This is a genomic window from Staphylococcus sp. NAM3COL9 (assembly GCF_001431205.1).
Taxonomy (GTDB): domain Bacteria; phylum Bacillota; class Bacilli; order Staphylococcales; family Staphylococcaceae; genus Staphylococcus.
On sequence record NZ_LGPC01000014.1, the window covers coordinates 11,674 to 242,359 of the forward strand.

General features: G+C 32.6%; 231 protein-coding genes, 3 tRNA genes, 1 other RNA gene, 2 pseudogenes and 1 riboswitch (1 of these 238 cut by a window edge). Of the genes and pseudogenes, 70 read left to right on the forward strand and 167 right to left on the reverse strand.

The features are described 5' to 3' along the window. Window positions 1-3,435: GW dipeptide domain-containing protein (locus ACA31_RS07145; RefSeq protein WP_253721373.1), on the forward strand; the 3,435-nt coding region annotated here is incomplete at its 5' end. Window positions 3,436-3,578: 143 nt separating this feature from the next. Here ACA31_RS07145 and ACA31_RS07150 read toward each other — a convergent pair. Continuing rightward, a complete protein-coding gene (locus ACA31_RS07150) occupies window positions 3,579-4,001 on the reverse strand; it encodes a MarR family transcriptional regulator (RefSeq protein WP_057512651.1) in 423 nt (140 codons plus the stop codon). 203 nt (window positions 4,002-4,204) lie between these two features. On the opposite strand from ACA31_RS07150, the gene ACA31_RS07155 reads away from it, so the two are divergent. Next, window positions 4,205-5,209, forward strand: coding sequence for an acyltransferase family protein (locus ACA31_RS07155; RefSeq protein ID WP_057512652.1), 1,005 nt, complete (start codon window positions 4,205-4,207; stop codon window positions 5,207-5,209). Window positions 5,210-5,332: 123 nt separating this feature from the next. Beyond that, window positions 5,333-6,496, forward strand: a complete 1,164-nt coding sequence (locus tag ACA31_RS07160; RefSeq protein ID WP_057512653.1) for an aminotransferase class I/II-fold pyridoxal phosphate-dependent enzyme — start codon at window positions 5,333-5,335, stop codon at window positions 6,494-6,496. Between the two features lie 72 nt (window positions 6,497-6,568). On the opposite strand, the gene ACA31_RS07165 is transcribed toward ACA31_RS07160, so the two are convergent. The 5 genes from ACA31_RS07165 to ACA31_RS07185 all read right to left on the reverse strand — a co-directional run bounded on the left by ACA31_RS07165 (window position 6,569) and on the right by ACA31_RS07185 (window position 12,036). After that, on the reverse strand, window positions 6,569-7,021 hold the full coding sequence (locus ACA31_RS07165; RefSeq protein ID WP_057512654.1) for a MarR family winged helix-turn-helix transcriptional regulator: 453 nt from the start codon (window positions 7,019-7,021) through the stop codon (window positions 6,569-6,571). A gap of 383 nt (window positions 7,022-7,404) precedes the next feature. After that, window positions 7,405-8,223, reverse strand: coding sequence for a 1,4-dihydroxy-2-naphthoyl-CoA synthase (menB, locus tag ACA31_RS07170; protein ID WP_057512655.1), 819 nt, complete (start codon window positions 8,221-8,223; stop codon window positions 7,405-7,407). Continuing rightward, a complete protein-coding gene (menH, locus tag ACA31_RS07175; RefSeq protein WP_057512656.1) occupies window positions 8,216-9,022 on the reverse strand; it encodes a 2-succinyl-6-hydroxy-2,4-cyclohexadiene-1-carboxylate synthase in 807 nt (268 codons plus the stop codon). The genes menB and menH overlap by 8 nt, the downstream gene beginning before the upstream one ends. Further along, on the reverse strand, window positions 9,009-10,691 hold the full coding sequence (gene menD, locus ACA31_RS07180; protein WP_057512657.1) for a 2-succinyl-5-enolpyruvyl-6-hydroxy-3-cyclohexene-1-carboxylic-acid synthase: 1,683 nt from the start codon (window positions 10,689-10,691) through the stop codon (window positions 9,009-9,011). Before menD ends, menH begins: the two co-directional genes overlap by 14 nt. Beyond that, window positions 10,684-12,036, reverse strand: coding sequence for an isochorismate synthase (locus tag ACA31_RS07185; RefSeq protein WP_057512658.1), 1,353 nt, complete (start codon window positions 12,034-12,036; stop codon window positions 10,684-10,686). Before ACA31_RS07185 ends, menD begins: the two co-directional genes overlap by 8 nt. Window positions 12,037-12,225: 189 nt before the next feature. On the opposite strand from ACA31_RS07185, the gene ACA31_RS07190 reads away from it, so the two are divergent. After that, window positions 12,226-13,164: a 1,4-dihydroxy-2-naphthoate polyprenyltransferase gene (locus tag ACA31_RS07190; protein ID WP_057512659.1), complete on the forward strand. Its 939-nt coding sequence runs from the start codon at window positions 12,226-12,228 to the stop codon at window positions 13,162-13,164. A gap of 111 nt (window positions 13,165-13,275) precedes the next feature. Here ACA31_RS07190 and ACA31_RS07195 read toward each other — a convergent pair whose 3' ends face one another. Then, window positions 13,276-13,833 carry a GNAT family N-acetyltransferase gene (locus ACA31_RS07195; RefSeq protein ID WP_057512660.1) on the reverse strand — a complete coding sequence of 186 codons (558 nt, stop codon included), beginning with the start codon at window positions 13,831-13,833 and terminating at the stop codon, window positions 13,276-13,278. A gap of 174 nt (window positions 13,834-14,007) precedes the next feature. Here ACA31_RS07195 and ACA31_RS07200 point away from each other — a divergent pair, with 174 nt between their 5' ends. Further along, the gene (locus ACA31_RS07200) at window positions 14,008-14,220 is read left to right on the forward strand and encodes a TM2 domain-containing protein (protein WP_057512661.1); all 213 of its coding nucleotides are present in this window, start codon (window positions 14,008-14,010) and stop codon (window positions 14,218-14,220) included. Between the two features lie 396 nt (window positions 14,221-14,616). Here ACA31_RS07200 and ACA31_RS07205 read toward each other — a convergent pair whose 3' ends face one another. The 4 genes from ACA31_RS07205 to ACA31_RS07220 all read right to left on the reverse strand — a co-directional run bounded on the left by ACA31_RS07205 (window position 14,617) and on the right by ACA31_RS07220 (window position 17,367). After that, window positions 14,617-14,865, reverse strand: coding sequence for a GlsB/YeaQ/YmgE family stress response membrane protein (locus ACA31_RS07205; protein ID WP_057512662.1), 249 nt, complete (start codon window positions 14,863-14,865; stop codon window positions 14,617-14,619). 482 nt (window positions 14,866-15,347) lie between these two features. Further along, window positions 15,348-15,743, reverse strand: coding sequence for an arsenate reductase (thioredoxin) (gene arsC, locus ACA31_RS07210; RefSeq protein WP_057512663.1), 396 nt, complete (start codon window positions 15,741-15,743; stop codon window positions 15,348-15,350). A 17-nt stretch (window positions 15,744-15,760) separates the two neighbouring features. Next, complete coding sequence (gene arsB / locus ACA31_RS07215) at window positions 15,761-17,050, reverse strand: arsenite efflux transporter membrane subunit ArsB (RefSeq protein ID WP_057512664.1); 1,290 nt, start codon at window positions 17,048-17,050, stop codon at window positions 15,761-15,763. 2 nt (window positions 17,051-17,052) lie between these two features. Continuing rightward, window positions 17,053-17,367, reverse strand: coding sequence for an ArsR/SmtB family transcription factor (locus tag ACA31_RS07220; RefSeq protein ID WP_057512665.1), 315 nt, complete (start codon window positions 17,365-17,367; stop codon window positions 17,053-17,055). Window positions 17,368-17,515: 148 nt separating this feature from the next. Between ACA31_RS07220 and ACA31_RS07225 the strand changes: the two genes are divergently transcribed. The 3 genes from ACA31_RS07225 (at window position 17,516) to ACA31_RS07235 (ending at window position 18,936) form a co-directional block, all read left to right on the forward strand. Further along, entirely contained in the window at window positions 17,516-17,836 is a 321-nt protein-coding gene (locus tag ACA31_RS07225; protein ID WP_057512666.1) for an ArsR/SmtB family transcription factor, read from the forward strand. 67 nt (window positions 17,837-17,903) lie between these two features. Beyond that, window positions 17,904-18,788, forward strand: coding sequence for a permease (locus ACA31_RS07230; protein WP_057512667.1), 885 nt, complete (start codon window positions 17,904-17,906; stop codon window positions 18,786-18,788). A gap of 13 nt (window positions 18,789-18,801) precedes the next feature. Beyond that, the gene (locus ACA31_RS07235; RefSeq protein WP_057512668.1) at window positions 18,802-18,936 is read left to right on the forward strand and encodes a hypothetical protein; all 135 of its coding nucleotides are present in this window, start codon (window positions 18,802-18,804) and stop codon (window positions 18,934-18,936) included. Window positions 18,937-19,146: 210 nt separating this feature from the next. Here ACA31_RS07235 and ACA31_RS07240 read toward each other — a convergent pair. From ACA31_RS07240 to ACA31_RS07250, 3 genes are all read right to left on the reverse strand, one after another. Then, window positions 19,147-19,235: transfer RNA gene (locus tag ACA31_RS07240), tRNA-Ser, on the reverse strand. A gap of 2 nt (window positions 19,236-19,237) precedes the next feature. Then, window positions 19,238-19,312: transfer RNA gene (locus ACA31_RS07245), tRNA-Asn, on the reverse strand. Between the two features lie 158 nt (window positions 19,313-19,470). After that, on the reverse strand, window positions 19,471-20,031 hold the full coding sequence (locus ACA31_RS07250; RefSeq protein ID WP_057512669.1) for a competence protein ComK: 561 nt from the start codon (window positions 20,029-20,031) through the stop codon (window positions 19,471-19,473). A gap of 252 nt (window positions 20,032-20,283) precedes the next feature. Here ACA31_RS07250 and ACA31_RS07255 point away from each other — a divergent pair, with 252 nt between their 5' ends. Next, window positions 20,284-20,502 (forward strand): IDEAL domain-containing protein, encoded by a 219-nt coding sequence (locus ACA31_RS07255; RefSeq protein ID WP_057512670.1) that lies wholly within the window; start codon window positions 20,284-20,286, stop codon window positions 20,500-20,502. A 99-nt stretch (window positions 20,503-20,601) separates the two neighbouring features. Here ACA31_RS07255 and ACA31_RS07260 read toward each other — a convergent pair whose 3' ends face one another. Further along, a complete protein-coding gene (locus tag ACA31_RS07260; protein WP_057512671.1) occupies window positions 20,602-21,591 on the reverse strand; it encodes a lipoate--protein ligase in 990 nt (329 codons plus the stop codon). A gap of 200 nt (window positions 21,592-21,791) precedes the next feature. Here ACA31_RS07260 and ACA31_RS07265 point away from each other — a divergent pair, with 200 nt between their 5' ends. Together ACA31_RS07265 and ACA31_RS07270 are read left to right on the forward strand one after the other, a co-directional pair. Further along, window positions 21,792-21,977 (forward strand): YkvS family protein, encoded by a 186-nt coding sequence (locus ACA31_RS07265; RefSeq protein ID WP_057512672.1) that lies wholly within the window; start codon window positions 21,792-21,794, stop codon window positions 21,975-21,977. A gap of 6 nt (window positions 21,978-21,983) precedes the next feature. Further along, entirely contained in the window at window positions 21,984-22,586 is a 603-nt protein-coding gene (locus ACA31_RS07270; protein WP_057512673.1) for a CPBP family glutamic-type intramembrane protease, read from the forward strand. Window positions 22,587-22,823: 237 nt separating this feature from the next. Here ACA31_RS07270 and ACA31_RS07275 read toward each other — a convergent pair whose 3' ends face one another. The 7 genes from ACA31_RS07275 to ACA31_RS07305 form a co-directional block, all read right to left on the reverse strand. Then, entirely contained in the window at window positions 22,824-24,332 is a 1,509-nt protein-coding gene (locus tag ACA31_RS07275; protein ID WP_057512674.1) for a bifunctional metallophosphatase/5'-nucleotidase, read from the reverse strand. A gap of 247 nt (window positions 24,333-24,579) precedes the next feature. Beyond that, window positions 24,580-25,938, reverse strand: coding sequence for a TrkH family potassium uptake protein (locus ACA31_RS07280; protein ID WP_057512675.1), 1,359 nt, complete (start codon window positions 25,936-25,938; stop codon window positions 24,580-24,582). A gap of 18 nt (window positions 25,939-25,956) precedes the next feature. Beyond that, window positions 25,957-27,747 (reverse strand): S1C family serine protease, encoded by a 1,791-nt coding sequence (locus ACA31_RS07285; RefSeq protein ID WP_057512676.1) that lies wholly within the window; start codon window positions 27,745-27,747, stop codon window positions 25,957-25,959. Between the two features lie 279 nt (window positions 27,748-28,026). Continuing rightward, window positions 28,027-28,830 (reverse strand): TerC family protein, encoded by an 804-nt coding sequence (locus tag ACA31_RS07290; RefSeq protein WP_057512677.1) that lies wholly within the window; start codon window positions 28,828-28,830, stop codon window positions 28,027-28,029. Window positions 28,831-29,183: 353 nt separating this feature from the next. After that, window positions 29,184-30,746 carry a peptide chain release factor 3 gene (locus ACA31_RS07295; RefSeq protein ID WP_057512678.1) on the reverse strand — a complete coding sequence of 521 codons (1,563 nt, stop codon included), beginning with the start codon at window positions 30,744-30,746 and terminating at the stop codon, window positions 29,184-29,186. Window positions 30,747-30,758: 12 nt separating this feature from the next. After that, window positions 30,759-30,968 carry a YueH family protein gene (locus tag ACA31_RS07300; protein ID WP_057513005.1) on the reverse strand — a complete coding sequence of 70 codons (210 nt, stop codon included), beginning with the start codon at window positions 30,966-30,968 and terminating at the stop codon, window positions 30,759-30,761. A gap of 19 nt (window positions 30,969-30,987) precedes the next feature. Next, window positions 30,988-32,472 (reverse strand): UDP-N-acetylmuramoyl-L-alanyl-D-glutamate--L-lysine ligase, encoded by a 1,485-nt coding sequence (locus ACA31_RS07305; RefSeq protein WP_057513006.1) that lies wholly within the window; start codon window positions 32,470-32,472, stop codon window positions 30,988-30,990. Between the two features lie 431 nt (window positions 32,473-32,903). Here ACA31_RS07305 and ACA31_RS07310 point away from each other — a divergent pair, with 431 nt between their 5' ends. Further along, window positions 32,904-34,079, forward strand: a complete 1,176-nt coding sequence (locus ACA31_RS07310; protein WP_057512679.1) for a diglucosyl diacylglycerol synthase — start codon at window positions 32,904-32,906, stop codon at window positions 34,077-34,079. Continuing rightward, complete coding sequence (ltaA, locus tag ACA31_RS07315; RefSeq protein WP_057512680.1) at window positions 34,057-35,259, forward strand: lipoteichoic acid biosynthesis MFS flippase LtaA; 1,203 nt, start codon at window positions 34,057-34,059, stop codon at window positions 35,257-35,259. Before ACA31_RS07310 ends, ltaA begins: the two co-directional genes overlap by 23 nt. A 105-nt stretch (window positions 35,260-35,364) precedes the next feature. On the opposite strand, the gene ACA31_RS07320 is transcribed toward ltaA, so the two are convergent. From ACA31_RS07320 to ACA31_RS07330, 3 genes are all read right to left on the reverse strand, one after another. After that, window positions 35,365-35,874 (reverse strand): YjcG family protein, encoded by a 510-nt coding sequence (locus tag ACA31_RS07320; protein WP_057512681.1) that lies wholly within the window; start codon window positions 35,872-35,874, stop codon window positions 35,365-35,367. Window positions 35,875-35,959: 85 nt separating this feature from the next. Beyond that, complete coding sequence (locus tag ACA31_RS07325; RefSeq protein WP_057512682.1) at window positions 35,960-36,706, reverse strand: esterase family protein; 747 nt, start codon at window positions 36,704-36,706, stop codon at window positions 35,960-35,962. A 96-nt stretch (window positions 36,707-36,802) separates the two neighbouring features. Further along, window positions 36,803-38,374 (reverse strand): alanine/glycine:cation symporter family protein, encoded by a 1,572-nt coding sequence (locus ACA31_RS07330; RefSeq protein WP_057512683.1) that lies wholly within the window; start codon window positions 38,372-38,374, stop codon window positions 36,803-36,805. A 336-nt stretch (window positions 38,375-38,710) separates the two neighbouring features. Between ACA31_RS07330 and cozEa the strand changes: the two genes are divergently transcribed. Then, complete coding sequence (cozEa, locus tag ACA31_RS07335; protein WP_057512684.1) at window positions 38,711-39,796, forward strand: lipoteichoic acid biosynthesis protein CozEa; 1,086 nt, start codon at window positions 38,711-38,713, stop codon at window positions 39,794-39,796. Between the two features lie 184 nt (window positions 39,797-39,980). Here cozEa and fabI read toward each other — a convergent pair whose 3' ends face one another. From fabI to ACA31_RS07370, 7 genes are all read right to left on the reverse strand, one after another. Next, on the reverse strand, window positions 39,981-40,751 hold the full coding sequence (gene fabI / locus ACA31_RS07340) for an enoyl-ACP reductase FabI (protein ID WP_057512685.1): 771 nt from the start codon (window positions 40,749-40,751) through the stop codon (window positions 39,981-39,983). 270 nt (window positions 40,752-41,021) lie between these two features. Beyond that, on the reverse strand, window positions 41,022-42,866 hold the full coding sequence (locus ACA31_RS07345) for a monovalent cation:proton antiporter family protein (protein WP_057512686.1): 1,845 nt from the start codon (window positions 42,864-42,866) through the stop codon (window positions 41,022-41,024). 9 nt (window positions 42,867-42,875) lie between these two features. Next, window positions 42,876-44,261 carry a magnesium transporter gene (mgtE, locus tag ACA31_RS07350; protein WP_057512687.1) on the reverse strand — a complete coding sequence of 462 codons (1,386 nt, stop codon included), beginning with the start codon at window positions 44,259-44,261 and terminating at the stop codon, window positions 42,876-42,878. Between the two features lie 27 nt (window positions 44,262-44,288). Continuing rightward, the gene (locus ACA31_RS07355) at window positions 44,289-45,143 is read right to left on the reverse strand and encodes an RluA family pseudouridine synthase (protein ID WP_057512688.1); all 855 of its coding nucleotides are present in this window, start codon (window positions 45,141-45,143) and stop codon (window positions 44,289-44,291) included. Beyond that, window positions 45,143-45,952: an NAD kinase gene (locus ACA31_RS07360; RefSeq protein ID WP_057512689.1), complete on the reverse strand. Its 810-nt coding sequence runs from the start codon at window positions 45,950-45,952 to the stop codon at window positions 45,143-45,145. The genes ACA31_RS07355 and ACA31_RS07360 overlap by 1 nt, the downstream gene beginning before the upstream one ends. A gap of 11 nt (window positions 45,953-45,963) precedes the next feature. Continuing rightward, the gene (locus tag ACA31_RS07365) at window positions 45,964-46,599 is read right to left on the reverse strand and encodes a GTP pyrophosphokinase (RefSeq protein WP_002508093.1); all 636 of its coding nucleotides are present in this window, start codon (window positions 46,597-46,599) and stop codon (window positions 45,964-45,966) included. 16 nt (window positions 46,600-46,615) lie between these two features. After that, a complete protein-coding gene (locus ACA31_RS07370; RefSeq protein WP_021339499.1) occupies window positions 46,616-46,963 on the reverse strand; it encodes a hypothetical protein in 348 nt (115 codons plus the stop codon). 188 nt (window positions 46,964-47,151) lie between these two features. Between ACA31_RS07370 and ACA31_RS07375 the strand changes: the two genes are divergently transcribed. The 3 genes from ACA31_RS07375 (at window position 47,152) to yjbH (ending at window position 49,001) form a co-directional block, all read left to right on the forward strand. Next, on the forward strand, window positions 47,152-47,736 hold the full coding sequence (locus tag ACA31_RS07375; protein ID WP_057512690.1) for a CYTH domain-containing protein: 585 nt from the start codon (window positions 47,152-47,154) through the stop codon (window positions 47,734-47,736). Window positions 47,737-47,823: 87 nt separating this feature from the next. After that, window positions 47,824-48,195 carry a truncated hemoglobin YjbI gene (locus ACA31_RS07380; protein WP_057512691.1) on the forward strand — a complete coding sequence of 124 codons (372 nt, stop codon included), beginning with the start codon at window positions 47,824-47,826 and terminating at the stop codon, window positions 48,193-48,195. A 17-nt stretch (window positions 48,196-48,212) separates the two neighbouring features. After that, on the forward strand, window positions 48,213-49,001 hold the full coding sequence (gene yjbH, locus ACA31_RS07385; RefSeq protein ID WP_057512692.1) for a protease adaptor protein YjbH: 789 nt from the start codon (window positions 48,213-48,215) through the stop codon (window positions 48,999-49,001). A 429-nt stretch (window positions 49,002-49,430) separates the two neighbouring features. Here yjbH and ACA31_RS13475 read toward each other — a convergent pair whose 3' ends face one another. The 5 genes from ACA31_RS13475 to spxA form a co-directional block, all read right to left on the reverse strand. Next, a complete protein-coding gene (locus tag ACA31_RS13475) occupies window positions 49,431-49,655 on the reverse strand; it encodes a hypothetical protein (RefSeq protein WP_253721374.1) in 225 nt (74 codons plus the stop codon). Between the two features lie 313 nt (window positions 49,656-49,968). Further along, window positions 49,969-51,777, reverse strand: a complete 1,809-nt coding sequence (gene pepF / locus ACA31_RS07395; RefSeq protein WP_057512693.1) for an oligoendopeptidase F — start codon at window positions 51,775-51,777, stop codon at window positions 49,969-49,971. 54 nt (window positions 51,778-51,831) lie between these two features. After that, window positions 51,832-52,830, reverse strand: a complete 999-nt coding sequence (locus ACA31_RS07400) for a competence protein CoiA (protein ID WP_057512694.1) — start codon at window positions 52,828-52,830, stop codon at window positions 51,832-51,834. A 181-nt stretch (window positions 52,831-53,011) separates the two neighbouring features. Continuing rightward, a complete protein-coding gene (gene mecA, locus ACA31_RS07405; protein ID WP_057512695.1) occupies window positions 53,012-53,731 on the reverse strand; it encodes an adaptor protein MecA in 720 nt (239 codons plus the stop codon). A gap of 349 nt (window positions 53,732-54,080) precedes the next feature. Continuing rightward, entirely contained in the window at window positions 54,081-54,476 is a 396-nt protein-coding gene (gene spxA / locus ACA31_RS07410) for a transcriptional regulator SpxA (RefSeq protein ID WP_002483765.1), read from the reverse strand. Between the two features lie 303 nt (window positions 54,477-54,779). On the opposite strand from spxA, the gene trpS reads away from it, so the two are divergent. Next, window positions 54,780-55,769: a tryptophan--tRNA ligase gene (gene trpS / locus ACA31_RS07415; RefSeq protein ID WP_057512696.1), complete on the forward strand. Its 990-nt coding sequence runs from the start codon at window positions 54,780-54,782 to the stop codon at window positions 55,767-55,769. Window positions 55,770-56,151: 382 nt separating this feature from the next. Here trpS and ACA31_RS07420 read toward each other — a convergent pair whose 3' ends face one another. From ACA31_RS07420 to opp3b, 5 genes are read right to left on the reverse strand one after another with little or no spacing between them, the layout of a single operon-like run. Continuing rightward, entirely contained in the window at window positions 56,152-57,804 is a 1,653-nt protein-coding gene (locus ACA31_RS07420) for a peptide ABC transporter substrate-binding protein (protein ID WP_057512697.1), read from the reverse strand. Window positions 57,805-57,824: 20 nt separating this feature from the next. After that, entirely contained in the window at window positions 57,825-58,769 is a 945-nt protein-coding gene (locus tag ACA31_RS07425; protein WP_057512698.1) for an ABC transporter ATP-binding protein, read from the reverse strand. Continuing rightward, the gene (locus ACA31_RS07430; protein ID WP_057512699.1) at window positions 58,759-59,841 is read right to left on the reverse strand and encodes an ABC transporter ATP-binding protein; all 1,083 of its coding nucleotides are present in this window, start codon (window positions 59,839-59,841) and stop codon (window positions 58,759-58,761) included. The genes ACA31_RS07425 and ACA31_RS07430 overlap by 11 nt, the downstream gene beginning before the upstream one ends. Window positions 59,842-59,858: 17 nt before the next feature. After that, on the reverse strand, window positions 59,859-60,926 hold the full coding sequence (gene opp3C / locus ACA31_RS07435) for an oligopeptide ABC transporter permease (RefSeq protein WP_057512700.1): 1,068 nt from the start codon (window positions 60,924-60,926) through the stop codon (window positions 59,859-59,861). Continuing rightward, window positions 60,926-61,852, reverse strand: a complete 927-nt coding sequence (gene opp3b, locus ACA31_RS07440; RefSeq protein ID WP_057512701.1) for an oligopeptide ABC transporter permease — start codon at window positions 61,850-61,852, stop codon at window positions 60,926-60,928. Before opp3b ends, opp3C begins: the two co-directional genes overlap by 1 nt. Window positions 61,853-62,096: 244 nt before the next feature. On the opposite strand from opp3b, the gene ACA31_RS07445 reads away from it, so the two are divergent. Then, window positions 62,097-62,471 carry a DUF3899 domain-containing protein gene (locus ACA31_RS07445; protein ID WP_057512702.1) on the forward strand — a complete coding sequence of 125 codons (375 nt, stop codon included), beginning with the start codon at window positions 62,097-62,099 and terminating at the stop codon, window positions 62,469-62,471. Window positions 62,472-62,525: 54 nt separating this feature from the next. Here ACA31_RS07445 and ACA31_RS07450 read toward each other — a convergent pair whose 3' ends face one another. The 3 genes from ACA31_RS07450 to ACA31_RS07460 all read right to left on the reverse strand — a co-directional run bounded on the left by ACA31_RS07450 (window position 62,526) and on the right by ACA31_RS07460 (window position 66,187). Continuing rightward, a complete protein-coding gene (locus ACA31_RS07450) occupies window positions 62,526-63,758 on the reverse strand; it encodes an MFS transporter (RefSeq protein ID WP_057512703.1) in 1,233 nt (410 codons plus the stop codon). Between the two features lie 231 nt (window positions 63,759-63,989). Further along, the gene (fabF, locus tag ACA31_RS07455) at window positions 63,990-65,234 is read right to left on the reverse strand and encodes a beta-ketoacyl-ACP synthase II (RefSeq protein ID WP_057512704.1); all 1,245 of its coding nucleotides are present in this window, start codon (window positions 65,232-65,234) and stop codon (window positions 63,990-63,992) included. An 11-nt stretch (window positions 65,235-65,245) separates the two neighbouring features. Continuing rightward, a complete protein-coding gene (locus tag ACA31_RS07460; protein ID WP_057512705.1) occupies window positions 65,246-66,187 on the reverse strand; it encodes a beta-ketoacyl-ACP synthase III in 942 nt (313 codons plus the stop codon). 233 nt (window positions 66,188-66,420) lie between these two features. On the opposite strand from ACA31_RS07460, the gene ACA31_RS07465 reads away from it, so the two are divergent. Then, window positions 66,421-66,615 carry a DUF2929 family protein gene (locus tag ACA31_RS07465; protein ID WP_057512706.1) on the forward strand — a complete coding sequence of 65 codons (195 nt, stop codon included), beginning with the start codon at window positions 66,421-66,423 and terminating at the stop codon, window positions 66,613-66,615. 296 nt (window positions 66,616-66,911) lie between these two features. Here the strand turns inward: ACA31_RS07465 and clpB are convergent, their stop codons facing one another. Next, window positions 66,912-69,521 (reverse strand): ATP-dependent chaperone ClpB, encoded by a 2,610-nt coding sequence (gene clpB / locus ACA31_RS07470; RefSeq protein WP_057512707.1) that lies wholly within the window; start codon window positions 69,519-69,521, stop codon window positions 66,912-66,914. 288 nt (window positions 69,522-69,809) lie between these two features. On the opposite strand from clpB, the gene ACA31_RS07475 reads away from it, so the two are divergent. Beyond that, complete coding sequence (locus tag ACA31_RS07475) at window positions 69,810-70,229, forward strand: nuclear transport factor 2 family protein (protein WP_057512708.1); 420 nt, start codon at window positions 69,810-69,812, stop codon at window positions 70,227-70,229. Between the two features lie 224 nt (window positions 70,230-70,453). On the opposite strand, the pseudogene ACA31_RS07480 reads toward ACA31_RS07475, so the two are convergent. Further along, window positions 70,454-70,929, reverse strand: a pseudogene (locus ACA31_RS07480) (SGNH/GDSL hydrolase family protein); the annotation flags it as partial. Between the two features lie 73 nt (window positions 70,930-71,002). Continuing rightward, the gene (locus ACA31_RS07485; protein WP_057512710.1) at window positions 71,003-71,311 is read right to left on the reverse strand and encodes a metal-sulfur cluster assembly factor; all 309 of its coding nucleotides are present in this window, start codon (window positions 71,309-71,311) and stop codon (window positions 71,003-71,005) included. Window positions 71,312-71,424: 113 nt separating this feature from the next. Here ACA31_RS07485 and ACA31_RS07490 point away from each other — a divergent pair, with 113 nt between their 5' ends. Further along, window positions 71,425-72,267, forward strand: coding sequence for a Cof-type HAD-IIB family hydrolase (locus ACA31_RS07490; RefSeq protein WP_057512711.1), 843 nt, complete (start codon window positions 71,425-71,427; stop codon window positions 72,265-72,267). 32 nt (window positions 72,268-72,299) lie between these two features. After that, complete coding sequence (locus tag ACA31_RS07495; protein ID WP_057512712.1) at window positions 72,300-73,622, forward strand: CoA-disulfide reductase; 1,323 nt, start codon at window positions 72,300-72,302, stop codon at window positions 73,620-73,622. 222 nt (window positions 73,623-73,844) lie between these two features. Here the strand turns inward: ACA31_RS07495 and ACA31_RS07500 are convergent, their stop codons facing one another. From ACA31_RS07500 to ACA31_RS07540, 9 genes are all read right to left on the reverse strand, one after another. Continuing rightward, window positions 73,845-74,234: a YisL family protein gene (locus ACA31_RS07500; RefSeq protein ID WP_057512713.1), complete on the reverse strand. Its 390-nt coding sequence runs from the start codon at window positions 74,232-74,234 to the stop codon at window positions 73,845-73,847. 242 nt (window positions 74,235-74,476) lie between these two features. Next, on the reverse strand, window positions 74,477-75,382 hold the full coding sequence (locus tag ACA31_RS07505; protein WP_057512714.1) for a fumarylacetoacetate hydrolase family protein: 906 nt from the start codon (window positions 75,380-75,382) through the stop codon (window positions 74,477-74,479). A 113-nt stretch (window positions 75,383-75,495) separates the two neighbouring features. Beyond that, window positions 75,496-76,635, reverse strand: coding sequence for a DUF418 domain-containing protein (locus ACA31_RS07510; protein ID WP_057512715.1), 1,140 nt, complete (start codon window positions 76,633-76,635; stop codon window positions 75,496-75,498). Between the two features lie 24 nt (window positions 76,636-76,659). After that, window positions 76,660-80,319, reverse strand: coding sequence for a helicase-exonuclease AddAB subunit AddA (gene addA, locus ACA31_RS07515; RefSeq protein WP_172793166.1), 3,660 nt, complete (start codon window positions 80,317-80,319; stop codon window positions 76,660-76,662). Next, window positions 80,313-83,780 carry a helicase-exonuclease AddAB subunit AddB gene (gene addB / locus ACA31_RS07520; RefSeq protein ID WP_057512717.1) on the reverse strand — a complete coding sequence of 1,156 codons (3,468 nt, stop codon included), beginning with the start codon at window positions 83,778-83,780 and terminating at the stop codon, window positions 80,313-80,315. The genes addA and addB overlap by 7 nt, the downstream gene beginning before the upstream one ends. 297 nt (window positions 83,781-84,077) lie before the next feature. Further along, window positions 84,078-84,653, reverse strand: coding sequence for a signal peptidase I (lepB, locus tag ACA31_RS07525; protein WP_057512718.1), 576 nt, complete (start codon window positions 84,651-84,653; stop codon window positions 84,078-84,080). A gap of 18 nt (window positions 84,654-84,671) precedes the next feature. Beyond that, window positions 84,672-85,190, reverse strand: a complete 519-nt coding sequence (lepB, locus tag ACA31_RS07530; RefSeq protein WP_057512719.1) for a signal peptidase I — start codon at window positions 85,188-85,190, stop codon at window positions 84,672-84,674. A gap of 4 nt (window positions 85,191-85,194) precedes the next feature. Further along, complete coding sequence (locus tag ACA31_RS07535; protein ID WP_057512720.1) at window positions 85,195-85,770, reverse strand: TVP38/TMEM64 family protein; 576 nt, start codon at window positions 85,768-85,770, stop codon at window positions 85,195-85,197. Between the two features lie 277 nt (window positions 85,771-86,047). Continuing rightward, entirely contained in the window at window positions 86,048-87,379 is a 1,332-nt protein-coding gene (locus ACA31_RS07540; protein ID WP_057512721.1) for a glucose-6-phosphate isomerase, read from the reverse strand. Window positions 87,380-87,719: 340 nt separating this feature from the next. On the opposite strand from ACA31_RS07540, the gene ACA31_RS07545 reads away from it, so the two are divergent. The 4 genes from ACA31_RS07545 (at window position 87,720) to ACA31_RS07560 (ending at window position 92,124) form a co-directional block, all read left to right on the forward strand. Beyond that, window positions 87,720-88,925 carry an argininosuccinate synthase gene (locus tag ACA31_RS07545; protein ID WP_057512722.1) on the forward strand — a complete coding sequence of 402 codons (1,206 nt, stop codon included), beginning with the start codon at window positions 87,720-87,722 and terminating at the stop codon, window positions 88,923-88,925. Then, entirely contained in the window at window positions 88,915-90,288 is a 1,374-nt protein-coding gene (gene argH, locus ACA31_RS07550; protein ID WP_057512723.1) for an argininosuccinate lyase, read from the forward strand. Before ACA31_RS07545 ends, argH begins: the two co-directional genes overlap by 11 nt. Before the next feature lie 334 nt (window positions 90,289-90,622). Further along, window positions 90,623-91,612: a glycerophosphodiester phosphodiesterase gene (locus ACA31_RS07555; protein ID WP_057512724.1), complete on the forward strand. Its 990-nt coding sequence runs from the start codon at window positions 90,623-90,625 to the stop codon at window positions 91,610-91,612. 131 nt (window positions 91,613-91,743) lie between these two features. Further along, entirely contained in the window at window positions 91,744-92,124 is a 381-nt protein-coding gene (locus ACA31_RS07560) for a YbaN family protein (protein ID WP_057512725.1), read from the forward strand. Between the two features lie 339 nt (window positions 92,125-92,463). Here ACA31_RS07560 and ACA31_RS07565 read toward each other — a convergent pair whose 3' ends face one another. From ACA31_RS07565 to ACA31_RS07595, 9 genes are all read right to left on the reverse strand, one after another. Continuing rightward, window positions 92,464-93,006, reverse strand: a complete 543-nt coding sequence (locus ACA31_RS07565; RefSeq protein ID WP_057513007.1) for a GNAT family N-acetyltransferase — start codon at window positions 93,004-93,006, stop codon at window positions 92,464-92,466. 113 nt (window positions 93,007-93,119) lie between these two features. Continuing rightward, window positions 93,120-93,428 (reverse strand): hypothetical protein, encoded by a 309-nt coding sequence (locus ACA31_RS13480; protein ID WP_253721375.1) that lies wholly within the window; start codon window positions 93,426-93,428, stop codon window positions 93,120-93,122. A gap of 42 nt (window positions 93,429-93,470) precedes the next feature. Next, on the reverse strand, window positions 93,471-93,620 hold the full coding sequence (locus ACA31_RS13485) for a hypothetical protein (protein WP_253721376.1): 150 nt from the start codon (window positions 93,618-93,620) through the stop codon (window positions 93,471-93,473). A 204-nt stretch (window positions 93,621-93,824) separates the two neighbouring features. Then, a complete protein-coding gene (locus ACA31_RS13490; protein ID WP_253721377.1) occupies window positions 93,825-94,208 on the reverse strand; it encodes a hypothetical protein in 384 nt (127 codons plus the stop codon). A gap of 440 nt (window positions 94,209-94,648) precedes the next feature. Further along, window positions 94,649-95,893, reverse strand: coding sequence for a Glu/Leu/Phe/Val family dehydrogenase (locus tag ACA31_RS07575; protein WP_057512726.1), 1,245 nt, complete (start codon window positions 95,891-95,893; stop codon window positions 94,649-94,651). 110 nt (window positions 95,894-96,003) lie between these two features. Continuing rightward, on the reverse strand, window positions 96,004-97,194 hold the full coding sequence (locus tag ACA31_RS07580; protein WP_057512727.1) for an ornithine--oxo-acid transaminase: 1,191 nt from the start codon (window positions 97,192-97,194) through the stop codon (window positions 96,004-96,006). A gap of 578 nt (window positions 97,195-97,772) precedes the next feature. After that, window positions 97,773-98,906: an NADH-dependent flavin oxidoreductase gene (locus ACA31_RS07585; protein WP_057512728.1), complete on the reverse strand. Its 1,134-nt coding sequence runs from the start codon at window positions 98,904-98,906 to the stop codon at window positions 97,773-97,775. Window positions 98,907-99,073: 167 nt separating this feature from the next. Continuing rightward, complete coding sequence (ygs, locus tag ACA31_RS07590; RefSeq protein WP_057512729.1) at window positions 99,074-99,475, reverse strand: S1 domain-containing post-transcriptional regulator Ygs; 402 nt, start codon at window positions 99,473-99,475, stop codon at window positions 99,074-99,076. 385 nt (window positions 99,476-99,860) lie between these two features. Then, on the reverse strand, window positions 99,861-100,463 hold the full coding sequence (locus tag ACA31_RS07595) for a peptidylprolyl isomerase (RefSeq protein ID WP_057512730.1): 603 nt from the start codon (window positions 100,461-100,463) through the stop codon (window positions 99,861-99,863). 67 nt (window positions 100,464-100,530) lie between these two features. Here ACA31_RS07595 and kapB point away from each other — a divergent pair, with 67 nt between their 5' ends. From kapB to ACA31_RS07640, 9 genes are all read left to right on the forward strand, one after another. Next, window positions 100,531-100,911, forward strand: coding sequence for a sporulation phosphorelay system protein KapB (gene kapB / locus ACA31_RS07600; protein ID WP_057512731.1), 381 nt, complete (start codon window positions 100,531-100,533; stop codon window positions 100,909-100,911). Window positions 100,912-101,037: 126 nt separating this feature from the next. After that, complete coding sequence (locus tag ACA31_RS07605; protein ID WP_057512732.1) at window positions 101,038-103,455, forward strand: Na+/H+ antiporter subunit A; 2,418 nt, start codon at window positions 101,038-101,040, stop codon at window positions 103,453-103,455. After that, window positions 103,436-103,864: a Na(+)/H(+) antiporter subunit B gene (locus ACA31_RS07610; protein WP_156393438.1), complete on the forward strand. Its 429-nt coding sequence runs from the start codon at window positions 103,436-103,438 to the stop codon at window positions 103,862-103,864. Before ACA31_RS07605 ends, ACA31_RS07610 begins: the two co-directional genes overlap by 20 nt. Next, window positions 103,864-104,211 carry a Na+/H+ antiporter Mnh1 subunit C gene (mnhC1, locus tag ACA31_RS07615; protein ID WP_057512733.1) on the forward strand — a complete coding sequence of 116 codons (348 nt, stop codon included), beginning with the start codon at window positions 103,864-103,866 and terminating at the stop codon, window positions 104,209-104,211. The genes ACA31_RS07610 and mnhC1 overlap by 1 nt, the downstream gene beginning before the upstream one ends. Continuing rightward, window positions 104,198-105,694 carry a Na+/H+ antiporter subunit D gene (locus ACA31_RS07620; RefSeq protein ID WP_057512734.1) on the forward strand — a complete coding sequence of 499 codons (1,497 nt, stop codon included), beginning with the start codon at window positions 104,198-104,200 and terminating at the stop codon, window positions 105,692-105,694. The genes mnhC1 and ACA31_RS07620 overlap by 14 nt, the downstream gene beginning before the upstream one ends. Window position 105,695: 1 nt before the next feature. After that, complete coding sequence (locus ACA31_RS07625; RefSeq protein ID WP_057512735.1) at window positions 105,696-106,175, forward strand: Na+/H+ antiporter subunit E; 480 nt, start codon at window positions 105,696-105,698, stop codon at window positions 106,173-106,175. After that, window positions 106,175-106,468: a Na(+)/H(+) antiporter subunit F1 gene (locus ACA31_RS07630; protein WP_057513009.1), complete on the forward strand. Its 294-nt coding sequence runs from the start codon at window positions 106,175-106,177 to the stop codon at window positions 106,466-106,468. The genes ACA31_RS07625 and ACA31_RS07630 overlap by 1 nt, the downstream gene beginning before the upstream one ends. Further along, window positions 106,446-106,802 carry a Na+/H+ antiporter subunit G1 gene (locus tag ACA31_RS07635; protein WP_057512736.1) on the forward strand — a complete coding sequence of 119 codons (357 nt, stop codon included), beginning with the start codon at window positions 106,446-106,448 and terminating at the stop codon, window positions 106,800-106,802. Before ACA31_RS07630 ends, ACA31_RS07635 begins: the two co-directional genes overlap by 23 nt. A 158-nt stretch (window positions 106,803-106,960) precedes the next feature. Next, window positions 106,961-108,124: an NAD(P)-binding domain-containing protein gene (locus ACA31_RS07640; protein ID WP_057512737.1), complete on the forward strand. Its 1,164-nt coding sequence runs from the start codon at window positions 106,961-106,963 to the stop codon at window positions 108,122-108,124. 37 nt (window positions 108,125-108,161) lie between these two features. On the opposite strand, the gene ACA31_RS07645 is transcribed toward ACA31_RS07640, so the two are convergent. From ACA31_RS07645 to ACA31_RS07670, 6 genes are all read right to left on the reverse strand, one after another. After that, window positions 108,162-108,539, reverse strand: coding sequence for a hotdog fold thioesterase (locus tag ACA31_RS07645; protein WP_057512738.1), 378 nt, complete (start codon window positions 108,537-108,539; stop codon window positions 108,162-108,164). 30 nt (window positions 108,540-108,569) lie between these two features. Further along, entirely contained in the window at window positions 108,570-109,886 is a 1,317-nt protein-coding gene (locus tag ACA31_RS07650; RefSeq protein WP_057512739.1) for a Na+/H+ antiporter family protein, read from the reverse strand. 257 nt (window positions 109,887-110,143) lie between these two features. Continuing rightward, window positions 110,144-111,622: a M17 family metallopeptidase gene (locus ACA31_RS07655; RefSeq protein WP_057512740.1), complete on the reverse strand. Its 1,479-nt coding sequence runs from the start codon at window positions 111,620-111,622 to the stop codon at window positions 110,144-110,146. Window positions 111,623-111,812: 190 nt separating this feature from the next. After that, window positions 111,813-113,021 carry an NAD(P)/FAD-dependent oxidoreductase gene (locus tag ACA31_RS07660; protein ID WP_057512741.1) on the reverse strand — a complete coding sequence of 403 codons (1,209 nt, stop codon included), beginning with the start codon at window positions 113,019-113,021 and terminating at the stop codon, window positions 111,813-111,815. A gap of 236 nt (window positions 113,022-113,257) precedes the next feature. After that, complete coding sequence (locus tag ACA31_RS07665; protein WP_057512742.1) at window positions 113,258-113,617, reverse strand: HesB/IscA family protein; 360 nt, start codon at window positions 113,615-113,617, stop codon at window positions 113,258-113,260. A gap of 12 nt (window positions 113,618-113,629) precedes the next feature. Next, window positions 113,630-113,866: a YuzB family protein gene (locus tag ACA31_RS07670; protein WP_057512743.1), complete on the reverse strand. Its 237-nt coding sequence runs from the start codon at window positions 113,864-113,866 to the stop codon at window positions 113,630-113,632. Window positions 113,867-114,321: 455 nt separating this feature from the next. Here ACA31_RS07670 and ACA31_RS07675 point away from each other — a divergent pair, with 455 nt between their 5' ends. Next, window positions 114,322-115,386: an NAD(P)/FAD-dependent oxidoreductase gene (locus tag ACA31_RS07675; protein WP_057512744.1), complete on the forward strand. Its 1,065-nt coding sequence runs from the start codon at window positions 114,322-114,324 to the stop codon at window positions 115,384-115,386. 138 nt (window positions 115,387-115,524) lie between these two features. Here ACA31_RS07675 and ACA31_RS07680 read toward each other — a convergent pair whose 3' ends face one another. Beyond that, window positions 115,525-115,836, reverse strand: coding sequence for a YuzD family protein (locus ACA31_RS07680; RefSeq protein ID WP_057512745.1), 312 nt, complete (start codon window positions 115,834-115,836; stop codon window positions 115,525-115,527). Window positions 115,837-115,942: 106 nt separating this feature from the next. Here ACA31_RS07680 and ACA31_RS07685 point away from each other — a divergent pair, with 106 nt between their 5' ends. Beyond that, a complete protein-coding gene (locus tag ACA31_RS07685) occupies window positions 115,943-116,185 on the forward strand; it encodes a NifU family protein (RefSeq protein ID WP_002483816.1) in 243 nt (80 codons plus the stop codon). A 419-nt stretch (window positions 116,186-116,604) separates the two neighbouring features. Here ACA31_RS07685 and dltD read toward each other — a convergent pair whose 3' ends face one another. The 8 genes from dltD to ACA31_RS07725 all read right to left on the reverse strand — a co-directional run bounded on the left by dltD (window position 116,605) and on the right by ACA31_RS07725 (window position 123,318). After that, window positions 116,605-117,750 (reverse strand): D-alanyl-lipoteichoic acid biosynthesis protein DltD, encoded by a 1,146-nt coding sequence (gene dltD, locus ACA31_RS07690; RefSeq protein WP_057512746.1) that lies wholly within the window; start codon window positions 117,748-117,750, stop codon window positions 116,605-116,607. Next, window positions 117,747-117,983 (reverse strand): D-alanine--poly(phosphoribitol) ligase subunit 2, encoded by a 237-nt coding sequence (gene dltC, locus ACA31_RS07695; protein WP_057512747.1) that lies wholly within the window; start codon window positions 117,981-117,983, stop codon window positions 117,747-117,749. The genes dltD and dltC overlap by 4 nt, the downstream gene beginning before the upstream one ends. A gap of 18 nt (window positions 117,984-118,001) precedes the next feature. Next, window positions 118,002-119,216, reverse strand: a complete 1,215-nt coding sequence (gene dltB, locus ACA31_RS07700; RefSeq protein WP_057512748.1) for a D-alanyl-lipoteichoic acid biosynthesis protein DltB — start codon at window positions 119,214-119,216, stop codon at window positions 118,002-118,004. After that, window positions 119,216-120,676, reverse strand: coding sequence for a D-alanine--poly(phosphoribitol) ligase subunit DltA (gene dltA / locus ACA31_RS07705; RefSeq protein WP_057512749.1), 1,461 nt, complete (start codon window positions 120,674-120,676; stop codon window positions 119,216-119,218). The genes dltB and dltA overlap by 1 nt, the downstream gene beginning before the upstream one ends. A 14-nt stretch (window positions 120,677-120,690) precedes the next feature. After that, entirely contained in the window at window positions 120,691-120,837 is a 147-nt protein-coding gene (locus ACA31_RS07710) for a teichoic acid D-Ala incorporation-associated protein DltX (protein WP_057512750.1), read from the reverse strand. Window positions 120,838-121,130: 293 nt separating this feature from the next. Next, window positions 121,131-122,090: a 2-hydroxyacid dehydrogenase gene (locus ACA31_RS07715; protein WP_057512751.1), complete on the reverse strand. Its 960-nt coding sequence runs from the start codon at window positions 122,088-122,090 to the stop codon at window positions 121,131-121,133. A gap of 10 nt (window positions 122,091-122,100) precedes the next feature. Continuing rightward, window positions 122,101-122,880 (reverse strand): TIGR01457 family HAD-type hydrolase, encoded by a 780-nt coding sequence (locus tag ACA31_RS07720; protein WP_057512752.1) that lies wholly within the window; start codon window positions 122,878-122,880, stop codon window positions 122,101-122,103. A 6-nt stretch (window positions 122,881-122,886) separates the two neighbouring features. Next, complete coding sequence (locus ACA31_RS07725) at window positions 122,887-123,318, reverse strand: DUF86 domain-containing protein (protein ID WP_057512753.1); 432 nt, start codon at window positions 123,316-123,318, stop codon at window positions 122,887-122,889. Between the two features lie 149 nt (window positions 123,319-123,467). On the opposite strand from ACA31_RS07725, the gene ACA31_RS07730 reads away from it, so the two are divergent. Beyond that, the gene (locus tag ACA31_RS07730) at window positions 123,468-123,734 is read left to right on the forward strand and encodes a DUF3055 domain-containing protein (protein WP_057512754.1); all 267 of its coding nucleotides are present in this window, start codon (window positions 123,468-123,470) and stop codon (window positions 123,732-123,734) included. A 229-nt stretch (window positions 123,735-123,963) separates the two neighbouring features. Here ACA31_RS07730 and ACA31_RS07735 read toward each other — a convergent pair whose 3' ends face one another. The 12 genes and pseudogenes from ACA31_RS07735 to sufC form a co-directional block, all read right to left on the reverse strand. After that, the gene (locus ACA31_RS07735) at window positions 123,964-124,347 is read right to left on the reverse strand and encodes a YutD family protein (protein ID WP_057512755.1); all 384 of its coding nucleotides are present in this window, start codon (window positions 124,345-124,347) and stop codon (window positions 123,964-123,966) included. A gap of 166 nt (window positions 124,348-124,513) precedes the next feature. Continuing rightward, a pseudogene (gene lipA, locus ACA31_RS07740) lies at window positions 124,514-125,452 on the reverse strand (lipoyl synthase); the annotation flags it as partial. Window positions 125,453-125,524: 72 nt separating this feature from the next. After that, window positions 125,525-126,844 carry a bifunctional metallophosphatase/5'-nucleotidase gene (locus ACA31_RS07745; RefSeq protein ID WP_057512757.1) on the reverse strand — a complete coding sequence of 440 codons (1,320 nt, stop codon included), beginning with the start codon at window positions 126,842-126,844 and terminating at the stop codon, window positions 125,525-125,527. Between the two features lie 22 nt (window positions 126,845-126,866). Next, window positions 126,867-127,691: a sulfite exporter TauE/SafE family protein gene (locus tag ACA31_RS07750; protein ID WP_057512758.1), complete on the reverse strand. Its 825-nt coding sequence runs from the start codon at window positions 127,689-127,691 to the stop codon at window positions 126,867-126,869. A gap of 10 nt (window positions 127,692-127,701) precedes the next feature. Continuing rightward, window positions 127,702-128,550, reverse strand: coding sequence for a DUF72 domain-containing protein (locus ACA31_RS07755; protein ID WP_057512759.1), 849 nt, complete (start codon window positions 128,548-128,550; stop codon window positions 127,702-127,704). A gap of 214 nt (window positions 128,551-128,764) precedes the next feature. Continuing rightward, window positions 128,765-129,832, reverse strand: a complete 1,068-nt coding sequence (locus ACA31_RS07760) for an NAD(P)H-dependent flavin oxidoreductase (RefSeq protein ID WP_057512760.1) — start codon at window positions 129,830-129,832, stop codon at window positions 128,765-128,767. Between the two features lie 60 nt (window positions 129,833-129,892). Then, the gene (locus tag ACA31_RS07765; protein WP_057512761.1) at window positions 129,893-130,912 is read right to left on the reverse strand and encodes a hemolysin family protein; all 1,020 of its coding nucleotides are present in this window, start codon (window positions 130,910-130,912) and stop codon (window positions 129,893-129,895) included. A gap of 587 nt (window positions 130,913-131,499) precedes the next feature. Beyond that, on the reverse strand, window positions 131,500-132,897 hold the full coding sequence (gene sufB / locus ACA31_RS07770; protein ID WP_057512762.1) for a Fe-S cluster assembly protein SufB: 1,398 nt from the start codon (window positions 132,895-132,897) through the stop codon (window positions 131,500-131,502). Between the two features lie 176 nt (window positions 132,898-133,073). Further along, window positions 133,074-133,523, reverse strand: coding sequence for a Fe-S cluster assembly sulfur transfer protein SufU (gene sufU, locus ACA31_RS07775; RefSeq protein WP_056935400.1), 450 nt, complete (start codon window positions 133,521-133,523; stop codon window positions 133,074-133,076). Next, window positions 133,513-134,751 carry a cysteine desulfurase gene (locus ACA31_RS07780; protein ID WP_057513010.1) on the reverse strand — a complete coding sequence of 413 codons (1,239 nt, stop codon included), beginning with the start codon at window positions 134,749-134,751 and terminating at the stop codon, window positions 133,513-133,515. The genes sufU and ACA31_RS07780 overlap by 11 nt, the downstream gene beginning before the upstream one ends. 156 nt (window positions 134,752-134,907) lie before the next feature. Then, a complete protein-coding gene (gene sufD, locus ACA31_RS07785) occupies window positions 134,908-136,215 on the reverse strand; it encodes a Fe-S cluster assembly protein SufD (protein WP_057512763.1) in 1,308 nt (435 codons plus the stop codon). A gap of 108 nt (window positions 136,216-136,323) precedes the next feature. Beyond that, window positions 136,324-137,079 carry a Fe-S cluster assembly ATPase SufC gene (sufC, locus tag ACA31_RS07790; protein ID WP_057512764.1) on the reverse strand — a complete coding sequence of 252 codons (756 nt, stop codon included), beginning with the start codon at window positions 137,077-137,079 and terminating at the stop codon, window positions 136,324-136,326. Window positions 137,080-137,442: 363 nt separating this feature from the next. Here sufC and ACA31_RS07795 point away from each other — a divergent pair, with 363 nt between their 5' ends. Together ACA31_RS07795 and ACA31_RS07800 are read left to right on the forward strand one after the other, a co-directional pair. After that, entirely contained in the window at window positions 137,443-138,288 is an 846-nt protein-coding gene (locus ACA31_RS07795; protein WP_057512765.1) for a DUF368 domain-containing protein, read from the forward strand. Window positions 138,289-138,498: 210 nt separating this feature from the next. Then, a complete protein-coding gene (locus tag ACA31_RS07800) occupies window positions 138,499-139,527 on the forward strand; it encodes a hemolysin family protein (RefSeq protein ID WP_057512766.1) in 1,029 nt (342 codons plus the stop codon). Between the two features lie 736 nt (window positions 139,528-140,263). Here the strand turns inward: ACA31_RS07800 and ACA31_RS07805 are convergent. From ACA31_RS07805 to ACA31_RS07835, 7 genes are all read right to left on the reverse strand, one after another. Continuing rightward, a complete protein-coding gene (locus ACA31_RS07805) occupies window positions 140,264-141,079 on the reverse strand; it encodes a MetQ/NlpA family ABC transporter substrate-binding protein (protein WP_057512767.1) in 816 nt (271 codons plus the stop codon). A gap of 25 nt (window positions 141,080-141,104) precedes the next feature. After that, window positions 141,105-141,800 carry a methionine ABC transporter permease gene (locus ACA31_RS07810; protein WP_057512768.1) on the reverse strand — a complete coding sequence of 232 codons (696 nt, stop codon included), beginning with the start codon at window positions 141,798-141,800 and terminating at the stop codon, window positions 141,105-141,107. After that, a complete protein-coding gene (locus ACA31_RS07815) occupies window positions 141,793-142,818 on the reverse strand; it encodes a methionine ABC transporter ATP-binding protein (RefSeq protein ID WP_057512769.1) in 1,026 nt (341 codons plus the stop codon). The genes ACA31_RS07810 and ACA31_RS07815 overlap by 8 nt, the downstream gene beginning before the upstream one ends. Before the next feature lie 85 nt (window positions 142,819-142,903). Next, window positions 142,904-143,011: riboswitch (SAM riboswitch) on the reverse strand. A gap of 55 nt (window positions 143,012-143,066) precedes the next feature. Further along, window positions 143,067-143,366 carry a thioredoxin family protein gene (locus ACA31_RS07820; RefSeq protein WP_057512770.1) on the reverse strand — a complete coding sequence of 100 codons (300 nt, stop codon included), beginning with the start codon at window positions 143,364-143,366 and terminating at the stop codon, window positions 143,067-143,069. Beyond that, window positions 143,363-143,755, reverse strand: a complete 393-nt coding sequence (locus ACA31_RS07825; protein WP_057512771.1) for a toprim domain-containing protein — start codon at window positions 143,753-143,755, stop codon at window positions 143,363-143,365. Before ACA31_RS07825 ends, ACA31_RS07820 begins: the two co-directional genes overlap by 4 nt. Before the next feature lie 307 nt (window positions 143,756-144,062). Continuing rightward, entirely contained in the window at window positions 144,063-144,443 is a 381-nt protein-coding gene (gene gcvH / locus ACA31_RS07830; protein WP_057512772.1) for a glycine cleavage system protein GcvH, read from the reverse strand. Between the two features lie 167 nt (window positions 144,444-144,610). Beyond that, window positions 144,611-144,964, reverse strand: coding sequence for an arsenate reductase family protein (locus ACA31_RS07835; protein WP_057512773.1), 354 nt, complete (start codon window positions 144,962-144,964; stop codon window positions 144,611-144,613). A 143-nt stretch (window positions 144,965-145,107) separates the two neighbouring features. Here ACA31_RS07835 and ACA31_RS07840 point away from each other — a divergent pair, with 143 nt between their 5' ends. Continuing rightward, window positions 145,108-145,428 (forward strand): thioredoxin family protein, encoded by a 321-nt coding sequence (locus ACA31_RS07840; protein ID WP_002508192.1) that lies wholly within the window; start codon window positions 145,108-145,110, stop codon window positions 145,426-145,428. A 146-nt stretch (window positions 145,429-145,574) separates the two neighbouring features. Here the strand turns inward: ACA31_RS07840 and ACA31_RS07845 are convergent, their stop codons facing one another. Continuing rightward, on the reverse strand, window positions 145,575-146,114 hold the full coding sequence (locus tag ACA31_RS07845; protein WP_057512774.1) for a nitroreductase family protein: 540 nt from the start codon (window positions 146,112-146,114) through the stop codon (window positions 145,575-145,577). A gap of 66 nt (window positions 146,115-146,180) precedes the next feature. Then, window positions 146,181-146,900, reverse strand: coding sequence for a type I 3-dehydroquinate dehydratase (gene aroD / locus ACA31_RS07850; RefSeq protein WP_057512775.1), 720 nt, complete (start codon window positions 146,898-146,900; stop codon window positions 146,181-146,183). 178 nt (window positions 146,901-147,078) lie between these two features. Here aroD and ACA31_RS07855 point away from each other — a divergent pair, with 178 nt between their 5' ends. The 5 genes from ACA31_RS07855 (at window position 147,079) to ACA31_RS07875 (ending at window position 151,044) form a co-directional block, all read left to right on the forward strand. Next, window positions 147,079-147,504, forward strand: a complete 426-nt coding sequence (locus tag ACA31_RS07855; protein WP_057512776.1) for an organic hydroperoxide resistance protein — start codon at window positions 147,079-147,081, stop codon at window positions 147,502-147,504. Window positions 147,505-147,975: 471 nt separating this feature from the next. Beyond that, window positions 147,976-148,512, forward strand: coding sequence for a GNAT family N-acetyltransferase (locus ACA31_RS07860; protein ID WP_057512777.1), 537 nt, complete (start codon window positions 147,976-147,978; stop codon window positions 148,510-148,512). Between the two features lie 223 nt (window positions 148,513-148,735). Further along, complete coding sequence (locus ACA31_RS07865) at window positions 148,736-149,002, forward strand: hypothetical protein (RefSeq protein WP_057512778.1); 267 nt, start codon at window positions 148,736-148,738, stop codon at window positions 149,000-149,002. A gap of 187 nt (window positions 149,003-149,189) precedes the next feature. After that, on the forward strand, window positions 149,190-150,485 hold the full coding sequence (locus ACA31_RS07870; protein WP_057512779.1) for a CitMHS family transporter: 1,296 nt from the start codon (window positions 149,190-149,192) through the stop codon (window positions 150,483-150,485). A 322-nt stretch (window positions 150,486-150,807) separates the two neighbouring features. After that, on the forward strand, window positions 150,808-151,044 hold the full coding sequence (locus ACA31_RS07875; protein ID WP_057512780.1) for a hypothetical protein: 237 nt from the start codon (window positions 150,808-150,810) through the stop codon (window positions 151,042-151,044). A 14-nt stretch (window positions 151,045-151,058) separates the two neighbouring features. Here the strand turns inward: ACA31_RS07875 and ACA31_RS07880 are convergent, their stop codons facing one another. From ACA31_RS07880 to ACA31_RS07890, 3 genes are all read right to left on the reverse strand, one after another. Next, entirely contained in the window at window positions 151,059-151,274 is a 216-nt protein-coding gene (locus tag ACA31_RS07880) for a sterile alpha motif-like domain-containing protein (RefSeq protein ID WP_057512781.1), read from the reverse strand. A 408-nt stretch (window positions 151,275-151,682) separates the two neighbouring features. Next, the gene (locus ACA31_RS07885) at window positions 151,683-151,889 is read right to left on the reverse strand and encodes a TM2 domain-containing protein (RefSeq protein ID WP_057512782.1); all 207 of its coding nucleotides are present in this window, start codon (window positions 151,887-151,889) and stop codon (window positions 151,683-151,685) included. A gap of 68 nt (window positions 151,890-151,957) precedes the next feature. Then, on the reverse strand, window positions 151,958-152,452 hold the full coding sequence (locus tag ACA31_RS07890) for a hypothetical protein (protein ID WP_253721383.1): 495 nt from the start codon (window positions 152,450-152,452) through the stop codon (window positions 151,958-151,960). Window positions 152,453-152,746: 294 nt separating this feature from the next. Between ACA31_RS07890 and tsaT the strand changes: the two genes are divergently transcribed. Continuing rightward, on the forward strand, window positions 152,747-152,929 hold the full coding sequence (gene tsaT, locus ACA31_RS07895; protein WP_057512784.1) for a type II toxin-antitoxin system toxin TsaT: 183 nt from the start codon (window positions 152,747-152,749) through the stop codon (window positions 152,927-152,929). A 150-nt stretch (window positions 152,930-153,079) separates the two neighbouring features. Here the strand turns inward: tsaT and ACA31_RS07900 are convergent, their stop codons facing one another. After that, window positions 153,080-153,289: a hypothetical protein gene (locus tag ACA31_RS07900; RefSeq protein ID WP_057512785.1), complete on the reverse strand. Its 210-nt coding sequence runs from the start codon at window positions 153,287-153,289 to the stop codon at window positions 153,080-153,082. Between the two features lie 171 nt (window positions 153,290-153,460). Here ACA31_RS07900 and ACA31_RS07905 point away from each other — a divergent pair, with 171 nt between their 5' ends. The 5 genes from ACA31_RS07905 (at window position 153,461) to vraX (ACA31_RS13355) (ending at window position 156,095) form a co-directional block, all read left to right on the forward strand. Next, entirely contained in the window at window positions 153,461-153,709 is a 249-nt protein-coding gene (locus ACA31_RS07905; protein WP_057512786.1) for a hypothetical protein, read from the forward strand. A gap of 145 nt (window positions 153,710-153,854) precedes the next feature. Further along, a complete protein-coding gene (locus ACA31_RS13560; protein ID WP_301335882.1) occupies window positions 153,855-153,989 on the forward strand; it encodes a hypothetical protein in 135 nt (44 codons plus the stop codon). A 448-nt stretch (window positions 153,990-154,437) separates the two neighbouring features. Then, entirely contained in the window at window positions 154,438-155,400 is a 963-nt protein-coding gene (locus tag ACA31_RS07915) for an arsenic resistance protein (RefSeq protein ID WP_057512788.1), read from the forward strand. 160 nt (window positions 155,401-155,560) lie between these two features. Beyond that, entirely contained in the window at window positions 155,561-155,695 is a 135-nt protein-coding gene (locus tag ACA31_RS13565) for a hypothetical protein (protein ID WP_301335883.1), read from the forward strand. 223 nt (window positions 155,696-155,918) lie between these two features. Further along, window positions 155,919-156,095 carry a C1q-binding complement inhibitor VraX gene (gene vraX, locus ACA31_RS13355; protein WP_172793162.1) on the forward strand — a complete coding sequence of 59 codons (177 nt, stop codon included), beginning with the start codon at window positions 155,919-155,921 and terminating at the stop codon, window positions 156,093-156,095. Window positions 156,096-156,184: 89 nt separating this feature from the next. On the opposite strand, the gene ACA31_RS07920 is transcribed toward vraX (ACA31_RS13355), so the two are convergent. Next, window positions 156,185-156,415 (reverse strand): hypothetical protein, encoded by a 231-nt coding sequence (locus ACA31_RS07920; protein WP_057512789.1) that lies wholly within the window; start codon window positions 156,413-156,415, stop codon window positions 156,185-156,187. A gap of 462 nt (window positions 156,416-156,877) precedes the next feature. On the opposite strand from ACA31_RS07920, the gene vraX (ACA31_RS13360) reads away from it, so the two are divergent. Continuing rightward, window positions 156,878-157,045, forward strand: coding sequence for a C1q-binding complement inhibitor VraX (vraX, locus tag ACA31_RS13360; RefSeq protein WP_002508212.1), 168 nt, complete (start codon window positions 156,878-156,880; stop codon window positions 157,043-157,045). A gap of 274 nt (window positions 157,046-157,319) precedes the next feature. Here the strand turns inward: vraX (ACA31_RS13360) and ACA31_RS07925 are convergent, their stop codons facing one another. Both ACA31_RS07925 and ACA31_RS07930 read right to left on the reverse strand, forming a co-directional pair. Continuing rightward, a complete protein-coding gene (locus tag ACA31_RS07925) occupies window positions 157,320-157,760 on the reverse strand; it encodes a GNAT family N-acetyltransferase (protein WP_057512790.1) in 441 nt (146 codons plus the stop codon). 86 nt (window positions 157,761-157,846) lie between these two features. Next, window positions 157,847-158,233 carry a VOC family protein gene (locus ACA31_RS07930; RefSeq protein WP_057512791.1) on the reverse strand — a complete coding sequence of 129 codons (387 nt, stop codon included), beginning with the start codon at window positions 158,231-158,233 and terminating at the stop codon, window positions 157,847-157,849. Window positions 158,234-158,425: 192 nt separating this feature from the next. On the opposite strand from ACA31_RS07930, the gene ACA31_RS07935 reads away from it, so the two are divergent. Beyond that, window positions 158,426-158,626 (forward strand): helix-turn-helix domain-containing protein, encoded by a 201-nt coding sequence (locus ACA31_RS07935; protein ID WP_057512792.1) that lies wholly within the window; start codon window positions 158,426-158,428, stop codon window positions 158,624-158,626. 292 nt (window positions 158,627-158,918) lie between these two features. Here ACA31_RS07935 and ACA31_RS07940 read toward each other — a convergent pair whose 3' ends face one another. The 4 genes from ACA31_RS07940 to ACA31_RS07955 form a co-directional block, all read right to left on the reverse strand. Then, window positions 158,919-159,728, reverse strand: coding sequence for an alpha/beta hydrolase (locus ACA31_RS07940; protein WP_057512793.1), 810 nt, complete (start codon window positions 159,726-159,728; stop codon window positions 158,919-158,921). A gap of 222 nt (window positions 159,729-159,950) precedes the next feature. Continuing rightward, window positions 159,951-160,445, reverse strand: a complete 495-nt coding sequence (locus ACA31_RS07945) for a TspO/MBR family protein (protein ID WP_057512794.1) — start codon at window positions 160,443-160,445, stop codon at window positions 159,951-159,953. An 11-nt stretch (window positions 160,446-160,456) separates the two neighbouring features. Then, entirely contained in the window at window positions 160,457-160,834 is a 378-nt protein-coding gene (locus ACA31_RS07950) for a DUF1722 domain-containing protein (protein WP_057512795.1), read from the reverse strand. After that, window positions 160,812-161,318: a pyrimidine dimer DNA glycosylase/endonuclease V gene (locus tag ACA31_RS07955; RefSeq protein WP_057512796.1), complete on the reverse strand. Its 507-nt coding sequence runs from the start codon at window positions 161,316-161,318 to the stop codon at window positions 160,812-160,814. Before ACA31_RS07955 ends, ACA31_RS07950 begins: the two co-directional genes overlap by 23 nt. A gap of 281 nt (window positions 161,319-161,599) precedes the next feature. On the opposite strand from ACA31_RS07955, the gene ACA31_RS07960 reads away from it, so the two are divergent. After that, window positions 161,600-161,872, forward strand: coding sequence for a hypothetical protein (locus tag ACA31_RS07960; RefSeq protein WP_057512797.1), 273 nt, complete (start codon window positions 161,600-161,602; stop codon window positions 161,870-161,872). Window positions 161,873-162,110: 238 nt separating this feature from the next. Here the strand turns inward: ACA31_RS07960 and ACA31_RS07965 are convergent, their stop codons facing one another. Together ACA31_RS07965 and ACA31_RS07970 are read right to left on the reverse strand one after the other, a co-directional pair. Beyond that, window positions 162,111-162,869 carry a GolD/DthD family dehydrogenase gene (locus tag ACA31_RS07965; RefSeq protein WP_057512798.1) on the reverse strand — a complete coding sequence of 253 codons (759 nt, stop codon included), beginning with the start codon at window positions 162,867-162,869 and terminating at the stop codon, window positions 162,111-162,113. Between the two features lie 184 nt (window positions 162,870-163,053). After that, complete coding sequence (locus tag ACA31_RS07970) at window positions 163,054-163,254, reverse strand: cold-shock protein (protein ID WP_057512799.1); 201 nt, start codon at window positions 163,252-163,254, stop codon at window positions 163,054-163,056. 372 nt (window positions 163,255-163,626) lie between these two features. Here ACA31_RS07970 and ACA31_RS13365 point away from each other — a divergent pair, with 372 nt between their 5' ends. Both ACA31_RS13365 and ACA31_RS07975 read left to right on the forward strand, forming a co-directional pair. Beyond that, on the forward strand, window positions 163,627-163,791 hold the full coding sequence (locus ACA31_RS13365) for a hypothetical protein (protein ID WP_172793163.1): 165 nt from the start codon (window positions 163,627-163,629) through the stop codon (window positions 163,789-163,791). Next, window positions 163,792-164,019: a hypothetical protein gene (locus ACA31_RS07975; RefSeq protein WP_057512800.1), complete on the forward strand. Its 228-nt coding sequence runs from the start codon at window positions 163,792-163,794 to the stop codon at window positions 164,017-164,019. A 415-nt stretch (window positions 164,020-164,434) separates the two neighbouring features. Here the strand turns inward: ACA31_RS07975 and ACA31_RS07980 are convergent, their stop codons facing one another. The 5 genes from ACA31_RS07980 to ACA31_RS08000 all read right to left on the reverse strand — a co-directional run bounded on the left by ACA31_RS07980 (window position 164,435) and on the right by ACA31_RS08000 (window position 167,199). Then, on the reverse strand, window positions 164,435-165,319 hold the full coding sequence (locus tag ACA31_RS07980; protein WP_057512801.1) for a PhzF family phenazine biosynthesis protein: 885 nt from the start codon (window positions 165,317-165,319) through the stop codon (window positions 164,435-164,437). Between the two features lie 270 nt (window positions 165,320-165,589). After that, window positions 165,590-165,781 carry a hypothetical protein gene (locus tag ACA31_RS07985; RefSeq protein ID WP_057512802.1) on the reverse strand — a complete coding sequence of 64 codons (192 nt, stop codon included), beginning with the start codon at window positions 165,779-165,781 and terminating at the stop codon, window positions 165,590-165,592. A gap of 205 nt (window positions 165,782-165,986) precedes the next feature. After that, window positions 165,987-166,142, reverse strand: coding sequence for a hypothetical protein (locus tag ACA31_RS07990; RefSeq protein WP_253721378.1), 156 nt, complete (start codon window positions 166,140-166,142; stop codon window positions 165,987-165,989). Between the two features lie 206 nt (window positions 166,143-166,348). Beyond that, the gene (locus ACA31_RS07995) at window positions 166,349-166,564 is read right to left on the reverse strand and encodes a hypothetical protein (RefSeq protein WP_057512804.1); all 216 of its coding nucleotides are present in this window, start codon (window positions 166,562-166,564) and stop codon (window positions 166,349-166,351) included. Window positions 166,565-166,734: 170 nt separating this feature from the next. Beyond that, window positions 166,735-167,199 carry a CHAP domain-containing protein gene (locus ACA31_RS08000; RefSeq protein WP_253721379.1) on the reverse strand — a complete coding sequence of 155 codons (465 nt, stop codon included), beginning with the start codon at window positions 167,197-167,199 and terminating at the stop codon, window positions 166,735-166,737. 892 nt (window positions 167,200-168,091) lie between these two features. On the opposite strand from ACA31_RS08000, the gene ACA31_RS08005 reads away from it, so the two are divergent. Then, window positions 168,092-168,403, forward strand: a complete 312-nt coding sequence (locus tag ACA31_RS08005; protein WP_057512806.1) for a hypothetical protein — start codon at window positions 168,092-168,094, stop codon at window positions 168,401-168,403. A gap of 236 nt (window positions 168,404-168,639) precedes the next feature. Here the strand turns inward: ACA31_RS08005 and ACA31_RS08010 are convergent, their stop codons facing one another. From ACA31_RS08010 to ACA31_RS08070, 14 genes are all read right to left on the reverse strand, one after another. Beyond that, complete coding sequence (locus ACA31_RS08010; protein ID WP_057512807.1) at window positions 168,640-168,861, reverse strand: hypothetical protein; 222 nt, start codon at window positions 168,859-168,861, stop codon at window positions 168,640-168,642. A 953-nt stretch (window positions 168,862-169,814) separates the two neighbouring features. Beyond that, window positions 169,815-170,285, reverse strand: coding sequence for a DinB family protein (locus ACA31_RS08015; RefSeq protein WP_057512808.1), 471 nt, complete (start codon window positions 170,283-170,285; stop codon window positions 169,815-169,817). A 195-nt stretch (window positions 170,286-170,480) separates the two neighbouring features. Beyond that, window positions 170,481-170,842, reverse strand: a transfer-messenger RNA (tmRNA) gene (ssrA, locus tag ACA31_RS13105). A 106-nt stretch (window positions 170,843-170,948) separates the two neighbouring features. Then, the gene (gene smpB / locus ACA31_RS08020; protein WP_057512809.1) at window positions 170,949-171,413 is read right to left on the reverse strand and encodes an SsrA-binding protein SmpB; all 465 of its coding nucleotides are present in this window, start codon (window positions 171,411-171,413) and stop codon (window positions 170,949-170,951) included. 22 nt (window positions 171,414-171,435) lie between these two features. After that, a complete protein-coding gene (gene rnr / locus ACA31_RS08025; RefSeq protein WP_057512810.1) occupies window positions 171,436-173,814 on the reverse strand; it encodes a ribonuclease R in 2,379 nt (792 codons plus the stop codon). Window positions 173,815-173,853: 39 nt separating this feature from the next. Further along, window positions 173,854-174,594, reverse strand: a complete 741-nt coding sequence (locus ACA31_RS08030; protein WP_057512811.1) for an alpha/beta hydrolase — start codon at window positions 174,592-174,594, stop codon at window positions 173,854-173,856. A 119-nt stretch (window positions 174,595-174,713) separates the two neighbouring features. Next, a complete protein-coding gene (gene secG, locus ACA31_RS08035) occupies window positions 174,714-174,947 on the reverse strand; it encodes a preprotein translocase subunit SecG (RefSeq protein WP_002508249.1) in 234 nt (77 codons plus the stop codon). 68 nt (window positions 174,948-175,015) lie between these two features. Beyond that, window positions 175,016-175,477 carry a hypothetical protein gene (locus tag ACA31_RS08040; protein ID WP_057512812.1) on the reverse strand — a complete coding sequence of 154 codons (462 nt, stop codon included), beginning with the start codon at window positions 175,475-175,477 and terminating at the stop codon, window positions 175,016-175,018. Window positions 175,478-175,832: 355 nt separating this feature from the next. Beyond that, the gene (eno, locus tag ACA31_RS08045; RefSeq protein WP_057512813.1) at window positions 175,833-177,137 is read right to left on the reverse strand and encodes a surface-displayed alpha-enolase; all 1,305 of its coding nucleotides are present in this window, start codon (window positions 177,135-177,137) and stop codon (window positions 175,833-175,835) included. A 184-nt stretch (window positions 177,138-177,321) separates the two neighbouring features. Next, window positions 177,322-178,839: a 2,3-bisphosphoglycerate-independent phosphoglycerate mutase gene (gene gpmI, locus ACA31_RS08050; RefSeq protein WP_057512814.1), complete on the reverse strand. Its 1,518-nt coding sequence runs from the start codon at window positions 178,837-178,839 to the stop codon at window positions 177,322-177,324. 1 nt (window position 178,840) lies between these two features. Next, window positions 178,841-179,602, reverse strand: coding sequence for a triose-phosphate isomerase (gene tpiA, locus ACA31_RS08055; RefSeq protein WP_002508253.1), 762 nt, complete (start codon window positions 179,600-179,602; stop codon window positions 178,841-178,843). Between the two features lie 77 nt (window positions 179,603-179,679). Beyond that, complete coding sequence (locus tag ACA31_RS08060) at window positions 179,680-180,870, reverse strand: phosphoglycerate kinase (RefSeq protein ID WP_057512815.1); 1,191 nt, start codon at window positions 180,868-180,870, stop codon at window positions 179,680-179,682. Between the two features lie 131 nt (window positions 180,871-181,001). After that, a complete protein-coding gene (gene gap, locus ACA31_RS08065; RefSeq protein WP_057512816.1) occupies window positions 181,002-182,009 on the reverse strand; it encodes a type I glyceraldehyde-3-phosphate dehydrogenase in 1,008 nt (335 codons plus the stop codon). A 53-nt stretch (window positions 182,010-182,062) separates the two neighbouring features. Further along, complete coding sequence (locus ACA31_RS08070) at window positions 182,063-183,079, reverse strand: sugar-binding transcriptional regulator (RefSeq protein ID WP_057512817.1); 1,017 nt, start codon at window positions 183,077-183,079, stop codon at window positions 182,063-182,065. Between the two features lie 377 nt (window positions 183,080-183,456). Here ACA31_RS08070 and ACA31_RS08075 point away from each other — a divergent pair, with 377 nt between their 5' ends. After that, the gene (locus ACA31_RS08075; RefSeq protein ID WP_057512818.1) at window positions 183,457-183,684 is read left to right on the forward strand and encodes a hypothetical protein; all 228 of its coding nucleotides are present in this window, start codon (window positions 183,457-183,459) and stop codon (window positions 183,682-183,684) included. Between the two features lie 219 nt (window positions 183,685-183,903). Here the strand turns inward: ACA31_RS08075 and ACA31_RS08080 are convergent, their stop codons facing one another. After that, window positions 183,904-184,587 (reverse strand): DUF4887 domain-containing protein, encoded by a 684-nt coding sequence (locus ACA31_RS08080; protein ID WP_057512819.1) that lies wholly within the window; start codon window positions 184,585-184,587, stop codon window positions 183,904-183,906. Between the two features lie 854 nt (window positions 184,588-185,441). Between ACA31_RS08080 and ACA31_RS08085 the strand changes: the two genes are divergently transcribed. Then, complete coding sequence (locus ACA31_RS08085; RefSeq protein ID WP_057512820.1) at window positions 185,442-186,338, forward strand: TIGR01777 family oxidoreductase; 897 nt, start codon at window positions 185,442-185,444, stop codon at window positions 186,336-186,338. 69 nt (window positions 186,339-186,407) lie between these two features. Here the strand turns inward: ACA31_RS08085 and clpP are convergent, their stop codons facing one another. Beyond that, a complete protein-coding gene (gene clpP, locus ACA31_RS08090; protein WP_057512821.1) occupies window positions 186,408-186,992 on the reverse strand; it encodes an ATP-dependent Clp endopeptidase proteolytic subunit ClpP in 585 nt (194 codons plus the stop codon). A gap of 151 nt (window positions 186,993-187,143) precedes the next feature. Here clpP and ACA31_RS08095 point away from each other — a divergent pair. Then, a tRNA-Arg gene (locus ACA31_RS08095) sits at window positions 187,144-187,215 on the forward strand. Window positions 187,216-187,425: 210 nt separating this feature from the next. On the opposite strand, the gene ACA31_RS08100 is transcribed toward ACA31_RS08095, so the two are convergent. From ACA31_RS08100 to fakB1, 20 genes are all read right to left on the reverse strand, one after another. After that, the gene (locus ACA31_RS08100) at window positions 187,426-188,271 is read right to left on the reverse strand and encodes a YitT family protein (RefSeq protein WP_057512822.1); all 846 of its coding nucleotides are present in this window, start codon (window positions 188,269-188,271) and stop codon (window positions 187,426-187,428) included. 247 nt (window positions 188,272-188,518) lie between these two features. After that, window positions 188,519-189,466 carry a DNA-binding protein WhiA gene (gene whiA, locus ACA31_RS08105; RefSeq protein WP_057512823.1) on the reverse strand — a complete coding sequence of 316 codons (948 nt, stop codon included), beginning with the start codon at window positions 189,464-189,466 and terminating at the stop codon, window positions 188,519-188,521. A gap of 37 nt (window positions 189,467-189,503) precedes the next feature. Next, complete coding sequence (locus tag ACA31_RS08110; protein WP_057512824.1) at window positions 189,504-190,508, reverse strand: gluconeogenesis factor YvcK family protein; 1,005 nt, start codon at window positions 190,506-190,508, stop codon at window positions 189,504-189,506. After that, window positions 190,495-191,421, reverse strand: a complete 927-nt coding sequence (gene rapZ / locus ACA31_RS08115) for an RNase adapter RapZ (RefSeq protein WP_057512825.1) — start codon at window positions 191,419-191,421, stop codon at window positions 190,495-190,497. Before rapZ ends, ACA31_RS08110 begins: the two co-directional genes overlap by 14 nt. 306 nt (window positions 191,422-191,727) lie before the next feature. Continuing rightward, window positions 191,728-192,672 (reverse strand): thioredoxin-disulfide reductase, encoded by a 945-nt coding sequence (gene trxB / locus ACA31_RS08120; protein WP_057512826.1) that lies wholly within the window; start codon window positions 192,670-192,672, stop codon window positions 191,728-191,730. A 65-nt stretch (window positions 192,673-192,737) separates the two neighbouring features. Beyond that, complete coding sequence (locus ACA31_RS08125; protein WP_057512827.1) at window positions 192,738-194,174, reverse strand: tetratricopeptide repeat protein; 1,437 nt, start codon at window positions 194,172-194,174, stop codon at window positions 192,738-192,740. A gap of 24 nt (window positions 194,175-194,198) precedes the next feature. Next, entirely contained in the window at window positions 194,199-194,675 is a 477-nt protein-coding gene (locus ACA31_RS08130) for an acyltransferase (RefSeq protein ID WP_057512828.1), read from the reverse strand. 9 nt (window positions 194,676-194,684) lie between these two features. Then, on the reverse strand, window positions 194,685-195,521 hold the full coding sequence (gene lgt, locus ACA31_RS08135; RefSeq protein WP_057512829.1) for a prolipoprotein diacylglyceryl transferase: 837 nt from the start codon (window positions 195,519-195,521) through the stop codon (window positions 194,685-194,687). A 3-nt stretch (window positions 195,522-195,524) separates the two neighbouring features. Continuing rightward, a complete protein-coding gene (gene hprK / locus ACA31_RS08140) occupies window positions 195,525-196,460 on the reverse strand; it encodes an HPr(Ser) kinase/phosphatase (RefSeq protein WP_057512830.1) in 936 nt (311 codons plus the stop codon). Window positions 196,461-196,805: 345 nt separating this feature from the next. Continuing rightward, window positions 196,806-199,640: an excinuclease ABC subunit UvrA gene (gene uvrA, locus ACA31_RS08145; RefSeq protein ID WP_057512831.1), complete on the reverse strand. Its 2,835-nt coding sequence runs from the start codon at window positions 199,638-199,640 to the stop codon at window positions 196,806-196,808. A 5-nt stretch (window positions 199,641-199,645) separates the two neighbouring features. Next, window positions 199,646-201,628, reverse strand: a complete 1,983-nt coding sequence (gene uvrB / locus ACA31_RS08150) for an excinuclease ABC subunit UvrB (protein ID WP_057512832.1) — start codon at window positions 201,626-201,628, stop codon at window positions 199,646-199,648. A 326-nt stretch (window positions 201,629-201,954) separates the two neighbouring features. Then, entirely contained in the window at window positions 201,955-202,185 is a 231-nt protein-coding gene (locus tag ACA31_RS08155) for a CsbA family protein (RefSeq protein WP_057512833.1), read from the reverse strand. Between the two features lie 5 nt (window positions 202,186-202,190). Beyond that, window positions 202,191-202,832 (reverse strand): YfbR-like 5'-deoxynucleotidase, encoded by a 642-nt coding sequence (locus tag ACA31_RS08160; protein WP_057512834.1) that lies wholly within the window; start codon window positions 202,830-202,832, stop codon window positions 202,191-202,193. Between the two features lie 406 nt (window positions 202,833-203,238). Then, on the reverse strand, window positions 203,239-204,138 hold the full coding sequence (locus ACA31_RS08165) for a COG3942 and LysM peptidoglycan-binding domain-containing protein (protein WP_057512835.1): 900 nt from the start codon (window positions 204,136-204,138) through the stop codon (window positions 203,239-203,241). A 441-nt stretch (window positions 204,139-204,579) separates the two neighbouring features. Next, window positions 204,580-205,696, reverse strand: a protein-coding gene (prfB, locus tag ACA31_RS08170) for a peptide chain release factor 2 (protein ID WP_156393440.1) whose coding sequence is annotated in 2 segments (ribosomal slippage) — window positions 204,580-205,623 and window positions 205,625-205,696 — 1,116 coding nt in all. Because the reading frame shifts where the segments join, the coding sequence is not laid out codon by codon here. Window positions 205,697-205,913: 217 nt separating this feature from the next. Further along, a complete protein-coding gene (secA, locus tag ACA31_RS08175; protein WP_057512836.1) occupies window positions 205,914-208,445 on the reverse strand; it encodes a preprotein translocase subunit SecA in 2,532 nt (843 codons plus the stop codon). 295 nt (window positions 208,446-208,740) lie between these two features. After that, window positions 208,741-209,307: a ribosome hibernation-promoting factor, HPF/YfiA family gene (hpf, locus tag ACA31_RS08180; RefSeq protein WP_057512837.1), complete on the reverse strand. Its 567-nt coding sequence runs from the start codon at window positions 209,305-209,307 to the stop codon at window positions 208,741-208,743. A 67-nt stretch (window positions 209,308-209,374) separates the two neighbouring features. Further along, on the reverse strand, window positions 209,375-210,046 hold the full coding sequence (locus tag ACA31_RS08185; RefSeq protein ID WP_057512838.1) for a ComF family protein: 672 nt from the start codon (window positions 210,044-210,046) through the stop codon (window positions 209,375-209,377). Further along, window positions 210,039-211,121: a DEAD/DEAH box helicase family protein gene (locus ACA31_RS08190; protein ID WP_253721380.1), complete on the reverse strand. Its 1,083-nt coding sequence runs from the start codon at window positions 211,119-211,121 to the stop codon at window positions 210,039-210,041. Before ACA31_RS08190 ends, ACA31_RS08185 begins: the two co-directional genes overlap by 8 nt. Window positions 211,122-211,400: 279 nt before the next feature. After that, a complete protein-coding gene (gene fakB1, locus ACA31_RS08195) occupies window positions 211,401-212,264 on the reverse strand; it encodes a fatty acid kinase binding subunit FakB1 (protein ID WP_057512840.1) in 864 nt (287 codons plus the stop codon). A 169-nt stretch (window positions 212,265-212,433) separates the two neighbouring features. Here fakB1 and ACA31_RS08200 point away from each other — a divergent pair, with 169 nt between their 5' ends. After that, entirely contained in the window at window positions 212,434-213,075 is a 642-nt protein-coding gene (locus ACA31_RS08200) for a YigZ family protein (protein WP_057512841.1), read from the forward strand. Window positions 213,076-213,142: 67 nt separating this feature from the next. Here ACA31_RS08200 and ACA31_RS08205 read toward each other — a convergent pair whose 3' ends face one another. Next, the gene (locus ACA31_RS08205; protein ID WP_057512842.1) at window positions 213,143-214,207 is read right to left on the reverse strand and encodes a glycosyltransferase family 4 protein; all 1,065 of its coding nucleotides are present in this window, start codon (window positions 214,205-214,207) and stop codon (window positions 213,143-213,145) included. Window positions 214,208-214,616: 409 nt separating this feature from the next. On the opposite strand from ACA31_RS08205, the gene gdpS reads away from it, so the two are divergent. From gdpS to pepT, 4 genes are all read left to right on the forward strand, one after another. After that, window positions 214,617-215,687: a GGDEF domain-containing protein GdpS gene (gene gdpS, locus ACA31_RS08210; RefSeq protein WP_057512843.1), complete on the forward strand. Its 1,071-nt coding sequence runs from the start codon at window positions 214,617-214,619 to the stop codon at window positions 215,685-215,687. Window positions 215,688-216,086: 399 nt separating this feature from the next. Further along, on the forward strand, window positions 216,087-216,848 hold the full coding sequence (locus ACA31_RS08215; RefSeq protein WP_057512844.1) for a threonine/serine exporter family protein: 762 nt from the start codon (window positions 216,087-216,089) through the stop codon (window positions 216,846-216,848). Between the two features lie 15 nt (window positions 216,849-216,863). Next, the gene (locus ACA31_RS08220; protein ID WP_441296195.1) at window positions 216,864-217,364 is read left to right on the forward strand and encodes a threonine/serine exporter family protein; all 501 of its coding nucleotides are present in this window, start codon (window positions 216,864-216,866) and stop codon (window positions 217,362-217,364) included. 11 nt (window positions 217,365-217,375) lie between these two features. Continuing rightward, complete coding sequence (gene pepT, locus ACA31_RS08225) at window positions 217,376-218,608, forward strand: peptidase T (RefSeq protein WP_057512845.1); 1,233 nt, start codon at window positions 217,376-217,378, stop codon at window positions 218,606-218,608. Between the two features lie 159 nt (window positions 218,609-218,767). Here pepT and ACA31_RS08230 read toward each other — a convergent pair whose 3' ends face one another. The 3 genes from ACA31_RS08230 to ACA31_RS08240 all read right to left on the reverse strand — a co-directional run bounded on the left by ACA31_RS08230 (window position 218,768) and on the right by ACA31_RS08240 (window position 221,611). Next, the gene (locus ACA31_RS08230; RefSeq protein WP_057512846.1) at window positions 218,768-219,886 is read right to left on the reverse strand and encodes a glycerate kinase; all 1,119 of its coding nucleotides are present in this window, start codon (window positions 219,884-219,886) and stop codon (window positions 218,768-218,770) included. A gap of 358 nt (window positions 219,887-220,244) precedes the next feature. Then, on the reverse strand, window positions 220,245-220,565 hold the full coding sequence (gene ytxJ / locus ACA31_RS08235) for a bacillithiol system redox-active protein YtxJ (RefSeq protein WP_057512847.1): 321 nt from the start codon (window positions 220,563-220,565) through the stop codon (window positions 220,245-220,247). Between the two features lie 152 nt (window positions 220,566-220,717). Continuing rightward, a complete protein-coding gene (locus ACA31_RS08240) occupies window positions 220,718-221,611 on the reverse strand; it encodes an EMYY motif lipoprotein (RefSeq protein WP_057512848.1) in 894 nt (297 codons plus the stop codon). Between the two features lie 164 nt (window positions 221,612-221,775). Here ACA31_RS08240 and ACA31_RS13285 point away from each other — a divergent pair, with 164 nt between their 5' ends. From ACA31_RS13285 to ACA31_RS08250, 3 genes are all read left to right on the forward strand, one after another. Beyond that, window positions 221,776-221,991 carry a hypothetical protein gene (locus ACA31_RS13285; RefSeq protein WP_156393442.1) on the forward strand — a complete coding sequence of 72 codons (216 nt, stop codon included), beginning with the start codon at window positions 221,776-221,778 and terminating at the stop codon, window positions 221,989-221,991. A gap of 124 nt (window positions 221,992-222,115) precedes the next feature. Continuing rightward, the gene (gene murB, locus ACA31_RS08245; RefSeq protein ID WP_057512849.1) at window positions 222,116-223,039 is read left to right on the forward strand and encodes a UDP-N-acetylmuramate dehydrogenase; all 924 of its coding nucleotides are present in this window, start codon (window positions 222,116-222,118) and stop codon (window positions 223,037-223,039) included. Between the two features lie 11 nt (window positions 223,040-223,050). Next, the gene (locus ACA31_RS08250; RefSeq protein ID WP_057512850.1) at window positions 223,051-223,365 is read left to right on the forward strand and encodes a CHY zinc finger protein; all 315 of its coding nucleotides are present in this window, start codon (window positions 223,051-223,053) and stop codon (window positions 223,363-223,365) included. Window positions 223,366-223,540: 175 nt separating this feature from the next. On the opposite strand, the gene ACA31_RS08255 is transcribed toward ACA31_RS08250, so the two are convergent. The 7 genes from ACA31_RS08255 to nrdE all read right to left on the reverse strand — a co-directional run. Continuing rightward, the gene (locus ACA31_RS08255; RefSeq protein ID WP_057512851.1) at window positions 223,541-223,864 is read right to left on the reverse strand and encodes a PH domain-containing protein; all 324 of its coding nucleotides are present in this window, start codon (window positions 223,862-223,864) and stop codon (window positions 223,541-223,543) included. Window positions 223,865-224,089: 225 nt separating this feature from the next. Then, a complete protein-coding gene (locus ACA31_RS08260) occupies window positions 224,090-225,136 on the reverse strand; it encodes a ferrated catecholamine ABC transporter substrate-binding lipoprotein SstD (RefSeq protein ID WP_057512852.1) in 1,047 nt (348 codons plus the stop codon). A gap of 104 nt (window positions 225,137-225,240) precedes the next feature. After that, window positions 225,241-226,041 (reverse strand): iron ABC transporter ATP-binding protein, encoded by an 801-nt coding sequence (locus ACA31_RS08265; RefSeq protein WP_057512853.1) that lies wholly within the window; start codon window positions 226,039-226,041, stop codon window positions 225,241-225,243. Next, complete coding sequence (locus tag ACA31_RS08270) at window positions 226,038-226,997, reverse strand: iron chelate uptake ABC transporter family permease subunit (RefSeq protein ID WP_057512854.1); 960 nt, start codon at window positions 226,995-226,997, stop codon at window positions 226,038-226,040. The genes ACA31_RS08265 and ACA31_RS08270 overlap by 4 nt, the downstream gene beginning before the upstream one ends. Next, window positions 226,987-227,955, reverse strand: a complete 969-nt coding sequence (locus ACA31_RS08275; protein WP_057512855.1) for an ABC transporter permease — start codon at window positions 227,953-227,955, stop codon at window positions 226,987-226,989. The genes ACA31_RS08270 and ACA31_RS08275 overlap by 11 nt, the downstream gene beginning before the upstream one ends. A 330-nt stretch (window positions 227,956-228,285) precedes the next feature. After that, window positions 228,286-229,254, reverse strand: coding sequence for a class 1b ribonucleoside-diphosphate reductase subunit beta (nrdF, locus tag ACA31_RS08280; protein WP_057512856.1), 969 nt, complete (start codon window positions 229,252-229,254; stop codon window positions 228,286-228,288). 116 nt (window positions 229,255-229,370) lie between these two features. Beyond that, window positions 229,371-230,686, reverse strand: partial view of a class 1b ribonucleoside-diphosphate reductase subunit alpha gene (gene nrdE, locus ACA31_RS08285; RefSeq protein ID WP_057512857.1) — the 3' portion only. It continues 790 nt past the right edge of the window; only the last 1,316 of its 2,106 coding nucleotides appear in the window; the start codon falls outside the window, past its right edge; its stop codon occupies window positions 229,371-229,373.

The following is a 230,686-nucleotide window of genomic DNA, read 5'->3' on the forward strand; positions in this document are numbered from 1 at the left end:
TCTGAAGAAGATACTTCGGATAAAGACGTTCAAGATGATGAAGCTAATCAATCTCCTGAACAAGATAAAGAAGACAACACTTCTTCTGACCTAAACAAACAAGATTCTGAAGATGCTCAACAATCTGAAGAAGATACTTCGGATAAAGACGTTCAAGATGATGAAGCTAATCAATCTCCTGAACAAGATAAAGAAGATAATACTTCTTCTGACCTAAACAAACAAGATTCTGAAGATGCTCAACAATCTGAAGAAGATACTTCGGATAAAGACGTTCAAGATGATGAAGCTAATCAATCTCCTGAACAAGATAAAGAAGATAATACTTCTTCTGACCTAAATGAACAAGATTCTGAAGAAGACAATAATACTACATCAACTGCGACAGCTGTCGCAACTAAATCAAATGTGCCAAGTGCTACTGCAACAACATTAAGTACAGAAGTGACTCCTAAACTTAGAGTAGCATCTACAGATACAAACAATACATTTTCAACGCGTTCTGCAGTGACTAGAGAGACAGGTACTACAAGTTCATTGCCAAAATATACTCCACAAGTGAATTCATCACTTAACGATTATATTCGTAATAATAATTTTGAATCTCCAACCTATGAACAAGATATTGCAAGTTTTTTACCACAATATAGTTATCGTTATGGTAAACCGGAAGGTATCGTTTTACATGATACTGCAAATGATAATTCAACTATTACTGGTGAAATTAACTATATGAAGAACAATTACAATAGTGCTTTCGTTCATGCATATATCGATGGCGATCGTATTATAGAAACAGCAAATACTGATTATCTTGCTTGGGGAGCCGGCCCAGCTGCAAACGATCGTTTTATCCATGTTGAGTTAGTTCATACGCATGATTATGATTCATTTGCACATTCAATTAACAATTATGCTGACTATGCCGCAACAAACTTACAATATTATGGTCTTTCACCTGATAGTGCTGAGTACGATGGACAAGGTACAGTTTGGACTCACCAAGCCGTTAGTAATTTCTTAGGAGGGTCTAATCATACAGATCCACATGGTTATTTAGCTTCATTTAACTACAGTTATGATGAATTATATGACCTAATCTATGAAAAATATTTAATTAAAACTGGTCAAACAGCACCTTGGGGAACCCCTTCTTCAGGTAATACTAGTGGTGCAGACGACTCTATAGCTACAGGTGATTCAGGAAATACAGGCACTGTTACTCCACCAAAAACAGGTTCTTTAACAGTAGAAGCTAATAATGGTGTTGGCCGTATCAATACTAAAAATGATGGTTTATATACAACCGTGTACGATGAACAAGGTAAGGAAACAGATCGCACAAATCAAACATTTAAAGTTACAAAATCCGCTAAAATCGGCGATGAAAATTTCTATTTAGTTATTGATTATAATAAAGGTAATTTAATTGGCTGGGTTCACCAAAATGATGTGAATTATAATACAGCTAAACCTGTTACTGCAATAAACAAAACCTTTAATATTAAACCAGGCGAAATATTATACACAGTCCCTTGGGGTACTAGTACTCAAAAAACGGGAACTGTTTCAGGTAATGCTGATCAAACATTTAAAGCAACGAAACAACAGCAAATTGGTCAAACAAACTATCTTTATGGTTCTGTAAATGATTTATCTGGTTGGGTAAGTTTAAGCAAGTTATCTACACCAAGTTCAACTGCTGCTACATCTACAAATACAAGTCAATTATCTGTAAGTAATCTTACTAACCAACAAGGTACTGTAGCCAAAACAAATCATGGTGTTTACACGTCAGTTTACGACAAGCAAGGTGTACAAAAACCATACGTGAATGGCAATACTTATAAATTAAGTAAAAAAGCTACACTTGGAAGTAATAGTTTCTACTTAATTACAGATAACAAAGCGAATACTAATTTAGGTTGGATGCAAACTGATGATATTACAGTTAATGAAGTTGCTACTAAAAATACAGCAAATCAAACCCAATCGGTAAGTAAAATTGGTCAATTAAACAATACAAATTCTGGCATTAAGACCGCAGTCCATGATACAAAATCCAAAGATGCGTCTAAATTATCTGGTCGTACATTTAATGTTACAAAACAACGTACACAAGGCGATAACACTTACGTATTAATTCAAAACGCTAATCAAAAGACACCATTAGGTTGGGTTAATACAAAAGACATCAATACACGTGATTTAAGTAAAACATCTGCTAAAAATGGTCAGTTCACAGTTAAATCCACAAATAACGGACTTTATGCAGTGCCTTGGGGTACAAAAGCTCAGCAATTAGATTCATTAAAAAACGTAAACAACAATCAATTTAATGCTTCTAAATCGGTTCAAGTTGATAAAGATGAATACGTATACGGTAATGTCAATAACAAGACTGGATGGATTGCAGCTAAAGATTTACACATAAACCAAAATAATAAAGTTGTAACCGAAGCTCAAACATCTGACGTAACTCAATCGGCAGTTACACCTCAAAACTTTGATTATGTAATTTATAATGCTGATGGTAGTTATTACTTAGATCCTACTTCTACTCAATCGGCAGGCTCATTAAAAGATTTCTATGAAAGTATCTTTTCAGTATTCGAGAAACAAGTTGTCAATGGTGTGACTTGGTATCACGGTAAACTATCTAATGGCCAAATGGTTTGGATTAAAGAAGAAGACTTGCGCAAAGAATTAATCAAATATTATCAATCTGGTTTAACCCTAGATGATGCTGTAGCAATGCAAGCAGGTTTGAAAACCAAACCTCAAATTCAACACACACCTGGTAAATGGGAAGATGCTACTCCTATCGAGATAAAAAATGCTATGGATACAGGTAAATTAGTACAAGATTCTACTCAAAAATATCAATTCTTGCGTTTAGATAAATCTCAAGATATAGCTTCCACAGATTTAGATAAACTTTTAGTCGGTAAAGGTATTTTAGAAGGTCAAGGCGAAGCATTCAGTGAAGCAGCTAAGACTTACAATATTAATGAAGTTTATTTAATTTCACATGCCCTATTAGAAACAGGTGATGGTACTTCAGAACTTGCTAACGGTGGCGATGTAGTAGATGATAAAGTTGTAACAGATGGTCCAAACAAATACTATAATATGTTTGGTATCGGAGCAGTTGATAGCGATGCAGTTAAACAAGGTTTCGCTACTGCCAAATCTAATGGTTGGGATACAGTTAAAAAAGCAATCGTTGGTGGTGCTAAATTTATCTCTAGTTCATATGTTAGCAAAGGTCAAAACACACTTTATAAAATGCGTTGGAATCCCGAAAATCCAGGTGAACATCAATATGCAACTGACGTAAGATGGGCAGATCACAATGCGACACGTATTAAAGGTTTCTATGATTCAATGGATAAATTAGGTAAATATTTTGATGTAAATACTTATAAAGCTTAATTTACACCTAAAATACTATACTTGCTTTTATACAATTAAAATAAGAGTACATGATCACTCAATAGATATTTTCTATAAGTGAAACATGTACTCTTAAATTTTTATATTCTGATGCTTTCAAATAAATTAATGGTCCCAATAAACTAGCGTAAATAATCCTGATGAACATTTAATTTATATAGCAAATGATTTAAATCTTCTATATCTTGTGAAGTTAAATTTTGGCAACGCGCTTCAATTAAAGCTACCCTCACCTCATTAATTTGTTGTACGAGTTCCTTTGTCTTATCCGTTACCATTAAATCTTTACATCTTAAATCTTTATTAGATTGTTTACTAGTTATGTATCCCATTTGGCAAAGTTTTTTTATCCAACGTGAAACAATTGATTGTTCTTTATTAATTTTCATAGTTAAGTCATATTGAGATAAAATTTCATAATTGTATAAAATTCTCAACATTTCTAATTGTTCTGAAGTTAAATCTGTACGTTGGCCAAACCTTCTACTTACTAAGTTCAAATCATTACTCGTCAGTGTAATTAATTTTTCTAGTTGTTTGTACATGTTGCTTCATCTCCACTATATTAATTTACTTGTTACCACCAACAAACGACACTATTATTTTTTTTAATATTATAATATTATCCTACATAATATACAATAATAAAATACAAATCGATCTATTTTGTTGCATTTATCATATGATTTATAATAAATTAGTATCAGTGATTATAAAATTCATCCGGCACTTTTAAAGGAGAAAAAGCATGGCACAAGCAAAAAAAAGAGATTACTTTTTTGACAATGCAAGAGCAGCGTTGATATTTCTTGTTGTCTTTGGGCATTTATTACAACCCTACACTGAAACAAGCACATATTTATCTTCGTTGTACTTAACAATATACAGCTTCCATATGCCAGCATTTTTATTTATTTCTGGTTACTTTGCTAAAAAAGCAGGAGAAGTTGGTTATTTAGAAAAAGTCTCTAAAAAACTATTAATACCTTATATTATTTTCTTTGGATTTTTCTCTTTATATTATTATTTAACTGGTAAAGAAGATAGCGTTCAGTTCGATCCTTTCGATCCGGTGTTCGCACTATGGTTTTTACTTACATTATTCTTCTTTCACGTGATTTTAGTAATTGTTAAAGACTATAAACCTTATTTTGTCTTACCAATAGCAATCATTTTTTCATTATTTGCTGGTTATTCTGACAATATTGATAATTATTTAAGTTTTTCTAGAACGATTATGTTCTTTCCGATATTTTATTTAGGTTATTTATTTACAGGTAATCATACTCAAATTTTAAGAAATAAAAAGTTCGTCCCTATTGCTATTACAATTTTAGTAGTTTTCTATATAATTTATACAATTCATCCAATCAACTCAGACTGGTTGTTAGGTGATTCACCATACATTTCATTAGAAGGAAAACAAGATCTTTACAGTCCTTTTAAAAGATTACTACTTTATTTTATTATTTTAGCAACTATGTTTTCTTTCTTAAATTTAATACCTGAAAAAGAAAAATTCTTCACTTATATAGGACGTAGAACAATGCATATCTATTTATTACATGGTCTTGTAATCGGAGTGGTTCGTGGTTTTGGTCTTCATCCCTTTAAAGATGAAATATCTGTATTAACTTATATTTATCTTTTAAGTGCAACATGTATCATTGTCTATATTTTATCGACACGTTTTGTATCAAAATGGACAAATCCAGTCATTAATTTGCAGTCACCTTCTAAATTTAAAGGTTAATAAAGGCTTTTACCGAATTGTATTTATTTTAAATATGTTATGATAGAAATACTTTGATGATATCTATTAATCATACATATAAAAATACAATTCGGTTTTTCTAATCTTGAGGTGAAATAATCAATGAAACTTTCTTTAAACAATAATGCTAAATATTTAAGTGCACCAAGTATACGTCAATTTTCAAGTCGTATTAAGAACATTGATAACTGTATCAATTTAACGATTGGCCAACCAGATTTTCCTATGCCGGATGTAGTTAAATCTGCATACATTAACGCGATAAATGAAGATCAAACAACCTATTCGCATAACAAAGGATTAATTGAAACAAGAAACGCTGTAAGTGAATATTTTGAGCAACGTTACCATTTTAAGTATAGTGCTGAAGAAATTATTATTACTAATGGCGCTAGTGAAGCATTAGATACAGCATTACGAAGTATTATTAACCAAGGCGATGAAATTATTGTTCCTGGCCCTATTTATGCAGGATACATTCCCTTAATTAAAACATTAGGTGGCGTGCCTATTTTCATAGATACAACTCAGTCTAAGTATAAAATCACTCCTGAGGCCATAGAAACTCATATTACGAACAATACAAAAGCAATATTACTCAACTATCCAACTAACCCTACTGGTGTCATATTGTCGTATGATGAGGTTCAGGCAATCACTGAGACATTGAAAGATAAAGAAATTTTCATAATTAGTGATGAAATTTATGCTGAAAACACATTTAGTGGAAAACATACTTCTTTTGCAGAATTTAATGCAATCCGCGATCAACTTTTACTCGTAGGTGGTTTAAGTAAATCACATTCTGCAACTGGTATTCGTATTGGATTTTTAATCGGACCTGAGTACTTAATTGAAAAGTTAACATTTATGCATGCTTATAATTGTATTTGTGCAAATGTACCTGCACAAATTGCTTGTATTGCTGCTTTAAACGAAGGTTTAGAAGCGCCACAATATATGAATAAAGCTTATATTGAACGTCGTGATTTTTTAATTCAAAAATTAGAGTCCCTTGGATTTGAGCTTGATGCTAAACCAGAAGGTGCTTTTTATATCTTCCCTAGCATCAAAAATTTTACTGATGATGATTTTGAATTTTGTATTAATGTACTTGAAAAAGCACATGTAGCAATGGTGCCAGGTTCATCTTTTACTGATTTAGGTAAAGGCCATGTACGTATATCCTATGCTTATGACCTTGATGCCTTAAAAGAAGGTATGAGAAGGCTAGAAGAATTTCTTAACGAATACTATCAACAATAAATATTTTATTATAAACATAAAAACACCCGCTAAATGTTGAATTACCTTCAATGTTTAGCGGGTGCTTTATATTTATAAATCTTCATTTTTCTTAAAAACATTTTTCTCAGCAAACGCTTTTAAAATTTGATAATAAGTAACCGACTCTTCACCTTCCATATCAAATTGTTGAATAACATCTTCGGAGATTTTGCTGAATTCTTCCTTAAGTTTCAATCCTTTTTCTGTTAACCTCACTTTAACTCTACGTTCATCTTCTTCTGTTCTGATACGATTAATAAGTTCTTTTTTTTCTAAACGTTTAATTATAGGACTTATAGTACCAGAATCTAAATAGAGTTCATCACATAACGTTTTAATATAAACATTCTTATCGTTTTCAATATAAAGCAATACAATATAGTTAGGAAAACTTATATCATACTGTTTTAAGTAACGGTTAAAGCGATTTGCAACTTCTTTACTCGTTATATAAAATAAGTAGCACATTTCTTTTCTTATTTGGTCGTTAGTGTCTGATGCCATTGTTCTCCCTCATTTCTTTTCATTATAATATTAATATATTTTTAAATTACAGTCAAATATATTATAAATGTTAAAAGAGTTTTAAAAATAACAAATTTATACCTATACATTGATGCGCTATTTGATTTTTTATAAAACAATACAATTCATGTAATTATTCCAGTCATTGATCTTTGTTTATGCTTTTATTATGTGCAAAATCAATGAAGTATATGTAACATAGCAATAATCTGAGGTCATGTCCTAGGTGACTGTATATAAAATTATATAGTAAGGTTGAAGTTGTATTTTTCGAAAAGTGCACAAAAAAACTGTCGACAAAGTATTAAACTTTGTCGACAGTTTTTGGCTAACCCTCAATAAAGGGTTAATATGATAATTCCTTACGGGAATTTAGGGAATTGGTCAAAATCGGGATCACGTTTTTCTTTAAACGCGTCTCTACCTTCTTTTGCTTCATCCGTTGTATAGTAAAGTAATGTTGCATCTCCAGCCATTTGTTGAAGACCAGCTAAACCATCTGTATCTGCATTCATAGCAGCTTTTAAGAATCTTAAAGCAGTTGGTGAATGTTTCTTAATGTCTTCACACCATCTAATAGTTTCATCTTCTACTTCATCTAGTGGTACTACTGTATTAACTAATCCCATATCTAATGCTTCTTGTGCATTATACTGGCGACATAAATACCAAATTTCACGTGCTTTTTTATGTCCTACGATACGAGCTAAATAACCAGAACCATAACCAGCATCAAATGATCCTACTCTTGGTCCAGTTTGACCAAAGATAGCATTATCTGCAGCAATTGTTAAATCACATACAACATTTAATACGTTACCCCCACCTACTGCATAACCTCTTACCATGGCGATAACTGGTTTTGGAATTACACGAATAAGTCTTTGTAAATCTAAAACGTTTAAACGAGGAACTTGATCTTCACCTACATAGCCACCGTGGCCACGTACTGACTGGTCACCACCAGAACAAAATGCTTTATCTCCTTCACCTGTTAAAATAATAACAGCAACACGTTGATCATCACGTGCTTTAGTAAATGCGTCCATCATTTCTTGTACCGTATTTGGTGTGAATGCATTACGAACTTCAGGACGGTTAATTGTTACTTTAGCGATTCCATCATAATATTCATACTTAATCTCTTTATATTCTTTAATTGTTTCCCACTGTCTAGTCATTTTGCTCCTCCTTTTGAATAAAACCTAATACTATTCTATCAAATTCTGCCATTTCTTCCACATGAACAGTATGACCACTTTGTGCTATTTCAAAAAGCTCAGTTTGAGGTATAATTGAAACCATTTTTTGAGCAATTTCACAAAATTTACCATCCAAATTCCCAACAATAATACATGTTGGGATTTGTATTTGATTCAATTCCGACCATAAATTAGGCATTTTTCCAGTACCGTAATCTCTCAATGCTTTTGCTACTCGTGATGCATTTTGACGCATTCTCATATTACGAATACTTACTTTAGTAGCATTATCTAAATCATATTGCGTATAAAATAATGGCAGTTTTTCCCAATCATTAACAAAAACCTCTAATCCTGCAATTTCTAATACTTTGGCACGTGCATTATCAACTTGCTGTCTTTCTATCTGTGCTGTTTTATCTTCAATGCCTGGAGAAGTACTTTCCAAAACAAGACCTGTCAATTTAGTGTTGCCATGAATTGCATGATACAACGCTATTCTACCACCCATTGAATAGCCATGTAAAAATACTTGATATGCTTTAAACACTTTTAGCGTTTCATCTAACTCTTGGCTAATAAAATGAAAGTCCCATTCACTATTAAATGAAGATTCATCTACACCATGTCCTGGCAAATCTATCGTCACGATATTCACGCTTTCATTCAATATTTGAGTATGGTTATCAAATGCTTGATGATCACTAATAAAACCATGTAGCATCACTAATAATTGATTTGTTGATTGATTTGCTCGATGAAATTTATAATGTAACATTGATAATATCACTCAACTTTTTATAGAGTTTAAGATGTTGTTGCAAGTTATCTTCCCTATGCGTCATAATTTCATAAATATGTGCGCCAAATTGGGATAACTCAGTGTACTTAAATGCTTCAATAGATTCAAATCGTTTAAATGTAAAGTCGTAAAGTAGCGCAGTATGTTCAAAATCCAACCCAGTTGGTGTGCCAAATAATCTTTCAAAATATGCCTCAGCTGTATCTTTCTGTGGTAAATATGAAAAGATTCCCCCACCATCATTATTTAATAACACTATATTCAAGTTGATATCATTTAATTTAGACATAAGTAAGCCATTCATATCATGATAAAAGGCTAAATCACCAATCAACAATGTCACTTTCTTGTGTACCGCCATGCCTAATGCCGTTGAAGTAACGCCATCGATACCGTTAGCTCCACGATTTGAATAGACCTCTGCTTCACAGTCAATAAACAAATTATCTACATCCCGAATTGGCATACTATTACTCACAAATAATGCATCATCTGTTGTTAATTTGTCTAATACATTCGCTACGTATGCCGCTTCATCTGTAGCAGTTCTTACATAATCTTTAATTTCAACTTTGGCATGTTTCTCTAATGATTGCCATTTTTCTAACCATTGCTTACGCTCAACTGTAGTTGTATCAGATAATTGTCTAAAAAAATCATTGGCCGACATCTCATAAGAAACATGAGCTGTTATTGGAAATGCATCTGGTCGATCATTATTCTGAACTAAGATTTGAAATGCCTTCGTCTCTTTTAACCATTGATTTAATTTTTTAGAAATAACTGGCTTACCTACTCGAATTATAAAGTCCGCATCCACTTCCAGCCCGGCTCTATATAATAAGTCATATGTTGTTATAACATTAGGATGATGCTCACGACGTAATTGACTTAATGGATCAGCAAGTATAGGCATATCATGTATCGTCGCAAATGTAAGTATTTGGTCTACATCTTGATGTTGCATATCGCCAACAATAATAAGACCTTTACGTTTTTTAACAATTACATTTATTTCATTGAGACTCGTCGTTTTTTGATAATGTGGCATAATCTTTGTATCTGAAGTTAACCATTCAACTTTTTCTAAATCAGGTGTCAGTGGCTCTCTAAATGGTAAATTCAGATGAATCGGACCTCGATGCGGGCCATATAAATACTGACTCGCTTTTTGCAATTGGAATTTAACTGTATTCGTCATAAAGTCTTGGTCATCATTACTATCAGCAATTGGGAAATCAAATTGATATTGTGTATAATTTGCAAACATATTTATCTGATCTATCGCTTGTGGTGCCCCAATACCTCTGAGTTCATGTGGACGATCACTTGTTAATACCACTAATGGTAAATGACTCAAGCTACTTTCAGAAATGGCGGGTGTATAATTCGCTGCAGCACTACCAGATGTACAAAGAATCGCAACTGGTCGCTCGCTACCTTTCATTAATCCCATCGCAAAGAAAGCGGCACTACGTTCATCTGGATGAATCCAAGATTTCATTTTAGGATGTGCCTCAATTGCAATTGCCATTGGTGTTGACCGAGATCCTGGACTTATCACTATTTCTCTTATTCCATATGCATATAATTCTGAAACAAAAGTAAATACCTGTTTTGTTAATGCAGTTGTATGGTTATTCATATTTCTCGACTCCTAATGCTTTCATCATTGGGCTAAATTTAACAGCAGTCTCTTCTACTTCACTATCTGCATCAGAATCACTTACAATTCCACAACCAGCAAATAACGTTGCTTGATTTTTCTTAATCAACATAGATCTAATTGCAACGATAAATTCACAATCATCATACATGTCAATATAACCAACTGGAGCGCCATAAAGCCCACGTGTTCCAAACTCATTTTGTTCAATATATTCAATTGCTTCTTCTTTCGGATAACCTCCAAGTGCCGGCGTCGGATGAAGATTATCTAATAAACCAATGTAAGATTCGCTAATCAGTTGTCCTTTGATCTTTGTATATAAATGATACAAATGATCATTTGTTAAAATTTGCGGCTTTTTATTGTACGTAATATCTTCCACATATAATTCAATATCATTCAATATGCTGTCTACTACAAAGCGATGTTCATTTAAGTTTTTTTCATCGCTTAAAAATGCATTTATATTATCATTATCCACATCATCTTGGTGAGTACGCTTAATCGTACCTGCAACTGCTTTTGTAGATAGTATTTCATCATTAATTTCCATTAACTGCTCAGGTGTTTGTGAAAAGAATACACTGTCTTGTGATTCTAATACAAATAAGTAACTATTATGTTCACCTTGTGTTGCTTGGCTTAAGATATAAGGGATGTTTATATTTTTATCAAACATAATCAATCGTTTTCTTGCGAGCACAATTTTTTTATTTTCATCTAATATATCTATTGTATCTTTAACTAAATCACGCCACTCATCTTTATAAATATCCTCAATGCGTTTAATTTCACCTTTTTCAAAATCTGGGCTAACATTTTCTTGAGTTAAATTATCTATAATCGCTAAAAATGAGTCCATTTCAAATTGATCTGCTTCTACAGTATAGGTAATATACGTGTTTCCTTCTTCCATAGTTACCAATACTTCAGGTAATATAAAATGATTAATACCAAATTCACGCCACTCATCTCCAGATTTATGTGTTGAAAATTGGAATCCACCACATATCTTTAAATGATGTCGTTCTGAATTTGGATGAATTAAATCAATATCACTTTTATATTTTTCCCATTCTCGGAAAATAGATTGTTTACTTTCAAAGTCATTTTTAAATCTTTTAATAGCATGATAGCCAAAGAATGAAGTTTCGTTGTCATTTTTTTTAAAATAAAAACGGTCTCCTGCACTGTCTTCCGTAATATGGAATAATACAGTAGGATCTAATTCATAATTTAATTTTGCTTCTACAGAAACCCAAGTATGATTACTTTCGTATACCGCTTCGACAATTTCACTTTCCTTGACGTCCAAAGTCATCTATTTCACTTCTTTCATTTATCAGTTTTCACTCATTATAATATTGTACCACTTTTCACAATATGTGTATGGTATCTAGCCTATTTCATTTTTAAATTTTTCACGTTATTTGACCTTTACAAGTTCTTCCATTAAAATAAATTTGATAAAAAATATTTTAATATAAAAGAATTCGAGGTATAAAACTTTATGGCATCTCAATATCAACAATATTCTACTGTCAGAAAATACTGGCACTTAATGAGACCACATACTTTAACCGCTGCTGTGGTACCAGTACTTGTTGGTACTGCTACTGCAAAAATATTCCTACTTGGTAGTGAAGATCATCTAAATCTTGCTTTGCTTTTAGCCATGTTAATCGCTTGTTTATTAATTCAAGCTGCGACAAACATGTTTAATGAATACTATGATTTCAAAAAAGGATTAGATGACCACACTTCTGTAGGAATCGGTGGTGCAATCGTTCGAAATGGTATGAGTCCTAAGTTAGTCATGAGTATAGCTATTGCTTTTTATGTAATTGCTGCGTTACTAGGACTTTTTATAGCCATCAACAGCTCGTTCTGGCTCATACCAATTGGGCTCGTATGCATGGCAATTGGCTATTTATACACGGGTGGACCATTCCCTATTTCTTGGACCCCTTTTGGTGAAGTATTCTCAGGCATTTTCATGGGTATGATTATCATTTTAATTGCATTCTTCATTCAAACAGGTAATTTACAAAGTTTAGTCGTTTGGATCAGTCTTCCAATTGTTATAACAATCGGTTTAATCAATATGGCCAATAATATTCGTGACCGTGTTAAAGATAAGGAAAGTGGTCGTAAGACATTACCTATTTTATTGGGTAAAAATAATTCTATACGCTTTTTAGCATTTATGTACATTGTCGCGTATGCATTAGTCATCTATATTACGTTCTTCCAACCTGGTGGTTCAATTTTCTTTTTACTTGCTTTACTGTCATTCCCACTACCTATCAAAGCTGTACGTAGATTCAAAAATAATGACACGCCAGCAACTATGATGCCAGCAATGGCTGCAACAGGAAAAACGAACACATTCTTCGGTCTACTGTATGCACTTGGTATTTATATTAGTGCCTTGCTCGGTGGTATTTAATATATTTCTCAATAAACAAGCTTAACCAAGCAATCAAATAAAGTAAGTATTACTTTTCGATCTTCATGCTCATGAAGATCGATTTTTTTGTATTTTTAAAAAGACAAAAGATCAGCCTTTTACATGTACCATGTGACAATGCATATGACCATATAAATCAAACTCACTTGTAGGTTGGAATCCTAATTTTTTATAAACATATAACGCGCCATCATTGAGTAAATCACAATTTAAGCTCCACTTTTCATCTGGATAGGTTTCTAATACATGTTGAATTAATTTAGTAGCGACACCCTGCCCTCTGAATTCTGGGAATGTAGCAACTGTTTCGATATACCATTCATCATCCTTAGCTTCTTTCATTGGCATCGGTGTTCCATAAACTCTAATGTCTTCATCTAATTCCATATCTAACCAAGCCTTTTCAAGCTCTAACTCTTTGTCACCAGGGTATGCAATTAAGCAGCCTGCAATTTCATCATCAATTTCGTATACCCAAGTGTTACTATAATGTCCTCTATATTGGACATCAACCATACTTTGTTCCATAATTTTTAGTAATCTCTCTTTGTCAGTATATTCCACTAAATCTATGTCTAATTGACTCCAAATGATATAACATAATTTTGCAATTTCATGCTTATCGTTAGGTTTAGCTTTTCTAATCATTTGTATTCTCCTTATTATGTTTATTTAACTATATTATATATGATTTGAATAAAAAGTTCGAAGTAATAACTAGTTTATACGAGAAATCGTTTTTCATTAATTGTTTTCCATTGTTGAATCGCTTAATATAAGAGATAATTAAGATAATAATTTTAAAATGAAAGGACTAAACATATGAAAGTAAATAAAGTCATTTACGTTATACTTGCATTTATACTCGGTTGGTGTGGCATTCATAAATTTTACTCAAATCAACTTTTACAAGGTATTATACATTTACTGTTCTTTTGGACAGGCATTCCATACGTTATTGCTATAATTAGTGGCATCATAACGATTTTCTTTAACAAAGCAGATGAAGACGGGCTTATTTCTTTTGAAAAATAACCTCTTTTTATTAAAAGTAAAAAAATTTCTACTTTCTCCCATATTTTATCTGAAACTGGGTAAAGAAACTATACAGCGAATTAAGGAAAATCGAATTGTGACTTAGGAGGATTAATAATGAAAAATATCATATCACGTGTTTTCAGATCTGTAGTAGTAGGCTTTATTATAAAAGGAATCAAAAACTTAATAAGTAAAAAATAGATTCCGCATACATTAAAGTTTAAGAACATAATAAAAAGCTAATTGTTTCTAAAATAGTAAACAGTTAGCTTTTTTACTTATGCTCAAAGGTTGCCTCAAGAGATTTATATCTATAAAAAAACAAACCAAATACTTATACAGTAATTGGTTTGTCTACGTTCTAATCCCCATCAAATGGTGAGTGATTATACACTATTTTCTAATTGCTTTAATAATAAATGAAACAACTAGGATTAATACGATTGCCCCGATTAAAGCTGGTAAGATTGGAACGCCACCTAAAACTGGTCCCCAAGTTCCTAATAATTTACTACCTATAGCTGAACCGATTAAACCTGCAATAATATTACCAATAATTCCACCTGGAATATCTTTACCTAAAATTGCGCCAGCTAACCAGCCAATTAAACCGCCTACTATAATCATAATAATAAAGCCCATATATATCTCTCCTATTTTCTTAATTTACCACATTATATAGCTTACCACTTTTTTTATTTATATACAATATCGCAAAAAATATTTATTGTAAAAAAACAAAAGAGCTTTACGTCGCTTTTCTCAAAAGACCTATATTTAAATATGCTATAAAGGCGTTTTATAAGAAGTTTTAGATTTCCGTTACAATATCAAAATATATTAATCATGCAATATCTTAAATTAAAATCAAAATTTCATTATATTTATTGAATCAGATTGTCTATAAAGATTTAATCATATCTAATTAACATAAACTTGTTGTTTATAATACACGCTTCCCTAACTATTTATTTAAAAACATTATAATTATACTGCCATTTTTGACATATAAAAACCTTCAAAGTTTTCACTTTCGTTGTCTACTTTGAAGGCTTAATATTATTTTTCTGATTTAATTCATGCTCATTTTTAAATTCATCATTTAAAAACAAAAATCAAACAATCTATAGTTCTTTAAATTGTTTGATTGTATGCCCTATTTCATCTCTTACACGTTGAAATTCCGACCAATCTTTACCAGCTGGATCATCAAAGCCCCAATGTTCTTTTTTTACATTAGGCAGGATGACTGGACAATTCTCATCAGCATCACTACAAAGTGTAACAACGAGATCAGACTGTTTTAAAATATTACTTTCAATCATATCAGATGTATGATCTGAAATATCAATGTTAACTTCTTTCATAGCTTCTATCGCCTTAGGATTTACGCCATGCGTTTCGATACCTGCTGAGTAAACATTCCATTCTTCGCCGAGTATTTCTCTTCCCCAGCCTTCAGCCATTTGACTACGACAAGAATTACCAGTACATATAAAATAAATTGTTTTTTTATTCATTTATTTTTACCTCTCTTTTAGAAAATAATTAGTGTTAAATATAAACCTAATAGGGTTACAAATAAAACAGGGATTGTGATAATAATTCCCGTTTTGAAATATACACCCCAAGATATTTTCACTCCTTTTTGAGTTAATACGTGTAACCAAAGAAGTGTGGCTAAAGAGCCAATTGGTGTTATTTTAGGTCCTAAATCAGACCCAATAACGTTGGCATAAATCATACCTTCTTTTAATATTCCTGTGGCATTCGATTGACCAATTGCTATTGCATCTATTAATACGGTTGGCATGTTGTTCATAACGGAGGATAGGAATGCAGCTACAAAGCCCATACCCATAATGCTACTGAATAAGCCGTAACTTGAAATATTTGTTAGTACATCACCAAGAAGTGTTGTAATACCCACATTTTTCAGACCAAATACGACGAGGTACATACCAATGGAGAATAAAACAATATTCCATGGCGCACCTTTAATGACTTGCTTCGTATGTACCGCTTTAGATTTACGCGCTAATAATACAAATATTAAAGCAATGATACCAGCAATAATAGATACTGGAATATTGATAAACTCGCTTATTAAATAACCAACGAGTAAGATAGCAAGTACAATCCAAGAGATATTAAAAAGCTTTTTATCTTTAATTGCTTCTCTTGGTTCTCTAATATTTACTTCGTTAAATTTGCCTGGAATAGATTTTCTAAAATAAAGCCATAAGACAAGAATGCTTGCAATCAACGAGAATATATTAGGTATAATCATTTTACCGAAGTATTCAATAAACCCTATATCGAAATAATCTGCAGAAACTATATTAACTAAATTACTAACAATGAGTGGTAATGAAGTTGTATCTGCAATAAAACCACTAGCAATAATAAATGGAAATATTGCTTTTTTATCAAAACCTAAGTTACGTACCATTGCTAAAACAATAGGTGTAAGTATTAAAGCTGCACCATCATTTGCAAAAAATGCTGCGACAACTGAACCCAATAGCATGATAAAGATAAACATTTTCAAGCCATTACCCTTTGATGCTCTAACCATATGTATAGCAGACCACTCAAAGAACCCTATTTCATCTAATATGAGTGAAATAAGAATAACAGCAACAAATGTTAAGGTCGCATTCCAAACAATTCCAGTTACCTCTACTACATCTGAAAAGCTCACAACGCCAGTAATTATAGCAACTACAGCACCGATTAATGCTGTAATTCCAATATCTAAACCTTTAGGTTGCCAGATAACAAAAATTAACGTTAATACAAAGATTGTGATTGCTAATATCGTCATCGTTAACACTCACCTGACTTCATATCTATACAGACACATAATTCATTCGAAGCATTTATTAGATTTAATCCTTGATTAATTTGTTCAAATACATCGTGGTTAAGCTGATACATGCGCTTATTCCCCTCTTTTCGTGTAGTAATTAACTCACTCACTACTAATGATTTCATATGATGACTTAACGTTGGCTGCGAAAATTGAAAATGTTCCAATACATCACATGCACACAATTCACCACAAGAAAGTAAATCTAAAATTTCTAACCTACTAGGGTCAGATAAAACTTTTAATACAGCCGATAATTCTTTATATGACACGCTTATCTCTCCTTCACAAGTACATAGAATATCATCTATATATATAAATGTCTATTTTGTATTAATAAAATCATAAATTGAAAAAATGTTTAGGATATATTACAATTGATATATCAAAAAAAATTGATTAATTAGAAAGGTGTAACTTATGGACATTATAAAAAATGCAAATCATTTAAATGAAGATGATAAATTAACCTATTATGAAACTATGTTCAATGCACTCGCTGACAAAAACCGCTTGAAAATACTTAATCAAATTAGTCAGAGTCCTAATAAATCACTATGTGTGTGTGATTTAGAAACGTTATTAGACTTAAAACAATCTAAACTTTCTTATCATTTAAAAAAATTGGTTGGTGCACAGATTTTAATCCTTGAAAAGCACGGCACATGGAACTACTACAAAATCAACGAAGCACAAATCCAAGTCGTATTAACTGAAGATACTTGTTGTAAAATATTGTAGTTTTCATCTTATTTCATGTTATATTAATCAACTTTTTTTGATTAATGAATATAGAGGAGCTTTACTAATGACAGAATCAATCATTGAATTCATAAAAACATTTTTAATGTTATTTTTTGAATTGTTAGCACTATTTATAGTTGTAAGCTTTATCGTAAGTTTAATTCAACAACTCGTTTCAGAAGATAAAATACGAAGGCTGTTGAGCAAACCAAACAAAGTAACTAACTATGTATTAGGAATGGCTTTTGGAGCTATTACACCATTTTGTTCTTGTTCCACTATTCCTATTCTTGCAGGATTATTAAACTCAAAAGTACCATTTGGTCCAGCTATGAGTTTCTTAATCGCTTCCCCACTCATGAATCCACTCATGATATTTATGCTATGGATTCTATTAGGCTGGAAAGTTGCTGTTGTTTATTTTGTTGTTTTAGCGATTTTCAGTATTTTAACAGGTCTTGTATTTTCAAAAATGAATTTGGCAGAGAGTTATAAAGGCGTTACTGTTAAAGGTGATGGTTTCTTCTCAAATAAATCAGGATCTCGTATTAAGCAAGCGTTAAATGATGCTTGGGCTTTCCTATATCCAATGTTGCCATATTTAATTATTGGTGTATTTATAGGTGCATTTATTTATGGATTTATTCCAGAAACATTTATAACTCAATATGCAAGTGGCGATGGCATTATCTCAGTTGTTATTGCTTCTGTTATTGGTATTCCAATGTATATCAGACCAGAAACAATGCTCCCTATAGCTGAAGCATTAGTATCTAAAGGCATGTCTTTAGGTACAGTGGTCGCATTAATTATAGGTGGCGCAGGCGCAAGTATTCCTGAAGTCGTATTGTTGTCCAAATTATTTAAAAAGAAATTTGTAATATCTTTTGTTATAGCAATTTTAGTCGTAGCAATTGCAACTGGTCTAATTGTGAACTTAATTATTTAAGGAGGTGTACTAAATGGGAATCAAAGATGTATTAAAAAAATTAAAACCACAAGAACAATCATGTTGTTCAGTAGAAATTGAAGAGCATATGGATGAAAAAGAAGATAATAACGAAAAAAAGGAAAAAGACAGTAAAAATTGTTGCTAGTTTTCTCAAAGTTTAAAATATAAAATATAAAACGTACAAACAAAAGAACCTTCTAAATTTATGGAAGATTCCTTTGTTTGTACGTATCTTCATTTCAAAGTCGACTACTTATATTATAGCTCGACATCATTCTAAATACATTTTTCTTTTCAAAACAAAAAATACCGAAATCCTGTTAAGGACTTCGGTATTAAAAATCTTTTTCATTAACGGAAACGGAGAGATTCGAACTCTCGCGCCGCTTGCGCGACCTACACCCTTAGCAGGGGCGCCTCTTCAGCCAACTTGAGTACGTTTCCAATGGCTCCACAGGTAGGACTCGAACCTACGACCGATCGGTTAACAGCCGATAGCTCTACCACTGAGCTACTGTGGAATAATTGATATCTCAATCAAGCACAAATACTATTATATCAACTACTGAGAAATTTTCAAGTACCTTTAGCAAAAAAATATGCGGAATATTTACACTAAATTAATATAATATTCCACATATGAAATTTTTACATTTAAAATTAAGGAATGCTTTGTTATTTATTTTTCAAATAGAGAATATTTTGCTAATGCTTCATAAATATTTAATTGGGGTTTCGTATAGTCTATAGGAGATTCAGGATCAAAAGTAGCCACCCTAGCTGCTCTATCCATCATATAGTAATAATATATACCATTTAAGTATTGATGATTCATACTGTGTGCTGAAATATTAACAACTATAGTCTGATTATCGACAAATGTGATTTTACATTTTTTATCTTTTAAAGCTCTTATCGTTTGTACATAATGAATATTGATCCAAGTGTTTTCTTCTTTTCGGTCTGAATGTGTAGGAAAAAAATAAGTAGGAAATAATGGAGTGAATAAAATCGGGGGTTTACTATTAATACCTGTAATTCTCATTGTGTCTTCTTTTTTAAATACATAACTACTACCATAAAATCTACATGAACGATCTATAATCTTGTGTGTCCGTTCTTTTACGATATCACGCTCCTCCTTATACTTTAATACACAAGTGCCTTCATTTTGTCCTATAGGTAAATTACATGGTTGAAGAACCATATCACCCTTTTTAATAATGTATTGTTGAATCATAGCTGACGCCTCCTTAAAACTTACGGTGATATACAAATAATATAACACAAAGATTTTAAAATCAACTTATATAATAAAATATATTATAAATTTTCTACAATTGATTTTTAGTTGTTATACTTTTGCATTTTCTTATTTTTTGAAAAGTTGCAAATTACACTTATATTTTCGGAAAAGTCTGACTATTTATTGATTTCAAAAATAAAAGGCTGTATACTATATGTAAATATAGATAGAGGGGCTGTGTTGAAAATGAAAAACAATACAAATGTTAAATACAATTCATTAGAATCTTTTGTGTCAACGATTAATGATTTAGGTATTGAGTTAATCATTGATGAATCGTTAAGAAATGTCCGTAAACAGCAGTTAGAAGACCTCATTGACCACGCACTTAAGAATAAAAACGAGCAGGATTTTAAACGTTATACTGAAGAATACAAAAACCTGGAGGAATTTCTCGTTGGATAATTTTGTAGTTTATTATTTAAAATAAGGTCTATTCCCTACTTACACCAATAAGTTAGAGAATAGACCTTTTTGAGTTTAATAGTTATTAATAACTATCACTTATGACATTAATCTAATTAGTTCATGGCGATTGATATCACCAAAATAATGATAAATATCGTAATTTGAAAATGCTTCTTCAATACTATCAAATTCGTGTAACGTACCTTCTAGTGCATTTTCAAGTTCTATAATGTCACCTTCACCAAAGAAATCTCCAAAAATTCTTGCATGCTCGATACGACCTTGTTTAACATCTAATTTAATTTGAACGAAGCCTTTTTCAAACTTCTCTTCTCTTTCAAAGTTATATTTTGGATTTCTACCATAATTCCAGTCCCAAGTACGATATTTCTCATTACTCAATTTTTCAATATTTTTCCAATCTTCATCTGTGAGTTGGTATGTTTCGACTTGATTTACTTCTCCAAAAATAGTTTTTAAGATAATATCTTTAAAGTCATCAATATCAATAGGTGCTTCAAGAAATTCTGAAATATTTGCGACTCTGCTACGTACAGATTTAATCCCTTTAGATTTAATTTTTGCAGGATTAACTTTTAATGCTTTCTGAACTTCGCTCAATTCACTATTTAACATTAATGTCCCATGACTAAACATACGATCTTTCACTTTTACCATAGCATTGCCTGAAATTTTAGCTTTACCTACTTGAATATCATTTCTACCAGTCATTTCAGCATCAACACCAAGCGATTTTAATGCTTCAACAATTGGTTCAGTAAATTTTTTAAAATTATGGAAACTGTTACCATCATCATCTGTTATAAAACTGAAGTTTAAATTGCCTTCATCATGATAAACAGCACCCCCACCAGATATACGTCTCACAACATCAATATTATGTGCATCAATATATGGTTTGTTAACTTCTTCAATCGTATTTTGGTTTTTACCAATTATAATAGACGGTCTATTCACATAAAATAGAAAATAACTGTCGTCTTTTGGCATATTTTTTAAAACATATTCTTCCATTGCTAAATTTAATGTTGGATCTGTAATACCATTATTATTAATAAACTTCATCTATTGCACTCCTTTTCCCTATAAATATACCCTTACCATATTTATGCTATATTTCCTCTGAAAATGCCAATCATTTACTTTAAATATGATAAAAAGTTTCAAAATCCGTTTATATCACACAATTTAATGGTTATTTGTTTATTTGTCCTCAGTTTTTTTGTATAATACTATCTAGTTAGCATTTCTAGGGAGGACTAAAAATGACTGTTGCAGAAGTTGGAAATATAGTAGAATTTTATAATGGGTTAAAAGGCCGTGTAGAAAAAATTAATGATAATTCAGTAATTGTTGATTTAACAATTATGGAGAATTTCGATGATTTAGACTTGCCTGAAAAAACTGTTATTAATCATAAGCGATATACAATCGTTGAACAAGAAGGATAGTAAAAAATGAATAGAATTTCAAAGGCTTTAATATGGTTTCTTTTAAGCTTTATTGCATTCCACATCATCCTCTTCGCTATGTGGGGAGAAAAACAAGAGTATTGGTATTTATATACTGGCATTATGCTCATAGCTGGTATTAGTTATCTCTTTTATCAAAGAGATATAGGATCTAAAAGATTACTTACTTCTCTAGGTGTTGGAATTGTTACTGGTATCGTGTTAATTATTATTCAGCTGATTATTGCAGCAATTTCTTCGGATATAAAATATCTTGAATTAATTAAAGAATTAACACGTACTGGCGTATATTTTAAATGGCAAATGTTAATAACATTAGTCTTTGTTATTCCTTGTCATGAACTCTATATGAGAACAGTTTTACAAAAAGAATTGATTAAATTAAACATACCAAGTTGGCTAAGCATTTTAATTACTGCGCTTTGCTCGGCTTCATTATTCTACTATCTAGATAATTTATGGATTGTTTTCTTCGTCTTTATCGTACAAATTGCACTCTCAATAAGCTACTTTTATACGCGTAGAATTGCTACCTCTGTAATAGCACAAATCGTTGCAGTTGTAATTCTATTAATATTCCATGCTTAACTTATTGTGGAACTTTATACGTTCTATTAAAAATTAAAAACTGGAAGATGCTCATTAAAATAATGAGCATCTTCCAGTTTTTTGTGTTATGTGAAATAGTTATATTAGTAGGCTAAGTATTTTTAGTAATTCCTACACTATATCATACGAGATGGTTGCCAAAGTCTACAGGATGAGGCTGAGGGTCTGCCTTATACAAGCGAGTACGAACTCATATTTATATTACAATCTTTCAATCTATGTTATTACATTAAAGCTTTGTTTTTGATTGATTTTATACTGCTTGTTCTTCAAATTTCTAGATATTAGTTCTACCATTGTTATTTCTCCAGTTTCATGAATAACTGCATTTTCTAAATACTGCCTATAATTTCTATAACAATAATCTGTCATGCTTACACGATACATATGATTCAGCCTAATATTTTTTAAATTAACACGGTTAAATGGTGCAGCATTCATATCAATTGTGTAATCTACGCCTTGCCAAAACGTGCATAATGTTTCATCAATAATTGTTAAACTGAGTTCACCTTGGCTAAATTCTATATGTGAATAGCCATATTCTAGAATATCTTTTATCTGTTGTCCTTTTATAGTTAAATCAACTGGCACGTCAGGATGTGGATACGCTTTATATAATGCTTCATTAGTTACTATTGCCTTTAAGCCTTCTTCCCCACTGGTAGGTAAATGTACACATGAAATATCATAATCAAACTCTGATCGAATACCGTCGTGTAAAAGTTGTGTGAAAGGATGAGGTTTCGTAATAACATCTCCTAAACCATTTACTTGAGCAGAAATAGGTTTAACATTTAAAACTTCTTTTCCCCAATGTTCAACAGTTTTTCTGTCATAAAATGTTAAGTTTAGTAAATCCTCATCTTCCTTATACTCATTTAAATCAACGATCTGTGACTCTACATCTTCTAACTCATATGAGGTAGTTCTTTGCTTAAAGTTAATTTTTACATGCACTAATTGTTCCGCATTTTGACCTGCTTGCACATACAATGTTTGATCATCTCTACCTATAAAGGTTTGATGTTGATGGCCAGTAATCAGTAAATCAATCACTCCTAGTGATTGCATAATTTTTTCCGCTTCATTCACGTTTTGTTCGCGTTCATTTGCAGATTTATTAAGTTGGTTTATACCACCATGATATATGACTATGAGAAAATCTGGCATTTCAGTTTCATGAATAAAACGAATCCACCTTTTAGAAGACACTAATGTTTTATCAATTTGCAGCTCATTCTCCATTTCGAAATATTCGCGGTTCATCAAACCGTCTGAAGTCAATCCAACAATAGCTATCTTGACGCCTTCTATTTCTTTTATCGTATAAGGTGTAGAAAAATAAGGTTCTCGTGTACGCTTATATTCAATATTTGCCGATAGCCATGGAAACCTGGATAAAGAGACTGCTCTTGAAAAGAAGGATAAACCGAATTTAAATTCATTAGGACTGATACCGCTTGCATCATAATGCATAGCATTCATCAGTTTTATCATAGGATGACGCTTATACGGCGCAACAACCGCATAATAAAATGCAGCCAATGAACCAGCCAAACTACCGCCACTGTCCAACAAAATCACATGTTCATTTTCTTTTCTTTTCGTTTTAACGTAAGTACCTGCTCTATATATATTAGAACTATGATCTCCGTTTAGAAAATGACTATGCATATCTGAAGTTGTGATAACATCTATTGTAATTCTCTCACTTTTTTTCATATGCCTCTCCCCTCATTTACTTTAGTTTAACATGTTTCTAAATACCCATGATAGCAAAAAAGAAATATTACATTCTAAGAACTTTAATAATTTAAAAACTTTGCTTAAATCATCCAATAGCCTTATTTTTAATAGTTTCACAGTATTTTATGGAACATTGCAATTAAAAAGCCCTCTCTTGCACTATTTTCACAAGAAAGGGGGTTAACTTAATATTTAATCACCATATAACTATCAAAATGAATTTTTAGCCAATTTGAATACGTTCTTTCGGATAATGGTATTTGTCTGGCTCTCTTCGGCCACCAATCATAATAATGAAACTAATAAGCCCTACACGACCAATAAACATCAGTATCATCAACACAACCTTACTCATCCCACTTATGTCATCAGTAACGCCTAACGACAGTCCACATGTTCCAAACGCTGACATCACCTCAAAAAATGCTTGTAGAAATGATATTTTGCCATTTTCAACCACAAGTATCGTAATCATACCTGCAAATGTGAGTATTCCTGCCATAGTAAAAACAGCAAATGAACGTTGTACATCTGTCGTATGAATTTCACGATTAAATGCTTTAATCGAAGTTTTTTCATTCTTATTGCTAAAGTTCAATAAGAATAAGATTAAAATTGCAAAAGTAGTCGTTCTAATACCACCACCTACTGAACTCGGAGAAGAACCAATAAACATTAAAAGACTCATAATCACATTTGTACCTTCTCCAAAGTCACTTACATCAATGGTTTGTAATCCAGCACTTCTCGTTGTTGCAGATTGGAACAGTGCATAAAATAACGATTTATGCCACGTCATATTTTGAAAAGCATGGTTATGTTCAAATAACAAAATAATTATTGCGCCAAATACAAACAATACTAAGTAAGTCATTGTTGTAATTTTTGCAAATAATGAAAACCTAAAATTAGGTATTCTATTTTTAATATATGCTTTAACTTCGATTAATACTGGAAATCCTATAGATCCTAAAATGATTAGAAACATAACTATAGTCTGAACAAAATAATCGTTGGCATATGGAATTAACGATTGTCCTGTAATGTCTAAACCACCGTTTGTTGTTGCAGATACAGCTACAAACATGCCCTGCATAATTGCATATTGCAAATCTGGGTTATCTCTATAAAAATAGAATGCTAATAACGAGGCACCAACAAATTCTATAATTAAAATTGTACGGACAATATCTAGAATCAGTTTAACTGTACCACTCATTGTATCTTTATTATTATCAAGCATAATAAGCTGACGTTCGCGCATACCAATATGTTTTCCTAAAAACACCCACAGCATCGTACCTATGGCCATGACGCCAATACCACCAATATTTAGAATAATCATAATTATGATTTGTCCAAAAGTAGTATATGTCTCGACGATATTAACAGGTGATAAACCAGTCACACTCACGCCTGAAACTGCTACAAACAAGGAATCAATCGGGTCAACATTGACCCCAGATTTATGAACAAATGGTAAATTAAGCAATAAAAATGCTACGATAATTGCAACAATATAATACATTACTATCCCTTGTTGAGGGCTTGATTTTTTTAACAATTGATTGAAAATGGACAACGTTTATTCACCCCAACGCTACTTCAATTTAATCTTGATATCCTTAAGCTTACCATCTCTGTATATTTTAGCTGGTAATGTATCCAAATCATCTTTATGATTAAAAATAATTTGTCTATATCTTAGATTATCTTCTAATTCTTTACCATCTAATTCTACTATTACATCATTTTTTTGCAACCCAGATTTTTCACCTGTTGAATTTTCTTTAACCTCACCAATTAATACACCTGATTTCACTTCTTCAGGTAGTTGTAATGATTGACGCGTTTCATCATCGATATCGGCAACATTAGTGATACGAATACCTGTATTAGGATATTTGACTTCACCTTTTGCTTCAAGTTCTTTTGCTACTGATTCAGCCTGATTTACTGGAATCGCAAAAGCAATACCTTCTACATTATCCATATCAATTTTCAAAGATGCAATACCTATTAATTTGCCATCTCTATTAATTACGCCACCACCTGAGTTACCAGGGTTTACTGGTGCATCGATTTGAAATGCATCCATTAATACATCATATTGTTCATCTTTATCAATATCTACAGGTATATGACGATTAAGACCTGATACAATACCTTCTGAAACACTGCCTTTAAAATCAACACCTAGAGGATTCCCTACAACAATAATGGGTTCCCCTAATACTAAAGTGCTTGAATCACCCATTTTGATTGGTTTAACGTCGCTTCTAGACTTAACTTTGGCTTTAACTACTGCAATATCAGAAAATTTATCTGTACCAATGACTTTTCCTATCGAGTAGTCTCCATTACCATATGTAATCTTTTGTTCTGCCTTATCTCCTACTACATGCGCATTTGTCATGATAAAAATAGAGTCGCCTACTTTTTTGTAGACGACACCTGACCCTAGCTCATTTTCATTACCTGCTTCTTGTGTCTCTTTCTCTGCAGAAGAACCTTTGTTGCTTGTATCATTCTCAACCGTTACTATTGATTGTGTAGCACTATTTGCGCTCTTCATCGTAGCTGTATATGACTTTTCTTTATTCTTATTACTTTGGAAAATACTATCCCTCTCATTACCGTTTTGATCAACGTTAGTAAATATTGCATTCATCAATGTTAATAATAATATAACTGCAATAACGATAAGTACTTTAGGCCATTGTTCTTTAAAGAAATATTTAACTTTTTCAACGCCGCTTAATTGTTTATTTCGACTTGCGTGACTTGGTTCTTGTTCTTGTTGTTGAGATGCATGCTTATTACGCTCTGTTGTGTGCGCTTTGTCCTGTTCTTTTGCATCTACATCATCATTTTCAACGTATGCTTCAACTCGAGATTGTTGTGCTTCTTCTGAATAAAAGTTATCTTCTTCATCAATTTTTGACGACTGATTGTTTGATAATACGTTCTTGTCAGTAACCACAGTATCATTTTCTTTATTATCTGGACGATAATCTGTTTCTTGCTCAGACTTACTTTGATTATGATAATTAGTATTTTGCTTCTGTGGGTAGTTTGAAGACTGCTCGGTATTTGATATCTGTTTCTCGCTTGGTGTATCTATATCTTCTTTAGAGCCACTTTGTTTAGCCATCATAGCCTGTTGTTGTTGTATCTCTTCTTGTGTTAGCTTTTCGATACGTGCTTTTCTCAAATTTTCTTTCACACGCTCCTCATTATTTTTGGCTAACTTTTGTGCTTTTTCTTCACGTTGTTCTCTGGCCTCATGCTCTAAATGAACACGTTGTTCCCGTTCTTCATTATGAAAAAACTCACGTCGTTTACGTCCGTACTTTTCTTTAGGAATGACGTGTTTTTTATTTTGAGTCACCTTAATCCCTCCTAATCTCACATAAACCTTCACAATCTATTATGACATAAGATAATAGATAATTCTTCTTTATTTTCTTTTATAAAAACAGATACATTCTGATTATAATCACTTTCTCCCTGAATTTCTAACTTTAAATGATATTCTCAAATATTTAGATACTTGCTACTGAATTACTAAATGATAATATTAAAATTTTAGGATAACACATTATTGTCTTCACATGTTTTACATAAAAAACTGGAAAAGCTCTATGAGCTTTTCCAGTTACGTTAACATTTATTTTTGTTTTTCTTTTTTCTTGTTATTTCTTAATGAAGTTAACCAACCAATAACTACTAATAATATCATGACAGTCCAGAAAATAGATTGCCATAACATACTATGTGGGAAGTGTTCAGGTAAAACAGCGATTTTTTCATGTGCGAGTACCATAACCACTAATTTAATACCTACCCAACCAACAATAGCAAAAGCTGCGCCTTCTAAACCTGGGTATTTGTTCAATAAGTTTACAAACCATGTTGCAGCGAAACGCATAATTACAACCCCCAACATACCGCCTACGAACATAACAGCAAATTGACCTAAATCCATACCACCGAAGTGAATGCCAACTGCAGGTAATGTCACTGCGATTGCAAGAGCCGCAAGCATTGAATCAATAGCAAATGCGATATCTGCGAATTCAACTTTTAAAACAGTGCCCCAAAATGCTTTAGGGCTTGCATGAATCTCTCCACCATCTTCATCAAAGTGGTGATCATCACCAGCTTCTTGTTCTTCCTTATCTTTCTCTTTAAAGAAGGATATCAAATTGGTTATGGACATATATAATAAGTATAGCGCACCAAGTGCTTGTATCCACCAAAAATTTGCGATAATACTGATTAAGAATAATGATATAAAACGGAATACTAATGCACCTAACAAACCATAAAACAAAGCTTTTTTACGTTGCTCAGGTGGTAAATGTTTAACCATAACTGCCATAACTACAGCATTATCTGCAGCCAATAATCCTTCTAAAAATACTAGAACAACGAGCACCCATAAATAAGGTAAAATCATACTTGGATCCATATAGGACAACTCCTTAAATTTTTAAACATAAAAATAGAGACCTAAGCTAAGTTAGTGTATTACCGCTATTTAATTTAGTTCCCTTAGTTTTTATACACCAAAGAACAAATCAATCACGCTATTCACTATTAGCAAAGGTCTCACTCGACAGTTTGTATCTGCCCATTTTACCGGAAGCAATCAAGCTTCGTAATGACGATAAAATGACTATGTTAAAAAGATATATAAAGTATTTTCCTTAAGCATATAAATGCATACTCCATATATCTTTTTAATAACAGTTGAGTTACTCCCCTCTGACTACAAAGTCATAGGTATTCTATTAATATCGTTATTATACACAAAATATAGTTTTATAACAAACCATATAATTTAACTTCTGGAAACTTCTCTTCAAACCATCTTGTTGCAAATTCATTATCAAATAAAAATACATAATTTTCATAAATATCTTTAACTAAAATTGAACGCGATGTACTCATCTTATCTTTAACTTCATCTTCATTTTCTATCCAACGTGCAATTTTCGGACCGACTGCCTCCATGACTACATCGACATTGTATTCATTTTTTAAGCGGTGTTCGAATACTTCAAACTGTAACTGTCCAACTGCACCAATAAGAATTTGGTTTGTGTGTAGTGCTTTATAATATTGAATCGCACCTTCTTGAACCAATTGTTCAATACCTTTATGGAAGTGTTTCTGTTTCATAACGTTTTTAGCTGAAACTTTCATAAATAATTCTGGCGTAAATTGTGGTAATTCTTGGAAATTGAATTTTTGATTACCACCGACTAAAGTGTCACCGATTTGATAGTTACCAGTATCATACAAACCAATAATATCTCCAGCTACCGCATGATTTACTGTTTCTTTATCATCTGCCATGAATGATGTGGATCGTGTGATTTTTTGTTTTTTCTTCGTACGCTGTAACGTAACATCCATGCCACGTTCAAATGCACCACTCACTACACGCATAAAGGCAATACGGTCTCTATGTTTAGGGTCCATATTCGCTTGAATTTTGAAAATAAATCCTGAAAAATCTAAATCATAGGGTTTTACTACCACTTCTTCTTTCGTTTGACGACTATGCGGCATTGGTGCATGGTCTACGTAAGCATTTAAGAAGTTTTGAACTCCAAAATTAGCTAATGCCGAACCAAAAAATACAGGTGTTAATTCACCATTTAACAATGCTTCATTATCAAAGTCTTCTCCCGCTTCTTCCACTAGCATCAATTCTTCAATAGCTTGAGAAAACGCGCTATCATTTTTCATTTTATGATCTTCTTCTAATTCAAAATCATCATTTAAGTGTAGCGTATTTTCTTCATCTCTAAAAGGTTCAATTGTATGTGAGTCACGATCGATAATACCAAAGAAATTTTGCCCCATTCCTATCGGCCAATTCATTGGATATGTTTCAATTTCTAAAGTAGATTCAATTTCATCTAATAATTCAAAAGGCTCTTTACCAACACGGTCAAGTTTATTAATAAAGGTAAAGATTGGAATACCTCTCATTTTACAAACTTTAAAAAGTTTTAGTGTTTGTGGCTCAATTCCTTTTGCACAGTCAATTACCATAACAGCACTATCTACTGCTAAAAGTGTTCTATATGTGTCTTCTGAAAAATCTTCATGTCCTGGTGTATCTAAAATATTTATTTTATAGTGGTCATAATCAAACTGCATCACTGAACTTGTAACTGAAATACCACGCTCTTGCTCAACTTTCATCCAGTCACTTGTTGCAAATTTCCCACTCTTTTTACCTTTAACAGTTCCTGCTTCTCTAATCGCACCACCAAATAATAATAACTTTTCAGTTAATGTGGTTTTACCAGCATCAGGATGAGAAATAATTGCAAAGGTTTTTCTTGATTCTACTTCTTCCTTTATACTCATTTTTAATCTCCTTTAATCCTCAAGTATCGATTTGACAATGTCTGCGGCAATCTCAGTTGCAGTAGACTCGTCAAGTAACGTAAACAAGTGTATCACAAGTTCATCATTGATATCATCTTCATTTAATGTTGTATCTATTTCTAATGACCAATTTAATTCTGGCAACGCAATTAAGTAAATTTCCGCTTTCGTATTTTCATATATATATATATTTGAATGCATATCATTACAATCTATACTGCTAATCTTCAACAGGCCCACCACCAAATTTTTTATATGCAGCTTCTAAACCAATTAAATCATCTCTATGAGGTACTTTTACATAGCCAGGCATAATCTGATACGGTTCCCTGCCTTTCGAAGCTAACACTACTGTATCTCCAGGTTCAGCGATATCAATCGCATGGCGTATGCCTTCTGCCCGATCATTAAATTCAATGTAATTATGATGTGTCGCACCTTGCGCCAGTGCACGTGTTAATACTTTAGGCTCATCGTTTGCAGGATTATCTGGTGTAAAAATCACATAATCCGCACGGCACGCAATGCGTCCCATTTCAGGCGCTTTGCCCATATCTCGTTCTCCTGCCAAACCACATAAGAAAATTAATTTTTGTGATGTAAAGGGTTGAACTGCATCGATTAATTTATCCATACCATCTGCCGTATGTGCATAATCAATAATCAAATCAATTGGTAACATTGAGTCTAATACTTCGAGTCTGCCTTCGACTGGTTCTAAATTTTCAACTGCTTTTACAATTTCACTTAGCTTGACGCCCTTACTCCAAATAGCAATCATTGCTGCCATAATATTAGAAACATTAAAAAGTCCGACATATGGTGATTTCACATAAAAATCACCCTCTGGTGTTACGAAATTAAAAGTCACACCTTGTAATGATTCATTTACATCTTCAGCCATAAATTGTGCGTTGTTATTAATACCGTAAGTAAACGCTTCGAATGGTGATACTGATGCAAGATATTCGGAAAATTCATCATCTTGATTTAACACCACAAATTTTTCTTGAGACAAATCTTGGCCAAGTTGACTAAATAACAGTGATTTTGCATGGCCATATGCTTCCATCGTACCGTGAAAGTCTAAATGATCTTGTGTTAAATTTGAAAAAATTGCCACATCGAAGTTAACGCCGCTTAAGCGTCCTAATGACAAACCATGGCTTGAAACTTCTAAAGTCATAGCCTCCGCTTTCTTTTCAACAGCTTCATTGATTTTTTTAGTTAAAGCTACAGTTTCTGGTGTGGTATTAGAGCCTTTTGATTTATCTTCATTAATCTGAAAACCATTTGTTCCTAAGTAAGCACTACCTTTACCTAATTTTCTATAGATATGGTGTATCATTGTAGCGATTGATGTCTTACCATTTGTTCCTGTGACACCGTAAGTTACAAGTTGTTTACTTGGATAATTAAATAACTGGTTTGCTAATAGACTTGCTGCGCGTAAAGTATCAGGTACTATAATTTGTGTCACGTTACCGTCTAATTCTTGCGCTTGACTTACAACGACGATTTGGCAACCTTGGTTTACTACGTCTTGACAGAATTTGTGACTATCAACGGTATAACCTTTTGATGCTACAAAAACGCTGTCTTGTTGTGCAGTACGAGAATCAGTTGTGATATCTGTTACATCTCTCTCTAACGTACCGACAACTTGTTTTACTCTTATTTTTTCAAATAACAAATTTGCATCCAACATTTATCGCTCCTTTATTTCCAATACTTCTATTATACACGTTTTTCTTTGATTTTATAGAATCTAATATCTAGACTATAATAATTTCTTCCTATTATATGTGTGTTTTTGTAATAAGAAAAATACATGATTTTTTTGCATTTAAATTAGCTTTAAATAGCATTGTTAATTTTATGTAACCAATTTGTTAATACTTTTTATATTTTCACTTAATTTTTACTTTTCAAGCATACATTTATATTAAGCGTGGTAATGTATTCATATACAATGACTTAATTTACTGCATACACATTTCTGAATTCAGTATGAATCATTTCCTATCAGTATGTAAAATGATATAATCTTCAGTAATTATGTTTTTTCTTTCGCATGTTAAAGAAATGCGTTAAACTTAGCATGAGCTAAATTTATACTATTGGAGGGTGGCTTAAATGGTTACTCAAAATAAAAAAATACTAATCCTTACTGGATCCTTTGGTAATGGTCATTTACAAGTTACTCAAAGTGTAGTGAACCAGTTTAACGAAATGAATCTAGACAATTTAACAGTAATTGAACATGATTTGTTTTTAGAAGCTCACCCAATACTGACTTCTATATGTAAAAAGTGGTACATTAATAGTTTTAAATATTTCAGAAATATGTACAAAGCATTTTACTATAGTCGTCCTGACCAATTAGACAAATGTTTCTATAAATACTATGGACTTAATAAATTAATAAATTTACTGTTAAAGGAAAAGCCTGATTTAATCTTACTTACTTTCCCAACACCAGTAATGTCTGTTTTGACAGAACAATTTGACATGAACATTCCAATTGCAACTGTAATGACAGATTATAGAATGCAAAAGAACTGGATAACGCCCCATTCTCAAAGATATTATCTAGCTACAGAAGATTTAAAAGAGGAGTTTGCTAGCATAGGTATTCCTCAATCACATTTAAAAGTTACTGGAATCCCTATTGCAGATAAATTCGAAGAAGATATCGATAAAACATCGTGGCTACGTCAAAATCATTTAGACCCTGACAAACCAACGATACTCATGTCTGCAGGTGCCTTCGGTGTATCAAAAGGCTTTGATCAAATGATACAAGAGATATTAAATCGAACTCCACACTCTCAAGTCGTAATGATTTGTGGTAAAAATAAAGATTTGAAACGTACGTTATCTGCGCAATTTAAAAATTATGACAATGTACTCATCGTAGGCTATACTAAGCATATGAATGAATGGATGGCTTCAAGCCAATTAATGCTTACTAAACCAGGTGGCATCACAATATCCGAAGCCTTAACACGTCAAATACCAATGATTTTCTTGAATCCTGCTCCAGGTCAAGAGTTAGAGAATGCAAATTATTTTGAAGAAAAAGGATTTGGTTTCATTGCTGACACACCTGAAGAAGCAATTCAGCAAGTTGCAACATTAACAAATACACCATCAAAAATAGCAGAAATGACTCAGTCTATGAATGAATCTCGAATTCCATATTCAACTTATAAGTTGTGTAATGACTTGTTAAATTTACTTAATCATTCATCTCGCTATGAAGAAGTTTACGGAAAGGTTCCTTTATATGCAAAGCTCTTCGTTAAATAAAGATAATTATCATTCAAATAAAAACTTTATAATCTTATTAGTAATTTTGTTCTTAATGGAATTTGCCCGAGGCATGTATATATTAAGTTACTTAGCATTGCTTCCAACAGCAACCTCAATTGCGGTAGGTGTCACATCTATCGCTATTTCTGCTCATTTTATAGCTGATGCAACAACCAACTTCGTAATTGGTTTTTTACTTAAACGATTAGGCACGAAACTCGTACTCACATTAGGTTTTCTACTTGCATTCGGAAGTTTGTTCTTAGTCATTTGGTTCCCGACTTCTCCGATTGTTTTAATTATCAGTGCAGTACTACTTGGTATAGCTGTTAGTCCTATTTGGGTCATAATGCTTGCAAGCGTTGATGAGAAAACTCGTGGCAAACAAATGGGTTACGTTTATTTTTCATGGCTCCTCGGTTTACTTGTCGGCATGGTTGGTATGAACCTTATCTTCAAGTTCCATCCAACAAAATTTGCGTTTATGATGTCATTGGTCGTACTTATTGCTTGGATTTTGTATTACTTCGTGAAGATAAGACTTACAAATTATAATACTCGACCGGTTAAGCAACAATTAGGCCAAATCGTAGATGTCACAAAACGTCATTTAATTTTATTCCCAGGCATTTTGTTACAAGGCGCTTCAATTACGGCATTAGTGCCTATTCTACCTACTTATGCAACGAAAGTTGTCGGCGTATCTACTGTAGAATATACTATGGCGCTTGTCTTTGGAGGTATTGGTTGTGCGGTTTCAATGCTCTTCTTATCAAAAATCATTGATAAATATGGCACGTTATTTATGTACAGTGTCATTTTTGGTGGGTTTATACTATATACGATAATGATATTTGCTTTATCACTGATTACAGATATTGCACTTGTATGGGTATTGGCAGTCTTTATTGGTCTGATGTATGGTATTTTACTACCTGCATGGAACACATTTATGGCAAGCCATATACACTTAGATGAACAAGAAGAAACTTGGGGCGTATTTAACAGTGTGCAAGGCTTTGGTTCAATGATCGGTCCACTTGTTGGTGGTTTAATCACCCAATTCACAGCTTCTGTAAATAATACATTTTATTTCTCAGCACTATTATTCTTATTCTTAGCTATATTCTATGGTTTATATTTTATTAGAAAAAGAAAATATCATCTAAGCTCATAATATCTTCACTAAGATCATAATCACAAAATAAGGAGTCACTAACAACATGTTAGTGACTCCTTTTTAATCGTAAGCAATTATAGATGCTACTAATGGGGTATTATTTTAAGCTAAGTTAAAGTTATCTAATACTTTCCATTTTTCATCTTTCTCATCATAATAAACTAAAGAAAGTTGTTCAATTGTTTCTTTATAATCAATACCCGCTAATTTCAATTGTCCATAAATATCCTCAAACTCTTGGCTTGTTAGCCCTTGCGCAATTGTGAAATGTGGTACAAATGAGTGATCTGGCACGCCATGGAAATCACCATTGTTAAATTTGTAGAATAATTTTTCTAAAGTTTCAGTTTTTTCAACTTTAAAATAAATGACATTGGTAATCGGCGCGAAGTTCGATGCTTTTGTTGCATGAACATCAACTGCTGGTATACCCTCAAGTCTAGATTTTACTGTCTCTTTGACAGATTCTAAATCGCTATCGTTTATTTTAAATTGCCCCTTAATCGTGATATGCGGCATAATTGACGCATAGTGAGCATCATAACGCTTACGATATGCATTCACTTCATCTTGAAACGCTTTTGACGGAATTAATGCTAATCCTAAAATCATTTAAATTCCTCCTTTGTTTAACATAATTACATTATATCAAATTTCTGAAAAATTCGTTACTTTAAACTAACTTTTATTCAATTTATTAAAATGAAATATTATCTGACAAAAAATACTTTAGCAAATCATCGAGTAAATACTTCCATGATTTCCATCTATGGCCGCCTTCAAACTCTATGTAATGATGTGTGAAGTTATTTGCTTCAATAATAGATTTCAGTTCACGGTTAGGCGTTAGAAAATCTGCACGCTTGCCGTTTGTTGGTAACTCAAAGTCGTCTTCTTCTAAACCAACAGCATGCCATATGGTTAACTGCTCTTGAAATTGACATCGTTCAATTAAAGTTTGAATCACTTCATCATGTTGTGGGCTTAATAAGCCTACTTGACTAAAAATTCTTGGATAAGATAAAGCTGTCATTAAGGCTACACTTGCAGCTAAGCTATCTCCAAGTAATATGCGCGCATTACCTACTTTATATGTAGGAAACGTTCGGTCAATAAAAGGTAAAATTTCATTCGCTACTGCTTTAACTGTTAAATGCGTACGCGCACCTTGTGGGTGAAATTCTGCGCGTCGTTTGTCAACATCTTCGTAATGAAAGCCAACAAAGATTGCTTTTTCAATTTCGTTTTCTTCTCGTAGACTTTCATAATTTCTATGAATTCTTCCAAAACTAAAAAAATCTAAACCATCAAAACAAAATATAACTTTATACTTAAATAATTCTGAAAAATCTTTTGGTAAATAAATAGATAGTGTGACATCTCTTTCTAATAGTTCGCTAGGAAAACTAATTTTATTAATTCTTCCTGGTTGAAAATCATACATAAATAATGCGCCCCCTAGTAGTCTTAATGACATTGTACCAAGAGACGCATTATTTTAAAATATTTCAACTTAAATTTTTATAAATTGAATACAGTGTTATTCTTTAAACTTTTCTTCTTTTAGTCGTTTAGGATAATCTTTAAGCCAAAAGACAGCATTAGGCAATTTCTTAGGATCTGGTTTATAAATTGCTCTTCTACCTGATCCAAGCGCTTTCTTCTGTTTTTCATAATCTTTCAGCGCGTTAATTGCCGGCTTGTGCAATATCCAAATAGCAATGATATTTAGCCAAGCCATCATACCCACACCTAAATCACCCATCATCCACGCTACATCAGCAGTTTTCACTGCACCATAAACTGTAGCTGCAATGAGTACAATTCTAGTGATATTAATATAAACAAAAGTCATTTTTTTTGAACTTTTTCTAGTTAAATACGTAATATTGGTTTCAGCAATATAATAATATGCCAAAATCGTTGTAAAGGCAAAGAAAAATAATGCAATTGCTATGAAGTATGATCCAAACCCTGAAAATGCAGGATCAAATTGATAGCCGCTACCTTGTAATGATTTATCAATACCTGCTTGCGCATACATCGCTGTACCTGAATAATCTTTATCTCCGTTTGACATCTCTACAAATATACCATTGTCTTTAATCATACTTGCTTTACCATCTGACATGGATCCGCCATCAGTGACGTTATATGTACCTGAAAGTAAAATGATTAAACCTGTTGCCGTACACACAAAGAGTGTATCAATATATACTGAGAATGATTGTACTAGCCCTTGTTTAGCTGGATGAGATACTTCTGCTGCAGACGCTGCATGTGGTCCCGTCCCTTGACCTGCTTCATTTGAATATAAACCTCTTTTAACACCAATTTCAATCATAGCCCCAACGATACCACCAAATGCTGCTTCAAATCCAAATGCAGATTTAAATATTAAAGCAAAGAGCGCTGGAACTTGTTCAACATTAATAAATATAATAACGACTGCCATTAAAACATATAAAATTGCCATAAACGGAACAACTGCTGTTGCCGCGTTTGCAATCCATTTAATACCACCAAATATAATTAAGGCAATTAATATCGCCAAAATGATTGCTACTATCCATGGATCAAAACTAAACGCATTTTTCATTGAACTCGAAATTGCATTAGATTGAACACCCGGTAATAATAAACCGACTGAAATTACTGTTACTACAGCAAAGATTAAACCATAAATTTTACCAAGCTTACCTTTGATACCATATTCGATATAGAATGCTGGACCACCTCGGTATTGCCCCTTTTCTTCCCTTTTATAAATCTGACCGAGTGTAGATTCAATAAATGCACTCCCAGCTCCTAAAAATGCTGACGCCCACATCCAAAATATTGCGCCAGGACCACCAATGAATATGGCAGTCGACACGCCTACGATATTACCAGTACCCACACGACCTGCTAATGATAGTGCAATCGCTTGGAAACTAGATATACCTGTAGGTGATTTCTCCCCTTGAAACATTAGACGTATCATTTCTTTAAAATGTCTAACCTGAAAAAAGCGCATCATAAATGAAAACAATACCCCTGTAAGTAACAAACCATAGACTAAAGGCTTACTCCATACAATATCATACAACCACGTAAGTGAACTCTCTAACATAACGTATCCCCCTTGTTGTACCATTGTGTATAATGATATTTTTTATCATTATACACATATAAAAGGTTCCGCGCAACGCATTTCATAAGTTATCTTTTTAACATTTTATATATTTCTAATTGCTATTAATAATAAATTTTTTTAATAATTTAATTTTTATGATGAAATAATTTTACACTATTTAATACATAATGTGATTTCCTTTAATATTCTATAAAGTTATTTGAATCGATTTAATTATTCATTGGATTGACATCAATTTTTATCTTTTGTTCTCTGGCTATATAGGATATACTAAATAGTACTTCAAATACGATTTTTAGGAGGAAAAGTCCTATGCTTAATAAGGTTTGGTTTAGAACAGGTGTTGCCTTACTCATCCTGTTTTTACTGATCAAATTAGTAATGGAAGTCCATAGTGTCTTCACACCATTTATGATTATTATTCAATCGGTATTATTACCATTGTTACTTAGTGGTTTCTTATTCTATCTTTGTTTACCTTTTCAAAAAATACTTGAAAAAAACAAAGTTCCACGCTGGGGAAGTATAACAATAATCTTGATTGCGCTAGTTATTATTATAAGCAGTTTTGTAGGTTACATTGCACCGCTTATAATAGATCAAATCTCAAAATTAATTAAACAAATTCCAACACTACAAAATGAAGTTCAACACATTGTTAACTTTGCTTTAGATCAAATGGAAAGATTACCAGCAGATGTTACAGATAGAATTAATAAAATGATTAAATCAATGAGTGATGGTGCTACTAGTATATTATCTAATTCATTAGGATTCGTGACATCATTTATTTCTACTATGTTTTTGCTCATCATGGTGCCATTCTTCCTAATTTATATGTTAAAAGACCATGAAAGATTTATTCCTTTTATTGCAAGATTGTTTAAAGGAGATAGAAAAGTATTCGTAGTTGAATTATTAAAGGACTTAAACGAAACCGTTAAATCTTATATTCAAGGTCAAGTAACTGTAAGTATCATTTTAGGTATTATTTTATATATTGGTTATTCTATTCTAGGACTAAACTATACATTATTACTTGTTATGTTTGCCTGTCTTGCCAATATGATTCCATTCTTAGGTCCTTGGATGGCATTTGTACCAGCTGCAATTATTGGTATTATACAAAGTCCAACGATATTTATATGGGTCTGTATCATTACACTGATTGCTCAACAACTAGAAGGAAATGTCATTACGCCAAACGTTATGGGTAAATCTTTAAATATTCACCCATTAACAATCATTGTTGTGATTTTAGCAGCAGGTAACCTTGGTGGTTTTGTACTCATTCTTGTTGCTGTGCCATTATACGCTGTTATTAAATCTATCGTTCGTAATGTATTCCGGTATAGACAACAGCTCATTGAAGCTGCTAATAGGGATGTCAAAGATTAGCTAGTTTGTAAAATTGAAATTTGATAGTTATTTAAGCAAAAAAGCTGAAAAATCCTTTGAATTAATAAGGATTTTCCAGCTTTTTCTTTTGTCATCATAGTACTACTTTTCATAGTTTTAGAAAAACACCTCTAACGTTCAATGTTAATTGCCACACATTGCGCGTTAGAGGTGTTTTGATTTATTATTTAACGATATGATAACCACTATCTACATGAATGTTCTCACCAGTTACACCACTAGAGAAATCACTTAATAAGTATGCCGCAGTTTTACCTACTTCTTCTTGATCAACATTACGCTTTAATGGTGCGCGTTCTTTTATCTCATTTAAAATTGTATTAAATCCGCCTACACCTTTTGCACTCAAAGTACGTATTGGTCCTGCTGAGATTGCATTTACACGAATATTGTCTTCACCTAAATCTAATGCTAAGTAACGAACATTAGCTTCTAAACTTGCTTTAGCAACACCCATAACATTATAATTTTGAACTGCAAATTCTCCACCTAAATAAGTTGTAGCTACGATACTACCACCTTCAGGCATCAATTTTTTAGCCTCACGCGACACAATTGTTAAAGAATATGAGCTTATGTCTTGTGCTAATAAAAAACCATCGCGAGAAGTATCTATGAAACGACCACGTAAATCTTCCATATTTGCAAATGCGATTGAGTGATAGACACCATTGATGTTTCCAACTTCTTCGCCAATTTTAGCAAAACCGTCGACAACATCTTCATCTTTTTGAACATCAATTTGGTACATATGATGTGTTTCTTGATTCAATTGTTCTACTAATTTTTCCAACTCATTTTTACTTCGATCTTTACGATATGTAAATACTAATTTTGCACCTAATTGATCTAATACTTTAGCTACACCAAATCCGATACTACGTTTATTAGCAATACCCATAATGACAAACGTTTTATTTTCTAAATTAAACATGAGAATAACTCCTTCATTTAAGTTTTCATTTTAAAACGGTTCGAGAAATCATCAGATAGCTTTGACTCATTAGCTCGATTCCAATTCCAATATCCTTTATTTTAACATTGGTTTGATTGTTTAAACAGTTTTTTTGCTACCTATAATGTATTTAATAAATATCTACCCCTTCTATCGAATAAAAGGCATTTTTAACATGAATATAAAAGTACAACGTCAGAGGTATCAAAATATATAAATTACTTTTTCAACTTAACGCTATACTCGTTATTAATAATAAAATTCTAATTCACGTTTCAATTCATCTACATATTCTTTAGAGCCAGTGACAATCACTCTATCTCTATAACGTAATTGTGTATCACCATGAGGTACGATAGACTCATTATTTCTAATGATACGTACAAAGATAATATCCCCATCGAATGGGAAATTACGTAATTGAATTTGGTCATATTGATGATTTAACATTGCAATTTCATATAATGAAGTTTCAACATTACTTAAAAGATTAAGCATGTTTGGTGTTTCAATTAAACCTTTCAGTAATATCTTGTTACTCAAATAGCTACTGAATACTTCTATGCCTTCTTTTTGTAGTTCAATATCACTAGAGCTTGATTCTAACCTACAAATCACACGTTTGACACCATGTTCTTTAGCCATCAAAGCAACTTTTCGGTTAATATCATCGTCATTAGTTGAACAGACTACAATATTTCTTTCAAATAACCCCAAACGTTCTAACAACTCTTCTTCATAGTCTGCTATTTCAATCATAGAAATAGCATCAGATAACTTGCGTTTATCACTTAAATCATTTCTATAATAAAGTGAAACTTGATAAAGTTGCGAAGTTAAATTTTGAGCAATAGGTATTGTTAATTCGTTTTTACCGATTAAGCTAACTTCAATTTGTCTTGTTGCTTCATCTGGCATTGGGAACATCTTTTTAAAGACAATAGGTACAAATACACAGGTAATAACTGAACTTAGTATTAAAATACCTGATATTTCAGTAGAAATAGTACCTAATTGTTCCGCAATTTTCGCCGATGCGATTACTAAAGATAACGTTGAAGTTAGTAGAAAAGCCGAAGAAATCGTTGTTTTCATATCGAACCATCTACGTATGTAAAACACAGGAACTAATTTCGAGATTAAAAATGCTAATATTAAAAAGGGTATAATTAATAATAACGAAGGTTCTTTAATTAACTCTGGAATGTTTAAATCTACTCCTACCATTATAAAAAATATAGGAATAAAGAAACCATAACCAAATGAGTCTAACTTCTCTACCATATCTTCATCAGGACCTAAGAGTGATACAACGACACCTGCTAAGAATGCACCAAGTATGTTTTCAGCTCCTACGCCTTCTGCTAAAGCTACTAATAAAAGGATCAATGCAAAGACTGCACGTATTCCAATTTGTGTCGTACCATCCATCAATATTTGTAGGAATTGTGCTTTCTTGAAGATGCCTCCTAAGAAATAAAAGATAATCGTAAATACAACTAAACTACCAACTAACCAAAGTGATGTGTTGCCTGAAGCATGTATTGCACCATAACCCGTAAGTAGTATCATTGTCACTAAATCTGCTAGTACAGCAACAAGTAGGATAAATTGTCCTATTGTAGTGCGCATAATGTTCATTTCTTTTAAAGTTGGTACTACTACACCTAAAGAAATAGTTGAAATAATAATTACCATAAGTAAGACATCATCAATTAATCCGAACCATTTAAACATATACGCAAATACAATTGAAATAATCATAATAGCCATAAATACAATAACTGCTAATTGTAAATGTCCAGGTTCTTGTTTTTTAGATTTTTCTTCTTGTGCAGTTGAACTTTTATCTTTTTTGAATGCTTTAAAATCTATTTCTAAACCACTTAAAAACATTAAAAAGATAAATCCTAAAGTAGATAAGATATTAAGCATGGCATCACGCTCTACTAAGTTTAAAAATGAGCGCCCAATAATGATTCCCATCAATATTTCAGCAACTACGACAGGTAAAAAACTAACACGTAGTCTATTGACTAAAATTGGTGTTAAAAATGCCGCTAACACAACGATAACAAGCGATAGAAATTCCATATAACCCTCCTACGTTAAATAAGACATAAATGACGTTGCTAAACCAAAATAAATTAACATACTTACAATATCATTAATTGTTGTTATAAAAGGTCCACTCGCCACTGCAGGGTCGATTTTCAGTTTATCCATAACTAACGGTATCATTGAGCCTACTAATGTACCAACTGTCATTGCTATCGTCAAACTAGCGCCTACGATCACTGCTAATATGGGTTGACCATAAACTATCATTATAATTAAAAATAGTAATATTGAGCAAATTAAACCGCTTAAAAATCCACTTCCTGTTTCTCTCAGTGCTACTTTGAATTTACTTTGCTCGTAAATTTCACCAGTTGAAATATTACGCACAGAAACGGCAAGTGATTGTGTACCAGAATTACCTGACATCCCACTTATAATTGGAATAAAGGCAGCTAATAATGCTACTTGCGATAAAGTATCTTCGAATGAACCTAAAATTGTAGCAGTAATCATACCTAGAAATGTTAATATGATTAACCACGGCAAGCGTTTTCTAGCTGTTTTAATAATGGAATCATTGGTCGCATCAACATCTGACACACCGGCTAAGCGCGAGTAGTCTTCGCTTGCTTCTTCATCCATAACATCTAAAATATCATCGATAGTAATAATACCAAGTAAATGATCTTGATAATCTACTACAGGCATCGCAATAAAGTCATAATCTCTCATTTTTTGAGCAACATCTTCCTGATCATCTGCAGCATTGGCACTGATTACACGTTCGCTCATAATATCTTCAATGTATGCATCATTTTCAGCCACAATTAAATCTCTTAACGAAAGTACGCCTGCGAGTTGTTTATTATCATTCACTGTGAAAATAACATAAATTGTTTCGGCATCTGGTGCTTGTTCTTTTACATGCATCATTGCTTCTTTAACTGGCATTGTCGCTTTTAAAGAAATATACTCTGTCGTCATGATACCACCAGCAGTATCCTCTTCATAATGTAGTAATGCTTTGATTTCTTTAGCATCTTCACGTTTCATTAAAGTAAGCAAGCTAACAATTTTTTGCTTAGATAGCTGATTCATTATATCTACAGCATTATCATAAGACATGTCTTCTAGTACTTTACTCGCGTATTCGGCATCCATAGTGTCAAAAAGTGATTCATATTCATCTTCGTCAATTTCTAATTGCTCAAAGAAATCCGCTACTTCTTCTGGTGATAATATTTCAAATATTCTTTGTCGAATTTCTTCATTACTGTCTTCAAAGTATTCACTTTGCTCATATGTATGCATCGCTAAGAATTCATTTCTAAATTCATCGATATGGTTTTCAAACAACAAACTATCTAACAACGCTTGATCATATACTTGCTCGTCCTCTAAAGTGATTATATCCTTTTCATTAGCCAAGGGCCCCACCTCCATGAATGTTAAAAATTATATCATATTAAATATAGATTCTATTGCGCTATACTCGTCATTTATTTCAATCTTTTTATACGTGATTGGATGAATAAAAGACACACGTACACAACGTAATAATTGATGTGTATATATTGGATGCGCTTCTCCATATAAATCGTCTCCCACGATTGAATGTCCTATATATTGAAAATGCACACGTATTTGATGTGTCCTACCAGTTAATAAATGTACTTCACTCAAACTATAATCTTTAGACCGTTGAAGGCATTTAAAACGCGTTCTTGCTACTTTACCCATCGCGTTGACTTGGCGTTGAATAATACTAGCTGGATCCCTTGCAATAGGCGCATCAATCAAACCTTCATCTTTCAAATCCCCGTGGCATATACATAAATATCGTTTATCAACCTTCGTTTGAGACATTAAATGATGTATGAATCCATGTTTGGTAAAAATAACGATGCCAGATGTATTCCGATCTATCCGAGTAACGATATGAGGGGTAATTGAGAGGGATGATTGCTTAAAATATCCTAATACTTGCTCGACTAAACTCAAATGTTTATGATCTCTCGAGGGCGCACAATTTTGAAGTGCAGGTTTCGATACAACTAATAAATATTCATCTTCATATAAGATATTCAATCTATCCGTAAATGGCAGCAAATTCGAACTTGGCGTTTCTTGCCCTAAATGAATTTGAAGCACATCGCCAATTTCCAACTGTTTTCTGACTGTAACTGGCTGTCCGTTAACGACTAAAGCGCCATTATGTTTAATGGCGCTTATAGTCCGCTTAGAATAGTGTTTTTTTTGTAAAAATGTTCTTACCATTTCTGGAAATTCAATATCATATGTAAATTTCATTACTCATCTTCCCCACTGGAGATGAAGGAATCATGTACTCTTTTCCAGAAAGGAAATGGTCTAAATCTAGCAAACCTTACTTTTTCATTTGCTACTCTAAATTGTATAGCATTAACATTTTTATGTTTAATACTTACATGATCAATAGTAGTTAGTATCGTGTCATGGTTAACAGGTGTAATCAAACATGTATGGTGTTTAGGCAATACTAGAGGCGAACCTACTGTTCTAAACACTCTATTATTAATTGAAGCAATTTCTGCAATTTGCATTGCTTCTAGGGATGGATGAATCAACGCGCCACCTAATGCTTTGTTATACGCCGTTGAACCTGATGGTGTAGATACACATAAACCATCACCTCTAAATCGTTCAAATTGATTACCTCGTATGTTCACATCGACCACTAAAGTAGAACCATTTTCTGTTTTCATAGTTGCTTCGTTTAAAGCTAAATATCTTGTTTCGTAACCATTATCGTTATAACGCACAATAATTTCTAACAAAGGATATTCTATGACTTGAAATTCTGAATTATTTATTTCAATAATTAACTTTTCTACTTCATGTGGTAACCAGTCCGCATAAAATCCTAAATGACCAGTATGTACACCTACAAATGCACAACGAGATAGCATGTGACTATATTGATGGAAAGCTTGTAACAATGTGCCATCACCACCCACTGATATAACTATCTCAGGATTATCTGAGTCTTCAACCATTTGAAAATCTTTCATATAGTTAATCATTTTATATTTCAATGCATTCGATTTTGAATCACCTTTAGATAATATCGTATAACGCATGATTACACCCCCTAGTCATTATTGTGTTTCTTAGAGCGTTTTTTAGAATAATATTTTTGTGCTTCTTGAATTTCTTCTTTGATTTCTGACATTTCTTCATCAAGTAAAAACGCTGCTTCTGCTGCCCGTTCAAGGCGATGTTGAATCTCAGGTGGGTAATCTCCATCATATTTATAACGTAATGTATGTTCAACAGTGGCCCAAAAGTTCATAGCTAGCGTTCTGATTTGAATTTCTGCTAATATTTTCTTTTCTCCTTTTAGTGTTTCAATAGGATATTCAATAATAACATGAAATGAACGGTAACCACTTTGTTTGGTATTACTAATATAGTCTCGCTCTTCCACAACTTTAAAATCTTCACGCTGTCTTAATAAATTAACTACAACTTCAATGTCATCAACAAATTGACACATTAAGCGTAATCCTGCGATATCATACATTTCTTCATGTAATCGATCAAAAGAAATTTGACGTTTATTTGCTTTATCAATAATGCTAGTCATTGGTTTGACACGGCCAGTTACAAATTCAATTGGCGAAGCATTGTCTTCTACTTCATATTGTTTTCTAAGGCCTTTTAATTTAATTTTCAATTCGTCCACTGCTTGTTTATATGGAGATAAAAATTGATCCCATTGATTCATAATACCTCACTCCGCTTCACTCTAATTCGAAAGTATCTTCTACAACGGAAACAAACTCTTTACCATAATTTAAATTACCTTGTATGTTATCCAATATGTAATTAAATTCTCTTTCGAACTGCTGTAATTCTAATTTATCATTTATTATTATTTTCTTACCTTTGTTTTCATGTAGCATAGACCAAGTTTCTTGAACAAAAATTAAATATGAATACGATTGTCCGTCATCCAGGATGTATGCAAAGCTATAATTATCACTGTCAACAAGCATTTGTCCTGCTTCTTCCAAACCTTCTGTAGATGCTTCTGTATAACAATTAATACTATCTTCTGTTACTTTAATTTCATTCACATAAATACGCATGCTTGTTCCTCCTTATTATCCATCATTTTAACATAATTCTATCGTACATAACACGTTACAAGGCTAATGTTATGACAACAATTTAGCATAATGCCTGAAGTATTTTTAATTTTAAAATGCAGTTCAATTTAAATTATGTCGTAAGTGTTTTAGAATAAATTATTATATGCTTTAAAGGAGTGTTTCTCGTGGCAACTAATAATGAAATTGAATTCAAACAATTATTATCTCAATCACAGTACCAATCTATATATAATAAGTATTTTCCAGACATGCAACCCTTCAGTCAAACAAACTATTATATAGATACACAGCAATTTGACTTACGCTCACATAAGTCTGCATTAAGAATACGCGTAAAAAATAAATACTATGAAATGACCTTAAAGGTGCCTGCTGAAGTTGGCTTGATGGAATATAATTTTGAAACTCATGTTATACCCGAATTAAATAAAAAATTAGTCTCGAATGATTTACCATTAGAAATTACCGAACAATTAAATAAAATGAATGTTGACATTAATCAGCTTGTGATTCTTGGTGCTTTGACTACTTCACGATTAGAAAAAGAGATACAAGGCAACTTACTCGTCTTAGATAGAAGTGACTACTTAAATTATCAAGATTATGAATTGGAATATGAAGTTGAAGATTATGATGACGGTTTAATTCAATTTAAAATGATTCTTGAAGCATTCAATATGAAACATGAAACACCCGAAAATAAAGTACAAAGATTTTTCAATCGCAAATCAAATTTAAACAATAACTAATTGTGCGCAAGTTTAAAAAGTCGAATTACTTCCAAATGTAAATATTCGTGTTATATTAGTTATATATTAAGAGAATATGGTGATAAAATGGCACAGACACCTTACGAAATCATTGGACATGACGCATTATATAAGATGATTGACCATTTCTATTTCTTAGTGGAAAAAGATGATAGAATTAATTATTTGTTTCCTGGAGATTTTCAAGAAACAAGTAGAAAACAAAAACAATTCTTGACTCAATTTTTAGGTGGGCCAAGCCTTTATACAGAAGAACATGGTCATCCAATGTTAAAAAGACGTCATATAGAGTTTATAATAACAAACAACGAACGCGACGCATGGCTTGAAAATATGTATAGTGCTATTCAGCATGCAAATTTCCAAGCAGGTGTCGGCGATTATTTATATGAAAGATTACGTTTAACAGCGAATCATATGGTTAATACCGAAAACTAATTGTAGGTGAAATGTACATGACTGAAGAATTAAAATTAATAGATGCTAATAGTCGTGAAGATGCGAATCTTTCACCTGTGAATAAGATAGAAATTTATTCTTTTTTCGATCCATTCAGTAAAGATTGCTTTAAATTATCAGCAATTCTCTCTAAATTGCGTATAGAGTATAAGCAATATATCAGTATAAGACATATATTAAACCCATCTTTACGTGTCTTAACAAAATGCCAAGCGCAGAGCACATCAGACTTAGATAATATTGCACTCGCATATAAGGCTGCTGAACTTCAAGGACGTTTACGTGCAGAACGTTTTATACACCTTGTACAAAATGAAATTATACCAAAACGAGATATAATCACTGAATCAATGGTCAATAATTGCATAAGTAACGCAGGGTTAGATTACGAAGTTTTTAAAGAAGATTTGCATAGTAGTTATTTAAAAGAAAGCTTACAAGTAGACTTGCATATTGCACGAGAAATGGAGATTGAAGAAGCACCTTCACTCGTATTCTTCAACGAAGATGTTCACGAAGAAGGTTTGAAAGTTGAAGGTCTCTATCCTTATCACATCTATACGTATATCATAAATGAACTAATTGGAACACCTATTGAAAAAAATTTACCGCCTACACTAGAAGGTTATATACAACAACAGCAATTAGTTACCAAAGAAGAGTTACTTACCATTTATGAATGGCCTGAAAAATTAATGAATAAAGAACTTAAAAAATTAGCGCTACAACAAAAGATAGAAAAACTTAAATCTCCAGATGGAAAATTTTGGAAATCTAAAATTTGATTGTGTAATAAACAAATAACTACACATCTTTTAACAAATAAAAAATAGCCTTTAAGGCTATATCAGAATGTCAACAAAGTTAGACACTTTGTTGACATTTTTTTGTGCACGCTTTTCACTTGAACAACTTCAGTCTATAATCTTTTAATCGCCTTTTATTAACTAGATCTGCACTCAATTGATATTCTCCTGTTTTCTCACCATCATATTGAAAATCTGGCGCTGGACAAACAAATGTCCATTTTACATCTTTTCACTTTTATATTTCTTCTAGTGTCTTTATTATGCTTGGTTAATTTTTTTATTTGTTCATGAAAATCTGGTGTGTCCACCAATTTCATAGTATGCACTTCATCAACATACAACTATCTGCCTCACCAATAATTTACAAACGCTTGTTGCTGTTACTTACTAAAAGGCCCAGATGTTTCATTGATTTTTTATTTTCATCAGGTTGTCCAAAGCATCGATAGCTGCATCAAATTCTGCAATGTCCACCATTGTTAAATCGAATAAATCTTTTTGAATCGCTTGATCCATTACTGTTTTATTTGAACTTCTTACAATATCAGTAACGTCTAGTCCTCTATCATAAACTTCTTTCGTAATTAGCTGCCCTGCTTTACCATTTGCTGCTACAACTGCTAATATCATAAATACAACCTCTTGCTTGTATTTACTTTAACTACAAGTAAGTTTTATAGTTTTAATTTTTAAAAGTCGAACGAATAGTTATTCATATTATTGAATTTAATTAAAAAGGGTATAAAAAAACGCCGTGTCTGATTACACGGCGCTAAACAAAGGGGATGGGAGAAATTTCCTCACTTCAAACAAAGGGGTATGTTTGTTATGTGATTAATTTCATGTTTATAATATAACACGGTAAAATGCGTCTTTCAACCATTTAGATTAAATAAATTCACTTTGTCACAAACTTGTCATATTGAAAACGAATACATTCATACTAAGCTTTCATAAGCTTTTCAAAAGCATCTAATTTTTGTTCGAATACTTGGCAAGCTTGTTCAATTGGTTCAGGAGTTGTCATATCTACACCTGCATTTTTAAGTATTTCAATTGGGTAATCTGAGCTACCTTTTTTCAAGAATTCATTAATATATCTGTCTACTGCTGGCTGGCCTTCAGTCAAGATTTGATGACTTAAACTTTGCGCTGCACTATATCCTGTTGCATATTGATACACATAATAATTCATATAGAAGTGAGGAATTCTTGACCATTCTTTACTAATATCTTCATCTGTTTCAACAGAATCACCAAAATATTGTCTGTTCAATTCTGCATATTCTTCATTCATACGGTTTGCTGTAAGCGGTTCTCCCGATTCTTCAATTTGATGAATTTTATGTTCAAATTCAGCAAACATCGTCTGTCTAAATAATGTTGCACGGAAACGTTCAAGTTCTTGATTAAGTAATAATAGTCTACGTTCATCATCTAAATGTTTGTCCATATAGTCGCTTAATAATGCCTCATTACATGTAGATGCTACTTCTGCTACAAATATTGTGTAACCACTTGAATTGGCTGGTTGGTTTTGACGACTGAAATAACTATGTGCAGAGTGACCAAATTCATGCACTAATGTATATAAATCAGACACTGTATTAGACCAATTTAATAATATAAAGGGGTTAGTTAAATGCGCACCTGAAGAATAACCACCTGAACGTTTACCTTTATTTTCATATACATCTACCCAGCGATGATTTAATCCTTCTTCAACAACTTCCATATATTCATCACCCATAGGTTGTAAAGCTTTTATCATCCAATCTTTAGCTTCTTCATATGGCATTTCAAATTTCACATCTTTAACTAAAGGAGTATAAAGATCATACATCTTCATATCTTCTAAACCTAATAAGTCTTTACGTAATTTCGTATAGCGATGTAATAATGGTAAGTAGTTATGCACAGTTTTAACTAAATTATCATATACTTCCTCTGGAATATGATTATTACTTAATGCTGCTGCTCTTGCTGTTTCGTAATTATGTGATCTGGCATTAAACACATTCTTTTTCACTTCGCCGGCTAAAGTTGCGCTTAATGTATTGTTATATGCACCATAGGCTTTATATAAATTTCCAAATGCAGATTTACGTAAAATACGATCATCTGATTCTAAACATTTTATAAACGTACCTTGAGTTAATGAATGATGGTTACCATCTTTATCAATCGCATCTTCAAATTCTAAATCAGCGTTACTAAACATACCATATACATTATCTGATGTTGATAAGGCATCTTGTGCTTCAGTAAGTAATTTTTCTTTATCTGCACTTAAAACATGAGGTCTTTTTTCATTAATTAGTTTCAAATCAAATGCGTAACGTTTTAAATCATCATTGGATTCAATAAAAGTTTGGATTTGTGCTTCATCAATTTGTAAAATTTCTGGAACCAAGAAACTCCATCCAGAACTGAATTTAATAATAAGTTGATGCGCACGTGATTCGTACCCCGTGTACTTATCATTTGCAGTATCTTGATCTTGTTTTAGATGTGCATATACGTATACTTTTTCTAATTGAGAACCCAGTTCATCTTCTAAAGCTAATGCGTTATAAAGTGTTTCTGCACTATCAGCTAAATGACCTCTAAATTGTTCTTCTTGTCCTATGTTATTTTCGACTTTTTTAAATGCTACTTCAAAAGCTTCATCTGATTCGAAAATAGTAGTTAAATCCCAAGTATACTCAGGGTATTTACGTTCTTGTTCTTCTCTTGTTAATTGTTCAGTCATAATATTAAGTAAACCTCCTATAAAGTTCATTATTATAATTTTCTCACGTAACAATCATTTTTGCACGTTATTACGTCCAATTCTATAATTCAATTGCTGAAATTTTCTAACCATTTCACTAGCAATCTCTTCCTTTTTAACATCACCTGTATAAAATTCATTATACTCAATTAATTTTATAAAATCACTTAACTTAAATTGGACATGCTCTAACATAAATAGAAGTTGTAATTGCCAATATACTGGATGAGATTTCACATATAATTGTTCTGGGAAAATTATGCCAAGATGTTTACTTATCCATGCTTCTGATAATTGTAATTGGTACATAACGCTAAGGCTTGGCTCAAGTACTGAACGTCTATTACGACAGTGATTCAAGTATTTAATGACTGCTGTTTCACTTAATTTTAAAGTTAAATTATTATGTTGAATATTTACGTGAGTCAAAGTATGTATCAAAGCATTATTTGAAACAATATCCCTTATCGCAACATAACGTTTGCCTCCTAGATATTGTATAATCTTATATTTGTACAGTTCTTGTGTGTAACCGTTCCAAGCAAATAAATGTCGTTCTTTTAAATTAATATAAGTACGTTCATAAGTTGTAAGCTTTAAAATTTGTGTTACTTTATCATAATGTGGATTATTAATAATCCACACAACATCTAACCCACATTTTTGTAAGGATATACTGCGTTTTTTTATATTTAGTACACTAATTCGTGAAAATTGTATTTCAATTGCTACACTGTTATTTATGATTAAATCAGGATATTGATAACATTCTGTTATATAAGGTTCTATGGCAACTTCATAATTATATTTTTCAAACCATTGAGCAAGCTGATATTTAAGACAATAGTGCTCATAGGTTTCTCCTTTATTGCATGTAAGCTTACTTTTATTTACATGGGCAAAATGAGGTGCAACGAATTGGCCTTTTTTTAATATAACTTTATTATTACAGTATGGACACTTATATTGATGACCTTTTTGAGCAATGATTGCTGATATAATTTGGTTACTTTCATTTTTTGCACATAACAAAAATTTACCACCTCATTTCATTACACAGTTACGAATGAATAATTACTTTTAAAATATGTTGATTATAGAAAAATATTTATCTGCCACTGACAACTGAACATTAAATAAAATAAGGTACACAAAAAGACCTACTGAAAATTATATTTCAGCAGGTCTTAATTTTAAATTCAAAACATTTATATTATTCTGTCACACTTGGGAAATAACGACGTACTTGTGACGCGACATTATGGCTCATAATAATTTTTGCATAGTCGTTTAAATATACTTCTGATTTGTCAGTAGGATATGCGAATTCAAGTAATTGACTATAACTATCATTAATTGATTCTTGATCCACTGTTTCATCAAAATGAACAGCATAGTAGTATATATTATTAAAACTATATAATAAATCTTCAAAGTCATCTATCGATTGATTGTTGTGATGCGCGTAATCAATCACTTCTTCTAAATCGTTAAATTTAACAATTACTGTACGTGTGCTTTGTTGCTTGTTGTCGTTATTTTCTTGATTTTGGTCGCCTTCTTTTTGTTGTTGACGTTGTTCAAATAAATCTTCTAAACTATCATCTTGATCAAACGTCTGTGATAATAAATCATTTACTTGATAATCAAGTTGTTCGTTATCACCATTCTCTGACATATTAATAAGATCTTCATTTTTAGACTTAGATATTGTTACTTCAACACCTTTTTCAAAAGCATGTACTTGTATCCATAAAGGTCCTTCAACTACAAAGTCTTCTTCTTCGTTAATTTCTTCCATCATGTTCCAAAAGAACTCTTCACCACGCTTGCGATTTGTCCACAAATCCTCACGTTTAAAACCTCTAGCCTCTATATCACTATATGTTATAAATAATTTAACAGTAGTATCGTCAACACGCTCTATTCTCATATCATCTCACTCCTTACAGTCGATGAATAGTAATCATTATTGTATTAGAACGTAGTAATAATTACAATTGATTTGTTTCAGTGATTTTTACTATTTCCTAATTGGTCTCTTATACTAACACATACCCTAGCATAAGCCAAAAAAACAGCACTAAATACCAAGTGCTGTTTCGCTTTTATTATCCTTTAGTCAAATGTCTAATTATTTTCAAAAGAAAGTATAGAAATATAAAATAATCGCTTCATTTGACTTCACTCTGAGTCTATTTGTTACACTAAATATAATAAAGCCATAAAGCAACATCATAAATGTGCTACTTTATGGCCAATATTGTAAATTATGATTTGTTTTAGTCAACCATACGTTGCGCTTCTTGCAATTGGAACGTACGTACTTTTCTTGGTAAGAAACGTCTAATTTCATCTTCGTTATAACCAACTTGCAAACGTTTTTCGTCTAAAATAATTGGACGACGTAATAAACCAGGGTTATCTTGAATAATTGAATATAAATCTTGAAGTGGTAATGCGTCAATATCAACGTTTAACTTTTGGTAAGTCTTAGAACGTGTAGATATAATCTCATCTGTTCCGTCTTCAGTCATTTTTAAAATTTGTTTGATTTCGTCAATTGTTAAGTGTTCTGAAAAAATGTTACGCTCCGTATACGGAATGTCATGTTCTTGTAACCATGCTTTCGCTTTACGGCAAGATGTGCAACTTGGTGAAGTAAATAATGTTACCATACATCTCACTCTCCTATTTTTCATGAATTTAAATTCATTAGATTTCAATATTTATATGATTAAGAAACTTTCAATTAAACTTTGTCTTCCTTAACCTTACAATTAAAGTATACCCTTTCAACATTAAAATTAAATGAGAATTCTTTAATTTCTATCAAAAAATTTAAAATAAAAGCAATTTCCATAAATTTAGGTAGAAATATTGATATGTCTACAGTCTAACATAAATTACAAATGATTGAAATACTGTTATAATATACGTAATATATATTAAATTTAATTTTAGAAGGTAGGCATCTAAAAATGGAAACATTATTTTCAGGTATCCAGCCTAGTGGTATTCCAACACTTGGTAATTACATTGGTGCATTGAAACAATTCGGTGAAGTACAAGACGATTACGATTGTTTCTTCTGCATCGTGGATCAGCACGCGATTACTGTTCCACAAGATCGTTTGAAGTTACGTAAGCAAACAAGGCAGCTTGCAGCGATTTATTTGGCTTCTGGTATTGACCCAGAGAAATCTACATTATTCATACAATCAGAAGTACCAGCGCACATACAGGCGAGTTGGATGCTCACTTCGATTTCCTCTATTGGAGAATTAGAACGTATGACACAATTCAAAGATAAGGCTACAAAACAGTCTGAAGGCGTTCCAGCGGGTTTACTTACATATCCACCGTTAATGGCTGCAGACATTATAATCTATAACACCAATATTGTCCCTGTGGGCGATGACCAAAAGCAGCATATAGAATTAACAAGAAATTTAGTAGATAGATTTAATTCTCGTTTTAACGATATATTAATTAAACCAGAAATTCGTATACCAAAAGTTGGCGGTCGTGTCATGAGTTTGCAGGATCCGACTAGAAAAATGAGTAAAAGTGATGACAATCAAAAAAACTTTATTTCTTTACTTGATCAACCTAATACTGCAGCTAAAAAAATCAAAAGTGCTGTAACAGATTCAGATGGTATTATAAAATTTGATAGAGATAACAAACCTGGTATTTCTAATTTATTATCAATTTACTCTAGTTTAACTGATGAATCTCTAGAGTCACTACAGCTTAAATATAAAGACTCTAATTATGGTGTGTTTAAATCAGATTTAGCAGAAATCGTAAAAGAATTCTTAATAAATTTCCAAGAAAAATATGATTACTATTTTAATTCAGATGAATTAGATACTATTTTAGATAATGGTAGAGATAAAGCACAAAAAGTTTCTTTCAAAACATTGAAGAAAATGGAAAAAGCTATGGGCTTAGGTCGCAAAAGATAATTTAAAAAACATTCTATTTGATTAGAATCCGCTAAAGTGTCGACAAAGTCAGTGACTTTGTTGGCATTTTTTTGTGCTCACTTTCCGTGGTTACAGCCTCATCCTGTAATCTTTGGCGAGTACTCTTTCCACAGAAGTGGCCAAACTATCTGCCAATTAAAAAATATAATCACTCATTCATCATAGTCGATTGAACTGATTTAAAGGGATACAAGCAAAACGAATGTATAACTAAATGATTAAGAAAGATTGTCTCGATTTCAAATAAGTACTTACTAGTGTACTAGTGAAATTTTAGTTTAATATGAAAACAAACAGCACACCAACCTTAGGTTGATGTGCTGTTTATAATATTTGCTTCAATTTTTTAAATCAATACTATTTATTCTTTCTTTTCACCACTTTCGCGACTAATACTTTTATCTATTCTTACATTTTTCAGAGATGTATCTCCACCAATTTGGTGATAGATTAAGCCTTTAACTTGTGGATTTGTTAAATGCGCTTCCCCTTTTTGATAGACAGGTGCAACAGGCGCTTCATTTAATAAAATTTCTTCTGCTTTCTTCATAGCGTCGTTACGTTCTTCTGGTTTTTTCAATAATTTACCATTCGCATCTTCAACTAATTGATCATATTCTTTATTATCCCATCCCGTATTGTTTGATGGATTGCCTTTCGTCATTATATTTAAAAATGTCAAAGGGTCTGGATAATCAGGTCCCCAACCAGATAATGAAGCTTCAAATGTCTCTGAATGTTCCTGATTTACTCTTTGCTTAAATGGCAATTGTTTTATTTTCAAAGTAACTCCAGGCAACGTTTTTTCTACTTGAGCTTTGATATACTCCGCTGATATTTTCGCATCTGCAGTATCCTCTGTATTCATCGTAAATGTCAGTTCTTTGATGCCTAAATCCTTTTTAGCTTTTTCCAAATGCTTTTTTGCTACTTTTGGATTATAATTTAATGGTGAATCGATAGATTCTGTAAAATCTTTTCCATCAGGTGTTTTAGCAGTTAATTTCGCTGTGAATCCATTTGTAGCTTCCGAACCATTATTTTTAACAGCATTTACATAGCCTTCTTTATTAATTGCTTGTGAAATTGCAAGTCTCATATCCTTATTTTTAAATGCCGGAACATTGTCTTGGTTCATTTTAATATAAAAAGTACTTGCTAATAAACGTTTTTTCAACCCTGGATTATCCGCATATTTATCTACTTGATCTGCTGTTATGACAGTATCATCTACAGATCCAGTATCATACAGTGAAGCTCCAGCCTGTTGATCTTTCAACACTTTGTAATTTACGCGATCTAAATGAACTTCTTTCTTATCCCAATAGTTATCGTTTTTAACCATTTGTATTTTATCTTCAACCTTCCAGTCTTTCACTTTAAATGGGCCATTAAACACTGTTTTATCTGCCGTCGTCCCGTATTGTTGTCCCGCTTTTTTCACAGCTTTTTCATTTTGTGGCATAAATGTAGCAAAAGCGAGCATTTCATTAATATACGGAATGGGTTTATTTAATTCCACTTTTAATGTATGGTCATCTAGTGCTTTAACACCCAATTCATCCACATCTTTTTTGCCCATATTAATATCTTCCGCATTTTTCAAATCGTACATAATATAGGCATATTCAGATGCTGTATCAGGATTAACTACCCGCTTCCATGCAAACTCGAAGTCATGCGCAGTAACTGGATCACCATTCGACCATTTAGCGTCTTTACGCAATTCAATCGTTAGTGTTTTACCATCATTACTTTCTTTAGGTAATGCTTTTGCCACGCCTAGTTGCGCTTTATCATCCTTATCTAATGTATATAGTCCTTCATAAATTTGGTTATATAAATCAAATGTCACTGTATCAGTTGCCAATGCTGTATCTAATGATGAAATATCTTGTGGTAACACTTTCCTAAATACTTGTCCTTTATCCGAGTATACACCTTCAGCACTACTACAACCTGCTAATACTACTGTTAACGCAATAAGTATCGTAAATAACTTAAACTTTTTCATCATAATCCCCCTTTCCCCTTTTATACAGAAGTTTCACGTGTTTCAGATTGCAGTTCTTTCGCTTCTTCATCTGTTGTAAATACATAGTGGTTTGGTCGCACTTCTTGCAATGAACGTTTGTCATTGTTCGCTGCATCTTCTTTAAAAACCGTTCTCTTTCTCACTCTTTCGCTTTCAGGATCTGGCTGTGGTACAGCAGAAAGTAAAGATTTGGTATAAGGATGCATAGGATGATGATAAATTTCATCAGCACTGCCTAACTCAACGATTTTACCGAAATGCATCACTGCAATTCTGTCAGAAATATATTTCACCATTGAAAGGTCATGGGCGATGAATAAGAATGTAATGCCACGCTCTTTCTGTAATTTTAATAACAAGTTTACAACTTGCGCTTGGATAGAAACGTCTAACGCAGATATCGGCTCATCAGCAATAATAAATTCTGGTTGCACTGCTAATGCACGCGCAATACCGATACGTTGTCGCTGTCCCCCTGAAAATTCATGTGGATAACGGTTCGCATGCTCTTTACTTAGTCCTACTGTTTCCAATAAATCATAAACACGTTTCTTACGATCTTTAACACCAGAGGCAAGTTTATGTATATCAATACCTTCAGCTACGATATCCATAACTTTTAAACGCGGATTTAATGATGCATAGGGATCTTGGAAAATCATTTGTATTTTTTTATTAAATTTCAATGAGTCTTTACGATTTTTTATCTTTTGAATATCTACGCCTTCATATAGAATTTCTCCATCTGTAATATCATTCAATTTAATAATGGCTTTACCTGTAGTTGATTTACCACAACCTGATTCTCCTACTAAACCAAATGTTTCCCCTTTAAATACATCGAAAGAAATATTTTCTATGGCTCTAACTTCATTTCGTTTACCTTCATTAAAATATTGTTTTAAGTTTTTTACTTGTAATAGCACATCTTTATTATTCTCCATCGAACGACACCCTTTCTACTTGTTGAGGTTTATCGTAATTATTGGGCATTTTACGTAAACGTTTCTGCACCATTTTTGGTGGCTCAATACGAGGTGAGCGTTCGTCCAACAACCACGATTTCACAAAATGTGTAGGCGATACTTGAAACCAAGGTGGTGGTGTCTTAAAGTCTATATCTAATGCAAATTGACTACGTTCTGCAAAAGCATCTCCTTTAGGTGGATGTAATAAATCTGGTGGTGTCCCTGGTATAGCTAGCAATTCTGTTTCTGAACCTGTTGTTAAATCTGGCATTGATGATAATAACCCCCAAGTGTATGGGTGTTTAGGATCATAGAATATTTCATCTACATCTCCAGTCTCTACCATCTGACCACCATACATTACTGCCACACGATCTGCGATATTCGCAACCACACCTAAATCATGTGTAATGAATATAATTGACGTACTGATTTTATCTTGAAGCTCTTTCATCAACTCTAAGATTTGAGCCTGCATCGTTACATCTAAAGCAGTTGTTGGTTCATCAGCAATCAATACTTTAGGTTCACATGCAAGTGCTGTTGCAATAACAATTCTTTGTCTTTGTCCGCCTGAAAATTGGTGCGGATAGGCAGTGAAACGTTTTTCTGCATTTGGTAAACCTACTAAATTCAATATTTCTAAAGCACGTTTTTTTGCATCTGTTTTATTATAATTTCTATGCTTCATCAATGGTTCCATAACTTGTTTTCCAATCTTCATCGTTGGGTTTAAAGAAGTCATTGGATCTTGAAAGATCATAGATATATCTTTACCTCTAAGTTTGATTAATTCTTGTTCTGATTTCTTCGCTAAATCTTCACCCAGAAAATTAATTTCACCTTTTTTAATTCTCCCTGAATCACCTTGAAATAACTTAGTGATTGCTTTTGTTGTAACTGATTTCCCCGAACCAGATTCACCAACAATTGCGAGTGTTTCACCTTTATCGACAAAGAAATCAACACCTCTAACCGCTTGCACTTCCCCAGCATCGATATCAAAGGAAACATGCAAATTATTCACTTCTAATATTCGTTCTGACATAAATGTTGCCCCCTTTTTTATCTGCGCATTTTAGGATCAAATGCATCGCGTAATCCATCACTAAATAAATAGAAGAATAAAATTAATAAACTTAATACTAATGCTGGTATAAATAGTTCATGCGGGTGAATTAACAGCATTGCTCTTCCTTCATTAACTAACGAACCTAATGACGTTCTAGGCGCAGGTACACCAATACCAATGAAACTTAAGAACGCTTCGAAGAATATGGCATTAGGTACTGTAAACATAGAAGTTACTACGATAACACCAAGTGTATTAGGTAAAATATGTTTGAATATTAATTTCAATTTTGATGCACCTAATGTTGTAGACGCTAAGACAAATTCCTGTGTTTTTAATTTTAAGAATTCACCACGTACCACACGACTCATACCAATCCAACCTGTAAGTGCCATGGCTAAAATGATGGTCCAAATAGATGGTTCGAAAATTAATACGAATAAAATAACTACAATTAATGTAGGTATCGAAGCAACCACTTCTATAATACGCTGCATGACATTATCTATCCGTCCTCCAAAGAATCCAGATATCGCACCATACACAACACCTATAAATATGTCGAGCAAAGCTGCTACCACACCAATGAATAATGATACTTGCGCACCTTGCCAAGTTCTTGACCATAAATCTCTACCTAATTGATCTGTACCAAACCAAAAGTTTTCTGAAACGCCTGCTTCTTTATAAGCATCGATACCTTTTGCGCCTTCACCATCAAATGGCAAGAATGGTATCTTATCTAGCACAGGTATTTTAGCTGGTAAGTTACGTCTTTCTACATCTTGTTCTGCATAGTCATGTGAACTGATTAAAGGTCCAATCAATGCTAGTAGTACGATGAGGATTAGGCCAATCATCCCAATTACGGCCAATTTATTTCGTTTCAATTGTGTCCATGCATCTTGCCAAAAGTTTTTACTTTCTCTTTGCATTTCTGGTTCTTTATCAATGTCATTCTTACTTCTAATAAAATCAGTTGCCGGTATCCCTTCTGAAGTATGTGTCATAACTGCATTTGAATGATCATCTGTTAATTTTTCATCTCTTTTATCAGCCATTATTTTTTACCCCCTTGTACACGGATACGCGGATCAATTAAACCGTATAAAATATCTACAATAAAAATGGAGACAATAAACAATGTGCTGAATAAAATTGTCGTCGCCATGATAACTGGGAAGTCATTCGTAGTGATTGATCTCACGAATTGGTCCCCTAACCCTGGCACACCAAAAATATTTTCAATTGTCAAAGTACCAGTTAAGATACTTGCTAACATCGGTACAATAATCGTAATAACCGGTATCAATGCATTTCGTAATGCATGTCCAAATAGTACTCTCATTGTTGAATTACCTTTTGCACGTGCTAACAAGATATAATCCGAACTTAAAACTTCTATCATCTCTGCTCTTATGTATCTTGCCACCGTTGCTAATACTGCGGCTGATAGTGCTAGTGATGGCAGTATCGCGGTCGATATGCCTTCCCAACCTGCAACTGGTAACCACTGTAATCTAACTGCAAATACGTATTGTAGCAATACTGCTAAAACAAATGATGGTACTGATACTGCAATAACCGAAATGACGGTGGCTGTGTAATCGACCCAACTGTTTTGCCGTACTGCTGCTATAACCCCTAAAATCAACCCTAATATCACACCAATAACCATAGCTGTCAGTCCCATTTCAAGCGATGGTAATAGTCTTGGTTTTATTAAGTCCCATACAGGTTGGTTATCATATTGAAATGAGTTACCAAAATCCCCTGTAACGACATTCTTTAAGTAACTTGCATACTGTACAGGTACAGGTTCATTCAAACCATACTTTTCATTTAAAATTTGCTTCTGCTCTTCATTTAATTTTTCATCGTTAAATGGTGAACCCGGCATAAGCTTCATTAAGAAAAATGTAATCGTAATGATTATGAATAATGATAAAATCATATATCCCAAACGCTTTAAAACATACTTAAGCATATTTTATCCCCCTTTAAATTCAGAATTAACATTCCCTTTGAAATATTCAGAATATTTATTAACATTATACTTTTACTTTACGTGTAAAGCAATATTGTTTTGCTTTACATTATTAAAGAATTTATTAACATTTTATTTTATAATCTTATACAAGTGTTGATATAATTGAATTTATAGAAGTTTTTATTCATTTTTTAGATATATTAAGTTACAATAAATTTATTGTATAATTGGAGGAATTAATATGAAGCACATAACAAGTTTACTACTTTGGATACTTTTTACACCTTTACTTTCTTTGCTAGTTTGGCTATTTGCTTCACATACTTTGGTTCTTTACATCAATACTTTTTTCTATATTTCCATTTCATTGGCTATCTTCTTTTTCATCATTATCGTTGTTCAAGAAGGCATTTTAGATCCTACCAGCTATGGTTTTAGAAGATTGAAATATCAACTTACTAACAAAAAACATAAAGACACACTCAAAAATGACGCGTTTTTCAAACCAACACAAGCAAAAAAAGAAAATTATTTTGTTACGCCATGGGTTAAAATTGCATTTGTTTGTAATTTATTTTATTTATTACTCTCTATTGTTATTTCTTTTGCAATATAAAAGACTGCATTAGATATTGTTCATTTTTCAACAATATCTAATGCAGTCTTTTTATTATCTTGTTTCTATATTGGGGTTAAAAAATAAAGCATAGTAAAGTAAAACAAAACCAATTAATACAACTATAGCAACATAGACTGACATCATCCATGGCAGTAAAAATGCCCCCAAAATTAATCCAAATCGAGATAATACATTGGCTCCATAAAAAGATACCATGCCAAATGTAGAATATGTACTACGTTTGTCGTCAGGTATCATTAAAAAGCGTTGCGCATTTTGAATTGGTGAATAAATTAATTCTCCTAACGTTGCAATGATTGCAAAGAAACACAATATCCAAAATGCACTGGCTGACGTCAATATACTATAACCTATCGTATACAACACTATACCGATGATAAAGACAGCTCTTTTAGAAGTTTGCGCTATCAGTCGGTTCACTGTAAAAGTTAACGTTGCTACCACCATCGTATTGATAATCATAATGACAGTAAACATCCTTACGCCATCTATGTAAAAACCTAAAAAATGAAAGGCTTCAAACTCATTTTTCAATCTAACTACGACATATGAATTTAAACTAAGTTCTGCCATAAACACCAGCATCATTCCTAAATTAAAAATCATATAATATCTATCTTTAAGCACAACACGATAACTATTCACAAAATGTTTAAAGCGAGATGTCAGTGCTTCTTTTTTATTATAAATTTGTTCTACATCATAATATTTTTCAAATAAATACCAACTCACTATCATAGCGAAGAAAAACATAATAAATAATAAATGCTTGTGACCTAAGTATAGTAATGCACCTAACATCATCCCTATCGCCGTACTAATATTAAACATCCAATAATTGACTTGATATACATATTCCCTTACCTCTTCGTATATCGCATCCATGATGGCCGCTTCAAAAATAGGTTGACTCGCCGCAAATAAAATTTCAAAAATAAATACTGTGGCACAAAAAATAATTAAACCGATACCGTCCATATCTACAGTTATACTTAATATAATTAGGCATATGGCATATAAGAAATGTATATAATTAACAACTTTCTTCCTATTATAATTATCTCCTAAGTATCCGCCTAGAAAAGACACGAAAAAACTAACTACAATATTTGTGATTAAAAAGGTGCCGGCAAATACTGCATTTGTTTTGCTTGTTAGATATAAAGCCATAAAGGGTAAAATCGCTTGACTCGCTACAGTCAAGATGAAATCTGCTATTAGTCTTGTTTTCAATGTTGTTGATAACGTCATAAATTTCTTCAAATTCCACCCCTCCTGACTGCTAAATTATTCCCATTATACATTAATCCTTTGTTGTATACATATAATTTTTATAATTGCAAATATCGAAAGCTTGTGAACACTACTGAAAAACAATATAAATCCAATATAAAAACAGCCGAAATTTAAAATTTCGGCTGTTTTAGTTCATTTGTAGACGTATATCTCAGGCATATTAAATTTAATTTTTAAAATTAAATGAAGTTTATAGATTTAGTCATTGTATTTTTTCAATACGAGTACGGCATTGTGTCCACCAAATCCTAAACTACTACTCATTGCATAATTAATCTCTAAGTCTTCTGCTTTATTTGGTACAATATCAAGATCACATTCTGGATCAGGGGAATTTGCATGGATTGTTGGCGCAATGCGACTATCTCTAATTGAAAGTGCAGAGAAAATTGCCTCTAACCCACCTGTAGCACCAAGTAAATGACCTGTCATTGATTTTGTTGAGCTCACTTTTAATGATCTAGCAGCTTCTCCAAAAGTATTTTTAATTGCTTGTATTTCTGTTAAGTCACCCAAAGGTGTGCTCGTACCATGTGCATTAAGATATTGTACATCCTGAGCTTTTATTTCTGCATCATCTAAAGCAGCTTGCATAGCACGTGAGCCGCCTGCGCCTTCAGGGGCAGGTGCAGTAATATGGTGTGCATCACCTGTTGAGCCATAACCTACTACTTCAGCATAAATTTCTGCGTCACGCGCTTGAGCTGAATCTAGAGATTCAAGAACTACGATACCAGCGCCTTCGCCCATAATAAAACCATCACGACCTTCTTGAAATGGTCTACAAGCTGTTTCTTTATCATCGTTTGTAGATAAGGCACGACTTGCACTGAAACCTGCTAACGCCATATGCGTTATAGGCGCTTCAGCCCCACCTGAAATCATTACGTCTGCATCTCCACGTTGAATAATTTTAAATGCTTCACCAATTGAATTTGTACCTGTTGCACATGCTGTCACTGTCGCACCATTAGGTCCTTTAGCACCTACATCAATTGATACTTGTCCTGCTGCCATGTCTGGAATAAGCATTGGTACAAAGAAAGGACTTACTCGTTTTGGACCGCGGTTCATTAATGTGCTATGCGAAATTTCAAAAGTTTCCATTCCACCAATACCTGAACCAATCCATACACCAATTCTATTAGCTGTATTATCATTAATTTCTAATTTAGCATCGTTAACCGCTTCTCTAGCTGCCACAACTGCGTATTGCGTAAAACGGTCCATGCGACGTGCTTCTTTTTTAGGCATATGATCTTCTATATTAAAATCCTTTAGCTCTCCGGCTAAATGAACGTTATAATCTGTTGTATCTACTCGTGTAATTGTATCGATACCACTTACCCCGTTTAAAGCATTATTCCACGTTGATTTAGCATCATTGCCAAGAGGTGATAATGCCCCAATTCCTGTTATTACAACACGTTGTTCTTTGGTCATATTTTATCCTCCTATTTTCCCCATTTTAGTGTTACTGCGCCCCATGTAAGACCGCCGCCAAATCCTACTAATACTAGGACATCATCGTCTTTAATCTTACCATTTTCTAATTCTTGAGCGATACTTAAAGGAATCGAAGCTGCAGATGTATTACCAAATTTATCTACAGAAACACTCATTTTTTCTTTTGGAATGCCTAACCGTTCTCTTGCAGATTCCATAATTCTTATATTTGCTTGGTGTGGTACGAACATATCCACGTCTTCTGGTTTTAAATTTGCTTTAGCTATAGCATTGTTAGAGGCTTCACCCATAATTCTTACTGCAAATTTAAATACTTCACGACCATTCATAAATATTTTCCCATTTTCGGGATTTAAATATAAATGTTTAGCACCAGAGCCATCAGAGCCGAGTTCATAACTTAAAATACCACGACCTTTAGATACTTCTCCAATTACAACTGCGCCAGCACCGTCACCAAATAATATTGCTGTTGATCTGTCAGTAAAGTCTGTGATTTTAGATAATTTATCTACACCAACAACAAGGATATTTTTATAGTCTCCTGACTGAACAAATTGTTTAGCGTTAATCATGGCATACATAAAGCCACTACATGCAGCAAGTTGATCCATCGAGGCAACTGTACCAACACCTAATTTCTCTTGTAACAGGTTCGCAACTGTAGGAAAAGGAAATTCTCCTGTTGATGTCGCAACTATAATCATATCGATATCTTTTGCTTCGATTTGTGCATCTTCTATCGCTTTTAAACTTGCTTGATAAGCTAAATCTGAAGTTTCTTCATCCTCATCAGCCCATCTTCTCTCTTTAATACCAGTCATTTGTGAAATCCATTCATCTGAAGTTTCTAAAAATGATTCAAAATAGGTATTGTCTACGACATTTTTAGGTGCGTATGCACCAAAACCTTTAATACCCACGTCCATGGTTGTACACCTTCTCAATCTTATTTTTAATTTTAATACCAGGTATTAATTTAACATAATACACATTTCAAATACAAGAACAACACCTAACATATAAGATGTTTTACAGATTAATTATAATTTAAAACTTATATTATAACAATATAAAACTAGTAATCTTACTTTACTACTATACAAATAACGCTTTCTTATTTATAATGAACTTATATATATTATATTGGAGGCATTACATAATGAAATACCTCGCAACTTTATTTTGGTCTATTGTCTTATTGCAAATGATTAACTTTGTGCTTAATAGTTTAGCAGGTGGTGGCGAGCTTAACCTCATCACACCTATTGTAGGCGCAATATTTTTCACTATTATTATTGTATTATTTGAGATGGTTATTAAAGGCAATAATGATAATACAAAGGAACAACATTAGAACACGTCTACAATTAGACTCGTATAAAATGCCAACAAAGTCCCTGACTTCGTTGGCATTTTTTGTACTAAATTTTTAAAAATATAAAACATTTAGATAACTTTTATTTTTTTAGAAAACTTCCTAAGTCATGTAATAAAGAAAAACACCTATAAAATAAACAAACCAAATGCTTTTATAGCAATTGGTTTGTTTATATTCTACACCCATCCTGTTATTGAGTTGTTATGATTATTTTAAGGCGATGCACTATTTAAATGATTTACTTATCAAACGCTTGCTCATTAATGTTCTTCTTATTCTGTGTCTGGTTTAATTTCTTCAAATGTCAACCCATCATCAGATAAGTCTATGTTTACTTTTGTACCTTCTGTTAAGTTTTCTTTTATCATTTTACGTGCCAGTGGTGTTTCAATTTGTCGTTGAACAAAGCGTTTCAATGGACGGGCGCCAAATTGTGGTTCATATGCTTCTTCCCCTAACCATGCTTTTGCTTTATCAGACACATCAATGGAGAGTCGTTGTGACATAAGTCTGATATTTAGTTGCGTCAATATTTTATCTACAATTAAACTCATATCGCTAATTGTTAATGGTTTAAAGAGTACAATATCATCCATACGATTGATAATTTCTGGTTTGAAATATTGGTTTAAGCTATTCATCACAGCTTTTTCAGTTTCATCTGTGATGACACCTGAATCCTTAACGTTTTCTAATAGTACTTGAGAGCCTATATTACTTGTCATAATAATAATTGTATTTTTAAAATCAACTTCTCGACCTTTAGAATCCGTTAAACGACCTTCTTCCAATATTTGTAAAAGCACATTAAATACATCTGAGTGTGCCTTTTCAATTTCATCTAACAAAATCACTGAATATGGGTTACGTCGAACAGCTTCGGTTAATTGTCCACCTTCATCATGACCTACATAACCTGGAGGTGCACCGATTAAGCGTGAAACTGAGTGTTTTTCCATATATTCACTCATATCAATACGAATCATATGTTTTTCAGAATCAAATAAAGTTGACGCTAATGATTTAGCTAGTTCTGTTTTACCGACACCTGTTGGGCCTAAGAATAGGAAGCTACCAATGGGTCTATTTGGATCTTTAATACCCGCACGCGCTCTTACAACAGCATCTGCAACTAAATCTACCGCTTTATCTTGTCCTACTACACGTTCATGTAAAATATCCGATAGATTTAATAATTTTTCTCTTTCAGTTTCAACAAGTTTAGATACTGGTATACCTGTCCAAGAACTAACAATATCGCCAATTTCTTCATCTGTTACAATTTCACGAATGATGCGATCATTATCACCATTTTGTTCATTTTGGAATGCGTCTTCAAGTTCACGTAATTCTTTTTCTAATTCAGGAATTTTACCATGTTGTAATTCTGCCGCTTTTTCTAAATCATAATTATTTTCAGCATCTTCTAATGCTTTTCTGCTTTCATCTAATTCTGTACGTTTTTCTTGTAATTTTGCTATTTTACCTTTTTCTTCTTCAACACGAGATTGTATCGCATTTTGTTTTTCTTTTTCATTAGATAATTCTTGTTGTAATTCTTGTAAACGCTGTTTACTTAAATTATCAGATTCATTTTTTAAGGCACTTTCCTCAATTTCTAATTGCATTACGCGTCTATTGACTTGATCTAGTTCAGTAGGATTAGAACCCATTTCAGTACGGATTGTTGCACAAGCTTGATCCACTAAATCAATCGCTTTATCAGGTAAGAAACGATCTGTGATATAGCGATCTGATAATTCTGCTGCAGCTACGATTGCTTTATCTTGTATGCGGACACCGTGATATACTTCGTAACGCTCTTTTAGTCCACGTAAAATTGAAATAGTGTCTTCTACATCAGGTTCAGATACATTCACTTTTTGGAAACGACGTTCTAAAGCCGAATCTTTTTCGATATATTCTCTGTATTCATTTAACGTTGTTGCACCAATACAATGTAATTCGCCACGTGCCAGCATAGGTTTTAACATATTCCCAGCGTCCATAGCGCCTTCTGTTTTACCCGCACCAACAAGCATATGGATTTCATCAATAAATAATAAAATTCTGCCATTTGAATCTTTCACTTCTTTAAGCACTGCTTTCAAACGTTCTTCAAATTCGCCACGATATTTGGCACCTGCTACGAGTGCACTTAAATCTAATTCGAAAATTGTTTTATCCAGTAAAGAATCTGGCACGTCTTTACGCACAATACGTTGAGCGAGACCTTCAACTATGGCTGTTTTACCAACACCTGGTTCACCAATCAACACTGGATTATTTTTTGTTTTTCTACTTAAAATTCTTACTGTATTTCTAATTTCTTCATCACGACCAATGACTGGGTCCATATTACCTTTACGGACTTCTTCGACTAAATCGCGACCATATTTTTCTAACGCTTCATAATTTGATTCTGGGTTTTGTGATGTCACGTGATTGCCCCCTCTTATTTTTTTAATAATTTCTTCAATGACTTCTTTTTTATTACCAACAAACTGTTGTGTCGTATCGTCAATTTCCATGGCTGAAAGTATAAGATGTTCCATAGATATATATTCATCTTCATAGGAATTCATATATACTTCAGCTTTATTTATAAGTTCATTTGCTTTAGGGCTAATATATTGTCCATATTGAACGTTATCTCCTTGAATCGATGGGTAACTTTTTAATTTTTCATTGTATGTTTTAACAAGTTGTTCTGTATCAATATTTGCTCTTTCTAGAACACTTTTAAATAGGCTTTCATTTTCTTCAAGTGCTGATTTAAGTACAGCTTCAATTTCTATATTTTGGTTCTCGTTTTCTTTTGCTAATTCAACTGCTTTTTGTAAAGCATCTTGAACTGCATAAGTCATTTGATTAATATCCAAAATGATTCACCTCTCCATTAAGAGTTTGATCAAAGCAAATCAAGTTTGACTTTGACTTTCTTTGACCTTAATTTAATTATAGTCTTTTTCAATTAAATAATCAACAAATTAGTCTACATTTCTAAATTTATCTTATTCAATTCTAAGTCAATATATATCAGTGTTTTGCCCATTTTCCACTTTGCTTAAACACTGTTTTTATACTTTTAAATAGCATTGTAAAAACTTGATTAAAAAACATACTCTGCTAGACTATTTGTAACTTTACAATGAAGGATGTGTTTGAGAATGACTGAAGAAATCAAAGCGCCTGTCCCACCTTTCAATGCGGAGACCGCCCTGGAAAAAGTAAAAATAGCAGAAGCTGCATGGAACACTAGAAATCCAGAAAAAGTGTGCCTAGCATATACAGAAGACTCAATTTGGAGAAACCGCAGCGAATTTTTCGAAGGTCGTGAGCAAATTAAAGCATTTCTTTATAGAAAATGGGATAAAGAACTAGATTATAAATTAATGAAAGAATTGTGGTGCTATACTGACAACCGTATATCCGTTAGATTTGAATATGAATGGCGCGATGCAATTACAAATCAGTGGATGCGTACACATGGTAATGAACATTGGGAATTTAATGCCAGTGGACTCATGACAAGACGTGATATGAGCGCAAATGACTACCCTATTCATGAAGAAGATAAAAAATATTAAAGTATAAAGTATTCAATTAATTATGCAGTACTTTATGACCACTCTTGACTAATTAATACAGCACTAGACAAAGACTGCAGTTTGAAGTATAGTCTTCGAAAACATGCAAAAAATTGTCGACAAAACCTAAGACTTTGTCGACATTCTGATTGTCCTCAAAAATTGGGATTGCTTTTTTATTGATTTTAATCATAAACTTTTACATATTACTTTCTGTTCATTTATCATTTTTTGGAATGTATATGTTGTAATATTTCATCAGTCATAGCTTTAACACCTGATTTTTCTAAATGAATATCATCTGGTGCAAAGTATTCAGCGTGACCTTCAGAACGTTTGTACCAATCAATGAGCGTGACATTATCCTGCTTTTAGCTGCATCATTCATCAACGTATTAACGTGACTCTCATAATTTCTTGGTACACGCGTGTTTATTAAATAAACTTTAGCACTACCAAATTTGCCAATTAATTCATCTAATTGTTCTTTAGAAAAATCCCCACTTGTACCTAATTCTATTACGACGTGGTCATATTTTTTATTATATTGTCTTTCTACTAACGGTATAGCAGCATATAAATTCCGTCCAACTTTACCATCAATTTCAGCATTAGGCACATGCGTGTTTAAATGTTGTCCGATATCAACCATAACGGAATCACCAATAAATCTTTTAAATGACTTTAAATTCGAATATACAAAAAACTAGCCTAAGTAAAAGTACATTAAAAAACGTACTTACTAGACTAGTTTTTATTCTAAATATTAAATCTTAACTTACGCCTAATGCAATTTTAGCGTAACGAGACATCTTATCTTTGCCCCATGGTGGACTCCAAACGATATTAATCTCTGTTTCCTTAACTTCCGGAACTTCAGCTAATACTTCTTTCACTTGATTCATAATCTGTGGTCCCATTGGACACCCCATAGAAGTCAGTGTCATATCTACTGTACATAAGCCTTCATCATCAACATTCACATTATATATTAAGCCTAAGTTCACAATATCAATACCTAACTCAGGGTCAATTACCATTTCTAAAGCACCTAATATGCTATCTTTTAAATCTTCCTCCATAAATTTCACCTCTTCGTATTTAATCTTATTTACAATATATCAAATATCTTACAAAACGCCAATAAAATGCTATGATATTCATACATCAATTATCAAAGATTAAGGAGATTTACATGAAACCTTATTTAATTTGTCTAGATCTAGACGGAACGCTTTTGAACGATGAAAAAGTGATCACACCATATACCAAAGAAGTACTAACAACTTTACAAAATCAAGGTCACAAATTAATGATTGCTACTGGTCGACCTTACAGAGCAAGTCAAATTTATTATCATGAACTTAATATGAATACACCTGTCGTTAACTTTAACGGGGCGTTTGTACATCATCCTAAAAATGATCAATTTGAAACAATGCATGAAAGATTAGATTTTGATTTAGCTCGAAATATTATTCAATCCTTAAATGATTTTGGCGTTACTAATATTATTGCAGAAGTGAAAGATTATGTATTCCTTAATAGCTATGATCAAAAATTATTCGATGGCTTTTCCATGGGCACTCCAAAAATTGAAACAGGTGATTTACTTACATATTTAAATGAATCACCGACTTCAATTTTAGTAGAAGCAGAAGAATTTATGATTCCTAGGGTTAAACAAATGCTTACACGATTCTATGCAGAAAATATTGAACACCGCAGATGGGGTTCACCTTTCCCAGTTATAGAAATTGTAAAACAAGGTATCAGCAAAGCACGAGGTATTGATTATGTTAAAACACATTTAGACATTGATAGAAATCATATTATCGCATTCGGTGATGAAGATAATGATTTAGAAATGATTAAATACGCAAAACATGGTATCGCAATGGAAAATGGCTTAGATGAGTTAAAACATATTGCGAATGAAATCACACATTCAAATAATAATGATGGTATTGGTCGTTACTTAAACGATTACTTCCAATTAAACATTCCGTATGAAGTAACTGTAAAATCTTATATTTAATATAAGATTTACTCACTAGGAGGCAATTTATTATGAATAAGATCGTAGTCGTTGGTGCTGTAGCTGGTGGTGCGACTGTCGCCAGCCAAATTAGAAGATTAGATCAAGAAAGTGAGATCGTTGTCTTTGAGAAAGATCGTGATATGAGTTTTGCGAACTGTGCATTGCCCTATTATTTAGGAAATGTCGTAGAATCAAGAGATCAAATACTAGAAGCAACACCAGAATCATTTTACGATGCTAAACAGATTATAGTGAAACCTTATCATGAAGTAACCTCAATCAATGATACTTCACAAACTATAACTGTTTATGATTACACCCAAGATAAAACCTTTGAAGAACGTTATGACACATTAATTCTAAGCCCTGGTTGTAGTGCGAATACGTTAAAATTAAATAGCGATATGACATTCACTTTAAGAAATATGGAAGATACAGATGCAATTGAAGCCTATATAGAAGCAAACCAAGTTAAAAAAGCACTCGTAATCGGTGCTGGCTATATTGGTTTAGAAATTCTGGATAATTTATATGAAAGAGGTATCGCACCTACGTTAGTCCATCGTTCAACACATCTCAATAAATTAATGGACGAAGACATGAATCAGGCCATTATCGACGAAATAGAAAAAAGACATATCGACTATCGTTTAAATGAACAAGTGTCCAAAGTCATTGGTAATGAGGTACACTTTGAGTCGGGTAAAGTCGAAGATTACGACCTTATAATAGAAGGTATCGGCGTTAAACCGAATTCATCCTTTATTGAGTCATCCAATGTCATTCTAAATGATAAGGGCTATGTGCCAGTGAATGATAAGTTTCAAACTAACATTCCTAACATCTATGCTTTAGGTGATATTATCACTTCACATTATCGTCATGTAGATTTAAATGCGCATATTCCTTTAGCTTGGGGTGCACATCGTGGTGCAAGTATCATTGCAGAACAATTAGCCGGGGACCCATCTATAACATTTAAAGGCTATTTAGGTTCAAATATTGTAAAATTTTTCGATTACACGTTTGCAAGTGTCGGCATATCTCCACAAGAACTTTCGAACTTCGACTATGAAACTGTTGAAGCCAAACAAGGAGAACATGCGGGCTATTATCCAGGTAATACAAAGTTACATCTACGCATTCATTTTGACAAAACAAACCGACGTATCTTGCGTGCTGCTGCTGTTGGAAAGAAAGGTGCAGACAAACGTATAGATGTACTCTCTATGGCAATGATGCATAAATTAACTATAGACGAATTAACAGAATTTGAAGTTGCTTATGCCCCGCCTTATAGTAGACCTAAAGATATCATTAATATGATTGGTTACAAAGCACGCAATAAATAGAGGTAGTGTTTAAGTCAATACACTTGTTTAAATAAAGCAATAGCCTGCAGACGAATACTTTGTTGCAAGTGCGTATGAAATTCATTAATATTAAGTATTGTCCATCGAAAATGTGCACAAAACCCTATATGAAAACCAGTAGTATTTTCTCAGCCAATTAAAAGGGAGCTTCCAAAATTGGAAGCTCCCTTTTAATTGAACTTGAATTATACTTTAAGTTTTTTATAAACCAAATAGTTGCGTAATTGGTCCCTGTGGCAAGATAACACCTAAAAGCATAGTAATTAAAATAACAATAATCGTTGTCCATAATAAACTATGACTTGGCTGACCTTTTTTACGTTTTGCAATCGAAACTTCCATAAGTCCAATTACTGCTACGCCACCAAGCATTTTCAAAGTAAGTAACATATGTCCGCCAGCATTACCAGATGAAAATGCTTGAATCCAAGTCCAAAAGCCCGAAATTAAAACTAATACCATAAACACTCTTAAGAGCATATGGATTGGTTTAAAGTAAGGTGATGCACCTTGTTTTTCTGAAAAATTAAAATAAGCAGCAAAGAACAAGATTATTAATAACACCCAACTTGCAATATGCATGTGTAACATAATATATAACCCCCACACAATTTTCACTTCAATAATATGTAAAACAGAAGTATGTGCCACTTTTTAATTACTAAAATAAAAGGTGGCTTTCTTAATCTTACTCAAAATAAGTATATTTTTCAAAAAAGAAATTCTGCACTACTTATTTTATTTGAATATCTCTATTATTGCAATATTAATCCTATTTAATACATATTAAAACCGGGCAACACAAATGTCAGCCCGGTTAATATATCTATCATTTATTTTTCTGCAATAAAATTAGTCAGTGTACCAATGTTATCGATTGTAACTTTTACTTCATCACCTGGTTGTAAAAATTGCGGAGGATTCATTCCTGCGCCTACGCCAGCAGGTGTGCCAGTTGCAATAATGTCACCTGGATGTAAAGCAACATATTTAGAAATTTCTTCAATTAATTCATCTATTTTAAGAATCATTGCACTCGTATTACCGTCTTGACGAATGTCATTGTTTACTTTTGTAACAATATTCACGTCTTCAGGTGTAGGTAATTCATCTTTAGTTACGATGTAAGGGCCAACTGGGCATCCGCCAGTTAAACTTTTAGATAAGAATGCTTGATCTTGGGCATCTTGAGCTTTACGGTCTGTAACATCATTAATAATTGTATAACCATAAACGTAATCTAATGCTAAACCTTTTGGTATTTTTTCACCTGATTTTCCAATAACAATACCTAATTCACCTTCATAATCTAATTGATCTGTAATATCTTTATGATTAGGAATTGTACTATTATCTCCAGTTAATGAAGAAGCGGCTTTAGTAAATACGTACAAGCGTTGAACTTCGTGATTTAATTCGTTAGCATGATCTTGATAATTACGTCCAAATGCAATGACATTATTAGTTGGTGTTACTGGTGGTAAAAATTCAATGTCAGCAAATTGCACTTTATAATCTTCGCCTTTGCCACTATCTTCTGCAGCAACAACTGCTTTACGAACTTCTTCTTGAAAATCTACGACTTGGTTTTGTTGAAGGCCGTTTAATAATGTTTTAGGATGGAACGCGCCCTCAGAAAAATCTGCAAAAACTTTTTGTAAGTCCCACGCAGCTTCTTCACGTTTTACTTTCACACCATATGATGTCTGTCCTTCATGTCTGAATGATAGGAATTTCATTCAATATCAGCTCCTCATCTATATCTTATTACATATTATAACTATATTTACTACTAAATAACAAATAAATAACTAGAATTTTCAAAATTCTATTGTTTTGTCTCTATTGTGTCTTATTTTAAGTAAGTAATTTTCCGCCATAACCACTCGATAGGTCCATATTTAAAGAATTTCAAATAATAATAACAAGCTAAAAGTTGCAAACTATATACAACTACTACGATAATATAGGATTGATAGAGTGGTAGCTTGTTGTATAAACTTAATCCTATGTCATTATAAATAAATGTGAAAATGATACTTTGTGATATATAAACTGATAAACTGAGTTTCCCAGGATATTTAAAAATGTCTAGTACCTTTGCAATTTTGGCATATTGACATAAACGAACAAAGATTAAAATGTATCCCATCGCAAGGATCGGACCGCCAACCATTGAACTTATAACTGAAAACGTATTGTTTGCATAATCTAAGGCAAATGGAAGTTTAATAAAATAGCCAATAATAAATAAAGTACTCCCCCAAGTCATGGCACTACGTGGGTTATTTTGAATTTTAGTTATCAAACTTAACTTTTGTGCGGCAATACCTATAAGGATATAAGGTAAAAGATCAAGATATGCAGCTCTTGTAACAATATCTATAACACTATATTTACTTTCCAATCCATTAACTTGCAAGAATTCAAAGTAATGACCATTTTGTTTGATATCAACCAATTGTGCGAGTGACTTACCTGAATAATTACTTGCTTCATGGCGACCTTTATTCCAGTATGCTAAAGAAATTGGAATAACCAATATGACAATTTTCATTATAAATAAGCCAGCAGCTGATTTAATTAATGTCTTAGGTTTCAACTTGATAAATAACACTGCAATCATACCAGTGAAACCATAACCAAATAAAATATCTCCATTAAATAAAAAATAGCCATGTAGTACACCAAAAATAAGTAAAAATACTAATCTTCGATATATAAAAGGATAATAAGACATTTCCCTACGTTTACTATTTTCATACATAATACCTAATCCATATCCAAATAAAATTGTAAATATTGGATAAAATGAACTGATAACGAAAAGTGTAACAATGCGGAATAGCCCTTCATTGGCACCATGCAATACTCCAGGTAGATAAGTCTCCTCATAAGGAAAACTGAAAACTAGAATATTCATTAATATGATGCCAAATAAACTAAAACCACGTAATGCATCTAATTCAAATAATCTGCGTTGCGGTGACACAATATAGCACCTCTTTTTGGAAATTTAAGTATCGATTGAAAGTTGGCCAAATTTAAAGAAATATAAATATCCTTTAACTTTGGTTTTTAATATTGTTTCTAGTGTGGTGCGGTAATATTCCATCTGTATCTTATAACGCTCTCTTAATTGAGCACCAATTTCTTCATCTGACATGTTCCGACGTCTATTAAATGCGTCTGTCTTATAATCTACAAAATAATATTGATCATCTTTTAAAAATATAAGGTCAATCATACCTTGTATGATTGAAGCATCTTCATCATCTGTTTTTAAATGATCCACATTGGATTGATTCACAACGAATGGTAATTCACGATATATTTCATCACTGGATGCGATGGTTGTGTATAGTTCACTATCAATAAAAGTGTAGATATCGTCATAGCGAATATCTTCTTTCGCATCTTCAGGTATGATATGTTTTTCAATCATTTGATCAATATGTGCATGTAATTCGCTTTGTGATAGTCCATCGCGTTTAAATGGTAAATGTTGCATCACTGTATGCATCAGCGTACCAACTTCATTTGCTTTCCTTTTAGAACTATGACTTAAAAAACCGGGTCTTTCATAAGACGATGTACCTATACGATACTGTCTTACTCTATCATAATTTGTATCTGCTTGTTCCGTATCTAACTGACGTTTTAATTCAGATACGGACTGCTTCGAAGGTTTATCAACAGCGTCTTGATACGGATACTTATAGCTTAGCTGTTGCTGAATTTGTAATTTAATTGCTTCATCCTTTGTATTCATTGTCTCAATATCTTCTATAGTGCGACGCTCACTTTCTTCAACTACCGCTTCTGATGCAATATCTTGATAAAAATCTGTATTCAATTGAACATAGGGTTTCATCGTTGCATCGATGTCTCCAATTGAGCGTTCAAAACGCAATTCAATCGGTAAAGAAGATGACTGATATTTTGACAATATTGGATAAATCATATCAATCGGTCTTTGCGCTGTTAGTCGATAACTTACAGGCAAATGAGTATCCGACACAGCAACTTGCTCAAACTGAGTTAATTCCTTCTCATCTTTAACACGTCCAATTAAAAACAATTGCTCTTTTGCACGTGTGAGCGCAACGTATATGAGTCTCATTTCTTCAGAAACCATTTCTTTTTCTGCGATTGCTTTGTACGTAACGGACGATAGCGAAGGGTACGATAAGTTGCTTTCCACATCGTAATAAGTCATTCCTAAGCCGTAAGTTTGATTTAAAATCACTGGTCTATGTAAATCATCTCTTCTGAACTTACGAGATAACCCCGAATATATTACAAATGGAAATTCTAACCCTTTACTACTATGAATCGTCATCATTCTAACCACATCATCATTTGGACCTATAATGTTTTCTTCTCCAAAATCTTTGCCACGTTCTATTAATTCATCTATAAAACGGATGAATTGATATAAACCACGGAAACTGGAATTCTCAAATTCTACTGCTTTATTAAATAATCCATATAAATTGGCGCGACGCCCTTTTCCTCCAACAATACCACTAAAATATTGAATCACGTAATGATCATTATAAAACTTATCAATCAGCTGATAAACCGGATGGCTTTGGCTATAATGTTGATACATTTCTATATCTTTTAAAAACGCATCTAATTTTTCCATCAATTTTTTATTTGCAACATCATTTGCCATATAATTTTTAATTGATTGATAAAAATAATCATCATTAGGACTAAATACGCGAATATTTGATAATTCATCTTCAGTAAATTGATAAATCACAGAACGCATTAAACCTACTAAATAGATATCTTGTAATGGATTATCAACTGTTCTTAAAAATGATAATATCAACCGTATTTCTACTTGTTCAAAATACCCTTCCTTACTATTTACATGAAACGGTATATTGTGGTCTTTAAATGCCTGCTGAATCTTACGTGCCTGGCCGTATGAACGTTCAAGTATCACGATATCTTTATAGCTTGGTTTACGATATTGCTCTAATTTCATATCATATATTTCATGTTTAGCCATTATTTTTTCAACTTGTTGTACGATATACTCAGCTTCTTGTTCTGCGCCATTTAAATCTGACTCAGCTTCTTCTACTAGCATATTCATCTGAATATCATGAGGCTTATCATCGTAAGGAGCACCATAATACAGTTGTGCCGCATCATCATATACAATTTCCCCTACTTCTTTATCCATCATATGTTTGAATAAATAATTAGTCGTTGTCAGTACTTCTTCTCTTGAACGGAAGTTTTGTGATAAATCAATTCTCATGCCATTTTCTAAGCCATCTAATGAAAAACGATTATATTTCCCTATAAATAAACTTGGATCTGCTTGTCTAAATTTATAGATAGACTGTTTCACGTCACCTACCATGAATAAGTTGCCGTCTGATTCATTACCTCTTTTAATACATGATAATATTTTCTCTTGAACTCTGTTCGTATCTTGATATTCGTCAACAAGAATTTCTTCAAATTGTTGGCGATACATGTCCGCAATTTCTGAAGGCGTACCGTCATCATTCGTTAATACGCGCAACGCAAAATGTTCATAATCAGAAAAATCCAAGAGATTTCTACTTCTTTTTTTCGAATTAAATTGTTTTATTACATCTGCGGTCACTTGTGTTAGATATGATACCCTCGGTGCTAAGCGCTGCATATCATGCTTCAATTCTTCTGCTTCACGTGAAAAATAATCTTCACGAACTTTTGAGACCAATGCTTTATATTGATCATAGTGCTTTTTACCATCATCATATGCATCAAGCATCATCTCATTCGCTTCTTTAATCTTCTTGTTTTTAGCTGGAAAACGCGCTTCAAATTGGTGTTCAGCAATGACTTGTGTATTCAATTGACCGCCTTCCATCGCTTGATTTAAAAAGTGTCGTTCCTTATCTAATACAGCTACTTGTTTATCTACTTCTTCTAGCATCATGAATAAATCATAACTTTTATTCAACGCTTCTAATGCTGAATTCATAAAAATCATTGCTAAATCATTCAGTAATTGTAGTAAATCATCTTGTTGCTCCCCATTGTAATAAGGGTCTGCTAAATTTTGCAACCAAGTTAAAGGATTTGGATTCGCCACACTAAAATAAAATATTTGTTTAATCGTATTTCGTAATTGGTCGTCATTTCGATCAGATGATAACTGTTCAGTCAAATCTACGAAACTTGGATCTAACACATCATAATGACTTTCTAATACTTCATCAATCGTCTGTTCAAGCAGTAAAATATTTTCCGCTTCACTACTTGTTCTAAAGTTTGGATCAATATCTAAAACATCGTAGTGATGTTGTATTAATTTCAAACAAAAACTATGGAGTGTAGAAATTTGTGCTTGATGAATTTTGATACGTTGATTTTTCAAATGTGCATTATCAGGTGATGCCATAGACGCTTCTTGAATACGTTGATCTACACGATGTTTCATTTCACGTGCACTGGCGTTTGTAAAAGTCACTACAAGTAAGCAGTCAACATCTATTTCATCATTGATAATTCGCTGAATAATACGCTCAACTAAAACAGCTGTTTTTCCTGATCCTGCAGCCGCAGCTACAAGTACATCTTGACCTTTGGCGTATATACTTCTCCATTGATTATCAGTCCATCTTGTATCAGCTGGCTTTGCTGGGATTTGACTCATAATTCATCTTCCTCGCTTTCTAACTCCACATTTTGCACTGCTTCTAACGGATTAATCGACTCATCTACAGTACGATAACGTTTACTATCAATAGCACCATCTACATGACATACAGACTTATAATTACAAAATTCACAAGGCAACGTTTGATTATATTTCATCGGTGCAACTTCTGTATGACCATCCATAATACTGGACGCAGTTTCAATAAAGTTCTTTTTATTATGCTTTATTAATTTATAAATTGTATCTTCATCAGCAACTTTACTGTTACTTTTAATTCCTCCGTCTTTTTTCAATCCAAGCGGTACAATATCAGAATTATAACTTGGTTCTAATCTAGTATCAAAAGCGTCTAATACAGATTCATCACTATTTAATAACCCACTTAATTTAAATGAATTAATAAACTCTGTATCTCGTTTATCTTCATTTAATTGGTTCCATGCCAATTTTATACGCGGTTCATGCACATGAAAATATAAAAGTCCTCCTGGTTTAGTCATCTCTGTTAAACCAAGTCGTGATTTATTTTGTAATACAATATCCATATATGTCATCATTTGCATTTGCATACCATAATAAACTTTGGTCAAATCTAGTGTTCCACTAAATTTTGAAGACTTATAATCAATAATATTCACAAAACTTTGATCACCTTGCTGATATGTATCAATACGGTCAATTTGTCCACGAATATTGATTGGAACGCCCTGTGTTGTCTTCAATGGCTCAGCTAACAATTCACTATTATCACGTGGTTTTCTTCTAAATCCTGCTTCGAAACGTTGTGGCGTAAATTTTGTGTGGCTACCTTGATATTTGAGCGCAGTCAATGTCGTCTCTACAATAGCGCCAATACGTTGTGATAAATAACGATAATAAGCTGTTGAATTCAACAAGTTAAATTGAACCTCAGGTAATATTTCCGATAAAGCTTCTAGTGTTAATTTATGAATTTGTTTCGTGTTTAAGTTTTTAAACTCACCATTCACTTTTTCTGAAATGAATTTCAATACTTGGTGAAAAATATCGCCTAAATCAAAGTTTTCAAGTTTGTATTTTGTACGTTCGTTGAGTCGTAAACCATGTGATGCAAAATGTTTAAATGGACAAGCTTGATATCCTTCAAATCTGGATACACTTGCATTAATCGTCTTACCATATAAATCTGTAGACAATGATTCACTTAATTGCACTGTTTCATTATCATACGTTAATGCCGATAATAAGTAACTCAAACCATCATTTAAGTTATCATTATCTTTCATCACTTGATATGTGTCTAACCATGTATCAGCGACAATCTCATCATCTAACCATGCTTTTAAAGATTCAAATAATGCAATTTTAGTTTGATGCGGGTGTTCCATTAATGACAATGGATTAGCTTGATGTTGATGATGAATATTTTGAATGTCTAAATTTGTATATAACTGTTGAATTTGATTTAAAAAAGGGCTCGAGTTTTTTTCATCTCCACTTGTTCCCATCAAAGAATAAGAAAATGTCACAGCTGCATGACTTCTTGTCATAGCAATGTAGCACACAAATGCTTCATCCATTTGTAATATATCTGCTGTAGGACTCAATTCTATCGTTGACTGTTCTTGAAAGTACTTCTTTTCATCGTCTGTAATCAAGCTCGATGATGAAACGGTTTGTGGCATGACCCCATCATTTACACCGACAAGGTATACATGTTCTTTGTTATCAACTTTAGCTAAATCCATTGTCCCTATACTCACTTGATCAATCGTTTGTGGTATCATCACAAATTCTAATTGCTCTAATCCAATGTCAAGCAATTCTAAAAAACGTGTTTGAGTCATTGTCTGTTCACCAAAAACAGTAACTAAATCATCTAATGTTTGAATAAAACCATTCCATATCTGGTCAATTTCTTCTGCTTTTTTATGTTCACCCTCAACATCTAATGTGTCTCGATCTGTCATCAATTGACTTGGCAAATCAAATACTTCTATAGCTTCGTAAAAGGCTGTCGCAAATTCAATTGCAGTTGTAGCATTATTCATTTTCGATTCAAACATCATCACTTTATCAATAACGTCTGTTTTCATTTGAATTACACGTTCAAACGTTTCACGTTCTTCATCAGTTAATGGTTGGCGTTTTAAGCCCATTTTTCTAAATTGTTCAACATGGAAGTATTTTTCATCAATCCAACGTTTGCCATAAATACCACGTTCAAGTACAAAATTTTCTAAAATATCAATAAGATAATGACTATCTTTAAACTTTTTAGACAGTATATTGGTCTTAAAAAGACGCATAAGTGGATCAAAATTCCAATTCGTTTGTATGACTTCAATGAGTGAGCGCATCATTTCCATAACTGGGTGATGTGTCATAGATTCTTTAGTATCTATATTGTATGGAATATCGTATTGCGGCAAAATCGATTCCATTAAATATGCATAAGATTCATCTCTATATAATATTGCTATATCTTGAAAACGTCTACCTTGTTCGCGATTTTCTCTCAAAATACGACGAGCTATTTCATTAATTTCTTCGCGCATTACAGATGCCTCTAAGATTTCAATATTACCTTGTACCGGAATCGGCTCAAATTGTAATGCATTAAAGTTATGCTCTAAATGTTTTAAATCATTATTATTATAGCGCTTTGCTTCATTAAAATATTTGGTATTCATCTTAATATTTAAGTCATTGGAGATGTCTTCAATATGCGTTAAAGATTCAGATGGTTTTCTAAATAAACTAAACGTATCTTTGTCTCCGTCTGTAGTTAATACCACGGTAACCTTTTTCGCATAACTCACTAGGCTACGAATAATTTGATATTCTAAAGTCGAAAAGTTATGGAAACCATCGATATATATTTCAGCTCGCTTCAACCACTCAGATTTATCCATCATCGTTATAAAGCGTTGAAGCGCATCCTCAGTTGATACATATTCACCATTTATTCTATCTTCTAAATGTTTATAAATGAGCGCGATGTCTTGCAGTTTATGTTTTGTGCGTGTTTGTAAGTGATTTGTAGCTATATATTCCTCTAATTGTTCTGGAGAAACTGCATATTTTTTAAAGTCTTGTATTTGTTCATAAAGTTTTCCACTAAAACCATAGTATTTAACTTGAGAGCGATAAAGTTTCAACTCTGTTTGATGTTGTTGGATGATATCATAAATCATCATCTCTGTACCTGCTTTTGATAGCTGTTGTTCCATCAAGCCACCGACTTCTTGAAATACACGGTAACTTAAACGTTCAAAGTGTAGTACTTCTGTTCTAAGACTACCACTTAGTTCAGGATCGTTTACAAATGCTTGTTCGAGTTGAAAAGTATTTTGCGTAGGAGCAATTAATATAATGGGATTGCCTAGTGGATCTTGCTTCATTTTACTTTTAATTTCTTCAATGATTTCATGTGACTTCCCTGTTCCTGCTCTTCCGATATAAGCATTTAATTCCATGGCATACTTCCACTCCTTTGACTCACATTTTAACATAGAAAAGGTTGTACATTGTAAATCTTTCACCTGATTGCTTCAACTCTTTTAAGTATGTGAATCGGTTGTTTATAATAACCATATGAACCATCATATGTATTTTCAAATTCAATAATGCCCTCTAATTTAAATTACCATTACGCCGATTAATGAAACTGATTTAATTTCATAGCTTTTTATATAGAAAAAGTGCTAATCTGTTAAATTAACAGATTAGCACTTTAATAATTATATCAGGTAAATATGTCTTAAATTCAGTTATTATTTATCTTGATCTGTATCAGGATCAAAACCAAATTTCATTTCATTAAGTGGCCAGAAACTAAATGATACTTTACCAACTACTTGATCTTCATCTATTAAACCAAATGAACGGCTATCTTTACTTACTTCACGATTATCACCAAGCACTAGTAGCTTGTCTTTAGGTATCTTATTTTTTCCATCTACTTGATTTAGATCTTTTGTTTCAAAGCTACCTGTAATATATTCATATTGTTTATTTTTTTTATTTGAATCTAAATATGGTTCTTCTACTTCTTTACCATTCACAAATAATTTGTCTTTTTTATATTCAACGTTATCCCCTGAAGTTCCGATAACACGTTTAACATAGTCGCTTTCTTTAGTTGCATGAAAGACAATGACGTTACCATTTTTTATATCGCCAAATTTATAACCAAATAAATTGACCATAACACGTTCGCCATCTTTTAGCGTAGGGTCCATGGAATCACCTTTAACTGTATATGGTTTTGCCACAAAATTTACAATTAGTAATACTAACGCTACTGCAACGACAATTGACACAATCCATTCCAATATCTCTTTTTTCAATTTTTACACCTCATCTATTTAATTAAAGTTCACTGCGAATTTTTCAAATGGAAAATACCTTAAACTTACATTTCCAATAATGTCTTCTTTCTGTATAAATCCAGTCGTTCTAGAATCTTGTTTATTTTCACGATGATCATTGAGTACAAAATAAGCATTCGGTGGAATGATATCTCCTTCAGAGTGCTTAATATTTCTAAGTGATAAATCATTTATACTATTACTCGCATAAGGCTCATCAACTGCCCTGTCATCTCTATATAAAGTCGCGTTCTTATACGCAATAGATTGCCCAGGTTTGCCGATAATTCTACTAAATTTAATTTTATCACCTTCACGATACATTATAATATCATTATTATCTAATAAGTTAAATGTAGTTTTAATTTTATTCACAATAATTCGATCATTTTGTTTAAGGTTTGGTGCCATTTTATCATCATTAATGACGGCGCCTGTAATTACAAACGCTTGTATCAATAGTACAATAATAATCGCAAATATTATGGAAATCAAATGTTTTAATATGAATCGCACGCTGTCACTCCTCTGAAGAATGCATAAAATATTTCTCTATTTTTCGTCCCACAAACCATACTATTAAAATAACGATGATGATAGTTATCAATCTTGTAGGGCTTGTGAATAAAGTGGTAATATCTTTTCCCAACCAACCTACAAGTCCAATCATCACAATTTTTGAAGCTATAAGTACAGTCAAATAGGCATGAGCTTTAATATGCGATAAACTTGCGACAATATTGACTAGCGCACTTGGTGTAAATGGAAAACACAATAAAATAAAAATTGGAAGGACGCCTTTTCTATCAATGAAATGTATCAATCTCTGAACAGAGGTACGTTGTTTTATTTTCTTCATATAACGTGTATGCGTAAGCCTTCTGAAAAATAAGAATACAATATAACTACCAGCTACTGTACCTACCCAAGCCAATAAGGTTCCAATGATAAAACCATAAGCATTAACGTTAACAATGACAAATACAATGATTGGCAAAATAGGAATAAAAGCTTCAATAAATGGCAATAAAAAACCTACAATATATCCTAAGTTTCCGAATAAATCAAACCAATATTGTACTTGATCTTCTGTCATATAACCCATCTCCATCATTTCTATTGATTATAATTATAAGTGTAACATCATGTTTTTAAAACTATAAAGTACTAGGGTTAATATAAATCAGTCTCAAGAACGAAAAAACCATCATATCAGAGACTTATAGTATTAATAACCGTGATGTGCTTGAAAAAATATAGCCAATTATTATATATTTTAGCGTTATCAATACAAAAAAGACACATTCCAAATTTATCTTTGAAATGTGTCTTTAATTAAATCATTATTTTTAACGAAACAAATTCATCTGTTATTATAAGCGTTTTTCTAATTCTGCTTTTTTATCTTCAAATCCAGGTTTACCTAATAAAGCAAACATATTTTGTTTGTATGCTTCAACACCTGGTTGGTTGAATGGATTCACGCCTAATTGGTAACCACTCATTGTACAAGCCAATTCAAAGAAGTAGACGATATAACCAAATGTTTCTTCATCTAATCGAGGAATATCAACAACAATGTTTGGAACGCCACCATCTGTATGCGCTAATAGTGTACCTTCAAAAGCTTTCGTATTAACTTCATCAATTGTTTTACCTGCTAAGTAATTCAATCCATCCAAGTTATCATTATCTTCTTCTATAGTAATGTTATGTTTTGGATTATTTACTTTTACTACTGTTTCAAATAAGAAACGACGTCCTTCTTGAACATATTGACCAAGAGAGTGTAAGTCTGTTGTATAGTTTGCACTTGAAGGATAAATACCTTTGAAATCTTTACCTTCAGATTCACCAAATAATTGTTTCCACCATTCATTGAAATATTGCATTGAAGGATCGTAGTTAATTAACATTTCAGTATCATAACCTTTTGCATATAAAACATTACGGATTGTTGCATATTGATAAGCAATATTGTCTTCTATGTTTTCTGATGACAATTCTTCACGTGCTTTAGCCGCACCTTCCATCATTGCTTTAATATCAATTCCAGCAACCGCAATTGGTAATAAGCCCACTGCAGTTAATACTGAATAACGGCCACCAATATCATCAGGTACAACAAATGTTTCATACCCTTCATTTGTAGCTAATTCTTTTAATGCACCTTGTGCTTTATCTGTAGTTGCAAAAATGCGTTTTTTCGCTTCATCTTTACCATATTTATTTTCAAGTAATTGTTTAAACAATCTGAATGCAACTGCTGGTTCAGTTGTTGTACCAGATTTTGAAATTACATTGACTGAGAAATCTTTTCCATCTAAATAATCAATTAACTCTTGTGTATATGTTGAAGATAAATGATTTCCTACAAAGACGATTTCTGGGTATTCATCACTATTTCTAAATGAAGAAGTTAACATTTCAATAGCTGCGCGCGCACCTAAATATGAACCGCCGATACCAATTACTACAAATACATCTGAATTTTCTTTAACACGTTTAGAAGCTTCTAAAATACGTGAAAACTCTTCTTTATCGTAATCAACAGGAAGGTCTATCCAACCTAAGAAATCACTACCAGCGCCTGTTCCTTCATGAATTGTTTTATGAATTGATTTAACGATGTCTTTTTGTTGCTGTAGTTCGTGTTCTCCAAAAAATTCTAAAGTTTTACCATAATCTAATTGAATATGAGTCATTTGATATTGCCTCCAGTGTTTTTATTTTCAATATAATTCTACTAAGTTTATTTTTACTATTCAAACAACTAGCCTATAATCAATCATAAATTATGACGATTTTGCTAATTATCTTTAGCGTCCCAGTTTTTTTATTCATTATTATATACATATATATATAATCCTTTAATCAAATTTTCTCAACCGTCAGAACAAAAATTCTTCCTTTTACAAATATAGACCTCTAAATATTTTTGCATATTTATGTATAAAAGTGGTTTTATTTTCATTAGACATCTGCTATACTATTCAATATCAAATAAAAAACAAAATTTAAAAATATTAATTAGAGGTGGAAATTATGAAAGAGAAAATAGTATTAGCATATTCAGGCGGTTTAGATACAAGTGTTGCAGTAAAATGGTTATTAGATAAAGGTTACGACGTTGTGGCTTGTTGTTTAGACGTAGGTGAAGGTAAAGATTTAGACATCGTTCATCAAAAAGCATTAGATATGGGTGCAAGTGAATGTCACATTATTGATGCTACTGAAGAATTCAGTCAAGATTTCGTATCATATGCAATTAAAGGCAATTTAATGTATGAAGGTACTTATCCATTAGTATCTGCATTATCAAGACCTTTAATTTCAAAAAAATTAGTAGAAATTGCTAATAAAACAAATGCGGTTGGTATTGCACACGGTTGTACTGGTAAAGGTAATGACCAAGTTCGTTTTGAAGTAGCAATTAAAGCTTTAGATCCAGAACTAAAAGTATTTGCTCCAGTGAGAGAATGGGCTTGGAGTCGTGAAGAAGAAATAGACTATGCAATTAAACATAATATCCCAGTGCCAATTCAACATGATTCACCTTATTCAATAGACCAAAACTTATGGGGTAGAAGTAACGAATGTGGTATTCTTGAAGATCCGTATGCCACACCACCAGAAGATGCATACGACTTAACTAACGCATTAGAAAACACACCTGATGATTCAGATGAAATTGTACTTTCATTTGAGAAAGGTATCCCTACTGCTTTAGACGGTCAATCATATAAATTAAGTGAACTTATTTTATATTTAAATAAATTAGCTGGTAAACATGGTATTGGTAGAATTGACCATGTAGAGAATAGACTTGTAGGTATTAAATCAAGAGAAGTTTATGAAACACCTGCAGCAGAAGTAATTGTAAAAGCTCACAAAGCACTTGAAACAATTACCCTTACAAAAGATGTAGCACATTTCAAACCTGTAATCGAAAAACAATTTTCAGAACAAATTTATAATGGTTTATGGTTCTCTCCATTAACAGATAGCTTAAAAGTATTTGTCGATAGTACGCAACAATATGTTACAGGTGATGTACGTATTAAATTATACAAAGGTAATGCAATCGTTAATGGCAGAAAATCGCCACATACACTATATAATGAAAAATTAGCTACTTATACAAAAGAAGACGCGTTTAATCAAGAATCAGCAGTTGGTTTCATCGATATCTTTGGCTTACCTACTAAAGTAAATTCCATGTTACATGGTGGATATAACGATGAGCAGTAAAGCTTGGGGTGGTAGATTTAGTGAACAACCAGAAGCATGGGTCGACGAATTCAATGCTTCTATCCACTTTGACAAAGCATTAATTGAATACGATGTCCAAGGTAGTATTGCCCACGCAACGATGTTAGCCAAACAAGGTATTATTTCTGATTCAGACTGCGAACAAATTATAGATGGTTTAAAAGCTATTTTAGCTGATTATGAACAAGGTAATTTAAACTTAGACGTCTCTTTAGAAGATATTCATTTAAATATCGAGCATGAATTAATTAAACGTATCGGTGATGCAGGTGGTAGATTACACACTGGCCGTAGTAGAAATGATCAAGTTGCTACTGATATGCATCTATATACAAAAGAAGAAGTTAACTACTTAATTGAATCCATCACTGCTTTCCAACAAACAATTGTAAAAGTTGCTGAAGCACATGTCGATACAATTATGCCCGGTTATACGCATTTACAAAGAGCACAACCAATTTCGTTTGCACATCATATCTTGACGTATTATTGGATGTTAGAAAGAGATAAATCACGTTTCCAAGATAGTTTGAAGCGTATTGATATCTCCCCACTTGGTGCAGCTGCATTAAGTGGCACAACTTATCCAATTGATCGTCATGAAACGCAATCTTTATTAAACTTTAGTGCACTTTATGAAAATAGTATGGATGCCGTAAGTGATAGAGATTACATTGTTGAAACGTTACACAACATTTCATTAACGATGGTTCACCTTTCTCGTTTTGCTGAAGAAATCATTTTTTGGTCATCAGCAGAAGCAAATTTCATAACTTTATCTGATGCATTTTCAACTGGTTCTTCCATCATGCCACAGAAGAAAAATCCTGATATGGCAGAATTAATTAGAGGTAAAGTTGGACGTACGACAGGTAATCTTATGAGCATGCTTATGACACTTAAAGGTTTACCGTTAGCTTACAATAAAGACATGCAAGAAGATAAAGAAGGTCTCTTTGATGCTGTACACACACTTAAAGGTTCACTACGTATCTTCGAAGGAATGATTGATACAATGACTGTGAATGTGGATCACTTACAAGAAACTGTCTACAATGATTTCTCAAATGCAACAGAACTTGCAGATTACTTAGTCAACAAAGGTGTGCCATTTAGAAATGCACATGAAATCGTTGGTAAAATTGTGCTTTGGTCTATACAACATAACGTTTATTTACTAGACGTTCCGCTAGAAGAATATCAAAACGCACATGCTAGTATCGAAGCGGATATTTATGATTATTTAAAACCTGAAAACTGTGTAAGTCGTAGAATCAGTTATGGTTCAACAGGACAAGAAGCAGTAAAACAACAAATCAATATAATAAAGCAACAACATTAATAAAAAAGAACTGGAAAACATGCTTAAATAAGCGGTTTTCCAGTTCTTTTTATATTAAATATTCTTAAATTGTTTTAAACACCTTTATAGTCCTCTGTCTCGCAACGATAGTATTGCTAGCTGACTTATTCTAATAGCAGAAACTCTCGGGAAAACAGCTTGTTTAAGCCGTTCAAGGTATAGTACCGTTATTCTATTTATAATTTTTTATTATACATTGTAATTATATGTTTAATATTATTTAGTTTGAATGAATATGTTGTAAATCCTATTCTTATTTCTGCTTTTCTTTTGTACTATGAAATTACAGTTCATATTAAGGAGTGACAACATTATGAAACACGTCAGTAAATATATCATTACAAGTATCGCGGTAACTTCATTATTGAGTCTTGGTGCATCTCCAGAAATTCAAGCTAGTAGTAAAGTCAGTCAGATAGAAAATCAGAATGCTTCTAATTCACAACAAAGCCCTCATTCAAACGGTATAAATAATAAGCAGAGCGAATTACATAATTTAACAGGTGAAAAATTCACAACAATTGCTCACAGAGGCGCAAGTGGTTATGCACCAGAGCATACGATAGCAGCTTATGATAAGAGTCATAATGCTATAGGTGCATCATATATAGAAATTGATTTACAAATGACTAAAGATGGTCACCTCGTCGCAATGCACGATGAAACTGTTGACAGAACAACAAATGGTACAGGCAGAGTCGATCAATATACACTTGACGAACTGAAACAATTAGATGCAGGAAGTAAATTTAATGCGGAAAATCCTCAATATGCAAATTCAAACTATGAAGGCGCCCAAGTACCGACATTAGATGAGATTTTCCAACGCTATGGTTCAGATGCCAATTATTATATTGAAACTAAATCACCCGATGTTTATCCAGGCATGGAAGAAAAACTTCTAGATACATTAAATAAATATAATTTATTAAATAGTAAATCCCTTGAAAATGGACATGTTATGCTTCAATCCTTTTCACAAGAAAGCTTATTAAAGTTACAAAACCTTAATCCTAACATACCCCTTGTACGTTTATTAGATAAAGGTGAATTGCCTAGTATGACACAACAAGACTTTAATGCGATCAAACAGTATGCAGTCGGTGTAGGCCCTGAATATACAGATTTAACAAAACAAAATGTGCACAACCTTAAAAAAGCAGATCTTTTAGTTCATCCTTTTACAGTTAATGAAAAAGCAGACATGCAACGACTAAATGAATACGGTGTACATGGCGTCTTTACGAATTATCCAGATTTATATAAACAAGTAATTAACGAAAATGAAACACAAGCAAAATAAAACTTTTTATTAGCTATAACAAATGCTTATATTAACAACCATAATAAAAACCATCCTGTAAAATGTTATGTTATTTACTATAGTAATGAATTAGTTTATTATTGATAATAGCTATCAATAGGAGTGTTTTTTTGAAATATTTTTTAATTATTATTGGTGTGTTATTTACAGTCATTGGTTTTGCTGGCGTTTTATTACCTTTATTACCAACTACACCATTTTTATTAGTTGCAGTACTTTGTTTTTCTAAAAGCTCTGATAAATTTGAAAAATGGTTAGTACAAACAAAAATTTATGTGAATTATGTTGAAAGTTTTAAAGAAAACAAAGGTTATACTTTGAAGGATAAGTTCAAACTTTTGTTAAGTCTTTATATAGTTATCGGCTTTTCAATTTTCATGATAGATCATCCTTATATAAGATTGGGTTTGTTAATAATGGTCACGTTACAGACGATAGTTTTATTCACTTTTGTAAAAACATTACCAGCAAATTTTTATGACAAAGAATAATTTGTTGGTAAAAATAACAATGTTGAAGAAATTATTATATAATAACCACCCCATTACTGAATATATATGATTTAACTATTAAATTTATTAAAAGTATTTACTTAAAAAGTTAGTTTTCAAACTAACTTTCAGAGTGTCGACAAAGCATGCGACTTTGTTGGCATTTTTTTGTGCAGACATTCCGCGCTCACAGCCTCACCCTGTTGGCTTCAACTAGCGCTTATCCCGTAAGAGTCTGACCAATGCGCTGTCATTTTTAAACGAAAAAAATATGAATCAGCATTTTTATTGATAGAACTTATTTAAAGGAAAAAGCAAATAAGCTGAAAATTTTAGTTTTTAATTATTATGTTCAGATTTAAGCAGACTAAACACGTAACTATCAGCGAATTTTCCATTCAATTTTTCATCTTCTCTTAAAATGCCTTCTTGTTTAAAGCCTAACTTTCGGGGGATTTTTTGACTTTTAATGTTTTTAGTCGATGTTTGTATTTCAATTCTATTCAAATTTATTTCGTTGAAACAATAGTCTATTAAAAATTTTGTGCATTCTGTCATTATTCCTAAATTTTCATAGTTTTGATCAATATAATACCCTATTGATGTTTTTTCATTTAACCAATTTATGTAATGTAATCCGATGACTCCAATCAATTGATTGTTATACCAAATGCCACAGTGAAACCCATTATTTTCTATAAACTGATTTAGCGCAGATTTTATAAAGTACTTAGTATCTTCACTTGATTTCGTAAATTTTACAAAAGGAAGCCATTCATTTAGATATTCTCTCGAATTATCAACTATATTAAAAAGTGCTTGCGTATCTCTTTCTTCTAAAATTTTAAGACTTAAATTGTCATTAACCTTTGTTTTAAATATAAAAAATCCTCCTTTTAAAATCATATAAGTCTATTTATACTTTGATATTATATATATGATAAAAGCGAAGTACTTCCAATAAATGTACTTCACTTTTAATTTTTTTAGATTAATTAAATATCCTTTCTATTTATAATCACAATAATCGAAGTTATAAATAGCAGTGTTGCAGCTAAGATAAATGTGAATCTTACACCAAATAAGTCGGTCAAATTACTCAAAATTAATGAGGAAATACCGAAAATTGCAGTTATTAAAGCATCTTTTGCTGAGTATATGTTAGGTAACAGCCTATAAAACACACTCCGCTGTACTAAGGTTTCTTGGGCAACATCCTTAATCTGATTTACCATGCCGAATAACAAGGATATTGCTAGTGCCATCCATGGAGTCGATGTTAAACCAAACATTAGCGTTGTCAAACTAGATAAGAGCGCTCCAATTACAATAACTTTACTGGAAAGTCAATCTACTAAATGTGACCATTTCAAACTCAAAAAGCCACCTATCATTAACCCAGAGAAGAAAGTCGCGTCTATATATCCCCACCATTGTTCTCCAGTTTGTAGTACTTGGTCTACATATACGTACATAATTGCAGCTACCCACACCACATTTGCAATCGATTCAAAAAATTCTACAACACTAATAGTACGTAAAGTGGGCGTTTGCCAAATGGTAACCCACCCTTTTTAATACTTCCCAGTTTGATGATTTTTTTGTTTGTTCATCACTCACTATATTTACATCAATATTCGGAATTCAAAACATCATAATAGTTAATGCTACAAACAAGAAAAATGTTAGCCAAATAACATTTATTCCCCCCATAATAACAACAAACACTCCACAACTGCCCATCCGTCTAAAAAAGAAATGGCAATAACAAATAAAAAAATCAGAAAAGAAGTGTTGAAAGAAGAAAAGAATTCTATATAACTCGTAAGTGTAATGATAGCTATTGTTTTGCCTAATTGGGAATAAGCTAAAATTGCCTTCAACCTGACTCGATCAATAATTAAAGGAGCCACGATGCCACTTACAAACCGTGATGTTGTAATAAAAAAAGGTACGAAAGCCATATAAGTTACAGAGCCTGTTAATTCGTATATTATCGCTATTAAACCCACCATATAAAAAACATCTCCGCTATTTGCGAGAGATTGACCAATCCATAAAAAACAAAATGATGATTTATTCATTAGATATTACTGCTTTGAATTAATTTATTATTCAATTTTTGTTTTAAATTAAAAGTAATCTTACATCGAATCGTCATCCTTTTCTTTATATAGTTTATAAGGTGGAATTTATCATTTATCTATTAATATTCTTTTTTACAATAGCACAACTAAAAAAGCACAACAAGTCTGATAATTCCGAAAATATTTAAACTAACTTTTCTACATAAAAATATCATCAGTGATTTTCTTAATAATCTAGCCTTTATAATAAAATTCTGTCGCTATTTTTTTAAAATTTTCCTCTTACAAACTGAACTTATGTTAAATAAAAAGCACCAATCCATTAGCAACTAATAGATTGGTGCTTTCTATTTGAGAATGAGATATCTATGTCTCAAGCTCTTTTAATTGTATCTAAATAAATAACTATCTAAACCATTTATACTCTATTTTACGTTTTATGCCCAACCACGGTAACGTGCTGCCTCTGCAGTACGTTTAATACCAACGATAAACGCAGCTAAACGCATATCAATTTTTCTGTTTTGTGATAATTCATAAATTGTATCAAAAGCAGTTATAAGTTTTTCACGTAATTTAGTATTTACTTCTTCTTCTGTCCAATAATAACCTTGATTATTTTGTACCCATTCGAAGTATGAAACAGTCACGCCACCAGCACTTGCTAATACATCAGGAACAAGTAGCACGCCACGTTCAGTTAAGATACGCGTTGCCGTTGGTGTAGTTGGGCCATTAGCAGCCTCAACCACGATATCAGCTTTAATGTCTGCTGCATTGTCTTCAGTAATTTGATTTGTAATTGCTGCCGGAATCAGCACATCACAATCAAGTTCGAACAATTCTTTATTTGAAATTGTTTCTTCAAATAAATTTGTTACTGTTCCGAAACTATCTCTTCTGTCTAATAGATAGTCAATATCTAAACCTTCTGGATCATGTAATGCACCATAAGCATCTGAGATACCGACAATTTTTGCACCCATGTCGTACAAGAATTTCGCTAAGAAACTACCTGCGTTACCGAAACCTTGAATTACCATACGTGCACCTTTTAATTCTAGTCCTCTTCTCTGCGCAGCTTGTTCAATGGCAATTACTACACCTAAAGCTGTTGAGCGATCACGGCCTTGTGAACCGCCTAAAACAATTGGTTTACCGGTAATGAAACCTGGTGAATTGAATTTGTCTAATGAACTATATTCATCCATCATCCACGCCATAATTTGAGAGTTTGTAAATACGTCTGGTGCTGGAATATCTTTAGTTGGTCCAACGAATTGAGAAATTGAGCGCACATACCCACGAGATAGACGTTCTACTTCATGAATGCTCATTTGTCTTGGATCACAAATGATTCCACCTTTACCTCCGCCGTACGGTAAATCCACTATGCCACATTTCAATGTCATCCACATTGATAAGGCCTTAACTTCTTCTTCATCAACATCTGGATGGAAACGAACTCCACCTTTTGTTGGTCCAACAGCATCATTATGCTGTGCACGATAACCAGTAAATGTTTTAACAGTACCATCATCCATACGGACAGGAATTCGAACTTCAAGGAATCTTAAAGGTTCCTTTACTAAATCATACATACCATCGTCAAATCCCAGTTTATGCAATGCTTCTTTAATAATTTGTTGCGTAGAAGTAACTAAATTATTATTCTCAGTCATGATTCATTTCGCCTCTTTTTCGTAACTAATGATTTCGCTTTCATGATTATTGTAACATAACATTTTGCTTTTTAAAGAGTTTTCAAAACTTATATTTTTTAACTGTAAATTTACTCGAAAATGCTTCTTACTTTGTCTAATGCAAAGTCTAATTCTTCTTTTGAAATAATAAGTGGTGGTGCAAAACGAATCACAGTGTCATGGGTTTCTTTACATAATAAACCTTTTTCTTTTAATGCTTCACAATAAGGTCTCGCATCTTCATTTAATTCAATTCCGATAAATAAACCGCGGCCACGAACTTCTTTAATTACAGGGTTATTTATTTTTTCTAGTTCAGATTTGAAATAATTACCTAATTCTAATGAACGTCCTGGTAAATCTTCGTCAATAATAACATCTAATGCAGCATTTGAAACTGCACAAGCTAATGGATTACCACCGAATGTAGAACCGTGAGATCCAGGTGTAAACACGCCTAATACTTCTTCATCTGCCAATACTACTGAAATTGGTAATACGCCGCCACCTAATGCTTTACCTAAAATGTATACGTCTGGTTTAACGTCATCCCAGTCTGTAGCGAATAATTTACCTGAACGGCCTAAACCGGCTTGAATTTCATCGGCAATAAACAAGACATTGTGCTCATCACATAATTCTCTAATTGCTTTTAAGTAACCTTCTGGTGGAACATTGATTCCAGCTTCCCCTTGGATTGGTTCAATTAAAATTGCAGCAGTATTTTCGTTGATAGCGCCTTTAACAGCTTCAATATCTCCAAAATCAACTTTATTAAATCCTTCTAATAATGGACCATATCCACGTTGATATTCAGGTTCTGATGATAGTGACACTGGTGCCATAGTACGACCATGGAAGTTACCATTGAATGCAATTACTTCTGCTTTATCTGGTTCTATATTTTTAACATCGTAAGCCCAACGACGTGCAGCTTTTAATGCAGTTTCAACCGCTTCAGCACCTGTATTCATTGGCAATGCTTTTTCTTTACCTGAAAGTTTACAAATTTTTTCATACCATTCGCCTAGATTATCACTATGGAATGCACGAGACACTAAAGTAACTTTATCTGCTTGGTCTTTCAATGCTTGGATAATCTTTGGATGTCTGTGACCTTGGTTTACAGCTGAATATGCAGATAGCATATCCATATACTTGTTACCTTCTGGATCTTTAACCCAAACGCCTTCTGCTTCAGATATGACGATTGGAAGTGGCACATAGTTTTGTGCTCCGTAATGATTTGTTACTTCTATGATTTCTTTTGATCTTGACATGATATCTCCCCTTTGAAAATATTTAAGAGTATTTTAAACTCTAAAACGGTACTTGTTCATAGCATAACGTATTTAGAGTTCAACTGAAACCATTTTCTAAAACTACTCACTTAGTGCTTCTTATAAGCTGGTACATCAACATAAATCAAGTTTTAAACATGTCTATAAAATCTCTATCCATATGTAAACCCTTACATATATAATGACATAATCCTCTATGTTTATTCAAGTTAATTTTGTCTAATTTAAAAAATAAAATATCATTTATTATTTTTACATAAAATTGCATATTCAATCATCTTTTCATGCATAATAGCATAAGTCGAATTAATAATTATACACTATTATTTACTCGTAATTATATATAATTACTAATGAATAATACATCGCACAACATCAATCACTTTAATTCTTCCATAAAATTAATCTTTAATCTTTAATTATTTTCTCGAATTTTTTCATTTTATCTCATCTAATAGTTTCTAATCTCTTGTTTTTATTTGTAAATAAAAAAAGTAGTGTAACTATCACAATATCGTAAAATAATTGTGATAGTACACTACTTAATTATCTATACACTATTTATTATCTGTTCTTGGAAGTGGATAGAATCCTTTATTAAACTGTTCCCATAATTTTGGTGGCAGATGATGCTTATCTTTTCTATTTGGATCAAAGTGAGAAATAATTTGATCTTCTTCACCATTTTTAATTTTACTAACAAAATTGTGATCTAATAAGATTTCTCTACCTAAAGCTATAAGTTCTACATTTGTTGATTCAATAGCTTCAATTGCTTGTTCTGCAGTAAATATTGAACCAATACCAACAAGTGGCATACGACCATTAATCCATTGTAGTAATAATTTGATACGTTCTTGATCTTTATATTGTCCTTCACGCGTTTTCGAATGTATATCCATCAATGAAACGTGTAAATAATCTAATGGTTTTTCAATTAAATGTTTTACTAACGTTTCTGTAATTTCCATACTTATTCCTGGTGTTTCTGCTTCTTCAGGTGAAAATCTATATCCAACAATAAAGTCTTTATTCCCGTGACTTTTAACTGTTTCAGTCACTTCATCGACAACTGCAGTTGCAAATTTAAAAGGATCTTCGGCCCATTCATCATTACGACGATTATAATAAGGTGAGACAAATTGATGGATTAAATAGTGGTTAGCGCCATGAATCTCAACGCCATCGAAGCCAGCTTCAATTACTCTTCTTGTAGCTTCACCGAATGCTTTAATCGCTTCATCTATTTCTTCAACAGTGATCTCACGTGCATGATGTTCTTCCTGTTCTCCAAAACTTTTTAATGAAATGGGACTAGGTGCAACAACATCTCCATTAGGAGTTAAATTAGGTAATGCTTGGGCACCACCATGATGAATTTGAACAATAGCTTTTGACCCATTTTTCTTCATTGCTTCAGCTAAACGTTTCAATCCTTCTAAGTTTGAATCATGCGCTACAGAAGGTTGTCCGGGAAATGCTTTTCCTAAATCTGTTACATTACTAGCAGCAGAAATAGCTAATCCCACATCTTTTGAACGTTGTTCCATATACACTACTTCCTCATTTGAAATCGAGCCATCATCATTTGAAGATACATGTGTTAGTGGTGCTAAAACAAATCTATTATCTAATACAACTTTATTAGGTAATGTTAGCTTTTCAAATAACGGTTGAAATTTTTTATCCATTACAATTAATCCTCCTAAGTAAAATACCTTATTGCTTTTTCCACACTATTTGAGTGCTTGTTAATTCTAACTATCTAAACTATAAAGATAAATGAATATGCTCACGCATGTAAATTTTGATTACATGCGCGAGCAATAAAAAAATACTGACATTTCTTATCGAAGTGTCAGTATCTTGTTAAAGATGTTTTTTCATCTTTAATCGCGTTTTTGGACTGTTTAATCCAAACCGGCAAGCGTTCTTTAATTGTTTGAAACCCATATTTTTCGGTTTCTTTAATTTCATCTAACACTGATTGCTTTTCCTTCTTACGTTCATAATTTTTAAAATAGTCATTATCTTTTAAAGAAAGATTCAGTTTACCTTCATCATCAATTGAAATCACTTTCGCTCTTACAATTTGTCCTTCTGATAAAAACTTTTTCAAATTATGGACGTAATCATCCATAATTTCGGATATGTGGATCAATCCCTCAGCATTGTCCGGGGTTTCTACAAAAGCGCCATACGGTTGAATACCAGTCACACGAACTTTGACATGTTGACCTACTGTATAGTGATTATTCAACGTGATAACCCCTTATTTCGTTTTACTTAACACTTTTATAATAGCATAAATCATAACTTGGTACTAACATTTAATAGAAAAATTTCACATTTTATAAATTTCATACAATAATTTAACAGAATAAAAGTGTTAACCTTCTATATATAGCAAGTATACGCTCTCATTTAACGCTTAGAATTACTAGATTATAAAAATTCATACATAGTAATGGGTAGCTCTTTTTTTCGTTAAATCAAATATTTAATTTCTAATATAAGTTCAATAAAAAACAGGTTCAACTTCACACTCAACATAAAGTTACTAAATTGGGTGTTCGATTGAACCTGTTTTATATATTTATATTTTACATTCTACTTGTGATTGTAATACTACCATTTTTAATCGCTTACTTTTGTTTTTCTTCAATATCAATTGAATCAATAGTAACATCATGTACTGGTTTATCTTGAGGTCCTACTTTTGTATTTGCAATATCTTCTAATGTTGCTTTACCATCTATTAATTGACCAAAAACTGTATGCTTTTGATCTAACCAAGGTGTACCACCATTTTCACCATATGCTTTGACAATCGGTTCTGGCCAACCACCATCAGCTAATTGACTTAGCATTGATTCAGGTACTTCTGTCATTTGTACAATGAAGAATTGAGATCCATTTGTATTTGGACCAGAGTTTGCCATTGATAAAGCACCATATAAATTAAATGCTTCAATTGAGAACTCATCTTCGAATGCACCACCATAAATACTTTCGCCACCCATGCCACTTGCTGTTGGATCTCCGCCTTGTACCATGAAGTCGTTGATTACACGGTGGAAAGTCACACCATTGTAATAACCATTTTTAGCGTGTGTTACAAAGTTTTCCACTGTTTTTGGTGCCACATCAGGTAATAGTTTAAATGTCATATCGCCTTTATTTGTGTGTAATACCATTTTAATTTCGTTACCGTTTATTTCTGAATTTAACTGAGGATAGTTCGTCATTTTTATTCTCCATTTCATGTTAAGATGATATATGTATTCTAACACAAATGAAGGGATGTATTGAATTATGTTATATCGTTTTGCACATAAAACTGGAAGCTACGGTGTCATAATAAAGGAAGAAGATGAAAATCAAGTCTTAGTTCAAGTGGAACAAGTTATCAAACACCCTAAACAAGGTGATTTACATAGCCCAACAGAAACTAAAAATGTATTTTTTCATGAGCGTAAAGCGCTAAGTCATTTTGAAAAACGCTATACAACTAAATCGCATCTCAAACCATTTACTGATGATGAATTGCCTTATGAGCAATCACTACAACAAGCAATCACTAAACTCGAGCTGAAATTAAAAGATCAAGATACGTTACATGCAAAGAAATCACTCGAGAATTTACAGCAACTTAAGAAGGATTACGCAATTCAATATAAACAAAATTTTGAATAAAAATACTGCGTTTCTTCTTATTTAAATAAACATTAAATTCATGTGCTTCATGGGTTAGCCATGTTTTTCAGAATAGTCTAATTCATGTATAATAACCTTATACTATTTTTAAAGGAGGATAAAATAATGAGTTTGTTACATATAGCGGTTCTTCTACCGTTAATATTTGCACTCATTATTCCATTTGTATATCGGTTTCATAAACGAATACATTTAGGATGGTTTGTGTTACCTATCCCCGTCGTCTTATTTATATATTTCCTCTCATATATTTCTACAACCATGTCAGGAAATACCATAATGGAGAAAGCAAACTGGATGCCTCATTTTGGTATGAATTTCGATTTATACGTTGATGGTCTGGGATTACTATTCAGTTTGTTAATAACTGGCATTGGTAGTTTAATTGTACTATATTCTATAAGTTATTTAAGTCGACAAGAGCAGTTAGGGAATTTTTATTGTTATCTGTTGCTCTTTATGGGTGCAATGTTAGGTGTTGTTTTATCTGATAATATTATTATGTTATATCTATTTTGGGAGTTAACTTCATTTTCTAGTTTTCTACTCATTTCATTTTGGCGTGACAAACAAGCATCTATTTATGGTGCTCAAAAATCAATGCTTGTCACTGTATTTGGTGGGTTATCACTTTTGGGTGGCCTTATTTTACTATCACTCGCAGGTGACTCTACAAGTATTCAAGCGCTTATTGGGAATGCATCTGAAATCCAAACAAGTCCATATTTCATTTTAGCAATGATATTTGTATTAATTGGTGCGATGACAAAATCTGCTCAAGTTCCATTTTATGTTTGGTTACCAGATGCAATGGAAGCGCCAACGCCTGTCAGTGCCTATTTACACTCAGCTACGATGGTTAAAGCAGGTCTTTACTTAGTAGCACGTATGACACCCATCTTTGCACTTTCACAGGGGTGGATTTGGACAGTAACTGCTGTAGGCTTAATCACTCTATTTTGGGCGTCATTAAATGCGACTAAACAACAAGATTTAAAAGGTATCTTAGCATTTTCTACCGTTTCACAACTTGGTATGATCATGTCTATGTTAGGTATAGGTGCAGTCAGTTATCATTTTGAAGGTGCTGAAAGTCAACTTTATGTTGCTGCGTTCACGGCTGCCGTGTTCCACCTTATTAATCATGCTACATTTAAAGGTGCGTTATTTATGATTGCTGGTGCCATTGACCATAGTACAGGTACGCGTGATGTTAAAAAATTAGGTGGATTGCTAACAATAATGCCTATTTCTTTTACAATTACTATAATCACCTCACTCAGTATGGCAGGTGTGCCACCATTTAACGGTTTTCTTTCTAAAGAGAAGTTCTTGGAAAGTATGATTGAGATCACAAATGTTAACCTATTTAGTTTAAATACGCTTGGCTTATTAATTCCAATCGTAGCAATTATCGGTAGTATATTTACATTTGTATATTCTATAAGATTCATTGGGCAAATCTTCTTAGGTAGCAATAAATCAGATGCTTTACCGAAAAAAGCACATGAAGCTTCTATACTAATGTTAGTTTCACCAGCTATTTTAGCAATATTAGTTATTGTATTTGGGTTCTTCCCTTCTATATTAACAGGATCAATTATTGAGCCTGCTGTTAACTCAATCAGTCAAACTACTGGGACGCATGCAGAATTCCATATGTTCCATGGGTTTACACCAGCATTTTTCTCTACCATTGGTATATATATTGTCGGTATATTACTGATTTTATCGTTTGGCTATTGGGTTCGCTTATTACGTGCGCATCCTACAAAACTTACAATCAATTACTGGTATGATAAGTTCGGTAATGATACGCCAGGTTACACAAGTAAATTCACAAATGCTTATGTGACTGGTTTTACGCGTAACAACTTAGTAATTATTTTTATCTCTTTAATCTTAATTACTTTAGCTACGTTATTAGTCACACCATTTAGTATTAACTTTAAAGACGTGAGTGAAATACGTCCATTTGAATTAATCATTGTAATACTTATAATTACATCTGCTTCTATGATTATATTTGCTCGTTCAAGACTATTCAGTATTATTATGGCAAGTGCTGTAGGTTATTCTGTCGCTATCTTCTTTATATTCTTTGGCGCACCAGATTTAGCCCTTACACAATTTGTAGTTGAATCAATTTCTACAGCGTTATTCTTATTGTGTTTCTACCATTTACCAAATTTAAACAGACATAAAGAGACGCGTTCGTTCAAACTTGTGAATGTTTTAGTTTCAGTTGGTGCAGGTGTGGTTGTTACTGTGCTTGGACTAATCACTTATGGCAATAGACACTTTGGTTCTATCGCTGAATTCTATAAAGAACATGTATATGATTTAGCACACGGCACTAATATGGTAAACGTCATACTTGTCGACTTCCGCGGTACTGATACTTTATTCGAATCCTCTGTGCTAGGTATTGCAGGTTTGGGAGTTTATACGATGATTAAACTCCGCACAAATGATAAATCAAATGATGAAGGAGGTAAAAACGTTGAAAAGACAGAAGAATAATATCATCTTTCAATATTCAGCAGTTCTTATCTTCTTCCTCATCGTAATGTTTGGTCTATCATTATTTTTAGCAGGACATTACACGCCAGGTGGTGGCTTCGTAGGTGGACTATTACTATCTAGTGCCCTAGTCATCATAGCTGTAGCTTTTGATATTAAAACTATGAGGAAAATCTTTCCTTGGGATTTCAAATTTTTAATAGGTGTTGGTTTGCTGTTTTGTATAGCAACACCTATGGCGAGTTGGTTTTATAATAAAAACTTCTTCACACACACACCGTTTGAAATACCTTTGGGAATTTTACAACCAATGGAAATGCATACGGCAACGTTCTTTGACTTAGGCGTAATGTTTGCGGTTATCGGTACAGTAATGACTATAATTTTATCGATTGGAGAGAATGAGTAATGGAAATAGTGATGATTTTTGTTTGTGGTATTCTCACTGCAATGAGCGTCTATCTCATTCTTTCTAAGAGTTTGATACGCATCATTATTGGGACTACTTTGCAAACACATACAGCCAATTTATTTTTAATTACAATGGGTGGATTAAAGAAAGGTGAAGTACCGATTTATGAAAAAGGTATCTCTTCCTATGTTGATCCAATTCCACAAGCGTTAATTTTAACAGCCATTGTAATTTCATTTTCTGTAACTGCGTTTTTCTTAGTACTTGCCTTTAGAAGTTATAAAGAATTAGGAACTGACAACGTAGAAAGTATGAAAGGAGTGCTAGATGATGATCGAGAGTAATCCCATTATTTCACTACTCGTCATACCAATGTTGACTATTATTGCACTTATTTTCATTGGTAAGCGCCCTATTATTAAACGATACGTTGCACTAAGCGGGACAGCTATCACATTAATTTTTGCATTTATTAACTTAAACAACGTATTACAGAATGGGATTATAACTTTAGAACTTGGTTCATGGAAAGCACCCTATAGTATCGTATTAGTGCTCGATATATTTAGTATCCTTCTCGTGATTTCAAGTTTAATTGTAACAATGCTGATTATTTTATATTCTTATCAATCAGTGGGTATAGAACGCGAAACGTATTACTACTACTTCGCAGTAATGTTCATGCTAACAGGTGTTATAGGTTCATTTATCACAGGTGATATTTTTAACTTATTCGTATTCTTCGAAGTATTCTTACTGGCATCTTATATTCTATTAGTAATCGGTGGAACGAAAGTACAATTAAGTGAAACTATAAAATATGTACTTATAAATGTTACATCATCCGCATTCTTTGTTATTGCAGTAGCAATGCTCTACTCTGTAGTTGGCACGTTAAATCTAGCTGATATTGGTGAAAAATTAGGACAACTACCTGCTGAAGATACTGGGATTGTAAATATCATATTCATTATGTTTATCTTTGTATTTGCAACGAAAGCTGGTGTTTTTCCAATGTACATTTGGTTACCAGGTGCTTATTATGCCCCACCAATTGCTATCATTGCCTTTTTCGGTGCGTTATTAACAAAAGTTGGTGTCTATGCAATTGCTAGAACATCAAGTCTTTTCATTCATGATACATCAAGCTTTCCGTTCTACATTATTCTCTTCTTAGCATTACTAACCATTATCTTTGGTTGTGTAGGTGCAGTGAGTTATTTTGATACTAAGAAAATTATTATCTACAATATTATGATTGCTGTCGGCGTTATTTTAGTCGGTGTAGCTATGATGAACCAAACTGGAATGATGGGCGCAATTTATTACACGCTACATGATATGTTAATTAAAGCAGCACTATTTTTCTTAATTGGTATTATGTACAAAATTACTAAAACACATGATTTACGCAAATACAGCGGTCTCATTAAAGACTATCCAGTTTTAGGTTGGTCATTCTTTATTGCGGCACTTAGCTTAGCAGGCATACCGCCGCTCAGTGGTTTTTATGGTAAATTTTATATTGTACAGGCTACCTTCGAAAAAGGTTTCTATTTAAGTGGTATTGTCATACTACTTTCAAGTCTTGTTGTACTTTATTCAGTTATTCGCATATTCTTACAAGGATTCTTTGGCGAATCAAAAGGATATAAAGTGAATCCTAAATTAAAATATAAAGGTATACTTGCGATTTCTATTGTCTCAGTCGCAATTTCAGTAGTTTTCGGATTATCTGCTGACTTTCTACATCCAATTATAAAAGATGCTGCTGAGGCATTCTATAATCCTAGTGTTTATATTGATGGCGTATTGGGGGGAAAATAGTATGGCAGTTCAAATATTAGTGAATTTACTTTTATCTGTTTTTTGGTTATTTGTAACAGGGAGTTATACTTTTAATAACTTTTTACTAGGCTACTTATTCGCCCTATTATTAGTATACCTAATGCGTGGTATTTTACCTGGAAGATTTTACATTATTACAGTTTATAAAATAATTAAACTCTTCTTCGTTTTCATCATAGAATTAATAAAAGCGAATGTCGATGTGATCCGCATTATTATTAAGCCAAAGATAGACAATGAACCAGCATTTTTCACCTATAATACAGATTTGAAAACAGATTGGGAAATTGCGTTATTATCTAACTTAATCACCTTAACACCTGGTACAATTGTGTTAGGCATAAGTGATGATCGTACTGAAATTTATATACATTGCATTGATTTTAGTACTAAAGAGGAAGAAGTCGAAGGTATTAAATCTTCCCTTGAAAAAGTCGTTAGAGAGGTAGGCGAAAAATGATGAACTACAATATAATTTTAATTATCGCATTAGTCATCGTAGCGTTGTCTATGCTAGGTATGCTTGTACGTGTAATCATAGGCCCTTCTCTAGCTGACCGTGTTGTTGCACTTGATGCAATAGGTATTCAACTTATGGCCATTGTCGCATTATTTAGTGTGTTCTTAGGCACTAAATATATGATGGTCGTCATCCTAATGATTGGTATTTTAGCTTTCTTAGGTACAGCAGTATTCGCAAAATATATGGATAAAGGTAAGGTGATTGAATATGATAACGACGATAGTCATTAGTATCGCACTTATTTTAATTATCCTTGGCTCACTCATTAGTGCACTTGCAGCAATTGGTCTTTTACGTTTAGACGATGTCTATTCAAGAGCACATGCTGCTGGTAAAGCTGCTACATTAGGCGCGATGTTATTAATTAGTGGTGTATTCTTGTTCTTTATTGGACGTGAAGGATACGCAAGTATGCAGTTACTTATTGGTATATTATTTATTTTAATCACCGGTCCACTATCAAGTCACCTTATTATTAAAGCTGCATATAACTTAGATACGCCCGCGTCTAAACGAACAAAACGTAACGATTTAAAAGAAGAATTAAAAGATACCAAAATCTAAAATAAAAAAACGCTACTATCTAATGATAGTAGCGTTTTTTTATTTTATCGACGGAGACTTACGTAATATGCCAATATGATTATTCCTATTTGTCATTGAGAGAAATAAATGATATATTAAATCGTAATTATTACGTTTTAAAAGGAGATTGAAATATTATGACAACTTGGACAATTATCGGCGGTGGTTTACATGCTGTTACTATAGCTATTAAATTAAGATCAAAGGGATTAAAAAGTGACCATTTAAAAATTATAGACCCTCACCATAATCTCTGTGAACAATTCAATAATCATACCAAACGTATAGACATGCCCTATTTACGTTCTCCATGCGTACATCATGTCCATCCTAATCCCTTTCATTTGAAACAATATGCTAAGAAAATGCAATATACACATCCAGCTTATGGTCCCTACAAACGACCAAACCGTGACATGTTTATGGATCATACACATGAGCTTATTCATCACTTTGAATTAAACCAAAGTCATATACAAAGTTATGCCAATAAAATAGAAAAAGACGACAAGCAATGGTTAATACAACTAAGCAATAGTGAATGGATACATACAGATAATTTAATTATTGCTTTTGGATGTAATCATGATACTTACACGCCTCAACTATTTGCACAACAACCCGATATATCACATGTGTTCGATGACAATGAATCCTATTATTCAGAAACTTCACATGTCGTCGGTAGTGGTATATCAGCTGCGCATTTATGCTTAAGACTATTAAAAGAAAATAATAATAAAATTCACCTGTGGACGAATAAACACATAGATGTACATGATTTTGATGCAGATCCTGGATGGCTCGGTCCTAAAAACATGACTTCTTTTAGTGCGATTCAATCTTCTGAAAAAAGATTCGATATTATAAAACGCGAGCGACATAGAGGATCTATGCCTAAAGAACTAGAATTAAGGCTTAAAAAGTACATCAAACAAAACAGATTGAGTATGCATGTCAATGAACTTACAGATATTCAGCAGCATCACATTTGCACTGAAAATTATTGCTTGCACTATGACCGCATTTTATTAGCTACAGGATTTAAAGAAGCAATCATGCAGCAGCCTATTATTAAGCAACTTAAGCATCACTTCCAAGCACCTATCACATCGTGCGGCTTGCCATTTATCTCTTCAACCTTAGAATGGATACCTAATCTCTTTGTCACAGGTGGTTTAGCTGATTTAGAGATTGGTCCATTTGCACGCAATATTATGGGCGGACGAGAAGCAGCCCTTCGAATTGCAGAAGCTTATGATGAAATTGAAAATCAAATCAAAACAAAAAAAGCGATATAAAGTTAAATAATTAACTTTATATCGCTTTTTATTTTCATTAACGTTTCAAAGGCTTTATAGCAATTGTTCCGCGCATGACACAAATTAATCTATCTGTATCATCTTTAATCTCTATATTCCACACCTGTGTTGTCTTACCTTCATGTATGATAGATGCGGTTGCGTAAATTGTGCCCTCTGTTGTAGAACTAATATGATTGGCATTCATTTCTAATCCTAGTGGTACATATTGATTCGTATCGATTAAATATGCTGCCCCCATAGAACAAGCTGTCTCTCCTAATGCTAAACTCGCACCACCATGTAAATAGCCAAAGGGTTGTTTAACTTGATCAGTTACTGGCATAGACATGATTAATAAACCCTGTGCTTCTTTTTCTACTTTCATATTTAACGCTTCTAACATATTAGTCATTGCTGTCACTCCATTTTTCACTTAATAGCTTTATAGTACCATAGCAGCAATTGTACCGAAAATAATTAATGGTATATTATAAAACATAAAGTTAGGAATGCACGTATCTCTAATGTGATCATGCTGTCCATCAACGTCTAAACCTGCAGTTGGGCCTAGTGTTGAATCACTTGCTGGCGAACCAGAATCACCTAACGCACTCGCTGTGCCAATTAAAGCTATAAGCGCCATCGTGCTTAATCCTAATGATTCACCTAAAGGAACAAATAAAGTAGCTATAATAGGTATCGTAGCAAATGATGAGCCAATGCCTAACGTGACAACTAATCCAATCAAATACATTACGATAATACTTATAAGTTTGTTATCTCCTATCACACCACTTATACCGTTCACTAATTTAGCAATATCCCCTGTTTCATTCATCACACCTGCAAACCCATTTGCAGATAAAATAACGACACCGATAAAGGACATAATTTGTATACCATCCACAAATTTTTTGTCTAATTCAGTCCATTTATACGCTCTAGAAACAAAGAATACTAGAACACCTGCTAATGCCCCGAAGATCATTGAATCCGTAAACAATTGGACGAGGAATGTTGCAATAATAGAAACGACCGTAACTACAAGTATATAGGGTTTAATTTCAGTTTGAGTTGTTTCTTTTACTTCATCACGTTGGATATATTTTCTTGGTTTTCTATAATAATATATACCTGCAACCAAACCGACAATATACCCTAATGATGGAATAAGCATTGATTTCCAAATCATACCCATTTCAATCGGGTGGCCTGCTTTTGAAAAACCACTTTGAATAATTTGATGGAAAATTTGACCAAAACCAAAAGGCATAAGTACATAAGGAAAACATAAACCAAATCCTATAATGATTGCTATTTGTCTTCTATCGATATTAAGTTCATTAAACAAACTTATTAATGGTGGTATAACAATTGGAATAAATGCAATATGTACAGGAATTAAGTTCTGACTCATTATACTTATCGCTAATAATGCAATAATAATAATGATTTTTACTTTTACTCGTGACATTTTACTATTTTCAGCATGAATAGCATCTATAATTTTATTCACTAAATAATCGGTAATGCCACTGTAAGAAATAAGTGCTGCAAAACCACCTAACAAAGCATAACTAAGTGCTACTTCAGCACCATCTACTATATTTTTACCAAATACGGACACGATTTCAGTGACATTCATCCCTGAAATTAAGCCGCCTACTAGCGCACTCACGAATAAACTTATCACTACATTTAATCTACATAAACATAAGATAATCATCAGCACTACTGCTATAACTACTGCATTCATCACAAAGCATAACTCCTTTACCACGTTATCGAACTAAAGCATTACGAGATTTATAATATCAATATCCACTTCAATTGTCAATGACATTTACCCAAAGTGTTTCCATGTTTTTTAATTCCTTAATAATTCATAACTACTGTCAAATGAATATTGAATGAGCTTTTCATATTATAAATGAAAAATGGAAAACTCTATAAAATGATTTATGAGTTTTCCATCATAATAATAACAAAAACATTTAAATTACTTTAACATTTCATTTACTTTAATGTGCGCAACCATTGAACAATAGTTGGAATTAAATAACCTGTCGGTCCTTTTGGCCCTTTATGTGTGTTGTTATTAGTTGTTGCAGGCCCTGCAATGTCAAAATGTAAATGAGGTGTTTCACCTGCAAAATGATTAATAAATGTAGCGGCAAACAAAGCTTTTCCGTGACCATTTGTATGATTCACTAAATCAGCGACTTCACTTTTACGGATTAAACTTTGCTCTGTAGCAGTCATTGGTAATTCAAAAACATATTCGTCTACTAATTGTGCTTTAGCCAATATAGACTCAAGTTGCTGTTCTGCGTTATGTTTAAACACTGCAGCTTTATCTTCACCAAGCGCTGCTACAGCTGCGCCAGTTAAAGTTGCAAAATCAAGAATGACTTGTGGTTGAAATTGATTTGCATAAAATACTGCATCCCCTAATACTAAGCGTCCTTCAGCATCCGTATTTAATACTTCAACAGATTCACCGCTTAATGCTGTATAAACATCGTCAGGTTTCATAGCTATTTCATTCACCATATTTTCAGCGGCTGCAATAACCCCTACAATATTTACTTTAAGTTCTAATTGGCGTGCTGCTTCAATCATTGCGATTACATTTGCAGAACCACACATATCATACTTCATTGTTTGCATGCCTATTTTTGGTTTAATAGAATAGCCACCAGAATCGTAAGTGATACCTTTACCTACAAGTGCGATAGGTTCGGCATCTGCATTGCCTCCATTATATGTAAGTGTGATTACTCTAGGCCCATGCTTTGAACCCTTACCAACGGCATGTATCAATCCAAATCCTTCACGTTGTACCGTATCGCTATCTTTGATATCAACAACAACATCTGTATCTATAAAATGATTTTGAATGCATTCAGCATAATAACCTGGTGTTAATATATTAGGTGGTATATTACTATAATCGCGCGCCAAATTAATCGATGAACCAATAATTAATCCTTGATTAACAAATGATTGCACTGCTGAACTTTCTGTATGTATATCTAAATCAAGTTGATAAGGTGGCATTTTATTCGTTTTATAACCATCAAATTGATACGTTGCTTGTTCACTTTGCTGTCCTAAAATTTCTGCAACCGTATCTATCGTGATTACCTGAGAGCCAAATGTATCAAATAAGAGCGAAGCTTGAGTAATTCTGTCTTTTTTTAAATATTGGAATAAGTTGCCAAATACTTTTAAGAAACCACTATAGTTCGTTGTTTTTAAATTGCCTAAACCAACTGTAATGAGTTTTAATTTTTTATCATTTAATGAAAACAGTGTACTAGAAATTATTCCAACGTTTGTATTAATAATTTGATTACGTTTTAGTTCTTCTAATTTTTCAATTATATTTTCACCTTCTACAGTTAACTCACTAATTTGATTCAAGTGTTCTGGCACACCTACTACTAAAGTTTTATTGTTAATATTAGTATTGCTTTGCATTGTTACTTGCATTGCGCATCCCTCTTTTTTAATTAAATTTTAAATGTGTCATAGTCTACCACTTATTTTTATTAAAAATGATACCTCGGTTTATATGACTTGACGCTTTTTTATTTAATAAAAAGACCTATCTATTTACTAGACAGGTCTTTTTAAGTACAGAATCACATAGTGCATGCGCCTGTATTATTTAATTGATATATTAAAATTTACCTTTTTTAAATGCTAAACCGACACCGCCGAGTTTGTAAACTGCACGTGTATCGATAACTTTTTTCATGAATGCAGCTTTTTTACCTTGGATATCTTTACCATAAACAACGCCTACACCATCATTTGAACCTAATGAACATACAGTACCACGATCAACATATTCAAATTCTTGAGTTGGTTGACCTTCTAAAATATTTTTAATGTTTTTAGCAGTTTGTTCACCTTGTTGCATAGCAATTTGTGCAGTTGTTGGTAATGGACGTTCTTCACCAGCTGGTATAAATGCAGAAACATCACCAATTGCAAAGACATCGTCATAACCTTCTATAGTTAAATCTTGTTTAGTAACGATGCGGCCACGTTTAACGCCTTCAAATGATTCTTCCATTAATTTGCTACCACGAACACCAGCAGCCCATACAACTGTATTACCTTCTAATTGTTGCTCTTCATCGTTAACTTTTACTACGAAACCTTTTTCGTTAGCTGCAACGATTGGAGTACCAATTTTGAATTCTACGCCTCTATCTTCTAAGTAACTTACGGCATGGTTAACTAATTCATCAGAGAACATTGGTAACATTTTTGGAGCAGCTTCGACACAAGTAATTTTAACTTTGCCTTGTTCTACACCATATTTATTACATAATTCAGGGATGCGGTCAGTTAATTCACCTAAAAATTCCACACCAGTAAATCCTGCGCCACCAACAATAATAGCTAAATCTTTGTCATCTTTTTGTTTAGAAGATGCATAATTAGCAAATTTGTCTTCGATATGACGAGATAATTTACGAGCAGTTAAAACGCTCTCAATTTGGAAAGCATGATCTTTCATGCCTTTGATACCAAATGTTTCACTTTCGAAACCTAATGATACAACTAAGATATCGTAATCAAAGATACCAGCGTCAGTTTCTACTTTTTTAGCATTACGGTCGATTTTTGTAACTTCAGCTTTAACAAAGTTAACTTTATCTTTGTTTACTACACTTTCAACTGGATATAGTAAATCTTCATAGCTAATCGTACCTGCTGAAGCTTCATGTAACCAAGTAGCTTCATAATGGTAATCATTTTTATTAATTAATGTAACTTCAGCTTCATCTGCTGAAATTTGCTTTTGTAATTTTGTAATAGTTTGTAGACCTGCATAACCCGCACCTAAAACTAATACTTTTTTACGATCTTGAGCCATTTCATTCACCTAAGCTTTCATAATTTTTTTGTTGCTATAGTCTTTTGCTATACCCTATATTTTAATTAGTAATTCACAAAAAAGACATTTTTTACCCAATACTAATTTTATAGTTTTTATAGCTTATTTTCAAGCGCTAATGCCCATATTGTTTATTATTTCACATAAACTTATAAAAGGCTATAGCTCACCTTAGATATTATGCGAACTATAGCCTTTAAATTTTAAAAATCAAATTAACAATTTTCTGGAGAACCCGCAACTTTGGCTGTTCTAAATGAACTACCACAACCGCAAGATGCAACTGCGTTTGGATTATCAATTTGGAAACCGCCGCCCATGAGTGACTGTTTGAAATCAATTCTGGTACCATCTAATACAGGTTTGTCATATTTTTCTACAAGTACTTTCAAACCGTGGACCTCCAAAACTTCATCGTTTTCACCTGGTTCTGCTTCAGCTGACATACCATAAGTAAGGCCTGTACAACCACCACCATTTATTTTAATTTTTAAATAACCATCTACCATATCATTTTGTTGTAACATGTCTTTTACTTCAAATGCTGCTGCTTCAGTTATTTCAACTACTGCCATTATAATTACCTCCTAAAAAATCCATGTTTCTTCTATATGTGCGTAAATTTTTTGTAATAAGTCATCTGGCGAATCACCTTCAACGATATCACCATTCACTAGTGCATACAACCCACTTGAACATAGTCCGCAATTTTGTAAGCAACCATATTCTAATACGTCTACTTCAGGGTCATTTTCAAGTTGATTATATACGTAGTCCCCGCCTTTCGCTAAATTCGAAATGCAGAACTCAATTATTGGATTCATAATACACCCTCTCATAAATTATCAGTTAAACAATTATAACAAATACTGCCCATAATTGACTACATACTAGCTTATAATATCTACACGTTTAAAAAGCACTATCAAACGAAAATAAACAGCTGATTATAGAAATATAATAATTTAATTAAACACGTTTGTTTATCAAATCGTTCATATCAAAACAAGCCCTTGTTATTTAAACTGATAGGATAACAAATTTCGTTACAAATTAAATGTAATTACAAATAATAAAGTATCTCCTTTATTTGTAGAAGTATTCAAAAAGGCTTATAATATATCTAAGTAAGCTGATTATAAAAAATTGGTATATCCATGAAAGACGAAATATGATTTAACCACATTATATTTAATAACTTACATTGAAGAATTAATGATAAAATACATCTCGTTTTATCTTAATCCTCAATACAATTTTTACTAGAGGGGTATCATAAATGAAAAACTTAGTATTATTAGGTGGCGGCTATGGAAATATGCGTATCATGTCCCACATTTTACCATCTGCACTTCCTGAAAACTATTCGGTTACTTTAATTGACCGTATGCCTTACCACTGTTTAAAGCCAGAGTTTTATGAGTTGGCTGCTGGCACTAAATCTGATAAAGATGTTCGTATGAATTTTCCCGATTCTGATCGCATCAACAATGTTTTTGGTGAAATTAATGATATTGATTTAGACGATCAAATTATTTCAGTTGGCAATACGAAAGTAGATTATGATGAATTAGTGATTGGTTTAGGCTGTGAAGATAAGTATCACAGTGTTCCAGGTGCAGAAGAATATACTCATAGTATTCAAACGCTATCTAAATCTCGTGAGACTTTCCACCATTTAAGCGAATTACCAAATGGTGCCAAAGTAGGTATCGTTGGTGCTGGATTAAGTGGTATCGAATTAGCCAGTGAATTACGTGAAAGTCGTGAAGATTTAAAAATCTATCTCTATGACAGAGGCGAACGTGTTCTAAGCCGTTTTCCTGAAAAGTTAAGTCAATATATTGAAAATTGGTTTAAGAAAAATGACGTAACTGTAGTACCAAACTCTGATGTTAATCGTGTAGAACCAGGCCGTATCTATAATAATGATGTACCTGAAGAATTAGATTTAATCGTATGGACTGCAGGTATTCAACCTGTTGAAGTAGTAAGAAACCTTCCAATCGACATTAGTAAAGGTGGCCGTGTTATTTTAAATCAATATCACCAAGTGCCTACCTACAAAAACGTCTATGTGGTGGGTGACTGTGCAGAATTACCACATGCACCAAGTGCACAGCTCGCTGAAGCACAAGGTGATCAAATTGCTGATGTAATGAAATTACAATGGCAAGGCAAAGCACTTCCAGAAAAAATGCCAGAAATTAAAGTTCAAGGTTTCCTAGGCTCACTTGGAGATAAAAAAGGGTTTGCTTATATAATGGACCGAACTGTTACTGGCCGCTTGGCTTCTATTTTAAAATCAGGCGTACTGTGGTTATATAAATACCATAACGGTTAAATAGTCCTCTTTCCTCAAATTTACTATCATGAAAAGTAAATTTGAACAATAAAGCGCTTGAGACATCATTATTAGATGTCTCAAGCGCTTTTTACATTTTAAAACGTAATATTAATTTAAAAACTAAATAGAATTTACTTAATGTGAATCCATAAATTTCGTTATATCTTTTAATTGTACATAACCATCTGATACATATTCTTCATTTATAGTGACTAATGGGTAGAATAATTCATCTTCTTGAATGCGTTCAATGTACTGTTGGTCATGATCTGTTAAGTTCTCAGTATCTTTTTCAATATCAATGTATGTGAATTCAAACTGAACATCTGGATATTTCCTTTTTAACAATGTTTGTAACCAATCATAAGTATTGCGTGATGTTGGCGCATTAACACAACTTGCACAAACAATATCTGCACCATAAACGATTACACTAGCTTTATTCATTTTAACATTCCCCTTTTGTATCGATTGATAGATTTTTCCTTACATTTCTATTATAATAAAAAGATAAGCAGAATATGAAATAACTCACTTGAAAGGAGGCATTTCCATGCCAACCGAAAATGTAACAATGTTTGATCAAGTGGCAGAAGTAATTGAAAAACTGCGTCCCTTCTTACTACGTGATGGCGGTGACTGTTCACTTGTTGATGTAGAAGATGGAATTGTTAAACTACAATTACATGGCGCTTGTGGTACATGCCCTAGTTCAACAATCACTTTAAAAGCAGGTATTGAACGTGCTTTGCATGAAGAAGTACCAGGAGTAATCGAAGTAGAACAAGTATTCTAATTGATATATTCATATATAGATAACATCTAAAGATTAAGTTTCTTTCGAGCACTTTAACTAACTATTTCACTTTTACAATGCGAATAGTTTCAAAGCATAGGTAGGCTAAACGAATAACATCGTTTAGCTTTTTTTGTTTCACTAAAATTACAAGTGCTTTGATAGAGATGCATTCTCCGTCATAATATCAATTTTCTGACTGATTATACAATATTCCGGACTTTTTCACCGTTTATTGCTAGTGAATGTATCATAAAAATAAGTATAGGGAATAATTCAGACTAGAAAAAAGAATACAAGCACTACTTCTTCAATTATGAAGAAGTAGTGCTTTAAAAGCTTAATATAAACACATTTTCACTTCAGTCAACTATTCTGCAATATAAAAATAATTCTGAGAATCATTAATAAAGGCTAAGTCATTCTCGTAAGTGTTGATTAATTCTTTCACTTATATATACCCAACCTTTCCAGCCGATATGTACTGCATCACTTACAACATACGGTTCATAGTCTTTATCTGACATATCATAAGCATCCCCACCATGTTTTACAATTGTTTGATTGATTTTTTTATAAATACCTTGTCTTCTATGTTTATCAATACCAATATAATCATACCACTTACCATTAGAAGGCAAGATAATATATTCAACGTCAGCACCAGCTTCATTTAGTGTATCTACTAACAATGCTAAATCATTAAACTCTGGTGAGTTAATATTGAACTCATAATCTCTATTTATTTTACGTTTATGGTTTTTTATTAAATCCCAATATTCATCTCTAATACCAAACTCATTTGACTTTGTGCGTGCTTCACCATATTTTTCTGCCTGCTTTTCAATATCTTTCCATGACTGGCCTTCTTGAGTTACAGGTTTAACTTGCGATAGTGGAGAGGAAGTTAACGGAAACCTACCTTTTATTAATTCAATTTTTTTCAATTGATTATCTTTGAAAGATGAAATATAGGTATCATTAACATTTTTGGGTTGTTGCGCTATTTTTTCCAAATATGGTTTATTTTCAGCTTCTTTAAATTGTAACAACCTTTTAGCAAAACGTTGTTTAAGTTTAGAGCTTAAATTTTTTTGATTAAACAGTTGATTTAACTGTGCATGAGAAATACGTGCTTTATAATTTTCAGAGGTCAAACCATTATTAGTAAACCATTGTGGTGATACAATAAAGGCCATTTTTTTATCTTTAAGATTATCATATTGTGAACCAAGTTCTACAGCGTTAACCAAATCTGTTGAACCCCCTGTTCCAATTAAAAATGGTTTTTTAGAAATGTTTTTATTATCGTTTATTAATATAACTGGGTTAAAAGGATCATCTTTCTCGAGTTCACTTGAACCGTAAATTGGATAATATGCATTAGATTCATACATCTTATCTTGAATTAACGTTCCTTTTAACACTTGGTCTGATAAGGATATACGTTGTATTTCTAAAATTTTTGAATTAATTAATCCTGTAAACCAATTCACTGGTAGAGCTAAGAAAATTCCAAACAATATAAGACTTGCGATGATTGGTATAAATGGTTTTAATTTCATCTTAATTCTTCTAAAACCGCTACAATTTTATTTGGTGTTTCCCATTCGTCTCTATCAAAATCCATGATTGAAACCTCAATATCTAATTTGTTTTGTATTTCTAATAAAAGCCCCACTGTTTGAAATGAGTCTATTATACCTTCTTCAAATAACTCAACATCTGGATTTTCTTTAACGATACTATTTTCAGCTACTTCTTCTAATAAATCTAAAACTTGTTCTCTAAATTCCATAAAAATTCCTCCTATTTTTTAAAACAGTTTTCCAGAAAATATCAGAAAACCAAACGTCACAAAATGAAATGTGATAATGATACTTAACATTGTGGTAAATTGATTTTGCCATCGTGGGGGGTGATTTTTTCGCCACTTTTCATAATAACCATAGCTAATAAAGAGTCCCGCATGATACAAACCATATAAAATATAATGAAATTCAATACCATGCCACACACCCATGATTAAAAAGTTGAGTGAAAACGCAATATGCGACATCGTAAATTGACTTTTCAATAATTTTGTCTTTGACATAAAGAATAAAGATCTCATATATATACAATCTCTAAACCAAAACGATAATGACATATGCCATCTATTCCAAAAATCTTTAATATTTTTAGCTTTAAAAGGTTGCTTAAAGTTTTGAGGTGTTTGTATGCCATACAAATGGCTAAATGCAATGGCAAACAATGAATAACCTGCAAAATCAAAAAACAAATATAAACTATAGGCATACATATACAACCATTTTGCAGTAACGCTCGTAAAATTTAACATGAGTGGATTGATTGCATATGTTTGGATTAAGTAAGCAATAATATATTTATACAAAAATCCAAGCATTATAAAATGAATTGCTTTACCTAATAGTTCACAATAACGCTCACGATTAGGTATTTTATTATCATCTTTTACAAATCGTTTATAGCGATCGATTGGTCCTGATGAAATGGTTGGAAAGAATGAAATAAATTGTATGACTTTCCAAATTTTTATTTCTTTAATTGACCCGTCACGTATTTCCATCAATAATTGAACACTTTTAAAAGTTACATATGAAATACCTAAAAATCCTATAAATTCTATAACTTTATTTTCATGAAGTTTCAACTGCGCAGCTCCAAACCAAGAACTTTGCATCACTTTCACAATAATTAGCGGTAATATAGATAATGTAATTACCATAAAAAATTTACTAAATGTATTATTTTTAGCTCGAGATTTCCAATAATACATAATAATTACGACTTGCCAAATCGTATAGAGCAAAAAATTCATAACTTGAACACTTAAATAGTCCTGTCCAAATAAATTGTGTTTTTCAGATGAGAAAATAAGTAAAATCATTAACGCAGTGCTCACGCCATTATATATACGACTTCTTTTACCCATAAGACCAAGAATAATGACTGGTATTAATACGATAGTTGCTATGAAAAAAAACGTAAATGTGCCATATGGAATCATTATATTACATCCTCAGCAATTTTTTTACGATCTAATTTACCATTTACTGTTAAAGGTAATTTATCTTGAAATATAATTTTCCTTGGTATCATATATTCTGGTATATGCTGTTTTAATACATATTTAATGTCATGAATAGCTTCTTGTTCATTTTCAACACGTTCATCTTCATTTACTACAATTACAGCATTCAAATATATGACTTTATTGCCTTTATATATTGGCACTACTATAGCTTCCTTGATACACGCTATTTGACGTAATTGAAATTCTATTTCTTCTAATTCCATTCTGTAACCATTTAATTTAATTTGAAAATCTATGCGACCATTAATAAACCACTGCTCATCTTTTATTTCTGCTTTGTCACCAGTGTAGTAATATTTTTTATTATTATTTATTTTAAAAACTTCATTAGAACGATCCTTATCTTTCACGTATCCCTCGCTTACACACTTTCCAGAAATAACAAGTTCGCCTTTATCTGTCAGTGATAAAGATGTACCTGGTCTTGGCACACCTACTGGTAAAGGATTATATTGTTCAATTACTGATTCAGTAATCAATATGCTTGTAACAGCTACAGTTGCTTCTGTAGGACCATATGTATTGTATATATAAGCATTTGGAAAACGCTGTAATAACATTTGGGCAGTGCTATGCGCCAAAACTTCCCCACAAAAGAAAAATTCTTTTAAACTAGCATATGATGCCTCTGATAAATTAGGCAGCGTTAAACACATCTCCATAAAGGATGGCGTTGAAACCCATATATTTATTTTGGAGTGCTCCAGCATCTCATTTAATCGTTTAGGTTTATTAATCATCGTTTTATCTACTAAATTTAATGTGCCTGCGGTTGCTATACATGGATAAATAGCCATTACTGATAAATCAAATGAAAATGGCGCTTGATTCAACCATTGTTGCTTATGACCCAATACATTAAGGTCAACTATCCATTCAGTGAATTGATTTAAGCTTCCATAGCTTATTTGAACTCCTTTAGGGTCACCTGTAGAGCCAGATGTGAATATCGTATAAGCAATATCTTCACTTACCATTTTAGAATCAAATTGTTTCATGTTTAATGCGCTTGTCATCATACTCTGATCTATCACATCAATTTCCTTTATATTTATATTATTGTCAGTTGTATTGAATATAAATTGACCTTCTATTTTTTCAATAATGGACTGAATACGATCCTTAGGGATAGATGTATCGATTGGAACATAACCACAACCTGCTTTAATACTTGCTAACATTCCCACAATCATAAATGGAGACATGTGACCATATAAAATGATCGGTCGCCTGGATTCTTTAATAATCTCAGCAAGTATATTTGAATATTGGTTTAATTCTCGATACGTCAAGCTCTCATTATTATGTTGAATTGCTTTATGATCAGGGTGATTTTGGGCATTTTCAATTAGTGAATGTATAATATCTTTCATGCTTCTCTCCTCAGTTAAAATTCATTATAAATAAAGTTGTTATGGGTATCGCCAGTACCATATATGAGATATAACGCTATAAAAATAGAAAAATATAGCAGCGTTATTAGCCAAGGTTTTAACTTATGAAATAATGAATCTTGTTCTATTTTTTTACTCATTGTTCACCTCTTCTATACTAATTAGGACTACACTATAATAAAATTATGTAATAAATAAAAATTTATTAGTTAAAGAAATTTACATTGCATTAACATTTTACTAATATATTATACATTTTTTACCACAGCTTGACAATTGAATAAACAATTTTATATATAACAAAAATGTTATATTGAATTACGCATAAAAAAAGTGGCATTCATTTTTTATAATCAATTCAAAATTGAGTACAAAAAACTGCTAATAAAGTCTTTGACTTTATTAGCAGTTCTGAAAAAGATGTGATTTAATTTTATGAAATCGGTGTTTTAGCATTTTTATGACTTAACACTAAACGTATATTATCTACACAAAGTTGAATCATGCGATTTCTCGTTACTACAGATGCACTACCAATATGTGGTAAGATAACTGCATTTTTCATTGATAACAATGGATGCGTCATATCAATCGGTTCTTGACGTAAGACATCCAAGCCACATGCAGCAATTTCTCCATCTTGTAAAGCATTAACAAGTGCTTGCTCATCAACAACTGCGCCTCGGCCAATGTTAATGAATATCGCATCATTTTTCATCTTTTTAAATGCAGCAGTATTAAATTTATTTCTTGTATCTTCAGTAAGTGGCGCTGTACAAATAATAAAATCACTATGCTCAAGTAATGTATCAAACGGTACATATAAAGCGCCTAATGCTTCTTCAGCGTCTTTATGTCTTGACCTATTGTGATACAAAATATTTGCATTAAATCCTTTCAAGCGTCTCGCAAAGGCTTTACCAATATCACCCATGCCATAGATACCTACCTTGGCATTATATAAATCTTTACCTGCCAAAAGATATGGACCCCAACTTTGCCACTCACCTCTTTGTACGTATTGCTCCGCTTCAACAATGCGTCTTGCTACGGTCAACATCAAAGTAAAGCCTAGCTCTGCTGTTGTCTCAGTTAACACGCCAGGCGTATTCGTAACAACTATCCCTTTACTTTGTACAAGTTGTACATCTATATTATCGAAACCAACTGCCATATTTGCAATCACTTTCAAATGAGGTGCTGCTTCTATAACTTCTTCGTCAATTTTTTCACTTAAAGTTATAAGACAAGCAGTTGCATCCTTTAAAGATGCTAAAAATTTATCTCTTGGCATTGGTGTATAAGATTCATTCCAAACTTCAACATCCGCAAGTGTTTCTAATTGTTCTATAAATGACTTAGGTATTTTTCTACTAACGACTATTTTATTCATACAATCACCCCTACATTTTGAGTTCTTTGATCACTTCATTCAAATCTTTAAACGTATAAGTCGGAGGTATTTCTTTTAGTACGATTTGTTCCTTAGTTGTGACGCCAGTTTGTACATGTATCGTGTCAACGTTCACATTAATTCCTGAAAGTATATCTGTATCATATAAATCTCCAACCATAGCTACTTCTGAGCGCTCTAAATCTAAAATTTCTAATGCCTTTTTCATAATAATAGGTTCCGGTTTACCAATAAATGTCGGTTGAACACCTGTGGATACTGTTACAACACTTGTAATAGCACCGTTACCTGGTAAAAAACCTCGTTCTTTAGGTATAGATACATCCTGATTCGTTGATATAAATTTCGCACCATTGCGTACACCTAATGTTGCAGTAGTTAACTTTTCATATGTTACCGCTTCATCTAATCCAATTACTACGTAATCAACAAACTCATCGTCTTTCAGTATTAATCCATGACTTGTTAGTGCTTTTTCAAGTCCGCTACCACCTAACATATAAACAGTAGCACCTGGAGATTCTTCTGAAATGTATTCAGCAGTTGCAAGTGCTGAAGTAACTACTTCGTCAGCCTTTGCATCTACACCCATTGTATGTAATTTTGTAGCTACTTCTTCTGGTTCTTTCGTAGAATTGTTCGTTACATATAAATGTGGAATTTGTTGTTGGTTTAAATATTCTATAAATTGCGTTGCACCATCAATAGTTTCATTACCTTTATACATCGTGCCATCTAAATCAATAAGATAAGCTTTGTAATTTTTCATTAATACTTACTCTCCTTTTTTACCAAAAGCTGTAACTGGCACATCTTCACTTTTTAGAAAACGTATGACTTCTTCAATGAATTGTTGATAATAAGGCACCGTCTCATCAAAAAGTGGTATAAGACTGGCCGTATCAAGTTCATCATAATAGTGGACGAATTGTTTTCTTACATCGACCGTTTCATTGATGTGAACTTGTGTGTCTTTAGAAATCACTTTTTCTAATTCTAAAATATCGATAACATCTTTATAGTTACCTGGATCTCTTAATATAAAACCATCAATAACCATATTTCCAATATCTACAGCAGACTCTATAAACATTTGTGCAATACGTTCAAATGCATAGTGATTATCTTTACTTTGAGGATAATCTGTAATTAATTGTTGTAAATAATTTAACTTTGTATTCAATTTTTCTTTATTAACAAAATACATCATCGTCACCCCTATCACTCTAATCATACCATACCTTTGCAGTCGAATTCATTTATCGTTATACTGTGAATTAAGACTTTTTAACCACAAAATCATAAATCAACTACTGCATTATATTATAAGTCACACACTACGAGGAGTGTAATAAAATGATTGATATGTATCTATATGACGACGATGAATCAGCTCAAGTCCAATTTGTCGGTTTTGTAGGCGAACATAGTCGTTACGATTTAATGTTAGTCCAAACCAATCGCCATTTTGGCAAAACTATCGTATTAAATATGCAAACAAATAAATTCGGGATTATTGGCACAGATGATTTAGAAGAAGAAGGTTACATCTCATACATACTTGGTGTTAATGAAGATGAAGGAAATGAAATCACCGAATATCTAAATGAAATCATCCAATAGTTATAGACTATTAACAAACTTCATTGTTATCTTTATATCACCTTTTCATATGAGACACTTGAGGAAAAAAGCGAGTCAAAGACTACATACTCACTCCATATTCCTGAGCATGCATAACCAAAATCAAAATATTATAAAATAGAAAAAGAACTCATCCGTAAATTTTAGCGAATGAGTTCTTTTTTACATCGGAAGATTTATGTTCTGCTCCCTTTTTATTAATCAACATTTATTTTTCTGTATCTTGAATACTCGGCTTAATTTTTACGTCTTGCAATTTATTTTCTTCAAAATCAGGATCAATCTCTTCAGTTTCATCTACATATTCTTTAAGTTCTTGTTCCGGAATACGTCTCAAGATAAAATATGGGCAACCAAAATTACAGTATTCTAATAAATAATCTTGTATTGTCGAAAAACGTTTGCTCAACTCTGCTTTTTTATTTTTATCAGTATAAAAACCTTTTAATCTTAATTGTTCATAACCAAAGTCACCTACAATATAATCATACTTATCTAATATGTCAGAATAACGATTTGCGAATGTTTCCTCGTCAAAACATTCTCTATACTCTTCCATGATTTCAAAGTAGTGTTCATTCACTTTTATCATTTCATTCACCTAATCTAAGTATACTATCCATACCTTCAATGATCACAAAACTGTTACAGTCTGCCTCATCTATGTATATATACTTTATATTTCTAATAAAGACTTAGTCCATAAAGTGAAGCTAAATTAAGCACACTTAACAAATGAACTAAGTCTTTTTTTACTATTAAATCTTTGTATCAGTACCCAATTTTTCTTCACCAATACGATGTTTTTCTTTTGCAGCTGCGTTCACTTGTTCATCCGCATGATATGAGCTTCTTACAAGCGGACCAGCTTGGCAATGTTTAAAACCTTTATCCATCGCAATTTTTCTTAATTTACCAAATTCTAATGGCGTATAGTATTTTTCAACTTTTAAGTGTTTACGTGAAGGTTGTAAATATTGACCAATTGTTAAAATATCTACATCGTTTGCACGTAAGTCATCCATTGTTTCATAAATTTCTTCGTGTGTTTCACCTAAACCTACCATTAAACTTGATTTAGTTGGAATATCGGGTTGTAACTCTTTTGAGCGTCTTAAGAACTCTAACGTACGGTCATACGTTGCTCTTGCACGAACTGTCGGCGTTAATCGGCGGACTGTCTCGATATTGTGGTTTAAAATATCTGGTTTTGAAGCCATTAATGTTTCTAATGCTTCAAAATCTCCACCCATATCTGATGGCAAGATTTCTATTGAAGTAAAAGGATTACGTTCGCGTACTTTACGTACCGTCTCAGCATAAACATTTGAACCAGCATCTCTTAAATCATCGCGTGCTACTGCTGTTATAACAACATGTTTTAAGTTCATTAATTCAACAGATTCAGCCACACGTTCTGGCTCATCTAAATCTAACTCATTAGGCAATCCTGTCTTAACTGCACAGAAACGACAAGCACGTGTACAAACCGCGCCTAAGATCATAAATGTAGCAGTACGACGTTCCCCCCAACATTCATGTATATTAGGGCACTTTGCCTCTTCACAAACTGTATGCAAATTCTTTTCACGCATCATTTTCTTTAGACCAGTGTAGTTCTCGTTAGTGTTTAGCTTTATTTTCAGCCAATCTGGTTTACGTAAAATTTCTTCATTTTTAGTAGCCATATCCGCACAATCCTCCTGAGTTTGAAATCTGTCCTCATTATAACGAAATTCCCATTAAATTTAAACGTATAATGTTACTTTTTAATATTCTAGTAATTTTTCTTTAAAAATATCTCTTAAGAATTCAGGCATTAAGTAATCTATGGACGCATCTTTTAACATTGGGAAGTAACGACCAAATGTGTACATATCAACTGTCCCTATGATGTAAGTCGCTTCATTCTCAATTTCTTCACCATTAATAAAGTAACGTGATTCAGATTCAATAAACCCTAAATTATATAATATATATCCTCCAAATATATCACCTCTAAAACCTAAACCCTGTGCATGCTCATGAATATATTCTTGTTTCTGACTTTTTATTATAACGTTTTTCAGTTCTTGACCACTTAGTTTAATTCGTACTGCATTAATTGGATGAGGCAACATCTGGTGAATATCATATTCAGTGACTTCATCAGCAATGACACCTCTAACGATTAAACCGGCATTGATAATCGTACAGTCAGCATTCGTAAATTCAAATATACTTTCAGCTAGCATATGCGTCGTTTGCGTTATAACATCTGTTCTACGTGGTAGCTCTATTGGTCGATCAATAATAGGATCACTTAAAAGTGCTTTACCTTCAGCTTCAAAATCTGTTTCAACTTCTGGTAAAGTTTCAACCGGATATATCGTAGCTTCTTTTTTAACAACTTGTTTATTTTCAATTTCAAGCGTAACCTCGCCTAAAAAATTGCCGTATTTTCCTGCTGCTGCCATTAATACACCATTATTGATTTCACCATTTTCAAAATAATGATGGGTATGACTACCTAAAATAAGGTCGATTTCAGGGATTTCCTGGCATAATTTTTCATCGAAGAAAACACCAACGTGACTCATGATAATTAATAAATCATACTCACCTTCATTAGCACTAATTTCATCTTTAATTGCTTCTAAGGGATTCGTTACTATCCAATCAAGCGCTCTATAAAAAGGTGTGAATGGTGCAGTAGCTGCAATAAATAAAATGCGTACACCATCTATAACTTTAATTAAAGATGGTGATATATGATTCGGTAATTGACCTTGCTCATCAAAAACATTTGCACATGTCACTTCGAAATTCGCATCATCATAAAGTGTATTTAAAGCTTCATGTGAAATTGTCATACCTTCATTATTTCCTATCGTGGCAATATCACACTGCGCTCTATTTAATAATTCAACATTTTTTATACCCATCGTTGCCTCAGTAACTGGCGCTGATAAATCAACATGGTCCCCAACATCTAAATAAAGTGAGGGATGAGCTCCTTTCGGTCTATCTTCAGCTAAATATTTTGAAATTCGTGCATATTCATGTAAATGACTATGTATATCATTTGTATGATAAATCGTTAGTTTCATCTATACTTTCCCTCCTCTTACTTTATAGGAATGATTTTATTATTAAATATATACCCATAATTAACATAAATGTACGTAATAAAAATACCACTGTATCTGATTTTATAGATTGATTCACTTTCACGCCTAGTTTAGCGCCAAAATAACTCGCAATAATTAGAACGATAGCATACGACCATGCGACATTACCTTGTGCAATGTGTCCTGCCGAACTCATTATACTAGTAAAAAATATCATCATCATACTTGTACCAACTGCCACATGAGGCGGGAACCTAAATACAATAAGCATTAATGGTGTCATCAATGCACCGCCACCAATGCCGAATAATCCAGTTAAAGTACCAATAAATAGTGTCGCAATAAATGCTACTAGCGGCGGCACACTATAATGATATTTTTTACCAGTACCGTCGACATAACTGCGCTCATATTGGGGTTTATCAAATATTTTAAATGGTTTAATCTTATTTCTTATAATAAGTAAGATAGCTACAATGATTAGGAATATACCGAAATATAAATTAAAGGATTCTAACGTCAAATAGCGACTTAGTAGAGCTCCAACTAAAGAACCAGGCAACAAGCCAAACAAAAATATTGATCCATTTTTCACATCTACTTGCTTTGTTTTTAAATAATCTAACGTTGAAATTAAACCCGTCATTATTAAAATAACGGAAGATGTTCCTATAGCGATTTGAGGCGTAATACCTTGTAAAAGGTTATTTTCTACCCCAAGATATATCAATGTAGGCACGATGATTATGCCGCCACCAATGCCCACAATAGAACCTAAAATTGCTGATAACCCACCAATTAAAATCAGTAATATAATTGTTAACATGTAATCTCTCCTAGAATAATTTTAATTGTTGCGGTGCTAACCCTTGATAATCAATACCTAATATTTTTTGATAAGTTTTTGCATTTTGAGCAGCATGGCCACCTGAATTATTATTAAAAACAACATAAATGTTTTTAGCTTTGTGTTCTAGTACTTTGACTTTATTTATTAAACTTGTTAACTCTTGGTCATTGTAATCGTATAAATACCTTACATCTCTCCATGCTTCATCGGTCATATCTTTTTTAGTCCAGCCGTGAACGTTTCTTCCATGATATCTAACAAATGCAGTTTCATGCGTAATTCGATTAACTAATGGAATCGAACCTTGACCTGCTTGTGGTTCATCACACACGGCATGAATTATTTGTTGCTGCGTTAGAAAAGCTAATGTTTCTTCTTTATACGAGTCATTAAACCATGATTGATTACGAAATTCTACACACATAGGAAATGCTTTTAATTGCTCACGAATATAGCGTATATATGTAATATTTTGAACTGTACAATCAAACCATGGTGGAAATTGTACTAATACCATAGCAAGTTTATTTTCGTCTTTTAATGGTTGTAACATCGTTTTAAATTGATTAAATAAGATTTGTCTAGTTTCTGCATAATCATGATAATCAGCATGTAAAGTTAATGCTTGATGTATCTTTACAATAAATTCAAAACGCTCAGGTGTTTCTCTTATCCATTTTCGTATATTTCTTTCAGGTTGAATTGCATAATAAGTAGCATCTAATTCTACTACCGGGAAATGACTAGCATATGTCACTAGTTTATCTGTTTTTCGCTGCAGGTCTTCATATAATGAATCATGATCTCCCCAACCCGTTAATCCAATATTTATCATAGTATCACCAATGTAATGATACCATATATGTTTTATTGTATTCACTTGATTAAATTTAATTTGCTATAACTTTAAAGAATAAAAGATTACTATAAAATACAGAGTTCACTTAGCCTATTTTACTAATTCAAATATTATAGAAAAACGATTGCTCATAATGTAAGGATACGAGCAATCGTTTAACGTAAGTCATCTATGTTAATAATACAATAATTCAACTATTCAATAGTGTTTTTGTTTCATTCATTATACGTTGGATTAACAATGTAGCAGAAACATTTTGAGCAAGTCGTGGGCTTTGACCGCTCCATAAATGTGTCCACTGTGCCTCACCTTTTTGAGCTGCTGCTTTGCGAATCGCACTCGTTAACTGGTGTTGTATTGGATAATCCGGTATATCATCGTCATATTCATTCATTTTATGGATAAAATCATTATCAATACCTCGAGCGGGCTTTCCAGTAAATACATTAGTGACCACAGTATCTGTTTCTTTACTTTGTTGTATCATATTTTTATATAGTGATGATGCGCCACTTTCTTCAGTAGTTAAAAAGGCAGTTCCCATTTGAATTGCTTCTGCACCTAAAACTATACTTGCCACAAGCCCGCGACCGTCCATAATACCGCCGGACGCAATAATTGGTATATCAATTGCATCAGCAATCTGAGGAACAAGTGACATCGTTCCAATTAATGGCGTCTGATTACTTCCAGCCACAGTAAACGAACCTCTATGACCACCTGCTTCACTACCTTGTGCAATAATAGCATCTACCCCTGCACTTTCATTAGCAATCGCTTCATCTACAGATGTTGCGGTACCAACAATGGTTATATCCCTTTCTTTTAATTTTGCAATAGTTGTTTGATCAGGTATGCCGAATGTAAAGGAAACCACCGGTACGCCTTTTTCAATAACAATATCAATTGCATGATTAAATTGATGCGTTTCATCCATATTTAATACTGGTTCTTCAATGTTAAACGCACGCCGGTAAGGTTTTAACCAAGCATTCATATGTTCTACCTTATCTGGAATATATAATTTTTGACTAGGTACAAACAAATTAACTGCATAAGGTAAATCAGTTAGTTGCTGTACATAGGTAATTTCTTGTTCGAGTCTTTCAGGTTTGAAATAACCTGCACCGATACTGCCTAACCCTCCACTATTACTTACAGATGCTACTAATTCAGGTGTTGTGTTACCTGCCATGCCTGCTTGCAAAATCGGAAATCTAATACCTAAAATTCCAGTCATCCTTGATGATAATTTCATTTAGCACGCCCCCTTTTCAATACTTAACTGTAAAATGAGATAAAAATGTTATTAAGTGTGTTATTTCTTGTTGTATATTTTCATTTGTTCTTTGATTTTTTCATTTTCTTCTTCGTCCATTTCATCTTCGATTTCCATACCTAACATTTCTTCAATAAGATCTTCATAAGATACAATCGCATCTGTGCCACCGTATTCATCTAATACAATTGCCAAATGTTTATGCAATACAGTCATTTTTCTTAACACCCACTCAGCCTTATTGTGCTCGTTTACAAATAAAGCCTCAGACGTATATTGTAAAATATTGTTACCAGTCTCACGGCTCCAAGCTAATAAATATTTCGAATGGAAAATACCAATAACATTATCTATATCTTCATCGTACACGGGATAGCGGGTATATGGGTTTGAAACAACTGTGTCATAAGTTTCTTTATAGGATACATCTGATGAAAATGCTGTAACATTTATTCGAGGCGTCGTATCAATATCTTTAATTTTTAATTTTTCAAAATCCATAACACCTTGTATACGGTTACGTTCCATTTCATTAAATGCACCTTCACTACCGGCAATCGAAACCATCTGTCTGATTTCCTCTTTTGAAAATCGTTGCTGGTCTTCATTTCCTTTAGAAAGAAACTTATTTATTGCATCAGTCATACCATTTAAGATTAACGTTATTGGTTTAAACATAACTATGAAGAATGAAATCGGTGTATAAACTAAACGTGAAATTCTATCAGGATATGTAGCGGCAATCGATTTAGGAATAACTTCAGAAATAACAATAATTGTTACTGTTGTCACAGCCGTTGCAATACTAACACTCACGCCTAAATCTACAGCTAAAATTGTTATTAATGTTGGTAAGACAATATTTGCTATGTTATTACCAATAAGAATCGTAGTAATGAATTCACTTGGTTTAACTAATAGTTGTGATAATTTTTTAGACTTTTTATCGCCTTTTTCGGCTTCTGTTTGCATCTTCATCCTATTGGCAGCCGTCAATGCGGTTTCACTGCCTGAAAAGAAAAATGAAGCAAACAAAAGTATGATTATCGCTATAATCATATATGCATTACTCCTTTAGTATAATTTATAATAAAAAAATTTATAATTTGTACATCAATTCCCTTCTTTCAAAATTTATAAACGTTACAAAAGGATTAGTATTTTGAATCATCTCATTGTTATACGTTATCTAAATTAACTTTTAAATAAGTTAATTATCAAACTCCAATTTCATATTAGCAGGATAGAAAATTGATTATTATTTGTACAGAAAAGGTTCAGACCAGCGAAGAGAAAATATCAGTACAATCCAATATGGTACTAGCTATAGATAAAAAAAGTGCCCGACCCATTCATATGGCTAGGCACTTGATTTCTTATCCTTCTTGAAATTCGTCAAACCATCACTCTTTTAATGATGACCGCATCGTAAATATCTTACTGTGATTGTTAACGCTGGTAGCACTTTTTTTTATTTTTCCAATATGGAAGCTTTTAATTTTCTATAGTTATGCATAAATAGAAAAGCTATCTAAAAAAGCACGAGATGATACGCATGCTTCGATAACATTTAAAGAATAAATGGTATTGAATTCGTATCTCTCGTGCTTTTATTTTATAAGAAATTATTGAATCAGTAGCTAAGACTAGCCAATTGATCCTTCCATTTCGAATTTGATTAAACGGTTCATTTCAACAGCATATTCCATTGGAAGTTCTTTTGTAAATGGTTCAATGAAGCCCATTACAATCATTTCAGTCGCTTCTTCTTCTGAAATACCACGACTCATTAAATAGAATAATTGTTCTTCTGAAACTTTAGATACTTTTGCCTCATGTTCTAACGAAATATTGTCATTAAATACTTCATTATATGGAATAGTATCTGAAGTAGACTCATTATCTAAAATTAAAGTATCACATTCGATGTTTGAACGTGCGCCTTTTGCTTTACGGCCAAAATGCACAATACCACGATAAACAACTTTACCGCCATCTTTAGAAATAGATTTAGAAACAATTGTAGAAGATGTGTTTGGCGCTTTGTGAATCATTTTCGCCCCAGCATCTTGTACTTGTCCTTTACCAGCAAATGCAATAGATAACGTACTACCTTTAGCACCTTCACCTAAAAGTACACAGTTTGGATATTTCATAGTTAATTTAGAACCTAAGTTACCATCAACCCATTCCATATTACCATTCTCATATACTAAAGTACGTTTTGTAACTAAGTTATATACGTTGTTCGCCCAGTTTTGAATCGTTGTATAACGCACATGTGCATCTTTGTGTACAATGATTTCAACAACAGCTGAGTGTAACGAGCTTGTTGAGTAAACTGGTGCCGTACAACCTTCTACATAGTTCACAGATGAGCCTTCATCAGCAATGATTAAAGTACGCTCAAATTGGCCCATATTTTCAGAGTTAATACGGAAATAAGCTTGTAAAGGTGTATCTAATTTAATGTTTTTTGGAACATAAATAAATGATCCACCTGACCAAACAGCTGAGTTTAACGCTGAGAATTTATTATCTGCAGCAGGTACTACTGTTGAGAAATACTGTCTGAATAAATCTTCGTTTTCTCTTAAAGCGCTGTCTGTATCTTTAAAGATGATACCTTGGTCTTCAAGTTCTTTCTCCATATTGTGATAAACAACTTCTGATTCATATTGTGCTGAAACACCAGCAAGATATTTTTGCTCAGCGTCAGGAATACCTAATTTATCAAACGTACGTTTAATTTCTTCAGGCACTTCATCCCATGAGCGTTCTGTATTTTCTGATGGTTTAACATAATAAGTGATATCATCAAAGTTTAATTCTGATAAATCCCCGCCCCATTGTGGCATAGGCATTTTGTAGAATTGTTTTAATGATTTTAATCTATAATTAAGCATCCATTCAGGTTCACTTTTCATATTCGATATTTCGCGGACAATATTCTCTGTTAAACCGCGTTCTGATCTAAAAATGGAAACATCTTCGTCGTGGAAACCGTATTGATAAGTCCCAACATCAGGTGCTTTTTTAGCCATTTAAATCACTCCTTTTATATATTAAAAACGACTTACGTGCAAGTTCATTTAATGTATTATTCTCTTTTAATTGTCTGCTATAAGAATAATGATTTCATCTATATACGTTCATGAAATTCATGTTGTTCATACTAGTTTGAATGGGATTTTACAGAATGTCAATGCTTCGACTCGAATTAGTCTTCTGCATTACCTTCCTTTTCAACTGTACCCTTTTCTAAGGCTTTCCAAGCTAACGTGGCACATTTAATTCTTGCTGGAAATTGTGAAACACCTTGCAGTGCTTCGATATCTCCCATGTCTTCGCTGATTTCATAATCTTCGCCAAGCATCATTTTTGAGAATTCTTGACTCATTTTCATGGCATCAGCTAAAGAATTGCCTTTAACCGCTTCGGTCATCATTGAGGCGCTAGACATTGAAATTGAACAGCCTTCTCCATCAAATTTAGCATCTTTGATAAAACCATCTTCTATATCAAACGTAAGATGAATACGATCCCCACACGTTGGATTGTTCATATCTACCGTCATAGAGCCATTATCTAAAGTACCTTTGTTCCTAGGGCTTTTATAATGATCCATAATTACTGAACGATACAACTGATTTAAATTATTAAAATTCATATGAGAAAAACTCCTTCGTTTGTTTCAACGCTTCAACTAATTGGTCAATATCTTCTTTCGTGTTATAAATATAAAAACTTGCGCGGGCTGTAGAAGATTGTTTTAACCATTTCATTAGTGGTTGAGCACAGTGATGCCCTGCACGAACAGCTACACCTTCAGTATCAACTGCAGTTGCAACGTCATGCGCATGAACATCAGTCATATTGAAAGTAATGATACCAGCACGACGATCTTTTGCTGGACCATATATCTCGATACCTTCTATTTCTGACATTTTGTCATAAGCGTACTGTGTTAAGGTCGCTTCATGTTGATGAATCGCTTCGAATCCTAAATTTTGTAAATATTTTATAGCCTCTGCAAAGCCAATCGCTTGGGCAATAAGTGGCGTACCTGCTTCGAATTTTGTTGGTAAGTCTGCCCATGAAGCTTCATATTTATCAACAAAATCAATCATATCTCCACCAAATTCAACTGGCTCCATGTTATTTAGCAATGTACGTTTACCATATAAAACACCAACACCTGTTGGACCAAGCATTTTATGACCACTAAAACTATAAAAATCAACACCTAAGTCTTGCATATCTATATCCATATGAGGGGCAGCTTGCGCACCATCCACACTGATAATTGCACCATGTTCATGCGCAATTTCGGTAATAGCTTTGATATCGTTTATAGTGCCCAATACGTTAGAAACGTGAGCAATAGCAACTATTTTTGTTTTTTCATTAATAGTCGCTTTAACATCCTCAATCGCTAATTCTCCATCTTCAGTTAAAGGAATAAATTTCAATTCTGCTTTTTTACGCTTCGCTAATTGCTGCCAAGGTACAATATTGGCGTGATGTTCCATTTCAGTAACAACAATTTCATCACCTTCAGTAACATTCGCATCGCCATAGCTATGTGCAACAATATTAATCGCTGCTGTTGTTCCACGTGTGAAGATAATTTCTTCAAAGTATTTCGCATTTATAAAACGTCTTACCGTTTCACGTGCATTTTCATAGCCATCTGTTGCTAATGAACCGAGTGTGTGAACACCACGATGCACATTAGAGTTATATCGTTTGTAGTAATCATCAATCGCATCAATCACTTGGATAGGCGTTTGGCTTGTCGCTGTAGAGTCTAGGTAAGCTAGTCTATTACCATGTACTTGTTGTTTAAGAATTGGAAAATCCTTTATAATTTCACTAACATTTAATGATTCGGTCAAATTATCCACAGACCTTTCTTAATTAAAAATCTATAATCAGACCTTAGTAAAGTTAGGAAGACTACTTTAAATTCAAATTTAAAACGTACTTAACAAGAATCATTCGCTTCCTAACACTTGAATTACTACTGTCCTTAGTATGATTAATTTCGTTAATTATTTATTAATTTTAAGTTCAATTACTTCACGTAATTTGCGTTTCACATCTTCAATCGGTAGTTCACGTACGACTGGATCTAAGAAACCGTGAATAACTAAACGTTCAGCTTCTCGACGTGAAATACCACGACTCATCAGGTAGTAAAGTTGTTCTGGGTCAACACGACCTACTGATGCTGCATGTCCTGCTTCTACGTCATCTTCATCTATTAATAGAATTGGGTTCGCATCTCCACGTGCGTTTTCAGAAAGCATTAGTACACGTGATTCTTGTTGAGCGTTTGCTTTAGTACCACCATGTTTAATGTAACCTATACCATTAAATATCGTTGAAGCACTTTCTAACATAACGCCGTGTTTTAAAATATATCCATTTGTTTCTTTACCATATTGTACGATTTTAGAGGTTAAATTGATTTTTTGGCTGCCCGTACCAATGACAACAGATTTCAATTCACTTTCTGAGCGATCACCAATTAAATTAGTAGTATTATCAATAATTTGACTACCTTCATTCATTAGTCCTAATGCCCAGTTAATTGTTGCGTCTGTTTCTGTCATACCACGACGAATAATGTGACCAGTAAAGCCTTTGTCTAAATAATCTACTGAACCATAAGTGATTTTCGAGTTTGCAGCAGCACTTACTTCTGAAACGATATTAAGCTGGTTACCTTCACCACTTACATTTGATAAGTAGTTTTCAACATACGTTACTTCTGCACTTTCTTCAGTAGTAATGATAACGTGATTATAGAAACTTGCATTCGCATCGTCATGTAAAACGACGTATTGAATTGGATGTTCAACCACTACATTCTTAGGTACATATACAAACATGCCACCATTAACAAGTGCTGTGTGCAATGCTGTTAATCTATGTTCATCAACAGTTACTGTGTCATTCATAAAGTATTTTTTTACTAAATCAGGATGATTCTTCAACGCATCTGATAACCCTTCAATGATTACGCCATCGTTTTTTGCAGAATCAGAAACCTTTGTAAAAGCAAGTGTATTATTGTGTTGTATTACTAAGTTCTCTGTATTTTCTACATCAATAATTTCTTTCACTTCTGCAGGTAGTTCTTCTAGTGATTCATAAACATTACCTACTGTTTCATGTTGTTTAAATGAATCAAAATCCCATTTGTTAATTTTTGTTTTATCAGGTTTTGGCATTTCTAAAGTTCCAGTTAATTTCAACGCTTCTCTACGTAATTCAGTTACCCAAGAAGGTTCATTGTGGGCTTGTGAATATTCAACAAGTTGAGCTTCAGAAATGTTCAAAGTTTCAGTCGTCATACTATTTTTTCCTCCCATTTGATGATTGTATGATTTAATTCATTGGTATAAATCAAAACCTTAAATCTTCATCTAAATTAATGTTTTCATATGATTTGAGACTTATTATTAAGCGTTGAACTCTTCTTTAACCCATTCATAGCCTTCTTCTTCTAAACGTTTTGCTAATTCAGGTCCACCTGAAGTAACCACTTTACCCGCATACATAACATGTACATGGTCTGGAGTAATGTAATTTAATAGACGTTGATAGTGAGTAATAATTAATGCACCGAATTCTTCGCCACGCATTAAATTGATACCTTTAGATACTACTTTTAGTGCATCGATATCTAAACCTGAGTCAATTTCATCTAAAATTGCAAATTTTGGTTCTAACATCATTAATTGAAGAATTTCATTACGTTTTTTCTCTCCGCCAGAGAATCCTTCGTTTAAATAACGTTGCGCCATATCTTGATCGATATCTAAACGATCCATTTCTTTATCTAATTTTTTGATGAATTGCATCAAATTAATTTCATTACCTTCTCCACGTTTAACATTAATTGCTGAACGTAGAAAATCTGCAGTTGTTACACCAGTGATTTCTGATGGATATTGCATTGCTAAGAAAAGGCCTGCTTTTGCACGTTCGTCAACTTCTAGTTCTAATATGTTAACGCCGTCTAATAAAACTTCACCTTTCGTTACTTCGTAGCTAGGGTGTCCCATGATTGCTGATGATAATGTTGATTTACCAGTACCATTTGGTCCCATTACAACGTGTATTTCATCTGTGTTAATTGTTAAGTTAACACCTTTAAGAATTTCTTTATCTTCAATAGACACATGTAGGTCCTTAATTTCTAATGTTGATGGCATACATATTCCCTCCGTATTATATGATATGTTTTTCTTATCTAGTTTATAATAATTTTAATCTACAGTCAAAAGACTGAGCCTTTGTTACATCTTCTAATTATAACGTAGTTATATTTGAATATAAACCTTTTCAGGAGCTAAATTAAAATCGTTATTAAAACACAATCATTTTCGATAGGGATTCTCTGGTTTTCGTAACTGATAATAATAGGATCATTGTTCTCAATGCCTACAATCTTTTAAAATAAGAGTCACTGTTCATTTATATGTGATAAGCAATTTTTTTCTACTTTGGTTTTAATATTCTCATACTCACTTTTATGCTATTATCATTTATGTATTTTCAATTAAAAGGAGACTATCATGTCAAAAATAAAATGGTCAAATATTGTGAAGGGTTTTGCTATGGGAACAACTGATTTAGTTCCGGGAGTGAGTGGAGGTACTATTGCCCTCTTACTTGGTATTTATGACGACTTCATTCGTTCTATTAGCGGGCTTTTTTCTAAACGCTTTTTGGAAAGTTTAAAATTTTTAATACCCATTGGTTTAGGGATGGTCCTAGCTATAGGCTTATTAAGCAAAGTTATCAATTACTTACTTAATGAACATACAGTACCTACAATGTTCTTTTTTGTTGGCTTAATTGCAGGTATCATTCCATATTTATTAAAAACTTCTCGCTTTAAACAAACTTTTAATATTAAACACTATTCACTTATAGCTTTAGGCATCATTATAATTGTTGTCATTACTTTATTGAATAATGGCGATAAGCATGCAAGCGCAACACTAGAGCTCTCAACTGGCCTTTTTATTAAATATTTTATTGCTGGTGCGTGTGCCTCTAGTGCTATGTTGCTTCCAGGTATATCAGGGTCATTTATGTTATTAGTGTTTGGAGTATACGGCACAGTAATGCATGCGCTCTCAGAATTTATTTCGCTAAACTTTAATGCCGTTCCTGTATTAATTTCTGTTGGATTAGGCGTTATTGCTGGTTTCTTATTTTCTAGTAAAATCATCCAACACTTACTGACTTACCATACTTACTTAACCTATGCATTAATTATTGGTTTCGTAGTAGGTTCGCTTTATGCCGTATTTCCTGGCCTCCCGAATTCTGTTTTATTATGGATTATTTCAATCATAACGCTAATTTGCGGCTTTATTATTAGTTATAAATTAGGAAGCACTACAAAAGATTAAAATTGAAACATACGTTTGATCCGCCGTCGATATTGCTCGATGACATTTTTAAAAGTCTTTTTCACAAAGTTTCCAGTGGCACAAAAAATAAATTCATTTTATTAAAAATGTATAAATCTTGATAGTGGATAACTACACTTATTTTTTATATAATCAACTTTCAATCATTTTTAGATTGAATCAGAAAATATTGGAGGAATTAATTAATATTTGGGAACCCTTATTAGTTTAATCACGTTTATCATTTTATTAATACTTACTGCATTCTTTGTCGCTTCAGAGTTCGCAATAGTCAAAGTTCGAGCATCGAGAATCCACTCGCTTGCAACAGGTAATAACAAAAATGCACTTTCAGCACAAAAGGTAGTAACACACTTAGATGAATACTTAGCCGCCTGTCAATTAGGTATTACAATTACCGCTCTCGGCATCGGTATGGTCGGCGAATCAACTTTTGAGTTTATGTTACACCCGCTTTTCAGTAGTTTAGGTTTATCAAATTCGATGATACATGTCTTCACTTTAATTGGCGCTTTCGTAATTGCAACCTATTTACACGTTGTAGTCGGCGAAATGGCACCCAAGACAGTCGCGATTCAAAAAGCCGAACAAATTACATTAATCATAGCTAAACCGATGATCATGTTTTACAAATTATTTTATCCATTTATATATATACTTAATGGTTCAGCACGATTAATTTTAAAAATGTTTGGTATGCAGCCTGCTAAAGAAAGTGAACTCTATCATTCCGAAGAAGAATTAAAATTATTGATTAAAGAAAGTCATGAAGGCGGAGAAATCTCTGAAAATGAATTAACACATATTAATCGTGCATTTGCTTTTGATGAAATGACAATTAAAGATGGTTATATTGCTCTCTACAAAGTTTCAGTTATTGATATTAAAAGTGATGTAGATGAAACAAAAGCTTATATAAATAATGCGAATTACACAAGATTCCCCGTATTTAGAGATAATCCAACTCAAATTGTTGGCTATATACATGCTAAGGACTTTTTAAATGATGATTTAACGACACTTGAAGATATTACAAACGATATTCTAAAAGTAAGTCTTAATACTAAGTATCATTATGTACTAGAGCTGATGAAAACACATCAAATCCACATTGCACTTGTCGAAGATAAAAATCGTAATCCAATTGGTATGATTACCATGGAAAATATTTTAGAAAATATAGTAGGTGACATTAAAGATGAGCATGATTTAGTCTAAATATAATCTTTAATTAAAACAGTATTTCAAACGTAGACAAACCACCGATGAAGTTAAGCGACTTTGTCGGTGGTTTTTGCTGTAGTTTTTAAGTATAATCTTATTATTTTATATGTCCGAGTCGTTTGGCTAAGACACGGTTACAGCCTTTCATATTGAAGAATGCTTCAAGCACTAAATGAGTACTACCTGTTCAAGCGTCTTGTTAGAATCAAGATAAAGGCCTAAAACAAAATAACCCGAAAGTATATGTCCCATTACTTTTAAACCATTTAATGATATAAAAGCATCACATAACCTCCGAGCTATTAAATAAAATATCAACAGCGAAAGTGATATTTTAGTGGTTTTATATATAATCCATACATAAACCTTCTATTATTATAGAAAGTTTACTATTCATTTGTTAGTTCTCCCATTGAAAATTAAATTAATTATTTTCTCAATCAATTTATTTCCGTTATTTATTTTACTCACCTGAGGCCACTATTTCAAATATATGAGATAAGTGTACGTCACATGTTTCAATTATTTATTACAATTTATTTTATGAATTCTATACACAACAACTGTTCTCAAAAAATTTCATAAGTGTCTAATCACACCTAGCAGAATAAACTTGAATAATACATTCATATATAGTTGTCGGCACAAAGGCACCCACTTTTACTATTTACAACAAATAAAAAGAATCCTCAAACCACTATGGTTTAAGGATTCTTCATAAAGCTGGGTATTATTTTGCTGGTACAACCGCACCATCATATTCTTTGTTGATATAGTTTTTAATTTCTTTAGATTGGAGTACGTCGACTAACGCTTTGATTTTCTCGTCATCTTTATGACCTTCTCTTACGCCAATTAAATTCGCATAAGGATTGTCTTTTGCTTTCTCTAGAACAATCGAATCATCTTTAGGGCTTAAATCTTGATCAATTGCAAAGTTAGAATTAATAATCACAGCATCAGCATCTTCGTTTTGATAAATTTTAGGTAAATACTCTGCAGATTGTTTATTATTAAATTTAATATCTTTTTTATTTTCTACAATATCATCAAACGTAGCATTTTCTGTCTTAACGCCGCCTTTTAATTTAATAAGCCCTTCATCTACGAAGAATTTTAAGAAACGCCCCTCTTCAGCTGGGTTGTTTGAAACATATACCGTTGCGCCTTTAGGTAAATCTTTTAAACTTTTATGTTTTTTAGAGTAAACTGCCATTGGCTCCAAGTGGACGTTTCCTGCTGATTCCACTTTATATCCTTTGTCTTTCTTCTCTTTATTTAAATATGGTGTATGTTGGAAGAAGTTCGCATCAAGTTCACCTTTATCTAATAATTTATTCGGTGTTGTATAATCGTTAATCGTTTTGATTTTTAATTTATAACCTTTATCTTCTAATAATGGTTTTGCTTTTTCTAATATTTCTGCGTGGGGTGCTGGTGAAGCTCCGACTGTAATTGTCTTATCTTTTTTATCTCCGCCACCGCCACAAGCTGCTAATAAAAGTGCTAAAGCTGCTACAGAAACTAAACTCAATATTTTTTTCATATAATAAAGTCCCCTTTTTAAAAAATTATCGTTTATCTATTTTATTTGTAGACCAATCACCAATAAATTGAATGATAAATACAATAATCAGTATTAAAACTGTTGATACAAATATGACGTCATTTTGATTTCGTGTGAAGCCAGTTAAATACGCTAAGTTACCTAAGCCACCTGCACCAATGACACCCGCAACTGCTGTTGACCCAACTAAAGCAATTGCAGTAACTGTAATACCAGATATTAAAGCTGGCATTGCTTCTGGTAAAAGGACTTTTTTCACTACTGTCCATGTATTCGCACCCATTGACCAAGCCGCTTCGATTACGCCTTTGTCAATTTCTTTAAATGCAATCTCAACTAATCTCGCATAGAACGGTGCAGCACTAATGATTAATGCTGGTAAAGCCCCAGTCGGTCCACTGATTGTTCCTAATATTAAACTTGTAAATGGAATCAACAAGAGTATGAGGATAATAAAAGGTATTGCTCTGAATAAGTTTACGATAAATGAAACTACACTGTAAAAGACTCTTGTCACTGGTGATTTACTTTTAGCTGATAAGAAGAGTAAAACACCTAGAGTCAGTCCTAAAACAAAAGCAAATGCTGTTGCTATTACTGTCATGTATATTGTTTCGTATGTTGCTAACCAAACTTCATCCCAACTGACATTTGGCATAGTAACCATCTCACGGAGTATGTCACCAAACGAATTACCCATGCTTTAACACCTCCACTGAAACGCGTTGTGCTTCTAAATCATTTTTGAATTTTTCGAATTTTTCTGAATTCACTGTTGGTAAATGAACTACTAAAAATCCGATTGAACCGTCTTTCGTATGTTTAATATTAGCTTCCAATATATTTACATCAATGTTATGGGTCTTAGTTATGTATGATACTAGCGGCTCCGTAGTATTACTCCCTGTGAAATTCAAGCGAACTACATAATCATTTTCATTTAATGATATTAAATCTGTGATAGATTCATCAAAATCATCGTCTAAATCATCTTTCACAAAGCGTTTTGTTACTGCATGTTGTGGGTTTTCAAAGACAGTTGTAACCTCGCCTTGTTCAATTACACGGCCACTTTCCATAACAGCGACTTCATCACAGATACGTCGAATGACATGCATTTCGTGTGTAATGATTACAATTGTTAAATTTCGTTCTTCTTTAATCTTTAACAATAATTCTAAAATTTCATCTGTCGTTTGAGGATCTAACGCACTTGTTGCTTCATCGCAAAGCAATACAGTAGGTTCATTAGCTAATGCACGAGCAATACCGACACGTTGCTTTTGACCGCCTGATAATTCAGATGGATATGCACTTTCTCTTCCTTTTAGTCCTACCAATTCCACTAGTTCTAACGCACGTTGCTTCGCTTCACGACGTGAAACACCAGCAATTTCTAGCGGAAATGTAATATTATTTAATACATTTCGTGACCACAGTAAATTAAAATGTTGAAAAATCATGCTCACTTTTTGACGTTTTTCTCTTAAATCTGATTTAGATAAATCACCTATCTTATCTCCATCAATAATTACGTCACCTGAAGTAGGTTGCTCGAGATTGTTCAAAAGTCTTACTAATGTACTTTTCCCTGCTCCTGAAAAACCAACTACTCCAAAGATTGAGCCTGATTGAATACTTAAATCAACATGATCTACAGCTAGTACGTCGTGTTTTTTTGTTTTGTACCTTTTGACTATTTGATTTAATTCAATCATCACACTTGCCTCCTTGTATTACACTATCAATTAAAAAATGCTTTCCCTTTTATTCAGTGAAGAAAAGAGAAAGCATTAATCGCTTCTCTCATCTCCCAAAGTTAATAGTAACTTCATGTGAATTGGCACCATTTCTGATTCAGACGGTTGCCGGGCTTCAAAGGGCACATCCCTCCACCACTCTTGATAAGAGTATCATTTATTTAATTATTTTTAATCCTATCATCGCACTCATATTTCGTCAATAACTATTTTAAATTTTCTAACAAATAAGGAACAGACTGGAATGCGTAAATTCTTTTCTGCTCTTTTCCTTTAGACATCAACATGAGCACAGGTACAGATTGTATTTCTTGCGCTTGGCTAAAATTAGGATGAAAATTCAAATCTATTTTTGTAATAGGTAGTTTCAAAATTTCATTTGCTATATCTAACATGCGTTCTGAAACTTTACAAGTTCCACACGTTGGTGTATAACCAAATATTAGATATTTTTCTTTTTCTTTATGTTCGTGCACATCTGCACAGTATTCACTTGTTACATTCATGTTAATAAACTTACCCTTTCAGCTATATAATCTAATTTTGCTTTAGCTACTTTTTCTGCATCTTTCACAGAAAAACCATGTTTTCGTAGTACTTTGGATAAATATGGTTTAGGGCATCTAGCAACCTCACAATATTGTCTATCTATGCGTATGTGTTTACTTTCACTGAGGTATCGTTTGAACCATTTACGTATCTTTTCACCTTCTTTATCTGAATCCACAAGAATATATACTTGTTTATCATATAAAATTTCAACCATTTCATCGATTTTATCAATGCCCATAGTACCGTTCGTACATATGATATCGATTTGCTGATCAATAACTTGCTTTACCCGTTTCTTGTCTGACTTGCCTTCGACAATAATCACTTGGTTTAGTATCGTCATGACATCCACCCTCTAAATGTTGATAGTTGTTCAATCTACTTAGTTCTTCACAATACTTAGCGACTATAAACACAATTTACATATTCCTAATCTTATCTTATTATTGAAAATGATTTTTGTCATTTAAAGAAGCCTAATCAAATGTTCATTTTCTTAGATAATAACTGTTCTGTAGTTCTATTAAGCTATTGCTCTAATATATCTCACTTTATACATGGTTTGTTTTGACAAAAAACCATGTGAAAGAGATTATGCTCATTAAAAAAACTCCAAGATAGTCTATATCATGGAGTTCATACTTTATTTTTTATTCGCCAATCATTTCTGAGTATTGCTCAGCTGATAATAATTCATCTAATTGACTTTGATCGCTTAATTCAACTTTTACCATCCATGCTTTTTCGTATGGTGATTCATTTACGAATTCTGGGCTGTCTTCTAATTCTTCGTTAGACTCGACAACTTTCCCAGTAACAGGTGCGTAAAGTTCTGAAACTGTTTTTACCGATTCAACACTGCCAAAAGTTTCACCTTCGTTAATATCATCGTCGACTTCTGGTAATTCAACGAATACGATATCTCCTAATTCACCTTGAGCATATTCAGTTATACCAATTGTTACTATATTTCCTTCAATTTTAACCCATTCATGTTCTTTAGAATATTTAAATTCACTCGGTACTGCCACAAGAATCCCCTCCTAAATGATTTTACATATTAATGATGCCATATGAAAAGCTTTCAAGCAACTATTTCTTGACAACATAATTCAATCAGATGTTTTCACAGCAATAGATGAAGCGTTTCCACAAATCTATTGTAACCACTTATTTAAATATAAATTTAAAATTTATTTTATAACCAAGTTTCCTTATATTGGTCTTCTTTAAATCCAACTGTAACTTTATTTCCTGAAATGGCTAGTGGTCTTTTAACTAACATACCGTTTGAAGCCAATAAATCTAACTTTTCATCATTCGTTAGATCTTCCAACTTATCTTTCAATCCAAGCTCACGATATTTTGCGCCATGTGTGTTAAAGAGTTTGTTAACATCAATTTCTGTCGCTTCAATAATATCTTTAAACTCTTTTTTAGTAGGTGTATGCTGAACGATATCAATAGGTTCAAAACTAACACCATACTCCTGTAAGAACTTAGCAGCCTTCTTACAAGTTGTACAATTAGGATACTGGTAAAATTTTATCATTATGCTGTACCTCCTATGTCTAGTTAACACTAATATATCAAATTTCTACGTAAAACGCTCTTAATATCAAGCTGATTTTTTTAATAATGGCTAATTGTCAGTTATAATAGGCTTAATAATATCTAAAACAAAGGAGTTATACTATGCAACCAATAAATTCTACAGACAATTTCAAAGAAACAATACAAAGTGATAATCCTGTCATTGTTAAATTCGAAGCAGGCTGGTGTCCAGATTGCAAAGCCATGGATATGTGGATTGACCCAATCACTGAAAAATATAATGATTACCAATGGTTCACGGTAAATCGTGATGAATTAGAAGATGTAGCGTCTGACAATGATGTAATGGGTATTCCAAGCTTGTTAGTTTTCAAAAATGGAGAAAAATTAGCACATTTACATTCAGCAAATGCAAAATCTCCAGAACAAGTTGAATCATTTTTAGCAGAAACATTTAAATAAATCACAAAGTATTTTTGATGAAATTTGAGATATACATTTCAAAGATAAAAGGCCGCATTGAATTTTAAATTCAATGCGGCCTTTATTTATCTTAACAGTCGCTTAAATGACTGCTTATCTACTTTAATGCAATTATTATATAATAGTTAAAATTTATCAATTATATTATTTACGTGACGTTTTCTATGCGGTACTTCATCTTCTACATCAGTTAGATACAAAAATCCAACTAAACTCTCATCATCTTTCACTCCAAATAATGCACGCATTTCAGGTTGAAATATATATGCTGGCGTTTTCCAACAGGTACCAATGCCGACTTCATGTAGTAGAAGCATTAAATTTTGAGTAAAAGCTCCAAATGCCATATAATTTTCTAAATTTTCTTTTTGTCTTGGATCTTCTTTTAAGACTAGGGCTAGCATGCCCCCAAGATTTGTTGCTACATTATAATGATCTACTTGCTTTTTCTTCAGATTAGGAAAAGCAATTTCTGTAAGCTGTTTACTCATATCTCCTAATCTATCTTTAGCAATATGAACAACTCTCCACGGCTCTCGCATACCGTGATTAGGTGCATCAGTAGCTTGTCGAATAGCTTGATATAAAGCCGTATCATCTATATTCATATCTCTTTTGAACACTTTAATACTACGACGTTGTGCTATTGCATCTTGCAGTTCCATATAATATCGCCCTTTCACTATTGATAACTATTTTCAATTATAAGATAGGTCGAGTTTATTTTCAAATTACTCATAAAACTTTAATTGTTGTTTTAGCGTTTCAACATGAATTTGACCTGGCGCTTTAGGACTATCAAGACAACCATACGTTACAGTGCCTCCAAATAATCCCTGCGCAGTTCTTGATATAACACCTAATTTTGACATTGCAATGCCAATCACTTGTTGAGGTACTGAATCAGATGTTTCTGACATCGCACTTAATAAATTAAGTACATCTTGTTTACCAAGCGGCATTACTGCAACTTTTAAATAATCTGGTCCAAGTTGATGCATTTTAAAATAAAGATGTTTTAAAGCTTCTAATGCTGGTGTTTTTTTAAAGTCATGATAAGACAATACCACTTGGATTTGTTTGCTTTTAGATTGTTCAATTAAATCTATGAAAGGTTGTGTTGATTTGCCTGGTTCAAATTCAATATCAATTAAATCAATATGTGTTAAATTTATTATTTCAGCTAACGCATTTAGATATGATTCATATGATAACGTGCCCTCTCCACCTTGCGAAGAAGTACGATAAGTAACGAGTATTTTTTTCCCCAAATTCAAATTATAGATATTGTCTACTACTTTAGACACATGATTCACATCAAAATCCACCCACTGATCTATTCTAAATTCAATGATTTCTATTGCATCTTGAAATTTGATTAAGTCTTCTATAGTAGATTGTGAAAGTTCTTTTTCTGGCGCTATCGTAACAGCTATATCAACTTCAGTCATTTTTATTACTTCCTTTATTTAATATGATTAAAATAATTGTATAACAATTTTCAAAAATAAAACAATCAATATACATTAACTTATAAAGTGGAAGTATTAATCCAAGCGTGAATTTTATATGATTTAAAAATTATTCTTCGGGTATACAGTAATAGTAAGTCATTAAGGAGGTAATAACATGGCAGTAAATTATGAAACTAAAGCAACAAATACAGGTGGCCGTAATGGACACGTTCAAACAGATGATAAAGCAATTGATGTAGCGGTTGTTCCACCAGCACAAGCTGACGCTGAAAAAGGTACAAATCCTGAGCAGTTATTCGCAGCAGGTTATGCTTCATGCTTTAATGGTGCATTCGATTTAATCTTAAAACAAAACAAAGTGAGAGACGCTGAACCAGAAGTAACTTTAACTGTACGTTTAGAAGATGATCCAGATGCTGAAAGTCCTAAATTAAGCGTTTCAATTGATGCTAAAGTTAAAAGCGTATTATCTCAAGAAGACGCTGAAAAATATTTACAAGACGCACACGAATTTTGTCCGTATTCAAAAGCTACACGCGGCAACATCGACGTTGATTTAAACGTAGAAGTTGTTGACTAGTATTTTAAGATACAAATAACCCCTAGGCTCAATTTTGAGCTTGGGGGTTATTTTGTGCTTTGATGTTTCTGCCCTCTTATTTCTTGATGTCTTTAGTCTTTTCTGTCTGGGTATTTAATTGTCATCATCACTAAATCGAGTGAAAAAACAAACAACTAAAATTGCAAAAGAAATCAGGATAAGTGCTGTCAGAGAAACAATAATTATAATTAATGCCTCCAAAAGTCTTGCCTCCACTTTAGTTTATACTACTATATTATATCATAATTCATCAAATTAATTTCAATTCATTTAAATTAAAATTTAATTAAAATATGATTTTTATAGTGATGAATTTATTAATTCTAGGAATTTTAACATTAGCCATGGGAAAAGTTGCCCAATCATTTCTTTTACTATAGTATTATAATCAAAATGTCACAATATTAATTATTTTACTATATATACTTTGCACAGTTTAGGAGGCATTCAATGACAGATATACGTTACTTAACCAGTGAAGATTCATCTATTTATCGTGCTTTTTTATTAAAGGGTATCTACAAAGAACTTGAAGTATTTGCATGGAAATTGCAAAATGAAAAATGCTTAGTTGAATTAAATACACAAAAACTACTTTCTTCACAAACATCTGATTATGCAGTGCTTGGTGCCTTTGAACAAGATGAATTAGTCGGTGTTGCTACTTTAATTCACAAACAAAAATATAGCCTATCTCATAAAGCAATAATGGAAAACATGTGCGTCCAAGGTAATGATGATAATTCAAGAGATTTTATTTCCAAATTGTTAATGCGTCATATTTTCCAAATTTGTCATGACAAAGAAATAGAAATCTTATTAACTTCACTCATTTCAAATAATATTAGTGGAAAAGTATTTTTCAGCAATCTCAACTTTGATACACTTTTTTTAGAAGAACATGCTAGAAAATATGATGACTATTATGTCGATGAACATTGGTTAATATATTACTTTAAAGATAATGATCTAGAATTATTTAATTAAATTGTTGATACCTGTCTATAAAATAATGTTATATTTATTGCATAATCACTATAACTCGATTTATGTAACAAAATCACCAAGTTAAAGCAATTTTAAAAAAGGTTTTCACTTTAATGTCTTGCAATCAAAATTATTTATAAATATTATTTTAATAAGTTATACTTACAACCAAAATATGCACATTAAAATACCATCTTTCCAATTATAGAAAGGACTGAACAAATTGAAATATGCTACTACATTACTATCTTTGTTCTTATCATTAATTACTTTAGCTACACCTTTGCTAGCTGTTAACAAAGTGATAGAAGACGATATGGCAATATTAGCAGGCGCTTTATTTATCTTGGGTGTTTTATTATTTAACTTATACTCATGTATACGTGGCGATCGTATAGCTAATATCTTTGCTATGTTGGTATCCATTTTCTCATTCATTCTAATGAGTTATCCAATGTGGAAAACATATGTAACGGGCTTTTTAGGTTAGCTTCCTTTTTATACATAACTTCATCTATTTTCTATTAAGTGCATCTATTGTTAAATTCAAATTTATCAATAGATGCACTTTTATTTTAAAATTAACTTTTCTAAAATTTTTTATATAAGTTTTTATTTTTCATTTTACAAATCAAATGAAAGCGCTATAATTGGACAGATAGGGGGGATTCAAAGATATGAATTTAGCTTTATTAGGTTTCATTATGATTATCGTTTTCTTGATATTAATTATGTCCCGTAAAATGTCAGCATTAACAGCATTAATTGTTGTACCAACTGTTTTTGCTTTGATTGGCGGTTTCTATTCTGGTCTTGGAGAATACATGCTCAAAGGCATTGAAACAGTTGCACCAACAGGTATTATGCTCACGTTTGCCATTTTATATTTTGGTGTTATGATCGATGCCGGGTTATTCGAACCTGTCATCAATCGAATTATTAAAGTAGTTAAAGGGGATCCAGTTAAAATTGCAATGGGTACTGTTGTCTTAGCTTCAATGGTCGCGTTAGATGGCGATGGCACTACTACATTCATTATAACTGTAACTGCAATGATGCCACTGTACAAAAAAATTGGCATGAGTTTGTATACACTTTCAACATTAGCACTATTATCAATTGGCGTTATGAACATGTTACCTTGGGGTGGCCCGACAGCACGAGCAATTTCATCTTTACAGGTTACCACTGAGGAAGTTTTTATACCTATTATACCTGCAATGATCGCAGGTATCGTTTTTGCTTTTGCCGTAGCATACATACTAGGTAAACGTGCAAGAAAATACATTACTTCTAATACACATATTGATTTAGATGATATAAGACCCATAGATACGAAAGAAGAGTCATTATTAAAAAGACCTAAAATGCTCATACCAAACGCAATTTTAACAATTTCTTTAATTGTTTGTCTTGTCATTGGTCTGTTGCCTATTCCAGTTATGTTCATGCTTTGGTTCGGTGTTGCAGTTGTACTCAATTATCCAAATCTAAGTATTCAAAATTCAGTAATAAAAAAACATGCTGGCGATGTACTATCAGTAATAAGCCTTGTTTTTGCATCTGGTATCTTTACGGGTGTTATGGATGGAACACATATGGTTGATGAAATGGCAAATACATTAGTACAAATTATTCCTGATACTTTAGGAAATCATTTTGCTTTAATTACTGCACTACTTAGTGGGCCATTCACTTACTTTATGGCTAACGATCCATTCTATTATGGCGTATTACCAATTCTTGCTGAATCAGCACAACAATTTGGTATATCTAAAGTAGATATGGCCAGAGCTTCAGTATTAGGACAACCACTTCACGTATTAAGTCCACTGTATGCTGCCGGTTACTTACTGGTGGGTATGCTAGATATTGAATATGGACAAAATCAACGTATTGTTATTAAATGGGCAATAGGATCAAGTTTATTTATGATTCTAGTAGCTTGCATTCTTGGTATTATACCTTGGTAGAATTAATTTTTTGACGCGTATAACAACGTTTGAAATTAAAACTGGAAACACTCCTTTTGAGTGCTTCCAGTTTTTTATATTTAGTAATATTTATATTTTTTGATTAACGTATACTAAAAAGTGGGTATATAATAAGAAAACGCATAACCCATTGCGTTACACGTCATCAAGCTTTATTTATTTGAATTACCTGTTTATTAACTTTAAAATTATATGACTACAAAATATGATTAAATTTCATTTATTTCACAATTATCGTTTCACACATATCATACATGGGTAAAACTTAATGTCGGATTTACAATATTAAGGAGTGTTATTTATGAATCAGCTCAAAGCGTGTAATTATATCAATCCTTCAAAAGTTTCACTTGATTGGGAATGCTTTGTCGTCAGTAAGACTGATATGGAATTAGATGGATTACCTAGCGAGCTTATCAATTCATGGATGGCTCAAAGTATACTTGAACCATTCTCTATTAGAAATAATGAAATTAATTTTAAAACAAAAGATATTAAAGATGCCTTAAAGAAACAAAACTGGTATTACGAATCATAGGTTACTAATTGTATTTAGGCTATATTTATATTATTAAGATATAAACTAAGCGCTCGTTTAGCAGAAGCTAATATTTCATGATTTATATAATTACTATTAAAATACGAGTTTAATTCATTATAGCCAGTTGCATCTTTAGGAAAGTTATTATCCCTTTTAATTTTATGAGCGAGTTGTCCAAGTGGTGTATCGTCTTCTATAAAACTAATTACAAAATCATAAAATGTCATAAGCATTACCTCGATTTTATATATTTTTAATCGTTACATGATTTACCATATCGTACTTTTGTCTAATCATATCAAATATAAGATATTTGTCTACCACTATTCTTTTTATTAATTAAAAAAATCAAAAAGATTTGTTGTTATAGTCATATTTAATTTGAAATTGTAAACTTTATAAAGTTTTTTTAATTTAAAGTTTACATTATAAACTGTCTACAAAATTTTGTTTTTGTAGACATTTTTTTACTTCAAACAAAAAATACAAAATTTTTATAATATGCTGTAATTTACAGTTAATACCTTTTTACGTCCATTAAACTTATATTTTTTTGAACAAAAAAGTGGATGTTAGATTTCCGGAGAATTCTAACATCCATTTAATAAGTCTAGACCTATTTATATTCATAATACTTATACTAAAACATTACCGTTCTGATCAGCTGGTTTCAATAATGTAAGGATAGCACCAATAATTGCTAATATTTGAGGAATACCTGTCCAACAAAATATTAGGTACAAAATCCCTACACCTGTTTTTCTAGCGTAGAATTTATGAATACCAAAGCTACCCAAAAACAATGCTAATACGATATAAATCACTTTATTTACTTCATTCATAGATAAACCTCCTTGCTTACTAAATTCACTTTCATTATACATCAAACTACTTAATTAATTAAATAATATTAATTATCGTTATATAATAGTTCGAAATATGACCTCTCAATTGTTAAAATTTCGCTATATTCATTTGGCATAATTTCATCACTTAACTCAATTAATTCAGTCAAAATATAGTCCATTAATTTAGCATTTATTTTAGGATCGTCAAAGTGTACTTTCACTTGCTCAATCATTGTATTTTCTTCCATAAGTAATAACGCACGCCCATAAACTTTATCAACTTTGCCCCGTTGAAAAGTCGGCATTAAATAATCAATAACCTTATCCATATCGTCAAATTCATCAAAGGCTACTTCTATATGTGAATTAAGTTTACTCGCTATTTCTTTGATACGTTCATCTTCTTGTTTGTCATCAGGCATTAGCTTATTTCGTATATAGTCTTTTTGTTTTATGATTTTGGCTTCAGTTTCATTATATTGTTCTTTATTATCAGAGTACCTCTTGGACTTCAAACTATTAACTGTTTCTTTAGTTTCTTCTAAGTTCACATTCATATTTTCCAATATATAACCACCTCTTCCAGAAGTTCTTAATTTAAATTGTATAGTATTATCTTTCCTAATTTTAGATTTTGAAACTTTTAATTAATTGAAAGTTGTTAATCCATTTAATTGTGCTTCAATATAGTGTAGATAAATATTTACACTATTGCTGTTAAGTATTTAGTGATAAACTGATATTGTTATAATAAAAAAATATATTTACTACATTTAAAATTACAAAAAGCAATAATATTATGTCTTAAATCATCGACAATTTAACTTTTATATTAAAGGAGGTCTTGTGCTTTGAGTCTACATTTCATGATTATATTCTGGTTATCATTAGTATTTCTAGTTTGTGGTATCGTGTTACTCATCACTTACAAAAACAAAAAGTCTCAGCAAGCTAAAGAATCATTACTTGGAGCAACATTTATGTTAATCCTTTTAGGTGTTGCTGGCATTTTATGCTCAATTATATTTAGTTAACCCAAAAAAGTCCTAATCACCCCTCTAATAATCTTTAAAGATTATTAGAGATCGTGTCCAGGACTTTTTCAATTTCTCATAAAATTGTAAACGTAAATTGCATGTATAATTATAAAACTAAATTTTCGATATAACTCGATGTAATCGTAATTAATCAGTAAGAAAATGATAAATTGTTAACATAGCAATTCCTAAGATAAAAAAATATATAAAGCGTTTATACGCTCTCCTTTTTTCATGACGAACCGCTTCACTTGGATGGTTCACATTTTCGTGCAACCTCGTATTTATAAATAAAAATGGCATTGTTCCTAAAAACGCGAATACAAGACTTAATATTATTGCTATCAGAATATTCATAACCTCACCTCTACTAAACAATGTCTTCAATATTCTTATTCCCTGTAATTAACACTTTAACTAGATGAGTCGTATTTACTTTCAATTGTGTTTAGTACCAATTTCAGCATGGTAGTTTATAATGTAAATTAAATAATAACTTTTGAAAAACAAAGGCTAGGAGGGTTCATTTTGAAATTAACATATTTACCTCAATGGGAGGTTATTAATCAAAGTCAGAAACAATTTGTAATACAGGAAGATGCTAATTCTATTTCATTAGTCAGTCCAATTAATGACTATGCAATGGGGATTTTAAGCCAAGTTCATTTTTCTATACAAAATGGTGAAGTAATTAGCACTACTGTAGAAAACAATAGTAAAAATCTAAAAATAGAAATTAATGAAACACAATCACAACTTAAAATCATCGATATTTAATTATTAAGCCAAGCCCTTGAAATTAATTTATACAAATTTTCAATTACGATATTGTATAAAGGGTATGATATGAATAAGACAATTACGCATTAGAAATGTGTTGCGATATTCAAGTCGTTTTAATAAAGACGGGTGAGTGATATTTATGAAATTATTCAAAAATTTACTTTTACTGGTAACTGGTGCACTTATAGTAAGAGCGTTATTATTAAGTGTAGACAACTCAACTGACGAAAAAGTCGAAAATAAAGTTACTATACAAGATAAACAAAAATCTTAATATGTAAATGAACTGTACTCATAATCGCTATTTATATAGCTTAGCGATTATGAGTTTTTGTATGTTAAAACTCAAACTTCTTACTTCGAATAATAATAGTATTTGTGCTGGATCGTTCTTGAGGATCCTCTACTGTTTTGGGATTAAAAATTTGCATAAAAAAGACAACAAAACCATAAAACTTCGTTGGCCATTTAAAAAAACCCTAGTTAAAGGGGCTTTTGACTATAATGGAGTTTTGAATCTTCACATGCCAAATAACACGTAGAAAATCCATCTCCGTTTCATTCTATCATGGCCTAAGACATGCCTCGGTTATTATATTGAAATAAAATTTGCCAATACAATCAAAAACATATTATGTCGACAAATGCGTATATTAAATTTCATAGCGCAGCACATTAAGTTATAATTAGTTTGTATATATTATCTTAAAAGCGAGGTCATTATGCAACACTTTAAAAGTAAAATTGAACACTATCAAATTTATATATATTTTGTAGCACTTATACTAGGTATGTTAGCTGGTTTAACCTCACAAATATTTTCATTTTTTCTAGAGTCAGTAATCTCAATTTTTATTGGCGTTTTAATGTTTACCATGTTTTCACAAATTCCTTTTTTCAATATCCGCCAAAATCTTTTTGATACGAAATATATAATTGCATTAATTTTATCTAACTTTATAATCATACCTACCTTTGTTTATACTTTAATACAATTATTTGATGTTAGTTCTGCTCCAATATTAATTGGACTGTATCTCGTACTGTTAACACCGTGCATTGATTACGTTATCGTCTTCACTGCATTAGGAAAAGGAAATGCGCAGTATATGCTTATTTCTACACCTATATTATTTGTATTACAAATTATTCTACTGCCCGTTTATTTCACTATTTTTTTTAATAATGAAATATTATCAATCATTGATGTAGGACCATTTATTAATGCTTTTTTCACATTTATCATTATCCCTTTGATACTTGCATTATTATTACAACTGCTCAGTAAAAAATCTAGCTCTATAAATCGTGTCCTAAGTCTTACTGCCTGGTTGCCTGAACTCTTCATGTCACTCGTACTTTTTTCTGTTGTAGGTTCACAAATAAACAAGATTACGAATGATTTAAATATCGTATTAAGTGTCGTACCTATTTATATCTGTTTTATGATTATTGCACCTTTAATAGGGTTAATCTGTGGAAAGTTGTTTCATTTAGACATACCCAATTTAAGAACATTAGCTTTCAGTTCTAGTACAAGAAACGCATTGGTTGTGTTACCCCTTGCTCTTTCCTTACCAGATCATTGGGTAACAATCACTACAACAGTCATTATTACTCAAACATTAACCGAACTCATTGGTGAACTTGTTTACATTAAAATTATTCCTAAGCTTATAAAATAACCGATTAAAATTGAAGATTTATATCTCTAAATTCGACATTTAAGTATTGAACAATTCATTTTTTCATATAATTAATTATAATAACTAAAAATCGATCAAATATATTGGTTTGTTCGGATTGTTGTATGGTAAACTATTTTACAAAGAGGAGCTTGATGTTATGAAAAAAATTGCATTAGTCTTATTAGGTGTTGTTTCATTTGCACTATTAGTAAAATCTTTATTTAGTACATCTACTGATTACGGAACAGACGAATATATTGTTGAAGAAGACAGAACAAACGATCAATTTTAATTTTAACACTGCAATGCTGTCTAATCATTTTAGAAATATATAAAGCGAGGCTGAGTTCATATACACATTACTCAGTCTTTTTTATATCGTTTAATCAGCCTGTTTAAAATCCAATTATTTTCTATTTAATCCAAAATGCTTTAACATAACTATTAGTTAACATTTTACATTTTTTATTCCATACTTCTTTTCCTTTCGTATTTCTATTTGATGGGGTGATAAAATGCAAATTCTAAGAAAAGTTTATGAAAACAAGGCGCCTATTTATCATATAAAGACAAATTCAGGTCTATTAATTAAAGTCAAAACCAATGACACATCGAATAAAGCTGAAATAACTCACTTATTAACTGCCGTTGCTAAAGATATGGACGAAAAATTAAAAAATAATATTGAATAACGATTTATCTCAATACCATTTACTCAAATAAAGATACAGTCCAATAAATTGAATTAAATTCAACTTATTGGACTGTATCTTTATATACTTTAATTCATAACAACTATAATAAAACCTACAAATAATATAAGCATAGATAACCTAGGTTTTTGCTTTCCTACTAATCCAATAAGTAAGACTAATGATAGCCCAACAATGAGTAATTGACGATTAAAAGCTATAATACCCATGGCATCACCAACCATCATGATCACACCATAAATAATTATCAATGCTATAAATATGCTACAAACCAATGATAGTATATTGAGTAACTTCATTTTTTACATCCTTTTATTTTAAATGATACTTTAAATATAACTTATCGCTATTATAAAAGAAATACGCCACTTCGAAAAGTGGCGTGAAATCTCGAATCGAAAATATATTCCACACTAAAGTTTGGAGGACTTCTTGTGCTTAGTTATATTTACCCGTTTTTATATAATAAAAACCCAAATAACTAAATTTCAGAAAACGTTCTCAAATTATTTATTTCGAACTTATAATTTATTTATCAATAAAGAATATATCAAGATATGTAAATATTAATAAATTTAAATAAAATTAATCATACTGTTGGAAATGCATCCAACAAAAAGTTATCCTATAGTTAAAGCATTAATAACTACCAAATTATTTTATAAAAGTAATTGCAAGTTACGATAACAACTCAATTCTTTATTTTTAACTGTTATGTGTTACTAATTACATAGAATTGTTTCAGATAAAAGGGTGATGAAATGGAAGTACTACGTAAAGTTTATAAAGATGACGAGCCTATCTACCATGTCAAAACAGATAAAGGTTCTGTTATTAGAATTAAAGGTTCTGATGATTTGACGGACTCTGAAACTGAAGAATTATTAATGTTAGTTTCTCAAGATATTGATAAAATGAAAAAACAATAAATCAGAAGCTTAACGATATACATTTAATTTAGTGTATCGACTATAGACGTTCTTATAGACATTAAGGGGCTATCACATTTGTTTGAAAAGAATGGCTTTCTAAATGATTTTTTGTAAAGACGATGAGTTCAAAAAAACTAAATTACATCTGGGTAAAATCCTAGTTAAATTTAAAAAGTAGTTTCCATTTTGGAAGCTACTTTTTTAAAAATCTATCTATCCATTTTGTCTTAATGTTAAACAGTTCAAACGCATTTCGTTTATTAAAAACTACTTAATATCTTGCTATCATTTCGAATGTAATATGTGGAATATTGTCTTCTAAATAAATATCAGAAACCCCTTTAAAGCCCAATGATTCATAAAATGATTTTAAATAAGCTTGTCCGGAAATGCTGATTAATGACCCACTATATTTTTCATTTATAATATCGATTGTTTTCTGCACAATGTCACGTCCATAGCCTCGCATTCTATAGTTTTGTGCCACCAACACTCTTCCGAAACTAATATGTGACTCGTGCTCTACAATACGTGTGTATGCGGCAATACGGTTTTCATCCTTCAATATGATGTTCAAAGCTTCTTCGTCGTCTTTATCTATTTCTTGGTACGCACATTTTTGCTCTACTACGAATACTTTTATTCTTTCTTCTAAAATATGTAATAGTTCAATATTCGACAAATCTTTCGTCCGTTTAACTACTAATTCCATAAAATACCTCCTATAATGCTTAGAAAATCGACTGAATTACTAATATCGCTATTTCCGTAGTTGGTTACAGTTTATTTCTACGTATATTATTGTTCTACAAGTTGAATTAAATTACCACAAGTATCATTTATAATGGCAAGTTTGGTGCCATCAACTTCCTTAGGTTCAGTATGAAACTCAACATCTAAATTAACTAACTGCTCATGCGATGCTTCCATGCTTTCAACACCAAACATGGTTACGGGTATACCAGCACTATATAAACCTTCTTGATAGTTTTTGGCGATTGCACTCACATTAGGTTCTAACAAAATTTCAACTGGATTATTAGAATTAGTTTCTTTTACAGTCAACCATTTAAATTCTCCGCCCATTTCAATATCATGTTTAATTTCAAATCCTAATTTTTCAGTATAGAATTGTTTTGCTTTATCTTGATTATCAACAAAAATGCTCATAGCAATAATTTTCATATCGATCGACCTTCTCTCTTTTTCTGTTTTTATAATATTAGTACATCTTAATACTTCTCCTATTTAGCAAGCTAATTTGCATAATACCAGTATATGATAACGCCTTTATAAATTCACTAATTTGAAAATAAGTAGTGTGTATACTACAATTACAAACGAAATTTATTACAATTCGTTTGGGAGTGATTAATTGTGAAAATACTAATTGAATTACGCGAAAAATATAATTTAAGTATCTCTAAATTAGTTGTTAATTTAAATAATAACTATGGCAAAGATTTTAGAATTTGTCAGATTTGGGATTGGGAAAATGGATACCGTAATGTTTCAGAAAATGAGATTGCCATTCTCGCAGATTATTTCAAAGTTTCTAAACAGACATTTAATGTATAATAACGCTATGATATTAAGCCAAGTACTCATCAAAAGACTGAAATTCATATGGCGTTCTTAGTTATAATAACGTGGAAAACGACAATCGTTTTCCATGTTATTTTTTTAAATATAATAGTAATAAAATAATCTACGCTTTCCAAATATTCGTAACAGATCGTGTAATGCTCACAAGTTCCCAGTGTTGCTTATAATTAACTTCTTGTAGGAATCGTTTACACGTTCATCAAAAGCTTCAAAACTTTCTTCATATTGCATGTATAATATCGCTGTATACTTTAAAGTTTCAAAACTATTTTAGTTCATAATTTAACCACTCTATAATTTCATTAAATATACTATTGTTATGAGAAGATTCGTTAAATATTTCGTGTTGCAATCCGTCAAAAATATGAATGGATTTATGCTCAGACCCTATTTCGTCATATAATTGAATTGAGTCCTTATAGCTAACTAAACCGTCTTCTTTACCATGTAAGATTAATATATTATCCTTCAACTGCTTTGCGTTGTTTTTTAAATATTCAACACCATCAAGTAATGTATAAACTAGCCCCATGGATATTTGTTTAGCATTTAATTCATCCAGTTTATACTTTTCCACAACTGTTTGGTCAGAACATAACCCATCACCTAATTCATTTTTTACATATTCATGAGGAGAAACACTTCTATCTGGCTCACCAAACAATTTAATATTATAACGTGTAAGCGCCCCCGAGGTGATTATGCCATCTACTAAATTGGGATATTGAGTGCTAAATAACGTCACTATGCATCCTCCCATGCTATGGCCAATCAAGTATACTTGACCCTCGAAATTTGTTTTAACATAATTCATAACTTCCGATAAATCCTCCACTATTTCATTCATACTACTGTAATAGGTTTGAGGTCCTTCTGAGCGTCCATGGCCTCTTTGATCATATCGGACAACATTGAATCTATTTAAATTTAAATGTGCTGTTAATTCATCATAACGATCTAAATGTTCACCTAAACCATGTACTATAATAATATTTGCTTGTGCATTTTCAACGTCGTTTATTTTAGTATAAATTCGGGTACTATCTTTGGAATTTAAATATTTAATATAATTCATAAAATCCACCTTTTCTTTTGAATTATTTTCGAATAACAATTTCATTCTAACGATGCTCTAAAACAAAATGACTATATGCTTATTCACTTACGTATAAACATTAATATATTGTATCTATACCCCTAATTTTCTAATATATTTTATCTTTCGTAGTATATAAAAACGGTTTAATTAAAAGTGTCAACAAAGTCAGAAACTTTGTTGACACTCCGAATTAAAATCTTATTTACAGAACCGATTTGAATATTCTGGGTTATCTTTATTGAGCAACCAATTTCCAGTATTTAAATAGCTAGCATAACTAGACCAAAGGACATAAGGGAAAAGCAAAATGCCTGAAATAGGTCTGTTTTTAAAAAATACTACAACGTTAGTCGTTACTGCTATTAATAAAATAAAACTCTCAATCAACGCGATACCCCTTACTTTCTTTTTAAAATACAATAATGACCACAGAAAGTTCAAACTAAGATGAGTATAATGCGTAGCAGTTGCTGCTTTGGTATGTGTTCCATTACGTTTAATCAAATTATAAGCTATGCCCATACATAGATATAATATAGGCCATACAATAGGAAAAGCATATCGTGGTGGAGAATAAGGTGGTTTTTCAAATTTACCATAATCTTTTGGTGCTTCTTTCGCAGTAATTTTCCCTATCATATTGCCACCCACAAAAGGTAATAATGTTCTCGTTAACATTTTTATAATTTCCATTATAATTCCTCCTATTTCAAATTTTTAATAATTGAAGTTTGCTTTATATATTCAACATTGTAAAAGTCAGCCATACTTTTGAGAAATTCTAAAAGATAAGTTTCATCTATTTTATGTTTTTGAAATTGATATTTTAAATCTTTCTGGAATTCATTTTCTGATGTACTTCGCAGTTTTTTAAAATACCCCCACATATGATCATAAGCATTGGTGATAGAACCTTCAGTTGGCTTTATTGTTAACGCATCCGAAATCAATGTTGCGATATCACCATATGTCGGATTTTGTTTCATTGTTTCTCTAATGTTATTGTAACTATTTTGATTGTGCCACAAAACTTCATATTTATACTGACGCCATAAATGTTCAATTTGATAACGTTGTTTCATGTTTATCCATACCTTTTTTAATACCACATCGAGGCGGTATTTTATCTTTTTTCCATTTATTGAATAATAGTACTTGATATAATTCAAACGCATCTTCACCATGTACTTTACAATCACCAAAAACATAAAATGGAGGTAGCTTTTCATGTGAAAAATATTTTTGATACTCTTCTGTATAAACAATTTTTCTCAAATGTGCTATATCATTTTTAAAGTCAACAGAGCGTTTTCCTCCCCGTCGAATGTGCTCTTCATTCATGCTTTCTAAAATGTTGAAAGCATCTATAATATAGGGTTCCCCATTGTTATAAACATGAGCAACAATGGGGTGTTTAATGTAATTACTGTTTACATCAACAAGGTTTAACTTTGCTAAACATACCCTAATAATTTGATATAATTCTAATACTTGTTTCGATAACCTTCTATTATCTAAAAAACGCGCACTTTTTTTATGGTCTGAGCTTATTCTGAAGATTTGCATATGCATCTCCCCCTTACTTTTACAGATTATGAATACTCTAACAAAGTCATTTTATAAAATCACTACACTTATTATTCACTTTTAAGCATTCATTTGCAAATAATAAACTATTCCCTACAACTTAAGTTATCTAAAAACAAATCAATCTTCAGTATATAAAACGTTAAATTAAATACTTTTTAATTTATTTATAAAGAATCTCTCTAATTTCGTTTAATATCAACCTTTGTCCAACTTTTATTTTACAGTTAATGATATGCTTATATAGGAGGCTGATATTAATGTCAAAATATATATTATCGTATAATTTGAATTCTATTTCATATGGTTATGAAAAATTGCCTGCTAAATTAAACGCCTTAGGTAATGCTTTGTATATTTATAGAGGGTTATGGCTTTTGAAAAGCGATTTAGATAGAAATGAAATATACGAAAGTATTAAAAATTCCTTTAATTCAAACGATGATTTTTTAATATTTAAATTTGAAGAAAGTCCATTAGGTATGTTGAGTGAACAAAAATACGATGAAATCTTACAAATACTTAATGATTAAACACATCCCAAGTTAATGATGTGTTTTTTATTTACATAAATTTCATGTAATAATGTTTGCTAGTAAATCATATTATTATGATTTTAAAGTGCATCTTACCTGGCATACGGATTGAGCCAGTAGTCTCTCGCTTATATTATTCCCTAATACCTCAGCACTTAAAAAAATCGTTACTAACTTAGTTATATACGTAAAATAAGTAAAGCCTACAAATATTAACTTGTAGGCTTTACTTATTTTAATTAATCGTATTTCCACCATCTAATACAATAGTTTCACCAGTCATGAAATTGGTCGCGTCACTTGCTAAAAACAAAGCAATTGCTGCTACTTCCTCAGGTTCACCAAATCGTCCTAATGGGATACTAGCTAAAGCATCTTCTCTCGCCTTGCCTACCCATGCTTTATCAGACAATTCTGTTGCAACAATTGTTGGCGCAATAGCGTTAACATTAATATTAAATTTTGCCCACTCAAATGCCAAGCTCTTAGTTAAATTAACAATTCCAGCTTTTGTAACTCCATAAGCCGTATGTTTATCTAATGCTATTAAAGCATTTTGACTTGCCATGTTAATAATTTTTCCACCTTCACCTTGTTGAATAAATTCATTTCCTACTTTTTGAGCCATTTTGAAAGAGGCAGTTAAATTTAAATCAATTTGCTTTTGCCAAATCTCGCTAGACATTGTTTCCGCTTTATCTAAAAGTGCAATACCTGCAGAATTCACCAATATATCAATACGGTCAAAAGTCTGCTTTGTTAAATGAATGGCATTATCAATATCTTGTTCATTTGTTATATCACATTGAATACCTAGAATTTGATCACCTTTCAATGCTTTCACACTTTCTTTTATATCCAATACTGCAACTTTAGCCCCTTTTTCTATGTAAAAATCTGAGATTGCTTTACCTATACCACTGTTACCCCCAGTAATGATAGCCACCTTATCTGTAATATTAAAATCTTTATCAAATCCTTTATAACCTTGCATAATATCCGCTCCTTTTACTGTAAATTAAGTATACTAGTTAAATTAAGCGCTTACAAAGCAATCTACTTATACTTGTCTAAATATTTATTATAATTTATGCTATTAGTTTTTTAAGCTTTAATTTTCAACACAAAAAAACACCCACCCCATAGGGTGAGTGTTTAAGATAATTTAATGTTTTAAATTATGCTTTGTTAACGTTAGCAGCTTGTTTACCACGGTCGCCATCAACGATTTCGAATTCAACTGTTTCGCCTTCTTCTAATGATTTGTAACCTTCAGAATTGATAGCTGAGAAATGTACGAATACGTCGTCGTTATTTTCTACTTCGATGAAACCGAAACCTTTATCTGCATTGAACCATTTTACTGTACCTTTATTCATATGAAAACCTCCGTGTGCTTTAGCACATATATTTGTAACTTGTTATTAAAAAATCCAAAGAGTAAAATTCAATGAATAAGACTACTTTTAAAATTTCCGAATTAAAAATTACTTGAGTACAAATATACTATGGATATAACTTTTTGTCAACATTTTCTATAAAAGTTTTTGTTTCCATATTTTAACTAAACTATCCGGGGTTTATAAATATTTAAATAAATTAGCTTTTATTACCTTTTTTACAACAAATTAACTTTATGTGTAGTACAATTAAATATAATTAGTTATACATCTCCCAAAATGATTAGGCCGATAGGAAGAATTACGAATTAATTGTATAATAAATATAAATCAATTTCCGAGGAGAAATTTATGCAAATCATTAATTATAATATCAATCTTGACCATGTCACTTATACTGTTGAAACTGAAAATGGTCATGTATTCACTCACAGTTTACCGAAAGATACCACTTCAAATAATATATATCGCTATCTAGAAATTTTATCAAACAACGTAGATGGAGCTAACTCATAAATGGGAATATTAATCACGATTACATTCATAATCAGTTTAATTTTATTGATCATTAGTTTGTTTTCATTTTATGAATTTAATAATGAACGCAAAATTATCAACGAAAAAAACTTAGACAATAATCATGAATTAGGTATTCAAAAGCAGTCTAGAAAACTAGTGTTTTTTGGTGCTGTCTTATTTATTTTATCAGTTGCGTTTTTTGTACTTTCTATAATTTTATTATAAAACATGAATTAATAATAAACACTCTAAGTGTTTATTTTAAAACGCAGACAAACCAATTGTTATAAAAGCATTTGGTTCTTTTTTATGAGCAATTTCTTCATAATACGACGTTAATTGCGAATATTTCAATTTTGAAAGGACACATCATGATCAACAAAACCTTGAATTTCACTGGTTTAATTTTTATGATCATGCTTTTTTTATACTTTTAAATTACAATAGTTTACTAGAGAAAGTACCTGTGCACTTTGATTTATATAGTAACCCAGATGCTTGGAGTTACAAGAAAAATATATTCTTTCTCCAATAGTAACTTTAACTTTATGGATTTTTGTATATCTCCTATTAAGTATTACGTAAAATTTAAAAATTTGAGATACACGATCCATATAGCAAATACAAAAGTACTTAATTCTTAAAATGATATATCAATTTCTTCTACATAAACAGCATTGCCAGTTATTTCGATTTCATTATTTTCTGCAACACCCACCATCACTTGTCCATCCCTATTCATTTCTTGTCCTTGCTCAACAATAAGATTGATCGGTGTATGAGTCTCTTTTTTTATATACTTAGCAAAATACGCACCCATGACACCTGACGCTGTGCCAGTAACCGGATCTTCTACTGTTCCAGAAAAAGCAGAAGAAAAATGACGTCCATGCATATCCGCTTCTTCATAATAACTTTCAAGACAAAATGGATGTACAGATGCGTTTGGTATTTCATTTAAAATTGAAGAAAACGCCTTATTATTTGGTTTCATTTCATTGAAAGTAGCAAGTGACTTTATAGGTATTAAAAGTGTCCATGCCCCTGTGCTCCCATATAATAAGGGTAATTCATCATCAATATCGACTTCTTCAATGCCAATTGCTTTTGCTAAATCATATCTGGATCCTTCAAATTTTTTAAATTGTGGTAATGTTTGTTTCATTGTTATATGTATTTCATTTTGCTCATTCTCCATAATACGTATCGGTAAGACCCCTGCTTTCGTTTCGATAGTTAATTCTATTTTATTTTCTAAACATCCGTTTGTCCTTAATGCATAAATTGTTGCCATTGTTGCGTGGCCACAGAGTTCCATTTCTTGTTTCGGTGAAAAATAACGCATTCTAAGGTCTGCATTATCAGATGCTATTAGAAAAGCTGTTTCATTAAACCCTACTTTAAAAGCAATGTCCTGCATCTCCGTTTCTGTTAGGCCATCTCTATTTATAACAACACCAGCTGGGTTACCTTTATTGGGTTTTTTACTAAAAGCATCATAATGATACACTTTTACTGATTTCATCTATAATCCTCCATTTTCTATAACTTAATAGTTTTATTAAACTACATACTGCATAAATTATACGATTAGACAAAAAAACATATAACACTTATTCATTGTTTGTATAAACGTATCATTCATCCAAAAAACTGGAAACTAGAAAATGAAAAAAACGCTAAGTTATCTATGGCTACCTAGCGTTTAACTTTATACCTGTTTAATATTCTATATTCATATTGCTTAAAGCAATGTATTTATAATCATTGTTTGATATTAACAGCATTTACCATATTAAAAGAATGGAATTGTTTTACTCGCTTTCATAATATCTTTTGTAAAAAAGAATTGTTTACCTTCTCCAGTATATGCAGGTTTCAATACCATATTGGCTTTAGCGCTATATAACCATTCAGGATTAATGCCAGAATTTAGTATTTCTTGGAATTCTTGAAAGTCTTTTTTCCAATTTAAATTTGGCTCCATATTTATCACCCCAAAGATATAATAGAACTCTTGTTCTTATTTGTAAACAAAAAAGAAGCAACTGTCACAACAGTAAACTTCTCACATTTAACACTTAGATTACAATAACATAAATAAAACCACAGTTTCATACGTGAACACGTGAAGCCGAGTCAAACTTGTTTACTTAATTATTTAACTTCTTATTGATCTCTTAAAATAGATTCTATTTAACCTCTTTATTATGTCTATTTTCAAACAAGAAAGAAATAAAGCTTCCAAAAAAGCCTAATAATGACATCATCACACTACCAAGCAATTGTTCTTTTCCTGTTGCTATAAACATTAATAAGAAGATTAAAATCCCAATCAAAAGACTCATCCCAAGAGCCTTAACATATAACAACATTTATAATCCCTCACTAAATACCCAAAATAACACACTAAACTATTCTATTATTTATATTTATTATCGTAAACCGTATTTTCACGCTTTTTAGATATAAAAATAAGGCTAACGCAATGCTGCGCCCGCCTTAAATTATAATCTATTAACTATTTATTAATTAAATAAAAATGAGTGATTGATTAAGTGCCATGTGCATCGTCAATCTTTATAGAAGTAATCTTTCCTACATTTACATAGCGATCGCAATCTTTTAGATAAAAGTAATTATATCTATGAATGCCTTTTTCAAATCTTTTAAGTGCCAATGCCTTATCAATTTTCCATATATTTTCCACATACTCACGATAAACATTGCCATCGCTACATTCTATTATGAATACATACACTTCACTCATGTGTGATCACCCTAATTAATATTTTATGATTCTTCATACGTTAATTCTATTATCCACCTAATGAGTTATGGTTGCAACACAATGTGAAGTAATTTATAGATCAAACACTTTTCCGAAGTTCTTATTAATCATTTCAATGACTAACAAACACACATTAATCATGAAGTGATTTATTGAGCATGATGAGGTCGTATAAACCACATTTCAGTTTCATAATCATGTACGACTCTATGAGCTACTTCTGTTTTTTCAGCGCCGCCACCATCCCAATTTTGATCTAATGATTCAAATTTATCACTAGCACCGTTATAATTACCTTCTGTTACGATTGCTGTGTGACCTGCACCATTGCCAAATTCATCATTGAATACAACGATGTCTCCAGCTTGTGCTTGAAAGCCTTCATAATTCTTATAGACTGCTGCTTCACCTTCAAAGTTATTTTTTGTTGGAATTTCTTTTGCATAGTCACCTTCTAATCCGTGGCCATACAAATAGTCCCATTGCTCGTTCACTAAATCAAAACATTGCCAACCATATTCATCATCATAATCCCACCCCTTACCTTCTAACATGTTCATATGCGTTATAGCTTCCTCTTGAGTTGCAGTCGTCGCGGCAGAAACAGTGTTCAAATGTGTAAATACTATTATACTTAAAACGCCTATAATAAAATATGTAAAAATTTGTATGTAATGTTTAATTATAAATCGTCCCTTCTAATTATTATTTTACTGATTAATCTATACAAGAATCATTGTTGTTGACTTGTAAGTTAAATTGTAAAATAATTCAATCTTAGAATAATTTATCATATAATTTTTAATTTACCATTACACTAATATTAATTCCATTTTAATTTTTTTGTTAATCTGTAATATTCCAATTAATTTAATTATGAAGTTATCTAGATAATCAAATACAAACGCCTGAATTAAGATGTCTCAGAGTATCGATAAAGCATCCGACTTTGTCAGCATTTTTTGTGTACTTTTAACGACTACAGAGTCATCCTGTAACCTTCGGATAGTGTTTTCCCGACTCAATTCGGCTCAAATCATTGCACTTTCTGTAACAATTAAAAGTAATTCATAGTAATTTTTTTAGCTTTAATTATCGCTTTTTTCCATATTAATTCTAAAATTTTCAATTTCTTTAATACTGGTATATAAGAATAAAATACTATAATAGATTAATATAATGACCATACAACTCGTTTAATCGCAATAACGAACACCTACAGTTGAGGTTTATACATTAAAAAATGAACCTATTGCCCAAGAAAAATAGAAACTTGTGAAAAGTACACTAAAGAACGTGGTTACACTGTATACTTAATAGAGATACTAGAATTTAGAACGATCAGCCGTCAATTATTATTCTAATAATAAATTAGACCCAGATACTGAGTTATCCAACAATAATTCAGTTCCTTATAAAACAAATGAATCATTCATCAGGTATTTAATTCACCCTATTATTGTTAGAATTATGTAGAGCGTTGTTTCTTAAAAGAGGAGAATATTTATGAATTTAAACGAATTTCAAGAACATATAGAAGATAAATTACCAGCGTTAGATAGTTTTTACGACAGAGCTATCAACTTTCAATTAGAAAAGGATAAAAGACGCCCACCTAAAAAACGTTGGTCAGAGGCAAAAATAGAGAGAGCAGCAAATGCAATGTACAAGGATTTGATGAAAGGTATATATGAAAAAATTAAATCTTTAGTTGAAGAAAGAGAAAAGAAACCAAATGATGTATGGATTGATTATTTGGAAAAGTATGAGCTATACGAACAAATAAACGAATCATTATACGAAATCGAATTTGATTAAATAGCTTCAAGGCTGCGACATTTCTAAATCAGCACAAATAAAAAAGGCTTAGCCATCATGGCTAAGCCTTTTAATATAGCGTCTAAGGGAGTTGCTTACACCTTTTAGAAACTGCTATAGGTGATGCTATATCAATGCTTACCTAGTATTGCTAATTGAGTGTAAAATGTAAAAATTACAATACAGCGTAATCCGATGCGCTTTGTACGTATTTTCATACTCATGTTAGATAACTATTAAAAAGTGACATTGCCTTCAAATTTAAGTACAGTTTCTATTTTAACAACATGATCCAAATTAATTACTTTGTTTTTTGGTTTTGTCACAAACAATAAATTTTCGGATGATTTATCAACATCAATTTCTTTAGCACGTTCTAATTTACCAGTTACTAATAATAAATCTATACTTACAACGTTTTCTTCTTTCAATAAATCAGTCACTATATTTATATTCATTTTATAAATCTCCTTTTCTTCGTTACTCTCATTATACATCAAAATGTAATTTTTTACTTGATAATCAAATTTTACTATTAATTATATAATTAAATTATTATATAATAGTATGATTATCAGTAATTTGACATTTTCAGTTCATCCTCTGTGTAGAATCGTATTCTATAATTTTCTAGAAAATACATTTGCAGCGTAATCAAGGAGACCTAATTGCAACATAATTTAAAAATACGCCACTACATCTATTGCGTCTTAGTTAATAATAATTTTAATCACCCGATTAAATGGAATGATTTCACTTGCTTTAGTTACATCTTTAGTAAAAAACATTGGTCTTCTCCTTTATAATTCGGGTTTAAAATCATATTATTTTTACATTATATAGCCATTCTGTATTAATGTCTGAATTTAAAATCCTTAAAAATATTTATCTCAATCTTAAATTCATTTCATATAATCATCACATGAATGCAATAGGTCGCTTGTTCTTATATATAGTTGTAAATAATATGCAAGTATCGTGCGAGAAAAATTTCTAGAGGCTTTTCACTAGATAACATAAAAAAAGCCACCCCTAAGGATGGCTATATCTGAGAGTATGTCTGAATGGACACCCTAAGGCGTGCATTAGACCCACTCTATCTATAAGACACCCTAAGATGTCCATCAACAATAATACAATAGCTCACAATAAAAGTAAATATTTAAATATATTTATGTCAATTAAAAATAGGGCAAGGGGGATCAAACGTTCGTAAGCTTATCCATGAATTAAGGCACAGACATGCATCGACCCTTGTAATTCTTGATGCTAGACCTATGGGATAATAGCGTAACGATTAGGCCATTATCTACGGAAGAAGTAACTGCTCGGTAAGGGCCATCTGTACCCTATTACGCTAAATAAATAATAGAATATCTATAATCACCGTCCAACAGTTGGACGGTGATTTTTAATCTAATTTATTAACCATAGATTTTAACAATACAATTTGACCAAAATGTCGATTAGTGTGAATAATAGCAAAATGGATAGATTCATTAAAATTTTCCATAACGATGTCTACATCTTTAAGGACAATTGGTTCATTTCTATCTTTCTTTAATTGTTTTTCTAAAACATTAAATATTCTATCAAGTTGTTCATTTAACAATAATTTTAATTCATCGAAAGAGGGTTCATTTCCATCAAAATTTATTGGTGATGTCCCCCACAGAAAATATTTTGCAGCAGTTTGCTCTAAAACCTTTTCTCCATTAATAGTTTCAAATACTAAAAAATCATTTAGCAAGATTAAGTGACCTAATTGCCATTTGATATTATTATTAACCATGGCAGGTTGAAATGAAGCTTTCTCCTCATCAATATCTTTTATATGCTTATTTAATAAATTATACGTAGCTTGAAATTGTTCTTTAATCATTTTATAACCCCTCACTTAAATTATTAATTGGACGCACTATAAACATCTTAGCATTAACACAATAGCATTTATTTTTATTTATTTCAAAATACCAATTATGTGCTAATTTCAATTTTATAACTTTGATTTTTTTTTTGTGACCCATCTGTAGCAGTAAAAATAAAAAGCCCTTAACCACTAGGGTTAAAGGCTCAAGGATGGAGACGGCGGGATTCGAACCCGCGTCCAGAGGTCCTGATACAGATCTTTCTACGTGTGTAGTCTATCATTGAGTTTCACATAATGGTAAGTGATAGACGGCCATCATTATGCTAGTTTGATTAATCTCTTCTAGGCAGACTTCAAACGGCAGTGCCTAGCGTATCCTATTAAAGGTTGAATCGCGGTTAACGGCACATAGGAGATGCCGTTAGGCGATGCAGAGTGCTATTACGCAGCTACTGCGAAATTATTGTTTTCTTTGCCAGTTATTATAACTGTGTGTGTTAGTGACGGAGACAACCCTCCGACACGCTTAATCTGCTCATGGTACCCCTGTCGAATCCAAAAACGCCCCCTAAATAGTATGAAATGCACTTCCTGTCCACTTCACGATTATCGATCAGCTTTTTAGAAAGCACATATCATATTACCAAAGATCAGAGTCTTTGGCAATATATCAGCTTAATAACGGTCTTTCATCGCTCTATCCATGTCACGTTTTACTGCTTTATCTTTCAATGCTTGGCGCTTATCGTAATTTTTCTTACCACGTGCAACACCCAGCAATACTTTACAGTGTCCATGTTTTAAATAGAGTTTCAATGGCACAATCGAATAACCCACTTCTCTCGTACGCTCACCTAATTTTTCAATTTGACTTCTATGCAATAAGAGTTTACGTGAACGGTGAGGATCATGGTTAAAGCGATTGCCTTCTTCGTATGGGGCGATGTGCATATTATTAAGATACATTTCACCGCGATTAACTTGCGCATAACTATCTTTAAGATTGGCACTGCCACGACGAATTGACTTGATCTCAGTCCCTTGTAACACAATGCCCGCTTCAATCGTATCTTCAATGACGTAATCATGTCTTGCTTTACGATTTTCAGCTAGTGTTCCTGGTGATTTTTTCTTTGGCATTGAGTTTCACCTCTTTGTTGAGTTATTTTTTCTTCTTACTTGCTTTATTCTTCACATTTTTATCTTTATAAAATGGTTTGTGTTTTGTATTACCACTATTTGATTTATCGTTGTTACGTTGATTTTTACCTCTACGTTGTTTGTGTTTCGTTTTATCCTTGCTATCATCTTTAGCTTTATCTGATGATTTGCCACGAGGATTCGCTTGGATTGTCTTACCACGTGAAGGTCTTTGACTACGTTCATTTTTAGGTAATGGCATACCAACGATTTGGAAATCAATCATACGCTCATCTACGTCCACGTTGATGACTTTAATTTGAACTGGGTCACCAATACGGAACACTTTAGCCTGACGCTCACCAATCATTGCCATTTGACGTTCGTCGAAATGGTAAAAATCGTCTGTCATATTTGAAACGTGTACCATACCTTCAATCGTATTTGGCAATTCAACGAACATACCAAAATTCGCTACTGAACTTATAATACCTTCAAATTCTTCGCCAACATGTTGTACCATGTATTCTGATTTTTTAAGTTCATCTGTATCACGTTCAGCTTCAATCGCTCTACGTTCTCTTTGAGATGTATGATCAGCAATTTCTGGTAACAGCGCTTCCCATTTAGACTTCTCTTTATTGTTCATAGATTGTTCTACAATATATTTACGAATTAATCTATGTACGATTAAATCAGGATATCTACGTATGGGTGATGTGAAATGTGTATAGTATTCAGCTGATAAGCCAAAGTGTCCTAAATTCACATCATCGTAACGTGCTTGTTGCATTGAACGTAACATCATCGTTGAGATAACCATTTGTTCTGGTTGGCCTTCAACTTCTTGTTGAATCTTTTGTAATGTTGAAGGATGGATTTCTTCTCCTGTCCCTTGAATCATTAGCCCAAAATTCGTAATAAAATCAAAGAATTTACGTAAACGTTCTGATTTAGGTTGTTCGTGCACACGATATATGAATGGCACTTCTAAATGATCGAAGTGTTCTGCGATTGTTTCATTTGCTGCAAGCATAAATGACTCGATTAAACGTTCACCTTCACCGCGTTTTCTCAATTCTACATCTGTTGGGATACCTTCTTCATTAACGATTACTTTGGCTTCACTGATATCGAAGTCAATTTCACCACGGCGTCTTCTCATGTTAACTAAACGTTGTGATAAATCTTGTGCTAAGTCTAGCATTGGTGTGACTTCACTAAATTTTTCACGTGTGTCTGCATCTTGATTTGTAATAATTTCATTTACTTCATCATATGTCATACGATAATTTGAATGTATCACACTATCAAAAATCTCGTGCTTAACGACTTCTCCTCGTTCATTAAATTCCATTCGACAGCTCAATGTTAAGCGGTCAACATCAGGGTTTAACGAACAAATACCGTTACTTAAACGGTGTGGAATCATAGGAATCACACGGTCAACTAAATAGACGCTTGTAGCACGACTATATGCTTCTTCATCTAGTGCTGATCCTTCAGTGACATAATAACTAACGTCAGCGATACTGACTGTTAATTGTGTATGACCATTACTTAATTTTTTAATACCAATTGCATCATCTAAATCTTTCGCATCTGCGCCATCAATCGTAATTGTAAGTTCATCACGTAAATCGCGACGACCTTCAATTTGTGATGGTTTAATTTCATCCGGCACTGCTTCAGCTTCTGCTAAAACATTGTCTGGAAATTCAATTTCAATGCCATGTTGATAAATAATTGATAATATATCTACCCCTGGATCGTTTTTATGGCCTAATATAGCCGAAACTTGACCTTCGGGGTTATTTGTACCATCTGCGTACTTAGTGATCTGTACGAGTACCTTATGGCCGTCTATAGAACCTAAGTTATGTCCTTTGGCAATAAAGATGTCCTGCATAATACGTTTATCATCTGGTAACACAAAACCAAAATGGCGTGCTTCACTGAACGTACCAACCACTTGTGTGACTGAATGCGTTTCTATCGATTTCACTTCGCCCTCTAGCTTACCTTTGTGCTCACCCTTTGAATTTTGTACTTCTACTAGGACCGTATCACCGTCCATGGCTCTATTAATTTTTGTAGGCGGGATAAAGATATCATCCATTTCACCTTCTTCCGGACGTAAGAATGCAAAGCCTTTTTTATTCTGACTTAGTTTACCCTTTACCAATTTTGATTGTTGGGATTTGTTAGATTCCTTGCGTTGATATCTATCTGTTTTTGTACGTTGAATTAAACCTGTTTGTTCTAATTCAACAAGCACCTTAATTAAGTCTCTAAATGAGTCGGCACTATTTAAACCTAATGCATCTTGAAAATCAGATACAGACATGGATTCATAATCTGGTTGTTTAATAATTTCTTCAATGGATGGTTTTAAATTCATTATGCCCCTCCTTTCTCTTTTTAAATAATTCTATAATTTTTATTCAGACCAATCTAATGATTCTAAAAATTGGTATACATCTTCAAATACTAATTCTTTTTCTTTATCAATTGTAATGACATGTCCGGAATTCGCATACCATTTAATATGTTTTTCATCAGATTCGCTCTCATTGTATATAATGTTTGCAGAATCCGTATTGATCATTTGATCTTGTTCTGCTTGAATCACCAATAATGGATCCATCACTTCGTCCACATGATCTCTTACGTCTTGGATTTGTCCTTGAAGCTCTTTTAAAGTTTCTGTAGGTTGAAAAACGTCCATTTCTTTATTAATTGTGGTTTCGTCTTTACCTTCATACTTTTTAAAATTGCGGGCATATTCTAGCACACCGTCAAACATAGACCCTTCCGTCTTAATGTACATAGGTGAACACATAGTTATAATACCCTTTACATCTCTGTTTAAGCTTAATTTTAATGCATAGCAGCCACCAAGGGATAAACCAGCGACTACAATTTCATCGTATCCTTTATCGACTAAAAAGTCATAACCGTCTAGTGCTTCTTTGAACCATACAAAAGGACTGGATTTCAATATTTCTTCAGGGGGTGCAGCATGACCTTCATAGTGAGGCGCATAAGATGTGTACCCTTTTTTCTGTAAGAATCGGCCTAATTGTCTTACATCTGATGAATTCCCAGTGAAACCATGTAATAATAACACAGCTCGGTTACCTTCTTCAAAAAAGAATGGCTCTGGAAGTTTGATTTGCATCGTGATTCAACCCTTTCGCTTATGCTTTTAATTACGAGTAATTCATTTTTTATAAATTTCTTTTAGAATACAATATATCTATTATAAATAAAAAAGCCCGACTTTAACATTGTCGGACCTTATAAACCAAAATAACTTATGCCTAACATTAACAAGAAGAAAATGACAGACAATATAATTGTTAATCTATGCAAGAATAAATCGACACCGCGTTGCTTTTGTTTACCAAATAACTGTTCGGCGCCGCCACTTATCGCACCTGATAGTCCATTACTTTTACCTTCTTGGAGTAATACAACAGTTACTAATGCAATACATACTAAAACTAAAATAATCATCACTACTGTATGCATGAAAATTGTCCTCCATTCATTATATACGAATCGCATTATACCACACGTTCGTCTTCTTTAGCAAACTACTATCTATTGAACGTACTCTTACGTTTAATAGATACTGCTAACATATAAATCGCTAATACAAATGACATAATCAATACAACCGTTAATGGAATTAAATTGATACCTGCTTTAACATCTAATATTGCTGCATATACTGGACCGATATTAACTACATTATACAAGATTTGTGAGAGGAACACAGCAAACATAAACCACCATAGGTGTGTATGTCTATTCCAAATGGAAATGATACCTACTAAGTTAGCTAATATATACATTACGCCTGTAAATTGAAAACTATTTTTAATTGTTCCAACAGCATTTTCCGAAGGCTTTTGTTCACTATTTAAAAGTAATTGTTTAATTACACTATCATCTAAGACAATAAATAAATGTATTGCATAAAGAATAGCGATGATTAATGAACTATAAGCAATCAGATGAGCCGTTTTCTTTTCTCTTGATTTAGATTCTACATCCATATAAATTAAGGCTCCTTCTATGATTTACATCTTTAATTATATCAGTTTCATAGTGAAAGATGAACAATTTAAGCAAGTCTTACTATATAAATTATATGACATAATTTATATAGCGGCACAGTAAGAAAGTACTACAAATTCTATTCGTCTAGCATTTCATATACTTTCATACGTCCGTTTAAGCGGACGTATCCATTAACTGTGCACCTCTAAAGTGGACTCTTGAAGATTACAATAGCTAAAGCTATTGCATAAGAAGGCCTAACCAATAAAGTGGTAAGGTCTTCTTTAAAAAACACGCAAGCCATAAATGACTTGCGTGTTAGCGCGTGAACTCTTTAATTTTTAAGCAGTATTATTTAGATAAGTTATAGAAAGATTTAAGTCCGTCAAACTTAGCAGTTTCGTACAATTCATCTTCAATACGTAGTAATTGATTGTATTTAGCAATACGATCTGTTCTTGATAATGAACCTGTTTTGATTTGACCAGCATTTGTTGCAACAGCGATATCAGAAATTGAAGTATCTTCTGTTTCACCTGAGCGGTGAGAAATAACTGCTGTGTAACCAGCTTTTTGAGCCATTTCAATAGCTTCAAACGTTTCAGTTAAAGTACCAATTTGGTTAACTTTAATTAAGATTGAGTTACCGATACCTTTTTCGATACCTTCTTCTAATTTAACAGTGTTTGTAACGAATAAATCGTCACCTACTAATTGTACGCGATCACCGATACGTTCAGTTAATACTTTCCAACCGTCCCAGTCATTTTCGTCCATACCGTCTTCAATAGAAATGATTGGATATTTGTTAATCAATTCTTCTAAAAAGTCAACTTGTTCTTCAGCATTACGTTTTTTACCATTTTCGCCTTCGAATTTAGCGTAGTTATAAACGCCATCTTCAAAGAACTCAGAAGTTGCACAGTCAAAGCCTAAGAATACATCTTTACCTGGTTCTAAACCTACTGCTTTAATCGCTTCTAAAATAGTTTCTACTGCATCTTCAGTGCCTTCGAATTTAGGAGCGAATCCGCCTTCGTCACCAACTGATGTTTCTAAACCACGATTTTTAAGGATTGATTTTAAGTTGTGGAAAATTTCTGCTCCCCAACGTAATGATTCTTTAAATGTTTCTGCTCCAACTGGTAATACCATGAACTCTTGGAACGCGATTGGTGCATCAGAGTGAGAACCACCATTAACGATGTTCATCATTGGAACTGGTAATTGTGTACCATTGAATCCGCCTAGATATTTATAAAGTGGTTGACCTAATAAATCAGCTGCAGCACGAGCTACTGCTAGTGATACACCAAGAATAGCGTTAGCACCTAATTTACCTTTGTTTTCAGTACCATCTAATTGGATCATCATTTTGTCAATAGATACTTGTTCTAATACTGAAAATTCACCTTCAACTAATTCTGGTGCAATAATTTCATTTACATTTTCAACTGCTTTAATAACACCTTTACCTAAGTAACGGTCTTTATCACCGTCACGTAATTCTACTGCTTCGTGTTCGCCAGTAGAAGCACCTGATGGAACTAATGCGCGACCAAAAGCGCCACTTTCAGTTAATACTTCTACTTCAACTGTTGGGTTACCGCGTGAGTCTAAGACTTCGCGAGCGTAAACATCTGTAATAATTGGCATGTTTATAATCTCCTTTATAAATAAGTAGTTTAGAAATATTAAATTTCCTCTTCATTATAGCTTTAAATACTATAAATACAAAATAATTTAACTAAATCTAATTGAGTATATGGTGTTATAAGTTATTGGAAATTTTTATAAAATATTCAAGTTTATAACACCTTGATATAACTCTGTTTTTAAATTAATGATTGATTAATGATTCACCAGTCATATCTTCTGGCTGGTTTACATTGAGTAAATCTAATAATGTTGGTGCTAAGTCACCTAGACGACCTGTTTCACGTAATGTTACGCCTTCTTTAGTAACAATAACTGGAACTGGGTTCGTCGTATGTGTAGTCATTGGTTTCTCGTCATCTGTTAATACCATGTCTGAATTACCATGATCTGCAGTGACGATAGCGTGACCACCCATTTCTGTAATCTTATCAACCACTTCACCTAGACATTCGTCTACAGCTTCTATTGCTTTAATCGTAGGTTCAAGCATACCACTGTGTCCAACCATGTCAGGGTTAGCAAAATTTAATAATATTAAATCTAAGTCACCTTTATTTAATTCTTCAATTAATGCATCTTTAACTTCGTATGCACTCATTTCTGGTTTAAGGTCATATGTTGCGACTTTTGGTGAGTCGATTAAACGACGACGTTCACCTTCAAATTCAGCATTACGTCCACCACTCATGAAATAAGTGACATGCGGGAATTTTTCTGTTTCCGCAATACGTAATTGTTTCAAACCATTGTCTTGAACAACTTCACCGATTGTATTTATTAAATCAACTTTTTCAAAAACGATTTCTGCTTTCACATTGTCATTATATTTTGTAAACGTTGCATAAAATAAATCGTCAATTTGTTCAACTTTGAAACCTTCGAAAGCTTTGTCTGTAAAGACTTCAGAAAGTTGTCCTGCTCTGTCTGGACGGAAGTTATAAAAAATAACTGCGTCGCCATCATTCACACCGTCATTTTGATCTTTTACGATAAATGGTTCAACAAACTCGTCCGTTAAATCTTTCTCGTAGTTAGCTTCAACACCAGCTTTAGCTGATTCAAAAGTTTCACCTTTAAAATTACGGATTGCATTATATGCTTTTTCTTCTCTATCCCAACGTTTATCACGATCCATTGCGTAATAACGTCCTGAAATAGATGCAAATTGGCCAATGCCAAGTTCATCGAATTTAGCTTGCGTTTCTTCAATGTATTTTAGTGATGATTTTTGATCTACGTCACGTCCATCTAAGAATGCGTGAACATAGACTTTCTCAACACCTTGTTTTTTAGCTAATTCTAATAATGCGAATAAGTGTTTATAATGACTATGAACACCACCATCAGATAATAAGCCAAAGAGATGTAGCGCTGAATTATTGTCTTTAACGTGTTGAATTGCATTGTTTAATACTTCATTATCAAAGAAATCACCGTCTTCGATAGATTTATTAATACGCGTTAAACTTTGATAAACTACACGTCCAGCACCAATATTCATATGACCAACTTCTGAATTACCCATTTGACCTTCAGGAAGACCAACATCTAAACCACTTGCTTCGATTTGAGTTGTTGGGTATTTACTGTAATAGCGGTCAAAATTAGGCTTATTAGCTAGTTTCACAGCATTACCATGTTCTGTTTCTCTGTTTGCAAAACCATCTAAAATAATTAATGCAGTTGGTTGTTTCGCCATATTATTTTGCACCTTCTAACAATTGTACAAAATCATCCACTTTAAGTGATGCGCCGCCTACTAATGCGCCATCGATGTCTGATTGAGCCATGTATTCTTTAATGTTGTTAGGCTTAACACTACCACCATATTGAATACGTGTTGCGTCTGCTACTGTTTGACTAGATAACTCAGCAACTGTTTCTCTTACAAATGCACACATTTCGTTCGCATCTTCAGAAGTTGATGATTTACCAGTACCGATAGCCCAGATTGGTTCATAAGCAATTACTACTTGTTGTAGTTGCTCTTCAGACAAACCTTCTACTGCTTTTTTCACTTGGTTGCCAACAACTTCGTTTGCTTTTCCACTTTCGCGTTCTTCATCAGTTTCGCCAACACAAATGATTGGTGTCATACCGTGGTTAAATACAGCATGTGCTTTTTTGTTAATATCTTCGTCAGTTTCTTTGAAGATTTCACGACGTTCTGAATGTCCAATAACAACATATTTAACACCAAGGTCTGCTAATGCAGCTGGAGAAGTTTCACCAGTAAATGCACCATTATCTTCGAAATAAGCATTTTGAGCACCGATTTGTAATCCTTGTGCTTTACCATCATTTACTAAAGTAACTAATGCGTCTAATTGAATTGCTGGCGCGCAAATTACAGATTCTACTTCTTTAGTGTCTGGTAATGTTGGTAATGCATTAACGAAATCTTTAGCTTCTTGAACTGTTTTATTCATTTTCCAGTTACCTGCGATAATTGGTTTTCTCATTATATAACACTCCTATTAGTAATTTATGATTAATATTTTAAAATCTCTAATCATGTATTGTATGTTTAGTCGTGCAATTATTTGTTTGCAATTGCGATAACGCCTGGTAGCTCTTTACCTTCAAGATATTCTAATGAAGCGCCGCCACCAGTTGAAATGTGACTGAAGTCATCTGCGTATCCTAAAGAAATTGCTGCTGCAGCTGAATCGCCACCACCGATAATTGTGTTAGCATCTTTTAATTCAGCGATTGCTTCACAAATACCAATAGTACCTTTAGCAAAGTTACTTAATTCAAATACACCCATTGGTCCGTTCCATATAACTGTATGCGCACCTTGTAATTGTTCTTTGAATAATTCTACTGTTTTTGGTCCAATATCCATTGCTTCTTGATCAGCTGGGATATCATCAACAGATACTTCTGTAATTTCAGCGTCATTTGAAAATTCTTTAGCAATTTTACAATCTACTGGTAATACAATTTGGTCGCCAGCACGGTCTAATAATTCTTTAGCAAAGTCGACTTTATCTTTTTCTAATAATGATAAACCAATTTCTTTACCTTGCGCTTTGAAGAATGTGTATGACATTCCCCCACCAATAAGTACTTTGTCAGCAATTTTCAATAAGTTCGTGATAACACCGATTTTGTCAGAAACTTTAGCGCCACCTAGAATTGCAACTACAGGTTTATCAGGGTTTTCAACCACGCCACCGATATATTTAATTTCTTTTTCCATTAAGAATCCTGCAACTGTTTCTAAATTAGATGCGATACCAACGTTAGACGCGTGTTCACGGTGAGCTGTACCGAAAGCATCATTTACAAATACATCGCCAAGTGAAGCCCAGTATCTGCCTAATTCAGAATCATTTTTAGATTCTTTTTTACCATCAACGTCTTCATAACGTGTATTTTCAACTAAAAGTACATCGCCTTCATTAAGTGCTTTAACAGATTGTTCTAATTTTTCGCCGCGTGTTTCAGGTATAAACACAACTTCTTTACCTAATTTATCTGTTAATGCTTCAGCAACTGGTTTTAAAGTTAATTCTGCTTTATCACTTTCTTCTTTAACTTTACCTAGGTGAGAGAATAATACTATTTTTCCACCCTGCTCAATAATATATTTTATTGTTGGTAATGCTTGAACGATACGGTTAGCATCAGTGATTTCGCCGTCATTCATTGGTACGTTAAAATCTGCACGTACAAGTACAGTTTTACCTTTTAATTCTATGTCAGTTACAATTTTTTTAGCCATATAAGCTTCCTCCTCTGAATGGAACAATAAAGTAAAATAAGCGGAGAAGCGATGTGCTCCCCGCTTACTCCTAAGCTTATTGTTTAAATTTAACAACATCTAAGCTTGTTAAATTAATTTTTTAATCCGAATTATTTAGATTGGTCAGCTAAATATTCTAAAGTACGAACTAATTGTGAAGTGTAAGACATTTCGTTATCATACCAAGCAGCGATTTTAACTAATTGGTGATCTCCAACTGTCATAACACGTGTTTGTGTTGCATCGAATAATGAACCGTAAGTCATACCGATTACGTCAGAAGAAACGATTTCGTCTTCAGTGTAACCAAATGATTCGTCTGAAGCGTTTTTCATTGCTGCGTTAACGTCTTCAACACTTACGTCTTTTTCTAATACGACTGTAAGTTCAGTTAATGAACCAGTAGCAACCGGAACACGTTGAGCGCCACCGTCTAATTTACCATCGATTTCAGGAATTACTAAACCAATTGCTTTAGCAGCACCTGTTGAGTTAGGGATGATGTTTTCAGCAGCTGCACGTGCACGACGTTTGTCGCCTTTTCTGTGTGGAGCATCTTGAGTACTTTGGTCACCAGTATATGCGTGAATAGTAGTCATGAAACCTTCAACTAAGCCGAAGTCATCATTTAAAACTTTAGCTACTGGAGCTAATGAGTTAGTAGTACATGAAGCACCTGAAACAACTGTTTCTGAACCATCTAATTCACTGTGGTTAGTGTTATAAACAATTGTTTTTAAGTCGCCTGTTGCTGGTGCAGAGATTAATACTTTTTTAGCGCCAGCGTCAATGTGAGCTTCTGCTTTTTCTTTATCAGCGAAGAAACCAGTACATTCTAAAACAACATCGATGTCTAAGTCTTTCCAAGGTAATTTACTTGGTTCAGGTTCTGAGAATGATTTAACTTCTAAACCATTTACACGGAATCCGTCTTTTTCTACTTCAACTTCTCCTGTGAAGCGACCTTGTGTAGTGTCATATTTTAATAAATGAGCTAACATTTCGTCATCTGTTAAATCGTTAACTGCTACTACGTCAATACCTTCTACGTCTTGAATTCTTCTAAATGCTAAACGTCCAATTCTACCAAAACCATTAATTGCTACTTTAACTGCCATTATAATGGCCTCCTTTAAAATGATATTTAAAAAGTGTATTTCACCTTTTATTACTATTGTTTTGCGATTACTCTTGCCGCAGATTCGTCTGTGATTAGAACAGTGTTATTGGGTGCAATTGAAAGGTAAGCTTTAATAGCTTCTCCTTTTGATTTACCCCCAGCTACGGCAAATATAAACTTCTTCGACTCAAGATCTTCTAACTGTAGTCCAATCGTTTTCACTTTATGGACGATATCACCTTGATCATCGAAATAATATCCAAATGCTTCTCCCGAGGCATTGTGATGTTGAAGTTTCCCTATAACTTCACTAGGTGATTGACGTCTACGCGCCATCTTCAGCGCATCACCAATGCCGTGGATTATAATATTGGATTCTTTAATTTTCTCAAGTGAATGGATGACTGAGGGCTCTAACATAAGCGTGTTATATGTTGTCTCACTTACATTATCTGGTACATATAATGTTGTATACTCACCGTTCGTTTGCTGCGCCATACTTGCAGCAATCGTATTCGCTTGATATACAACATTTTCACCAAGTCCTCCACGCGCAGGTACGAATAATACATTAAACGGTTGCTTGTGCATGGCTTCGCTGACATATGCCATCGTTGAACCACCAGTTACAGAAACTATTGCGTGTTCGTAAAGAATATCTTCTACAAGTTGTCCCGCCTGACGTGACAACTCAACCTTAACTGTTTTGTCAGCATCTGAATCGCCAGGTATGACGTAAACTTCTTTGATGTTGTACTGCTCTTTAATAACTTGCGCAAGATGATGATCGTCTGAATAAATATTGAAATAGCTATTCAATTGACGAATTGTTGTTTCACCTTCTTCAGTTATTTCCATACCTGTCGGTTTAACTTTGATAAGTTCTTGCTTCTTCAATATATCTGTTTCAGAACGCAGTACACGTTCAGTTAAATCCATGTATTCACTTAAACTACGTCTACCTACAGGTTGATGCTTGGAGATAGTAGTGAGTATTGAAAAACGACGATACATCTTTCCAACAATTTCTGGAACTAACTTTTGTTGAATTTTCATCAAGTCCTTCACTACTACCCACCTCCATTTCCATTTAAAGGGTCAAGTTCTAACCATAGATTGACTTTTTCCGTCCCTAGTGGGACAAAAAAATATAACCTCTTATAACAGCAATACTACTACTATATTTTTCAAATTGCAAGGGAAATACCTATCTATTAGTTATTAATTATTGACCACTCAAATTTAGTTACTTTTGTAACTGCCTACAATAATTTAATACCCGTTAAAAATAGCAATTAATCATTCATACTTATCATTTTTAATAGTATATACTATTAAATAAACACATATTATTCACATTCATATGCTTTTGCAAGCGCGAATGATTGAATGGTTGTCCTATTATCATTAAAATAGCTTTATAATACTATTTTGGAGGAAAAACTATGTCACAAAAAGATCAACCAGAAGTTATCGATCCTGATGACCAACGATATAAGGACTCAGATCATTTTAATAAGCATAGTCAAAAACCATACGCTGGTACACACCAACACCAATCATATAAATACACAAAAAACGTCGGTTGTGGCCCATTCGGTTGTTTGAGTGGTTGCATCACTTTAATACTCTTGTCATCACTCCTTACTTTCTTATTAAACTTACTATTTTAATTCAACCCGATTCACATTTACTTTTACTTTATTTAAAATTATAAATACCCTGTGCTTTGAGTTATTTAAAATATATCCTTAAAAATAAATTCTGCGTTTGTAGAAAATGCTAACAACGTCGTAGTCTTTGTCGACAATATTAAAAGAAGCACTCGTGAGAACGAGTGCTTCTTTTTGATAGATAATGCAACTCTATCTACTAAACGGCTATTAACAATGTTAATCTTCTTCTGATGAATTTGAGTTACTGTTTTGTGATGATTTTTCTTGAGTATCAGCTTGACTACTTCTTTCTTCTGTTGAAGGTTCAGGTGTTTTCTCTTCTGTAGATGGCTCAGGTGTTTTCTCTTCTGTAGATGGCTCAGGTGTTTTCTCTTCTGTAGATGGTTCAGGTGTTTTCTCTTCTGTAGATGGCTCAGGTGTTTTCTCTTCTGTAGATGGCTCAGGTGTTTTCTCTTCTGTAGATGGCTCAGGTGTCTTTTCCTCTGTCGTACGTTCTTCGGTAGAGCGTTCTTCAGTTGTTGCTTCTTTTGTTTTCTCAGGAGAGTCTTTTTCTTCTGTTGTACGTTCAGCTGTTGCAGGTTGTTGTGTTTGTTGAGTCTCTTGCGTTTGTTGCGTAGTTGGAACTTGCTGAGTTTGTTGAGTCTCTTGTGTTTGTTGAGTTTCTTGTGACTCTTCTGTCGATTTCTCTTTTTTCTTATCTTTTTCTTCTTTAGTCTTTTCTTTTTTCTTATCTTTTTCTTCTTGCTTTTGATCAGCTAAACGTTCATCGGCTTGTTTCGAATGATCTACAAAGGCAAAAATGGCAAAAACTAATCCACCTACTAATAACAAGACAATAATCGCGCTCACAATTTTTGCAAAACTGTTCATTTTCTTGTTATCTTGATTATGCTTTGGCATAAGCTCCCCTCACTTCAATTTATATCATAACTTTTATATTTATTCTAAAGGTACTTTCATTAACAAATGTATATTTTACACTATTTTTCATACTAATCAAACCGATTAACTTTTTTAATATAACTGTTATCTTGATGTCATATCTATTGTAAAATACAAATATGTCTTAATAATTAGTGCTTCAGTTTAATATTAATCTAAATCAAACTATATTTTCAATACTTTTATTTCATTTCAAATGTTACTTTACATGTTTCACTATTATCATAACAGGATGTGAGCTAAATATGAATAAACATGATTTATTAAATGATTTAGAGCAGCACAGTCACCATGACAACAAAGGGCTTCGCCAAATGATGGTTGAGAATGATAACTATGAACCAAAGCCCACTTCAAAAAAGCGTTGTTTTTTCTTCATTTTTAATATTTTCTTTCTATTAGTTATTTTCAGTCTAATTTTTCTTTTCATCTATTTGTAAAGGTTAAAAAAATCTTATTGAGTATACATTTATATAAGCGATATATAAATAAAAAGATAGTTATAAATCTTTAATTACGTTAGCATATAAACATAGGCCTATACGATAATCGCATAGGCCACTACTAAAGGGAGTCAAAATTTTACCTTCGTTAGTATATTATGGGGTATACTCGAAATAATTAAGAGATGATTAATTAATATCGAAGGTACCCTTATTATAACGGCATACAATATTATTTTAAATACTTCTTAAGCTGACTAAATGACATATTCTTGAACAATTTTCGAAAGAATTATGTCAAAAAAGCAATAGCTTGAGTCGTTTTTAATCATTACAATCTAAAGCATTACTATTTTATGAGGTGATATAATGAAACACTATTTAATAACAGGTGGCACAGGTATGGTTGGTACTCAACTCGTTGAAGCTATCAAGCAAAGCGACGCGCATATAACGATACTTACTAGACAAGACAAATCAACTTCACATCCCAAAATAACATACGTTAATTGGTCGAAAACAAATTGGGAATCTCAAATTCCTGATATTGACATTATCATTAATCTTGCAGGCGCAAGCTTAATGAAACGTTGGACAAAAGAACATAAAAAAGCAATTATGTTGAGCCGCTTACAGTCTACGCAAGCATTATTCGACTTGTTTAAAAATCGCACACAAAAACCTTCAGTATTCTTTAATGCGAGCGCTGTTGGTTATTACAAACCAGATTACGATCGAACTTATACAGAATTATATAAATCACTCCCGTTTGATTTCTTATCAGAAGTAGTTTACCAATGGGAACGTCGCGCACATCAGTTTGAATCGTTAGGCACACGTGTTGTGATTGGTAGATTTGGCATGATACTTGCAGAAGGTGGAGGCGCCTTACCTTTGATGAAACTACCCTATGAATTTTATCTTGGTGGCAAACTCGGTTCAGGTAGACAGTGGTATTCTTGGATTCATTTAGATGATTTAACAAGAGCAATTCTCTATACAATTAACAATGAAAATGCACAAGGTGTTTTCAACTTTACAGCGCCTATTGTTGAACATCAAAATTTATTTGGCTATACACTGGCACGCGTTACGCACCGCCCCCATTTCACTTGGGTACCTGCATTAGCCTTAAGATTAGCTTTAGGCCAAATGTCTACAGTTGTATTAGACACACAAAAAGTAATTCCAAATAAATTACAGGCTATAGATTTTAAATTTAAATATCCAGATTTAAAAATTGCGTTAGAAGATTTAGTAAAATAATGATAAAAAAAGACAAGCCACATCATGCGGCTTGTCTTTTTTACTTAAGCTTTTATATTAATTTTAGTGTTATGCTTCAGGAACCATAACTTGGTCAACTAAACCGTATTCTTTAGCTTCTTCAGCTGATAAGAAATTATCACGATCAGTATCTTTTTCAATTGTTTCAATTGACTGACCAGTACGATCTGCTAAAATTTGGTTTAATTTGGAACGTGTTTTAAGAATATGATTCGCAGCAATTTCAATTTCTGTTGCTTGACCTTGTGCACCACCAAGTGGTTGGTGAATCATTACTTCAGCATTTGGTAAAGCAAAACGTTTACCTTTAGCTCCTGCTGCAAGTAGGAATGAACCCATTGAGGCAGCCATACCAATACAAATTGTTTGTACATCTGGTTTAATGTGTTGGATGGTATCATAAATTGCAAATCCAGCCGTCACACTTCCGCCTGGTGAATTGATATAAAGATAGATATCTTTTTCAGCATCTTGTGCTTGTAGGAATAATAATTGTGAAACAATAGAGTTTGCTACATTATCATCGATTTGTGAACCTAACATAATAATACGGTCTTTTAATAAACGTGAGTAAATGTCATATGCACGTTCCCCACGGTTTGTTGTTTCAATTACTGTAGGTATTAAATTCATTAATATTGCCTCCTCATTTCTAATTGATAAATTTATTTTAACTCAAAAGTCAAATATGGTCAAAAATTAAGCTCAAAATTTCACGAAACTACATTATTCTTATTGACCGTTACTTCTAAGATTTGTACACTTGTATTAACGTGTTTTTTAACCCCTCGTAGTGTAATGGATAACACATAAGATTCCGGTTCTTAAAATAGGGGTTCGATTCCCTTCGAGGGGACTTACATAAGATTATCTAAACATCACCCGAAGTCATTGGTTTTATGTATCTATGATTTCGGGTTTTTTAATATTTAAAAACACTCAAACCATTTAACACTTTTAACATATACTCTTTTTCAATATATCTAGTAATCTATGTAGTTTATAATATGCTAAAAATCTATGCAAGACAATTGTTTCTCATTTTTAAAACAAGACTTTGATAGTTTTATTTTACATTTATAAAACTACTACCTAAGACATCTCTCACATCATGGATTACTAAAAAGGCATTTTCATCTTCTTCGTTCACAAGCTTTTTCACTCTCGTTACTTGAGATTGTGGCACGACCACGTATAGCATACGCGTCTCACTCTTAGCATAGCCACCTTTACCGGTCAATATCGTAGAACCTCTACCTGTAAAAGCATTAATTTTATCGCTAATTGTTTCACTCTCACTTGATATAACAGTAACTGCTTTTTTAGGATTAAATCCTTCTATGATAAACGATGTCGCTCTTTCGGTTACAAACAGCATAATAATTGTAAATAATACGTTTTGTAACGGAAGCACCATCAAAAAAGATAACACGACGAGCGCATCCAATACAAAGATGCCTTGAGACGTTTTAATTTCTGAATATTTATTAATTATCTTAGCTATAACTGAGGTGCCTCCAAGTGTACTACCTGTCGCAATAACTAAACCTCCGCCAATACCGATGATAGCCCCACCAAACACAGCGTTAATTACGAAATTATCCACACCAAGATTTATATTTTCAGTTAAATGTAAAAACAGTGACAGGGACGTATTCGCTATAACCGTATATACTGCAGTTGTTTTACTCAAAAATTTCCAACCAATTAATACAACGAGTGTATTGATAATTAATGATGTCCAAGCAGGTGACAATCCAAATGAATATAATAGTGCTAGGGAGATACCAACAGTACCTCCATCTCCTAAGTTAGATCCAAGTAAAAAACAATTGACACCTATTGCATTAATAAACGTCCCTATCATGCAAAGAATAATATTTTTAGAATGCTTATTGAACAGTTTTGACATTAACTCACTCCTTCGATTCCAACAACAATAGGGTTTAATCATTATTCTATCGCTATTACGCATCATAAATCACTTTAATTATATAAAAAAACACCTCTTTATAGAGGCGTCAATAATTAAAATTAAATTACAATAATTCTAGCATAACTAATTCACGTATGACTAGATATGGTTTTAATAATGTTCTTAAAAATTCCCAATGGCAGTATTGAAGAGTCAAAGGTAAATTTTAAAACTGTGAAGCATATTATTTCAGTTCAATCGGTTCGCCGCTTCTTAATTTATCCGCCATTTCATTTAACTTTCTTAATCGATGATTCACACCAGATTTAGATATATTACCAGAAGTCATCATTTCACCTAATTCTTTAAGCGACACTTCCTGGTGCTCTATTCTTAGTCTTGCAATTTCACGTAATCTTTCAGGCAAATTATCTAGACCAATTTCTTGGTCAATTAAATTAATACTTTCTACATGTTTCATAGCGGCGCTTACTGTTTTATTCAAATTAGCAGTTTCACAATTCACCAGCCTGTTAACAGAGTTTCTCATATCACGTACAATACGGACATCCTCAAATTTCAAAAGTGCTTGATATCCACCGATTAAACTTAAGAAATCAGAAATTTTTTCCGCTTCTTTTAAATAGGCAATACTACCTTTTTTTCGTTCGAGATGCTTTGCGTTCAATTCATATTTATTCATCAACTGCGTTATACCTTCAGAATGGTCTTCATATAATGAAAATATTTCTAGATGGTAAGATGATGTTTCTGGATTGTTTACTGAGCCACCCGCAAGAAAAGCACCACGTAAATAACTTCTTCTCATTTCATCATCATGAATCAATGCTTCATCAATTTCGTGCGTGAAGACACCACTTTTTAAAATACCTAATTCATCCAATATTTCTCTGGCACGTACTTTAATGCGACAGATATAAATATTGTTCTTTTTCAATTTCATTTTCTTTCTCACAAGTAGTTCCACTTCAACATTAAATACCTTTTTAATTAACGAATATATACGTCTCGCCGTAGTAGCATTTTCAGTTTGTACGTTAATAACAAATTGTTGGTTGGAAAGACTGAGTGCACCATTCATACGAATAAGCGCACTGAGCTCTGCTTTTGCATTCTCTTCATCTACTTCTATTCTAGTTAGTTCATTCTTCATCTCGGATGCAAAGCTCATAGATTAATCAGTCCCTTCTTTAACTAAATAATACCATCTAGTTATTATTCTCATTTTCTTTATTACGCGTAAATTCAATCGTATCAGTTTCTCGCATAGCTATTTCATAAATCATTTTAGATAGCACTTCCGTATTATGACGCACGTAGTATTCTTCAGAAACTTCTACTAAATTAGGATGTGTAAATACTTTAATATTTTGTTCTTCCATATGATTCATATCACATTTTACTGGTGATGCCCCATCTTCTCTATAACGCTTTAACACATCTTCAGTAAATGATTGGGTACTACAGATAGAGTAATTGATGAAGTTCTGACCAACATGATCATGTATTGCGTTCACATGATCGATTGCAGTGTAACTATTTGTTTCACCTGGTTGTGTCATAACATTTGAAACATATAGTTTGGGAACGTCTCCACCTAGCAGTGCATTAGAAATACCCTTCACGCATAGATTAGAAATCACACTCGTATAAAGTGAGCCAGGTCCTAGCACGATTAAATCTGCTTCTTCTATTGCTTCAACTGCCTCTTCCATTGGCTCAACGTCTTCTGGTTCTAAAAATACACGCTTAATCTTTTTATTCTTTTTCGGAATATTAGATTCGCCATATACAATTTCTCCATCTTCCATTACTGCATTTAAACGTACACTCGTATTGGTAGAAGGAATAACACGACCTCTAATATTTAAAATTTCACTTAGCTCTTTCACTGCATGTCCAAAATCGTTATTGATGTTAGTTAATGCAGCAATGAGTAAATTTCCTAAAGAATGACCTTCGACTTGGTTTTCTTTAAAACGATATTGAAACAATCGCTCTATTGTTGATTCTGTTTCACTTAATGCCGAAATAACGTTTCGTATATCTCCTGGAGCAGGTATATCCATTTCACTTCGTATTTTACCCGTACTACCACCATCATCAGCCACTGTGACAATCGTCGTAATATCAATCGGATAACCTTTTAAACCACGTGCTAAAACGGATAAACCCGTACCTCCACCTATAAGTACAAGTTTAATTCTTTTCATTTTTTGGTTTCACGCCACTTTCGACATGTGCATCCCTATGTTGCACATACACATTATAGTCAAAACTCTCCCTGAGTTCTGCTCCGATACGTTTGGCTAGTGCGACAGAACGGTGTTGGCCACCAGTACAACCTATTGCAATAACAAGTTGAGATTTCCCTTCTTTTTTATATCCTGGTACCATAAATTTCAATAAATCCATTAATTTTTCATAAAAAACATTTGTTTCTTTCCATTTCATTACATATTTATATACTGCTTCATCTTCACCAGTTAATGGTCTCAATTCATCAACGTAGTGCGGATTAGGTAAAAATCTCACATCAAATACAAGATCCGCATCTATTTGTATACCATGTTTAAAACCGAAGCTAATTACATTAATATTAAATGTTTGGAAGTTACTTTGATTAAAATAATCCCCCATGCGTTTGCGTAGTTCTTTCAGTGTCATTTGCGATGTGTCAATTGTATAGTTCGCTAAACTTTGAATTTCAGCCAACAACTCACGTTCTTCTTCAATAGATTCAATCAATGAACGCTGACCTTTTTCATTTAAAGGATGTGCACGGCGTGTTTCTTTATAACGAGAGATTAGTTTTTCATTTGAAGCTTCTAAGAACATTAAATCAACAATAACGTCTGAGTTACTTTTAATTTGATCCATTTCTTTAATTAAAGACTTAAATAGTTCCTTACCTCTTAAATCAATAGCAATCGCTACTTTTTGTAAAGAAGGATTTCCTTGCCCCATCAGTTCTACAAATTTTGGTAAAAGAATCGGTGGTAAGTTATCTACACAGAAATATCCAATGTCTTCTAAACTCTGAATGACCACAGATTTTCCAGCGCCTGACAAACCAGTTACAACCAACAATTCACTCTTTACTATTTCTTTTTCTTCTCGTTGCATCTCTTTACACCATCCATTGATTATTTTAATCGCAAAATTAGTTCTACGCTGTTAATAGCTTATTTATATTGGCATTTATACAATATATTTCATTTTTCTCAATATAAGTTTAACGAGTTAATACTATCACATTATATTTTACATGAAAAACGACTAAGGTAGTAGTTTTATCTATTAATATTATAACTCTATAGCTGTTTTTTTATGTAAAAAAGCTAGAATGTTATAACTTACTTATAGATCGTAAGTATGACATTCTAGCTATGACTGAATTCATCAATTTATTTCATCAATGAATCAATTTATTTATGCTTCAATTACATCGTTTAAATGTTCGATATATGCAATGGCACTTTGTGCAGCAATACTTCCGTCGCCAGTTGCAGTTACAATTTGGCGTAAACCTTTTTCACGTACGTCGCCTGCTGCATATATACCAGGTACACTTGTACTCATATCTTCATTAGTTAAAATGTAACCAACTTCATTAGTAATACCTAAATCTTGGAAAGGTATTGTTAATGGTTTCATTCCAATGTACACAAATACACCATCACCATCTAGTGTTTGTTCTGTGCCATCTTTCGTTGACTCTAATGTTACCGAACCTACTTTACCATCTTTGTCATTAATTGTTTTCAACGTGTGGCTCCAGATAAAATCAATTTTATCGTTTTTAAATGCACGATCTTGTAAGATTTTTTGAGCACGTAATTCATCTCTACGATGAACGATTGTTACGCTATCAGCAAATTTCGTAAGGAACGTTCCTTCTTCTACAGCTGAGTCTCCGCCACCAATAACGAATAATTTTTTACCTTTAAAGAATGCACCATCACATACCGCACAATAACTTACACCACGACCACCAAGTTCTTGTTCACCTGGAACACCAATTTTTTTGTATTCTGCACCTGTTGAAATGATTACTGCACGAGCAGTAATTTCACTATTACCAAGGTTAATCACTTTATGATCACCTTTATCTTCTATAGATTTAATATCTCCATATTGATATTTTGCACCAAATTTTTTCGCATGTTCAAACATTTTCGTTGATAAATCCGGTCCTGTTACCATTTCAAATCCTGGGAAGTTCTCAACTTCTTCTGTGTTTGCCATTTGTCCACCTGGCATACCACGTTCAATCATTACTGTGCTTAAATTAGCACGTGATGCATAAACTGCAGCAGTCATTCCTGCTGGTCCGGCACCTATAATTGCTACCTCAAAATCCACTTGTTCAGCCATTTAAATTGCCTCCTGTTTAATAATTCATTATGCGCAGTATATATGATTTCTTGCATTTCTTAAACTTATATGCTCACTAAATAATCTATCGTTTTATTTAAACGGTAAGAAGATATATCAAACCATTCGATTACTTGTTGTTTTGTTATTTTACTATCAGCATTACGATAATACATATACACAAATGCTGCAATATATTCATTTACATTTGTTAGGTCTACTTTTTCAGATATAATCGCTTCTGCTTGATCAATCCATACAATAAATAATTCTTCATTATTTTTCAATGATTTCACACCATACAACATCAATAACCCTCTATGAATGAAATCTAATTTGTTTAACTTTAAATCTTGAATAATATACGTAAGATATAGCTTTTCGTAATCTTCCATAGATTCTAGAACTGTCCAAATTTCTTGTGTCAAAAGCACTTCTCGTCCTTTTAACTGGTTTAATAAGAAAATACCATATAGCCTATGGTGGCTATCATCATGGAGTAACAATGGTAATACTTGTTCATCAAAATATATTTTGCTCTCAGCAATAACCCAAGGTGCATAACCTACATCTACTTTAGTCATTTCTTGCAACTTCGACCAAAAATATTCACTTTCATCAATATTGTTTAAATAGAAACTGTTATAACTTAATGCATTATACATTTGGATGGAAAGGAATTTTCCTTTTCTATAAAGTGGTTGTAATATTTTTTGCGAAGCTTCATATTGTTTCAAGTAACATAAAACGATACCTAGCTTAAATGACTCATCATCATTCATCGGCATGACTTTACTTAAAATTTTTAAATAGCGTTGGTATTTTTCTTTATCATTCGTATTATAAAGTAATAAAGTATAATGACATAATGCATGTACATCCGTATTATCTTCACTAAGCAATCGCTCAAACATCTCTTTAGCAATGTCATATTCATTCATGTATAAATAACACATTGCAAGTAAATTACGCACTACACGATGTTCTTGAATTTCATCATTTTGATTTAAGATAAATGTTCGTGCTTCAGGTAATCGTCCTTGGGAAAATAAGTATTGGAAAATAAGTTGTACTGCAAATAGCTGGCTTTCTGTCTCTATTTTTTCAGATGAAGTATAAGAAACTTCAAACATGTCTTCAAGTTCTTCTTTATAATCTTCATCTTTAGACATCGTGACATAATTTATACCAAATAAAAATGCTTTATTTGCTTCGTTTAGTGTAATGTTTAATTGACTAAGCTGAAAATAACTTTCTTCTACTAACTCTTGTTGCGCAATACTTTCATAAAATAGATGCTCTGCTTTACTACTTAGTCCCATGTTCACAAGACATTCCGCGTATTTTACTTTTACATCAAAATCTTGAGGTGACATTTCCAGCACTTTGCCATAATATTCTGCTGCCTTTTTATAATCTTGGTGCAGAAATTTTTGGTCTCCCAATTTTTTATAAAATTGACTATCTAATTTCATTGGTATTACTTTGCCGTTATGCGCCATCCATTATCACCTCCTAAATATTCATTAAGTTCTTATTTGCACGGGGTTTCCATATGCTAATGCTGAATCAGGTATGTCTTTTGAAATAACAGCCCCCGCCCCGACTTTAACATTTGCTCCTATGTTTACACCTGGTAATATCGTAACATTCGCACCAATTAAAGTATTATCACCAATTTGGACACGGCCTGTTCGGAACTCATCAACGAGAAATTCATGAGTTAAAATTGTAGTATTATAGCCAATCACACAATTTTTTCCTATGGAAATATACTCTGGGTATAATAAATCGGGAACCACTTTAAAAGCAAATGCTGTGTTTTCACCTATGCTCATTTTCAATAAATTGCGATACACCCAATGTTTCAATTTTACATGAGGCAAGTACCTGCAAATTTCAATTATTATCGTTTGTTTAAATATTTTAAAGTATCTAATATAACGATACATATGCCAAAGTGGGTTATTACCTTTAACTTTCACTTTTTTTAAATCACGCATGAAATTTTATCACTTCACTTTTTGATTTGACCAAGTTAACGGACCAACATTTTTATATCTTGGTGCGTTATATTTCACTCTTCTTATAATCATAATCACAATACCTACTACAATCAGTATAATAGACATTAGCTGTGCTACTCGAATATCACTTGTTAGCATCAAGCTATCTGTACGCATGCCTTCTACGAAAAATCTGCCAATTGAATACCATATCAAATATAGACAGAAAGTATCGCCTATACGTAAATGTTTTCTGAGCAAAATCAGTATAACAAAGCCTAGAATGTCCCAAATAGATTCATATAAGAATGTTGGCTGGTAGTATTTGCCATTAATATACATATTATTAATAATAAAATCTGGAATATGTAAGTTTTCTAAGAATGTTCTTGAAACAGGGCCACCATGAGCTTCATGATTCATAAAGTTGCCCCATCTTCCAATACCCTGTCCTAAAATCATACTTGGTGCAATGACATCACCAATTTGAAACGGGTTAATGTTTCTTTGTTTACAAATGATAATTCCTGTAACAAATCCACCTATTAAACCACCGTGTATTGCAATACCACCGTGCCATATCATCGGAATTTCAATGGGGTTTTGAATATAATACGGCCATTGGAAAATAACAAAATAAAGTCTCGCCACAATAAATCCAAATATTGCACTCCAAAAAATGATATCAACTAATGTATCTTTATCAAAGCCAATACGTTTCACACCTTCTTGAGCAATAAAATAACCCAAGAGTATCCCAACAGCGATAATAATGCCGTACCAACGTACAGAAATAGGCCCAAGCTCAAGCGCAATTGGATTGATATAATTTAATGTCATCATTTCCTATTTCTCCTCACTGTTGCTACCATTTCGTAATATTTCAGCATTTAAGCGATCATTAAACTCTTCTGCCGTATTGATGCCCATAATATTCAAACGGTAATTCATTGCCGCAACTTCAATAATAACCGCTACGTTACGTCCAGGTCGTACAGGTATTGTTTTTTTCGTAATTTCAGTATCTAAGATACGTAGTTTTTCTTCATTTAAGCCAACTCGATCATATAATTTGTCTTTATGCCAGTTTTCTAAATGAATATTTAAACGTAATCGTTTTTCAGTTAAAATCGAACCTGCACCAAATAATGTCATTACATTAATGATACCTAAGCCCCTAATTTCTAATAAATGTTCTATTAATTTAGGTGCTCTTCCAATTAATTCGTCTTTACTGATTTCTCTAATTTCCACATTATCATCTGCTACTAATCTATGACCACGTTTTATTAATTCTAATGCTGTCTCACTTTTACCGATTCCAGAATCACCAGTAATCAGTACACCTACACCATAAACATCAACAAGTACCCCATGAAGTGATGTTGTTCGAGCTAGCTCATGTTCTAAAAATGTAGTTAAACGACTCATTAATTGTGTAGTAGCAATTGTCGACGTAATTAAAGGTGTGTCGAGTTCTTTTGCTGCAGCGATAAGTTCCTCTGGGGGTTCTAAATCTCTCGTCACAATGATAGCTGGTGTGTCTGGACGACATAACTTTCTCATACGTCCTTTACGTTCTTCATCTGGTAATAAGTTATAAAAAGATAATTCCGTAGTACCTAATAATTGAATACGGTCAGAAGCATAGTGAGAAAAATAACCTGCCATTTCCAAACCTGGTCTTGAAATATCTGTATTTTTAATTTGTTTGTTTAAACCTGCTTCTCCAACAATGAGATCAAGTTCAAAGCGGTCTACTAAACTCTTTGTAGTTAACATAGTTCACCTCTATCAATATTTCTCTTACATTTACAATATGATATTATCATATCAAAAAGAAATGATAATCCATATCAAAAAGTGTAGAAGATCGATAATTCAATACATATCTATAATATCTGTCATTATATCAATTATAAACGATATCACATATCAGTGACTGATTATATTTTCAATTTATTCATTTAATTTATTACAAATCATTTTATGTGTAGTTGTTGCTTCTAAATACAAAAATACCCCCTTCAAAGTTTGCACATTAAAGTACTTACTTCGAAGAGAGCCTTTATACTTTATGTAACCCACCTTTTCGGATGGTGTTACATAAGCAATTTTCTTATCTTTTTATTTTACTGTATCTCTTTCTAGCACAGGTTTTAAGTATTGTCCTGTGTAACTTTCTTTTATTTCTGCAATTTGTTCTGGCGTGCCAGTAGCTACAAGCATACCGCCACCATCGCCACCTTCTGGACCTAAGTCAATAATATGATCTGCCATTTTAATAACATCTAAATTATGCTCAATAATAACTACAGTATCACCATTTTCCACTAATTTATTGAGTACTTTTAATAATCGACCAATATCATCAACATGCAAACCAGTAGTTGGTTCATCTAGTATATAGATAGAACGTCCCGTAGAACGTTTATGCAATTCAGAAGCGAGTTTAACACGTTGGGCTTCACCACCAGAAAGTGTAGTCGCTTGTTGACCCAGTGTGACGTATCCTAGTCCAACATCAACTAATGTTTTCAATTTACGATGAATTTTAGGTACTTTTTCAAAGAAATCAGTCGCTTCTTCAGCTGTCATTGCTAAAATATCTGCAATGTTTTTACCTTTATACGTGACCTCTAGTGTTTCTCTATTATATCTAGAACCACCACAAATTTCACATGGTACATACACATCTGGTAAAAAATACATTTCAATTTTTATAATACCGTCACCTCTACAAGCTTCACAACGACCGCCTTTCACATTAAAGCTAAAACGCCCTTTAGTATATCCTCTTACTTTAGATTCGTTTGTTTGTGCGAAGATATCCCTAATATTATCGAACACGCCTGTATAGGTTGCTGGATTTGATCTCGGCGTTCGTCCAATTGGTGATTGATTAATATCGATTATACGTTCAAGTTGATCTATTCCTTGAATTTCGTCACAATCACCTGGTTTTACTTTTGATTTATTAATGTGTTTTGCTAATGATTTATACAGCACTTCGTTAACTAACGTACTCTTACCTGAACCTGAAACACCTGTAACAACTGTCATTGTTGATAATGGGAAATCTACGTCGATATCTTTTAAGTTATTACTTCTTGCACCTTTAACACTTACTTTTCGGTCAGTTATTTCACGTCGTTCCTCAGGTACTTCTATAAGTTTTTTACCACTTAAATATTGACCAGTTAGTGATTTTTTTTGATTCATTACTTGTTTAGGTGTACCACTCGCGACAATTTCGCCACCATGTTCTCCTGCACCTGGGCCTACATCAACCAAATAATCAGCCGCACGCATTGTATCTTCATCGTGTTCTACGACAATCAAAGTATTACCTAAATCACGCATTTCTTTTAATGTGCTTATGAGTCGATCATTATCTCGTTGGTGAAGACCGATAGAAGGCTCATCTAACACGTAAAGTACACCTGAAAGTCTAGAACCTATTTGTGTAGCAAGACGAATTCGTTGTGCTTCCCCACCTGATAACGATCCTGATGCACGATTAAGTGTTAAGTATTCTAAACCGACGTTATATAAAAATTCTAAACGTGAGTTAATTTCTTTTAATATTTGATCTGCAATTTTTCTATCTTGTTCTGACAATTCAATGTGTTCATACATATGCAACGCATCTTTAATTGAATGTTCAACAACTTCTCCAATATTCCGACCAGAAACATATACAGATAATGCTTCACGACTTAAACGTTTACCATTACAAGTTTCACAAGGTAGCTCAGTCATATATTTACTCATCATCTCTCTAACAAGTTCAGATGGTGAATCATGGTAACGACGATTAATATTATTAAGCACACCTTCAAATTCCATTGTTCGTTTACGTGTTTGGCCATTACGTTGCTTGAATGTGAACTCAATTTCTTTGCCTTTAGAACCATTTAAAATGATATCTTGTTGTCTATCTGTTAATTTTTTAAATGGTTTATCCATATTAATTTTATATACTTCACAAACACGATTTAATAATGTTGGATAAAAATCAGAACTTGAAGATTCCCAAGCTATGATTGTACCTTCATTTAAAGTTTTGTTTGTATCAGGAATCACCAAGTCTACATCTACCTTTAATTTCAATCCTAAACCATCACATGTTGGACATGCGCCAAATGGGCTGTTAAAACTGAACATACGTGGCTCTAATTCACCAATTGAAAAACCACATATCGGACAAGCGTGGTTTTCTGAGAATTTTAATTCTTCTCCATCAATTATATCAACAATTAATGTACCTTCAGCAAGTCTAATCGCAGTTTCTATAGAATCAGCAAGACGTCCTTCAATTCCTGCTTTAACTACCAAGCGGTCTATTACCACTTCGATGGTATGGTTTTTATTTTTATCTAAATTTGGCACTTCGTTTACATCCATAATTTCGCCATCAACACGTACACGTACATAACCTTTTTTGCCAATGTCGTCTATGAGTTTTTCTTGTGCACCTTTTCTGTGAGAAATCACAGGAGCCAATAATTGGATTTTAGAACGTTCTTCAAGTTGCATCACCTGGTCTACCATTTGTTGCACAGTTTGCGATTCTATTTCAATACCGTGATTGGGACAGTATGGTTTACCTACACGTGCGTATAGCAACCGTATATAGTCGTATATTTCAGTTACTGTTGCTACAGTTGATCTTGGGTTCTTACTTGTAGTCTTTTGGTCAATTGATATGGCAGGTGATAAACCTTCAATCGTATCAACATCAGGTTTATCCATTTGACCTAAAAATTGTCTTGCATAAGCACTTAATGACTCAACATATCTACGCTGCCCCTCAGCATATATTGTATCGAAGGCAAGTGAAGATTTTCCTGATCCAGAAAGCCCCGTCATCACGATGAGTTTATCTTTTGGTATTTCAATATCTACATCTTTTAAATTATGGGCGCGAGCCCCTTTTACTACAATGGATGGTTGTTTCATATTTGTCACCCTTCTGCTTTTAATTCAAACAACATATCTCTAAGCTCTGTTGCTTTTTCGAAATCTAAATCTTTAGCTGCTTGTTTCATTTCTTTTTCTATATTTGCGATTGTTTTTTGGCGTTCTTTTTTCGTCATTTTCTTAGGTACTTCAGTTTGTTGTTGTTCATTCGTTTCATCATTTTCGACTGTTGCACTAATAACATCATGAATTTTCTTATTAATCGTAGTAGGCGTAATATTATGTTTTTCATTATATGCTTTTTGAATTGTACGACGTCGCTCCGTCTCATCAATAGCATAACGCATGGAATCTGTAATCTTGTCACCATACATAATAACTTCACCACGACTATTTCGTGCTGCACGTCCACTCGTTTGAACAAGTGATCTATGTGAACGTAAGAAGCCTTCCTTATCAGCATCAAGAATAACAACAAGAGATACTTCTGGTATATCGATACCCTCTCTTAATAAGTTAATTCCAACAATGACATCATATGTTCCCATACGTAAATCACGAATAATTTCTATACGCTCCAAAGTTTTAATTTCTGAATGTAGATAATTGACCTTAATGCCAGCTTCTTTCAAATAAGTCGTTAAATCTTCACTCATTTTTTTAGTTAATGTCGTAACTAGCACACGTTCATTACGTTCAATGCGCTCATGAATTTCACTTATTAAATCGTCAATTTGATTTTCGGTTGGTCGCACTTCAATCTCAGGATCTAAAAGACCTGTTGGACGAATGATTTGTTGTACCATTTCATCTGTATGTTCTAACTCAAATGGACCAGGTGTGGCAGAGACATAAACGAGTTGATTGGTTTTTTCTTCGAATTCTTCAAATTTCAAAGGTCTATTATCTAAAGCGCTCGGCAAACGGAAACCATGATCTACAAGTACTTGTTTACGTGCACGGTCTCCATTATACATACCTCTAATCTGAGGTAATGTCACATGTGATTCATCAACCATCACAAGCCAATCATCACCAAAATAGTCTAATAACGTATACGGCGTTGACCCCATGGGTCTTAGCGTTAAATGAACAGAGTAGTTTTCAATACCAGAACAAAAGCCCATTTCTCGCATCATTTCTAAATCATAATTCGTACGTTGTTCTAAACGTTGTGCCTCTAATAATTTATTTTCTGAGCGTAACTCTGTTAAGCGTTCTTCTAATTCATTTTCAATTCTTTGTATTGCAGATTTCATTTTTTCCTCACGTGTTACAAAGTGGGAAGCTGGGAAAATCACAAAGTGATCGCGCTCTCTTAAAACTTCACCCGTTAAATAATTCACTTCACGGATACGATCGATTTCATCACCAAAAAATTCTACACGAATACACATTTCTTCTCTCGAAGCAGGAAAAATTTCAACTACATCTCCTCTTACACGAAATGTACCGCGTCTAAAATCAATATCATTTCTCGAATATTGAACATCTACTAATTTTTTTAAAAGTTCACTTCTATCCATTTCCATACCAGCTCGAACACTGACTACTAAATCTCGATATTCTTCTGGATTACCTAAACCATATATACAACTGACACTCGCAATAATAATGACATCATCTCTTTCAAAAAGTGAACTTGTCGCTGAATGTCGTAATTGGTCAATTTCATCATTTATTGAAGCATCTTTTTCAATAAATGTATCAGTTGATGGTACATAAGCCTCTGGTTGATAGTAATCATAATAACTGACAAAGTATTCTACTCTGTTTTCTGGAAAGAATTCTTTAAACTCACTATATAATTGCCCTGCTAATGTCTTATTATGTGCGATAATAAGTGTGGGTTTTCCTATTTGTTTAATAACATTACTCATCGTAAAAGTTTTACCTGTACCTGTCGCACCGAGTAATGTTTGATGACGTTTGCCCTCATTGATGCCTTTAACTATTTTCTTTATCGCATCTGGTTGATCACCTTGAGGTGTAAAATCAGATTGTAATTTAAATTGATGGTGTTCCATAGTGACACATGCCTCCTATATAATTTCTAACGATACGAACATACCTGATGTGTCTATGTTTAAAATGTATTTACCACTGTTGTTGTATGTCTGAATCAAGTTTGCAGATTCATATTCTCGTAACATATTTTAACAGATTTATAAATACAAAAGCAAACATTTGTTCGCTTTTTATCTTGCTATATATAAAGAAAAACAAACATAGTTCTGTCACCATGTTTGCCTAAGTTGTATCTGTTTATCCTAAAATAAACTATATTGTTGAAGTTATACAATTATAAAACGCTTATTTAACTATAGCAATTAAGTTGCTTAATACTTATTGCTTAGTCATCTTCTTTTTTATGAAATTCTAATTGATCGATAATAAGGTAACCAGCCAGCAACGAGGCGACATCTATAAAGATGATCCATTCACTATGAAAAAAACCTTTTTGAACGGATGCACCAATTATAATTAATGTTAAAATCGTTCCTACCCATTTACTTCGTGTTAGTACGCTGAAAAACACCACGAAAATACATGGAAAGAAGGATGCGAGCACATACCAAACCATTCACTTCACCCATTCCTATTATTTAAAATAGTCATTGTTGTTTCACGCAATTCTGATCTTGGAATGAATTTTTCCGTTAACATTTCAGGAATAATATTATCTATAAAATCTTGTACCGAACTTAGATGATCAAATTGCATAATCGTTTCTAAGGACATCTCATATATTTCGAAAAATAGTTGTTCGGGGTTACGCTTTTGTATTTCTCCAAATGTTTCATATAATAAATCTATTTTGTCAGCTACAGAAAGTATCTGACCTTCTAATGAGTCATCTTTACCTTCTTGAAGTCTTTCTCGATATATATCTTGGTAAGCTTCTGGAATTTCTTCATTTATAAAATGATCTACCATCTCTTCCTCAACTTGTGAGAAGAGTTTTTTTAATTCGCCACTTGCATATTTAACTGGTGTTTTAATGTCACCTGTAAAAATTTCAGCAAAATCGTGATTTAGCGACTTTTCATATAAACTCTTCCAATCTACTTCATTACCATGGTATTCCTCTACTGTAGCCAAATATTGTGCAATTTTTGTCACCTTAAATGAATGCGCAGCGACATTATGCTCAAAGTATTTAAATTTTCCCGGTAATCTAATTAATTTTTCTAAATCAGACAAGCGTTTAAAATATTGATGTACTCCCATGACATCGCCTCCTAGTTTGTTTAATGAATGATTATACTTAATTTTATAATATCATTCAACAATAAAAATGTCTTATCAATGTAATTGAATTTAACTAATTCAATTTAAAAGGTCTCTAGGACATAAATTCATATTTCAGCCTCCGTTGTTATTTTGGCAGTAATTGACTGGACATATACTAAGAAATCTTATTAGAAAAATATTATTGTGCCATTACCTTATTAATGACATTTATTAACTGCAATGAGTTATAAACATAGAACCACTCCAAAACATGCTGGAGTGGTTCTATGATGTACCATTCATTATACTAAGCAAAACTCACCTCTAATATAATCTCACTATTAAACACCTTTTCTTTATCTATTTAGTTGATATTGTATGTATATTCCAGGTATATGATTGACTAATGAATATAATTATATTCATTAGTGTTGTGAATCGTTCTATAAGATTTTTGTCCTACACCTTGCCAATTCATTTCTGATACTACAATTGATCCATCTGGGTTTTTACGTTCTACAACACCTACATGGCCATAATTACCTGCATTACTTTGAAAAATCGCACCCACTTCAGGTGTATGATTGACTTTGTAGCCACTATTACTCGCTGCTGAAGCCCAATTATTCGCGTTGCCCCAAAGGTTACCTACTGATTTCCCTAATTGTTGGCGACGATCAAATGCATAGTATGTGCATTGTCCCCAATTATAATAATTACTACCATTTGAAGCTACTTGTGTTGGTTTATATTGATTAGAATACATTTGTGTACTTTCATTTTGATTAATTGCTGCTTCTTTTTCTACGTAATCCCAGGTATGCTGTGTCGTCGGTACAAAGCGATTTAATATTACTGGAACATCATTATCTTCTCTTGTTTCATTCTGTACTTGTTGCTCGTTAAAACTATTTTGAAATTGGTTGTTTAAATGTGCTGAACCCTTTTCAGATACTGCCACTAATTGGCCTGGGTAAATAACTTCTCCTAGATTTGGGTTTAACTGATAAATTTGTTCTAAATTAAGCTGATATTTTCCGGCGATATTTAAAATCGTATCTCCTTGCTTTACTTCTACTATATCTTTGTCTGGAAGAATTAATTGTTCTCCTGCTTGTACAACTACTCTATCATTCAATTGATTTAATGACTGAATTTCATTTGTTGTTGTAGCAAATGCTTGCGCTATATCAGATAATTTAGCATCTTCTTTTACTGTGTGAATTTGGTCTGCTGATGCAATACCATTAAAGCCAAAAAACAATGCTGCCGATGTTATAGAAAATGTTAATCCTTTCTTCATTACATGTTCAACCCTTTACTGTCTTGAATTTTAATCAATCATAATATAGCATAAAATATTTCCTCTTTTGCGATTGTTATTATACTGTAATGCAATAGATAATTGAGGATAAATATGGGTTTGTTCCATTAGCTTAAATGGCGTTTAAAACCTTGCTATTACGACCTTCCAAAGACCATACATAGACATCAGTTAAATCTAACATGTAATATTTAAAATTGCATTTTACATATTTTTTATTTATTTTTAAAATTTAATTTAATCATGAGACACTTCAATTCACGCTGTAATTTCACGACTCTAACTGTTATTGTTTCCAAGTCATTTTATCCATGCGTATTCCATTCAACGCTTTAACGCTTTTAAATATTATTTACTGATTAAAAAAAGATCTCGTCACTAGTTTAAATACTAATGACAAGATTTTTGATGAACATTTACTTAACTTTCTGAATGCTCCATTTGACTACGTAAGTATGCTTCTATAAATGGACTTATATCTCCATCCATAACTGCATCTACCTTACCTGATTCTTCATTTGTTCTATGATCTTTAACCATTGCATAAGGGTGGAAAACATAAGACCTTATTTGACTTCCCCAGCCAATTTCTTTTTGCTCACCACGAATTTCTGCCATTTCTTGCTCTTGTTCTTCAATTTTCAATTGATATAACTTAGCTTTCAATGTCTTCATTGCAGCTTCTCTGTTTTTAATTTGAGAACGCTCATTTTGGTTATTTACTACAATACCTGTAGGATGGTGGGTAATTCTAATTGCTGATTCTGTTTTATTAATATGTTGGCCGCCTGCGCCAGACGCCCTAAATGTATCAATATTAATATCATCAGGATTTATATCGATTTCAATTTCTGTATTATTGAATTGTGGTATAACATCACAAGAAGCAAATGAAGTATGTCTACGTCCAGACGAATCAAACGGTGAAATACGGACAAGTCGATGCACGCCTTTTTCAGCTTTTAAATATCCATAAGCATTATGACCTTTAACGATTAATGTAACACTTTTAACGCCCGCTTCATCACCAGGTAGATAGTCTGCAATTTCAACTTTAAACCCTTTATGTTCACAATAGCGTTGATACATTCTTAAAAGCATGTTTGTCCAATCTTGTGATTCAGTACCGCCTGCGCCAGGATGTAGTTCCATAATGGCATGGTTGGCATCATATGGACCATCAAGTAATAATTGTAGTTCAAATTTATCTAAGTTCTCTTTAAAATCTAATACGTTCTGTTCTAGATCTGATTTCATATCTTCATCATCATCGTCTAATAATAGTTCTCTTGTTGTTTCCATGTCTTCTATTTCAGATTCTAATCCTCGATACGCATTTACGATTGTTTTTAAAACATTATTCTTATCAATAATTTCCTGTGCTTTATCTTGATCATCCCAAAAAGTAGGGTCAGTCATCATTTCTTCGTATTCATGAATATTTGTCTCTTTTTCTTCTAAGTCAAAGAGACCCCCTAAGCTGCTCTAATTTTTCATTGTAAAAACCTATATTACGTTTAATTTCTGATAGTTCCATCAATACATCTCTCCTGTTATCGTACGATTGAAATACTACTATTAAATTATGTTATTTTATTCAATATATCTATTCTACAAAAGTTTGAGCCCTAATTACAACTTTGCCACTGTTTTTTATTTATCAAAACACGCTAACTTTAATTTTGATAAATAAAAACCGGAAGTTGATATATAGTTTATCAAGGCTTCCGGTTTTATTTAAAATCACTTTCAAATTACGCACCGTGGCAGTTTTTATATTTTTTTCCACTACCGCAAGGGCAAGGATCATTTCTACCGATATGGTCATCTTTAACATAAGGCGATGCTTTAGCCTTTTCTTTACCATCTTCTGCAGATACATGTTCAGCCTTACCGAAATCTGTAGCTTTATCACGTTCTAAGTCATCTTCAACCGTTACTACTGATTTCAAGATATATTTGCTGACATCTTCTTCGATATTTTGCATCATTGTATCGAAAAGTTCGTGCCCTTCGTTTTGATAATCACGTAACGGATTTTGTTGGCCATAAGAACGCAAATGGATACCTTGACGTAGTTGATCCATTGTATCTATATGATCTGTCCAATGTAAATCGATTGAACGAAGTAAAATCATACGTTCGAATTCATCAAATTGTGTACCAATTTTCTCTTTTTGATCTTTTAAAGCCACTTCAACTTTTGACCAAACAATATCAATGATATCTTCTTGATCTTTACCTTTGATATCTTCTAGTTTTAAGTCGCCTTCATTTAAGAATACATCATCAATATAGTTAATGAATGGCTCATAATCTAAATCTTCTTCGTCTTCATTTATATAATAATGAACGCTTCTATCTAATGTAGACTGGAGCATTTCATTTACTAAATCTCCACTTTCATCATTATCAATAATACGGTTACGTTCACCATATATAATCTCACGTTGTTTACGTAATACATCATCATATTCAAGTACACGTTTACGCGCATCAAAGTTATTACCTTCTACACGTTTTTGGGCAGATTCAACAGCACGTGACACCATTTTAGATTCTATTGGTGTAGAATCATCCATACCTAAACGATTCATCATACTTTGTAAACGCTCCGAACCAAAACGTACCATTAAATCATCCTGTAGTGATAAGTAGAAGCGACTGTCCCCTTTATCACCTTGTCGTCCCGCACGACCACGTAATTGGTCATCAATACGACGAGATTCATGACGTTCTGTACCGATTACTGCAAGGCCTCCGATTTCTTCAACACCTGCGCCAAGTTTAATATCTGTACCTCTACCTGCCATGTTAGTAGCGATAGTAACTGCACCACGTTGACCAGCACCAGCAACTATATCTGCTTCACGTTCATGATTTTTAGCATTTAAAATATCATGACGTACGCCCTGTTTCTTCAATAAGTCAGAAATATATTCACTGGTTTCAACTGCAACTGTACCTAATAGTACGGGCTGTCCAAGTTTATGTTTTTCAATAACATCGTCAACAACTGCATCAAATTTACCTTTTTGACTAATGTATATTAAGTCTGGTTTATCCACACGTTGTATCGGTTTGTTAGTAGGAATTTGAGTTACTGTCATATTATAGATGTTTCTGAACTCTTCTTCTTCGGTTTTAGCTGTACCTGTCATACCAGAAAGTTTATTGTACATTCTGAAATAGTTTTGGAACGTAATAGAAGCCATTGTTTTAGATTCGTTTTGAATCTTCACGCCTTCTTTCGCTTCTATAGCTTGGTGTAAGCCTTCTGAAAAACGACGTCCTGGCATTGTACGACCAGTAAATTGGTCAACAATTAAGACTTCACCATTATTAACCATGTAATCTACATCTCGTTGTAATGTTACATGTGCACGTAATGCAGTGTTAATGTGGCTAATAATATCAACATTATTAACATCATATAGATTATCAATCTTAAACATGCGTTCTGCTTTATCAATACCTTGTTCTGTTAATTGAACAGCTTTGGTTTTTTCATCGTAGTTATAGTCGTCTTCATTTTTCAACATTTTAGCAAAGACATTTGCTTGTGTATAAAGTGAGGTCGATTTCTCAGCTTCACCTGAAATAATCAGTGGCGTACGCGCTTCATCAATTAAAATTGAGTCAACTTCATCAATGATAGCAAAGTTTAATGGTCTCATAACACGTTCTTCTGCATAGTTCACCATATTATCACGTAAATAATCGAAGCCTAACTCATTATTCGTACTATACGTAATATCACTTGCGTATGCTTCTCTCTTCTCATTAGTTGTCATACTGTTCACATTTAATCCTACTGATAACCCTAGAAATTCATATAGTTCTGCCATTTCTTCGCTTTGTGTACTAGATAAATATTCGTTTACTGTAATAACATGCACGCCACGACCTAACAATGCGTTTAAATAAACTGGCATTGTTGCAGTTAACGTTTTACCTTCACCTGTTCTCATTTCAGAAATATCGCCACCATGAATTGCAATACCACCCATAACCTGAACTTTATATGGAATCATATTGAACACACGTTTCGAACCTTCTCTTACGAGCGCAAAAGCTTCCGGTAAAATATCATCGAGCATTTTATATTGTTTTTTAATATCTTCTTCTGCTTGTAATTGTTTTTGAAATGCTTTTGTTTTCTCCCTAATTTCTTCATCAGTTAATATCGACGTATCCTCTTCTAACGCAAGGACTTTGTCGGCTAATTTACCAAGGCGTTTTATTTCTTTTTTATTGCCATCTGCAATCTTTGATAAAAAACCCATTTTGTTCGCTCCTTTAGCTTTTAACTCTTCGCTTACAACAATTTATGATATCACTTATAAGCTTAAATTTACACTTATTAACTTTCCATTTAAACCGTTTTTCGCTTGTTACTGCTATTTTTTATTTATTAGTAGTTTTCATTTTTTATTATATTTCTTATCCAATAAAAATATACACAAATTCTTACCTAACTTTCAAATTATTTCATAGTAACACAACAAAAAATGAGCGTCCATGATTTAACTCAATCATGAACGCTACGGTTAGTTTAATATTGGACTTAATTAAAACAAATTATTCAGTTGTTTCAATCAAACCATATTTTCCATCTCTTCTTTTATAAACAATACTTGTACCATCAGTTTCACGATCTGTAAAAATAAAGAAATCATGTCCTAATAAATCCATTTGCAATACTGCTTCTTCTGAATCCATAGGTTTCAAACTGAAATTTTTTGAACGAATAATTTCGATATCACTTTCATTATCATCATTTTGAATCTCTTCTGCTTCACTTTCTTGTGGTAATGATGCAAATGCTTCTTGTTCTCCACGACTTCGATTTTTACGATTTATACGCGTTTTGTATTTTCTAACTTGTCTTTCAAGTTTACCATTAATCGAATCAATACCTGCATATAAATCATCGTGGCGTTCTTCAGCTCTTAAAGTAACGTTTTTCAATGGAATAGTTACTTCGATTTTCGCTGCTGAATTTTGATACGTTTTTACTTTAACGTGTGCGATTGCATTTGGCACATCACTAAAATATCTTTCTAATTTACCAATTTTCTCCTCAATATAGTTGCGAATCGCATCAGTAATAGTGAGGTTCTCCCCGTGAATTTCAAATCTGATCATAATAATCGACTCCTTTAAAAACCTCTATATTGGTAATATTGCTTACTATTATAATACCACGTTTCTCCTACCGTGCAAACGTAAACACATCGAATTTTCTGATTTTTCTAACAAAAAGTAATTTTGCAGCATTATGAACTGTTAAGCCTGTAGTATAAATGTCATCTACAAGTAAAATATTTTTATTTTCTAAATCTATATTTTTTGCGATTTCAAATGGATTTTTTGATTGAGCGCGCAATTGTTTTCCTAAAAGTGATTGCTTTGGACGAACTCGCGTACATAGTAAAGCCTCGTAATTCACGCCCATTTCATCTAACACGGTCAACACGGGATTAAATGTTCGCTCTTTATCTCTAACTAAAGGAGATGGTATCGGCACAATATAATCATATAATATTTGAAGAAACTTAAGCTGTGTTGCTAATATTTCACAGATTGCGACATCTTTTTTAAATTTATATTGATGTATAAGTGCCTTCATCATACCTTTATATTGGTATTGACAATATAACTGATTCATTAAACGATATTTTGTAGCTAAAAATAGACAATCTAAGCAGTTCTCCTCACTTTCGTCTAATTTCTTTAAACATCTGACACATCGATTGAAGGGCTTAATATTGATCTCAGCCCACTGTTCTATGCATGATTCACATAATTTAGATGCTTTTTTAAAAAATGTGAAGGCATTAAATACTTCAGAATACGTATGATGACATTGAATACATTTAGCCATCTAACCATCCCCTGCTTTGCGCTAATACGTTCATTTTTTTAATGTCCTTTCGTGCTTTAAGCATGTCCATCGTAATTCCCTCGTGTAAATATAGTACTAATCCTGATGGGGCTTCTAATTTACGCCCCACTCTTCCAGCAATTTGAACAAGTGCACTACTTTCAAACATATGACTATTAAGCACAATAACGTCTAAGTTTGCCATAGTAAATCCTCTTTCTAAAATTGTAGTGGTAAACATCACTTTATATTCACCTTTTCTTAAATCGCTCACTTTTTCAAAACGAAATACATCCTCACTATGTACATAAGTCAATGAAGTTATTTCTGTTTTATAACAATGATACATTTGTTTCATAAGATGTATGTGATTAAAAAACACGAGCGTATACCGTCCTGATTCAATTTGATGTTTCAATAGTTTCATAAGAAAGCGTTGCGTTTTGTGAAATTTTATTTTGTAATATTTAAACTGAGGAACTGGCAAAGGTTGCCTATGGAAACGGGCAGGCAATGTTACTATATGATCTGCTTTCATTTTTCTAAGTAATGCAGTTGGCGGCGTCGCAGTCATGTAAATGTGGCAATGATGTTCTTTTGAAGCATGTGTTATGACATCAAAGAGTATTGGATCCATTGATAAAGGAAATGCGTCAACTTCATCTACAATAATCAAGTCAAAATGATGCTTAAACCGATATAATTGATGTACCGTAGCAATCACAAAGTGACCATTATGACATTGTCTCTGACCTTGATAGAGTATATCTATCGCTTCATCTCGAAAAGCTGGTTTAATACGTAAACTCACTTCTATAACAACATCTACTCTAGGCGATACAATGGCAACATTATAGCCTTCTCTTCTCGCAAAACTAATACCTTCAAAAATCATTTCTGTCTTACCTGAGCCTGTCACAGCATACAATAAAATAGAATTAAAATTTTTAACCGCTTCTAAAATTTTAATTGAAGCAAAGCGTTGTTGTTCTGATAATTCAAATGGCAAATGATATATTCCCTGGGAAATATCCGCATTTGTTCCAGTAATATATACTTCATTAATATTATCCATTCTTCCCAAATTGATACAATTTCGGCAATACACAACTTCTTTATCTAATAATGTTGAAAAGTATTTGTAAAAATGACGTTTTTCTTGTGTATGACACTGTATACAATACCAACATCCTTTTTTGTTTATCACTCCAGTAGAAATGTGTTTAATTTTCTCATCAGTTAACATATCTTTTTCGATAATTATTTTTCCATAATGTTTTATTTTAGATAACCTCCAATAAAAAAAGACATGTACACCATCCTTGGCATGACATGTCTTTAAACGAATTAATATTTATGATATACGTATGTTTCTCCCTGTAAACCCTAGTCCCATGCCACCAGAACCTAAGTGTGCTGCAATAACAGGTCCTAATTTAGAGCGGTGAAGATGATATTGCGGATATTTTTCTTTTAATTCTTTTTCCATCCACACTGCATCTTCTGCTTTATCCCCCTCAATAATATATAATGTTACTTCTTCATAATCCTTCACTTGAGCGGTAACTTTATTAATAATTTCATTGAGTGCACGTTTTTTCGTGCGGACTTTTGCTTCTGGTACAATTTTGCCATCATCAAATGTTAAAACAGGTTTCATTTTCAACATTGTACCTACCCAAGCTTGAGCTCCGGTGATACGGCCACTTTTCTGTAGATTTTTTAAATCATCTACCATTAAAATTGCACCAGTTACTTCACGCACAGCTTCAAGGTCTTTAACGATATCTTGAGGCTTATATCCTTGTTCTATCATTTCAACTGCACGTAGTACATAACCACCTTCTACCATCGCAGCTAATTTCGAATCAAATGTGTGCACATTGATTCCTTCTACCATTTTCCCTGCTTGCGTAGCTGTTTGATAACTACCACTAATTCCAGATGATATGAAGATAGCTATGACATCTGTATAGTCTTCCTCTCGGAGTTCTTCAAAATGTTTTATAAACTCTCCAATAGCAGGTTGACTGGTCGTGGGAATTGTATTTGAAGTTTCCATTCTTTTATAAAATGCTTCCGTTGATATTGTTGCATTTTCTATAAAATTTTCACCATTATCAAAAGTTACGCTTAGTGGCGCAATTCTTATATTATATTTTTCTATTAGCGTTTGAGATAGATAGCTCGTTGAATCTGTCAAGACAGCAATCTTCATATTAATCCTCCTCAATTATACTCACGACTATGATACCCTATTTTAAGTAAAAAGAAAATTTATTTTTGTATTTAATCTATAATACAATACAGTGTATAATATGTGTAATTAATGATTTTAATAAATATATAAATGATTGTCTGACTATATAAAGATGAGGTGACGATAAATGGACGCTGCAATAATCACAGTTAAACAAGAACATATAATTGAAAATATAATTAGTAAATCACGTTTTATAGCGCATATTAAACCTGTGGAATCTGAAGATGCTGCTAAAGCTTTTATCGAGGCAGTGAAATCTGAACACCGAGAAGCAACACATAATTGTTCAGCATATACAATTGGAGATCAAATGAATATCCAAAAAGCAAATGACGATGGCGAACCAAGTGGTACTGCGGGAGTTCCTATGCTCGATATTTTAAAGAAATTAGATATACATAATGCTGCCGTGGTCGTCACACGCTACTTTGGTGGTATTAAATTAGGTGGTGGCGGATTAATCCGTGCGTATAGTGGGGCAGTACGAGATGTCATTTATGATATTGGTAGAGTAGCTTTGCGTCCTGCTATACCTACAACGGTTACCATCGCCTATGATTTAACGGGTAAGTTTGAATATGAACTTGCGAGTACACCTTACTTATTACGCGAAACGAATTATACTGATAAAGTGAGTTATCGTATAGACGTTGTTAAAACAGACTACGATCAATTTATAGATTTTTTAAATCGTAACACTTCAGGAAATTATGATGTAATAGAAAATGAAGTTGTACGCTTACCTTTCAATATTTCTACTTCCTAATCTTGAAATCTAAATTATACGTATTTGAGTGTAAAATAAAGAGGCTTCCAACTTGGAAGCCTCTTTATTAATGATGTTCGTCGTCTTTATTTCGTTGTTTGTTTTCAATTAATTTCATTAATGGTCTGTAATCATCATCAATGAGACCAGTGAATTCTACAATAAGCTCAATCGTAACTAAAATCAGAATGAGCATCATGAGAACACCCCATGGTTGGGATAAATATAATATAATACTAGCAAGACTAAATAGTAATGCAATAGAATATATAAGTATTACAGTCTGGCGGTGTGAATAACCTAGTTCTAGCAATTTATGATGTAAATGCGATTTGTCGGCTTGCATAATGTGCTGACCTTTCTTCACACGGCGTATCATCGCAAACAATGTATCAATAAACGGCACTGCTAAGATAACAATCGGGAAGAATAGTGAAATAAAAGTTATATTCTTAAATCCGAGCAATGATAGGAATCCTACAATAAACCCTACAAGCAAAGCGCCACTATCACCTAAGAAGATTTTAGCTGGATGGAAATTGAAGAATAAGAATCCTAAAAGTGCACCTATTAAGACACTGCAAATCATCATAATAAAAATATTTGCTTGTAATATTGCTATAAAGCCAATTGTCATTAACGCAATCATTGATACACCAGATGCTAAACCATCTAATCCATCGATTAAGTTAATTGCATTAGTGATAGCTACAATCCAAATCACAGTGATAGGTATCCCAAATACACCAAATTGTATCGTAGGCCCAATTGGCAAGGAGATAAAATCAATCGTAACTCCATAGTAGACAACGACGAGTGCTGCAATTACTTGGCCAATTAATTTTATAACTGGTTTCAAATCATAGATATCATCTACAAGTCCCACCAAATAGATTAATACTGATCCAATAACAAGAGGTTTAACTTCGGTTTCTATCGGATGTCCTAGCCATATTCCTAATAGAAACGCAAAAAGTATTACAGTGCCGCCTAATACAGAAACGGGTTTTGTATGTACTTTTCTAAAATTCGGCTTATCTACAATGCCTAATTTATGAGAAACCTTTATAATTATTGGTGTTAGTATTAAACTGACAATCATTGAGAAAATGATTAATAATAATGTATACATCAGTTCACCTTCATTAATATAATTCTTGATTATTTCGAATTTCAAAGTTGTTACATTGAAAATAATTTTTACTTTAAACTGCAAATTTATATTATCTATAAAATGGTCTGTGGTGTTGATACAACTCTAATAAATTGTACACCTAACATATCTAAATATTTATGCACTTAATACCATAATACCTCATACGCTTTTACTTATACAAATAGTAATGAGATAATTAACATTCTACAAACAAATTCTTTTTGATTTTTAATTATAAACTAAGCAATTTTTATATAATCACTCAGACAATTATTTTAACATGAATATTAAGTGAATGTTATAAATTTCTATTTATATAGTGATGACAAAATGTAAGTTTTCACTTACAATAACTAAGTGTTTATTCAAAGGAGTGTAACGTTAAATGTTTGAAGCTATTATCTACAATATCTCTGTTATTGTGGCAGGAATATACTTATTCCATCGCTTACAGTATTCAGAAAATAAAAACATGGTGTTTTCAAAAGAATACGTCACTATTTTAATGACGATAGTAGCACTTTTACTATCTGCCTACCCAGTGCCCCTATTCAATGAATACGCACTCTATTTATCATTCGTACCTATTTTATTCTTAGGTAGATATACAAATATGGTATACACCGTTCTAGCCGCGATTATTGTATCTGTAGTCAATGTGCTGATTGGTGATTTCACTATAATTATTGCTACGATTCTCATTGTTATATCATTCGTGGTCGGCGCAGTCGGACCATTTTTGAAACAAAGCGACATTGTTTCATTACAAATCCTTAATACAATTACATTAGTTATTTTGGTTATTTTATCACTTATTAGTCCTTATTATGAATTAATAGAGGTATTGTTCTTAATACCACTATCCTTTATTTTAACGATTACTTCTTCTATTACATTTGTTGATATTTGGCATTTTTTCTCATTAGTAAATCGTTATGAAAATGAAGATAAACTAGACTATTTAACTGGTTTAGGTAATGTTAAAGAATTTGACAGACATTTAAATGAAACGACGCGGATCGCTGAAGAAAACAATGAGAGCTTAGGGTTATTACTCATTGATATAGATGGTTTCAAAGATGTAAATGATAAATTTTCACATAAATCTGGCGATGCCGTACTTCGACAAGTTGCTCAACTATTAAAAAATTATGTACCTCAACAATTTAGTATTTATCGTAATGGAGGCGAAGAATTTTCAATTGTCTTATACGATTATACTTTAGATCAATGTGTAAAGCTCAGTGAAAATATTCGTGCAGGGGTAGAACAATCCACTTTCCATTTACCAAATAAAGAAGTTATCAAATTGTCTGTATCCATTGGAGTAGGTTACTTAACCCAAGAAGATTACAAATCTCAACGTAAAGTATTTAAAATTGCGGATGACATGCTACATATGGCAAAAAATGAAGGCCGTAATCAAGTCATGTTTAATCCAATTGTTAAATTATAAAAAATATTCCCAATTTAAAACTGCTCAAACTAGGAGTGGGTATATGAAATCAAAGTTCAAACTTTGATTTCATATACCCACTCTCTTCCTTTTTGTGATCGCTTTCTGTAGATACATTTTAAATTATGGAACTCCCCTCTAATTTCAAAAATAACTATTTCTGAAAACAGACACAGCCAACACTTAAAGAATCTATATGTTAAAATTGAAACCTAGATTGAAGCGCATATTTCAATTTTACTTTTTAACTTAAAAACAACAATTATAAATTATGTTTGTTACAATATATAATGGAAGTTTAACAATTAATAACGAAGTATAAATTGTTATTGAAAGTTACTGTGGTACGCTGTAAACTTTCAATTGTTCTAATATCATTTCAGGAGGTGACCAACAACTATGTCAGATACAGTCACGATCATCGACGAAGACAAAGTGATTGATGTCGTACTCATCGCGGGAAGAATTTTGCTAGAAAGTGGCGCTGAAACATATCGCGTCGAGGATACAATGACACGAATCGCTGCCAATTATGGCTTAGATGATACATATAGCTTTGTAACTTCTACAGCAATTATTTTCTCTCTTAATGACCGTACGAACACACGACTCGTACGTATTCGCGAGAGAACGACTGATTTAGAAAAAATCGCCTTAACCAATAGCTTATCGCGTAAAATTTCAAACAATCAATTAGATATAGATGAAGCTAAGTCAGAACTCATACATTTGCACCATGCATCCTTACAATTTTCATCTATTACAAAATTCTTCGCAGCAGCAGTCGCATGTGGATTCTTCCTAATCATGTTTGGTGGCGGAATGAACGACTTCTTTTTCGCTATTATTGCCGGAGCTGGTGCGTTTTTAACTTTTGCTTTTGTACAACGCTATATTCAAATTAAATTCTTTTCAGAATTCCTTAGTGCTGCAGTTGTTATAATGATTGCAGCCACATTCACTAAATTAGGTATCGCAGAAAACCAAGACTTTATAACCATAGCTGGCGTCATGCCTCTTGTACCAGGAATATTAATCACCAATGCTATTCGTGATCTAATGGCTGGAGAATTGATTGCTGGTATGTCTCGTGGCGTTGAAGCAGCTCTCACAGCATTTGCAATTGGTGCCGGCGTTGCCATTGTTTTATTAATATTTTAAAAAAGGAGTGCTTATATGCTCATCGGCTATTATGTTTTACAATTTATTGTCAGCTTTTTAGCTACAATGCTTTTTTCGATTATCTTTAATGCACCACGTCGCCTCCTTTTAGCTTGTGGTTTCGTTGGCGCAATGGGCTGGATTATCTTCAAACTTACTGTAGACATGGATTTTGGTAAAGTAATGGCTTCATTTTTAGGAAGCTTTATTTTAGCAATTATGAGTCACGTAATGAGTAGACGTTATAAACGACCCGTTATTATTTTTATTGTTCCAGGGATTATCCCATTAGTACCAGGCGGTTTAGCATATGAAGCGACACGTTATTTAGTTAGTAATCAATATACGCTCGCTACAAACACATTTCTTGAAGTCACATTGATTTCGGGCGCTATTGCTTTTGGTATTCTATGTGCAGAAATCATCTATCATCTCAATACACGGATCAAACAACATTATGGTAGAATGAATGGTAAAATATATAAAAAATCTTACAATATGAATAATAGAGCTTAAGGGGTGTTTTTTTGAAAACTGATATAATTGATAGATTAACAAGATATGTAACAATAGATACACAATCTGATTCAGAGTCTAATACTACGCCTTCCACTGGGAAGCAATGGGATTTATTAAATTTGTTAAATGACGAGTTAACGGATTTAGGTTTAGAAACTGACATTGATGAACAAGGTTATTTATTCGCAACATTAGAAAGCAATGTTGACGAAATTTTACCTACTGTTGGCTTTTTGGCACATGTTGATACTTCGCCTGATTTCAATGCATCAAATGTAAATCCACAAATCATAGAAAATTATGATGGGCAACCTATCAAATTAGGTGAAACGAGTCGTATATTGAGCCAAGATGTATTTCCTGCTATGAAACGCGTAGAAGGACATACATTAATGGTCACAGATGGAACATCACTATTAGGTGCTGATGACAAAGCTGGTGTCGTTGAAATTATGGAAGCAATTAAATATTTATCGGAACATCCAGAAATCAAACATGGACCTATTCGTATTGCTTTTACGCCAGATGAAGAAATTGGCAAAGGCCCTCATGCCTTTGATGTTGAGCGTTTTAATGCTGATTTCGCCTATACTATGGATGGTAGCGAATTGGGCGAATTACAATATGAAAGTTTCAATGCTGCAGAAGCAATCGTTACGTGTCACGGTGTCAATGTACATCCTGGTTCTGCTAAAAATGCAATGATTAACGCTATTATCTTGGGTCAGCAATTTAATTCCTTATTACCACAAAATGAAGTACCCGAAAGGACAGAAGATTACGAAGGTTTCTATCATTTAATGAAAATGAACGGTGATGTTGAAAAAACGACCTTACACTATATCATTCGTGATCATGATAGAAATCATTTTGAATTGCGTAAGAAGCTTCTTATTGAGATTAAAAATGATATTAATACTCATTATACTGATGCACCAATAGAAATCGAAATCAATGATCAATACTATAATATGGGTGAAAAAATAGAACCCAATCCACACGTAATTGATATACCTAAACGTGTGTTTGAAAAGTTAGAAATCCCTGCTAATACAGCACCTATACGTGGTGGAACCGACGGGTCTCAACTTTCATATATGGGCCTACCAACCCCTAATATCTTTACAGGTTGTGCTAATTTCCACGGACCTTTTGAATATGCATCCATTGATGTTATGGAAAAAGCTGTAGAGGTCATTATTGGCATTGCACAAGAAGTCGTAAGCACTTATAAAAAGTAAGATAAGTTCGGTATATAAATCCAAGCTCAATAAAAAGCGTAGATTCTCACTTTGAGGAATCTACGCTTTTTCTATTTCTCATATTTACTTACATTCGTTACGTGTGAACATACGGTCGTTTATTTAGTAGGTGTTGAAAATTTTTCAATACTTATCTGTTTAAACTTCAAATTGTGTTTTCAATAATTTAATTGCTTGTACTGTATAGTGTCTAATTTGAATACCCATCTTAAAGTCTGTAAAGCTTTCAGGCATTTCTATAAACGTATTAAATGTAGCAGTGACACCCATTGATTCAAATAAATCAAATTTGTCATCTGTTGCACATATGGCAATAGATGGTTTATTATGTTTTTTTGCTAACTCTGCAAGACGCACTGTTGTTGTTTCTAAAATTTGGTCTGCTTCATTTACACCTTCACCAAATATAATTAAATCCGCTTGTTGTATCAATTCATCTAAATGTGTAATTTGATCGACAAGTTCATGGCTTGTCATAATTTCGGCATCATAAAGTACTTTTAAGGCTGCAGCAATACCACCACCTGCGCCCCCTCTTTGAACAGGACCCATTGTCAGTTTTAACTCACTTTTGAAAATTTCACTTAAATACCACAGTAAATTGTCTATTTCAGCAGCATCTTGACGTGTCATTCCGTAGAGCTCATATGTTTGCATAATTTCACTATTTTTCCCATATAGTTTACTATCAAAATCAGACATTAACTGAAAACGTACATTTTTCAATTGTGGATGAATATCAGAGATATCTATTTTACGTATATATTTCAACATCTTACTACCTTGACGTAAATCCACTTCTTGAGCCTCGTCATCATAGAATTTAGCTCCAAGTGCTTGTAACATACCTGCACCACCGTCAAAGCTACCTATGCTACCTAAAGACATGATAATATGTTCTGCATCATTATCTAATGCATCTAACATAATTTCACCTAAACCATAACTTGTACGCTCGATGATTGGTTTGTCACCTTTTAAAAACAAGTTGCCTTCAATAATCGTCATATGGTTATCAGTAATGCCATAAACCGCTTCTACCTCATTCATATCTGCATCATGTACTAGCACTTTATATTTCGTACCTGACTGCCATAAAAAGACAGAATCCATAAGTTCATGACGCCCATTAAATAATGGTACTTGAACAATATCTGCTTTTTCTATTTGGCTAGCTACCGCTTCTTCCACATAACGATTGGCCTGATAGCTAGATATAATACCATTAAATTCATCCATCGCTACTAAAACTTTCATATTTGTCACCTCAAATTATTTTGTTAATAACTGTAATTGTATGATGATTATACACAACTCTAAGAAAATCATCTTCCCTCTGTAGACTTATTTATTATAATAGAATGCACGTATGCTTATATCCTATGTGAAGCATTTAAAACACAATTGCTTTGCAATTAAGCTTTCTAACTCATAATCAACGCTATAAAGTTGAGCTCTATAAATTCGCTCACTATCAAATAGCAGTCTATATTTCCCATTCAATCATTTATTATACATGCCATTAGGAAATTTTTCACATTAAAAGAAACGCTTGCTAATCTCTTGATGTTGATAAAAGATTAACAAGCGTTTCTAAATGTACTTAAATTTGATTTTATTCTTCAGCGCTTGCTAAAGAAGCAACATTAATTTTATCATGACTTGCATTCCAAATTGCTTGTCCCTCAATAAAATAGAATGCTTGTGGTGATTCGTGTTTCACATCTGTTTGTTCTTCTATATAATTAGATAAATCTCTCTCTTGTTGTACGATTAAGTAGTAACCATCCATATCTCTTTCATATAAAAATTTGTTGAATTGGTCCATTGCATTTGCTGAAATCGGACATGTTTCACTATGTTTCAATACAAATGCATATTTGTTTTCTTTAATAATTTGCTTAAACTGGTCAATCGAACTCAGCTTTATAGCCATTCTATTCACCTCTAAAAATATTTAACACACCCTAAGTCTCACCAAGTGTGAAAGTGCCACGATATTCTCATATCATTATTTCCAATTATACACAATTCTCTTTTTATTGTTAACAGTTTATTCAAATTCTTATAACTCAACTCATACACCTGTTAATTATAGTTATCATTAGCTTGTTGATACTTCTTATTAAAAGTAGCTTCGTACTGTTCTAGTTCTGCACCTTTTTGAGGTAATTTATTGTAATCTATTTTCGCTAATTGCTCACTAATTTCAATAGTTTCTTCTCTTGTTTCATAATAATTTTGCAAGCTATAATACATCTCAATAGCATTTTTTCGAGCGTCATTCACATAGCCATCTGTTATTTCAGCTTTATTCAAGTCTCTAATTTGTCTAGTGATTAATGGCATGATTTGTTCTTTAATAGATTTTTTTACTTCATTTGAATCTGTAGAATCAGTCTCTTCTTCTGCAGTATTTTTTAAATCTTTATTGTTTTGTTCTAACTTATTTTTAAAATCAGTAACATCTGTACTATTACCAACAGTACTAGCTTTTTGTATATTGTCCTCAACTTGTGATCTGTTTTTCTCAAATAGTTTTGTATATTCTAAGATATCTTCATTTGCTTTAATCGATTGATTACACAAATCAACAAACGTTTTCAACTCATTGATTGCTAATTTTTTCTTTTTTACTGAATCTAAATAAGTAGATTTAAGTTCTTTTGTTTCATTTGAATCCGTTGGTAATTTTTTTGCTGCTGTTTCGTATTCTTCTAGTTTAGGAATCAATTTGCTGTTTAATTCATTTTGCAAATCATTAAATGCTTTCTTGTTTTTATCTGTCATATCTGTCTTACTTAAATTATCTAGACGTTTTAATTGTATGTCATCCATAACATTTCTTAGTTCTTTTTCTTTATTTTTCACGTCATTTAACGAACTGTCAAAATCTTTGAATTCGTTTTCTCCTTCATTGTTACATGCAGATAGTGAAATAGAAAAACAAACTAATAAAACAATGTACAGTATTTTTTTCATTTCTGAACTCCTTATCATTCCATATTATACAGAAACTTATTTAACTTGAAAATGATATATGATATATTGTTTCAGAATTTACAGTTTAACAGTTATATTATAACATTTAAAGGCGTGGTCAACCTATATGTATTTAAGCATACAATTATTTATAACTGAAGATAATGACAGTCATTTCACATAGCGACATAATCATCTCAAATCTGCTGGCTTCAAACAGTATGATTGCTAAGCATTTTAGTAAAAAACAACGCTTAGCAAGTCATAACGTAACAATTCGTGATTATGAAAATCACAAACAAATCTTAATTTCAACAATTAACAAAGAAAACAGACCAGAAGTCATTATTAAAGTGATCTATGATGACTTATTAATTTAATCAAAAGTATAAAATTTGAAAAAAACTATAAAACCTTTAATAAATTGCTATACTATTTAGCAAAGACGGGTAATCATTGGTATAATAAACTAAATGAATTCAACAAGGAAAGGATGTTCTAGACTTGCATAAAGATGACATCTTAAAAGAATTAGAGGCAATTGTTCCAAAAGAAATTATTAAAATAGACGAGCCATTAAAACGTTATACATATACTGAAACTGGTGGTCAGGCAGACTACTATGTATCACCTACTCAAAATGAACACGTCCAATCTATCGTTCACTATGCTTATACAAATGACATCCCAGTCACTTATTTAGGCAATGGTTCAAATATTATTATTCGTGAGGGGGGTATTAGAGGTATTGTAATTAGCTTACTCTCACTTGATTATATAGACGTTTCAGATGATGCTATTATTTCTGGCAGTGGTGCAGCGATTATCGATGTATCCCGTACTGCTAGAGACCGTGCCCTAACTGGCTTAGAGTTTGCCTGTGGTATTCCAGGTTCAATCGGAGGCGCTGTTTTTATGAATGCCGGTGCATATGGGGGCGAAGTCAAAGATTGTATTGACTATGCGCTTTGTGTAAATGATAAAGGTGAACTTATCACATTAACTAATAAGGACTTAGAGTTAGATTATCGCAATAGTATCGTTCAAAAAGAACATTTAGTCGTTCTTGAAGCAGCATTCACTTTAATGCCTGGTAACAAACAAGCTATCCAAGAAAAAATGGATGATCTAACGGAAAGAAGAGAATCCAAACAACCTTTAGAATATCCATCATGTGGTAGTGTATTCCAACGTCCTCCTGGCCACTTTGCCGGTAAATTGATTCAAGATGCTGAGCTACAAGGTCATCGTATTGGTGGCGTCGAAGTGTCTAAGAAACATGCTGGCTTTATGGTAAACGTTGACAACGGAAGCGCAACTGACTATGAAGATCTAATCCACTATGTTCAAAAAGTAGTAAAAGAGAAATTTGATGTTGAACTACATCGAGAAGTTAGAATTATTGGCGAACATCCAAACGATAATTAGGAGATTTTATTATGATTAACATATATGGTTCTATTGTAGACAATGAAGCACGTTGCACGCACTATCCAACGCCATTAGACATCATCGCAATTAAGTTTAAATGTTGCGGTAAATACTATCCATGCTATAAATGTCATAATGAACATGAATCACATACAATAAAAAGATGGGATTCTAGTGAATTTAATGAAAAAGCAATTTTATGTGGTGTATGTAAACATGAAATGACAATCAATGAATATATGATGATTGAAGCCTGTCCTATGTGCGATGGCCACTTTAATAATCGTTGTAAATATCATTATCATCTTTATTTTTCTATATAAAGTTCATGCGTTATGCTTGATAATGAATTGAAAAAGGTACTAATCCGTTAATTTAATGGATTAGTACCTTTTCTATATTAAAAATAGAATTGTACCGATTCTCACGTATATACTTGCCTAGGCAAACGAGTATGAAATAGCTTGACACTATGTACTTTATTTTTAAATTCTTATACTATTTTATTTGTTCGTTTACAAATTGTACAAAGGCTTCTGCGTCACCTTTTTGTATTTGCTTCATTGGCATTGGTCCAATATTAAAAGTAAAGTTTATTTTTTCATCATCGTAACTAATTTGTTCTACTTCTTTATAAGCAATGCTCCTGTAATAAAACGTTCCATTCATATCAACATTTAAAATAATACGTTCATTGGTTGCAATAAAGGCACCTTCAAATTCTGAAGAACCTTGAACTGAATATTCTATTGTTCCTAATATACTTGGCCCCTTTTTCTCAGTTGGAAATAAATCACTTGGATTTACATTATCTAAAATCATGTACTTCACTCCCCTTTTCTTTATTTCATTTCATTATACAAGTTTTAAAAATGAATTTTTACTTACTTGCTCAATCCATCTTTAGCGTAACAAAGAAAATGTTGAGACTAAAGTTTTAATCCACTGTAAACTATCTTCTTGAAATGTAAAAAAGTCGACAAAGCCATAAGACTTTGTCGACTTTCTGAAAGGAATTACATCCCCCACGTTTATCCTTTTTAAATATTATTTTTCAAGTGCTTTTTCTACTTCTTCAATTTGTTTAATTGCTGTTGTTGTGGAACCACTTGCGAAGTACCATAGTTTTGAATCTAATTCATAAACTTTGTCTTCTTTTACAGCATTTACATTTTTGATAATATCATTGTCTAACGCTTGTTTAGATGTTGCTTTGCCAGCGATTGCTTGTCCACGGTCCATAGCAAAGATAATATCTGGATTTTTTTCTGCAATATATTCATTTGTTACATTTTGACCATGTTTACTACTTTTAATATTTTCATCTGCAGCCGTGAAGCCCATTGTGTCAAAAATCATTGCACCGAATCTTTCTCCAGCACCGTATGTTGATAGTTCACCTTCATTAACTAATAAGAATAATGCTTTTTCATCTTTTAAGTCTTTTGTTTTTTCTTTAATACCAGCAATTTTATCATCTAATTTTTTAGTAAGTGATTTTGCTTTGTCTTCTTTTTGGTAAATCTTACCTAATTTTTCAGTGTTTTTCTTCATTGAATTCACTTCGTCTTTATCGTCAGCACCAACATATACAACTTTTGCGTCCGGTGCTGCTTTTTTAAATTCATCTAGATTTTTTTGATTTGCTGTACGACCAGAAATATAAATTACATCTGGTTTAGCTTCTGCAACTTTATCGAAATTAACTTCTTTTAGGCTTCCTGTGTTCAGGTATTTATCATCTTTAAACTCGCTTAAGAAATCAGGTAGTGACTTAGCACCTTCACCTTTAGGAAGTGCTTTAACTTTATCTTCAAGTCCTAATTCTTTCAATGTATCTAATGTACCATAATCAAAAACAACTGCATTTTCAGGGTTTGTTGGTACTTCTACCGTTTCTTTAACTGCTTTAGCATCACTGCCATCACGTTTTTCTCCACTAGCCTGATAATTATTTTCAATTTTTACAGTTTTATTTGAACCTTCACTTTCTGATTTAGCATCAGATGATTTTTTACCCTCTGATCCACCATTACTACATGCTACTAATAAAAACATTAAGCCTACAACTAATAATAAAGCAAACTTTTTCATCTTCGTTACGCCTCCTGATTTTCCTAATGATGTATTCCTTTATGCCCTTAAAAAGTTTAACCACGTTACAGCTGCATCACTCCCTTCAAATATTACAAATAGAATCACATTGAATATGCAAGCTCTAAATCTTGAGTTGCTGTAAGCTCATCGAAATAAACACAAATACGTTGACCGCGGATTTCTTCAATTCTTACATCCATGTCATATAACGCTTTTAATGTGTCTGTTTGAATAACCTCATCTTTTGTACTTGCTTTGACAACTTCACCATCTTTTAACGCGATAATATCGTCTGAATAACATGATGCAAAGTTAATATCATGAATAACAACGATTACAGTCTTATTTAAATCTTTTGCAAGTTGACGTAATGTTTGCATAATTTGAACTGAATGTTTCATATCAAGATTATTCAATGGTTCATCGAGCAAGATATAATCTGTATTTTGCGCAATTGTCATTGCTACATATGCTCGTTGACGTTGCCCACCAGATAATGTTTTTATGTAGCGATTTCTAATCTCTTTAAGATGCAACAACTCCAACGCATATTCGACTTGTTCTTTATCTTCTTTTTTAAGATGTCCTTTAGAATATGGAAATCGACCAAAATTGACTAATTGCTCTACCGTAATATTGAGTTCTGTATGATTAGATTGTTTTAGTATCGATAATTTTTTAGCTAATTCATTACTTTTATAATCACTAATTGATTTACCTTCGATTTCTATAGAACCATCTTCAAAGTCCATTAGACGCGTAATTGCGGCTAACAATGTACTTTTTCCAGCGCCATTTGGCCCAATCATAGAAGTTAGACGTCCTTTATTTATTTCAACATTAACATCTTTTAAAATTTCTTTATCTTGAATATTTTTATTAAGCCCTTGTACTCGTATCAATTCGCATGTCTCCTTTTTATTAATAAGTAAATAAAGTAACTTCCACCTACTAAATCAATAATTATACTTACTTGCGTCGTTGCTTGGAATAAATTCTCTACTACACCTTGTGCTATGAATAAACTTAACCAACTCATCAAAATTGTTGCTGGCAATATGTATTTATGTTCATATGTCTTCATCAATTCATGTGCTAAGTTAACAGTCAATAATCCTAAAAATGTAATTGGACCAACGAGTGCTGTTGAAATAGATACAAGCACTGAAACGAGTATTAGCAATAATCTTGTTAGTGTTTTATATGAAATACCTAAATTGATTGCCTGATCTTTTCCTAATAAAAGCACATCTAAATATGGTATGGCCCGCATCGTAATCAAAATGAGAATAACTAATATAACACCACAAAGGGTTACTAATTTACTATTGGATGCGTCAAAGTTTGCGAACATAGCGCTTTGTACAGCCAAAAAATCTTCTGGGTTTATAATTAATTCTAAAAATCCGGTAATACTTCTGAAAAAAGTACCAAGTATAACCCCTACGAGTAGGATGAAATAAACGGAAACATCGCCAATTCTGAAGATACCTTGAAATAGCAGTAATGAAAATACAATCATCACTAACAATGAAATTGCAAAGCTGAGATACAAGTTAGTAACAAATACAGATTGCACACCAAATGCAAACACGATTAGGACCTTCACAAACATGTATACAGCATCAAGACCCATAATTGAAGGTGTCAATAACCGATTACTCGTAATCGCTTGGAATATCACTACTGATGCTGCGATTGCTCCCCCGACTAATATCATCAGTATCAGTTTCCTTAATCGACTGAAAAATTGATATTGAAAAATATCAAAATCAATACCTATAACAAGGTAAAGACCTGCAGCTACCACTGTTACTGCAAATAAAATGGATAATTTTGTTTTAGGGCTAGTTTGCATAGTTATGTCGTCCTTTCATCAGCAAGATTATAAAAATAATAGTGCCAAAAACACCAATTGTTAATCCAATATTGATTTCATAAGGATATACAATGACTCTGCCGATTATATCTGAAAACATTACAAAAATAGCACCTAACATTGCTGTATGTGGCAATGCGTTTTTCAAATGATCTCCTCTGAATATAGAAACGATATTTGGAACAATTAAACCTAAAAATGGAAGTGTTCCAACTGTTACAACTACTAAAGCAGTAATTGTTGCAGTAATAAATAAACCGACGTTTATTATTCTTTCATAATTAACACCTAGATTATTACTAAAATCTTTTCCCATTCCAGCAATCGTAAATTGATTCGCAAATATATATGTAAGTACTAATAAAGGAATGCTTAAGTATAATATTTCATATCTTCCGCTTGTAATAATGGCAAAATTCCCATTCATCCAGTTTCCGATACTTTGCACTGCATTCGTTCTTAAGGCAATAAATGTAGCAAAACTAGAAACGATACCACCGAGCATAATCCCTAATAGTGGGATGAAAATAACATCAGTAAATCGAATATATTGTACTAATTTCACAAACAGGAATGTGCCACCAATGCTTAACGCGACTGCAAAGACTAATTTAATAATGATATTTGCTTCTGGAAATAGTATCAGCGATATTAAAATACCTAACTTAGCCCACTCCATCGTTCCTGCAGTTGTTGGACTTACAAATTTATTTTGCATCATTTGTTGCATAATCAATCCTGCAAGTGCCAACGTGCTTCCAGAAATTAATATACTCACCGTTCTCGGTATTCTACTAGATACAATAATGTTTATTTGCTCTTTAGATAAGTGGAATATGTCCGTAATTGAAACATTACTGACACCAATAAATAGAGAAAGGATAGTTAATAATAATAAAATGATAAATAGTACAATACCATTAAGTAAAAATTTCATAATGAGGTAACCTAATCCTTTCGATGTACAATGAATTCACAAACACTATTGGTTTTGATAATCATTATCAATAGTTATATTAAAATCTTACCATTTTTGCCGGTAAATTCAATAGCAATAGATCATTTTAGTAAAACTATTCGTAAGTTAAGTGAAAAAATGACGCTCAAATTACTTTTCACCAAATAAAAAGCCACCAAATCCTCCCTTAGGAAAATCTAGCAGCTCTTAAAATAGGAAGCATTGTCCCTAGTATTATCTTGTAGCGTCACGTTATCGATACAGTCTTAATCAGACTAAATCAAATTACATATCTGCAACAAATTTATTTTAATCTTCAAATATAAAGTCTTCATTTTTTAATGCTTCAACATTCAACGCTAAAGTGTAACCATCACCTTTAACTGAGAAAAAGTCATGATTTTTCGTTGAAGTATCTAACGCATTTTCAATAATTGGATTAAATTCATTTTCTTCAAAGTATGAATCAAAGCCTAAATTAGCTAATGCTTTATTACCATTATATCTAACATAATTTAGCACATCTTCGGCTATACCTAATTCATCATATAATGAATGTGTGTACGCTACTTCGTTTTTATACAAGTCATCTAACAACTTATACATGTCTTGATCTGCTTGTTGTTTTTCACTTTCTGACAGTTCATTACGCATACTTTGTGCATCCATACCTGTAAATACACCGTGTATAGATTCATCTAATAAGATTTTACGTATAATTTCACCAGATGTTGTCATTCTTCCTTGTCCTGCAAGGTAAAGTGGATAATAGAAACCAGAATAGAATAAGAATGTTTCTAAAAATACACTTGAAACACGTGCCATGTATTGATCATATACAGACGCATCTTTGCCCCAAAGTTTGTGGTAGTTATTTATAATTTTATCTGATTTATATTTTAAATGCGGTTCTTCTATAACCCATTTATCTAATAAATAGTTCGTTTCACTAGAAGGTAGTAACGTTGTAAAGATATGTGAATAACTTTTAGCATGGACTTGTTCCATCATACCCATAAATGAGTAGACTGCTTTTTTACGTAAATCCGTTGTGTGTAACATGATAAGTGGCATACCGTCATCTGCTTGATGTGTATCCAATCCTGTTAAACCTGCTAAAGCTTTTTTGAAGGCGTTCTTTTCTGCGTCAGATAAAGTCTTCCAACTTGCAATATCTTTGGATACTTTAAATTCTGTTTCTACCCACATTTGTGAAATGTTTTGTCGCCAAAACATATTTGTCATGTCTTCTTGCGTATTCCAATTGACTGCTTTCATTTAGATAAATTCCCCTATCCAGTAAAAATTTAATTAAGCAGTGATTTACAGCCTAATCTATATAAAAGACTAGGCTGCTTGTAAAAAACCACTTTGCTTATCCGTTACTTAAAATCCTATATCGAACAACTTGTACATTCTTCAACGCTCAACAATTTATTTCTAGTGTAATATAACGATTTTAATCCTTTGTGATGTGCGTAAACATATAGTCGAGATAGTTCACGTGTAGATATTTCTGAATTAACATAAAGAATTGTAGAAATACCTTGGTCCACATGTGTTTGAATCGTTGAGATTAAATCAATTAATTTCATTTGATCTGTATTAAATGCTGATTTATAGTACCACATTGTTTCTGGTGATAAGAAAGGCATAGGATAAAATGTTTCAGCATTACCATAAGTACGACGTTCAATTTGATCGACAATCGGCATCACAGAGCTTGTCGCATTTTGCACATAAGAAATACTTTGCGTTGGCGCAATCGCTAAACGATATGCATGGAATAAACCATTTGCTTCAACTTCTTTTTGCAATGCTTTCCAATCTTCTGGGGATGGTATCTCTAAACCATCAAATAATTTGCGTACTTTTTCAAATTTCGCTTCGAATGTTTGTGAAGTATAGAATTCAAAATATTTACCATTGGCATAATCTGATTTATCAAAGTCTTTATAAGTTTCTTGTCTTTCTTTAGCAATTTCCATTGAACGTTCAATAGAATAATAATTCATCATCATAAAGAAGATGTTAGCAAAGTCTTTTGCTTCTTCAGACTCATAGCCAATTTTATTTTTCGCTAAATAACCATGTAAATTCATTACACCTAAACCAACTGAATGTAATTCACTATTTGCTTTTCTTACACCTGGTGCGTTTTGAATGTCTGCTTCATCACTTACTACAGTTAATGCATCCATACCTGTGTGTACTGAATTCTTGAATTTACCTAATTCCATTACGTTAACGATATTTAATGAGCCTAAGTTACAAGAGATGTCACGGTTAATTTCATCTTCTGTACCATAATCGTTAATGATTGAAGTTTCTTGTAATTGGAAAATTTCAGTACATAAGTTACTCATTTTAATTTGGCCAATGTTTGAGTTTGCATGAACTTTATTAGCATTATCTTTAAACATTAAATAAGGATAACCAGATTGTAATTGTGTTTGAGCAATTGTATTTAACATGTCACGTGCATCTTTTTTCTTTTTATCAATGTTTGGATTTGCGACAAGTTCATCATAGTATTCATCAAGATCAATATCATCTAATGTCACACCATACTCTTTGTAGATTGTATGTGGCGCAAACATGTGGAAGTCTTTACCTTCTTTTGCTAAATCAAAGAATTTAGACGGCACAATTAAACCTGTTGATATTGTAGATAAACGTAAATCTTCATCAGCGTTTACTTTTTTCGTAT

Bases quoted from the DNA above. Each gene is read 5' to 3' on its own strand.
- ACA31_RS07860 (WP_057512777.1), top strand. From the start codon at position 147,976: ATGACAGATATACGTTACTTAACCAGTGAAGATTCATCTATTTATCGT.
- ACA31_RS07970 (WP_057512799.1), bottom strand. From the start codon at position 163,254: ATGAATAAAGGTACAGTAAAATGGTTCAATGCAGATAAAGGTTTCGGT.
- ACA31_RS07930 (WP_057512791.1), bottom strand. From the start codon at position 158,233: ATGAAAATTATTGCTATGAGCATTTTTGTTGATAATCAAGATAAAGCA.
- eno (WP_057512813.1), bottom strand. From the start codon at position 177,137: ATGCCAATTATTACAGATGTTTACGCTCGCGAAGTCTTAGACTCACGC.
- ACA31_RS07380 (WP_057512691.1), top strand. From the start codon at position 47,824: ATGGCACAGACACCTTACGAAATCATTGGACATGACGCATTATATAAG.
- dltD (WP_057512746.1), bottom strand. From the start codon at position 117,750: ATGAAATTAAAACCATTTATACCAATCATCGCAAGTCTTATATTGTTT.
- menH (WP_057512656.1), bottom strand. From the start codon at position 9,022: ATGTTACATTATAAATTTCATCGAGCAAATCAATCAACAAATCAATTA.
- ACA31_RS08085 (WP_057512820.1), top strand. From the start codon at position 185,442: ATGAAACACTATTTAATAACAGGTGGCACAGGTATGGTTGGTACTCAA.
- ACA31_RS07760 (WP_057512760.1), bottom strand. From the start codon at position 129,832: ATGAAATTATCATCAAGGATGACTGGAATTTTAGGTATTAGATTTCCG.
- ACA31_RS07825 (WP_057512771.1), bottom strand. From the start codon at position 143,755: ATGACGATACTAAACCAAGTGATTATTGTCGAAGGCAAGTCAGACAAG.
- ACA31_RS07720 (WP_057512752.1), bottom strand. From the start codon at position 122,880: ATGAAAAATTACAAAGCTTATCTTATTGATTTAGATGGCACGATGTAT.
- ACA31_RS08130 (WP_057512828.1), bottom strand. From the start codon at position 194,675: ATGCGTGATTTAAAAAAAGTGAAAGTTAAAGGTAATAACCCACTTTGG.
- ACA31_RS13560 (WP_301335882.1), top strand. From the start codon at position 153,855: ATGAAATTATTCAAAAATTTACTTTTACTGGTAACTGGTGCACTTATA.
- nrdF (WP_057512856.1), bottom strand. From the start codon at position 229,254: ATGAAAGCAGTCAATTGGAATACGCAAGAAGACATGACAAATATGTTT.
- ACA31_RS07945 (WP_057512794.1), bottom strand. From the start codon at position 160,445: ATGGAAATTATAAAAATGTTAACGAGAACATTATTACCTTTTGTGGGT.
- ACA31_RS07925 (WP_057512790.1), bottom strand. From the start codon at position 157,760: ATGGAATTAGTAGTTAAACGGACGAAAGATTTGTCGAATATTGAACTA.
- opp3b (WP_057512701.1), bottom strand. From the start codon at position 61,852: ATGCTTAAGTATGTTTTAAAGCGTTTGGGATATATGATTTTATCATTA.
- ACA31_RS07255 (WP_057512670.1), top strand. From the start codon at position 20,284: ATGAAAAACAATACAAATGTTAAATACAATTCATTAGAATCTTTTGTG.
- ACA31_RS07990 (WP_253721378.1), bottom strand. From the start codon at position 166,142: ATGAGTCTTTTGATTGGGATTTTAATCTTCTTATTAATGTTTATAGCA.
- ACA31_RS08040 (WP_057512812.1), bottom strand. From the start codon at position 175,477: ATGGATGTAGAATCTAAATCAAGAGAAAAGAAAACGGCTCATCTGATT.
- ACA31_RS07985 (WP_057512802.1), bottom strand. From the start codon at position 165,781: ATGGAGCCAAATTTAAATTGGAAAAAAGACTTTCAAGAATTCCAAGAA.
- ACA31_RS07540 (WP_057512721.1), bottom strand. From the start codon at position 87,379: ATGACTCATATTCAATTAGATTATGGTAAAACTTTAGAATTTTTTGGA.
- ACA31_RS07325 (WP_057512682.1), bottom strand. From the start codon at position 36,706: ATGTATGATTTTCAACCAGGAAGAATTAATAAAATTAGTTTTCCTAGC.
- arsB (WP_057512664.1), bottom strand. From the start codon at position 17,050: ATGACGATATTAGCAATCACAATCTTTGTATTAACGTTAATTTTTGTT.
- ACA31_RS07365 (WP_002508093.1), bottom strand. From the start codon at position 46,599: ATGAATCAATGGGATCAATTTTTATCTCCATATAAACAAGCAGTGGAC.
- tpiA (WP_002508253.1), bottom strand. From the start codon at position 179,602: ATGAGAAAACCAATTATCGCAGGTAACTGGAAAATGAATAAAACAGTT.
- ACA31_RS07485 (WP_057512710.1), bottom strand. From the start codon at position 71,311: ATGGAGGAAGATTTAAAAGATAGCATATTAGGTGCTTTAGAAATGGTA.
- ACA31_RS07670 (WP_057512743.1), bottom strand. From the start codon at position 113,866: ATGAATCCAATAATTGAGTTCTGCATTTCGAATTTAGCGAAAGGCGGG.
- ACA31_RS08100 (WP_057512822.1), bottom strand. From the start codon at position 188,271: ATGTCAAAACTGTTCAATAAGCATTCTAAAAATATTATTCTTTGCATG.
- ACA31_RS08275 (WP_057512855.1), bottom strand. From the start codon at position 227,955: ATGAAATTTTTACTTAATGGTATTGTACTATTTATCATTTTATTATTA.
- ACA31_RS07765 (WP_057512761.1), bottom strand. From the start codon at position 130,912: ATGATTATAGCGATAATCATACTTTTGTTTGCTTCATTTTTCTTTTCA.
- ACA31_RS08080 (WP_057512819.1), bottom strand. From the start codon at position 184,587: ATGCCAAAGCATAATCAAGATAACAAGAAAATGAACAGTTTTGCAAAA.
- ACA31_RS08110 (WP_057512824.1), bottom strand. From the start codon at position 190,508: ATGAAAAGAATTAAACTTGTACTTATAGGTGGAGGTACGGGTTTATCC.
- ACA31_RS08030 (WP_057512811.1), bottom strand. From the start codon at position 174,594: ATGCAAATCAAACTTCCAGAGCCATTCTTTTTTGAAGAAGGTAACCGA.
- ACA31_RS13285 (WP_156393442.1), top strand. From the start codon at position 221,776: ATGACAGTCATTTCACATAGCGACATAATCATCTCAAATCTGCTGGCT.
- ACA31_RS07960 (WP_057512797.1), top strand. From the start codon at position 161,600: ATGTCAAAATATATATTATCGTATAATTTGAATTCTATTTCATATGGT.
- ACA31_RS07875 (WP_057512780.1), top strand. From the start codon at position 150,808: ATGAATCAGCTCAAAGCGTGTAATTATATCAATCCTTCAAAAGTTTCA.
- ACA31_RS08190 (WP_253721380.1), bottom strand. From the start codon at position 211,121: ATGGATAATATTAATGAAGTATATATTACTGGAACAAATGCGGATATT.
- ACA31_RS07640 (WP_057512737.1), top strand. From the start codon at position 106,961: ATGACAACTTGGACAATTATCGGCGGTGGTTTACATGCTGTTACTATA.
- ACA31_RS07155 (WP_057512652.1), top strand. From the start codon at position 4,205: ATGGCACAAGCAAAAAAAAGAGATTACTTTTTTGACAATGCAAGAGCA.
- ACA31_RS07730 (WP_057512754.1), top strand. From the start codon at position 123,468: ATGATTGATATGTATCTATATGACGACGATGAATCAGCTCAAGTCCAA.
- ACA31_RS07855 (WP_057512776.1), top strand. From the start codon at position 147,079: ATGGCAGTAAATTATGAAACTAAAGCAACAAATACAGGTGGCCGTAAT.
- ACA31_RS07200 (WP_057512661.1), top strand. From the start codon at position 14,008: ATGAAAGTAAATAAAGTCATTTACGTTATACTTGCATTTATACTCGGT.
- ACA31_RS07225 (WP_057512666.1), top strand. From the start codon at position 17,516: ATGGACATTATAAAAAATGCAAATCATTTAAATGAAGATGATAAATTA.
- rnr (WP_057512810.1), bottom strand. From the start codon at position 173,814: ATGAATTTAAAACCATCCATTGAAGAAATTATTAAACAACCAGATTAT.
- ACA31_RS07150 (WP_057512651.1), bottom strand. From the start codon at position 4,001: ATGTACAAACAACTAGAAAAATTAATTACACTGACGAGTAATGATTTG.
- ACA31_RS07675 (WP_057512744.1), top strand. From the start codon at position 114,322: ATGAAAAACTTAGTATTATTAGGTGGCGGCTATGGAAATATGCGTATC.
- smpB (WP_057512809.1), bottom strand. From the start codon at position 171,413: ATGCCAAAGAAAAAATCACCAGGAACACTAGCTGAAAATCGTAAAGCA.
- ACA31_RS07235 (WP_057512668.1), top strand. From the start codon at position 18,802: ATGGGAATCAAAGATGTATTAAAAAAATTAAAACCACAAGAACAATCA.
- clpP (WP_057512821.1), bottom strand. From the start codon at position 186,992: ATGAATTTAATACCTACAGTAATTGAAACAACAAACCGTGGGGAACGT.
- fabF (WP_057512704.1), bottom strand. From the start codon at position 65,234: ATGACCAAAGAACAACGTGTTGTAATAACAGGAATTGGGGCATTATCA.
- vraX (WP_002508212.1), top strand. From the start codon at position 156,878: ATGGAAGTACTACGTAAAGTTTATAAAGATGACGAGCCTATCTACCAT.
- ACA31_RS07260 (WP_057512671.1), bottom strand. From the start codon at position 21,591: ATGAAGTTTATTAATAATAATGGTATTACAGATCCAACATTAAATTTA.
- uvrA (WP_057512831.1), bottom strand. From the start codon at position 199,640: ATGAAACAACCATCCATTGTAGTAAAAGGGGCTCGCGCCCATAATTTA.
- gpmI (WP_057512814.1), bottom strand. From the start codon at position 178,839: ATGGCGAAACAACCAACTGCATTAATTATTTTAGATGGTTTTGCAAAC.
- secA (WP_057512836.1), bottom strand. From the start codon at position 208,445: ATGGGTTTTTTATCAAAGATTGCAGATGGCAATAAAAAAGAAATAAAA.
- ACA31_RS07290 (WP_057512677.1), bottom strand. From the start codon at position 28,830: ATGGATCCAAGTATGATTTTACCTTATTTATGGGTGCTCGTTGTTCTA.
- trxB (WP_057512826.1), bottom strand. From the start codon at position 192,672: ATGGCTGAACAAGTGGATTTTGAGGTAGCAATTATAGGTGCCGGACCA.
- ACA31_RS08125 (WP_057512827.1), bottom strand. From the start codon at position 194,174: ATGGCGCATAACGGCAAAGTAATACCAATGAAATTAGATAGTCAATTT.
- ltaA (WP_057512680.1), top strand. From the start codon at position 34,057: ATGCAAAGCTCTTCGTTAAATAAAGATAATTATCATTCAAATAAAAAC.
- gdpS (WP_057512843.1), top strand. From the start codon at position 214,617: ATGTTTGAAGCTATTATCTACAATATCTCTGTTATTGTGGCAGGAATA.
- ACA31_RS07630 (WP_057513009.1), top strand. From the start codon at position 106,175: ATGAACTACAATATAATTTTAATTATCGCATTAGTCATCGTAGCGTTG.
- opp3C (WP_057512700.1), bottom strand. From the start codon at position 60,926: ATGGCTGATAAAAGAGATGAAAAATTAACAGATGATCATTCAAATGCA.
- ACA31_RS07915 (WP_057512788.1), top strand. From the start codon at position 154,438: ATGCAACACTTTAAAAGTAAAATTGAACACTATCAAATTTATATATAT.
- ACA31_RS07190 (WP_057512659.1), top strand. From the start codon at position 12,226: ATGGCATCTCAATATCAACAATATTCTACTGTCAGAAAATACTGGCAC.
- ACA31_RS08075 (WP_057512818.1), top strand. From the start codon at position 183,457: ATGTCACAAAAAGATCAACCAGAAGTTATCGATCCTGATGACCAACGA.
- ACA31_RS07185 (WP_057512658.1), bottom strand. From the start codon at position 12,036: ATGACTTTGGACGTCAAGGAAAGTGAAATTGTCGAAGCGGTATACGAA.
- ACA31_RS07890 (WP_253721383.1), bottom strand. From the start codon at position 152,452: ATGAATGTGAACTTAGAAGAAACTAAAGAAACAGTTAATAGTTTGAAG.
- ACA31_RS07975 (WP_057512800.1), top strand. From the start codon at position 163,792: ATGGGAATATTAATCACGATTACATTCATAATCAGTTTAATTTTATTG.
- cozEa (WP_057512684.1), top strand. From the start codon at position 38,711: ATGCTTAATAAGGTTTGGTTTAGAACAGGTGTTGCCTTACTCATCCTG.
- dltC (WP_057512747.1), bottom strand. From the start codon at position 117,983: ATGGAATTTAGAGAACAAGTTTTAGATTTATTAGAAGAAGTAGCTGAA.
- menB (WP_057512655.1), bottom strand. From the start codon at position 8,223: ATGACTAGACAGTGGGAAACAATTAAAGAATATAAAGAGATTAAGTAT.
- ACA31_RS07755 (WP_057512759.1), bottom strand. From the start codon at position 128,550: ATGATAAATATTGGATTAACGGGTTGGGGAGATCATGATTCATTATAT.
- spxA (WP_002483765.1), bottom strand. From the start codon at position 54,476: ATGGTAACATTATTTACTTCACCAAGTTGCACATCTTGCCGTAAAGCG.
- sufU (WP_056935400.1), bottom strand. From the start codon at position 133,523: ATGAATTTTAATAATTTAAATCAGTTGTATCGTTCAGTAATTATGGAT.
- ACA31_RS07250 (WP_057512669.1), bottom strand. From the start codon at position 20,031: ATGATTCAACAATACATTATTAAAAAGGGTGATATGGTTCTTCAACCA.
- ACA31_RS07300 (WP_057513005.1), bottom strand. From the start codon at position 30,968: ATGCATTCAAATATATATATATATGAAAATACGAAAGCGGAAATTTAC.
- ACA31_RS07270 (WP_057512673.1), top strand. From the start codon at position 21,984: ATGAATAGAATTTCAAAGGCTTTAATATGGTTTCTTTTAAGCTTTATT.
- ACA31_RS07595 (WP_057512730.1), bottom strand. From the start codon at position 100,463: ATGACGAACTATCCTCAGTTAAATTCAGAAATAAACGGTAACGAAATT.
- ACA31_RS07330 (WP_057512683.1), bottom strand. From the start codon at position 38,374: ATGTTAGAGAGTTCACTTACGTGGTTGTATGATATTGTATGGAGTAAG.
- ACA31_RS07355 (WP_057512688.1), bottom strand. From the start codon at position 45,143: ATGAAATTTACATATGATATTGAATTTCCAGAAATGGTAAGAACATTT.
- ACA31_RS07165 (WP_057512654.1), bottom strand. From the start codon at position 7,021: ATGGCATCAGACACTAACGACCAAATAAGAAAAGAAATGTGCTACTTA.
- ACA31_RS07845 (WP_057512774.1), bottom strand. From the start codon at position 146,114: ATGGAACTGCAAGATGCAATAGCACAACGTCGTAGTATTAAAGTGTTC.
- ACA31_RS07555 (WP_057512724.1), top strand. From the start codon at position 90,623: ATGAAACACGTCAGTAAATATATCATTACAAGTATCGCGGTAACTTCA.
- ACA31_RS08155 (WP_057512833.1), bottom strand. From the start codon at position 202,185: ATGGTTTGGTATGTGCTCGCATCCTTCTTTCCATGTATTTTCGTGGTG.
- ACA31_RS07815 (WP_057512769.1), bottom strand. From the start codon at position 142,818: ATGATTGAATTAAATCAAATAGTCAAAAGGTACAAAACAAAAAAACAC.
- addB (WP_057512717.1), bottom strand. From the start codon at position 83,780: ATGGAATTAAATGCTTATATCGGAAGAGCAGGAACAGGGAAGTCACAT.
- ACA31_RS08230 (WP_057512846.1), bottom strand. From the start codon at position 219,886: ATGAAAGTTTTAGTAGCGATGGATGAATTTAATGGTATTATATCTAGC.
- ACA31_RS07205 (WP_057512662.1), bottom strand. From the start codon at position 14,865: ATGGGCTTTATTATTATGATTATAGTAGGCGGTTTAATTGGCTGGTTA.
- mecA (WP_057512695.1), bottom strand. From the start codon at position 53,731: ATGAGAATAGAGCGTGTTGACGATACTACTGTTAAATTATTTATAACA.
- ytxJ (WP_057512847.1), bottom strand. From the start codon at position 220,565: ATGGCTATAAAGCTGAGTTCGATTGACCAGTTTAAGCAAATTATTAAA.
- ACA31_RS07880 (WP_057512781.1), bottom strand. From the start codon at position 151,274: ATGACATTTTATGATTTTGTAATTAGTTTTATAGAAGACGATACACCA.
- ACA31_RS07580 (WP_057512727.1), bottom strand. From the start codon at position 97,194: ATGTCAAGATCAAAAGAAATCATAGAAGTAACAAATCATTACGGAGCA.
- ACA31_RS07230 (WP_057512667.1), top strand. From the start codon at position 17,904: ATGACAGAATCAATCATTGAATTCATAAAAACATTTTTAATGTTATTT.
- ACA31_RS07965 (WP_057512798.1), bottom strand. From the start codon at position 162,869: ATGCAAGGTTATAAAGGATTTGATAAAGATTTTAATATTACAGATAAG.
- ACA31_RS07920 (WP_057512789.1), bottom strand. From the start codon at position 156,415: ATGAAGTTACTCAATATACTATCATTGGTTTGTAGCATATTTATAGCA.
- ACA31_RS07360 (WP_057512689.1), bottom strand. From the start codon at position 45,952: ATGCGTTATACGATATTATCTAAAGGTGATTCAAAATCGAATGCATTG.
- gap (WP_057512816.1), bottom strand. From the start codon at position 182,009: ATGGCAGTTAAAGTAGCAATTAATGGTTTTGGTAGAATTGGACGTTTA.
- ACA31_RS13565 (WP_301335883.1), top strand. From the start codon at position 155,561: ATGAAAAAAATTGCATTAGTCTTATTAGGTGTTGTTTCATTTGCACTA.
- lgt (WP_057512829.1), bottom strand. From the start codon at position 195,521: ATGATGACATTAAATTATATCAATCCAATTGCGCTTGAGCTTGGGCCT.
- ACA31_RS08005 (WP_057512806.1), top strand. From the start codon at position 168,092: ATGAATTTAAACGAATTTCAAGAACATATAGAAGATAAATTACCAGCG.
- ACA31_RS08215 (WP_057512844.1), top strand. From the start codon at position 216,087: ATGTCAGATACAGTCACGATCATCGACGAAGACAAAGTGATTGATGTC.
- ACA31_RS07715 (WP_057512751.1), bottom strand. From the start codon at position 122,090: ATGAATAAAATAGTCGTTAGTAGAAAAATACCTAAGTCATTTATAGAA.
- ACA31_RS07685 (WP_002483816.1), top strand. From the start codon at position 115,943: ATGCCAACCGAAAATGTAACAATGTTTGATCAAGTGGCAGAAGTAATT.
- ACA31_RS07745 (WP_057512757.1), bottom strand. From the start codon at position 126,844: ATGAAACTAACGATTTATCATACAAATGATATACATAGTCATTTACAT.
- menD (WP_057512657.1), bottom strand. From the start codon at position 10,691: ATGAATAACCATACAACTGCATTAACAAAACAGGTATTTACTTTTGTT.
- aroD (WP_057512775.1), bottom strand. From the start codon at position 146,900: ATGACTGAAGTTGATATAGCTGTTACGATAGCGCCAGAAAAAGAACTT.
- ACA31_RS07840 (WP_002508192.1), top strand. From the start codon at position 145,108: ATGCAACCAATAAATTCTACAGACAATTTCAAAGAAACAATACAAAGT.
- hprK (WP_057512830.1), bottom strand. From the start codon at position 196,460: ATGTTAACTACAAAGAGTTTAGTAGACCGCTTTGAACTTGATCTCATT.
- sufC (WP_057512764.1), bottom strand. From the start codon at position 137,079: ATGCCATCAACATTAGAAATTAAGGACCTACATGTGTCTATTGAAGAT.
- ACA31_RS13475 (WP_253721374.1), bottom strand. From the start codon at position 49,655: ATGATATTAGCAGTTGTAGCAGCAAATGGTAAAGCAGGGCAGCTAATT.
- ACA31_RS07195 (WP_057512660.1), bottom strand. From the start codon at position 13,833: ATGATTAGAAAAGCTAAACCTAACGATAAGCATGAAATTGCAAAATTA.
- ACA31_RS08165 (WP_057512835.1), bottom strand. From the start codon at position 204,138: ATGAAGAAAGGATTAACATTTTCTATAACATCGGCAGCATTGTTTTTT.
- ACA31_RS07710 (WP_057512750.1), bottom strand. From the start codon at position 120,837: ATGAGTAAAAAAATAGAACAAGATTCATTATTTCATAAGTTAAAACCT.
- whiA (WP_057512823.1), bottom strand. From the start codon at position 189,466: ATGAGCTTTGCATCCGAGATGAAGAATGAACTAACTAGAATAGAAGTA.
- ACA31_RS07955 (WP_057512796.1), bottom strand. From the start codon at position 161,318: ATGCAAATCTTCAGAATAAGCTCAGACCATAAAAAAAGTGCGCGTTTT.
- ACA31_RS08010 (WP_057512807.1), bottom strand. From the start codon at position 168,861: ATGAATATAAATATAGTGACTGATTTATTGAAAGAAGAAAACGTTGTA.
- ACA31_RS07320 (WP_057512681.1), bottom strand. From the start codon at position 35,874: ATGATTTTAGGATTAGCATTAATTCCGTCAAAAGCGTTTCAAGATGAA.
- ACA31_RS07465 (WP_057512706.1), top strand. From the start codon at position 66,421: ATGAAATACCTCGCAACTTTATTTTGGTCTATTGTCTTATTGCAAATG.
- ACA31_RS08220 (WP_441296195.1), top strand. From the start codon at position 216,864: ATGCTCATCGGCTATTATGTTTTACAATTTATTGTCAGCTTTTTAGCT.
- ACA31_RS07425 (WP_057512698.1), bottom strand. From the start codon at position 58,769: ATGGAGAATAATAAAGATGTGCTATTACAAGTAAAAAACTTAAAACAA.
- secG (WP_002508249.1), bottom strand. From the start codon at position 174,947: ATGCATACAGTAGTGATGATTATTTTAGTTTTAGTATGTATTGCATTA.
- trpS (WP_057512696.1), top strand. From the start codon at position 54,780: ATGGAAACATTATTTTCAGGTATCCAGCCTAGTGGTATTCCAACACTT.
- argH (WP_057512723.1), top strand. From the start codon at position 88,915: ATGAGCAGTAAAGCTTGGGGTGGTAGATTTAGTGAACAACCAGAAGCA.
- ACA31_RS08255 (WP_057512851.1), bottom strand. From the start codon at position 223,864: ATGATTTTAGATAATGTAAATCCAAGTGATTTATTTCCAACTGAGAAA.
- ACA31_RS07805 (WP_057512767.1), bottom strand. From the start codon at position 141,079: ATGAAAAAAATATTGAGTTTAGTTTCTGTAGCAGCTTTAGCACTTTTA.
- ACA31_RS07475 (WP_057512708.1), top strand. From the start codon at position 69,810: ATGACTGAAGAAATCAAAGCGCCTGTCCCACCTTTCAATGCGGAGACC.
- ACA31_RS07660 (WP_057512741.1), bottom strand. From the start codon at position 113,021: ATGGCTCAAGATCGTAAAAAAGTATTAGTTTTAGGTGCGGGTTATGCA.
- ACA31_RS07160 (WP_057512653.1), top strand. From the start codon at position 5,333: ATGAAACTTTCTTTAAACAATAATGCTAAATATTTAAGTGCACCAAGT.
- ACA31_RS07725 (WP_057512753.1), bottom strand. From the start codon at position 123,318: ATGTATTTTGTTAATAAAGAAAAATTGAATACAAAGTTAAATTATTTA.
- ACA31_RS08260 (WP_057512852.1), bottom strand. From the start codon at position 225,136: ATGAAAAAGTTTGCTTTATTATTAGTTGTAGGCTTAATGTTTTTATTA.
- ACA31_RS07835 (WP_057512773.1), bottom strand. From the start codon at position 144,964: ATGATAAAATTTTACCAGTATCCTAATTGTACAACTTGTAAGAAGGCT.
- ACA31_RS07370 (WP_021339499.1), bottom strand. From the start codon at position 46,963: ATGCGTATTTATGTGAATGAAATTAAAGTAACAGAAGATAGTATTAAT.
- ACA31_RS08270 (WP_057512854.1), bottom strand. From the start codon at position 226,997: ATGCAAACTAGCCCTAAAACAAAATTATCCATTTTATTTGCAGTAACA.
- ACA31_RS07680 (WP_057512745.1), bottom strand. From the start codon at position 115,836: ATGAATAAAGCTAGTGTAATCGTTTATGGTGCAGATATTGTTTGTGCA.
- ACA31_RS07820 (WP_057512770.1), bottom strand. From the start codon at position 143,366: ATGAATGTAACAAGTGAATACTGTGCAGATGTGCACGAACATAAAGAA.
- ACA31_RS07995 (WP_057512804.1), bottom strand. From the start codon at position 166,564: ATGAGTGAAGTGTATGTATTCATAATAGAATGTAGCGATGGCAATGTT.
- ACA31_RS07810 (WP_057512768.1), bottom strand. From the start codon at position 141,800: ATGGGTAATTCGTTTGGTGACATACTCCGTGAGATGGTTACTATGCCA.
- yjbH (WP_057512692.1), top strand. From the start codon at position 48,213: ATGACTGAAGAATTAAAATTAATAGATGCTAATAGTCGTGAAGATGCG.
- ACA31_RS08240 (WP_057512848.1), bottom strand. From the start codon at position 221,611: ATGAAAAAAATACTGTACATTGTTTTATTAGTTTGTTTTTCTATTTCA.
- ACA31_RS08200 (WP_057512841.1), top strand. From the start codon at position 212,434: ATGGACGCTGCAATAATCACAGTTAAACAAGAACATATAATTGAAAAT.
- ACA31_RS07885 (WP_057512782.1), bottom strand. From the start codon at position 151,889: ATGAATGAAGTAAATAAAGTGATTTATATCGTATTAGCATTGTTTTTG.
- fabI (WP_057512685.1), bottom strand. From the start codon at position 40,751: ATGTTTAATTTAGAAAATAAAACGTTTGTCATTATGGGTATTGCTAAT.
- ACA31_RS07870 (WP_057512779.1), top strand. From the start codon at position 149,190: ATGAATTTAGCTTTATTAGGTTTCATTATGATTATCGTTTTCTTGATA.
- ACA31_RS07635 (WP_057512736.1), top strand. From the start codon at position 106,446: ATGATAACGACGATAGTCATTAGTATCGCACTTATTTTAATTATCCTT.
- ACA31_RS07940 (WP_057512793.1), bottom strand. From the start codon at position 159,728: ATGAATTATATTAAATATTTAAATTCCAAAGATAGTACCCGAATTTAT.
- ACA31_RS08015 (WP_057512808.1), bottom strand. From the start codon at position 170,285: ATGATTAAAGAACAATTTCAAGCTACGTATAATTTATTAAATAAGCAT.
- ACA31_RS07275 (WP_057512674.1), bottom strand. From the start codon at position 24,332: ATGAAAAAAAGTGAGAGAATTACAATAGATGTTATCACAACTTCAGAT.
- ACA31_RS08250 (WP_057512850.1), top strand. From the start codon at position 223,051: ATGATTAACATATATGGTTCTATTGTAGACAATGAAGCACGTTGCACG.
- ACA31_RS08185 (WP_057512838.1), bottom strand. From the start codon at position 210,046: ATGGCTAAATGTATTCAATGTCATCATACGTATTCTGAAGTATTTAAT.
- ACA31_RS07750 (WP_057512758.1), bottom strand. From the start codon at position 127,691: ATGTTAACAATTATATTACTGATTTTAATTGGTGGGTTATCAGCAATT.
- pepF (WP_057512693.1), bottom strand. From the start codon at position 51,777: ATGACTGAACAATTAACAAGAGAAGAACAAGAACGTAAATACCCTGAG.
- ACA31_RS07575 (WP_057512726.1), bottom strand. From the start codon at position 95,893: ATGACTGAGAATAATAATTTAGTTACTTCTACGCAACAAATTATTAAA.
- kapB (WP_057512731.1), top strand. From the start codon at position 100,531: ATGTTATATCGTTTTGCACATAAAACTGGAAGCTACGGTGTCATAATA.
- dltB (WP_057512748.1), bottom strand. From the start codon at position 119,216: ATGATTCCATATGGCACATTTACGTTTTTTTTCATAGCAACTATCGTA.
- ACA31_RS07585 (WP_057512728.1), bottom strand. From the start codon at position 98,906: ATGGATAAAAAATTTCAACCGTTATTTGAAAAGCTAACATTACCTAAT.
- ACA31_RS07420 (WP_057512697.1), bottom strand. From the start codon at position 57,804: ATGAAAAAGTTTAAGTTATTTACGATACTTATTGCGTTAACAGTAGTA.
- ACA31_RS07345 (WP_057512686.1), bottom strand. From the start codon at position 42,866: ATGGAATTTCTATCGCTTGTTATCGTTGTGTTAGCGGCATTTTTAACA.
- ACA31_RS08205 (WP_057512842.1), bottom strand. From the start codon at position 214,207: ATGTATACATTATTATTAATCATTTTCTCAATGATTGTCAGTTTAATA.
- ACA31_RS07665 (WP_057512742.1), bottom strand. From the start codon at position 113,617: ATGGCAGTAGTTGAAATAACTGAAGCAGCAGCATTTGAAGTAAAAGAC.
- ACA31_RS07445 (WP_057512702.1), top strand. From the start codon at position 62,097: ATGAAGCACATAACAAGTTTACTACTTTGGATACTTTTTACACCTTTA.
- ACA31_RS13365 (WP_172793163.1), top strand. From the start codon at position 163,627: ATGCAAATCATTAATTATAATATCAATCTTGACCATGTCACTTATACT.
- ACA31_RS07980 (WP_057512801.1), bottom strand. From the start codon at position 165,319: ATGAAATCAGTAAAAGTGTATCATTATGATGCTTTTAGTAAAAAACCC.
- sufD (WP_057512763.1), bottom strand. From the start codon at position 136,215: ATGACGACTGAAACTTTGAACATTTCTGAAGCTCAACTTGTTGAATAT.
- ACA31_RS07310 (WP_057512679.1), top strand. From the start codon at position 32,904: ATGGTTACTCAAAATAAAAAAATACTAATCCTTACTGGATCCTTTGGT.
- ACA31_RS07505 (WP_057512714.1), bottom strand. From the start codon at position 75,382: ATGAAATTCCTATCATTCAGACATGAAGGACAGACATCATATGGTGTG.
- ACA31_RS07645 (WP_057512738.1), bottom strand. From the start codon at position 108,539: ATGACTAATATGTTAGAAGCGTTAAATATGAAAGTAGAAAAAGAAGCA.
- ACA31_RS07900 (WP_057512785.1), bottom strand. From the start codon at position 153,289: ATGAATATTCTGATAGCAATAATATTAAGTCTTGTATTCGCGTTTTTA.
- dltA (WP_057512749.1), bottom strand. From the start codon at position 120,676: ATGAAAGATATTATACATTCACTAATTGAAAATGCCCAAAATCACCCT.
- ACA31_RS07490 (WP_057512711.1), top strand. From the start codon at position 71,425: ATGAAACCTTATTTAATTTGTCTAGATCTAGACGGAACGCTTTTGAAC.
- ACA31_RS13490 (WP_253721377.1), bottom strand. From the start codon at position 94,208: ATGAATAAATCATCATTTTGTTTTTTATGGATTGGTCAATCTCTCGCA.
- ACA31_RS07545 (WP_057512722.1), top strand. From the start codon at position 87,720: ATGAAAGAGAAAATAGTATTAGCATATTCAGGCGGTTTAGATACAAGT.
- ACA31_RS07735 (WP_057512755.1), bottom strand. From the start codon at position 124,347: ATGATAAAAGTGAATGAACACTACTTTGAAATCATGGAAGAGTATAGA.
- ACA31_RS08060 (WP_057512815.1), bottom strand. From the start codon at position 180,870: ATGGCTAAAAAAATTGTAACTGACATAGAATTAAAAGGTAAAACTGTA.
- ACA31_RS07535 (WP_057512720.1), bottom strand. From the start codon at position 85,770: ATGACAGAAGATCAAGTACAATATTGGTTTGATTTATTCGGAAACTTA.
- ACA31_RS07625 (WP_057512735.1), top strand. From the start codon at position 105,696: ATGGCAGTTCAAATATTAGTGAATTTACTTTTATCTGTTTTTTGGTTA.
- ACA31_RS07295 (WP_057512678.1), bottom strand. From the start codon at position 30,746: ATGAGTATAAAGGAAGAAGTAGAATCAAGAAAAACCTTTGCAATTATT.
- fakB1 (WP_057512840.1), bottom strand. From the start codon at position 212,264: ATGAAGATTGCTGTCTTGACAGATTCAACGAGCTATCTATCTCAAACG.
- ACA31_RS08160 (WP_057512834.1), bottom strand. From the start codon at position 202,832: ATGGGAGTACATCAATATTTTAAACGCTTGTCTGATTTAGAAAAATTA.
- rapZ (WP_057512825.1), bottom strand. From the start codon at position 191,421: ATGCAACGAGAAGAAAAAGAAATAGTAAAGAGTGAATTGTTGGTTGTA.
- ACA31_RS07950 (WP_057512795.1), bottom strand. From the start codon at position 160,834: ATGAAACAACGTTATCAAATTGAACATTTATGGCGTCAGTATAAATAT.
- ACA31_RS07430 (WP_057512699.1), bottom strand. From the start codon at position 59,841: ATGTCAGAACGAATATTAGAAGTGAATAATTTGCATGTTTCCTTTGAT.
- ACA31_RS07620 (WP_057512734.1), top strand. From the start codon at position 104,198: ATGATCGAGAGTAATCCCATTATTTCACTACTCGTCATACCAATGTTG.
- ACA31_RS07460 (WP_057512705.1), bottom strand. From the start codon at position 66,187: ATGGACGTGGGTATTAAAGGTTTTGGTGCATACGCACCTAAAAATGTC.
- ACA31_RS07795 (WP_057512765.1), top strand. From the start codon at position 137,443: ATGTCAAAAATAAAATGGTCAAATATTGTGAAGGGTTTTGCTATGGGA.
- ACA31_RS07605 (WP_057512732.1), top strand. From the start codon at position 101,038: ATGAGTTTGTTACATATAGCGGTTCTTCTACCGTTAATATTTGCACTC.
- vraX (WP_172793162.1), top strand. From the start codon at position 155,919: ATGCAAATTCTAAGAAAAGTTTATGAAAACAAGGCGCCTATTTATCAT.
- ACA31_RS07265 (WP_057512672.1), top strand. From the start codon at position 21,792: ATGACTGTTGCAGAAGTTGGAAATATAGTAGAATTTTATAATGGGTTA.
- ACA31_RS07500 (WP_057512713.1), bottom strand. From the start codon at position 74,234: ATGTTACACATGCATATTGCAAGTTGGGTGTTATTAATAATCTTGTTC.
- arsC (WP_057512663.1), bottom strand. From the start codon at position 15,743: ATGAATAAAAAAACAATTTATTTTATATGTACTGGTAATTCTTGTCGT.
- hpf (WP_057512837.1), bottom strand. From the start codon at position 209,307: ATGATCAGATTTGAAATTCACGGGGAGAACCTCACTATTACTGATGCG.
- mnhC1 (WP_057512733.1), top strand. From the start codon at position 103,864: ATGGAAATAGTGATGATTTTTGTTTGTGGTATTCTCACTGCAATGAGC.
- ACA31_RS07495 (WP_057512712.1), top strand. From the start codon at position 72,300: ATGAATAAGATCGTAGTCGTTGGTGCTGTAGCTGGTGGTGCGACTGTC.
- ACA31_RS07655 (WP_057512740.1), bottom strand. From the start codon at position 111,622: ATGCAAGTAACAATGCAAAGCAATACTAATATTAACAATAAAACTTTA.
- uvrB (WP_057512832.1), bottom strand. From the start codon at position 201,628: ATGGAACACCATCAATTTAAATTACAATCTGATTTTACACCTCAAGGT.
- sufB (WP_057512762.1), bottom strand. From the start codon at position 132,897: ATGGCTAAAAAAGCACCTGATGTTGGGACTTATCAATACGGTTTCCAC.